At 69.0% G+C, this 228,521-nt stretch carries 204 protein-coding genes, 1 tRNA gene, 2 other RNA genes and 1 pseudogene (3 of these 208 only partly in view); 116 read left to right on the forward strand and 92 right to left on the reverse strand.

Annotated elements, in window-relative coordinates; all coding sequences use genetic code 11:
* Window positions 1-113, reverse strand: the start of a protein-coding gene (locus tag DBV35_RS03100; RefSeq protein ID WP_342752359.1) for a sulfite exporter TauE/SafE family protein. Its footprint begins 538 nt before the window's first position; the window shows 113 of its 651 coding nt (coding positions 1-113); the start codon lies at window positions 111-113; its stop codon lies beyond the left edge, outside the window.
* On the opposite strand from DBV35_RS03100, the gene DBV35_RS03105 reads away from it, so the two are divergent.
* The 6 genes from DBV35_RS03105 to ppa all read left to right on the forward strand — a co-directional run.
* Window positions 1-1,100 carry the 3' portion of an SGNH/GDSL hydrolase family protein gene (locus tag DBV35_RS03105; RefSeq protein WP_245943944.1) on the forward strand. Its footprint begins 1 nt before the window's first position, so the window shows 1,100 of its 1,101 coding nt (coding positions 2-1,101); its start codon straddles the left edge of the window (only 2 of its three bases are visible, at window positions 1-2); its stop codon occupies window positions 1,098-1,100. The two genes, DBV35_RS03100 and DBV35_RS03105, sit on opposite strands and share 114 nt — an antisense overlap.
* The gene (locus DBV35_RS03110) at window positions 1,097-2,209 is read left to right on the forward strand and encodes a GSCFA domain-containing protein (protein WP_205648452.1); all 1,113 of its coding nucleotides are present in this window, start codon (window positions 1,097-1,099) and stop codon (window positions 2,207-2,209) included. Before DBV35_RS03105 ends, DBV35_RS03110 begins: the two co-directional genes overlap by 4 nt.
* A gap of 141 nt (window positions 2,210-2,350) precedes the next feature.
* Window positions 2,351-3,856 (forward strand): UxaA family hydrolase, encoded by a 1,506-nt coding sequence (locus tag DBV35_RS03115; RefSeq protein WP_108658775.1) that lies wholly within the window; start codon window positions 2,351-2,353, stop codon window positions 3,854-3,856.
* A 147-nt stretch (window positions 3,857-4,003) separates the two neighbouring features.
* Window positions 4,004-4,312 (forward strand): YegP family protein, encoded by a 309-nt coding sequence (locus tag DBV35_RS03120; RefSeq protein ID WP_108658776.1) that lies wholly within the window; start codon window positions 4,004-4,006, stop codon window positions 4,310-4,312.
* Window positions 4,313-4,471: 159 nt separating this feature from the next.
* Window positions 4,472-5,086, forward strand: a complete 615-nt coding sequence (locus DBV35_RS03125) for a hypothetical protein (protein ID WP_108658777.1) — start codon at window positions 4,472-4,474, stop codon at window positions 5,084-5,086.
* 232 nt (window positions 5,087-5,318) lie between these two features.
* The gene (gene ppa / locus DBV35_RS03130) at window positions 5,319-5,870 is read left to right on the forward strand and encodes an inorganic diphosphatase (RefSeq protein WP_108658778.1); all 552 of its coding nucleotides are present in this window, start codon (window positions 5,319-5,321) and stop codon (window positions 5,868-5,870) included.
* Window positions 5,871-6,264: 394 nt separating this feature from the next.
* Here the strand turns inward: ppa and DBV35_RS03135 are convergent, their stop codons facing one another.
* From DBV35_RS03135 to DBV35_RS03145, 3 genes are all read right to left on the reverse strand, one after another.
* Window positions 6,265-7,188 carry a pirin family protein gene (locus tag DBV35_RS03135; RefSeq protein WP_108658779.1) on the reverse strand — a complete coding sequence of 308 codons (924 nt, stop codon included), beginning with the start codon at window positions 7,186-7,188 and terminating at the stop codon, window positions 6,265-6,267.
* A gap of 66 nt (window positions 7,189-7,254) precedes the next feature.
* Window positions 7,255-8,148, reverse strand: a complete 894-nt coding sequence (locus DBV35_RS03140) for a sulfurtransferase (RefSeq protein ID WP_108658780.1) — start codon at window positions 8,146-8,148, stop codon at window positions 7,255-7,257.
* Between the two features lie 116 nt (window positions 8,149-8,264).
* Window positions 8,265-9,083: a sterol desaturase family protein gene (locus DBV35_RS03145; protein ID WP_108658781.1), complete on the reverse strand. Its 819-nt coding sequence runs from the start codon at window positions 9,081-9,083 to the stop codon at window positions 8,265-8,267.
* 334 nt (window positions 9,084-9,417) lie between these two features.
* Between DBV35_RS03145 and DBV35_RS03150 the strand changes: the two genes are divergently transcribed.
* The 4 genes from DBV35_RS03150 to DBV35_RS03165 all read left to right on the forward strand — a co-directional run bounded on the left by DBV35_RS03150 (window position 9,418) and on the right by DBV35_RS03165 (window position 18,416).
* Entirely contained in the window at window positions 9,418-11,262 is a 1,845-nt protein-coding gene (locus tag DBV35_RS03150) for an autotransporter assembly complex protein TamA (RefSeq protein ID WP_157961552.1), read from the forward strand.
* 13 nt (window positions 11,263-11,275) lie between these two features.
* Window positions 11,276-16,465 carry a translocation/assembly module TamB domain-containing protein gene (locus DBV35_RS03155; RefSeq protein ID WP_108658783.1) on the forward strand — a complete coding sequence of 1,730 codons (5,190 nt, stop codon included), beginning with the start codon at window positions 11,276-11,278 and terminating at the stop codon, window positions 16,463-16,465.
* 148 nt (window positions 16,466-16,613) lie between these two features.
* Window positions 16,614-17,624, forward strand: a complete 1,011-nt coding sequence (locus DBV35_RS03160) for an extracellular solute-binding protein (protein ID WP_108658784.1) — start codon at window positions 16,614-16,616, stop codon at window positions 17,622-17,624.
* Between the two features lie 195 nt (window positions 17,625-17,819).
* Window positions 17,820-18,416, forward strand: a complete 597-nt coding sequence (locus DBV35_RS03165; protein ID WP_108658785.1) for a GbsR/MarR family transcriptional regulator — start codon at window positions 17,820-17,822, stop codon at window positions 18,414-18,416.
* A gap of 60 nt (window positions 18,417-18,476) precedes the next feature.
* On the opposite strand, the gene rpoH is transcribed toward DBV35_RS03165, so the two are convergent.
* Together rpoH and DBV35_RS03175 are read right to left on the reverse strand one after the other, a co-directional pair.
* Window positions 18,477-19,379 (reverse strand): RNA polymerase sigma factor RpoH, encoded by a 903-nt coding sequence (gene rpoH / locus DBV35_RS03170; protein WP_108658786.1) that lies wholly within the window; start codon window positions 19,377-19,379, stop codon window positions 18,477-18,479.
* 189 nt (window positions 19,380-19,568) lie between these two features.
* The gene (locus tag DBV35_RS03175; protein ID WP_205648453.1) at window positions 19,569-20,543 is read right to left on the reverse strand and encodes an RluA family pseudouridine synthase; all 975 of its coding nucleotides are present in this window, start codon (window positions 20,541-20,543) and stop codon (window positions 19,569-19,571) included.
* A gap of 25 nt (window positions 20,544-20,568) precedes the next feature.
* Between DBV35_RS03175 and DBV35_RS03180 the strand changes: the two genes are divergently transcribed.
* Window positions 20,569-20,910, forward strand: a complete 342-nt coding sequence (locus DBV35_RS03180; protein WP_157961553.1) for a hypothetical protein — start codon at window positions 20,569-20,571, stop codon at window positions 20,908-20,910.
* A 39-nt stretch (window positions 20,911-20,949) separates the two neighbouring features.
* On the opposite strand, the gene DBV35_RS03185 is transcribed toward DBV35_RS03180, so the two are convergent.
* Both DBV35_RS03185 and DBV35_RS03190 read right to left on the reverse strand, forming a co-directional pair.
* Window positions 20,950-21,609: a L,D-transpeptidase gene (locus tag DBV35_RS03185; protein WP_108658789.1), complete on the reverse strand. Its 660-nt coding sequence runs from the start codon at window positions 21,607-21,609 to the stop codon at window positions 20,950-20,952.
* Window positions 21,610-21,862: 253 nt separating this feature from the next.
* Window positions 21,863-23,017 (reverse strand): acyl-CoA dehydrogenase family protein, encoded by a 1,155-nt coding sequence (locus DBV35_RS03190; RefSeq protein WP_108658790.1) that lies wholly within the window; start codon window positions 23,015-23,017, stop codon window positions 21,863-21,865.
* A 92-nt stretch (window positions 23,018-23,109) separates the two neighbouring features.
* On the opposite strand from DBV35_RS03190, the gene DBV35_RS03195 reads away from it, so the two are divergent.
* A complete protein-coding gene (locus DBV35_RS03195; RefSeq protein ID WP_108658791.1) occupies window positions 23,110-23,751 on the forward strand; it encodes an aspartate/glutamate racemase family protein in 642 nt (213 codons plus the stop codon).
* Here the strand turns inward: DBV35_RS03195 and DBV35_RS03200 are convergent, their stop codons facing one another.
* The 8 genes from DBV35_RS03200 to DBV35_RS03235 all read right to left on the reverse strand — a co-directional run bounded on the left by DBV35_RS03200 (window position 23,752) and on the right by DBV35_RS03235 (window position 32,369).
* Window positions 23,752-24,756 carry an ABC transporter ATP-binding protein gene (locus tag DBV35_RS03200; RefSeq protein ID WP_108658792.1) on the reverse strand — a complete coding sequence of 335 codons (1,005 nt, stop codon included), beginning with the start codon at window positions 24,754-24,756 and terminating at the stop codon, window positions 23,752-23,754.
* Window positions 24,753-25,817, reverse strand: coding sequence for an ABC transporter ATP-binding protein (locus DBV35_RS03205; RefSeq protein ID WP_108658793.1), 1,065 nt, complete (start codon window positions 25,815-25,817; stop codon window positions 24,753-24,755). Before DBV35_RS03205 ends, DBV35_RS03200 begins: the two co-directional genes overlap by 4 nt.
* 3 nt (window positions 25,818-25,820) lie before the next feature.
* Window positions 25,821-26,738 (reverse strand): ABC transporter permease, encoded by a 918-nt coding sequence (locus DBV35_RS03210; protein WP_108658794.1) that lies wholly within the window; start codon window positions 26,736-26,738, stop codon window positions 25,821-25,823.
* Window positions 26,739-26,740: 2 nt separating this feature from the next.
* A complete protein-coding gene (locus tag DBV35_RS03215) occupies window positions 26,741-27,694 on the reverse strand; it encodes an ABC transporter permease (protein WP_108658795.1) in 954 nt (317 codons plus the stop codon).
* A gap of 112 nt (window positions 27,695-27,806) precedes the next feature.
* Window positions 27,807-29,411 carry an ABC transporter substrate-binding protein gene (locus DBV35_RS03220; RefSeq protein ID WP_108658796.1) on the reverse strand — a complete coding sequence of 535 codons (1,605 nt, stop codon included), beginning with the start codon at window positions 29,409-29,411 and terminating at the stop codon, window positions 27,807-27,809.
* A 265-nt stretch (window positions 29,412-29,676) separates the two neighbouring features.
* A complete protein-coding gene (locus tag DBV35_RS03225; RefSeq protein WP_108658797.1) occupies window positions 29,677-30,378 on the reverse strand; it encodes a DNA helicase in 702 nt (233 codons plus the stop codon).
* A 219-nt stretch (window positions 30,379-30,597) separates the two neighbouring features.
* On the reverse strand, window positions 30,598-31,548 hold the full coding sequence (locus DBV35_RS03230; protein WP_108658798.1) for an aldo/keto reductase: 951 nt from the start codon (window positions 31,546-31,548) through the stop codon (window positions 30,598-30,600).
* A 29-nt stretch (window positions 31,549-31,577) separates the two neighbouring features.
* The gene (locus tag DBV35_RS03235) at window positions 31,578-32,369 is read right to left on the reverse strand and encodes an SDR family NAD(P)-dependent oxidoreductase (protein ID WP_108658799.1); all 792 of its coding nucleotides are present in this window, start codon (window positions 32,367-32,369) and stop codon (window positions 31,578-31,580) included.
* A gap of 270 nt (window positions 32,370-32,639) precedes the next feature.
* On the opposite strand from DBV35_RS03235, the gene DBV35_RS03240 reads away from it, so the two are divergent.
* Window positions 32,640-33,314: an HAD family hydrolase gene (locus tag DBV35_RS03240; RefSeq protein WP_157961554.1), complete on the forward strand. Its 675-nt coding sequence runs from the start codon at window positions 32,640-32,642 to the stop codon at window positions 33,312-33,314.
* A gap of 10 nt (window positions 33,315-33,324) precedes the next feature.
* On the opposite strand, the gene DBV35_RS03245 is transcribed toward DBV35_RS03240, so the two are convergent.
* From DBV35_RS03245 to DBV35_RS03285, 9 genes are all read right to left on the reverse strand, one after another.
* Window positions 33,325-34,728: a hypothetical protein gene (locus DBV35_RS03245; RefSeq protein ID WP_108658801.1), complete on the reverse strand. Its 1,404-nt coding sequence runs from the start codon at window positions 34,726-34,728 to the stop codon at window positions 33,325-33,327.
* A 271-nt stretch (window positions 34,729-34,999) separates the two neighbouring features.
* The gene (locus DBV35_RS03250; RefSeq protein WP_108658802.1) at window positions 35,000-36,130 is read right to left on the reverse strand and encodes a zinc-dependent alcohol dehydrogenase family protein; all 1,131 of its coding nucleotides are present in this window, start codon (window positions 36,128-36,130) and stop codon (window positions 35,000-35,002) included.
* 115 nt (window positions 36,131-36,245) lie between these two features.
* Complete coding sequence (locus DBV35_RS03255; RefSeq protein ID WP_108658803.1) at window positions 36,246-37,220, reverse strand: cyclase family protein; 975 nt, start codon at window positions 37,218-37,220, stop codon at window positions 36,246-36,248.
* Window positions 37,221-37,299: 79 nt separating this feature from the next.
* Window positions 37,300-37,974, reverse strand: a complete 675-nt coding sequence (locus tag DBV35_RS03260; protein WP_108658804.1) for an ABC transporter ATP-binding protein — start codon at window positions 37,972-37,974, stop codon at window positions 37,300-37,302.
* A 3-nt stretch (window positions 37,975-37,977) separates the two neighbouring features.
* Window positions 37,978-38,727, reverse strand: a complete 750-nt coding sequence (locus tag DBV35_RS03265; protein WP_108658805.1) for an ABC transporter ATP-binding protein — start codon at window positions 38,725-38,727, stop codon at window positions 37,978-37,980.
* The gene (locus DBV35_RS03270) at window positions 38,724-39,710 is read right to left on the reverse strand and encodes a branched-chain amino acid ABC transporter permease (protein WP_108658806.1); all 987 of its coding nucleotides are present in this window, start codon (window positions 39,708-39,710) and stop codon (window positions 38,724-38,726) included. The genes DBV35_RS03265 and DBV35_RS03270 overlap by 4 nt, the downstream gene beginning before the upstream one ends.
* A gap of 2 nt (window positions 39,711-39,712) precedes the next feature.
* Window positions 39,713-40,618: a branched-chain amino acid ABC transporter permease gene (locus DBV35_RS03275; protein WP_108658807.1), complete on the reverse strand. Its 906-nt coding sequence runs from the start codon at window positions 40,616-40,618 to the stop codon at window positions 39,713-39,715.
* A 71-nt stretch (window positions 40,619-40,689) separates the two neighbouring features.
* Entirely contained in the window at window positions 40,690-41,988 is a 1,299-nt protein-coding gene (locus DBV35_RS03280) for an ABC transporter substrate-binding protein (protein WP_108660527.1), read from the reverse strand.
* Window positions 41,989-42,081: 93 nt separating this feature from the next.
* Window positions 42,082-43,086 carry a LysR substrate-binding domain-containing protein gene (locus tag DBV35_RS03285; RefSeq protein WP_108658808.1) on the reverse strand — a complete coding sequence of 335 codons (1,005 nt, stop codon included), beginning with the start codon at window positions 43,084-43,086 and terminating at the stop codon, window positions 42,082-42,084.
* A 174-nt stretch (window positions 43,087-43,260) separates the two neighbouring features.
* Here DBV35_RS03285 and DBV35_RS03290 point away from each other — a divergent pair, with 174 nt between their 5' ends.
* From DBV35_RS03290 to DBV35_RS03305, 4 genes are all read left to right on the forward strand, one after another.
* Window positions 43,261-44,439, forward strand: a complete 1,179-nt coding sequence (locus DBV35_RS03290) for a CaiB/BaiF CoA transferase family protein (RefSeq protein WP_108658809.1) — start codon at window positions 43,261-43,263, stop codon at window positions 44,437-44,439.
* Between the two features lie 3 nt (window positions 44,440-44,442).
* Complete coding sequence (locus DBV35_RS03295) at window positions 44,443-45,603, forward strand: acyl-CoA dehydrogenase family protein (RefSeq protein WP_108658810.1); 1,161 nt, start codon at window positions 44,443-44,445, stop codon at window positions 45,601-45,603.
* A gap of 14 nt (window positions 45,604-45,617) precedes the next feature.
* Entirely contained in the window at window positions 45,618-47,147 is a 1,530-nt protein-coding gene (locus DBV35_RS03300) for a fumarate hydratase (protein ID WP_108658811.1), read from the forward strand.
* Between the two features lie 121 nt (window positions 47,148-47,268).
* Window positions 47,269-48,546, forward strand: a complete 1,278-nt coding sequence (locus tag DBV35_RS03305) for an aspartate aminotransferase family protein (RefSeq protein ID WP_211099929.1) — start codon at window positions 47,269-47,271, stop codon at window positions 48,544-48,546.
* 7 nt (window positions 48,547-48,553) lie between these two features.
* Here DBV35_RS03305 and DBV35_RS03310 read toward each other — a convergent pair whose 3' ends face one another.
* Window positions 48,554-49,330: a DUF2189 domain-containing protein gene (locus DBV35_RS03310; RefSeq protein ID WP_108658813.1), complete on the reverse strand. Its 777-nt coding sequence runs from the start codon at window positions 49,328-49,330 to the stop codon at window positions 48,554-48,556.
* A 194-nt stretch (window positions 49,331-49,524) separates the two neighbouring features.
* The gene (locus tag DBV35_RS03315) at window positions 49,525-50,220 is read right to left on the reverse strand and encodes a GntR family transcriptional regulator (RefSeq protein ID WP_170134867.1); all 696 of its coding nucleotides are present in this window, start codon (window positions 50,218-50,220) and stop codon (window positions 49,525-49,527) included.
* Window positions 50,221-50,316: 96 nt separating this feature from the next.
* On the opposite strand from DBV35_RS03315, the gene DBV35_RS03320 reads away from it, so the two are divergent.
* The 6 genes from DBV35_RS03320 (at window position 50,317) to DBV35_RS03345 (ending at window position 56,014) form a co-directional block, all read left to right on the forward strand.
* The gene (locus DBV35_RS03320; protein WP_108658815.1) at window positions 50,317-51,306 is read left to right on the forward strand and encodes a TRAP transporter substrate-binding protein; all 990 of its coding nucleotides are present in this window, start codon (window positions 50,317-50,319) and stop codon (window positions 51,304-51,306) included.
* Between the two features lie 49 nt (window positions 51,307-51,355).
* On the forward strand, window positions 51,356-52,336 hold the full coding sequence (locus DBV35_RS03325; RefSeq protein WP_157961555.1) for a TRAP transporter substrate-binding protein: 981 nt from the start codon (window positions 51,356-51,358) through the stop codon (window positions 52,334-52,336).
* Window positions 52,333-52,836, forward strand: a complete 504-nt coding sequence (locus DBV35_RS03330; RefSeq protein WP_108658817.1) for a TRAP transporter small permease — start codon at window positions 52,333-52,335, stop codon at window positions 52,834-52,836. Before DBV35_RS03325 ends, DBV35_RS03330 begins: the two co-directional genes overlap by 4 nt.
* 3 nt (window positions 52,837-52,839) lie before the next feature.
* Window positions 52,840-54,105, forward strand: a complete 1,266-nt coding sequence (locus DBV35_RS03335) for a TRAP transporter large permease (RefSeq protein WP_108658818.1) — start codon at window positions 52,840-52,842, stop codon at window positions 54,103-54,105.
* An 11-nt stretch (window positions 54,106-54,116) separates the two neighbouring features.
* Window positions 54,117-55,007 (forward strand): amidohydrolase family protein, encoded by an 891-nt coding sequence (locus DBV35_RS03340; protein ID WP_108658819.1) that lies wholly within the window; start codon window positions 54,117-54,119, stop codon window positions 55,005-55,007.
* Window positions 55,008-55,096: 89 nt separating this feature from the next.
* Window positions 55,097-56,014, forward strand: a complete 918-nt coding sequence (locus DBV35_RS03345; RefSeq protein ID WP_108658820.1) for a dihydrodipicolinate synthase family protein — start codon at window positions 55,097-55,099, stop codon at window positions 56,012-56,014.
* Between the two features lie 36 nt (window positions 56,015-56,050).
* On the opposite strand, the gene kdgD is transcribed toward DBV35_RS03345, so the two are convergent.
* Together kdgD and DBV35_RS03355 are read right to left on the reverse strand one after the other, a co-directional pair.
* Window positions 56,051-56,956: a 5-dehydro-4-deoxyglucarate dehydratase gene (kdgD, locus tag DBV35_RS03350; protein ID WP_108658821.1), complete on the reverse strand. Its 906-nt coding sequence runs from the start codon at window positions 56,954-56,956 to the stop codon at window positions 56,051-56,053.
* A 150-nt stretch (window positions 56,957-57,106) separates the two neighbouring features.
* Window positions 57,107-57,796, reverse strand: a complete 690-nt coding sequence (locus tag DBV35_RS03355) for a hypothetical protein (RefSeq protein WP_108658822.1) — start codon at window positions 57,794-57,796, stop codon at window positions 57,107-57,109.
* Between the two features lie 84 nt (window positions 57,797-57,880).
* On the opposite strand from DBV35_RS03355, the gene DBV35_RS03360 reads away from it, so the two are divergent.
* From DBV35_RS03360 to DBV35_RS03385, 6 genes are all read left to right on the forward strand, one after another.
* Window positions 57,881-58,696, forward strand: coding sequence for an IclR family transcriptional regulator (locus DBV35_RS03360; RefSeq protein WP_108658823.1), 816 nt, complete (start codon window positions 57,881-57,883; stop codon window positions 58,694-58,696).
* Window positions 58,693-59,457 (forward strand): ABC transporter permease, encoded by a 765-nt coding sequence (locus DBV35_RS03365; protein WP_108658824.1) that lies wholly within the window; start codon window positions 58,693-58,695, stop codon window positions 59,455-59,457. The genes DBV35_RS03360 and DBV35_RS03365 overlap by 4 nt, the downstream gene beginning before the upstream one ends.
* 64 nt (window positions 59,458-59,521) lie before the next feature.
* Window positions 59,522-60,514, forward strand: coding sequence for an ABC transporter substrate-binding protein (locus tag DBV35_RS03370; RefSeq protein ID WP_108658825.1), 993 nt, complete (start codon window positions 59,522-59,524; stop codon window positions 60,512-60,514).
* Window positions 60,515-60,608: 94 nt separating this feature from the next.
* Window positions 60,609-61,349 carry an ABC transporter permease gene (locus tag DBV35_RS03375; RefSeq protein ID WP_157961556.1) on the forward strand — a complete coding sequence of 247 codons (741 nt, stop codon included), beginning with the start codon at window positions 60,609-60,611 and terminating at the stop codon, window positions 61,347-61,349.
* A gap of 29 nt (window positions 61,350-61,378) precedes the next feature.
* Window positions 61,379-62,161 carry an ABC transporter ATP-binding protein gene (locus tag DBV35_RS03380; RefSeq protein WP_108660528.1) on the forward strand — a complete coding sequence of 261 codons (783 nt, stop codon included), beginning with the start codon at window positions 61,379-61,381 and terminating at the stop codon, window positions 62,159-62,161.
* On the forward strand, window positions 62,161-62,928 hold the full coding sequence (locus tag DBV35_RS03385) for a shikimate dehydrogenase family protein (RefSeq protein ID WP_108658827.1): 768 nt from the start codon (window positions 62,161-62,163) through the stop codon (window positions 62,926-62,928). Before DBV35_RS03380 ends, DBV35_RS03385 begins: the two co-directional genes overlap by 1 nt.
* An 18-nt stretch (window positions 62,929-62,946) precedes the next feature.
* Here the strand turns inward: DBV35_RS03385 and DBV35_RS03390 are convergent, their stop codons facing one another.
* From DBV35_RS03390 to DBV35_RS03410, 5 genes are all read right to left on the reverse strand, one after another.
* Window positions 62,947-64,203 carry an LVIVD repeat-containing protein gene (locus tag DBV35_RS03390; protein WP_108658828.1) on the reverse strand — a complete coding sequence of 419 codons (1,257 nt, stop codon included), beginning with the start codon at window positions 64,201-64,203 and terminating at the stop codon, window positions 62,947-62,949.
* Between the two features lie 120 nt (window positions 64,204-64,323).
* Window positions 64,324-65,427 carry a substrate-binding domain-containing protein gene (locus DBV35_RS03395; protein ID WP_108658829.1) on the reverse strand — a complete coding sequence of 368 codons (1,104 nt, stop codon included), beginning with the start codon at window positions 65,425-65,427 and terminating at the stop codon, window positions 64,324-64,326.
* Between the two features lie 35 nt (window positions 65,428-65,462).
* The gene (locus tag DBV35_RS03400) at window positions 65,463-66,539 is read right to left on the reverse strand and encodes an ABC transporter permease (RefSeq protein WP_108658830.1); all 1,077 of its coding nucleotides are present in this window, start codon (window positions 66,537-66,539) and stop codon (window positions 65,463-65,465) included.
* Window positions 66,539-68,038, reverse strand: a complete 1,500-nt coding sequence (locus DBV35_RS03405) for a sugar ABC transporter ATP-binding protein (protein ID WP_108660529.1) — start codon at window positions 68,036-68,038, stop codon at window positions 66,539-66,541. Before DBV35_RS03405 ends, DBV35_RS03400 begins: the two co-directional genes overlap by 1 nt.
* 316 nt (window positions 68,039-68,354) lie before the next feature.
* Window positions 68,355-69,281 carry a LysR family transcriptional regulator gene (locus DBV35_RS03410; protein ID WP_108658831.1) on the reverse strand — a complete coding sequence of 309 codons (927 nt, stop codon included), beginning with the start codon at window positions 69,279-69,281 and terminating at the stop codon, window positions 68,355-68,357.
* Window positions 69,282-69,452: 171 nt separating this feature from the next.
* On the opposite strand from DBV35_RS03410, the gene DBV35_RS03415 reads away from it, so the two are divergent.
* The 6 genes from DBV35_RS03415 to DBV35_RS03440 all read left to right on the forward strand — a co-directional run bounded on the left by DBV35_RS03415 (window position 69,453) and on the right by DBV35_RS03440 (window position 74,777).
* Entirely contained in the window at window positions 69,453-69,920 is a 468-nt protein-coding gene (locus tag DBV35_RS03415; RefSeq protein ID WP_108658832.1) for a cupin domain-containing protein, read from the forward strand.
* A 100-nt stretch (window positions 69,921-70,020) separates the two neighbouring features.
* Window positions 70,021-70,587, forward strand: coding sequence for a cytochrome b (locus DBV35_RS03420; protein WP_108658833.1), 567 nt, complete (start codon window positions 70,021-70,023; stop codon window positions 70,585-70,587).
* 240 nt (window positions 70,588-70,827) lie between these two features.
* Entirely contained in the window at window positions 70,828-71,508 is a 681-nt protein-coding gene (locus DBV35_RS03425) for a cysteine hydrolase family protein (RefSeq protein WP_108660530.1), read from the forward strand.
* A 53-nt stretch (window positions 71,509-71,561) separates the two neighbouring features.
* A complete protein-coding gene (locus DBV35_RS03430) occupies window positions 71,562-73,148 on the forward strand; it encodes a regulator (RefSeq protein WP_108658834.1) in 1,587 nt (528 codons plus the stop codon).
* Complete coding sequence (locus DBV35_RS03435) at window positions 73,145-73,348, forward strand: DUF4089 domain-containing protein (protein ID WP_108658835.1); 204 nt, start codon at window positions 73,145-73,147, stop codon at window positions 73,346-73,348. The genes DBV35_RS03430 and DBV35_RS03435 overlap by 4 nt, the downstream gene beginning before the upstream one ends.
* A 1-nt stretch (window position 73,349) precedes the next feature.
* Window positions 73,350-74,777, forward strand: a complete 1,428-nt coding sequence (locus tag DBV35_RS03440) for an AtzE family amidohydrolase (RefSeq protein ID WP_108658836.1) — start codon at window positions 73,350-73,352, stop codon at window positions 74,775-74,777.
* A 7-nt stretch (window positions 74,778-74,784) separates the two neighbouring features.
* Here DBV35_RS03440 and DBV35_RS03445 read toward each other — a convergent pair whose 3' ends face one another.
* The 10 genes from DBV35_RS03445 to atzD (DBV35_RS03490) form a co-directional block, all read right to left on the reverse strand.
* Window positions 74,785-75,729 carry an ABC transporter permease gene (locus DBV35_RS03445; RefSeq protein ID WP_108658837.1) on the reverse strand — a complete coding sequence of 315 codons (945 nt, stop codon included), beginning with the start codon at window positions 75,727-75,729 and terminating at the stop codon, window positions 74,785-74,787.
* A 2-nt stretch (window positions 75,730-75,731) separates the two neighbouring features.
* On the reverse strand, window positions 75,732-76,808 hold the full coding sequence (locus DBV35_RS03450; RefSeq protein ID WP_157961557.1) for an ABC transporter permease: 1,077 nt from the start codon (window positions 76,806-76,808) through the stop codon (window positions 75,732-75,734).
* Entirely contained in the window at window positions 76,805-78,328 is a 1,524-nt protein-coding gene (locus DBV35_RS03455; protein ID WP_108658839.1) for an ABC transporter ATP-binding protein, read from the reverse strand. Before DBV35_RS03455 ends, DBV35_RS03450 begins: the two co-directional genes overlap by 4 nt.
* A gap of 38 nt (window positions 78,329-78,366) precedes the next feature.
* Complete coding sequence (locus tag DBV35_RS03460) at window positions 78,367-79,404, reverse strand: BMP family protein (protein ID WP_108658840.1); 1,038 nt, start codon at window positions 79,402-79,404, stop codon at window positions 78,367-78,369.
* A gap of 75 nt (window positions 79,405-79,479) precedes the next feature.
* Window positions 79,480-80,547 (reverse strand): cyanuric acid amidohydrolase, encoded by a 1,068-nt coding sequence (gene atzD, locus DBV35_RS03465; RefSeq protein WP_108658841.1) that lies wholly within the window; start codon window positions 80,545-80,547, stop codon window positions 79,480-79,482.
* Window positions 80,548-80,575: 28 nt separating this feature from the next.
* On the reverse strand, window positions 80,576-81,352 hold the full coding sequence (locus DBV35_RS03470; protein WP_108658842.1) for an ABC transporter permease: 777 nt from the start codon (window positions 81,350-81,352) through the stop codon (window positions 80,576-80,578).
* Window positions 81,349-82,200: an ABC transporter ATP-binding protein gene (locus DBV35_RS03475; protein WP_108658843.1), complete on the reverse strand. Its 852-nt coding sequence runs from the start codon at window positions 82,198-82,200 to the stop codon at window positions 81,349-81,351. The genes DBV35_RS03470 and DBV35_RS03475 overlap by 4 nt, the downstream gene beginning before the upstream one ends.
* Window positions 82,200-83,174 (reverse strand): ABC transporter substrate-binding protein, encoded by a 975-nt coding sequence (locus DBV35_RS03480; protein ID WP_108658844.1) that lies wholly within the window; start codon window positions 83,172-83,174, stop codon window positions 82,200-82,202. The genes DBV35_RS03475 and DBV35_RS03480 overlap by 1 nt, the downstream gene beginning before the upstream one ends.
* A 32-nt stretch (window positions 83,175-83,206) precedes the next feature.
* Window positions 83,207-84,421 (reverse strand): FAD-dependent oxidoreductase, encoded by a 1,215-nt coding sequence (locus DBV35_RS03485; RefSeq protein ID WP_108658845.1) that lies wholly within the window; start codon window positions 84,419-84,421, stop codon window positions 83,207-83,209.
* Between the two features lies 1 nt (window position 84,422).
* Complete coding sequence (atzD, locus tag DBV35_RS03490; protein WP_205648455.1) at window positions 84,423-85,520, reverse strand: cyanuric acid amidohydrolase; 1,098 nt, start codon at window positions 85,518-85,520, stop codon at window positions 84,423-84,425.
* Between the two features lie 206 nt (window positions 85,521-85,726).
* On the opposite strand from atzD (DBV35_RS03490), the gene DBV35_RS03495 reads away from it, so the two are divergent.
* Window positions 85,727-86,911 (forward strand): M24 family metallopeptidase, encoded by a 1,185-nt coding sequence (locus DBV35_RS03495; protein ID WP_108658847.1) that lies wholly within the window; start codon window positions 85,727-85,729, stop codon window positions 86,909-86,911.
* Window positions 86,912-86,980: 69 nt separating this feature from the next.
* On the opposite strand, the gene DBV35_RS03500 is transcribed toward DBV35_RS03495, so the two are convergent.
* The 10 genes from DBV35_RS03500 to DBV35_RS03545 form a co-directional block, all read right to left on the reverse strand.
* A complete protein-coding gene (locus tag DBV35_RS03500) occupies window positions 86,981-88,660 on the reverse strand; it encodes a hydantoinase B/oxoprolinase family protein (protein ID WP_108658848.1) in 1,680 nt (559 codons plus the stop codon).
* Entirely contained in the window at window positions 88,657-90,711 is a 2,055-nt protein-coding gene (locus DBV35_RS03505; protein ID WP_108658849.1) for a hydantoinase/oxoprolinase family protein, read from the reverse strand. The genes DBV35_RS03500 and DBV35_RS03505 overlap by 4 nt, the downstream gene beginning before the upstream one ends.
* A 40-nt stretch (window positions 90,712-90,751) precedes the next feature.
* Window positions 90,752-91,885: an ATP-binding cassette domain-containing protein gene (locus DBV35_RS03510; RefSeq protein ID WP_157961558.1), complete on the reverse strand. Its 1,134-nt coding sequence runs from the start codon at window positions 91,883-91,885 to the stop codon at window positions 90,752-90,754.
* 25 nt (window positions 91,886-91,910) lie between these two features.
* Entirely contained in the window at window positions 91,911-92,243 is a 333-nt protein-coding gene (locus DBV35_RS03515) for an EthD family reductase (protein ID WP_108658851.1), read from the reverse strand.
* Window positions 92,240-93,598: an amidase gene (locus DBV35_RS03520; protein WP_108658852.1), complete on the reverse strand. Its 1,359-nt coding sequence runs from the start codon at window positions 93,596-93,598 to the stop codon at window positions 92,240-92,242. The genes DBV35_RS03515 and DBV35_RS03520 overlap by 4 nt, the downstream gene beginning before the upstream one ends.
* A complete protein-coding gene (locus DBV35_RS03525; RefSeq protein ID WP_205648456.1) occupies window positions 93,595-94,920 on the reverse strand; it encodes a hypothetical protein in 1,326 nt (441 codons plus the stop codon). Before DBV35_RS03525 ends, DBV35_RS03520 begins: the two co-directional genes overlap by 4 nt.
* A gap of 29 nt (window positions 94,921-94,949) precedes the next feature.
* Window positions 94,950-96,053 carry an ABC transporter substrate-binding protein gene (locus tag DBV35_RS03530; protein WP_108658854.1) on the reverse strand — a complete coding sequence of 368 codons (1,104 nt, stop codon included), beginning with the start codon at window positions 96,051-96,053 and terminating at the stop codon, window positions 94,950-94,952.
* 59 nt (window positions 96,054-96,112) lie between these two features.
* Window positions 96,113-96,943, reverse strand: a complete 831-nt coding sequence (locus tag DBV35_RS03535; RefSeq protein WP_108658855.1) for an ABC transporter permease — start codon at window positions 96,941-96,943, stop codon at window positions 96,113-96,115.
* Window positions 96,940-97,827 (reverse strand): ABC transporter permease, encoded by an 888-nt coding sequence (locus DBV35_RS03540; RefSeq protein ID WP_108658856.1) that lies wholly within the window; start codon window positions 97,825-97,827, stop codon window positions 96,940-96,942. The genes DBV35_RS03535 and DBV35_RS03540 overlap by 4 nt, the downstream gene beginning before the upstream one ends.
* A gap of 413 nt (window positions 97,828-98,240) precedes the next feature.
* Window positions 98,241-98,984: a GntR family transcriptional regulator gene (locus tag DBV35_RS03545; RefSeq protein ID WP_108658857.1), complete on the reverse strand. Its 744-nt coding sequence runs from the start codon at window positions 98,982-98,984 to the stop codon at window positions 98,241-98,243.
* A 430-nt stretch (window positions 98,985-99,414) separates the two neighbouring features.
* Here DBV35_RS03545 and DBV35_RS30490 point away from each other — a divergent pair, with 430 nt between their 5' ends.
* Window positions 99,415-99,654 carry a hypothetical protein gene (locus tag DBV35_RS30490; protein ID WP_170134847.1) on the forward strand — a complete coding sequence of 80 codons (240 nt, stop codon included), beginning with the start codon at window positions 99,415-99,417 and terminating at the stop codon, window positions 99,652-99,654.
* Here the strand turns inward: DBV35_RS30490 and DBV35_RS31450 are convergent.
* Both DBV35_RS31450 and DBV35_RS03555 read right to left on the reverse strand, forming a co-directional pair.
* Window positions 99,572-99,859: a helix-turn-helix domain-containing protein gene (locus tag DBV35_RS31450; RefSeq protein WP_108658858.1), complete on the reverse strand. Its 288-nt coding sequence runs from the start codon at window positions 99,857-99,859 to the stop codon at window positions 99,572-99,574. The two genes, DBV35_RS30490 and DBV35_RS31450, sit on opposite strands and share 83 nt — an antisense overlap.
* Before the next feature lie 191 nt (window positions 99,860-100,050).
* Window positions 100,051-100,126: transfer RNA gene (locus tag DBV35_RS03555), tRNA-Ile, on the reverse strand.
* Window positions 100,127-100,297: 171 nt separating this feature from the next.
* Here DBV35_RS03555 and DBV35_RS03560 point away from each other — a divergent pair.
* The 12 genes from DBV35_RS03560 (at window position 100,298) to DBV35_RS03625 (ending at window position 112,595) form a co-directional block, all read left to right on the forward strand.
* A complete protein-coding gene (locus tag DBV35_RS03560) occupies window positions 100,298-100,981 on the forward strand; it encodes an SIMPL domain-containing protein (protein ID WP_157961560.1) in 684 nt (227 codons plus the stop codon).
* Window positions 100,982-101,081: 100 nt separating this feature from the next.
* Window positions 101,082-101,696 carry a LysE family translocator gene (locus DBV35_RS03565; protein WP_108658860.1) on the forward strand — a complete coding sequence of 205 codons (615 nt, stop codon included), beginning with the start codon at window positions 101,082-101,084 and terminating at the stop codon, window positions 101,694-101,696.
* 88 nt (window positions 101,697-101,784) lie between these two features.
* Window positions 101,785-101,941, forward strand: a non-coding RNA gene (gene ssrS / locus DBV35_RS03570) — 6S RNA.
* A gap of 436 nt (window positions 101,942-102,377) precedes the next feature.
* A complete protein-coding gene (gene gap / locus DBV35_RS03575; RefSeq protein ID WP_108658861.1) occupies window positions 102,378-103,379 on the forward strand; it encodes a type I glyceraldehyde-3-phosphate dehydrogenase in 1,002 nt (333 codons plus the stop codon).
* Between the two features lie 259 nt (window positions 103,380-103,638).
* Complete coding sequence (locus DBV35_RS03580) at window positions 103,639-104,844, forward strand: phosphoglycerate kinase (RefSeq protein WP_108660531.1); 1,206 nt, start codon at window positions 103,639-103,641, stop codon at window positions 104,842-104,844.
* 45 nt (window positions 104,845-104,889) lie between these two features.
* Window positions 104,890-105,918 (forward strand): class I fructose-bisphosphate aldolase, encoded by a 1,029-nt coding sequence (locus DBV35_RS03585; RefSeq protein WP_108658862.1) that lies wholly within the window; start codon window positions 104,890-104,892, stop codon window positions 105,916-105,918.
* Between the two features lie 8 nt (window positions 105,919-105,926).
* Window positions 105,927-106,520 carry a thiamine phosphate synthase gene (locus tag DBV35_RS03590; protein ID WP_157961561.1) on the forward strand — a complete coding sequence of 198 codons (594 nt, stop codon included), beginning with the start codon at window positions 105,927-105,929 and terminating at the stop codon, window positions 106,518-106,520.
* Complete coding sequence (locus DBV35_RS03605; RefSeq protein WP_157961562.1) at window positions 106,517-108,811, forward strand: tetratricopeptide repeat protein; 2,295 nt, start codon at window positions 106,517-106,519, stop codon at window positions 108,809-108,811. Before DBV35_RS03590 ends, DBV35_RS03605 begins: the two co-directional genes overlap by 4 nt.
* Window positions 108,812-109,010: 199 nt before the next feature.
* Window positions 109,011-109,574 carry an elongation factor P gene (gene efp / locus DBV35_RS03610; protein ID WP_108658866.1) on the forward strand — a complete coding sequence of 188 codons (564 nt, stop codon included), beginning with the start codon at window positions 109,011-109,013 and terminating at the stop codon, window positions 109,572-109,574.
* Between the two features lie 15 nt (window positions 109,575-109,589).
* Window positions 109,590-110,402: an inositol monophosphatase family protein gene (locus tag DBV35_RS03615; RefSeq protein ID WP_108658867.1), complete on the forward strand. Its 813-nt coding sequence runs from the start codon at window positions 109,590-109,592 to the stop codon at window positions 110,400-110,402.
* A gap of 151 nt (window positions 110,403-110,553) precedes the next feature.
* A complete protein-coding gene (locus DBV35_RS03620) occupies window positions 110,554-111,555 on the forward strand; it encodes a flagellar motor protein MotA (RefSeq protein ID WP_108658868.1) in 1,002 nt (333 codons plus the stop codon).
* Window positions 111,556-111,566: 11 nt separating this feature from the next.
* Complete coding sequence (locus tag DBV35_RS03625) at window positions 111,567-112,595, forward strand: peptidoglycan -binding protein (RefSeq protein ID WP_108658869.1); 1,029 nt, start codon at window positions 111,567-111,569, stop codon at window positions 112,593-112,595.
* Between the two features lie 491 nt (window positions 112,596-113,086).
* Here DBV35_RS03625 and DBV35_RS03635 read toward each other — a convergent pair.
* Window positions 113,087-114,829: pseudogene (locus tag DBV35_RS03635) on the reverse strand (ABC transporter transmembrane domain-containing protein); the annotation flags it as partial.
* A 177-nt stretch (window positions 114,830-115,006) separates the two neighbouring features.
* On the opposite strand from DBV35_RS03635, the gene rpmE reads away from it, so the two are divergent.
* Window positions 115,007-115,231 (forward strand): 50S ribosomal protein L31, encoded by a 225-nt coding sequence (gene rpmE / locus DBV35_RS03640; protein WP_108658872.1) that lies wholly within the window; start codon window positions 115,007-115,009, stop codon window positions 115,229-115,231.
* 16 nt (window positions 115,232-115,247) lie between these two features.
* Here rpmE and DBV35_RS03645 read toward each other — a convergent pair whose 3' ends face one another.
* Window positions 115,248-115,427, reverse strand: a complete 180-nt coding sequence (locus DBV35_RS03645) for a DUF1192 domain-containing protein (protein WP_157961563.1) — start codon at window positions 115,425-115,427, stop codon at window positions 115,248-115,250.
* 59 nt (window positions 115,428-115,486) lie between these two features.
* Between DBV35_RS03645 and DBV35_RS03650 the strand changes: the two genes are divergently transcribed.
* The 3 genes from DBV35_RS03650 to DBV35_RS03660 all read left to right on the forward strand — a co-directional run bounded on the left by DBV35_RS03650 (window position 115,487) and on the right by DBV35_RS03660 (window position 117,990).
* A complete protein-coding gene (locus DBV35_RS03650) occupies window positions 115,487-116,476 on the forward strand; it encodes an NAD(P)H-quinone oxidoreductase (protein ID WP_245943824.1) in 990 nt (329 codons plus the stop codon).
* A gap of 137 nt (window positions 116,477-116,613) precedes the next feature.
* Window positions 116,614-117,315: a DUF1013 domain-containing protein gene (locus DBV35_RS03655; RefSeq protein WP_108658874.1), complete on the forward strand. Its 702-nt coding sequence runs from the start codon at window positions 116,614-116,616 to the stop codon at window positions 117,313-117,315.
* 27 nt (window positions 117,316-117,342) lie between these two features.
* Window positions 117,343-117,990 (forward strand): LysE family translocator, encoded by a 648-nt coding sequence (locus tag DBV35_RS03660; protein WP_108658875.1) that lies wholly within the window; start codon window positions 117,343-117,345, stop codon window positions 117,988-117,990.
* A gap of 72 nt (window positions 117,991-118,062) precedes the next feature.
* Here DBV35_RS03660 and DBV35_RS30120 read toward each other — a convergent pair whose 3' ends face one another.
* From DBV35_RS30120 to DBV35_RS03675, 3 genes are all read right to left on the reverse strand, one after another.
* The gene (locus tag DBV35_RS30120; RefSeq protein ID WP_157961564.1) at window positions 118,063-119,211 is read right to left on the reverse strand and encodes a calcium-binding protein; all 1,149 of its coding nucleotides are present in this window, start codon (window positions 119,209-119,211) and stop codon (window positions 118,063-118,065) included.
* A 192-nt stretch (window positions 119,212-119,403) separates the two neighbouring features.
* Window positions 119,404-121,359 (reverse strand): penicillin-binding protein 1C, encoded by a 1,956-nt coding sequence (gene pbpC, locus DBV35_RS03670; protein WP_108658876.1) that lies wholly within the window; start codon window positions 121,357-121,359, stop codon window positions 119,404-119,406.
* Window positions 121,360-121,496: 137 nt separating this feature from the next.
* Window positions 121,497-126,890, reverse strand: a complete 5,394-nt coding sequence (locus DBV35_RS03675) for an alpha-2-macroglobulin family protein (RefSeq protein WP_108658877.1) — start codon at window positions 126,888-126,890, stop codon at window positions 121,497-121,499.
* 274 nt (window positions 126,891-127,164) lie between these two features.
* Between DBV35_RS03675 and DBV35_RS03680 the strand changes: the two genes are divergently transcribed.
* The gene (locus DBV35_RS03680; protein WP_245943825.1) at window positions 127,165-128,028 is read left to right on the forward strand and encodes a potassium channel family protein; all 864 of its coding nucleotides are present in this window, start codon (window positions 127,165-127,167) and stop codon (window positions 128,026-128,028) included.
* Between the two features lie 15 nt (window positions 128,029-128,043).
* Here DBV35_RS03680 and DBV35_RS03685 read toward each other — a convergent pair whose 3' ends face one another.
* The gene (locus tag DBV35_RS03685) at window positions 128,044-128,484 is read right to left on the reverse strand and encodes a L,D-transpeptidase (protein WP_108658878.1); all 441 of its coding nucleotides are present in this window, start codon (window positions 128,482-128,484) and stop codon (window positions 128,044-128,046) included.
* A 231-nt stretch (window positions 128,485-128,715) separates the two neighbouring features.
* A complete protein-coding gene (locus DBV35_RS03690) occupies window positions 128,716-129,207 on the reverse strand; it encodes a TlpA disulfide reductase family protein (protein WP_157961565.1) in 492 nt (163 codons plus the stop codon).
* Window positions 129,208-129,386: 179 nt separating this feature from the next.
* Here DBV35_RS03690 and argH point away from each other — a divergent pair, with 179 nt between their 5' ends.
* The 7 genes from argH (at window position 129,387) to DBV35_RS03725 (ending at window position 138,823) form a co-directional block, all read left to right on the forward strand.
* Entirely contained in the window at window positions 129,387-130,826 is a 1,440-nt protein-coding gene (argH, locus tag DBV35_RS03695; RefSeq protein ID WP_108658880.1) for an argininosuccinate lyase, read from the forward strand.
* On the forward strand, window positions 130,823-131,011 hold the full coding sequence (locus DBV35_RS03700) for a hypothetical protein (RefSeq protein ID WP_108658881.1): 189 nt from the start codon (window positions 130,823-130,825) through the stop codon (window positions 131,009-131,011). The genes argH and DBV35_RS03700 overlap by 4 nt, the downstream gene beginning before the upstream one ends.
* Window positions 131,011-132,321: a diaminopimelate decarboxylase gene (lysA, locus tag DBV35_RS03705; protein WP_108658882.1), complete on the forward strand. Its 1,311-nt coding sequence runs from the start codon at window positions 131,011-131,013 to the stop codon at window positions 132,319-132,321. Before DBV35_RS03700 ends, lysA begins: the two co-directional genes overlap by 1 nt.
* A gap of 257 nt (window positions 132,322-132,578) precedes the next feature.
* The gene (locus DBV35_RS03710) at window positions 132,579-135,209 is read left to right on the forward strand and encodes a TIGR02302 family protein (protein ID WP_157961566.1); all 2,631 of its coding nucleotides are present in this window, start codon (window positions 132,579-132,581) and stop codon (window positions 135,207-135,209) included.
* A gap of 277 nt (window positions 135,210-135,486) precedes the next feature.
* On the forward strand, window positions 135,487-136,146 hold the full coding sequence (gene ftsE, locus DBV35_RS03715; protein ID WP_108658884.1) for a cell division ATP-binding protein FtsE: 660 nt from the start codon (window positions 135,487-135,489) through the stop codon (window positions 136,144-136,146).
* On the forward strand, window positions 136,146-138,002 hold the full coding sequence (locus DBV35_RS03720; protein WP_108658885.1) for a cell division protein FtsX: 1,857 nt from the start codon (window positions 136,146-136,148) through the stop codon (window positions 138,000-138,002). The genes ftsE and DBV35_RS03720 overlap by 1 nt, the downstream gene beginning before the upstream one ends.
* Before the next feature lie 2 nt (window positions 138,003-138,004).
* Window positions 138,005-138,823 (forward strand): lysophospholipid acyltransferase family protein, encoded by an 819-nt coding sequence (locus tag DBV35_RS03725; RefSeq protein ID WP_108658886.1) that lies wholly within the window; start codon window positions 138,005-138,007, stop codon window positions 138,821-138,823.
* On the opposite strand, the gene DBV35_RS03730 is transcribed toward DBV35_RS03725, so the two are convergent.
* Complete coding sequence (locus DBV35_RS03730; protein WP_108658887.1) at window positions 138,802-139,332, reverse strand: gamma-glutamylcyclotransferase; 531 nt, start codon at window positions 139,330-139,332, stop codon at window positions 138,802-138,804. The two genes, DBV35_RS03725 and DBV35_RS03730, sit on opposite strands and share 22 nt — an antisense overlap.
* Window positions 139,333-139,535: 203 nt before the next feature.
* On the opposite strand from DBV35_RS03730, the gene DBV35_RS03735 reads away from it, so the two are divergent.
* Window positions 139,536-140,549 (forward strand): DUF2125 domain-containing protein, encoded by a 1,014-nt coding sequence (locus tag DBV35_RS03735; RefSeq protein WP_108658888.1) that lies wholly within the window; start codon window positions 139,536-139,538, stop codon window positions 140,547-140,549.
* Here the strand turns inward: DBV35_RS03735 and DBV35_RS03740 are convergent.
* From DBV35_RS03740 to DBV35_RS03750, 3 genes are read right to left on the reverse strand one after another with little or no spacing between them, the layout of a single operon-like run.
* Entirely contained in the window at window positions 140,530-141,516 is a 987-nt protein-coding gene (locus DBV35_RS03740) for a prephenate/arogenate dehydrogenase family protein (RefSeq protein ID WP_108658889.1), read from the reverse strand. The genes DBV35_RS03735 and DBV35_RS03740 overlap by 20 nt on opposite strands.
* Window positions 141,509-142,624 carry a histidinol-phosphate transaminase gene (gene hisC / locus DBV35_RS03745; RefSeq protein ID WP_108658890.1) on the reverse strand — a complete coding sequence of 372 codons (1,116 nt, stop codon included), beginning with the start codon at window positions 142,622-142,624 and terminating at the stop codon, window positions 141,509-141,511. The genes DBV35_RS03740 and hisC overlap by 8 nt, the downstream gene beginning before the upstream one ends.
* The gene (locus tag DBV35_RS03750; RefSeq protein ID WP_108658891.1) at window positions 142,621-143,307 is read right to left on the reverse strand and encodes a chorismate mutase; all 687 of its coding nucleotides are present in this window, start codon (window positions 143,305-143,307) and stop codon (window positions 142,621-142,623) included. Before DBV35_RS03750 ends, hisC begins: the two co-directional genes overlap by 4 nt.
* Before the next feature lie 167 nt (window positions 143,308-143,474).
* On the opposite strand from DBV35_RS03750, the gene metX reads away from it, so the two are divergent.
* Together metX and metW are read left to right on the forward strand one after the other, a co-directional pair.
* Entirely contained in the window at window positions 143,475-144,710 is a 1,236-nt protein-coding gene (metX, locus tag DBV35_RS03755) for a homoserine O-acetyltransferase MetX (protein WP_108658892.1), read from the forward strand.
* Between the two features lie 16 nt (window positions 144,711-144,726).
* Complete coding sequence (metW, locus tag DBV35_RS03760) at window positions 144,727-145,347, forward strand: methionine biosynthesis protein MetW (RefSeq protein ID WP_108658893.1); 621 nt, start codon at window positions 144,727-144,729, stop codon at window positions 145,345-145,347.
* Here the strand turns inward: metW and DBV35_RS03765 are convergent.
* On the reverse strand, window positions 145,283-146,104 hold the full coding sequence (locus DBV35_RS03765; RefSeq protein ID WP_108658894.1) for a class I SAM-dependent methyltransferase: 822 nt from the start codon (window positions 146,102-146,104) through the stop codon (window positions 145,283-145,285). The two genes, metW and DBV35_RS03765, sit on opposite strands and share 65 nt — an antisense overlap.
* A gap of 267 nt (window positions 146,105-146,371) precedes the next feature.
* Here DBV35_RS03765 and gloB point away from each other — a divergent pair, with 267 nt between their 5' ends.
* From gloB to DBV35_RS03780, 3 genes are all read left to right on the forward strand, one after another.
* Entirely contained in the window at window positions 146,372-147,127 is a 756-nt protein-coding gene (gene gloB / locus DBV35_RS03770; RefSeq protein ID WP_108658895.1) for a hydroxyacylglutathione hydrolase, read from the forward strand.
* On the forward strand, window positions 147,124-147,561 hold the full coding sequence (locus DBV35_RS03775; protein ID WP_108658896.1) for a cupin domain-containing protein: 438 nt from the start codon (window positions 147,124-147,126) through the stop codon (window positions 147,559-147,561). Before gloB ends, DBV35_RS03775 begins: the two co-directional genes overlap by 4 nt.
* Window positions 147,562-147,707: 146 nt before the next feature.
* Window positions 147,708-148,637, forward strand: a complete 930-nt coding sequence (locus DBV35_RS03780; protein WP_211099961.1) for a calcium/sodium antiporter — start codon at window positions 147,708-147,710, stop codon at window positions 148,635-148,637.
* 60 nt (window positions 148,638-148,697) lie between these two features.
* On the opposite strand, the gene phbB is transcribed toward DBV35_RS03780, so the two are convergent.
* Window positions 148,698-149,420, reverse strand: coding sequence for an acetoacetyl-CoA reductase (phbB, locus tag DBV35_RS03785; protein WP_108658898.1), 723 nt, complete (start codon window positions 149,418-149,420; stop codon window positions 148,698-148,700).
* Between the two features lie 239 nt (window positions 149,421-149,659).
* Window positions 149,660-150,841, reverse strand: a complete 1,182-nt coding sequence (locus DBV35_RS03790) for an acetyl-CoA C-acetyltransferase (RefSeq protein ID WP_108658899.1) — start codon at window positions 150,839-150,841, stop codon at window positions 149,660-149,662.
* A 238-nt stretch (window positions 150,842-151,079) separates the two neighbouring features.
* On the opposite strand from DBV35_RS03790, the gene phaR reads away from it, so the two are divergent.
* On the forward strand, window positions 151,080-151,757 hold the full coding sequence (gene phaR, locus DBV35_RS03795; protein WP_117434477.1) for a polyhydroxyalkanoate synthesis repressor PhaR: 678 nt from the start codon (window positions 151,080-151,082) through the stop codon (window positions 151,755-151,757).
* A gap of 86 nt (window positions 151,758-151,843) precedes the next feature.
* Here phaR and DBV35_RS03800 read toward each other — a convergent pair whose 3' ends face one another.
* The 3 genes from DBV35_RS03800 to DBV35_RS03810 form a co-directional block, all read right to left on the reverse strand.
* Window positions 151,844-152,284: a hypothetical protein gene (locus tag DBV35_RS03800; protein WP_108658900.1), complete on the reverse strand. Its 441-nt coding sequence runs from the start codon at window positions 152,282-152,284 to the stop codon at window positions 151,844-151,846.
* Window positions 152,285-152,399: 115 nt separating this feature from the next.
* Window positions 152,400-152,585: a 50S ribosomal protein L32 gene (gene rpmF / locus DBV35_RS03805; RefSeq protein ID WP_108658901.1), complete on the reverse strand. Its 186-nt coding sequence runs from the start codon at window positions 152,583-152,585 to the stop codon at window positions 152,400-152,402.
* A 134-nt stretch (window positions 152,586-152,719) separates the two neighbouring features.
* Window positions 152,720-153,400, reverse strand: coding sequence for a transglycosylase domain-containing protein (locus DBV35_RS03810; protein WP_157961567.1), 681 nt, complete (start codon window positions 153,398-153,400; stop codon window positions 152,720-152,722).
* A 186-nt stretch (window positions 153,401-153,586) separates the two neighbouring features.
* Here DBV35_RS03810 and DBV35_RS03815 point away from each other — a divergent pair, with 186 nt between their 5' ends.
* Together DBV35_RS03815 and DBV35_RS03820 are read left to right on the forward strand one after the other, a co-directional pair.
* The gene (locus DBV35_RS03815; protein WP_205648460.1) at window positions 153,587-154,471 is read left to right on the forward strand and encodes a polyprenyl synthetase family protein; all 885 of its coding nucleotides are present in this window, start codon (window positions 153,587-153,589) and stop codon (window positions 154,469-154,471) included.
* A gap of 85 nt (window positions 154,472-154,556) precedes the next feature.
* Window positions 154,557-155,084, forward strand: coding sequence for a hypothetical protein (locus DBV35_RS03820; RefSeq protein ID WP_108658903.1), 528 nt, complete (start codon window positions 154,557-154,559; stop codon window positions 155,082-155,084).
* A gap of 60 nt (window positions 155,085-155,144) precedes the next feature.
* Here DBV35_RS03820 and leuC read toward each other — a convergent pair whose 3' ends face one another.
* The 5 genes from leuC to lptB all read right to left on the reverse strand — a co-directional run bounded on the left by leuC (window position 155,145) and on the right by lptB (window position 160,139).
* On the reverse strand, window positions 155,145-156,545 hold the full coding sequence (gene leuC, locus DBV35_RS03825; protein ID WP_108658904.1) for a 3-isopropylmalate dehydratase large subunit: 1,401 nt from the start codon (window positions 156,543-156,545) through the stop codon (window positions 155,145-155,147).
* A 128-nt stretch (window positions 156,546-156,673) separates the two neighbouring features.
* Complete coding sequence (gene ptsN / locus DBV35_RS03830; RefSeq protein WP_108658905.1) at window positions 156,674-157,135, reverse strand: PTS IIA-like nitrogen regulatory protein PtsN; 462 nt, start codon at window positions 157,133-157,135, stop codon at window positions 156,674-156,676.
* 5 nt (window positions 157,136-157,140) lie between these two features.
* Window positions 157,141-157,755, reverse strand: coding sequence for a ribosome hibernation-promoting factor, HPF/YfiA family (gene hpf, locus DBV35_RS03835; protein ID WP_108658906.1), 615 nt, complete (start codon window positions 157,753-157,755; stop codon window positions 157,141-157,143).
* Between the two features lie 168 nt (window positions 157,756-157,923).
* Window positions 157,924-159,270: an RNA polymerase factor sigma-54 gene (gene rpoN / locus DBV35_RS03840; RefSeq protein ID WP_281262215.1), complete on the reverse strand. Its 1,347-nt coding sequence runs from the start codon at window positions 159,268-159,270 to the stop codon at window positions 157,924-157,926.
* A 62-nt stretch (window positions 159,271-159,332) separates the two neighbouring features.
* Complete coding sequence (gene lptB, locus DBV35_RS03845; RefSeq protein WP_108658908.1) at window positions 159,333-160,139, reverse strand: LPS export ABC transporter ATP-binding protein; 807 nt, start codon at window positions 160,137-160,139, stop codon at window positions 159,333-159,335.
* Window positions 160,140-160,427: 288 nt separating this feature from the next.
* On the opposite strand from lptB, the gene DBV35_RS03850 reads away from it, so the two are divergent.
* A complete protein-coding gene (locus tag DBV35_RS03850; protein WP_108658909.1) occupies window positions 160,428-161,057 on the forward strand; it encodes a septation protein A in 630 nt (209 codons plus the stop codon).
* 146 nt (window positions 161,058-161,203) lie between these two features.
* Here DBV35_RS03850 and acs read toward each other — a convergent pair whose 3' ends face one another.
* Window positions 161,204-163,156 (reverse strand): acetate--CoA ligase, encoded by a 1,953-nt coding sequence (gene acs, locus DBV35_RS03855; protein WP_108658910.1) that lies wholly within the window; start codon window positions 163,154-163,156, stop codon window positions 161,204-161,206.
* Window positions 163,157-163,428: 272 nt separating this feature from the next.
* On the opposite strand from acs, the gene DBV35_RS03860 reads away from it, so the two are divergent.
* From DBV35_RS03860 to DBV35_RS03875, 4 genes are all read left to right on the forward strand, one after another.
* Window positions 163,429-164,433 (forward strand): TAXI family TRAP transporter solute-binding subunit, encoded by a 1,005-nt coding sequence (locus DBV35_RS03860; protein WP_108658911.1) that lies wholly within the window; start codon window positions 163,429-163,431, stop codon window positions 164,431-164,433.
* A 387-nt stretch (window positions 164,434-164,820) separates the two neighbouring features.
* Window positions 164,821-167,103 (forward strand): TRAP transporter permease, encoded by a 2,283-nt coding sequence (locus DBV35_RS03865; protein WP_205648461.1) that lies wholly within the window; start codon window positions 164,821-164,823, stop codon window positions 167,101-167,103.
* A gap of 139 nt (window positions 167,104-167,242) precedes the next feature.
* Window positions 167,243-168,418 (forward strand): M20 aminoacylase family protein, encoded by a 1,176-nt coding sequence (locus tag DBV35_RS03870; RefSeq protein ID WP_108658912.1) that lies wholly within the window; start codon window positions 167,243-167,245, stop codon window positions 168,416-168,418.
* Window positions 168,415-169,047: an HD domain-containing protein gene (locus DBV35_RS03875; RefSeq protein ID WP_108658913.1), complete on the forward strand. Its 633-nt coding sequence runs from the start codon at window positions 168,415-168,417 to the stop codon at window positions 169,045-169,047. The genes DBV35_RS03870 and DBV35_RS03875 overlap by 4 nt, the downstream gene beginning before the upstream one ends.
* Before the next feature lie 93 nt (window positions 169,048-169,140).
* On the opposite strand, the gene DBV35_RS03880 is transcribed toward DBV35_RS03875, so the two are convergent.
* The 6 genes from DBV35_RS03880 to DBV35_RS03905 all read right to left on the reverse strand — a co-directional run bounded on the left by DBV35_RS03880 (window position 169,141) and on the right by DBV35_RS03905 (window position 176,524).
* Window positions 169,141-169,623 (reverse strand): universal stress protein, encoded by a 483-nt coding sequence (locus DBV35_RS03880; RefSeq protein WP_245943828.1) that lies wholly within the window; start codon window positions 169,621-169,623, stop codon window positions 169,141-169,143.
* A 4-nt stretch (window positions 169,624-169,627) separates the two neighbouring features.
* Window positions 169,628-170,224 (reverse strand): LolA family protein, encoded by a 597-nt coding sequence (locus DBV35_RS03885; protein ID WP_245943829.1) that lies wholly within the window; start codon window positions 170,222-170,224, stop codon window positions 169,628-169,630.
* 166 nt (window positions 170,225-170,390) lie between these two features.
* Window positions 170,391-171,119 carry a hypothetical protein gene (locus DBV35_RS03890; protein ID WP_108658916.1) on the reverse strand — a complete coding sequence of 243 codons (729 nt, stop codon included), beginning with the start codon at window positions 171,117-171,119 and terminating at the stop codon, window positions 170,391-170,393.
* A gap of 203 nt (window positions 171,120-171,322) precedes the next feature.
* Complete coding sequence (locus tag DBV35_RS03895; RefSeq protein ID WP_108658917.1) at window positions 171,323-174,412, reverse strand: DNA translocase FtsK; 3,090 nt, start codon at window positions 174,410-174,412, stop codon at window positions 171,323-171,325.
* Between the two features lie 307 nt (window positions 174,413-174,719).
* The gene (locus tag DBV35_RS03900; protein ID WP_108658918.1) at window positions 174,720-175,901 is read right to left on the reverse strand and encodes an aminotransferase class I/II-fold pyridoxal phosphate-dependent enzyme; all 1,182 of its coding nucleotides are present in this window, start codon (window positions 175,899-175,901) and stop codon (window positions 174,720-174,722) included.
* A gap of 17 nt (window positions 175,902-175,918) precedes the next feature.
* The gene (locus DBV35_RS03905) at window positions 175,919-176,524 is read right to left on the reverse strand and encodes a LysE family translocator (protein WP_108658919.1); all 606 of its coding nucleotides are present in this window, start codon (window positions 176,522-176,524) and stop codon (window positions 175,919-175,921) included.
* Between the two features lie 111 nt (window positions 176,525-176,635).
* Here DBV35_RS03905 and DBV35_RS03910 point away from each other — a divergent pair, with 111 nt between their 5' ends.
* Entirely contained in the window at window positions 176,636-177,283 is a 648-nt protein-coding gene (locus DBV35_RS03910; protein ID WP_108658920.1) for a LysE family translocator, read from the forward strand.
* Between the two features lie 42 nt (window positions 177,284-177,325).
* Here the strand turns inward: DBV35_RS03910 and htpG are convergent, their stop codons facing one another.
* Window positions 177,326-179,266: a molecular chaperone HtpG gene (gene htpG / locus DBV35_RS03915; protein ID WP_108658921.1), complete on the reverse strand. Its 1,941-nt coding sequence runs from the start codon at window positions 179,264-179,266 to the stop codon at window positions 177,326-177,328.
* A 177-nt stretch (window positions 179,267-179,443) separates the two neighbouring features.
* Here htpG and DBV35_RS03920 point away from each other — a divergent pair, with 177 nt between their 5' ends.
* A complete protein-coding gene (locus tag DBV35_RS03920; RefSeq protein ID WP_245943921.1) occupies window positions 179,444-179,800 on the forward strand; it encodes a DUF2794 domain-containing protein in 357 nt (118 codons plus the stop codon).
* A gap of 22 nt (window positions 179,801-179,822) precedes the next feature.
* Complete coding sequence (locus DBV35_RS03925) at window positions 179,823-180,920, forward strand: endonuclease/exonuclease/phosphatase family protein (protein ID WP_108658923.1); 1,098 nt, start codon at window positions 179,823-179,825, stop codon at window positions 180,918-180,920.
* 6 nt (window positions 180,921-180,926) lie between these two features.
* Here the strand turns inward: DBV35_RS03925 and DBV35_RS03930 are convergent, their stop codons facing one another.
* Window positions 180,927-181,295: a DUF427 domain-containing protein gene (locus tag DBV35_RS03930; RefSeq protein ID WP_157961569.1), complete on the reverse strand. Its 369-nt coding sequence runs from the start codon at window positions 181,293-181,295 to the stop codon at window positions 180,927-180,929.
* A gap of 161 nt (window positions 181,296-181,456) precedes the next feature.
* Between DBV35_RS03930 and DBV35_RS03935 the strand changes: the two genes are divergently transcribed.
* The 12 genes from DBV35_RS03935 to DBV35_RS30495 all read left to right on the forward strand — a co-directional run bounded on the left by DBV35_RS03935 (window position 181,457) and on the right by DBV35_RS30495 (window position 192,782).
* Entirely contained in the window at window positions 181,457-182,023 is a 567-nt protein-coding gene (locus DBV35_RS03935) for a NifU family protein (protein WP_108658925.1), read from the forward strand.
* The gene (gene tsaB / locus DBV35_RS03940; protein WP_108658926.1) at window positions 182,023-182,655 is read left to right on the forward strand and encodes a tRNA (adenosine(37)-N6)-threonylcarbamoyltransferase complex dimerization subunit type 1 TsaB; all 633 of its coding nucleotides are present in this window, start codon (window positions 182,023-182,025) and stop codon (window positions 182,653-182,655) included. The genes DBV35_RS03935 and tsaB overlap by 1 nt, the downstream gene beginning before the upstream one ends.
* Before the next feature lie 107 nt (window positions 182,656-182,762).
* Window positions 182,763-183,209 (forward strand): ribosomal protein S18-alanine N-acetyltransferase, encoded by a 447-nt coding sequence (gene rimI, locus DBV35_RS03945; RefSeq protein ID WP_157961570.1) that lies wholly within the window; start codon window positions 182,763-182,765, stop codon window positions 183,207-183,209.
* 28 nt (window positions 183,210-183,237) lie between these two features.
* The gene (gene olsA / locus DBV35_RS03950) at window positions 183,238-184,068 is read left to right on the forward strand and encodes a lyso-ornithine lipid O-acyltransferase (RefSeq protein ID WP_245943830.1); all 831 of its coding nucleotides are present in this window, start codon (window positions 183,238-183,240) and stop codon (window positions 184,066-184,068) included.
* Window positions 184,069-184,080: 12 nt separating this feature from the next.
* Window positions 184,081-185,448: a tRNA (N6-isopentenyl adenosine(37)-C2)-methylthiotransferase MiaB gene (gene miaB / locus DBV35_RS03955; RefSeq protein WP_108658928.1), complete on the forward strand. Its 1,368-nt coding sequence runs from the start codon at window positions 184,081-184,083 to the stop codon at window positions 185,446-185,448.
* Window positions 185,445-186,443 (forward strand): PhoH family protein, encoded by a 999-nt coding sequence (locus tag DBV35_RS03960; RefSeq protein WP_108658929.1) that lies wholly within the window; start codon window positions 185,445-185,447, stop codon window positions 186,441-186,443. Before miaB ends, DBV35_RS03960 begins: the two co-directional genes overlap by 4 nt.
* On the forward strand, window positions 186,440-186,949 hold the full coding sequence (gene ybeY, locus DBV35_RS03965; protein WP_108658930.1) for an rRNA maturation RNase YbeY: 510 nt from the start codon (window positions 186,440-186,442) through the stop codon (window positions 186,947-186,949). The genes DBV35_RS03960 and ybeY overlap by 4 nt, the downstream gene beginning before the upstream one ends.
* Before the next feature lie 33 nt (window positions 186,950-186,982).
* Window positions 186,983-187,969, forward strand: coding sequence for a hemolysin family protein (locus tag DBV35_RS03970; RefSeq protein WP_108658931.1), 987 nt, complete (start codon window positions 186,983-186,985; stop codon window positions 187,967-187,969).
* A 55-nt stretch (window positions 187,970-188,024) separates the two neighbouring features.
* Entirely contained in the window at window positions 188,025-189,605 is a 1,581-nt protein-coding gene (gene lnt / locus DBV35_RS03975) for an apolipoprotein N-acyltransferase (protein WP_108658932.1), read from the forward strand.
* Between the two features lie 222 nt (window positions 189,606-189,827).
* Window positions 189,828-190,253, forward strand: a complete 426-nt coding sequence (locus DBV35_RS03980) for a helix-turn-helix domain-containing protein (RefSeq protein ID WP_108658933.1) — start codon at window positions 189,828-189,830, stop codon at window positions 190,251-190,253.
* A gap of 245 nt (window positions 190,254-190,498) precedes the next feature.
* Window positions 190,499-191,668 carry a methionine adenosyltransferase gene (metK, locus tag DBV35_RS03985; protein WP_108658934.1) on the forward strand — a complete coding sequence of 390 codons (1,170 nt, stop codon included), beginning with the start codon at window positions 190,499-190,501 and terminating at the stop codon, window positions 191,666-191,668.
* A 112-nt stretch (window positions 191,669-191,780) separates the two neighbouring features.
* The gene (locus DBV35_RS30495) at window positions 191,781-192,782 is read left to right on the forward strand and encodes a GNAT family N-acetyltransferase (RefSeq protein WP_245943831.1); all 1,002 of its coding nucleotides are present in this window, start codon (window positions 191,781-191,783) and stop codon (window positions 192,780-192,782) included.
* A 133-nt stretch (window positions 192,783-192,915) separates the two neighbouring features.
* On the opposite strand, the gene DBV35_RS03995 is transcribed toward DBV35_RS30495, so the two are convergent.
* Window positions 192,916-195,192 (reverse strand): NADP-dependent malic enzyme, encoded by a 2,277-nt coding sequence (locus DBV35_RS03995; RefSeq protein WP_108658936.1) that lies wholly within the window; start codon window positions 195,190-195,192, stop codon window positions 192,916-192,918.
* 238 nt (window positions 195,193-195,430) lie between these two features.
* Here DBV35_RS03995 and mutS point away from each other — a divergent pair, with 238 nt between their 5' ends.
* From mutS to dapB, 3 genes are read left to right on the forward strand one after another with little or no spacing between them, the layout of a single operon-like run.
* Entirely contained in the window at window positions 195,431-198,100 is a 2,670-nt protein-coding gene (mutS, locus tag DBV35_RS04000; protein ID WP_108660538.1) for a DNA mismatch repair protein MutS, read from the forward strand.
* Window positions 198,100-198,408: a DUF1330 domain-containing protein gene (locus tag DBV35_RS04005; protein WP_108658937.1), complete on the forward strand. Its 309-nt coding sequence runs from the start codon at window positions 198,100-198,102 to the stop codon at window positions 198,406-198,408. Before mutS ends, DBV35_RS04005 begins: the two co-directional genes overlap by 1 nt.
* On the forward strand, window positions 198,408-199,208 hold the full coding sequence (dapB, locus tag DBV35_RS04010) for a 4-hydroxy-tetrahydrodipicolinate reductase (RefSeq protein WP_108660539.1): 801 nt from the start codon (window positions 198,408-198,410) through the stop codon (window positions 199,206-199,208). The genes DBV35_RS04005 and dapB overlap by 1 nt, the downstream gene beginning before the upstream one ends.
* Window positions 199,209-199,247: 39 nt before the next feature.
* Here the strand turns inward: dapB and DBV35_RS04015 are convergent, their stop codons facing one another.
* Window positions 199,248-199,898, reverse strand: coding sequence for a 2,3-bisphosphoglycerate-dependent phosphoglycerate mutase (locus DBV35_RS04015; protein ID WP_108658938.1), 651 nt, complete (start codon window positions 199,896-199,898; stop codon window positions 199,248-199,250).
* A 199-nt stretch (window positions 199,899-200,097) separates the two neighbouring features.
* Between DBV35_RS04015 and DBV35_RS04020 the strand changes: the two genes are divergently transcribed.
* Window positions 200,098-200,484, forward strand: a complete 387-nt coding sequence (locus DBV35_RS04020) for a hypothetical protein (protein WP_157961571.1) — start codon at window positions 200,098-200,100, stop codon at window positions 200,482-200,484.
* 47 nt (window positions 200,485-200,531) lie between these two features.
* On the forward strand, window positions 200,532-201,674 hold the full coding sequence (locus DBV35_RS04025; protein ID WP_108658940.1) for a glycerate kinase: 1,143 nt from the start codon (window positions 200,532-200,534) through the stop codon (window positions 201,672-201,674).
* 18 nt (window positions 201,675-201,692) lie between these two features.
* Here the strand turns inward: DBV35_RS04025 and DBV35_RS04030 are convergent, their stop codons facing one another.
* The 3 genes from DBV35_RS04030 to DBV35_RS04040 all read right to left on the reverse strand — a co-directional run bounded on the left by DBV35_RS04030 (window position 201,693) and on the right by DBV35_RS04040 (window position 204,616).
* On the reverse strand, window positions 201,693-202,439 hold the full coding sequence (locus DBV35_RS04030; protein WP_108658941.1) for a TIGR02186 family protein: 747 nt from the start codon (window positions 202,437-202,439) through the stop codon (window positions 201,693-201,695).
* Complete coding sequence (locus DBV35_RS04035; RefSeq protein ID WP_108658942.1) at window positions 202,436-203,371, reverse strand: sulfite exporter TauE/SafE family protein; 936 nt, start codon at window positions 203,369-203,371, stop codon at window positions 202,436-202,438. Before DBV35_RS04035 ends, DBV35_RS04030 begins: the two co-directional genes overlap by 4 nt.
* A 111-nt stretch (window positions 203,372-203,482) precedes the next feature.
* Window positions 203,483-204,616, reverse strand: a complete 1,134-nt coding sequence (locus tag DBV35_RS04040) for a hypothetical protein (protein ID WP_108658943.1) — start codon at window positions 204,614-204,616, stop codon at window positions 203,483-203,485.
* Between the two features lie 200 nt (window positions 204,617-204,816).
* On the opposite strand from DBV35_RS04040, the gene DBV35_RS04045 reads away from it, so the two are divergent.
* From DBV35_RS04045 to recN, 21 genes are all read left to right on the forward strand, one after another.
* Window positions 204,817-205,992, forward strand: a complete 1,176-nt coding sequence (locus DBV35_RS04045; RefSeq protein WP_108658944.1) for a pyridoxal phosphate-dependent aminotransferase — start codon at window positions 204,817-204,819, stop codon at window positions 205,990-205,992.
* Between the two features lie 282 nt (window positions 205,993-206,274).
* An RNA gene (gene rnpB / locus DBV35_RS04050) (RNase P RNA component class A) lies at window positions 206,275-206,655 on the forward strand.
* A 753-nt stretch (window positions 206,656-207,408) separates the two neighbouring features.
* Entirely contained in the window at window positions 207,409-207,714 is a 306-nt protein-coding gene (locus tag DBV35_RS04055) for a division/cell wall cluster transcriptional repressor MraZ (RefSeq protein ID WP_425428437.1), read from the forward strand.
* A gap of 17 nt (window positions 207,715-207,731) precedes the next feature.
* Window positions 207,732-208,697, forward strand: coding sequence for a 16S rRNA (cytosine(1402)-N(4))-methyltransferase RsmH (rsmH, locus tag DBV35_RS04060; RefSeq protein ID WP_211099930.1), 966 nt, complete (start codon window positions 207,732-207,734; stop codon window positions 208,695-208,697).
* Entirely contained in the window at window positions 208,691-209,029 is a 339-nt protein-coding gene (gene ftsL / locus DBV35_RS04065; RefSeq protein ID WP_108658947.1) for a cell division protein FtsL, read from the forward strand. The genes rsmH and ftsL overlap by 7 nt, the downstream gene beginning before the upstream one ends.
* Window positions 209,026-210,702: a peptidoglycan D,D-transpeptidase FtsI family protein gene (locus DBV35_RS04070; RefSeq protein ID WP_108658948.1), complete on the forward strand. Its 1,677-nt coding sequence runs from the start codon at window positions 209,026-209,028 to the stop codon at window positions 210,700-210,702. The genes ftsL and DBV35_RS04070 overlap by 4 nt, the downstream gene beginning before the upstream one ends.
* 4 nt (window positions 210,703-210,706) lie before the next feature.
* Entirely contained in the window at window positions 210,707-212,119 is a 1,413-nt protein-coding gene (locus DBV35_RS04075) for a UDP-N-acetylmuramoyl-L-alanyl-D-glutamate--2,6-diaminopimelate ligase (protein ID WP_108658949.1), read from the forward strand.
* Window positions 212,119-213,498, forward strand: a complete 1,380-nt coding sequence (locus DBV35_RS04080; RefSeq protein WP_108658950.1) for a UDP-N-acetylmuramoyl-tripeptide--D-alanyl-D-alanine ligase — start codon at window positions 212,119-212,121, stop codon at window positions 213,496-213,498. Before DBV35_RS04075 ends, DBV35_RS04080 begins: the two co-directional genes overlap by 1 nt.
* Window positions 213,491-214,576, forward strand: coding sequence for a phospho-N-acetylmuramoyl-pentapeptide-transferase (gene mraY / locus DBV35_RS04085; RefSeq protein ID WP_108658951.1), 1,086 nt, complete (start codon window positions 213,491-213,493; stop codon window positions 214,574-214,576). Before DBV35_RS04080 ends, mraY begins: the two co-directional genes overlap by 8 nt.
* Window positions 214,573-215,976, forward strand: coding sequence for a UDP-N-acetylmuramoyl-L-alanine--D-glutamate ligase (murD, locus tag DBV35_RS04090; RefSeq protein WP_108658952.1), 1,404 nt, complete (start codon window positions 214,573-214,575; stop codon window positions 215,974-215,976). The genes mraY and murD overlap by 4 nt, the downstream gene beginning before the upstream one ends.
* Window positions 215,976-217,124: a putative lipid II flippase FtsW gene (gene ftsW / locus DBV35_RS04095; RefSeq protein ID WP_108658953.1), complete on the forward strand. Its 1,149-nt coding sequence runs from the start codon at window positions 215,976-215,978 to the stop codon at window positions 217,122-217,124. The genes murD and ftsW overlap by 1 nt, the downstream gene beginning before the upstream one ends.
* Entirely contained in the window at window positions 217,121-218,206 is a 1,086-nt protein-coding gene (gene murG, locus DBV35_RS04100; protein ID WP_108658954.1) for an undecaprenyldiphospho-muramoylpentapeptide beta-N-acetylglucosaminyltransferase, read from the forward strand. Before ftsW ends, murG begins: the two co-directional genes overlap by 4 nt.
* Window positions 218,203-219,609: a UDP-N-acetylmuramate--L-alanine ligase gene (murC, locus tag DBV35_RS04105; RefSeq protein ID WP_211099931.1), complete on the forward strand. Its 1,407-nt coding sequence runs from the start codon at window positions 218,203-218,205 to the stop codon at window positions 219,607-219,609. Before murG ends, murC begins: the two co-directional genes overlap by 4 nt.
* On the forward strand, window positions 219,606-220,553 hold the full coding sequence (gene murB / locus DBV35_RS04110; protein ID WP_108658955.1) for a UDP-N-acetylmuramate dehydrogenase: 948 nt from the start codon (window positions 219,606-219,608) through the stop codon (window positions 220,551-220,553). The genes murC and murB overlap by 4 nt, the downstream gene beginning before the upstream one ends.
* Complete coding sequence (locus DBV35_RS04115) at window positions 220,550-221,461, forward strand: D-alanine--D-alanine ligase (RefSeq protein WP_108658956.1); 912 nt, start codon at window positions 220,550-220,552, stop codon at window positions 221,459-221,461. Before murB ends, DBV35_RS04115 begins: the two co-directional genes overlap by 4 nt.
* A gap of 74 nt (window positions 221,462-221,535) precedes the next feature.
* Window positions 221,536-222,315: a cell division protein FtsQ/DivIB gene (locus tag DBV35_RS04120; protein ID WP_157961572.1), complete on the forward strand. Its 780-nt coding sequence runs from the start codon at window positions 221,536-221,538 to the stop codon at window positions 222,313-222,315.
* The gene (gene ftsA / locus DBV35_RS04125; protein ID WP_245943832.1) at window positions 222,312-223,622 is read left to right on the forward strand and encodes a cell division protein FtsA; all 1,311 of its coding nucleotides are present in this window, start codon (window positions 222,312-222,314) and stop codon (window positions 223,620-223,622) included. The genes DBV35_RS04120 and ftsA overlap by 4 nt, the downstream gene beginning before the upstream one ends.
* Before the next feature lie 75 nt (window positions 223,623-223,697).
* Window positions 223,698-225,374, forward strand: a complete 1,677-nt coding sequence (gene ftsZ, locus DBV35_RS04130) for a cell division protein FtsZ (RefSeq protein WP_108658958.1) — start codon at window positions 223,698-223,700, stop codon at window positions 225,372-225,374.
* Complete coding sequence (gene lpxC / locus DBV35_RS04135; protein WP_281262228.1) at window positions 225,374-226,204, forward strand: UDP-3-O-acyl-N-acetylglucosamine deacetylase; 831 nt, start codon at window positions 225,374-225,376, stop codon at window positions 226,202-226,204. Before ftsZ ends, lpxC begins: the two co-directional genes overlap by 1 nt.
* 113 nt (window positions 226,205-226,317) lie before the next feature.
* Window positions 226,318-227,136, forward strand: a complete 819-nt coding sequence (locus DBV35_RS04140) for an outer membrane protein assembly factor BamD (protein WP_108658960.1) — start codon at window positions 226,318-226,320, stop codon at window positions 227,134-227,136.
* Window positions 227,137-227,251: 115 nt separating this feature from the next.
* A protein-coding gene (recN, locus tag DBV35_RS04145) for a DNA repair protein RecN (RefSeq protein WP_108658961.1) crosses the window boundary here: on the forward strand, window positions 227,252-228,521 show its 5' portion. The gene runs 386 nt beyond the window's last position; the window shows 1,270 of its 1,656 coding nt (coding positions 1-1,270); it begins with the start codon at window positions 227,252-227,254; the stop codon falls past the right edge of the window.

A 228,521-nucleotide genomic window follows, 5' to 3' on the forward strand; every position in this document is an offset into this window, starting at 1 on the left:
TGGGCGCGATACAGCCAGACGCTAAACATGTCTTGGATCATCAGGATCGGCAGCATGAGGCCGGCCGCCTTCGCGGGCGGCATCACGAACAGGAGCATCGGCATGGCGATCATGCCGACGCCGGCAAGGCCGCCCTTCGAAATTCCCAAGATGGACACCGCGAGCAGGAACGTCCCGATGGTGATTGGATCAAGGCTCATGACGCGCGAAAGGGCCCCATGTCCTCAGTGAAGGAGCGGCGCGCCGAGGCGTCGAACCCGCATCTCTTGCCGAGCACGATGATCAAATGGCCGCGCAAACTCGAGAGCCGGATGCCGGCTCCGCTGCTGCGCGGGCTGAAGTCGGCCCAGCCGCTGCCGATCTTCGTCCTCGGCATGAGCCATTCGCGCGCCGTGCTCGACGCGCTCGGCCGCGAGCCCGATCCCGATATCGGCGTTCTCCTCCTGCCGCAGGGGTTGAAGAACCGTCTCGGGATGGTCTCGCCCTCGCTCCTGTCCCGCTTCAAGCCGGACGTCGCGGTGTCGATGATCGGCGGCAACGCGCACAACATCCTGGGCCTGATCGAGCACCCGGAGCCGTTCGACTTCGAGGAGCCGAGCGTCCCGACGCTGTTCGAGGACAGGCGCATCGTGCCGCGGGCGCAGATCAGAGCGACGCTCATGCTCTCGATGACGGCGATGCTGGCGAAAATTCGCCTGCTGAAGCAGTATTATGGCAAACCCACCATGCACGTCGCTTCGCCGCCGCCGATCGCGGACGAGGCTCACATTGCCCGGCATCTCGGTTCGTTCGCCGAGTCGGCGGGGCTCGAGCCGCGCTTCACGCCGGCTCCCATCCGTATGAAGCTCTACCGCATGCATAATGCAATCGTGAAAGAGACGTGCGAGGCAGAAGGCATTCATTTTGTGGATGCGATCCCCGCCGCGCTCGACGCGGACGGCTTCCTCGCCGCGCCTTTCCGCAAGTCCGATCCGACCCATGCGAACGCCCGCTATGGCGCGCTCGTTCTCGAGGAGATCCGCAAGTTCGCGGACGGCCACCTGCCGGCGCGCGCGGCGCGTCGCGCGTCGTCGAAGCCCACCCCGGAGGCGTCTTCATGAGTTTGCGACACCCCTATGACGGCATTGCCGACTATCGGCACTGGAAGCGCGCGGCGGGCCTGACGGACCCCGAGGCGCTCGACCCGATGGTGAACCCGAAATTCGCCATCCTGCCGTCCGACAGGGTGGCGACGGCCGGGAGCTGCTTCGCGCAGAACGTCGCGCGGCACCTCAACAAGAACGGCTTCAACATCCTCATCACCGAGGGCGCGCCCGGCATCCTGCCGGAGAACCTGGCCGAGACCTTCCAGTACGGCGTCTACTCGACCCGCTCGGGCAACATCTACACCGCGCGCCAGCTCCGCCAGCTCCTGGAGCGCGCCTATGGCCTCTTCACCCCCGAGGTGGAGGCCTGGACGCGCGAGGACGGCACGCTGTGCGACCCGTTCCGCCCCCAGGTGTCGAGCTATGAGAGCGAGCGCGAGCTTCTCGCCGACCGCGCCTACCACCTCGCCAAGGTGCGCGAGATGGTTGAAGGCCTCTCGGTCTTCGTCTTCACGATGGGGATGACCGAGGCGTGGACGGACGAGACCGGCGCCGTCTATCCGCTCGCCCCCGGTGTCGCCGGCGGCGTCTACGACCCGGCGCGCCACAAGCTCCTCGCCTTCTCCATCGAGGAGGTGACGGAGGACCTGAAGGCCGCACTCGCGATCATCAAGGAGAAGAACCCGACCGCGAAGATCGTGCTGACGGTGTCGCCGCAGCCGATCATGGCGACCGGGATCGACCGGCACGTCCTCGTGTCGAGCACGCACACGAAGGCGATCCTGCGCGTCGCGGCCCAGGCCGCGGCCGACGCCGACGATCAGGTGGACTATTTCCCGTCCTACGAGATCGTCACCGCGCCGCAGACCCGCGCGATGTACTTCGCCTCCGACGCCCGCTCGGTGAACGAGGCGGGCGTGCGCCACGTGATGCGCGTCTTCCTGAAGCACTACGGCTCGCATGAGGCGCCGGTGGAGATCAGCGCGGCGCGCGGGCTCGGCAAGCGCACCGCCTCCGCGCTCGGGATCGAGGCCGGGCGGTCCGCCCGTCACGCCGAGGCGATGGAGGAGATCGTCGACGTGCTGTGCGACGAGGAAGCCCTCGACGACACCCGCGGCCGCTGAGCGGAACGGCCCCGACACCTGCACGAACGGCCGGGCGCGCGACGCCCGGACACCCCCGTCGCGCCCCGCGCGATCACCAAGAATGCGCTTCGCAGGAAGCCCTCGTCTCGTGCTAGAACGAGACAAATCTTAGGAAACGCCATGGCTCTCTACGTCCGCCTTGACCCCAACGACGATGTCGTGACGGCGACCCGCCCGCTCGAGGCTGGCACCGAGATCGAAACCGTGCGCACGCAGATGCTGATCCCGCGCGGCCACAAGATCGCGATGCACGCGATCAAGGCCGGCGACGCGGTGCGCAAGTACGCCCAGATCATCGGCTATGCGAGCCAGGACATCGCGCCCGGCGAGCACGTGCACGACCACAACCTCGCCTTCCGCGCGACCGACTACGAATACAAGTTCGGCACCAATCTGCGGCCGCCCGCGCCGCCGACGCGCCAGGACACCTTCATGGGCTTCCGGCGCGAGAGCGGCCGCATCGGGACGCGCAACTACATCGCGCTCCTGACGAGCGTGAACTGCTCGGCCACCGCCGCCCACAAGATCGCCGATTATTTCACGCCCGAGCGCCTCGCCGCCTATCCGAATGTCGACGGCGTCGTCGCCTTCGCGCACGGGACGGGCTGCGGCATGGCCGGCTCCGGCGACGGGTTCGCCGCCCTCCAGCGCACCATGTGGGGCTATGCGCGCCACCCGAACCATGCCGGCGTCGTCATGGTCGGGCTCGGCTGCGAGATGAACCAGATCGACTGGCTGCTCGAAGCCTACGGCCTCAAGCAGGGGCCGCTCTTCGCGACCATGAACATCCAGGACGTCGCGGGCCTGAAGCGCACCGTGGACGCGGGCATCGCGAAGGTCGAGGCGATGCTGCCGATGGCGAATGAGGCCAAGCGCGAGCCGTGCCCGGCCTCCGCCCTCACCGTGGCGCTCCAGTGCGGCGGGTCGGACGCCTGGTCCGGCATCACCGCCAACCCCGCGCTCGGCTATGCGTGCGACCTCCTCGTCGCGCAGGGCGGCACCGGCGTCCTCGCCGAGACGCCGGAGATCTACGGCGCGGAGCACCTCCTCGCCGAGCGCGCCGCGAGCCGCGAGGTGGGCGAGGCCCTCATCCGCCGCATCCGCTGGTGGGAGGATTATGTCGCCCGCAACAAGGGCTCGATGGACAACAACCCATCCCCCGGCAACAAGCGCGGCGGCCTCACCACCATCCTCGAGAAGTCGCTCGGCGCGGCGGCGAAGGGCGGCACGACGCCGCTCACCGGCGTCTACGAATATGCCGAGGAGGTCCGCACGCCGGGCTTCGCCTTCATGGATTCGCCCGGCTACGACCCGGCCTCGGTGACGGGGCAGATCGCGTCCGGCTCAAACGTCGTGGTGTTCACCACCGGGCGGGGCTCGGCCTTCGGGTCCAAGCCCGCGCCGACCATCAAGGTCGCGACCAACACCGAGCTCGCGACCAAGATGAACGAGGACATGGACATCGATGCCGGCCCGATCCTCACCGGAGAGGCGAGCGTCGAGGATGTCGGCCGCCAGATCTACGAGCGGATCCTCGCCGTCGCGTCTGGCGAGACGACGAAGTCGGAGGCCCAGGGCCTCGGCGACTACGAGTTCGTGCCCTGGCAGATCGGCGCCGTGATGTAGTGCAGCGCGCCGCCCTGCGCGGCGCGCCGTCTCCCACAGTTTTCTCACAGTTTTGCGGATAGTGCCCGATACGGATGCAATCATGCCTTGCATCTGTGCGTCAAAATCACCCATCCTCTTCTTGCGACATCGAAGAGGGTCCGAGCTGTGGCGAAGAAAGACGCGATCGAACTCTATCAGGATAAGCGCGGTGAGTGGCGCTGGCGCATGAAGGCAGCCGACGGCACGTTGGTCGGCGCCTCGTGCGAAGGCTACAAGGACAAAGGCGACTGCGAGTCCAACGCGAAGCGCGGCAAGCAAGCGAAGGACAAGTGGGAGTTCTACGAGGACAAGGCCGGCAACTGGCGTTGGCGCCGCACGGCGTCGAACGGCAAGATCGTCGGCGCCGCGCTCGCGGGCTTCAAGTCCCGCGGTGACGCCGAGGCGAACGCGCTTCGCCAGGGCTACGCCGGCTAGGACACTCACGCCCCGGCGCCCCACGGGGCTCCGGGCCGATCCGATCTCACCCCACCGGCCCGCAGGGAACGGGCCGGACAGGCCGTGTGCGGCCCGCTGACCCGGCGCGCCGAACGATCCACGACCCCCCTGCGTTGACCCCGACGGCGGGAGGCGCGGATGAGCAAGGCCGACACCGTTCGCACGCTGATGGCGGCGCATGGCGAGACCTTCGCCGGCGCGCTCGGCATCCCGCTCGCGCGCAACACGCCCTCGCCGTTGTTCCGCTGGCTGACCGCCTGCCTCCTCTTCGCCGCCCCGATCGGCCACGCGCAGGCGATGTCGGCCGCCCGCGCGCTCGCGGACGCGGGCTACCGGACCGCGAAGGCAATGGCCGCGTCGACCTGGAGCGAGCGCGTCGCCGTCCTCAACACCCACGGGTATGCCCGCTTCGACGAGAGCACCGCGCGCAAGCTGGGGGCGATGGCGGACCTCCTTCTCGACCGCTATCGCGGCGACTTGCGGCGCCTGCGGGAGGCGGCGGGGCGCGACCCGGCCGAGGAGCGGCGCCTTCTCAAGGAGGTGAAGGGGGTGGGGGACGTCGCGGTCGACATCTTCTTTCGCGAGGCGCAGGGCGTCTGGGTGGAGATCCACCCGTTCGCCGACGCGGTCGCGCTGAGGGCGGCGAAGCGGCTCGGCCTCGGGAGGAATGCGCAGGCACTCGCGACGCGCGTGCCGCGCGCCGAATTTCCCCGCTTCGTCAGTGCTCTCGCGTGGGATGAGATCGAGGCGTGAGCGCAAACTTTTGAGTGAGCGCCATCCTCCGCTAAGGTATAGGTTCAGTGCACCGCACTCTTTCCGCGAAGCGTGCGGTCAGTTCAATCTCTGCGTACGAAAATTGGTGCGCGCCGCCCACAGTGGACGCTTTGCAGCAGCCGCGCCCCCTTGCCCTCGGCAGCGGCTGCAATAGTGAAGCGTTCAGCCAGTCGCCATGACTGGGTGGACGGGAATCACAGAGGATATGCCAATGCGCATCGACGCCATTCCGATCGGCAAGAACCCACCGGACGACGTCAACGTGGTCATCGAGGTGCCGGTAGGGGGCGAGCCCATCAAGTACGAGCTCGACAAGGCGTCCGGCACCTTGTGGGTCGACCGGTTCCTCTACACGCCGACCCGCTACCCGGTGAATTATGGCTTCGTCCCGCACACCCTGTCGGACGACGGTGACCCGATCGACGTGATGATCGCGAACACGCGGCCGATCGTGCCGGGCGCGGTGATGAACGCGCGCCCCATCGGCGTCCTCCACATGGACGACGAGAGCGGGCACGACGAGAAGATCCTGTGCGTCCCGACGACGAAGCTCACCCGCCGCTACGAGAAGGTGCTGAGCTACCGGGACATTCCGGAGATCACGCTCCAGCAGATCGAGCACTTCTTCCAGCACTACAAGGACCTTGAGCCCAACAAGTGGGTGAAGGTCACGGGCTGGGGCGATGTGGACGAGGCGAAGCAGAAGATCATCGAGGCGATCGCGCGCGCGAAGGACAAGGGCCTCTCGACCGCCGCCGAGTGACACGGCGCGCCACCGCGCCCATCGCGGTGGCGCTTCCGCCGACACGCACGTCAAGACGAACCGAAGTCAATTGTTTCGGTCTGTTTCCGCGGATTGTTTTTGAGGTGGTGCGACCATCTCGCACCGGCATCATCGCAAACGCCCGTTACGGGCCGGATTCTGCCTCATCGCCTTTGGCGGCTATCCCCTATTTCGTGTCGCGCTTGTATGTCGGCAAGGCGTCAATCGCGAAATGTGTGATCTATGTCATATTTTTTTCGATGAAGCCGCCGTATCTCCCTCTTACCGGAGCCGGGCCCCGACATCCCTTTCTCCGGTGCGACTTACCCTCGCGACTTTGCCCCGGACCTCGGTCCGGGGCATTTTTCGTTGAGATGGGCCTTCGCCCGTCCGCTCAATCGGGGAGGGGGATGAACTCCTCGGCGTCGCCAGGGACGGTGTCGAAGCGGCCCGACTTCCACTCCGCCTTCGCCTGCTCGATCCGCTCGCGGCGGGACGACACGAAGTTCCACCAGATGTAGCGGGGCCCATCCATCGCGTCGCCGCCGACGAGGACGGCGCGCGCGGTCTCCCGGCTGGTGTTGCGCACCGTGATCGGGTCGCCGGGGCGGAAGACCAGGAGCTGGCCGGCACCGTAGCGCGTGCCGGCGATCTCCACCTCGCCCGCGACGGTGTAGAGGGCGCGCTCCTCGTCCTTCGTCTCGATCGGGATCTGCGCGCCGGGGGCGAGGGTGATGTCGGAGTAGATCATCGAGGAGAAGGTCTTCACCGGCGAGCGTGCGCCCCACGCCTCGCCGAGGATGAGGCGGGCGCTGACGCCGTGGTCCGCCACAATCGGCAGGTCGTCCGCGCCGTGGTGGGCGAAGGCGGGGTCGACCTCCTCGAAGGCCTGGGGGAGGGCGACCCATGTCTGGAGGCCGAAGAGGCGCTGGCCGCGCGCCTTCACCGTCGGGTCCGTCCGCTCCGAATGGACGATGCCGCGCCCGGCGGTCATGAGGTTCACCGCGCCGGGGCGGATCGGCACCTCCGTGCCGAGGCTGTCGCGGTGCATGATCTCGCCATCGAAGAGATAGGTGACGGTGGCGAGGTTGATGTGCGGGTGGGGTCGCACGTCGATCCCCTCGCCGATGACGAACTCGGCCGGGCCCATCTGGTCGAAGAAGATGAAGGGGCCCACCATCCGGCGCTGGCTGGAGGGGAGGGCGCGGCGCACCTCGAATCCGCCGAGATCGCGCGAGCGCGGGATGATGATCGTCTCGATGGAGTCGGCCGAGGCGGCGTCGCCGGGGACGGGGTCTGGAGCGGGCTCGAAACTCATCGGCGTTCGCCTCCTCTGTGGCCTTTGGAGCCGGGGCGAGGCGGGCGCCTCGCCCCGGTCAGTGTCTCACTGGCCGGCGACGGCGTCACCCCCGCCATTGACCCAGCCGACCATGCTCTCGGGGTAGAGCTTCACGTTCTTCTGGCCGGCGAGCTCGGACATGGCGAACCAGTTGGTCGCCGCCCAATGACCGGTGTTGCAGAAGCTGACGACGGGGCCGTCGCCGCCTATCGGCGCGCTGGCGGCGATCTTCTGCGCCTCGGAGGACGGGGCGATCTCGGTCGCGGCGCCCTCGAACCAGGTCGCGTGCGGCAGGCTCTTCGCGCCGCGCAGCGTGCCGGGCGCGTTCGCTGCGGCGTGTTTGGTCTCGCCGCGGAAGAAGGCCTCGGGGCGCGCGTCGACGAGGGCAGCCGAGCGCTCGCCGGCGAGGACGGAGGCGATGCCGGCGCGGTCGATCATCCACTCGTCGGAGAGGGTGAAGGTCGCCTCGGACGGGGTCACCGGGGTCGGGTCGACCGACAGGGGGAGGCCGTCGGCGATCCAGCTCCGCACGCCGCCATTCAGGATCGCGATCTCGCCGATCCCGGCCGACTTCAGCGTCCAGTAGACGCGCGCGGCGGCGCCGAAATCGGTCTGGTTGATGCCGGCATGGGTGACGACGACGCGGTCGTCATGTTCGAGCCCGAGGCCCTGGAGGAGGGTGGTGAGCGCCTCGTCGCTGAGGACCGCGCCCGGATTGGCGGCGGGCCCGCGCCAGTCGGCATAGGGCGCGTTGACGGCGCCCGGCAGGTGCGCTGTGGCGAACGCGTCCTTGTCGCGGATGTCGATGATCGCGACGTCACCGGCGTCGGCGATCGCCGCGACGTCGGCAGGGGCCATCAGCGGCGACCAGGCGGGCGCGGCCGAAGCCGTGGCGACGGACAGGATCGTGGCCGCCGCGACGATGAGAAATCGATGCATAGTCTCCCTCAAGCCAGGATATGGACATTCTGGGTCCAGTTATGTGCGCTAGCACCTAATGGCTTTCGGGCGTCTCGGCAAGGGAGGGGCCGGCGGGGTGCTGCCGGCTCGCGCGCTCAGGCGGTGCGCTGGGGGCCGACGGCCTCGCGTCCCGCTCCGCTGGCGCTCGCGGACGCGCCGGCGGCGATCCGCTCCTCCATCCAGACGACCTTCTTGTCGTAGTCCGGGTGGATCGTGCCCATCAACCGGTCCCAGAAGGAGAAATGGTTCGCATAATTGTAGTTGTAGGTCGAGTGGTGCATGTCGTGGAACGTCACCGAGGCGAGCGGCCAGGGTGTGCGCGAGGACTTGCCGGCCGCGAATTCGAGCCCGGAGTGGCCGATCATGCCGTTAAAGTGATCGAACACGCGGTGGGCGATGAAGATCGCTGGCGGGAACGGCACGATCAGCGGCATGAACAGGAAGAAGCTCTGCTGCGAGAACGCGTCGAAGAACGTGTCGGAATAGTTGCTCCACACGGTCGGCGCGACGGACTGGTGGTGCAGCGCGTGCCACTTCTTGAACGGGCCGGAATGGTTCAGCCGGTGGATCCAGTAGAACCACGTGTCGAAGAGGAAGATCGACGCGCCGAACATCAACGGCGCCGACCACCAGGTGAGCGCGAAGGGATCGAAGAGGGTCACGCCGTTCAGCTGGAGATAAAGACCGCCCGCGAAGCAGCCGCACGTCACGATCAGCGAGCGCGCCGAGGCCCGGATCTCCTTGTTGCGACGTTTTTGCCCGTCGCGCCGTTCCTGGATCTTCCGCTCCGGATGCTGGCGGGACCACACGGTGAAAGCCCAGCCGAAGGCCAGGTAGGAGCCGAACACCAGCACATAGGTCGCAAGCCAGAGCGCCCCGAAGCCTGCGAGATGGTCGAAAATCGGGCCCATCATTCCCTTACCTCACGCATCCACATGGCCCATCCATCTCACATCGCGTGCCGCGTTGCAAAGTAGCCATTCGTTTCCCAGTTTCGACCCGTTCCGGTATCGACTGCTTCACGTCCGGCATAAAATTGTTCCGATCTTTGAAAGATTTAACCGCGATTGGGTGTTGCCCGTTTGCCGCAGCACCTGATCAAGCGCCCGCAACGCATGGCATCTCCTTGTGCATTCTGATTTGGTGCCGCGTATTGATCGAGGTCAGTCGAGTTTGGAGTAATTGGTTTTGCGGGTCGCCCTGAGGTATCAAGCCATGGCCGCCGCGGCACTACTTGCCTGCGGTGCTATGCCTGATTCCGCCCGCGCCTTCGAACTCTTCGGCTACCATCTGTGGGGCGAGCGCAAGGAGCCGCCGCCGCCCGACGCGGTCGACTACACGGTCGACCTCACCGTCACGCCCGATGATGGGCTCACGAAACAGCTGAAGGGCGTCTCCCGCCTCGTCGACGAGTCCGACGAGCCGAGCCCCGGTTCGGCCGCGCTTCTATCGCGCGCGCGTGGCGACTATCAGCGCCTCCTCGGCTCGCTCTACGGCTCGGCCCGCTACGGTCCGACCATTTCGATCAAGGTCGACGGCCGCGAGGCGGCCGATCTTCCGGTCGACACCGAATTCGGCGACTCGGCGAACGTCGCGATCGACGTCGACCCCGGTCCGCTCTTCCATTTTCGCAACATCGACATCGTCAATCCCGCGGGCGACATCCCCGAGAAATACAACGACAAGACCCCGAAGGCCCCGTCCGCGATCGGCCTCTACCCCGGCGCGACGGCGAACTCGACGGTCGTGATCGCGAGCGAGGCGGCCCTCGTCGGCCGCTGGCGCCACAAGGGCTACCCGAAGGCCGCGATCGAGCGGACGAACGTGACCGCCGACCACAACGACAACACGGTCGATGTCGGCATCACCGTCAATCCGGGCCGCTTCGCCGTGTTCGGCGACACCTCGGTCACCGGCACCCAGTACATGGACCCGATGTTCGTCGCCTATTATGCGGGCATCACGCCGGGCGAGCCGTTCGATCCTGACGATCTCGACCGCGCGCGCGACCAGCTGCGCCGGCTCGAAGTGTTCCAGGCCGTGCGCATCGTGGAAGGGGAGGAGATCCTTCCCGACGGCTCGCTCCCGATCGAGCTGAACGTCGCCGAGCGCAAGCGCCGCGTCTACGGCTTCGGCGCGTCCTACTCCACGGTCGACGGCATCGGCCTCGAGACCTACTGGCGCCACCGCAACCTCTTCGGCCGCGCCGAGAAGCTGAACCTCGAGGCGCGCGTCGGCGGCATCGATGCCAGCGATCCGGACGAATACAACTACCGCGTCGCCGCGACCTTCATCAAACCGGGCGTCATCAACCCGTACACCGACTTCTCCGCCACCATCTTCGGCGAGCAGGATTCGCCCGACACCTACCGCGCCCGCACCGCCGGCGGCCAGCTCGGCCTCACGCGCCGGATCGGCGAGCGCCTGACGATCGACGGCTTCCTCTCCGGCCAGTTCATCACGATCGACCAGACGACGGTCGGCGATGGCGACTTCGTGTTCCTGAGCACGCCGATCTCGGTGAAATATGACGGCTCGAACAACGCGCTGAACCCGACGCGCGGCTTCCGCGTCGACGCCTCGACCGAGCCCTTCTACGAAGTGAACAACGAGAATATCGGCGTCATCAACGAGCTGCAGGGCACCGCCTACTACCCGATCGGCGGCGAGCGCCTCGTCCTGGCCGGGCGCGCCTCGGTCGGCTCGATCGTCGGCGCCCCGCTCGACGATGTGCCGGCGAGCAAGCTCTTCTTCGCCGGCGGCGGCGGCTCGATCCGCGGCTATCCCTATCGCGGCGTCGGCCCCATCGGGCCGGACGGCGAGGTGGTCGGCGGGCGCAGCTACTTCACCGCCTCCGTCGAGGCGCGCATCGGCGTGACCCAGTCGATCGGGATCGTGCCCTTCCTCGACATGGGCAACGCGTTCGTCGACGAACTGCCGGACTTCTCCGAGCCGCTGCGCTTCGGCGCGGGCGTCGGCCTGCGCTACGCGACCGGGCTCGGCCCGCTCCGCTTCGACGTTGCCGTCCCGCTCGATCCGCTCGATGGCGACCCGAACGTCGCCTTCTATATCGGCATCGGCCAGGCCTTCTGATGGAGGATATGCGATGAAAAAGCTCCTCCTCCTCCTGATGGTCCTCTGCGTCACCTCCGCCGGCTTCGCGCTCGCGCAGGACGACGAGCGCTCCCGCTTCGTGCGCTTCGTGGAGCGGCAGATCTCGACGCCAGACCGCCAGATCACCCTCGGCCGGATCGAGGGCGCGCTGTCCTCCAACGTGCGCATCGCCTCGATCTCGATAGCCGACCGCGACGGGACGTGGCTGACGATCAACGACGTCCACCTCGTCTGGTCGCGTCTCGCGCTCCTGCGCGGGCGCCTCTCGATCGACAGCCTCGAAGCCGCCTCCATCGTCATCACGCGCCCGCCGCTGCCGAACGAAAACGACCAGCCGCTGGAGGAGGGCGCCGAGTTCGCCGTGCCCGAGCTGCCGGTCTCGGTCATCATCGACAAGCTCGCCGTGCCGCAGGTCCAGATCGCGGAGGGCATCATCGGCCCCGCCGCGACGCTCGGCGTCGACGGCAGCATCCGCCTCGCGAGCGGCGACCTCGAGGCCAAGCTCGAGATCGAGCGCAAGGACCGCGCCGGCACCTTCTCGATCGACACGAGCTTCAGCAACAGCTCGCGCCAGCTCGCGATCGACGTGACCGTCGCCGAGCCGGCCGACGGCGTCATCGCGAACGCGCTGAACATCGACGGCCGCCCGCCGATCACGTTCGAGATCAAGGGCGACGGCCCGCTATCCGACTTCCTCGCCAATATCCGCCTCGACGCGGACGGCAGCACGCTCCTCTCGGGCACGACGACCATCTCGCAGGTCGCGGGCGGGCTGCGCTTCCTCGCCGACATCGAGGGCAACCTCACCCCCCTCGTCGCCGACCTCTACGACCCGCTCGTGGAAGGCGGGACGCGGCTGAAGATCGACCTCACCCGCCGCGACAGCGGTGAGATCGAGGTCTCCGAGGGCAATTTCGTGAGCGGCGTCGCCTCGCTCAACATCAAGGCCGCGCTCGCCGCCGACGGCGTGCCGACGCGCCTCGCGATCGACGGCGACCTGAAGCGCGGCGACGGCGAGCCCATCATCCTGCCGGGCGGCGGCGGCGACGCGACGGTCCGCGCGGCGACGATCGACGTCTCGCTCGGCCAGTCAACCGGCGGCGCCTTCAGCGCGAACATCGTGCTCGACGAGCTCGACACCCCGCTCCTCAGCGCCCCCACCGCCCGCATCGAGGCGACAGGCACGGCGACCAACCTCTCCGACCCCGCCGCACGCACGGTGGTGTTCGACGTCACCGGCGGCGCCGACCAGCTCACCTCCGACGATGGCGGCCTTGCCGACGCGATCGGCGCCAAGCTCTCGCTCAGCGTCTCGGGGCGCTGGCAGTCGGGCGCGCCCGTCACGATCGCCGTCGCCGAGATCAGTTCGGACAATCTGAACGCCCACTTCGATGGCTCGATCGGCTCCGGGCTCGACGGCAACTACCGCCTGGAGGCGGCCAACCTCGCCGCATTCTCGGGTCTTGCGAACCGCGATCTCGGCGGCTCGATCAATCTCGGCGCGCGCGGCACGATCGGCTTCAACGGCCTCGTCGACCTCGTGATCGACGCGACGACCGAGAATCTCGAGGCGGGCATCGCCGCCGTCGACGGGCTTCTCCAGGGCACGACCACCCTGTCCGGCCGCGCCGCGACGCTGGAAACCGGAGCCGCTTTCGACACCTTCCGCATCGCGAACGAGCAGCTCACCGTCACGGTCGACGGCACGGTCAGCGAGGCCGAGGCGAACCTTCAGGCCGCCGTCTCGCTGCGCGACCTCGCCGCGGTCAGCGAGAAGGCCGGCGGCCCGATCGAGGCGCGCCTCACGGTGAGCGGCCAGGCCGCGACGCCGACCGTCTCGGCCCGGATCACGAGCCCCTCGCTCCGCCTCGACCGGCAGTCGCTCGACGCGCTCGACGTCGCCTTCGACGGCACGTTCGACCGCAACAGCGCCATCCCGCTCGACCTCGACGGCACGCTCACGGTCGAGGGCACCTACGCGAACGAGCCGCTGAACCTCTCGACCCGGCTCGACACCGGGGACGGCCTGCGGGCGCTGCGCGGCCTCGTCATCGAGATCGCCGGCGCGACGGCCGAGGGTTCGCTCTCGCTCCTCGACAGCGGCCTCGTCAGCGGCGACCTCGTGCTCGACGTGCCGAACCTCTCCCGCCTCGCCCCGCTCGCCCTCACCGAGGCGGAGGGCAGCCTCTCGGCGACGCTCCAGCTCTCCGTCACCGACGAGCGCCAGGCGGTCGATATCGACGCCGAGGCCCGCCAGATCGAGGTCGCCGGCATCTCGCTCGGCTTCGCCGACATCGACCTCGCGATCGACGACGCGCTCGGCATCCCCGCGCTCGACGGCACGGCGAGCCTGCGCACCCTCAAGGTCGCCGGGTTCGACGTTCGCACCGCCGACGTCACCGCGCGGCGCGATGGCGAGACGACGCATATCAGCACGAACGCCGATCTCGGCTCCGGCTCGCTGTCGGCAACCGGCACGCTCGCCCGCGCCGAGGATGGCTTCGTCGCCGGCCTCGACACCTTCCTCCTTTCGCGCGAGGGCCTTGCCGCGCGCCTCGTCGCGCCGACCTCGGTCTCGGTCGCCGGCAACACCGTGCGCATCGACGACACGGAACTGTCGATCGGGGACGGGCGCGTCACCATCGCCGGGACGCTCGGCGACACGCTCGATCTGCGCGCCCGGATCGCGCAGCTCCCGCTCTCGATCGCGAACCTCGTGCGCGCCGATCTCGGCGTCGCGGGCACCGTCTCGGGCGACGTGACCCTCTCCGGTACCCGCGCCGAGCCCGTCGCCGCCGCCACCGTCTCGGCGACCGGCGTCACCGCCAACATGCTGCGTGAGCGCGGCATCGACCCGCTGACCCTCAACGCCGAGGGCCGCTACGCGGACGGCACGGCCACCATCGCCCGCTTCGAGACGCGGATCGGCAGCGGCGAGATCGTCGCGTCCGGCACCGTCGGCGAGGCGCTGAACCTCACCGTCAACGTCACCACGCTGCCGCTCGCGCTCGCGAACGCCTTCGTCCCCGATCTTGCGATCGCGGGCACGGTGTCCGGCCGCGCGAACGTGACCGGATCGCTCGACGATCCGGCCGCCGACTTCCAGGTCAATGTCGCGAACGCCACCGCCGCGCCGCTCCGCTCCGCCGGGATCAATCCCGTGAGCGCGACGCTCGCCGGCCACTATGAGGACGAGGAGGCGAGCCTCGGGACGGCCGAGGTGCGGATCGCGGGCGGCACGATCACGGCGTCCGGCACCGTCGGCAAGCGCCTCGACGTCACCGCGCGCGTGACGAACCTGCCGCTCGCCATCGCGAACGGCTTCCAGCGCGATCTCGGCGCTTCGGGCACGGTGTCGGGCGAGGTGAAGGCGCGCGGCCCGGTCACGAGCCCGCAAATCACCTTCCAGGTGAACAGCCCCTCGCTCACCGCCGCGCCGCTGCGCAATGCCGGCCTCCCGCCGGCCTCGATCAACGCTTCGGGCAGCTACGATCGCGGCACCGTCACCCTCTCTGACGCGGTGGTGCGGATCGGGGGCGGCGAGGCGCGGGCGCAGGGGACCATCGGCCGCCGCCTCGACATCAAGGTCAACCTCGCGAACCTTCCGGTCGCGCTCGCGAACGGGATGCAGCCGGAACTCGGCCTCTCGGGCACTCTCTCCGGCCAGGCGCAGGCGACGGGCTCGGTCGACAACCCGCGCGCGACCTTCTCCCTCGGCGTCGACAATTTCTCCGCCGCCGCGCTCGACCAGGCCAATATCGGCTCCCTCGCGATCCGCGCGACCGGCAGCTTCGCGAACAACCGCGTGCAGATCGCCTCCGCGACCGCGCAGGGCGCGGGCCTCTCGGTCAACGCCTCGGGCGTCGTGCCGCTCTCCGGCGGCGGGCTCGACGTGCGCGTCACCGCCTCGGCTCCGCTCTCGCTCGCCCAGCGCTTCGTCGCCGAGCGCGGCGCCACGATCAGCGGCGACGTCAACGCCGACGTGCGCGTCACCGGCTCGATCGCGGCCCCCGCCTTCTCCGGCTCGGTGCGCGGCAGCGGCATCAACTTCCGCGACCCCGACACCAACCTCGTCCTCTCCAACGGGTCGCTCGCGGCGAACCTCACCCGCGACCGCGTCGTGATCGAGCGCCTCAGCGCCAATCTCGGCGACGGGACGGTCTCCGTCTCCGGCTCGATCGGGCTCGGCGCGGGCTTCCCGGCCGACCTCACCGTCACCGCCCGCAACGCGCGCTATGCCGACGGGCAGCTCTTCGTCGTCCTCCTCGACGGCGACCTGAAGGTGACCGGCCCGCTCACCGCCGATCCACTGATCTCCGGCCGGATCGATGTGGAGCGCGCCGAGATCACCGTGCCGGAGCGCCTCAACGGGTCGAGCACGCTCATCAACGTCAACCACTACGATCCCTCGCGCGCGGTGCTCGAGACGCTGCGGCGCGCGAAGGCGGGTCCCTATGCGGGCGTCGAGGAGGAGGGCCGCCAGGCGACCGGCATCCGGCTCGACATCACGATCTCCGCCCCGCGGCGCCTCTTCGTGCGCGGCCGCGGCATCGACGCCGAGTTCGGCGGCAACCTGCGCGTCACGGGCCCCTCCGACAACATCTCCCCCGTCGGCCGGTTCGAGCTCATCCGCGGCCGCATCAACATCCTCAGCCAGCGGATCGTCTTCACCGAGGGTGCGGTGACGCTCCTCGGCGACCTCGACCCCACGATCAGCCTCGTCGCGGAGACCTCGCGCGGGCAGGTGACGGTGCGTGTGGTCGTCTCGGGCCAGGCGAGCGCGCCGGACGTGCGCTTCGAATCCGTCCCTGACCTGCCGCAGGACGAAGTCCTCGCCCAGCTCCTCTTCGGCCGCAGCATCGGCGATCTCTCCGCCTTCCAGCTCGCCCAGCTCGCGGCGGCGGTGGCCGAGCTTGCGGGCGGTGGTGGCGGCCCGAACATCCTGGAACAGGTCCGCGTCTTCTCCGGGCTCGACAATCTGGAGATCGTGCAGACCGAGGATGGCGGCACTTCAGCGCAGGCCGGCCGCTACATCGCTGACAATGTCTATGTCGGCGTGCGGGCGGGCGACCGCTCCTCCGGCATCACGCTGAACCTCGACGTGACGCGGAATCTCACGCTGCGCGGGGAGGCCATGACCGACGAGACGTCGCTCGGCATCTACTTCGAGCGCGAGTACTGACCGCCGGAATATATTTGACTTATTCTAGTTCAATATAAACCGGCGCTCAGCCTGAAATTTGTAGAATTCTCAAGCGACGGCGGGCCGTTGACGCCCGTCCGGCGCCTGGATACTGGCTCGGGCAACCAATAAACCGATGAGGTTGCCCATGCGCCGTCCATATCTCTCCGCACTGCTGCTCGTCGCGCTGGCGACGCCTGCTTTTGCGCAGGGCGAAGTGAACGTTTACTCGTCCCGTCACTACGACACCGACGATTCTCTTTACAAGACGTTCGAAGAAAGCACCGGGATCAAGGTGAACCGCATCGAGGACGACGCCAACGTCCTCATCGAGCGCATGACCTCCGAGGGCGAGCTCGGCGCGGCGGACGTGTTCATCACCGTCGACGCGGGCCGCATCGGCCGCGCCGACCTCGCGGGCCTCCTCCAGCCGTTGAACTCCGACATCATCGACGAGAAGGTCGCGCCGGAGCTGCGCAGCCCGGACGATCACTGGACGGCGATCTCCACCCGCGCCCGCGCCATCTTCTACGACAAGGCCTCGGTCGAGAACCCGCCTCAGACCTACCAGGACCTCGCCGACCCGAAGTATGAGGGCATGATCTGCACGCGCTCGTCCTCCAACGTCTACAACCTCTCCCTCCTCGGCTCGATCATCGCGCACGATGGCGAGGACGCGGCCCGCGCCTGGGCCGAGGGCCTGAAGAACAACCTCGCGCGTGACCCGCAGGGCGGCGACACCGACCAGCTCCGCGGCATCGTCTCGGGCGAGTGCCAGATCGCGATCGCGAACCACTATTATTTCGCCCGCGCCTTCCGCAGCGAGGTCTCCGGCCTCACCGAAGGGCTCGACAAGATCGGCGTCGTCTTCCCGAACCAGGAGACGACCGGCACGCACGTCAACATCTCGGCCGCCGGCATCGCCAAGTATGCGCCGAACGTCGACAACGCCCGCGCCTTCATCGAGTACCTCCTGACCCCGACCGCGCAGGAGCTGATCGCGAACGGCAATGACGAGTTCCCGGTCGTGGAGGGCGTCGAGCCTGCGCCGGAGGTCACCCAGCTCGGCTCCTTCCGCCGCGACGAGCTGAATGTCGGCTCCTTCGCCATGAACGGCGACGTCGCCCAGCGCATCTTCAACGAGGTCGGCTACCGCTGATCCGCGCGGCCGGGCGCGGCCGGCCCGTCGCGCCCGCCTTCTCTAAAGCGAAAGCCTGCGCCGCGGCGCGGGCTTTTCTCGTTCCCACCCCGGCCGTTCGATAAATCAGCCCAAAGCGCCATTGATGCGGTAGCATCGGCGAAAATCCGCGCCGCGCACGGATGCTCGCCGCGCGCCCATGATGACGGAGGTGCCGTGAATCTTCCCCCCTTCCAGCAGGAGTTCGTTCTGCATTTCGGCGAGATGGGCTCGCGCTGGGGTATCAACCGCACCGTCGGCCAGATCTACGCGCTGCTCTTCCTGACGGAGCGGCCGCTGAACGCGGAGGAGATCACCGACCTCCTCGGCTTCTCGCGATCGAACGTCTCCATGGGGCTGAAGGAGCTGCAGGCGTGGAAGCTCGTGCGGCTGAAGCACTTCCCCGGAGACCGGCGTGAATATTTCACGACGCCCGGCGATTTGTGGGAGATCGTGCGCACGCTGGTGGAGGAGCGCAAGCGCCGGGAGATCGACCCGACCTTGTCGAAGCTGCGCGAACTCCAGCTCTCCGACGAGATCGGCGAGGCGGACGCCTACGCCCGCGGCCGCATCGAGGAATTGTCGGAGCTGATCGAGCTTCTGACCGGCTGGTATGACGACATGAACCGGCTCGAGACCCAGCGGCTCGTCCAGCTCCTGTCGCTGGGCGCGAAGGTGCAGGAATTCGTCGCCAAGGCCGGAAAGGTGCTGCCGATGACGCGCAAGCGCGCGCCGGGCAGCGCAGAGCCCGACCCCGCCGCCGAGGACGGCTGATACGAAAACGGCCCCGCGAGGGGCCGGTCCTTAGTCGTCGGATGGGCGCGTCTGCCGCGCTCAGAGCGAGGCGGCGAGCTGCTCTTGCGGCCGTTCCTTCTCGCGTGCCGCCTTCACCACCGCCTTCTGCACCTTCTCGAACGCCCGCACCTCGATCTGACGCACCCGCTCGCGCGAGACGCCGAACTCGGCCGAGAGGGCCTCCAGCGTCATCGGCTCCTCGGCGAGGCGCCGCATCTCGAAGATGCGCTTCTCGCGGTCGTTCAGCACGCCGAGCGCGTCCTTCAGGAGCTGGCGGCGATTGTCGAGCTCCTCGTTCTCGGCGAGGACCTCTTCCTGGCTCGTCGAATCGTCGACCAGCCAATCTTGCCATTCGCCCGAATCGGCCTCCTGCCGGATCGGGGCGTTCAGCGAGGTATCGCCCGAGAGGCGCCGGTTCATCGAAATCACGTCCGATTCCGGCACGTTCAGCTTCTGCGCGATCTGGGCGACCTGATCGGGCCGCAGATCACCATCGTCGAGCGCCTGGATCGAGCTCTTCACCTTGCGCAGGTTGAAGAACAGCCGCTTCTGGTTCGCCGTGGTCCCGAGCTTCACAAGACTCCACGAGCGCAGGATGTACTCTTGGATTGCCGCCTTGATCCACCACATAGCGTAGGTGGCCAAGCGGAACCCCTTCTCCGGGTCGAAGCGCTTGACGGCCTGCATGAGGCCGACATTGCCTTCCGAAATGACCTCGGAAATGGGCAGACCATAGCCGCGATAGCCCATCGCGATCTTGGCGACGAGACGGAGATGGCTCGTCACCAGCTTGTGCGCCGCGTCGGAGTCGTCATGCTCCAAGTACGCCTTGGCGAGCATGTACTCCTGCTGCGGCTCCAACATGGGGAATTTGCGGATCTCGTCCAGGTAGCGGGATAGGCCCGCTTCACCAGACGCGATCGCTGGCAGGGATTTTGCCATAGGGATCCCTCCTCAAGAGATGTGCCTTCCGGATATGCGGCAAGGCACGCGCGGTCCGAAGCACCGCCGGACCGCTTAATTTGGTTTGTGCTCGATCAAATACAACCCTCTGCCTCAAGCAAAGGGATGGCAAGTGACGTTCTGTTCACTATCTAGTTTGGGTTTAGCCCAATGTTGAACGGCGCGAAATTAACCGTTCGGATAGTTGGCGAGTGCTGCCGTCAGTCGCGCGAAATCTTCCGGTGACGGCGCCTCGAAAACCATCTCCTCGCCCGTCAGCGGATGCGCGAAGCCGAGGAGCGCCGCGTGGAGGGCCTGCCGGTCCAGCGCGGCGAGCGCGGCACGTGCCGCCTCGTTGATCTTCGCCGCCTTCGTCGCAAACCCCGCCCCGTATACGCTGTCGCCGAGCAGCGGATTGCCGATCGCCGCCAGATGCACGCGGATCTGGTGCGTGCGGCCGGTCTCGAGCTCGCACGCGACGCGGCTCGCGGGTCCGAGCGGCTCCTCCAGCCGGTAGTGCGTGATCGCGACCTTGCCGTCCGAGCGGACGGCGAAGCGCTGCCGGTCGGTCGGGTGGCGGCCGATCGGCCGGTCGATCGTGCCCCAGGGCGGGGAGGGCTCGCCCCAGACGAGCGCGTCATAGCGTCGTTGGAGCGGCCCCGTGCGCCCGTGATCGGCGAACTGGGCCGCGAGGCCCTGGTGCGCCGCGTCGCTCTTCGCCACCACCATGACGCCGGACGTGTCCTTGTCGAGCCGGTGGACGATGCCGGGCCGCATCACCCCGCCGATCCCCGAGAGCGAATCGCCGCAATGGTGGAGGAGGGCGTTGACGAGCGTTCCCGTCGCATGCCCCGCCGCCGGATGGACCACGAGCCCCGCCGGCTTGTTGATGACAATCAGCGCGTCGTCCTCGTAGAGGACGTCGAGCGGAATGGCCTCCGGGATCGGATCGGCGGGCTCGGGCGGGGGCGGAACGAGGGTGAGGAGATCCCCGACCGCGACCTTGCGCGAGGGGTCGGTCATCGTCTCCCCGTTGAGTTCCACGGCGCCAGCCCGTATCAGCGCCTGGACGCGGGTGCGGCTCATGCCGTCGACCGCGGCCGCAAGGGCGGCGTCGGCTCGCGCCGCGCGGTCCACTTCGATCGCCACCTCTTCACCCGACATCGTCTTCAACCGCCATGGACTGCTCGTGACCGAAACCGACAAGGATGACGAACTCGATCCCGCCATGGAGGCTGTGCGGCGCAAGCTGGTGCGCCTCCTCTTGGTGTCGGGAAGCGTGATGGCGCTCGGGTTCGTCGCCGTCATCGTGGCGGTCATCTACCGCGTCTCGGAGCAATCGGCCAGTGCCGTGCCGGAGCCGGTCGCGGTGAACCTCGACATGAGCCTCGACGAGGTGCGCGAGGCGACGGTCTCGGGGGACCGGCTCGTCCTCACCATCGCGGGCGATGCGCCGCGCATCGAGGTGCGCCGCCTCTCCGACGGCGCGCTCCTCCAGACCTTTCATCTCGGCGGCGCGTCCGCCGAGTAGGGGAGCGGCCGCCGGATCGGCCGCCGCTCGCCTGGCGGATCAGACCGTCGCGTCGCCGTGGACGACGACCACGGTCGTGCCGACGGGCACGCGCTCATAGAGGTCGATCACGTCCTGGTTCAGCATGCGGATGCAGCCCGACGACATCGCCTGGCCGATCGACATCGGCTCGTTGGTGCCGTGGATGCGGTAGAGCGTGTCACGCCCGCCCTTGTAGAGGTAGAGGGCGCGGGCGCCGAGCGGGTTCGCCGGGCCGCCGGGCATGCCGCCGGCATATTTCTTCAGCCGCGGCTCGCGCTGGATCATCTGCGGCGGCGGCGTCCAGGTCGGCCACGTCGCCTTGCGGCCGACGCGGGCCTGGCCGCCCCAGGCAAAGCCCGCGCGGCCGACGCCGATGCCGTACCGGATCGCCGTCTTCTGGTCGACGATGAGGTACAGGTTTCGCGTGCCCGTGCTGACGACGACCGTGCCCGGCTTGTACTTGCCGGAATGGTCGACGAATTGCCGGTGGTACTGCTTCGGGATCCTCGTCATGTCGACGCGCGGGACCACGAAGGGTTCGCGGTCCGGCGTGCCGAGCTGCGGCACGGCGCGGTAGCCGAGCGCGGCCGACTGGAAGCTGCCCCCATCCACGACGCACCCGGCCAAAGCCGCGGTCGCCGTCGTCACACCGAGGGCGACGAAGGCCCTCCGACTCATATCAGTGCGTCTGTCCGACATTCCCCTCGATCCCTCGGCCCTTGGCCCTCGGCAAAATGCATAAAGGCGCACGGCCGGCCGCCGGGCGCATGGGGTGACCATGCGATTTTCGCCGGCCAGCTCAAGTTGCGGGGGCCGTGGATCAAGGGTTCGTGAGCCGTTCTGACGCACGAGCGCCACAAGTGTGGTGCGAACAACACGAAAGTGGCCGCCGCGCCTCAGCTTTTCCGGCCGAAAGCGCCGTCCGGCGGGGTCAGTTGGCGAGCACGTCGCGGGCGATGATGAGGCGCTGAATCTCGCTCGTGCCCTCGTAGATCGTCGTGATGCGCGCGTCGCGGGCGTAGCGCTCCACCGGATAGTCCTTCAGGTAGCCCGCCCCACCATGGAGCTGGAGCGCGACATAGCAGGCGCGCTGGGCGGCCTCGCTTGCATAAAGCTTCGCCATCGACGCGGCGCGGGCGAACGGCTCGCCCGCATCCTTCAGCGCCGCGGCCTGGAGGATGAGGAGGCGCGCGGCTTCGAGCTCGGTCTCCGCGTCGGCGATCATCCATTGCGGCCCTTGCATGGAGGCGATCGTCTGGCCGAACTGGCGGCGCTCCTTCACGTAGGCGATGGCGGCGTCGAGCGCCGCGCGCCCGATCCCGCGCGCGAGCGATGCGATGCCGATCCGCCCGCCCGCGAGCTCGCCCACCGCGATGCGGAAGCCGGCATTCTCGGCCCCGAGCATCGCCTCGGCCGGCACGCGGCAGTCCTCGAAATGGACGATGTTGGTCGCCGAGCCGTGCTGGCCGAGCTTCTCCTCCTTCTTGCCGATGACGAGGCCCGGCGTCCCCGCTTCCACGAGGAAGCAGGAGATTCCGCGCCCCTTCGGCGCGGCCGAGTCGGTGACGGCCCACACGACGAAGATCCCGGCATAGGCGGCGGAGGTGATGTAGAGCTTCGCGCCGTTGAGGATGTAGGAATCGCCGTCCTTCACCGCGCGCGTCGTCATCCCGGCAGGGTCGGACCCGGCCCCCGCCTCGGTGAGGCAGAAGGCGCCGGCGGAGTAGGTGCCGTCGGCGAGCTTCGGAAGGTGCGCCTCCTTCTGCCCGGCCGTGCCGATCGCCGCGATCACCTCGCCCACCATGTTGGTGACGGAGACGGTGACGGCGGTCGACGCGCACGCCTTGGCGATCTCCTCCACCGAGAGCGCGAACGCCGTCGCGCCCGCTTCCGTGCCGCCATAGTCGGCGGAAATGTTGATCGCCATGAAGCCGTTCTCGGCGAGGCGCTTGAGGTTCTCGAGGAAGCGGGCCTCAGCGCCCGGCGCGCCGCGGTCGAGCGCCTCGGCGTTCGGCGCGATCGTCTCCGCCGCGATGCGTGCGGCGGTTTCCTGGATCATGCGCGCGTCTTCGCTGACGAAAAGCATGGATAGGTCCTCCCGCGCGCTCCGGTGCCGCGGCGGCATTCTTGGCCGCTTGCGGCCCGTGCCTCAAGATGGCGGGGCGAAAGGGCCCCCTGATGACGATCCTGCTCCTCAACCCCAACACCAACGCCGAGACGACGGCGAAGATGGTCGCGATCGCCGGGCGCGCGGGCACCGGCCTCGTCTTCGACGGGCGGACGGCCCCCTTCGGCGTGCCGATGATCGTGGAGCCCGTGGCGCTCGCGGAGGGCGCGCGCGCGGTGGCGGCGATGTGCATGGACGCCGGGGCCCATGAGGGCGTGATCGTCGCGGCGTTCGGCGATCCGGGCATCGAGGCGGCGCGGGCGCGGCTCGCGGTGCCGGTGGTGGGGATCGGCGAGGCGAGCATCCTGGAGGCCGCCGAGGGCGGACGCCGCTTCGCCATCGCGACGACGACGCCCGGTCTCGTCGACGCCATCGCCGGACGCGTCGCCGGCTACGGCAAGGCCGCCCAATTCGCCGGCACCTTCCTCACAGAGGGCGATCCGGACGCGATCGTGAAGGACCCCGCCCACCTTGCCGAGGCGCTGGGGGATGCGGCGGAGCGCGCGATCGCGGAGGGCGGGGCGGAGGCGGTGATCATCGGCGGCGGGCCGCTCGCCGAGGCGGCGGCCGCGATCGCGGCCCGGCTCGGGACCGCCATAATCGAGCCGCTGCCGGCGGCCGCGCGGCTGATGCGCGCCCGGCTCGGCGCCTGATCAGGCGGCTTCGGTCGCCCGCGCCGGCTCGATGAGCTCCGACCGGCCCTGTTCGAGCACGCACGCGACGCGCCGTCCCGGCCCCGGCCGGTAGACCGGCGGCAGCGCTTCGAGGCAGGTCTCCTGCGCAAATTCGCAGCGCGGGGCGAAGGCGCAGCTCGTCGGCCGCGTGTCGAGCGGGGGCGGCGAGCCAGGGATCGAGGCGAGCGCAGTGCCGCGCTCCGCGCCGTGGAGGTTCGCCGCGAGGAGGCCCTTCGTGTAGGGGTGGCGCGGATCCTTGATGATCTCCGAGACCGTGCCTTCCTCCACGATATTGCCGGCATACATCACCGCGATCCGGTCCGAGATCTCGACCGCGACGCCGATATCGTGCGTCACGAACACGATCCCCATGCCGAACTCCTTCTGCAGTTCGCGCAGGAGGAGGAGGACCTGGATCTGCACCGTCGCGTCGAGCGCGGTGGTCGGCTCGTCGGCGAGCAGGAGCTTCGGCCGGCAGGCGAGGGCGAGCGCGATCATCGCGCGCTGGCGCATCCCGCCCGACATCTCGTGCGGATAGTTGCGCAGCCGCCGCTCCGGCGAGGGGATGCGCACCCGCGTCAGCATGTCGAGCGCGACGTCCATCGCCGCGGTGCGCGACACGCGGTCGTGCCGGCGCACGGCCTCGGCGATCTGGTCGCCGATCGTGTAGACCGGGTCGAGCGCCAGCATCGGCTCCTGGAAGATCATCGAGACGGTTTTGCCGCGATAGTCCGACAGGCGGCGGCCGGAGAGGGCCATCACGTCGATCCCGTCGACGGTGATCTTGCCGCTCATGTCCGTCCGCTTCGGCGGCAGGAGCTTCAGGAGCGCCTTCAGCGTGACGCTCTTGCCGGATCCCGACTCGCCGAGGATCGTGACGACCTCTCCCGGCTTCAGCGACAGGTCTAGACCGTTGACGGCGTGGACGGTGCGCTCGCCGTGGAAGCGGACCGAGAGGTCCTCGATCGTCATCAGCGCGCTCATTGGGCCGCCTCCAGGACGAGGGTGGGCGAGGCGCCGGCCTTCGAGTGGCCGGACTGCGGGTCAAGCATGTGGCAGGCCGCGACATGGCTCGCGATGTCCCCGACCGGGCACGTCTTTGGCGCGCGCGCGGCGCAAACGTCCTCGGCATATTGGCAGCGCGTGTGGAAGCGGCAGCCCGATGGCGGGTTGATCGGGTTCGGCGGATCGCCCGCGAGCGGGGGCTTCTCGGTGCGGTGGTCGGGATCCATCGACGGCATCGCCGCGAAGAGGGCGGCCGTGTAGGGGTGGGCGCGCCGCTCCCACACCGCGTCGACCGGCCCGATCTCCACCACCTCGCCGAGATACATGACCATGATGCGGTCGGCGACGAAGCGCACGACGTTGAGGTCGTGCGAGATGAAGACGTAGGTGAGGCCGAACTCGGCCTTGAGGTCGGCGAGAAGGTTGAGGACCTGCGCCTCCACCGACTTGTCGAGCGCCGACACCGCCTCGTCGAGGATGATGAGGCGCGGCTTCATGGCGAGCGCGCGGGCGATGTTGATGCGCTGGCGCTGCCCCCCGGACAGTTCGTGCGGATAGCGCCCGGCGAAGCGGGCCGGGGCGAGGCCGACGCGCTCCAGGAGCTCGTGGGCGAGGCGGCGGGCGTCCTTCGCGGCGACGCCGCGCATCTTCGGCCCGAACGCGATGGTCTCCTCGATGGTGAGGCGCGGGTTCAGCGAAGCCCAGGAATCCTGGAACACCATCTGCACGTCGTCCCACAGATCCTTCAGCTTCAAATCCGTGCCGAGCTTCTCGCCGTCGAGGACGATCTCCCCCTTGTCGAGCCCGATGAGGCCGACGAGGAGGCGGGCGGTGGTGGACTTCCCGCAGCCCGACTCGCCGACGATGCCGAGCGTCTCGCCCTTCTCGACGGTGAAGGAGACGCCGTCGACGGCGCGCACGGCGTCGCCCTTGGAGAAGAGGCCGCGGCGCACGGCGAAGTGGCGCGTGAGGTCGCTCGCGATGACGAGGGGCTGGGCGGGGCCGCCGCGGTCGCGGTGGGTGTCAGTCGGCTCGCTCATCGGTCAGTCCCTGATGTTCATGGCCGAGCGCAGGCCGTCGGACAGGAGGTTGAGGCACAGCGAGGTCGCGAAGATCATGACGCCCGGAAGCGCCGCGATCAGCGGGTCGATGTAGATGGCCGTGCGCAGCGTGTTCAGCATGAGGCCCCACTCGGGCTGCGGCGGCTTCACGCCGAGGCCGAGGAAGGAGAGACCCGCCGCGAGGATCATCGAGACCGAGGTGAGGCTCGTCGCGTAGACGAAGATCGGGCTCATCACGTTGCCAAGGACGTGGACCCGCACCACCGTCAGCGGGTGGGCGCCCGATATTCGCGCCGCGTCGACATATTCGAGCGAGCGGACCGAGGCGGTCACGCTCTCCGCGACGCGGGTGATCGGCGGGATGAAGACGATCGTGAGAGACACGAGGCTGTTGAGGATGCCGGCCCCGAGCGCGCCCGAGATCGCGATCGCGAGGAGGATCGAGGGGAAGGCGAAGAACACGTCGACCGTGCGCATGATCGCGGTGTTGAGCGCGCCGCCGACATAGCCGGCGAGGATGCCGAGCGTCGTGCCGATGAAGAAGGCGAGCACCACCGGCAGAAGGCCGAGCATCAGCGTGAGGCGGCCGCCATAGATGAGGCGGGCGAGCATGTCGCGGCCGAGCTCGTCGGTGCCGAGGATGTGGCCGGGCGTCCCGATCGGCTTGAGGCGCGTGATCATCGAGCCCTTGAACGGATCGCCGAGCGGGAGGATCGGCGCGAAGATCACGAGGAGGAAGAGGATGAGGAGGATCCCGCCGCAGACCATCGCCACCGGATCGCGCCGGAGGCGGACGACGACGCCGCGCCAGTAGCCGCGCGACTGGACGGGGACGGCCTCCGCCTCCAGCGCGACCTTGCCGGGGGTGGCCTCGATCCGGGCATCCATGCTTGCGCTCATTGTCAGCCTCTCTTGATGCGCGGGTCGACGAGCGGCTGGGCGAGGTCGACGATCAGGTTGGCGAACACGAAGAAGAGGGCGAGGACGAGGATCGTCCCCTGCAGCAGCGGCAGGTCACGCTGGAAGATCGCGTTCGACAGGAGGAAGCCGGTGCCCGGCCAGTTGAACACCGTCTCGATCAGGATCGACCCGCCGAGGAGGTAGCCGAGCTGGAGGCCGACGACCGACAGCGTCGTCGGCGTGACGTTCTTCACGACGTGCTTCAGGATCTGCGCGCCGCCGAGCCCCTTCGCCTTCAACGCGTCGATGAAATCCTGCGACAGGAGATCGCCGACGAGGGCGCGCACCGTGCGCGTCACGATCCCCATCGGCACCACCGACAGCGTGACGGCGGGCAGGATGATGTAGCGAAGGTGCTCGAAATCCCAGTGCCAGGCCGTCGATCCGCCGGGACCGGCGCCGACCGAGGGCAGCCAGCCGAGCTTCACCGAGAAGATGACGACGAGGACGATGCCGAGCCAGTAATTCGGGATGGAGACGCCGGTGATCGCGACCGCCGTGACGGCCCGGTCGACGAGCGTGTCCTTGAAATAGCCGGCGATGAAGCCGAAGAGGACGCCGAGCGGGAAGCCGATCATCGAGGCGGCGACGGCGAGGATGAGCGTGTTGCCGACGGCGCGCATCACCTCGGAGGCGACGGGCCGGCCGGTGGCGATGGAAGCGCCCAGATTGCCCGTCAGCGCGTTGCCGAGCCAGACGACATATTGGACCGGGAGCGGCTTGTCGAAGCCGTACTCGGCCATCATCTCGGCCTGCTGCTCGGCCGTGGCGTCGATCGGCATGACCGCGGTCAGCGGGTCGCCGGGGGCGATGTGCACGAGAAGGAAGCAGATCACCGTCACCCCGAAGGCCACGGGAATGACGTAGGCTAGCCTTCGCAAGGTGTACGCCAGCATGGCGGATTTCGCTCCGTCGCTCGATGGATGGAGCCATGGGCGGGGCCCATGGCGCGGACCGCCGGAGCGGCCGTGGCGGCGGAAGGCGCCGGCGCGAGGCCGGCGCCCGGGCCTATTCCTCGATCGTGATTCCGGAGAAGTTCTGGAACCAGTTCTGCGCCTGGACGAAGCCCTTCACCTTCGGCGTCATCGCGCGCGGCGTGACGTCGTGGGTGACGAAGAGGAAGAGGGCGTCGTTCACGTACTTCTCGTGCGTGCGGCGCAGCACCTCGTCCTGCTCGGCCGGGTCGAAGGTGGTGCGGATCGCCTTGAACAGCTCCTCCATCTCCGGGTCGCAATAGTGACCCCAGTTGGTGCCGTTCGGGGCGATCAGGTCACACGAGAGGTGACGGATGAGGCCGGTGAACGGGTCCTGGATGAAGTAGGAGAAGTTGATCGAGTTGGTGCCCATGGCGCTCGGGTCGGCCGCGCCGGCGCGCCAGATGTTGATCATCGTGTTCCACTCGACGACCTCGAACTCCACCTCGATGCCGACCTCGGCGAGGTTCTGCTGGATGAACTCGTTCATCGGCAGCGGCAGCATCTGGCCCGAACCCGACGAGGAGATCAGCGCCTTCACCTTCACCGGATTGTCCGGGCCGAAGCCGGACTCGGCGAGGAGGGCCTTCGCCGCCTCCGGGTCGTACTTCACGTCGAATTCGGGCTTGCCGAACCATTGTGAGGACGGCGGCATGAAGCCCTTCGCCTTCACCATCAGCCCGCCGAGGAGCTGCTCCAGGCCGTCACGGTCGACGGCGAGGTTGGCGGCCTTGCGCACGTTGATGTCGTTCCAGGGCGAGCCGTCGAGACGCGACAGGTGCCAGGTCCAGTTGTGCGGGACGGTGTTCGAGACGATCTCGAAGCCGTTGCCGCGCAGCGCGGGCACGAGGTCCGGGGCCGGGGCCTCGATCCAGTCGACCTGACCGGACATCAGCGCCGCGGAGCGCGCGTTCGGCTCGGGCAGCGGCAGGAGGACCATCTTGTCGAGCTTCGGAACGCGGGTCTCGTCCCAATAGTCGGCGAAGGGGACGAGCTCGGCGCGCTCGCGCGGGACGAATGTCTCCAGCATCCAGGGGCCGGTGCCGGACGGGTGCGAGGCGACCGCCTCCCAGCTCTTGCCCTGGGCTTCCCAGTTCGCCGGCGAGGACATCAGGATCCACGCGATCTGGTAGGGGAGCGTCGCGTCGGGGGTCTTGGTGACGATCTCGACGGTGAGCGGGTCGATCGCCTTGTAGCTCGCGACCGCGGGGATGCGGCTCGCGCCTTGCGCCGCCTGGCGCGTGTCGTACTGCTCGCTCTCCTTGTTGAGGAGCTTGTCGAGGTTCCAGACGACGGCGTCGGCGTCGAAGTCGCTGCCATCATGGAACTTCACGCCCTCGCGGAGCTTGAAGGTCCATTTCGTGCGGTCGGCCTCGTCGGTGCTCCACTCGGTCGCAAGGCCCGGAATGAGGACGGAAGGCTTGTCCGCGCTCGACAGGTCCCAGTTGATGAGCGCGTCGTAGACTGTGTAGCCCATGAAGCGCATGCCTTCGCCGCCCTGGTCGGTCTGACCGGTGGTGAGGGGAATGTCGCTCGCGGTCATGCCGATGCGAAGCGTGCCGGCGGCCAAGGCCGAGCTGGAAAGGAGCACCGTCGCGGCGAGTGCGACGGTGGCACGTCGAAGCGTGCGTGAGAACATTATTGCGCCTCCCTGGGCCAATTCGTTAGGGCGACGACCGGTTGATCGCCTGGCCGGGTTCAAGCAACGCGCGTGCCACGATCTGCCGCGCCAGGGACAGAAAGACGCCACACGGCGCGCGTGCCTTGAGGCACGTCCGAATGGTCCGGACTAGGTTGCGGCGGCTTAGGCGAACACCCGAGCGTTGCCGGGCGCACGCGTTGGGCGCGCCCGGTAGAGCGGGACGTTGAGGCAAGCCGTCGCACGCGGACGGCCGGCGCGGCGCTCAGCCGTGGAAGCGCATCTCCCGCCCATGGAGGAAGCAGGTCTTGTCGAAGAGGGCGAGGTCGAGCGGGTTCGGCAGGCGCACGTCGCCAAGATCCGGGCAGGGCTTGCGCGCCGGGTCGAAGGTGCGGTCGATCTGCGACAGGAAGACGAGGATCAGCCCCCGCTCGCGCGCGAACGCCTTCAGCGCCGCGACCTGTGTGGAGAGGTCCGGCGCGGTGCGGCGCAGATCGAGGATCTGGAGATAGTCGATCACCGCGACGGTGCCGGGCGGCGCGTCGTGGAGACGGGCCATGATGTGCGCCGCGCCCACCGCCTCCGACGTGTCGATGAGGAAGCGTCCGCCATAGGCGGCGGCGTCGATCCCGAGGGCGCTGAGGCGCTCGTGGACGTCCCGCTCGCTGTATTCGAGGGTGAAGAAGGCGCCGGCGTGGCCGGCCGCCATCGCCTCGGCGGCGAGCTTCAGCCCCGTCAGCGTCTTGCCCTGGCCGGGCCGGGCGCCGAGGAGCAGGAGGTCGGCGGGCCGCAGGCGGCCGTAGATCGCGCGTTCGGGCGTCGCGACCTTCGCGATGAGCAGGCTCCAGGTCGCGAAGCCTTCGCCGGCGGCGATCCGGTCGAGCGCGGCGTGGAGGGGAAGGCCCGTCTCGCGGGCAAGGCGTCGCGCATTGCGCTTCAGCCGGTGGATGGGGGCGGACACTGGCATCCGGTGCCTCCTATTGCGGGCGTCTGCCGCAACCCCTCCTCATGCGTCGTGCCCGAACAGGTGGTTCTGTGGATCGTCGGCCCCGCATGAAAGATGCTTTCCCGGACGGAGGGGGGAGGCGCGGGCCACGCCGGCCCGCATCCTAGCGCCTTGCGGTTCCGGCCGGAACCGGACCGGCGCGGGCCGGACGGGTTGTCCCCGCCGGCCGCGCCGTTCGCGTCAGGCGCCGGCGCCGTTCAGCGCCGCCATATCGTCGGCCGAGAGGGAGAGGGCGGCCGCCTTCGCGAAGGTCTCGACCTGGGTGACGCTCGTCGCGCTCGCGATCGGGGCGGTCACGCCGGGGCTCGCGATCAGCCAGGCGAGCGCCACCTCGGCCGGCTTCGCCCCGTGATTGGCCGCCACCTCGTCGAGCGCGGCGAGGATCGCCTTGCCCCGCGCGTCGAGATATTTGGCCATGCCCTTGCCGCGCGCGCTCTGGCCGAAATCGGCCTCCGAGCGATACTTGCCGGTGAGGAAGCCGGAGGCGAGGCTGTAGTAGGTGACGACGCCGATATCCTCTTTGATGCAGAGGTCCCTGAGCGGCCCCTCGAAGGTCGAGCGGGCGTAGAGATTGTACTCCGGCTGGAGCACCTGGTAGGCCGGCAGCCCCTCGCTCTCGGCCACTTTCAGCGCCTCGCCGAGCTGTTCGGCGTTGAGGTTGGAGGCGCCGATCGCGCGGACCTTCCCCGCCTTCAGGAGCACGTCATAGGCGCTGAGCGTCTCGGCATAGGGCGTCGCGTCGGGCCAGTGGGAGAAATAGAGGTCGATATGATCGATCCCGAGGCGCTTCAGGGAATCCTCGACCGCCTCGAGGATCCACCGCTTCGAGAGGCCCTTCTTTTCGGGCCCGCCCATGTCGGAGCCGACCTTCGTGAAGATCGTCACCTTCTCGCGCATGCCGGGCCGGGCCTTCAGCCACGCCCCGATGATCGTCTCAGACTCGCCGCCCTTGTTGCCGGGCGCCCACGCCGAATAGACGTCGGCGGTGTCGATGGCGTTGAAGCCGTGATCGACGAAGGCGTCGAGCACGTCGAAGCTCGTCTTCTCGTCGATGGTCCAGCCGAACACGTTGCCGCCGAACACGATGGGGGCGGTCGAGAGGCCGGATTTGCCGAGTTTGCGCATGTCCATGGTCGTTCTCATTTCTCAGTAGGATCAGATCAAAGGCTGTCGACGACGCCGCCATCGACGCGCAGCGCCGCGCCGGTCGTGGCGGACGCCTCGCGCGAGGCCGCGTAGACGATCATGTTCGCCACTTCCTCGACGGTCGCGGCGCGCTGGATGATCGAGGACGGGCGGTGCGCCATCACGAAGTCGGTCGCCACCGCCTCGATCGACTTGCCGCTCTTCTGCGCCTCGCCGCGCAGCATCTCGGCGACGCCCTCCGAGAGGGTGGGGCCGGGCAGGATCGAGTTGACGGTGACGCCGGTCCCCGCGACGCGCTTGGCGAGCCCGCGCGCGATCGACAGCACCGCCGTCTTCGTGAAGCCGTAGTGGATCATGTCGGACGGGATGTTGAGGGCCGATTCCGAGGACAGGAATTGCACGCGTCCCCAGCCCTTCTGGATCATGCCGGGCAGGTAGGCGCGCGACAGACGCACGCCCGACATCACGTTCACCTCGAAGAAGCGCGTCCACTCCGAATCGGGCGTCTCGAAAAAGTCCTGCGGGCCGAAGATGCCGAGATTGTTGATGAGGATGTCGCACGCGGGGAAGGCGGCGACGAGCGCGTCGCACGTCTCGGCCGTGCCGAGATCGCCGGCGAAGCCCGAGACCTTCGCGCCGGGCGCGGCCGCCTTCGCCGCCGCGATCGCCTTGTCGACGGCGGCCTGGGTCCGCCCGTTCACGATGACGGCGGCACCGCTCGCGGCGAGCCCCTTGGCGGCGGCGAGCCCGATCCCGCCCGTCGAGCCGGTGACGATTGCGCGAAGCCCGGTGAGATCGATCTGCATGCTTTTGTCCTTCAATCCTGATGGGTGCGCCACCCGCGTGCGCGCGTGGCCCGGCCGCCTCCGCCAGCCCGCCAATGGCCGGGCGGCGCGGCGCCGATCCGCACCCCTTGTCATGGCACGTATCGCGCGCCGCGTCTCGGGGAAGTGAGATCGCGGCAAAGCACCCTTGCTCTCAGCGGGAAGCACATATCCGCGCACGCGGTCCTTGGGGCGGCCCCGCCGTGCTATGGGCTCGGCCGAGCGTTCCCGATCCGGTGCGAAGGAAATCCTGTGATCGATCTCGTGATACTCGACTGCGACGGCGTGCTCGTCGACACCGAGGCGCTGTCCGCGCGCGCCATCACGCGCGCCCTCGAGGCGGCCGGCGTGCCGATGACGGAGGACGAGGTGGCGACGACCTTCGTCGGCCTCACCGACGACACGGTCTGGCGCATGGTCGAGGAGAAGTTCGGCGTCACGATCACGCCCGCCCACAAGGCGCTCCACAACACCGAGCTCGACCGCCTCTTCGACACCGAGCTCACCACCGTGTGCGCCGAGGTCCACGAGGTTCTGAAGGCCTTCCCGCTGCCGTTCTGCGTCGCCTCCAACAGCGGCCACGACCGGCTGCGCCGCTCGCTCGGCCTCACTGGCCTCTATCCGCTCTTCAACGGCCACGTCTTCTCCGCGAACGACGTGCCCAATCCGAAGCCCGCGCCGGACCTCATCCTCCATGCCGCGGCGACGATGGGCGTGCCGACCGACCGCTGCATCTTCTTCGACGACAGCGTGGCGGGGGTGAGCGCCGGGGTCGCGGCGGGGGTGCGCACGGTCGGCTTCTGCGCGGCTTCGCACACGCCGCCCGACCAGCCCGCGCGCCTCAAGGCAGCGGGGGCTGAGGGGATCGTCCACTCCTTCTACGAGCTTGAAGCCTACGTGGAACGCTCGCGCGCCCTAGTCGACTAAGGCGCGCCGCTCAGCCGATGAGCGAGTAGAGCGCCACCCAGAGCGAGAGGACCACGGCGCAGATGAGCGTGTACGCGCCGTTCCACCGCACCCCGACATAGGTCGCCGAGCGGCCCGCGAATGAGCCGACGAGGAGCGTCGTCGCCGTGAAGGGCGAGGACGCCCCGCCGAGCGACCAGCCCGCCGTCAGCGCGACGAGGATCGCGGTCGGCGTGACGCCCAGCGCCTCGGCGCTCGGCAGGAGCGGGGCGAGCAGCGACACCGCGAGGATCGGGTTCATGCCGAACTGGCCCGCGAGCGGGATCAGCCAGACGAGCGCCACGAGGATCACCTGCGGCGGCACCGCGGTGAGGTCGATGCCGCTGCGCGCCACCATCGGCGCGAGGAGGCTCGACCCGACCGTGCCGATATAGCCGGCCATCATCAGGAGGAGAATTTCGCCACGATAGCCCGGCAGGTCGCGCGTGACATAGCGTGCGACGCGCGGCCCGAGCACGGAAAGGCCCGCCCCCGTGTTCCGCGCCTGCATCGCGATCCACCCGGCCGAGACGACCGGCACCACCATGATCACGAGGATCACGATGCGGTGGCCGGTGAGGAGGTGAAGCGTCGCGACCACGCTGCCGAGGATGAGGAGGAGGATCAGGAGCGGGGTGACGCTCTTGATCGTCGCGTCGCTCTTCGGCCGCGGCGGGCGCGGGCCTGTGAGCTTCGGCTTGTAGATCGTGTCCATCGTCCAGCCGATCCCGGCGACGAGGAGGCCGGAGACGAAGCAGGGCAGGAGCCCCGCGCCCCAGGTGGCGTCGGGGACCAGGGTCGTCGAGATGGCGATGGCGAAGGAGAGGGGCGACCAGGGCAGCGTCGAGATGAAGCCGCGCTGGATCGCAAGCAGCATCCGGCGGACGCGGATGTTGCGGATCTCCTCGTTCTTTTCGTGCTTCGCGCTCGACATGGCGAGGCTGCCGAGGAGGGCGATCGAGCCATAATTGAGGACGAGCGCGAAGAGCGAGCCGCCGATGGTGAGGGCGAGATAGCGCCGGCCGGGCGGCTGTTGCGCCAGAAAGCGGCCGCATTCCTGGATGCCGGGGGAGGTGTCGGCGGCGTTGCGCAGCGTGGAGAGCGCGGTGAAGAAGGCCGAGATGAACGCCGCGATGAGCCCGCCGCGGATGGCGGTCTGGATCCAATCGTGGCCGAGGAATGCGGCGACGACAGTGAGGATCGCGGCGCCGATGATGAAGAGGATCTGGAGCCGCTTCGCCCCGATCCCGAGAAGGATCGCGACGAGGAGCGCCCCGAAGGCGGTCGCGATCTCCAGCGGCGGGGAGGGCGACCATTCCTCCACGACCACGAGGATGGCGACGATGACGAGCACCATGCCTGTGATCGGTTGGGGCGTGCGGGTCGGGGCCGGCATCGGCTCAGTCCATCTTCGCGAGCGTCGGGACGGGCCTCGCGCGCCGGGACGCACGGCCTGGCCGTCGCGCGCGGCCCGACCCGTCAGCCGGGCATGACGGCGATCGTGTCATGCGACGAATGGCGAGGGAGGACCCGGAGCGAGCGGCCACGCTCCGCATCATTGCAGCGTGGGCGCGAGGTCACATGTCGCGATCCCGTTGCGAACCGCGACGTCTGTGCGCCTACCATGAGTGGGCGGGCCGCTCAACGCATTGCCGCCATGCACGGGCTCAATGCGGGAAGCGCAGGAGGTGGCGCACGGTCGATCCGTCGGCGAGGCGATCGAAGGCGGGGTTGATGTCGTCGAGCCCGCTCTCGCTCGTGCGAAGCTGGTCGACGGGGAGGCGCCCGCGGGTGAAGAGCTTCATGTAGCGCTTGATGTCGCGCGAGGGGACGCCGCCGCCGAGATAGCTCCCGCGCAGCGTCCGCTCCTCGCCGACGAGGCCGACCTGCTGGACCGCGAATTTGTGGGCGGGGTTCGCAAGGCTCGCCGTCACCGTCTGCCCGCCGCGGCGGGTGATGGCGTAGGCCGCCTCCAGCGCGGGCATGACGCCGGCGGTCTCGATCGCGGCATCGACCCCGCCCTTCGTCGCCTCGCGGATCTTGGCGACCGCGTCGGCATCGCGCGAATCGAAGACGGCGGTGGCGCCGAGGCGCTCGGCGAAGGCGAGCTTCTCGGGATTGACGTCGACGGCGATGACGTCGCCCGCGCCGGCGGCGATTGCGCCGAGGACGGCCGAGAGGCCGACGCCGCCGAGCCCCACCACGGCGACGCTCTGCCCGGCGCGGACCGCGGCCGTGTTCACCACCGCCCCCATCCCGGTGAGGACGGCGCAGCCGAAGAGGGCGGCCATGTCGAGCGGGAAGTCGGGTTCGATCTTCACGAGCGAGCGGCGCGAGACCACTGCGTGCTCGGCGAAGGCCGACACGCCCACATGGTGGTAGACGATGTCCCCGTTCCTATGGATGCGCTGTGCGCCGCCGAGGAGGGAGCCGGCCGTGTTCGCCTTCGCGCCGGGCTCGCACAGCGCCGGCCGCCCCTCGGCGCAGCAATCGCAATGGCCGCACGCGGGGACGAACACCATCACCACCTTGTCGTCGGGTGAAAGGTCGTCGACCCCCGGTCCGACGCGCTCCACGATGCCGGACGCCTCATGGCCGAGCGCCATCGGCATCGGCCGCGGCCGGTCGCCGTTGATGACGGAGAGGTCCGAGTGGCAGAGCCCCGCCGCCACGATCCGCACGAGGACTTCGCCCATGCCCGGATCGTCGAGATCGACGGTCTCGATCGAGAGCGGGCGCGAGGTCGCGTAGGGACGCTCGGCGGGGAAGGCGGAGAGGATGGCTGCGCGGGTTTTCATGGCGGTTCCAGGCTGAATTCGGTTCGTTGGGACGGAGCGTGCGGCCCCGGCCCGTGCGCGCATGGCGCGATGGTCCCGCGGGAAATTAAGCCCGCGGGCGTGGTCGGCTCAAGGCTCAGCGGATGGCGGTCGGGTTGATGATCGCCTGGACGCCGCCGGTGAATTTCGACGCGCCGAGCACGAACATGAACTCCCACGCCTCGTCCGCGACGAGCTGGTCGGTGACCATGTTCTCCAGGATGTAGACGCCGTTCTTCGGGATGAGGATCTGGTGCACCTCGAAGACCTGCCCCTCCTCCTCGAACGGGATCACCTCGAGGCCCCAGGTGTCGGCCCCGACGGCGACCACGCCCTTGTCGACGAGATATTGCGCGCCCTCCACGCCGAGGCCGGGCTCGGCGGCGATGTAGCGGGCATTGTCGACGCCGCTGAGGGAGAGCCAGCCGGTGTGGAAGAGGACGACGTCGCCCTCGCGGATCTCGACGCCTTGCTTTGCAGCCTGCGCCTCGATCTCGGCGGTGTTGAAGGCGGTGCCCTCGTCGAGCACGTCCTTGCCGAAATGGGCGGTCATGTCGAGAACGATTCCGCGCGTCACGATGTTGGGCACGGTCTCGATGCCGAGCACCTTCAGCCCGTCAGCGCCCACGAAATCCGTGTTCTTGTGGCAATTATAGTAGACGTTATCGATGCCGATATGGCCGAGCCCGTCGATCTGCGAGCCGGTGCCGACATAGCCCATGTAGATGTCGTCGTTGTAGTTCATCTTGTTCTGGCCGAGGCCGGCGCCGCCGACCTGGCTCGGCTGGTTGATGACGAGCGCCCAGGAGCGCGGGCCGAAGGCGGGTGTCTTGGAGTTCGTCTCGGCGCCCAGCGAATAGACCTTGCCGGTGGTGACGAGCTTGGCCGCCTCCATCGCAAGCTCGGGCGTTAGGAGGTTGCCCGCGCCGATCTCGTCCTCGGCACCCCACTTCGAGTGGCACCATGATTCGGGATCGGGGAGGGACTGGGCGAGCGCGGGGGCAGCGAGCGTGGCGGGGAGCAACGCGCCGGCGGTGAGGGCGAGCACGGCGCGGACGAGAGTCGTTCTCATGGTTTCCTCCTCGTGTTGTCGTTGGACTGACGCGAACGCAACAGCACAAGGGCGGGGGCGCGCGGGCCGCCCGCCCCGCTCACACCGCGGCGGCGCCTGAGGGGGCGGCCGCGATCTCGCCGCGCTCGATCGTGATCGTGCGGTCGGCGAAGCTCTTCAGAAGGGCCGGGTTGGATTCGGTGATGAGGAGGCCGAGGTCCGGGTCCTGGTCGCGCAGCGCCCGGAGCGCCTCGGCGTAGCGGTTGGCGAGCACGGGGGCGAGGCCCTGGAAGGGCTCGTCGAGAAGGATGAGGCGCGTGCCGATCATCAGCGCCCGGCCGAGCGCGACCATCTTGCCCTGTCCGCCCGAGACCGAGCCCGCCGGGCGCGGCCCCATCTCCTTCAATTCCGGCAGGATCGCGTGGACGCGGGCGAGGCGCCGCCGCGTCTCCTCGGCGGAGAGGCGGGCGACGCGCGCCGGCATCAGGATGTTCTCCTCCACCGTGAAGGCGGAGAAGAGGCGGCGGTCCTCCGGCGCATAGCCGATGCCGAGGCCGGGTCGCTTGTAGGGCTCCACCGCGTCGAGGCGCGTGCCGTCGAAACTCATCGCCCCGCTCGCGTGGACGACGCCCATGATGGCGCGCAGCGTCGTCGTCTTGCCCGCACCGTTGCGGCCGACGAAGGCGATCGTGTCGCCGCGCCCGATTTCGAGCGACACGCGGCGCAGGATCGGGATGCCGGCGATGGAGACGGAGACCTCGTCGAGGCGCAGCATCGCTCAGCTCCCGACCACGGTGCGGATGACCACGGGGTCGGACAGGATCGCCTCGGGCGGCCCCTCCTTCTGGATCGTCCCGGCGTTCCAGACCGCGACGCGCGTCGCGTAGCGCGTGACCATCTCCATGTCGTGCTCGACGAAGACGGAGGTGACGGCTTGCTCCTTGAGGGCGCCGACGAGGGTGTCCATCACCGCGAATTTCTCCGAGGAGGCGACGCCGGAGGTGGGCTCGTCCATGAGGATCACCTCCGGCTTCAGGGCGAGCGCGAGGGCGACGTCGATGAGTTTGCGCTTGCCCTCGGGAAGCTCGGAGGCGACGCGGTCGGCGACGTCGTCGCACTCGATGAGGCGCAGCAGCGCGTCGACCTCGCCGCGCTCCGGGATAGCAGCGAGCCGGTTCAGCGAACCGAGCCGGCCGGAGCGGGCCGCCGCCGCAAGGAGCATGTTCTCGCGCACCGTCTGCTCGGCGAAGAGCTGCGGGATCTGGAAGGCGCGCGCGATGCCGAGCCGGGTGATCTCGCGCGGCGAGGCGCCGATGAGGTTGCGGCCGCGGAAGGTCACGGTGCCGGCCTGCGGGCGCAGATAGCCGGTGCAGATGTTGAGGAAGGTGGTCTTGCCCGCCCCGTTCGGGCCGATGATGGCGAGGTGATCCTCCTCGAAGAGGTCGAGCGAGATGCCGGCGGCGGCGACGACGCCGCCGAAGCGGATCTCGAGCCCGCGCGCGGCGATCACGGGTTGGCGGTCCGTCATCGGGCGACCTCCTGGTCGGTGCCGGGCTGACGCTTTGCCGGCTCAGCATCGGCCGCGGCGGGACGGCGCCGGCCGTTGAGGAGGCCGATGAGCCCGCTCGGCGCGAAGAGGATGATGACGAGGAGCACGATGCCGAGCGTCAGCTGCCAGGTGTCGCCCACATAGGCGGCGGCGTTGGCGCGGATGAACTCATAGACGAACGAGCCCGCGACCGCGCCGAGCACATGTCCCGTGCCGCCGAGGATCGCGACGAAGACGAACTCGCCCGAGCGCACCCAGTAGGCATAATCCGGCGTCGCGATGCCCTGGAAGACGCCGACGAGCGTGCCGCCGAGCCCTGCGAGCGTCGCCGACACGACGTAGGCGCGCAAGAGGATCATGCGCGGCGAGAGGCCGAGATATTCGATGCGCGTCTCGTTGGTCTTGATCGCCTTCAGCGCGTGGCCGGTGGGGCTGTCGAGGAAGCGGTGCACCCCGATGAGGCTGACGGCGAGGATCGCGAGAGCGACATAATAGAGGATCGTCTCGAACTCGGCCCGGTCGAGCGAAAGGCCGAGGACGGTGGGCCGGTCGATCCGCAGCCCGTCCGAGCCGCCGGTGATGTGGAAGAATTTTTCGAGGAGCGAATAGAGCACCATCGAGAAGGCGAGGTTCAGCATCGCGAAGAAGATGTAGCGGTAGCGCACCACGAACGCGCCGACGATGAGCCCGGCGATCAGCGAGGCGACCGTGCCCGCGAGGAGAAGGACGACGAGCTCGCCCCCGCCGAGATCGCGCGCGACGAAGCCGGCCGTGTACGCCCCGACCGCGAAATAGAGGGCGTGGCCGAACGAGACCTGCCCCGCTTGGAGGAGGAGGATGATGCCGAGGACCGGCAGCGCCTTCATGAAGACGATGGCGAGGAAGGCCGTCCAGGAGTGGCCGCTCATCGGGTAGGCGATGGCGGCGAGGAGGGCGATGGGGACGATGACCCGGTGCAGCATCGTCAGATCTTCCGCGCGGTGACGTGGCCGAAGAGGCCCTGCGGCCTCACGAGCAGCACGAGCGCCATGATGAGATAGGGCATCACCACCTCGAACTCCGGCGCGAAGAAGACGGCGAAGGAGCGGCCGAGCCCGATGAGGAGGGCGGTCAGCGCCGCGCCCTCTATCGAGCCGAGTCCGGCCGTCGCCGCGACCGCGAAGGAGAGGACGATCATGTCCGCCCCCATGCCGGGGATGACGGACGTCGTGGGCGCCGCGAGCGCGCCGCCGAGGACGGCGAGGCTCGCCCCGATCGCGAAGGTGACGAAGAAGATCCGCTCGGCGTTGATGCCGATGGTGGTCGCCGCCTCGCGGTCCTCGGTGACGGCGACGATAAGGGCCCCGGCGAGCGTGCGGCGCAGGAACAGGCGCAGCCCGATCAGCACCGCGATCGCGACGAGCGGCAGGAAGAGCATCTGGTAGGCCGTGTAGGTGATCCCCGCGACCGGGACGTTGCCCATCATCATGATCGGCTCGGCGTAGAAATAGGGCTGCACGCCCCAGATGAGGCGTTGCAGGTTCTCGAGGATCATGAAGACGGCGAAGGTGACGAGGAGCTGCAGCGCCTCCTCGCGCTCATAGATCCGGGCGAGCAGGTAGCGCTCCATCGCGCCGCCGACGACCGTGCCGATGATGACCGCCGCGACCACGAAGAGGGGCAGCGACAACCACGCCGGCAGGCCCATGCCCGACAGGACGAGGCCGAGGCTCGCCGCCGCGTAGGCGCCGAGCGCGTAGAAGCTGCCGTGCGCGACATTGAGGATGCGCATCACGCCGAAGACGAGCGTCAGCCCGACCGCGACGAGGAAGACGAGCGCGCCATAGGCGATGCCGTCGAGCACGACGAGAGCGAGGAGTTGCGAGGACATCGTCCCTCACCACGAGAGGAAGGGTGGGCGGCGGCGGGGGACGCCCGGAGCGAGGGCTCCGGGCGCCGGCCTCATTCGCCGTGCTTGTAGGTGTCGACCTTCGTGTCGAGGAAGGAGGCGTCGAGCCCCGCGATCCAGTCGGCCGACTTGGTGCCCGCGGGGGGCATGATGTCGGCCCCATTGAAGATCATCATCTCGTCGATGATCGGGAAGTCGTAGTCGCCGGTCGTCCGGGCGACGCCGATGAGCTGCGCCTCGATGCCCTGATGGTCCTCGCGGATGGTCACGGGCCGGCCGTGGCCGCGGAACTCGAGGCCCTCCATCGCGGCGATCACCTGGTCCTCGTTCGGCCAGTTGCCGCCGTTCGCCTCGCTCGCCTTGGCGTAGGCGGCTTCCAGCGCGGCGAAGGCCTGGGCCATGTGGAAGGCCGGGTAGATCGGGTAGGCGCCCGTCTTCTCCTTGTACTGGTCGACGAAGGCCTTGAACGCCTCGTCATTCTTGTACTCGGGGTGGAGGAAATAGTGGTCACCGCGACCGCCGACGATCGCCCCGTCCGGCAGCGCGCCGCCGAGCCGCTGAAGGGAGGATTCGGCGAGCGGGGCGACGATGGTCGACATCCGCGTCAGGCCGCGCTGGCTCGCCTGGCGCACGAAGGTGTCGAGGTCACCGCCCCATGAAGTGGTGAGGATCACGTCCGGGCGCAGCGCCATCAGGCGCGAGATCTCGGCCGAGAAGTCCGGCGCGCCGAGCTTGGGGAACAGCTCCGCGACGACCTCGACGTCCGGCTTCAGCTTCTTCAGCGCCGAGGAGAAGAGGTCCCAGCTGTCACGCCCCCAGGCATAGTCCTGGTTCACGACCGCGATGGTGCGGAAGTCGGGCTTTGTCTTCAGGAGATAGAGGAGCGGCGCCATCATCTCGGGCGTCGCGTTCGCCTGGGTGCGGAAATTGTAGTTGTAGTCGTGCTCCTCGAAGATGCGCTGGGTGCCGCAATCCCACAGGATGTTCAGCACCTTCAGGTCTTCGGCGAGCGGCGTCAGGTTGATGCAGTTGCCCGACGAGATCGACGCCATCGTGAGGTCGACCCCCTCGTCCTGCACGAGGCGGCGATACTCGTTCGTCAGCGTCTCGGCCCCGGCGCCCTCGTCGATGAAGAAGAGGCGGATGGGCACGCCGTCGATGCCGCCATTGGCGTTGATATTCTCGGCGATCATCTCCGCCGCGTCCCGTCCGGGGACGCCGAAGACGGACGCCGGCCCCGAGAGGAAGGTCGTGATGCCGATCTTCAGTTCTTCAGGCTTGTCCTGCGCCAGCGCCGGTGAAATGAGCGCCGCCGAGCTGGCGAGCGCAACGCCCGTGAGCCATGCTCTCATCGTCTCGTTCCCTCTCCACATGCACCGCCTTCATTGATCGAGGCGGCTTTTTTCAAGCGTAGTAGAAGTTGAAGACTGGCGGGGCTCAACTCGTCATTGGCGATAGGAGCTTTCGGGCGCGGTGAAAGCTCGAACGGTGCTGTCGTCCACGGAAACCGGGTCGGTGGAACGGTTTACGTGGAGATTGCGCCGCGTCCAGGAGGGGAGGCCCTCGATCCCCTCGGCGACGTCTGTCGCGAGCTTGCGCACGAGGCTCGACACCGGCCGGTCACGCGGCAGGCAGATGACGAGATTGCGCAGCGACCAGGCATCTGCGATCGCGATGACCTTCGCGCCCTTCTCGAGGCATTGGGGCGGGACGACGCTCACCGGGACGATGGAGACGCCCGCGCCCGCCGCCACCATCCGGCACACGCTCTCGAAGCTGCGCAGGCGAATGCGCACGGTGAGCTCGCGCCCCATCCGCCGCGCATGCTGGTGGAGATAGAGGTGGATCGCGGAGCGCTCGTCGAGCGTGATGAAGCTCTCGTCGACCACCTCGGAGAAGCTGACCGCGACGCGGTCGTAGAGGGCATGGCCGGGCGGGACGAGGAAGACGAGGCGGTCGGAGAGGAAGGGGTGCGTCTCGATCCCGTCGAGCTGCGCGTTCTCCGCCGCGATCCCGATATCGGCGTCGCCCGAGCGCACCGCGCTCGCGATCTCGTCGGACGTGTCCTCGTGAAGGTCGACGATCACGTCGGGGTGGCGGGCGAGGAAGCTCGCGACGACGTCGGGCAGGAAGCCGGTGATCGCGTTGGAGTTGGCGCGCAGGCGGATCACCCCGCTCTCGCGCTTCTTCCACGCCTCGACCGCGCCGTTGAGACGCTCGACCTGGAGAAGGACCGCGCGCGCGTGGCCGGCGACGACATGGCCCGCCCGCGTCGGCTTCGAGCCCTTGGCGGTGCGCTCCAGGAGCTGAACCCCGCAGCGCGTTTCCAGCACCTTCATGCGGCCGTGCAGGGCGGAGACGGAGATGTGGTTGTGCCGCGCGGCTTCGGCCATGCTCCCGGCCTCGATCACCGAGATCAGCAGGCGCAGATCTGTCAGATCGTAGTGCACTCGGATTTCTCCAATTCCGAAAGCACCATCCAACAATTCCGACTAGTCCGCAATCGGTCGCGTGGTGTAGTCGCGGCGCGAGGCCTATGATCGCGCCCCGGTCCGCGGGACGATCCGCGATCGCGAACGACGCGCGCCCCTGCGCGCGGCCCACTGCGAAGGATGGAATTCCCTATGACCCGGCCGCTCGACGGACTCCTTGTCGTCAGCCTGGAGCAGGCGATCGCCGCGCCCTACGCGACACGGATGCTTGCCGACCAAGGCGCGCGGGTGATCAAGGTGGAGCGGCCCGATGGAGGCGATTTCGCCCGCCAGTACGACACGCGGGCGCGGGGCGTCTCCAGCCACTTCGTCTGGACCAATCGCTCCAAGGAGAGCCTGACGCTGGACCTCAAGCGTCCCGAGGCGGTCGCGGCGCTGAAACAGCTCCTCCTGAAGGCCGACGTTTTCGTCCAGAACCTCGCCCCCGGCGCGGCCGAGCGACTCGGCCTCGGCTCCGAGACGCTGCGCGCGGCGAACCCCAAGCTCATCACCTGCTCGATCTCGGGCTATGGCGGCAGCGGTCCCTACGGCACGAAGAAGGCCTACGACCTCCTCATCCAGGCCGAGGCGGGCTTCTTGTCGGTCACGGGGCGCCCCGGCGATCCGGCGAAGGCGGGCATCTCGGTCGCCGACATCGCGGCCGGCGTCAGCGCCTATAACACCATCCTCACCGCCCTTCTCAACCGCCACAAGACGGGGAAGGGGGACCACATCGAGGTCTCGATGCTGGAGGCGATGGCCGAGTGGATGGGCTTCCCGATGTATTTCGCGGCCGACGGGGCGACCCCGCCGGTGCCGGCCGGCGCCGGTCACGCGACCATCTTCCCCTATGGCCCCTACGAGACGCAGAACGGCGCGGTACTCTTCGGCCTCCAGAACGACCGCGAGTGGGCGGCCTTCTGCGAGACCGTCCTGAAGCGGCCCGACCTTGCGGCCGACCCGCGCTTCAAGGGCAATTCCGGCCGCGCCGCGCACAAGGACGAGGTCAACGGCGCGATCAACGCGGTCTTCTCCACGATCACTTCCGCCGAGGCGATGGCCCGGCTGGAAGAGGCGAAGATCGGCACCGCGAGCGTCAACGACATGGCCGCGCTCTGGGACCACCCCCAGCTGGCCGCGCGCGAGCGCTGGCGCGAGGTCGACATTCCGGGCGGCACCATCCCGGCGCTCCTGCCGATCACGGGCGCCGGCTGGACGCCCCGCGTCGACGCCGTCCCGGCGCTCGGCGCCCACACCAACGCGATCCTGTCGGAGCTTGGCCTCTCCGAGGCGGAGGTCGCAGCCCTCACCGACGACCACAAAGACGAGTGAACCATGACCCCCGATGACGAGAACCACGCCGAGCTTCGCGACGCATTGCGGGCACTCTGCGCGGAATTCCCGGCCGAGTATCACCGCGCCCACGGCGCGAACCACACCTATCCGGAAGAGTTCATCACCGCGCTGACGAACGCCGGGTGGCTCGCCGCGATGATCCCGGAAGAGTATGGCGGCTCGGGCCTCGGCCTCGTGGAGGCCTCCATCGTCATGGAGGAGATCAACCGCGCTGGCGGCAATGCCGGCCACTGCCACGGCCAGATGTACAACATGGGCACGCTGCTGCGGCACGGCTCGGACGCGCAGAAAGCGGCGTACCTGCCGAAGATCGCGACCGGCGAATTGCGCCTCCAGTCGATGGGCGTGACCGAGCCGACGACGGGCACCGACACCACCAAGCTGAAGACGATGGCGGTGAAGAAGGGCGACCGCTACGTCGTGAACGGCCAGAAGGTCTGGATCTCGCGCATCCAGCACTCCGACCTCATGATCCTTCTCGCGCGCACCACGCCGCTCGCCGAGGTGAAGAAGAAGTCGCAGGGCCTCTCCATCTTCCTCGTCGACCTCCACCAGGCGATCGGCAACGGTCTGACGGTGAAGCCGATCGAGAACATGGTCGGCCACGAGACCAACGAGCTCTTCTTCGACAATCTCGAGATCCCCGAGGAGAACCTCATCGGCCAGGAGGGCTCGGGCTTCAAATACATCCTCGACGGGCTGAACGCCGAGCGCACGCTGATCGCGGCCGAGTGCATCGGCGACGGCTACTGGTTCGTCGACAAGGCGTCGGAATACGCCAAGGAGCGCGTCGTGTTCGACCGCCCGATCGGCCAGAACCAGGGGGTTCAGTTCCCGATCGCGCGCGCCTACGTGAACATCGAGGCGGCGAACCTCATGCGCTTCAAGGCGGCGGAGCGGTTCGACGCGAAGCTGTCGTGCGGGGCGGAGGCGAACATGGCGAAGCTCCTCGCCGCCGACGCCTCGTGGGAGGCGGCGAATGTCTGCCTCCAGACGCACGGCGGGTTCGGCTTCGCGCAGGAGTATGACGTGGAGCGTAAGTTCCGCGAGACCAAGCTCTACCAGGTCGCGCCGATCTCGACGAACTTCATCCTGTCCTACGTCGCGGAGCACGTCCTGGGGCTGCCGCGCTCGTTCTGAACGAGGAGAGAGCGATGTCCGCGCCGATCACCGAAGAGGATTTCATCGGGTCCGTCGCGGACGCGCTCCAGTTCATCTCGGTCTACCACCCGGCCGACTATGTCGCCCATCTCACCCGCGCCTATGAGCGCGAGGAGAGCCCGGCGGCGCGCAACGCCATCGCGCAGATCCTCGTGAATTCGCGCATGGCCGCGCTCGGCCGCCGGCCGATGTGCCAGGACACCGGCACCGTCAACGCGTTCGTCTCGGTCGGGATGGGGGCGCGCTTCGCGACCGGCCGCCCGGTCGACGAGATGATCGACGAGGCGGTGGCCCGCGCCTACACCGACCCGGACAATCCGCTGCGCGCCTCGATCGTCGCGGACCCGCTCTTCGCACGCAAGAACACCGGCACCAACGCCCCGGCCGTCACCCACGTGCGCATGGTCGCGGGCGACAAGGTCAAGGTCTCGGTCGCGGCGAAAGGGGGCGGGTCGGAGAACAAGGCGCGCTTTGCCGCCCTCAACCCCTCCGCCAGCCTCGTCGACTGGGTGCTGAAGACGGTGGAGGGGCTCGGCGCCGGCTGGTGCCCGCCCGGCCTCCTCGGCCTCGGCATCGGCGGCACCGCGGAGAAGGCGATGCTGCTCGCCAAGGAATCGCTGATGGCGCCGATCGACATGACGGCGCTCCTGGCGCGCGGCCCGAACGACAAGATCGAGGAGCTGCGGATCGAGCTCTACGAGAAGATCAACGCGCTCGGCATCGGCGCGCAGGGGCTCGGCGGCCTCACCACCGTGCTCGACGTGAAGATCGGCACGCACCCCGTCCACGCCGCCTCCAAGCCCGTCGGCCTCATCCCGCAATGCGCGGCCGACCGGCACGTCTCCTTCACGCTCGACGGGACGGGCCGGGCGACCTTCACCCCGCCCCCGATCGAGATCTGGCCCGAGATCGCGCTCGGCGGGGAGAGCGCGGGCCGCCGCGTCGACCTCGACCGCCTGACGCGCGAGGAGGTCGCCACCTGGCGAGCGGGCGACACGCTGCTCCTGTCTGGCCGCCTCCTCACCGGGCGGGACGCGGCGCACAAGCGGCTCGACGCGATGATCGCGGCCGGCGAGCCGCTCCCGGTCGATCTCGCCGGTCGCGCGATCTACTATGTCGGCCCGGTCGACCCGGTGCGCGACGAGGTGGTCGGCCCGGCCGGTCCCACGACGTCGACCCGCATGGACCCCTTCACCGACCGCCTCCTCGACGCGACCGGCCTCCTCGTCATGATCGGCAAGGCCGAGCGGGGGAAGGAGACGGTCGACTCGATCCGCCGTCACGGCGCCGCCTATCTCATCGCGGTCGGAGGCGCGGCCTATCTCGTCGCGAAGGCGATCAAGTCCGCCCGCATCCTCGCCTTCGAGGATCTCGGCATGGAGGCGATCCGCGAGTTCGTGGTGGAGGACATGCCCGTCACCGTCGCGGTCGACACCACCGGCACCTCGATCCACGAGACCGGGCCGCGCGAATGGCGCCGTCCGGTGATCGGGCGGGCGAGGGACGCCGCGCCGGTGGTCTGACGCGGCCGCCCGCGCGACGGCAGGCGCGGGGTGGCGTGTGCGGCGCATCCCTTGCATTCTGGCTGCCATGTCCCCCGATCGCGGAGCGCGCCCGCTCCGTCCCGGTGAAGGAGTGCCGATCGTGAAGAACTCCGTGCTTGCCGCGCTCGCCGATGCCGAAGCCGCCTTCGTGACCCGCAATCCGGCGAGCCGGGCCGCGCACGAACGCGCCTGCGCCGTCATGCCGGGCGGCAACACCCGCACCTCGCTCTGGAGCGAGCCGTTTCCCCTCTGCATCGCCTCCGGTGAGGGCTGCCGCATCACCGACGTCGACGGGCACACCTATGTCGACTTCCTCGGCGAGTTCACCGCCGGGATCTTCGGTCATTCGTCCGACGTCCTCCTCGACGCCACCGTCGCGGCGCACAAAGCGGGCATCAACCTCTCTTCCCACAATACGCTGGAGGTGCGGCTCGCCGAGCTGATCACCCAACGCTTCGCCTCGATGGACCTCCTGCGCTTCGCCAACTCGGGGACAGAGGCGAACCTCATGGCGCTGACGCTCTCGCGCATCCACACCGGCCGCACCAAGGTGATCGTGTTCGAGCGCGGCTATCATGGCGGGGTCTTCACCTTCGCCGGTGGCGGCTCCCCGGTGAACGCCCCGCTCGACTTCCTCGTCCTGCCCTACAACGACATCGCGGCGGCGGAGGCGGCGTTCGCGGAGCACGAGATCGGCGCGGTCCTGGTGGAGCCGATGCAGGGGGCGGGGGGCTGCCGCCCGGCGACGCGCGAATTCCTCGCGGCGCTGCGCGATCTCACGCAGAAGCACGGCGCGGTGCTGATCTTCGACGAGGTCCAGACCGCCCGCATGGCCTATGGCGGCGTGCAGTCCCTCCTCGGGATCACGCCTGACATGACGACGATCGGCAAATTCTTCGGCGGCGGCCTCGCCTTCGGCTGCTTCGGCGGCAAGGCCGAGATCATGGCCCACATGGACCCGCGCAATCCCGGCTCGGTCGGCCATGCCGGGACGTTCAACAACAACACCCTCGCGATGGCCGCCGGGATCGCGGCGATCGAGACCTACCTCACCGCCGACAATCTCGCCGCCCTCTATGCGCGCGGCGAGGATCTGCGCGCGCGCCTCAACGCCCTCTTCGCCGAGAAGGGCGCGCCCTACATCGTGACGGGCATGGGCTCGATCATGAACATCCACGGGACCGACCCGGAGCACGACATTGCGCTCCGCCGCCTCCTCCAGTTCGACCTCAACGCGCGCGGCCAGCACCTCGCCTCGCGCGGCCTCATCGCGCTCTCGCTGCCGATCGGGGAGGCGGAGATCGCCGGCTTCCTCGATTGCGTCGCGGAAGTGCTCGACGCGCGCGCCGACCTCCACGCCGCGCAAGAGGCCGCCTGAGCGTTCCTTAGCCGGGAAAGGAGAGGGTGCGCCGGTAGAGGTGCCACGTCGCGTGGCCGAGCACCGGCAGCGCCAGGAAGAGGCCGAGAAAGAGCGGGATCATCGCCGTCAGCACCGTGACCGCGATGATCGCGGCCCAGGCGAGGAGCGGGCCCTGGTTCGCCCGCACGGCGCGCATGGAAACCAGCATCGCCGTCACGAAGTCCACCTCGCGGTCGAGGAGGAAGGGGAGGGAGACCACCGTCATCGTGAAGACGAGATAGGTGACGCCGAGCCCCACGATCACCTGGAAGGCGATCATCGCGATGCCGTTGAACGAATAGAGCGCGTCGAACGAGGTCGTGATGTTGGTGAGCGGCATGTGCCCCAGGAAGAGGGCGAAGGACATGTGCGCGAAGAAGCTCCAGAACAGGAAGACGAGGACGAGGATCGCGCCGATCCACGGCGTCTGCCGCCCGCGCTCGCGCCACACGACGCCCAGCACCGAGCCCCAGCCGAGCGGTTCGCCGCGTTCGAGCCGGCGGCTCACCTCGTAGAGGCCGACGGCGGCGAACGGGGCGACCAGCGGGAAGCCGAGCGAGAGGACGAGCGTCCATTCGATCGTGCCGGCCCCCGCGAGCACGAGGACAAGCCCGCACACCACGTAGAAGAAGCTGAAGAAGAGGCCGAAGAGCGGCGCGCGCACGAAGTCGCGCCAGCCCGCCGCGAGGACGGCGCCGAGATCGGCAAGGCGCAGCTTGCGAATGTCCGGACGAGGCGTGGCGGCGATTGTTTGTGTTGTCATGGGCGCGACCCGGAATCGTCTAGCGCGCTTGCCGCTCAGGTTGGATCAACCTGAGCGAAGAGCAATCGCGCCAGATTTATGAAGCGAGCACGCTTTTCCCGCTCAATCCGATTCGGGTTGAGCGGGGCGCGCTCCGGCGCCATTCTTCCCGGCTTTTGCCGGGCGCGCCAAGGTCAAACTTCGCCCCGCCGCGTTCAGGCCTCGCGCGCCGCGACGGCGCTCCGCTCCTTCTCGGTGAGATAGTCCCGCACATAGCGCGCGGTGTTCTCGTAGTGCTCGGCGAGGAGGGCGCAGGCCTCCTTCGGCTTGCGCGCGAGGGTCGCGTCGAGGATCGCGCGGTGCTCGGCCGCGACGTCGCGCGGGGCGCTCTCCACCGTCAGCGAGAAGCGGCGATAGCGGTCCGCCCGGTCGTAGAGCGTGCGGCAGAAGGCGAGCAGGATCGGCGAATCGCACGCCGCGATCAGCGACTCGTGGAACGCCGCGTGATGCTTCTCCCACGTCTCGTCGTGGAGGTGCGGCTCGTCCGACTGGAGGCGCGGCATCCGGTCGATGATGTGGAGGCACGAGATCGCGCGGGCTTCCCAATGGGTGTCGCCAAGCTCGATCGCGCGGGTGAGCGCCATGCCCTCGATCTGGATCCTCGTGCGCACGAGGTCGTCGAGATCGGCGCGCGAGAGATAGGTGACGCGGTAGCCCCGGTTGTGCTCGCCCTCCACGAGCCCGGCGGCGACGAGCCGTGTCAGCGCCTCGCGCACCGGCGACACGCTCACCCCGCAGACCTCCTGCAGCTCCTGAAATTTCAGCGGCGCGCCCTGTTCGAAGCGCCCGACCAGGATCGCGGTCCGCAGCGTGTCGAAGGCGTGCTCGCTTCGGCTTTTGAGTTTCGGCAACCCGTCGTCCCGATTTTCGAAAGTGTTGACGGTATACGAAAATCGGGTGAATAGTGCGCTGTCAATGCCCATCAGAGGCAGATTGGGAGGAATGCGATGCGTCACATCGCGCTGAGTGCGGCTGCCCTCGCGGCCGCCTTCGTCACGGCTCCGGTCGATGCGGCCGAAGTCACCATCCGCTTTCCGGTCGAGTATTCGCTCGCCATCGCGCCGGGCGTCGCCAACCAGGAATTCAAGGATCTGGTGGAGGAGCGCACCGGCGGCCGCGTCGAGGTGCAGCTCTATCCGAGCGGCAGCCTCTACAAGGGCCTCGACCTGGTGCAGGCGATCCTGCGCGGCGACGCGGAGATGAGCACGCTCACCAACGCCTACTGGACGGCGCTGTCGCCCAAGCTCGCCGTGTTCGAACTGCCCTACGCCTTCGAGGATCGCCGCGCCTTCTACGACGCGATCGACGACGACGGCTTCATCCAGAACACCTATGACGAGGTCACCGCGAAGGGCGCGAAGGTCATCGCGGTCCTGCCTTACGACCATTTCGCTTTCGCCTCGCGCGAGACGCCGATCCGTGGGCCGGAATCGATGGCGGGCCAGAAGATCCGCGGCCTCGGCAAGATCAATTCCGCGATGGTCGCCGCCACCGGCGCCGCGCCCGTGTCGCTCAACCTCACCGAGCTGTCTCCGGCGCTGGAGCAGGGCGTGATCGACGGGCTCAACGCTCCGATCGACATCATCCTCGCCTACAAATGGTACGAGTCCGCGCCGAACGTGACCTACGCGCCGGTCTACCTCTCCTTCTATCCGTGGATGGTGAACGCGCGCTGGTGGGACAATCTCGATCCGGAGCTGCGCGACATCATCCAGGCGACCGCGATCGAGGTCGGCGAGCGCCACCGCGCCCGCTCCGAGGCGGTCACCCAGCAGGCGATCGAGGGGCTGCGCGCCGTCGGCGCCGACGTCCACGTCCAGACGCCCGAGGAGCTCGAAGCCTGGAAGGCGGCGACCGCCGGCGTCTGGGAGGAGTTCCGCCCGCAGATCGGCGATGCCCTCATCGACGAAGTCCGCGCCTACTCCGCCGCCCCCTGATTTTCCGCCGCACCGCCCCCGACACAACGACAAACCGGATGACACGCCCATGCTGAAATCGCTGATCGGCGCATCGATCGCCGCCATGACACTCCTCGGCGGCGTCGCGAACGCCGCCGACGTCACGATCCGCTTCCCCGTCGAGTACGCGCTCGAGATCACGCCGGGGCAGGCGAACCAGGAGTTCAAGAGGCTCGTCGAGGAGCGCTCCAACGGGCGCATCGAGGTGAAGCTCTACCCGAGCGGCAGCCTCTATAAGGGCCTCGACCTCCTCCAGGCCGTGCTGCGCGGCGACGCCGAGATGACGACGCTCATCTCCGCCTATTGGAGCGCCGTCGCCCCGAAATCGGCCGTGTTCGAGCTGCCCTACGTGTTCCCGACGAAGGCCGCCTTCTACAAGGCGATCGACGATGGCTTCTTCGAGAAGGCCTACCAGGAGGCCGAGGCGAAGGGGGCGAAGCTCCTCACCGTCCTCCCGTTCGACTATCTCGTCCCCGGCACGCGCACGACGCCGCTGCGCGAGCCCGGCGACTTCGCGGGCCTCAAGTTCCGCGGTCTCGGCAAGACGAACCTTGCGATGCTGAAGCTTTTCGGCGCGACGCCGGTGTCGATCAACTTCGTCGAGATCTCGCCCGCGATCCAGCAGGGCCTCATCGACGCGCTGAACGTGCCGACCGACAACTACATGATCTACAAGTGGTACGAGTCGATCAAGAACGTCACCTACGCGCCGTACTACATCGCCTTCTATCCGTGGATGGTGAACGCGCGCTGGTGGAACAGCCTCGACCCGGAGCTGCAGACCATCATCCAGGAGGCCGCGATCGAGGTCGCGCAGAAGAACCGCGCGGTCGCCGAGGCGGCGTCTGACAAGGCGCTGAAGGACCTCGCCGGGGTGGGCGTCGACGTCCACGTCCAGACGCCGGAGGAGATCGCGATCTGGGCCGAGGCCGCGAAGCCGATCTGGGACGAGTTCACGCCGCAGATCGGGGATGAGCTGATCAACGAGATCCAGACCTACCGCCAGTGAATCTCACGCGTCTCAACCGCATCCTGATGCGCATCGAGGACGGGCTCGCAGGGCTCGTCCTCGCCACGGTTCTCATCCTCGTGACCTGGGAACTCACGTTGCGCGGCCTCTTCGGAGGCTCGCATCTGTGGACGGACGAGCTGTCGCGCGTCCTCCTCATCGTCCTCGTCTATGTCGCCACCATCGGGCTGACGCGCGACGGGGCGCATGTGCGCATCGAGCTTCTGCTCGGCGCGGTTCCGGACCGGGCGCGCGTCGTGCTGGAGCGCCTGTCGGATGTCCTCTGCCTCGTCTTCTCGCTCGCCGCGACCTGGCTCGGGGTCGAGTATGTGCGCGAGTCCCGCATGTTCGGCATCTCCTTCGCCCACTCGAACCTGCCGTTCGAGATCTGGGTCGCGCAGCTCATCGTGCCGATCGGGTTCGGGCTGATCAGCCTGCGGCTCGTCCTGCGTCTCCTCGGCGTCCGCCCCGCGACGCCCGTTCATGTGGACGAGGGCTGAAACATGGCCTTCCTCCTCATCTCATTGATGTTCCTGTTCCTGATCGCAGGCGTGCCGGTCGGCTTCGCGCTGTGGCTGACGGGGCTCGTCGTCGTCCTCATCTCGGGTATGACGTCGCTGACCCAGATCGCCCAGTCGATCTTCTCCGGCCTCGACAGCTTCGTCCTCCTCGCGATCCCCTTCTTCATCCTCGCCGGCAACATCATGCTGCGCTCCGGATTCGCCCGCTATCTCTTCGATTTCATGCAGAGCCTCGTCGGCAAGGTGCCCGGCGGCGCCTCGATCGGCGCGACGGGGGCGACCGCGATCTTCGGCGCGATGACGGGCTCGTCCGTCGCCTCGGCCGCCGCGCTCGGCCGCGTCATGATCCCGACGATGGAAGGCCTCGGCTATCCGAAGCGCTTCAGCGCCGGCCTCATCGCGGCGGGCGGCACCCTCGGCATCCTGATCCCGCCCTCCGTCACCTTCGTCATCTATGGCGAGATGGCGCAGCAATCGGTGAAGGACCTGTTCCTCGCGGGCGTCGTGCCCGGCCTCATCGCCGCGACCGCGATCGGCATCGTCGCCTTCTCCATCGCGCTGCGGCGCGGCTACGGGAAGCAGACGACCCCGTTCTCCCTCGCGGTCGTCGCGCGCACCTTCAGGAGGGCCGCGCCGGCGCTCCTGATGCCGGCGATCGTCCTCGGCGGCATCTATGCCGGCTTCGTGACGCCGACCGAGGCGGCGGCGATCTCGGTGGTGTACGGCCTCTTCATCGGCCTTTTCGTCTACCGCACGATCGGGCTTCGCGACCTTCCCTCGATCTTCATCGACAGCGCGCGCAGCACGGGGGCGATCCTCTTCATCCTGTCCGGCGCGCTCTTCATCGGGATGCTGGCGACGCTCGCGGGGATCCCGGAGGCGATCGTTCAGGCGATCGACGCGGCTAACCTCTCGCCGCTCGCCTTCCTGTTCGTCGTCTCGATCGTGCTCACGATCCTCGGCTGCTTCCTCGACGGCTTCACCCTCCTCACGGTGGTGACGCCGATGCTCCTGCCTTCGGTGCGCGCGCTCGGGATCGACCCGATCCACTTCGCGATCGTTCTCGTCCTCAACATCGAGATCGCCGCGATCACGCCGCCGATCGGCCTCAACCTCTTCGTCATCTCCGGCATCTCGGGGACGACGATGAAGGATGTCGTGACGGGGGTGATCCCGTTCATGCTGGCGATGGCGGTCGTCCTCGTCGTGCTCATCCTCTTCCCGATCCTGTCCACCATCCTTCTCTGAGGAGCCTCCTCATGGCGATCCCCATCGTCGACGCGCACCATCACATCTGGCGCAGGGCCGACCAGCCCTGGCTGCAGGGGCCGACCGTGCCGCGCATCTTCGGCGAGTATGACGCGATCAAGCGCGACTACCCGATCGACGAGTTCCTCTCCGATCTCGAGGGCACGGGCGTCGTGAAGTCCGTCTACGTGCAGACGAACTGGGCGAAGGACCGGGCGGTCGAGGAGGTGGAGTGGGTCCAGTCGATCGCCGACGCGACCGGCTGGCCGCACGCGATCGTGGGCTTCGCCGACTTCCACGATGACGGGGTGGATGCGGTGCTCGCCGCCCACGCGCGCTCGCCCCTGATGCGCGGCGTGCGCCAGCAGCTCCACTGGCACGACAACCCGCAATACCGCTTCGCGAGCGGGCCGAACGAGATGGGCTCGGCCGGCTTCCGCAAGAATCTCGCGAAGCTCGCCGATTATGGCTGGCTGTTCGAGCTGCAGGTCTTCGCCGGGCAGATGGCGGACGGGGCCGACCTCGTCGCCGCCTTCCCCGGCCTCACCTTCGTACTGGAGCACGCCGGGATGCTGGTCGATACCAGCGCCGCCGGCATGGCCGAGTGGCGCGAGGGGATGAAGCGCCTCGCCGACCAGCCCAACATGCACACCAAGCTCTCCGGCCTCGGCACCTTCATCCACCGGAACGACCCCGCCCACATCGCCGACATCGTGGGCGAGACGGTGGAGATCTTCGGGGCCGGGCGCTGCGTCTGGGGCTCCAACTTCCCGATCGAGAAGATCTGGACCGACTATGGCGCGATCGTCTCCGCCGTGCGGGCGGCCGTCGCCGACCTGGCTGAGGCCGACCAGCGCGCGATCCTCCACGACAACGCGGTGGCGCTCTACCGGATCGAATGAACGTGGCGGCGTCGCGCGTCCGGCCTCGATTTGACAAGGCCGGTGCGCGCGGCGACCTTCGTGCCACCAAAACGAGTGAGGGAACAGCCATGCCAAGTGGGTCGCTTCAGGAGGCGCTGCGCGGGATCTCCGGCATCCTCGTCGCCCCGTTCGACGCGGACGACAATCTGGCGACGGCGCGGCTCAAGCCGATCGTCGACCGGGCGGTCGGGGCCGGCGTCCACATCCTCGTCGCCAACGGCAACACCGGCGAGTTCTACGGGATGACGACGGACGAGGCGGTCCGCTACGTCGCCGAGAGCGCCGAGATCGTGGCCGGGCGCGCGCCGCTCATCGGCGGCGTCGGCAAGTCGATCAAGGACGCGTGCGCGATCGCCCGCGCCTCGGCGAAGGCGGGCGCGGCGGCGCTGATGATCCACCAGCCGCCGGACCCGTTCGTCGCGCCGAGCGGCATCGTTGAATATGTGCGCCGGGTGAGCGATGCGGGCGGCGGGCTGCCCATCGTCCTCTATCTGCGAAACGACACGATCGGGACGGCGAACATCGCCGCGCTGTGCGCGGTGGAGGGGGTCGTCGGCGTCAAATGGGCGACGCCGAACCCGCTGAAGCTCGCCGAGGCGATCGCCGCGTCGCCGGAGCATGTCGTCTGGGTCGGCGGCCTCGCCGAAGTCTGGGCGCCGCCCCTTTACGCCGTCGGCGCGCGGGGCTTTACCTCGGGCCTCATCAATGTGTGGCCGGAGCGCTCGGTCGCGATCCATGCCGCGCTGGAGGCCGGGGACTATGAGGAGGCGCGCCGCCTCATCGCCGGCATGGCGGTGTTCGAGCACATCCGCGCGACGCAGATGAACGGGGCGAACGTCACCGGCGTGAAGACCGCGCTCGCCATCATGGGCCTCGATTGCGGCCACACGCGACCGCCCTCGGCCTGGCCGCTTCCGCCGGAGGAGACGCGGGCTCTGCGCGCCTTCCTGGCGGACAACGGCCTCACCGTGCAGGGCGCGGCCTAGGCCCCGTCCTGGTTGGGTCCGGAGCCTGAGGCGCGATCAGCGCCGGTAGGGGGCGATGAGGTCGGTCATCATGCCGACCTCTTCATCCGTGAGGTCGACGAGCGGGGCGCGGACGGGGCCCGCGTTGAAGCCCTGGATGCGCACGCCCGCCTTGATGGCGCTCACCGCATAGCCCTTCTGGCGGTTCCGGATCGCCATGAAGGGGTAGAAGAAGGTGTTGAGGATCTCCTCGCACCGCGCCCGATCGCCGCCGCGCAGCGCGCCATAGAACTCCATCGCGAGCTTCGGCACGAAGTTGAAGACGGCGGAGGAGTAGGTGGAGAAGCCGGCGCCGAGATAGGCCTCGGCGAAGAGTTCGGCCGTCGGCATCCCGCCGAGATAGGTGAGGCGGTCGCCCATGCGGGCCGTCACCTGGCGCACGAGCCCGATATCGCCCGAGCCGTCCTTGAAGCCGACGAGGTTGGGGCAGACATCGCACAGGCGCGCGAGCGTGTCGGCGGTGAGGATCGAGTTGTCGCGATTGTAGACCATCACGCCGATGCCGATGCTGTCGCACACCGTCTTCACGTGGCGGTAGAGGCCCTCCTGCGGCGCGTCGATCAGATAGTGGGGCAGGAGGAGGATGCCGTCCGCGCCGGCCGCCTCGACCGACTTCGCGATCTCGACCGCGATTTCGGTGCCGTAGCCGCAGCCCGACACGATCGGCGTGTCGCCGGCCGCTTCCTTCGCGGCCTTCACGATGGCCGGGACCTCGCGCGGGGAGAGGGAGAAGAACTCGCCCGTGCCGCCGGCCGCGAACAGCGTCGCCGCGCCGAATTCGGACAGCCAGGAGACGTGGTCCTGGTAGGGGGCGGGGTTGAACGCGCCGTCCGCCCCGAAGGCGGTGACGGGGAAGGAAAGCAGCCCGGACCCGAGCGCGTGCTTCAACTGTTGTGGGTCCATGGTCCTCTCCTCGGTGTCGGTTCAGGGTGGCGCGCGCGACGGACGGGGCGCGCGGCCATCTCTGTGTGATGGATCGTGCCGCCCCGCGCCACTCGGCCGGAGCGGATGTTGCGCTAGCCGACCGGCGCGCGGGGTGTCAACAATCCTCTCTCACTGCGTGCGCGGCGTCTCCACACTGATCTGGAGTTGATAGAGGCCGAGCCCCTCCACCGCGTCCGCGCCGATGGCGGTGAAGGCGGCGGGGGCGAGGCGCTCGCGGCACAGATCCATGAAGCGCGGCGCGTCACCCCAGCCCTCCACCATCGCAATCCAGGCCGGGATCCGGTTCGCCTCGCTGCGCGCCTTGCGCTCGGCCGTGTCGACCGCGCTCGCGGCCTTGTCCGACACCATGAGGTGGACGCCCGCGATCTCCGGCAGCGCGGCGATCCCGTCGAGCAGCGTGCGCGCCGCCTCGGTGTGGCCGGGGACGGCCTCGTCCGGCACGTCGTAGCGAAGGGTGGCGCACAGGCCGCCCTCCGTCGCGCCGCGCGAGTGGGCGACATGGACGAGGGAGCGGTTGACGCTGCGGAAGAATTTCACCGTCTCCACCGTCCACGGGGTCGGGCTGTTCAGGCGGTCCTGGTAGAGGGGGCCCTTCAGGAGATCGAGCGAGTCGGCCTCGTACAGGTTGAAGAATTCGAGGTCCGCATCGAGCGCGATATAGCGCCGGCCGCGATGGAAGCCGGGGATCCCGACTCGCTCCAGCATGTGCTCGTTGCCGTGCCAGTCGTAGAACTGATCCCGCCCTTCCGGCATGATGTCGTGCCAGATCGCGACGGCCCCGGTGCCGATAAGTGCCACGCTGCAAACCTCCCTGACGTGTTTTTGGAATGCTATTCCAATTTCCGGCGAACGGCTATAGGCTGCGTCCGGAAGGGGAGAGAAATGACCGTTGCGGCCGTCGATCGTTGCCTCAGATTGATCGAGACGCTCGCCGGCGAGTCCGCGCCGATGGAGCTGTCGGTGATCGCCGCGCGCGTCGAGCTGCCGGCGAGCGCGACGCATCGCATCCTCAACGCCATGCATGCGCGCGGCTGGATCGTGCAGGACCCGGTCACCCACGCCTACTCGCTCTCTCTGCGGCTCGCCGCGCTCGGCTTCCGTCATCTCGACGCGCGCTCCGTCCCCGACATCGTGCAGGACGTGCTCGACCGTCTTGCCGCCGAGACGCGCGAATATTGCCGCCTCGCGATCCTGGAGGGGGAGGACCTCGTCTGGGTCGCCCGCGCCCAAGGGGCGACCCTCGGCCTGCGCTACGACCCGCCGATGGGGGAGGAGATCGTCCTCCACGCCACCGCCAACGGGAAGGCCTGGCTCGCGACGCTGCCGGAGGCGGAGGTGCGCCGCATCATCGCGACGCGCGGGTTCGAGACGCTGCGCCCGCTGGGGCCGCGCCGCATCAACTCGATGCCGCGCCTCCTCGAAGAGCTCGACCTCGTGCGTCGGCGCGGCTACGCGACCGCGATCGAGGAGGGCGAGGAGGGGACGGCCGCCGTCGCGATCCCCTTCCGCGCCCGCGAGGGGGAGGCCGCCAGCGTCGCCGGCACGATCAGCGTCGCGGGTCCCCTGATGCGCTTCCCCGCCGACCGCCACGCCGCGCTCGCCGCCGCCCTCACCGGGGCGGCCGGGGAGCTCACCGCCGTCTGGCCGCTGCGCATCTACAGCCGCACCGCCCGTCCCGACCCGGTGAGCGCGTCATGAAGGTCTCGCGCACCCGCCGCATCCTCGAGCCCGCCCTCTGGTTCGTGGGGCTGATGGTGATCTGGGAGATCGTCGTGCGCGTCGCCGACGTGCCGTCCTTCATGCTGCCCGCGCCCTCGGTCTTCCTGTGGCGCATTGTGGAGGAGCATGACCGCCTCCTCCATCACGGCCTCATCACCACGCGCATGATCCTCTACGGCTTCGTCGCGGGGGCGATTCCGGGCGTCGCGCTCGGCTATCTCATCGCCCGCTCGCGCACGTGCGAGCGGCTGATCTACCCGATCGTCGTCTTCATCCAGGGCCTGCCGAAGATCACGCTCGCGCCGCTGCTGCTCGTCTGGTTCGGCTTCGGCCCGTTCCCGGTCGTGCTCCTCACCGGGCTCATCACCTTCTTCCCGGTCCTCGTCGACGCGGTCGCCGGCTTCAAGTCGGTCGACCGGCGCCACTATTATCTCACGCGCTCGATGGGCGCCTCGCGGCTTCAGACCTTCTTGACGGTGGAGCTGCCGTCCGCCGCGCCGCAGATCTTCTCAGGGCTCAAGATCAGCATCGTCATCGCGGTCACGGTGGTGATCGTGGTCGAGTGGCTGAACTCCAACAACGGCCTCGGCTACCTCGTCCTGCGGGCGATGGATTCGACCGACACGGCCTTCATCTTCGCCATCCTCGTGGTCGGCTCCACCGTCGGCGTGATCCTCAGCTACGGGGTCTCGCTGGTCGAAGGGGTGCTGCTGCCCTGGAGGCGACGCGACCGACACTGACGACCCCATCACCCGAGGCATGGCCCGAGAGAAGGCCAGCCCGTTCAACCGGAGGAGACGACCGATGAAGGCGATTGTCACGACAATCCTGGCCGGCTGCGCGCTGGCGCTGCCGCACGCCGCCCTCGCCCAGGACAAGGTCACCATGACCATGAACTGGACGGCGGACTCGGCCCATCTCGGCTTCGCGATGGCGAAGGCGAAGGGCTTCTACGCGGACGAGAATCTCGACGTGACACTGGAGGAGGGGCGCGGCTCCTCGGTCGCCGCGCAGCTCGTCGCGACCGGACGCAGCGCGATCGCGCTCGCCGACGCCGGCGCCGCGCTGAACGTCGCCGCCCAGGGTGCGCCGATCAAGGTGATCGCCACGATCTGGAAGTCGGGCCAGTTCGGCGTCCAATATCTCGCCGATTCCGGCATTTCCTCGCCCGCCGACCTCAAGGGCAAGTCGGTCGCCGTCGCGCCCGGCACGGCGATGGTGCCGCTCTTCGGCGCCTTCCTCGCCGCGAACGGGATGACCGAGGACGATGTGGACATCGTGAGCGCCACGCAGAACGCCGCGCTCGGCCTGCTCGCCAAGGGCGACATCGATGCGATCGCCGAAACGCCGGAGAACACCGTCGTCCCCCTCACGAAGGAGGGTCTCAAGGTCGACAACATGTATTTCTATAACAACGGCGTGCCGGTGGTGAGCCTCAGCCTCATCGCGCGGGACGACAACATCGAGAAGAACGCCGACCTCTATAAGCGCTTCATCAGCGCGACGCTGAAGGGCTGGCAGGCCGCGATGGCGGATCCGGACGGCGCGGTCGACGCGCTCCTGGAGATGTTCCCGGAGACGCAGAACACCAAGGAGGCGCTCCTCCAGGGCGCGAAATACAGCTTCTCCTCCGTCTGCCCCGGCGGCTCGGGCGACGCGATCGGCGTGACCGACGACGCGACCTGGTCCGAGATCTACAAGGTCATGACGACGGCGATGAGCTTCCCGGACGCGAAGCCCATCACCGACTACTACACGCTCGACCTTCTGCCGTCCGAGCCGGTCACCTGCCCCTGAGATTGGCACAGACGTGGCCTCGCACGACCCGACAGTGCTGAGCGTTGCGCGCGGACCCTCCGTCCGCGCGCACCGGTTCGACGTCCGATGGCTGGTGGCGGCGCTCTACCCCGTGCTCGCCATCGCGGCGCTGCTCGGCCTGTGGGAGGCCGTGATCCGCATCTTCGACGTGCCGGTGTGGCTCGTGCCGAAGCCGAGCGACTTTCTCGGCCGCTTCTTCACCGAGTTCCCGGCGCTCGCCTCGGCGGCCTGGGCGACCTCGGTGCGGATCTTCTTCGGCTTCGCGCTCGGCATCCTCGTCGCCGTGCCGCTCGGGCTCGCGATCGTGTCGATCCCGGCGCTGGAGCGCGGGCTCTACCCGGTGATCGTCTTCCTCAACATCATGCCGAAGACGGTGATCGGGCCGATCCTCATCGTGTGGTTCGGGATCGGGCCGCTCGTCGCGGTCCTCATCGTGTTCCTGATGTCCTTCTTCCCGGTGCTGGTCGATTCGATGTCGGGCTTCCGCGCGGTCGACCCGCGCCTTCGCTACATCACGCGCTCGATGGGCGCCTCGCCACTCCAGACCTTCTTCTACATCCGCCTGCCGGCCTCCATGCCGCACATCTATGCGGGGATGCGCATCGGCATCATCAAGGCGGTCGAGGGCGTCATCATCGCCGAGTTCATCGCCTCCAATGCGGGGCTCGGCCATCTCATCATGCGGGCGTCCAGCTACATGGACATGCCGCTCATGTTCTGCGGCCTGATCGCCACGGCGATCGTCGCGCTGATCTTCAACGGCATCGTCACCCTCGTCGGGCGGCTCCTGATGCCATGGGCGCGCCGCCGATGATGGGGGCGCGCGCGAGAGGGAAGGACGCCATGGCGACCGGGGCATCCATCGAGGCGAAGGGCCTCACCAAGATCTATGGCGAGGGGCCGGGCGCCTTCCACGCGCTGGGGCCGATCGACCTCACCGTCAAGCCGGGCGAGTTCGTGAGCCTCATCGGCCCGTCGGGCTGCGGCAAGTCGACGACGCTGCTCCTCGTCTCGGGCCTCGAACCGGCGAGCGAGGGGACGATCGCGATCGACGGCAAGCCGCTCACCGACCCGATCTGCGATGTCGGCATCGTCTTCCAGGACCACCTGCTCCTCGAATTCCGCACGGCGCTGAAGAACGTGATGCTGCAACAGCAGATCCGCCGCCTCGACAAGGCGGAGATGGAAGCGCGCGCCGCGCGCCTCTTCGACCGGCTCGGCCTCGCCGGGGCGGAGGACCGCTATCCCTGGCAGCTCTCGGGCGGGATGCGCCAGCGCGTCTCGATCGCCCGCGCCCTCGTCCACGACCCGTCGATGCTCCTGATGGACGAGCCCTTCGGTGCGCTCGACGCGATCACGCGCACCCAGATCCGCCACGATCTCGAGATGCTGTGGCTGGAGACGAAGAAGACGGTGCTCTTCATCACCCACTCGATCGAGGAGGCGGTGGGGCTCTCGGACCGCGTGCTCGTGATGTCGACGGGGCCGGGCCGCATCGTCGACGAGATCGTCATCGACCTGCCGCGCCCGCGCCCGGCCCACCTCGGCGAGTATCCCGAATTCTCCGCCTACGCGCAGCGCATCTACGCCACCTTCGAGAAGCTCGGCGTCTACCAGTTCCACTGATGGGCCGCCGCTACATCATGATCGGCGCGCCGGTGACGAGCGTGCGCACCCCGCCGCTGCTGGAGGCCTGGTTCGCCGCGCGCGGCGAGGCGGCGACCTGCGCCGTCCGCCACGTCGAGCCGGAAGACCTCCCGGCGCTGGTCGACGAGGTGCGCGCCGACCCCGGCATCGACGGGCTGATGGTGACGATGCCCCACAAGCGCGCGATCCTGCCCCTCCTCGACGGCCTCTCCGGCACGGCGCGCGCCGCCGGCAGCGTCAACGCGGTGAAGCGCACTGCAAACGGGCTCGAAGGGGCGCAGTTCGACGGGATCGCGCTCGTGAACGCGCTCGCCGCCGCCGGGGCGGATCTTTCGACGAGCCGCGTCACCCTCGCGGGGCTCGGCGGTGCGGGGCTCGCCATCGCGCTTGCGCTCGAGGCGGCCGGAAACCGCGACCTCACCCTCGTCGAGAGCGATCCGGCGCGGCTCGCCGCCGTGGGGGCGATGCTCGCGATCGCGCCGCGTATGCTGGATCCGTCGGCCCCGCGCCCGGCCGCCGACATCCTCGTCAACGCGACGCCGCTCGGCATGGCGCGCGGCGACCCGAGCCCGTTCGGCGAGGCAGAGGTGGCTGCCGCGCGCCTCGTCGCCGACATCGTCGCGGTGCCGAACGAGACGCGCCTTGCCGACCTTGCGCGCGCGGCAGGCATCCCCCTCGTGACCGGCTACGAGATGGTGACCCACCAGATCGAGCCGATCGGCGCCTGGCTCACCGCCGAGGCGTGAGGGAGAGGGGCGGCGGCCTCACCCCCGATATTCGAGGATGAAGAGCCCGCCATTATAGTCGTTCGCGTAGACGAGCCCGTTGCGGTCCACATAGACGTCGCAGCTCTGGATCACCTTCGTCCGGTTCGGGCGGTGGTCGACGAGGGTTGTCGGCGTCCCCGGCACGTAGGCGGCGGTCTCGACCGGGCGATAGGGGTCGGCGATTGAGAAGACGCGCACCCCGGCATTCTGGAAGGTCGTGAAGATCAGCTCCTCGCTGACGAACCCGTCCGGCCGGTTCTCATAGAGATTGTGCGGCCCGAAATGGCCGCCCTTCGCGACATAGTCGGCCTCGTCCGGATAGGGGAAGGTCGAGATCGAGATCGGGTTGTCGCGCACCGCGTTGTTGAACATCCAGATGTGCTTCACCCCGTCCTCCTGGTGGTCGAGGACGGCCTCGTCGAGGACGACGAGAAGCTCGCGCTCCGGCAGCGGCAGGCAGTTGTGCGTGCCCCCGCCATAGGGCGGGCTCCAGTTGAGATGGCGCAGGAGCTTCGGCGCGGAGCGGTCGGCGATGTCGAGGATCACCATGCCGCCGTCGCGCCAAGCGCAATAGGCGGTGTCGCCGTGGATGATCGGGTGGTGCAGGCCCATCCGCTTGCCTGGCGGGACGGTGGAGACCTCGCCGGCGGCGGTGTTCATGCCGGGGATCCACCAGCGGCCGACCATCTGCGGCGCCGTCGGGTCCGCCATGTCGATGACGATGAAGATGTAGTCCGCGAACCCGTCGAGGAGGGCGGAGGCGTAGGCGTAGCGCCCGCCCGTGTACCAGATGCGATGGATGCCGGCGCCCTCGACCGGCATGAAGCCGATCTGGCGCGGCTCGGCGGGGTTCTTGATGTCGTAGACGGCCATGCCGGCGGTCCAGTCCCGCGCACGCTTGCCGATCTCGTCGGTGCCGACCGTCTTGCCGACCGAGGTCGTGTAGTAGGCCTTCTCGTCCGCGAACTCGCTCGAGGCGAACATGTCCTTGGCATTGATGACGAGGAGGAGATCCTCATGCGCCTGGAGGTGGATGTTCCAGGTGTTCGGCGGGGCTTGGATGTAGGCGACGGCCTTCGGGGCACGCGGGTCGCGCACGTCGATGACGCTGAAGCCCTTGGAGAACATGTGGCCGGTGATCGCGTAGCCCTTGTTCACCATGAGCTGGACGCCATCGGGGCGGCCGCCCTGGTCGCTGTGTCCGACGAGGGTCATGTTGCGGGCGAAATCAGCCTTTGGAAGCGTGTCGGTCATGACGGATGTCCTGGGAAAAAGGAGAGGCCGTTCACGGCGCGCGGCGTCGGGACCGGCGCGAAGGGCCGGCCGCCGGGCGCGGGGCGCCGGGCGGCCGGGGCGCGTCAGGCAGGGTGCGGATCAGTCCGCGTTCCAGATCTTGGCGTAGATCTCGGTGTAGCCGTTGTCCGGGTCGTAGATGTTGTTGGGGCCGCCGTCGAAGCCGATATTGTCGGGCGTGAAGAGGTGCGGCGGGGCGACGTAGCCGGAATCCTTCTCACCGGCGAGCGCGCGGTTCGCCTCGTCGACGACCTGCCAGCCCTGGAGGCGCAGCGGTTCGGCGACGGTCGCCGCCTGGAACTGCTTGTCCCGGATGCGCTGGAAGGCGGCTTCGCTCCCGTCACCGGCCGAGATGTTGGTCGGATGCCCGTCCCCGGCGATGCCGGCGGAGGCGAGGGCGGGGGCCATGAAGTCGAAGGTGAGGTCGTTGATCGACAGCGCGTGCGTCCACTCGTCCCCGTACTTCTGGAGGAGGGCCGTCGTCATCGGCGGCATGCGCATCGCCGTGTCGGAGAGCGGCGTGTCGATGTACTCGAGCAGCTTGCAGTTCGCGCACGCGCGGATCACGTCCGCCATCGCGTTCGCCTTGGCGACGGCGATCTCGTAGACGCTGTCGGTGAAGACGATCGCGCCCGCCTTGCCCTCGGAGGTGACGACGGCGTAGGCGGCGGCCGCGGCGGCGACCTTCATCGGATCGGTGGTGATGTTGGTGAAGATCGGCAGCGAGGGGTGCGGTCCGGTCGTGGCATAGGCGTGCCAGCCGATCACCTTGATACCCGCCTTGTCGGCCTCCTCGACGAGGGCGGCCTGCTCGTTGGCGTCGATGCCGCCGAGGACGATCACGTCAGGCTGCAGCGCGATCGCCTGGGTGAGGCCGGACGAACGGCCCGAGACGGTGCCCTGTCCGTCGATGGTGCGCGTGTCCCAGCCGATCAGCTCGGCCGCTTCCACGACGCCCTCGCCGACGCCGCGGGCGCCGCCATTGCGCTGGTCCGTCGAGACATAGACGATGAGCTTGCCCGACTGTGCCGCGGGACCGGTGGTCGGCCCGTCCCAGGGCGGGTTCGGCTTGGAGTAGGCCTCGACGATTTCCCGCGACGCGGCGAGCTCGTCCTGAGCGAGCGCCGGCGCGATGCCGCCGAGGAGCAGAGCGGCCGTCAATCCGGCGATCCATCCCCGTGTCATGGTGCGTTTCCTTTCCTCGGGACGATGCTTGTTGTTCAGGTGCGGCTCACATCGTCCCCGGTGGCCGCAGAGGGTGTTGGCGCCGCCTTCTTGTGGCGCACGCTGCCGCGCTTGCGCTGGGCGTAGCCGGCGAGGCCGATCGCGAGGACCAGCGTCACGCCGTTGAAGAGGGGCTCCACGAAGAAGGCGCCGCCGAGCTGCTGGATGCCCGAGATGCCGACCGCGAGGATCGCGACCGCGGCGACCGTGCCCCACACGTTCACGCGTCCCGGCTTGATCGTGGTCGAGCCGAGAAAGGCGCCGACGAGGGCCGGCAGCAGATATTCGAGGCCGACGCTCGCCTGTCCGATGCGCAGCTTGGCGGCGAGGATGATCCCCGCGAGCGCGGTCAGGACGCCGGACGTGATGAACGCGCCCATCACATAGCGCCGCGTCGGGATGCCGTTCAACGCCGCCGCGCGCGGGTTCGCGCCGATCGCGTAGAGATAGCGCCCGATCGGCAGATATTCCGTGACGATCCACAGGACGAAGGCGACGATCACGACATAGAAGGCGGCGATCGGCAGGCCGAAGACCTGGGTCGTGTAGAGGCCGGTGAAGTCGGCCGGGAGGGAGCCGATGATCTGCCGCCCCTCCGTGTACCAGAGGGCGATCGCGTAGATCACGGTGCCGGTGCCGAGCGTCGCGATGAAGGAATCGATCTGCGCCAGCTCGACGAGGAGGCCGTTGAAGAGACCGAGGAGCGCGCCGAGCAGGAGGACGATGATCGCCGCCTGCCACCACTCGAAGCCGAACTGCGTCTGGAGGCCGATCGCGAGGATGTGCCACAGCACGATGCCGTACCCGACCGTGAGGTCGATGCGGCCGGCCATCATCGGCACCATCGCGGCGAGGGAGAGGAGCGCGATGATCGCCTTGTCGCCGAGGATCGAGCGCAGGTTCAGCATCGTCGGGAAGGTGCGCGGCAGGACGAGCGAGAAGACGATGATGAGCACCACCGTCAGGATCGGGATGCCGTAGACCGGCAGGAGCCGCAGCACCTTCTGCCGCCCGCTCATCTGGCGCAGGTCGAAGCGGGTGGGCTCGAGCGCGTTCGATTTCAACGATTGCATCAGTGGATTTCCATGGTCGCGCCAGGGGTGGCGGCGCCGGCGCCGGGGATGCCCTGCTGCAGCGAGGCGGCGTGGGTGAGGCGCTCGATGGTGAGCGCGTCCGCGTCGAGCGCGACGACGATCCGTCCGTCGCGGAAGACGAGCGCGCGGTGGCAGATGGCGCAGACCTCCTCGAAGTCGGTGGAGATCAGGACGAGGGTGAGCCCGTTCGCGACGGCATTGCCGAGGAGGCGGTAGATCTCCGCCTTCGCGCCGACATCGACGCCAGCGGTCGGGTCCTCGAGGATCAGCACCGAGCCGCCGATCCGCATCCAGCGCGCGAGCACCACCTTCTGCTGGTTGCCGCCGGACAGCGTCTCCATCGGCGCGTCGGGATCGTTGGGTGTGAGGGTGATGCGCCGGCCGAGCGTGCGCGCCTCCTCCGCTTCCGCCGATGGGGTGCGCAGGCGGAAGAGCCCGCGCCCGGCGGCGGAGGGGTTCAGGAACATGTTCTCCCGCACGCTCAGCCGATGCGCGACCGAGTCGGACGTGCGGTCGCCCGCGACGAAGCCGATGCCTTCCCGGATCGAGCCCGGCGGCCCGTCGGCGCGGATCGTCTTGCCGTCGAGCACGATGGTGCCTTCGTCGGCGATCCGGTCGGCGAAGAGGGCGCGCCCGACCTCCTCCTGTCCGGCGCCCCGCAGGCCGACGAGAGCGACGATCTCGCCCCGCCGCGCCTCGAGGTCCACCGGCCCGACATCGCCGACGACGAGGCCGCGCACGGTAAGGACCGGGTCGGAGGCGGGGGCGGGCGGGCGCACGAAGAGGCTCTCGGGCGCGCGCCCGATGATCATGCGGACGAGGTCGTCGGGCGAGGTCTCGCTGGTGCGGCTGACGCCGACGAGGCGTCCGTCGCGCAGGACGACGAGCCGCTCGGAGATGGCCATCACCTCGTCGAGCCGGTGCGAGACATAGATGATCGCGACGCCGCGCGCGCGGAGCCGCTCCAGCACCTTGAAGAGCGTGTTGACCTCGCCCTTCGGCAGGCTCGCCGTCGGCTCGTCGAGCACCAGGACGGAGGCGTCCATGCTGACGGCGCGGGCGATGGCGACGAGCGATTTCTCGGTGCGGCTCAGCTCATGGATCCGCCGCTCGGGGTCGATGTCGCCGGCGACGACGGAGAGCGCCTCGACCGCCGCCTTCGACGTTGCGCGCCAGCCGATCAGGCCGAAGGGCCGGCGATAGCCGCGATAGAGGGCGATGTTCTCGGCGACCGTCATCCACTCGATGAGGCCGAGATCCTGGTGGATGAAGGCGACGCGACCGGCGGAGGCGCGCGGCTGGTAGGGCTTGCCGGCGAAGCGGATCTCGCCGCCGTCCGGCGCATGGACCCCTGCGAGCATCTTGATGAGGGTGGATTTGCCCGCCCCGTTCTCGCCGAGGAGGGCGAGCACCTCGCCTGGATAGACGTCGAAGGACACGTCGTCGACGGCGACGGTTCCGCCGAACGTCTTGCGCATCCCGTGAAAGGAGAGGATCGGCGCCGCTCCGGTTCCGGCAGCCGCGACAGCCGTCACGTGAAGCACCGGGGCATGATTTCATTGTGTGTCGCGGCCGCGCTCAGCGGTCCGCCACAGCCGTCGACACCACGGCCTATCGTTGGGTGCGATCCCAAACCTTGTTTCCTCCGGAGACTGACGGCCGCAAAACGGCTCGTATTCTTATCGGCAGCTTGTGCTGCTCTGCTTTCAGTCGCCGTCACCGACTAAACAGAAGTTGACCTCGATTAGCAAGAAGGCGAATCGAGGTCCGTCGATGAAATCGAAGGGATCGCCATCAATTCTGCGGCGGCGCCGCCTCGCCGGGGATCGGATAGTTGCGTAGCGCCATCGTCAGCTCCTCGGCGAAGCGGGCGGCGGCAACCGGGAGCGTGCGCCCGGCGAGCTGGCCGAGGAGGAGGTGGCCGGGCGGGACGTCTTCCTTCGGCAGGGGACGCACCACGAGCCCCTGCGCCACAGCGCCGGTGAGACCGATCGGGATCTCGAACCCCACCGCGCGCTCGTGCGTCACGTAGCGGCGCATGAACTCGAAGCTGTCGGCGACCACGATCGGGTTCAATTTCCGCGAGGCGCGGCGGAGCGCCATGTCGAGGAGGTGGCGCACCCCGAACCGGTCGGATGGGACGACGTGCGGCCCGTCGAGGCAGGCACGCAGGCGCACCTGGGGGGCGCGGGCGAGCGGGTGGTCCTCCGCCATCACCGCGCAGACGGGTTGGGGCGCGGCGCACAGGATGTCGAAATCGGCCATGTTGACGGGCTCGAAGACGAGGGCGAGGTCGGCGGCGAAGCTCGTCAGTTCCCGCTCGGCGGCGACGCGGTCGCGCACGTTCACCGTGAAGGTGACGCCCGGATAGCGCTTGCGGAACTCGGCGATCCGGTCCGGCAGGAAGAACGGGGTGAGGGCCTGGCTGCACGCGATGGTGACGTGGCCGCGCCGCACGCCGATCAGCTCCTCCACCTGGCCGCGCACGACCGCGAGGTCGGAGCGCTGGGAGCGAATGTGCTTCAACAGAAGCTCGCCCGCCGAATTCAGCCGGACGCCCTGGGCGTGGCGCTCGAAGATCTGGGTGCCGAACTCCTGCTCGAAGCTCTGGAGGCGCCGGTTCACCGCCGAACTCGTGAGGTTCATCAGCTCCGCCGCCTTGCGGATCGAGCCCGCGCGCGCCACCGCCTCGATGAGATCCAGCGTCAGCATGTGTCGCATTCCGGTCTCCTGAGGCGTCATGGCGGGGGCGCCGCCGTCGAGGCAAAATCCGAGCCACCCGCCGGCCCGCCTTCGCCGGATTGACCCGCGCGGCGTGTCAGCAAAAATGCTATGAAAGGGCCACGTCGCACCCGATCATGCGGCGGCAAGGCATCATCCTGGAAGACCATCATGTCGTTCGCCAACTGGCATTCTCGCACCGACGAGCCGGTCATCCACGTCCCGGCCATCGGGCTCGAGCTCACCGTGCGCCTGCCGCCCGAGGCTTCGAGCGACGCGCTCACCATCATCGAGACGGTCAACGCGCCGGGCTTCGGCCCGCCGCTCCACCGCCACCGCGAGACCGAGATCTTCCGCGTGCTCGAAGGGCGCTACCTCTACCAGCGCGGCGAGGAGCGGTTCATCGCGGAGGAGGGGGACGTCGTGACCGTCCCCGGCGGCACCCCGCACGCCTTCCGCAACATCACCGACCGGCCGGCGCGCCAGTTCATCCTCATCATGCCGGCGTTCGATGCTGTCGGCTTCTTCACCGGGCTCGGCGACATCATGAAGGGCGGGCGGCCGGACAGGGCGACGCTGAACGCCTTCGGCGAACGCTGGCAGGTGGAATTTCTCGGCCCGCCCCTCCCGCCGCCCTGACGCGTCCGCGCGGGGCCATCTGGACTCTTGCAACGAAGGGTGGAAGCTTGGCGCACGCGCCCTCCGGCGGGACGGAGCGGCGGCCATTCCGGAGGGAGCGATGACGGACAGCTCGTACGCGGTGGTCGGCGGCGCCGAAGATATCGGCCGGTATGAATGGCCGGCGCGCTGGCTCCACTGGGCGATCGCGCTCCTCGTCCTCTCCGTCATCCCGCTCGGCTTCCTGATGGGCGCGGTCGGGCCCGGCCCGCTGCAGAACTGGCTCTTCTACATCCACGAGGAACTCGGCTTCGTCGTCCTCGTCCTCATGGCGCTGCGCCTCGTCTTCCGCATCGGCCGTGGCGCGCCGCCGCTGCCGCCCGGCATACCGCGCTGGCAGCACGGGGCCTCCCATCTCGTCCACGGCCTCTTCTATCTCTGCCTCCTCGTGCAGCCGATCTTGGGCTGGCTCGGGACGAGCGCGTTCGGCGCGCCGGTCTCGATCTTCGGCCTCTTCACCCTGCCGATGCCGCTCGCGAAGGACGACGCGCTCGCCGGCCAGCTCTTCGAGATCCACGAGACGATCGGCTTCGTGATCATCGGCCTCCTCCTCGTCCACATCGGCGCGGTGGTGATGCACTCGTTCGTCCAGAAGGACGGCGTGATCCGTCGCATGTGGCCGGTCTGATCCGACCCGCCTGAACCCATCAGCCTTCGCGGCCCCACAGGCCCGCCCGGCGCCCTGCCGGCGGGGCGTGGAGCGCTGCCGAAAACGCAGCGCGCCGCCGCGAAACTAGCAACAGCGCGGGACGCACACTTGCGTCAGATTTCCCTCTGAGCCGGTTCGCGCGCCCGCGAAATTCCCCCGCCATGGCGCCGTCCCGTGCCTTCGACGCGTGTTTCGACACACCAGCGAGGGATGACGCCGATGCATCAGCAGACGCTGGCGGCTGAGCCGCACCCCATCACATTCGACCCCGCCGCCACGGCCCTCATCGTCATCGACATGCAGCGCGACTTCCTGGAGCCCGGCGGCTTCGGCGAGACGCTCGGCAACGACGTGAGCCTCCTTCAGGCGGCCGTCGAGCCCTGCTCGATCGCGCTCGCGGCGGCGCGGCGCACCGGGATGCTCGTCATCCACACGCGCGAGGGCCACCGGCCAGACCTCTCCGACGCCCCGCCGGCGAAGGTGGCGCGCGGCGCGCCGAGCAAGCGCATCGGCGATCTCGGCCCGATGGGCCGCATCCTCGTGCGCGGCGAGCCCGGCCACGACATCATCGACGCGCTCGCCCCGGCGCCGGGCGAGATCGTCCTCGACAAGCCCGGCAAGGGCGCCTTCCACCAGACCGACCTCGCACAGATCCTCGCCAATCGCGGGATCGACACGCTCATCGTGTGCGGCGTCACCACCGAGGTCTGCGTCCACACCACGGTGCGCGAGGGCAACGATCGCGGCTATCGCTGCGTCGTCCTCGGCGACGCGTGCGCGAGCTATTTCCCGCACTTCCACCGGGTCGGCCTCGAGATGATCAAGGCGCAGGGCGGGATCTTCGGCTGGGTCTCCGACGCGAACGCCTTCGCTGCCGCCTTGTCCAAGGCCGTGGCCTGAGCCCGCCCCGCCTTTCCCTTCAACAGCCCTGACCATCCAAGAGAAGGAGAGTGATGATGGCATCGTCCACCCGCCCCGCCGACGGCGTCCGCCTCTGGACGTCGGGAGACTGGAACGCCCTGTTCGGCCTCGGCACGAACGTGCTCGTGAACCTCCTCGTCATGACGGGGCTCCTGAAGTTCGTCGTGGGCCTGCCCGATGAGCTGACCTTCGGGCGCATCCTGCCGGCCGTCGGCCTCATGCTCTTCGCCGGCAACATCTACTATGCGTGGATGGCACTGAAGCTCTCCAAGCGCGAGGGCCGGCACGATGTCTGCGCGCTGCCCTCCGGCCCGTCCGTGCCGCACATGTTCATCGTGGTCTTCGTCATCATGATGCCGATCCTTGGCCAGACGGGGGATCCGGTGAAGGCGTGGGAGGCGGGTCTCGCCTGGGTGTTCATCCAGGGCTTCATCCTGATCGGCGGCGGCTTCGTCGCGCCGATGATCCGCCGCATCACCCCGCGCGCGGCCCTTCTCGGCACGCTCGCCGGCGTCTCCATCGCGTTCATCTCGATGCGGCCCGCGACCGAGATCTTCATGACCTCGATCATCGGCCTCCTCTGCCTCGGCATCATCCTGGTGTCGTGGTTCGGCGGCGTGCGCTATCCGCGCGGGCTCCCGGCGGGCCTCGTCGCGATCGTCGTCGGCATGGTGATCGCCTGGGTCGCGACCGCGCTCGGCTTCCCCGAGGTCGGCGGCATGAGCGCCGGCGCGCTCGCCTCGAGCTTCGCCCATTTCGGCTTCTCGATCCCGATCCCGGCGATCGGCCACGTCTTCAGCGGGTTCGAGTTCCTGGGCTTCATCCTCGTCACCGCCATCCCCTTCGGCGTCTACGACCTCGTCGAGGCGATGGACAATGTGGAGAGCGCGGAGGCGGCGGGCGACAGCTACTCCACGACCGAGGCGCTGGCGGCCGAAGGCTCCATCTCGCTGATCGGCACGCTCTTCGGCTCGCCCTTCGCGAACGCCGTCTATATCGGCCATCCCGGCTGGAAATCGATGGGCGGGCGGATCGGCTATTCGGCGGCGACGGGGGTGTTCGTGCTCCTCATCACCTGGTTCGGCATCCTCGCCGTGTTCCTCAACCTCGTGCCCGTCGTCGCGATCGCGCCGATCCTCCTCTATATCGGCATGCTGATCGGGGCCCAGGCGTTCCAGACGACGCCGCTCACCCACGCCCCGGCGATCGTGCTCGGCCTCGTCCCGCACCTTGCGGCCTGGGCGAAGACGCTGATCGACGGTGCGCTCGGGGCCGCGAACGTGCAGATGACGCCCGAGCTCGTCGCCGCGATGGCGCAGGGCGGCGTCCTCTATAATGGGCTCGCCGTGCTCGGCAACGGCGCGATCCTGACCGGCCTGGTGCTCGCCGCGATCGGTGTCTTCATCATCGAGAAGCGGCTCGAATATGCGGCGGCGTTCGCGGGCGCGGGCGCGGTCCTCACCTTCTTCGGATTCATGCACGGCGCCTCGGTCGGCGTCGCCGTGTCGCCGATGATCGCGGCATCGTACGGGATGCTCGCGGTCTTCCTCGTCGCGCTCGCCAAGCTCGAGACCTCGCGCGGGTCCGAGCCGGCCTTCGCCCCGGCCGCGGCCGAGTGAGCGCGCCCGACTTCGATGCGGCGGCCTACATGGCCGCCGTTTCGCGGCTCCTCGATCTGTCCATCGCCCCGGCGCATGAGGAGGGTGTGATCGCCTTCCTCAGAATTGCCGAGAGCATGGCCGACATCCTGGAGGCCGTGCCGCTCGACGCGCGCGAGCTGGCGCTGGCTCCCGTCTTCACCCTTCCCGACCGAGGCTGAATTGGATCCTCTCTCCCCCTTCGCTTCCGCCGCCTCCATCGCCGCCGCCGTGCGCGAGGGGCGCGTCACCGCCGCCGCCGTCGCCGAGGCGGCGCTCGCGCGCATTGAGCGGGAGAACGCGACGATCAACGCCTTCTCGGCGGTCACGGCCCGCCGCGCGCTCGCGAAGGCGCGGGCGATCGACGAGGCGCGGGCGGCGGGCAAGGCCCTCGGCCCGCTCGCGGGCGTCCCCTTCGCGGTGAAGAACCTCTTCGACCTCAAGGGGATCGTCACGCTCGCCGGCGCGACCCTGACCGCGGACGACCCGGCGGCGGAGGCGGACGCCGATCTCGTGACCGCGATGGAGCGGGCGGGGGCGGTCTGCGTCGGCGCGCTCCACATGGGCGAGTTCGCCTACGACTTCACCGGCGAGAACGCGCACTACGGCGCCTGCCGCAACCCGCACGACCCGTCCCGCATGACGGGCGGCTCCTCGTCCGGCTCGGGTGCGGCGACGGCGGCGGGCCTCGCGCCGATTTCGCTCGGGTCCGACACCAACGGCTCGCTGCGCGTGCCGGCCTCGCTGTGCGGGGTCTACAGCCTAAAGCCGACCTATGGCCGCCTTTCGCGCGGCGGCACCTATCCGTTCGTCGACAGCCTCGACCATCTCGGCCCCTTCGCGCGCACGGTCGAGGATCTGGCGCTCGCCTATGACTGCCTGCAGACCGTCACGAGCCGCGACCACGCCTTCGCGGGCCGGCCGATCGAGACGAGCTCGGCCGCGCTGCGCCGTCCGGGCCAGCTGCGGGTCGGGGTCCTCACCGACTGGTTCGAGGCGAATGCCGGGTCGCTCGCACTGGAGCGGCGCGACCGGGCGGCGGCGCTCTTCGCGGACCGATGCGAGGTCGCGCTCGGCGACGCGCCGGCGGGGCGGGCGGCGGCCTACATCATCACCAACGCGGAGAGCGCGGCCTTCCACCTGCCGCGCCTGCGCACCGACGCGGACCGGTTCGACAAGGACACGCGCGACCGCTTCCTCGCCGGTGCGATGCTGCCGGCCGCGTGGCTCACCCGCGCCCATCGTGTGCGCCAATGGTGGCTGGAGCGCGTGCTCGCCGCCTTCGAGGAAAGCGGCGCGGACGTGCTCCTCGCGCCCGCGACGCCGGTGAGCGCGCCGCTCATCGGCCAGCGCACGCTGGAGATCGGTGGGCAGGAGGTGCCGCTGCGGCCCAATCTCGGCCTCCTCGCGCAGCCTTTCTCCTGCATCGGGCTGCCGGTGGTGACGGCGCCGGTCTTCGTGGCCGGCGAGGCGCCGCTCGGCGTCCAGCTCATCGCCCGTCCGTGGGATGAGGTGACGGCGCTGCGGGCGGCGGCGCTCCTGGAAGCGGCGGGGATCGCGGCGGCCCACCCGCCGCTGCGCCTCGTCGCCGAGGCGGCCGCGGGGGCCTGAGCCCCGCCTACTTCGCCTCACGGGTGAAGATCGTCCCGATCGCGCCCGGCATCCGCGAGGACCGCCCCATCGTGACGAGCACGAGGAGGGCGAGGAGGTAGGGCGTCATCTGGATGATGTAGGACGAGACCGGGACGCCGTAGATCTGGATGCGGAGCTGCAGCGCCTCGGCGAGGCCGAACATCAGGCAGGCGGCGAGCATCGGGAACGGCTTCCAGCGGCCGACGATGATGGCGGCGAGCGCGAGATAGCCGCGCCCGGAGACCATGTCGTCGTTGAAGGTGCCGACCTGCTGGAGGGTGAGCACCGCGCCGCCGATCCCCGCGATGAGCCCGCACACCACGACGGCGCCGATGCGGGTCGCGACCGGGTCGAACCCTGCCGCGTAGGCGGCCATCGGGTTGTCGCCCACCGCGCGCAGCCTGAGGCCGAGCTGGGTGCGCATCAGGACGATGGTGAGCGGGATCGCGACGAAGAGGCAGAGATAGGTGAGCGGCGGCTGCGTGAAGAGGAGGGGCCCGAGCCCCGGAATGTCGGAGAGGATGGGGATCGGGATGGGGCGCAGGAGGTCGACATAAACGACCGGCGCGCCGCCGCGCCCGAAGAGGGCGCGAAAGAGGAAGCTGGTGAGGCCGACGGCGAGGAGGTTCGCCGAGAGGCCCGTCACCATGTTGTCGGCGCCGAAGCGCACGGTGACGATCGCGATGATGTAGGCGAGCAGCGCGCCCGCGATCGCCGAGGCGAGGACGGCCGCGACCGGCCCCAGCATCGTGTCCGGCAGGATGGCGCTCACGGCGACCGCCCCGAACGCACCGCACAGGAGCATCCCCTCGAGGCCGACCGCGAAGACCCCCGCGCGCTCGGAGATGATGCCGCCGAGACCGGCGAACATCAGCGGCGTCGCGATGCGGATCGCGGACCCAAGGAGGTCGAGGATCATCGCCGCGTCCATCGCTACACCTGTCCCTTCCGGCCGCTGTGGGCCATGGCCGCGAGGATGAAGAGCATCGTGATCCCCTCCATCACGCTGACGAGCGAGGAGGGCACGCCCATCTGCCGCTGCATCGAGAGCGCGCCGACCTCCAGGAAGCCGAAGAAGAGGGAGGCCGGGATGAGGCCGAGCGGGTTGATGCCGCCGAGGAGCGCGATCGCGACGGAGACGAAGCCGAGCCCGTCCGAGTAGCCCTCGATGAGGCGCAGGTGGATGCCGAGCACCTGGATCGCCCCGGCGAGCCCCGCGAGCGCACCCGCGATCGCCATCACGAGATAGGTGATCCGGTCTGGCGAGTAGCCGGCATAGTTGGTCGCCCGCCGGCTCGCCCCGAGGAGGCGGATCGAGAAGCCGAAGCTCGTGCGCCAGAGGAGGACGTGCGCGGCGATCGCGAGCACCACGGCGATCAGGATGCCTATATGGAGGTCGGTGTTCGGCAGGATCTTCGGCAGCCAGAAGGCTTGCGGCAGCAGCGCCGATTGCGGGAAGCCGGCCCCCACCTCGCCGATCGCCCCGTGGAGCGCCTGGGAGACGAGGAGTATCGCGACGAAATTGAGGAGGAGGGTGACGAGCACCTCGTGGACGCGGCGCGTGACGTGGAGGACGGCCGCAAGGCTCGCCCACAGGAGCCCGAACGCCGCGCCCGCGACGAGCGCGAACGGGATCGCGAGCCAGGGCGTCGCGAGCGGCACGGCGAGCGCGAGCCAGGTGGCGCCGAGCCCGCCGAGCGCGATCTGCCCCTCGCCGCCGATATTGATGATGCGCGCGCGGAAGCAGAGCGCGATGCCGACGCCGCACAGGAGGTAGGGCGTCGCCTTGGCGAAACCGCTCGCGATGCGGCGGGGCGTGCCGAACGCGCCCTGCCAGATCGCGCCAAAGGCCGTCACCGGGTTCGCACCGGCGAGCAGGATCAGGAGCGCCGACACCGCCGCCGCGAGGAGGATCGCGAGCGCCACGGCGAGGAAGGGCGTCGCGGCGGTCGCGAGGCGGGCGGCCCGCACGCGGAACGGGTCGTCGAGGCTCGTCGTGTCGTCGCTCATGCCGCCTCGGTCATCGGGGCGCCGACCCCGGCCATCATCGCGCCGATGCGGGCGATGTCGATTTCGGCGCGGTCGACGATCCCCATCAGGCGGCCACGGAAGAGAACGCCGATGCGGTCGCCGAGCACCATCGCCTCGTCGAGCTCTGAGGAGATGTAGAGGATCGCCGCCCCCTTCTCGCGCAGCGCGAGCACCTGCTCGTGGACGAAGCGCGTCGCGCCGGGGTCGAGCCCCCATGTCGCCTGGCAGGCGATGAGGACGCCCGGATTGCGGGCCATCTCGCGCGCGACGACGATCTTCTGCTGGTTGCCGCCCGAGAGCTGCTCCACGCGATCCTCCACCGCCGCCGCCTTGATGGCGAAGCGGCCGACGAGCTCGCGGGCGCGCGCCGCGATGCGCCCGCGCGCGAGGAAGCCGCGGCGGGAGAGGGGCGGATGGCTGAGATCGCGCAGCACGAGGTTGGTGCCGATCGTCATCGACTGGACGAGGCTGGTGGTCGCGCGGTCGGCCGGGATCGTCGCAAGGCCCGCCGCGACGCGCGCCTCGACGCCCTCGGCCGTGACGTCGGTCCCGTCGATCGCGACGGCGCCGCCCCCGGCCTTCGCCATGCCGGCGATCGTCTCGATCAGCTCGGTCTGCCCGTTCCCATCGACGCCGGTGAGGCAGAGGATCTCGCCCGCGCGCACGGAGAGGCTGATGCGCGATCCGGCGATGCCGGGGAGGGCGACGCCGTCGAGGGTGAGGCGCGGCGCACCCATCGCGTGCGCTCCGCCGGCCGCGATCGGGGCGGAGAGGTCGCGCTCGACCATCATCGCGGCAAGGTCAGCCTCGCTCGCCTCGGCGATCGGGCGGCGGCCGGAGACGCGGCCATTGCGCAGGACGACGACCTCGTCGCAGACGGCCATGACCTCGCGCAGCTTGTGCGAGATGAAGACGATGCCGCGCCCCTCGGCGCGCAGGCGCCGCATGAGGTCGAGGAGGCCGTCGACCTCGGGCGGGCTCAAATTGGATGTCGGCTCGTCGAGCACGAGAAGATCCGCGCCGCGAATGATCGCCTTGAGGATCTCGACCCGCTGCCGCGCGCCGAGGGAGAGGGTGCCGACCTCGCGGTCGGGGTCGAGTTCGAGGCCGAGGCGGGCGCTGGTCTCGGCGATGCGCGAGGCGACCTCCGCCGTGCGCAGCCACGCCCCCGCCCCGTCCCAGCCGAGCATCACATTCTCGGTGACGCTCATCTGGTCGACGAGCATGAAATGCTGGTGGATCATGCCGATGCCGAGCGCGGCGGCGGTCTTCGGGTCGTGCCGGGAGAGCTCACGACCCTTGAAGACGATGCCGCCCGCATCGGGCGCCACCATCCCGAAGAGCACCTTCATGAGGGTGCTCTTGCCGGACCCGTTCTCGCCGAGAAGGCCGACGATGCGGCCGCTCTCGACGTCGAGGTCGATCCCGTCATTGGCGAGGACGGGACCGTACCGTTTGACGATGCCGCGCATCTCGAGCAGTCGAAGAGGTGTCGACATGGGGCTCGCCGGTGGGCGTGTCGGTGCCGGGCGGCGGCTCAACGGCCGCCGCGCGCGTCCTCGGGGGTCGGGGTGATCGTGAGCGAGCCGTCCGCGAACGACTTCGAGAGCGCCATCACCGCGTCCGCGACCTCGGCCGGGACCGCCGGGCTGAAGGGCGCGCCGTCGGCATAGACGAGGGCGGCGCCGGTGGTGGCGTCGGCGGTGTTGTAGCCGTACTTCACGAACTCGCCGGAGAGCGTGCCTTCCAGCGTGTTCTTGGCGGCCGCGCCGTACATCTCGTCCCACTTCTCGATGATGTTGGTCAGCACCGCGTCCGGCGCGTTGGCGACGCTCGACAGCGAGCGGCCGGTCACGAACACGCCCTTCTCCTTGGCCGCCTCGATGACGCCGTTCTGGGCGGCGTTGAGCTTGCCGGTGAGGACGTCCGCACCATCGGCGATCAGCGAAAGTGCCGCTTCCTTCGCCGCCGCCGCATCTTCCATGTTCTTCATGTAGACGATGGTGACGGTGATGTCGGGCACGGCCTTCTTCGCGCAGAGGCGGAAGCCGCCGGCCTGGGCGACGATGTTCGGCAGGCCCTCGAGGCCGTAGACGCCGCCGATCTTGCCCGACTTCGACATCATCGCCGCGAGCGTGCCGAGCTGGCAGCCGAACTGCGCGTTGTCATAGTCGATGGACATGACGTTGGGCGAGAGGCCGCCGGCGCCGCCGCCCACGATGAACTGCACGTCCGGGAATTGCGGGCCGACGCGCTGGGCGGCCGAGAGGAAGCGGCCCGAGTGGCCGAGGACGACATTGTAGCCCTGGTCGGCATAGTCCTGCATGGAGGCGACGTCGTCGGCGTCCGGCACGTTCTCCGACACCGCGATCTCGAACCCGAGCTCGCCGATCTTCTGGAGGCCCGAATAGCCGAGCGCGTTCCAGCTCTGGTCGTTGTAGCTGCCGGGAAGGAGCATCGCCGCCTTCTCGTCCGCCGCGTTGGCGGCCGGGGCGAGCGCAAGCGTCACCGCGGCGGTGAGCGCAAGGCCGGCGATCCGGCGATAGCGGTGTGAGGGTTGATGAGGATGGGCCACGGAGAACTCCTCGTCTGTTGGCCGTGGGCGGCCTGAATACTTCACAGCGCAAGCAATTGATGTGCCAGGGAAACGCTAAATCGAGACGATCACGGCAATGGGAGCCTCGCCCGGCAAGCATTGATGCTCGGTGCCGCCGGAGAGGAAGATCGCCGTGTCGCCCGTGACCGAGCCGATCACCGCGCCGACGGCGGCGCGGGCGTGGCGCTCGTAGTTGATGTCGGCGTCCGAGAGCATCGTCGTGCGGCGGCCGCGGATCTTCGGCGCGGCCTCGGCCTTGGCGAAGATCGCGGCGGGGGTCGCCTCGCCCCCGTCGGCGGCGTTCGAGATCGCTTCGGCGACGCCCGCCGCATCGATCGCATCCTTCAGCACCGCGTGCCCGATCCGGTAGCGGCTCGCGGAGCCCGGCGCGTTGCCGAAGAGGAGGATCTCGCATTTCGTCAATTCGCCGCCCGCCGAGGTGGAGGCGACGGTGGAATAGAGCGCCATGTCGTGCGCGATCGCCCCGGCGGTGAGCGTCCCGCGGTCCACCTCGCCGAGCGCGGTCGCGACGCCGAGCGCCATCGCCCCGCGCGCGAACGGCTTCGACCCGTTCGGATCGCGCGTCACGAGGGTCGCGCCGCGGGCGTCAGCGTCCATGATCTTGGCGGGGGACAGGAGCGGGCCCTTCACCTGCACATAGTGGACGTCGGCCGGGTCGGTGATCCCGGCGTCGGCGAGTGCGGTGCGCACCGCCCCGGCGACCTCGTCGACATGGGCGAGCGTGCCGACCTCCTCGGGGAGGATGTCGCGCGTGAAGCCGATGCCGAGGACGAGGCGGGCGGGGCCGTCGGCCGTCATGCCCTCGGTGCGGGTGAAGATCGTTGCGTGCGGGGAGAGGACGCCCTCCGTCCCGCCGGACCAGACGAAGGCGATCCGAGCCGCGACCTCGGCCGGTGACACGCCGAGCCAGGGGGCGAGGAGGTGCGTGAAGGAGACGGTGGCGAGGGCGCGGGTGAAGTCGTTCGCCCCGCCATTCCCCTCGGTCTTGCCGATCACCGCGACGATGGTCCGCGGGTCGAGCGTGCCCGCCTCGATGAGCGCGGCAAGGCCCGACACGTCGTCGGGGCTCGCCATCGCGATCTTGTGGACATCGACATTCATGGTCGCTCTCCCGGCCGTTCCCGGCCTGTTATTTGCCGCCCCAGTGGACGAAGCGGCGTTCGATTCCGACGAAGATGAGGTTCATCGCGTAGCCGAGCGCACCGGCCGCGAAGATCGAGGCGTACATCTCCGGCATGTCGAAGATCATCTGCGCGTTGATGATCCGCCGCCCGAGCCCGTCGCTCGACCCGATGAACATCTCCGCCACGATGACGATGACGAGCGCGATCGAGATGCCCGAGCGCATCCCGACGAAGGTCTGCGGCAGCGATTCCCAGATCGTGACGTCCACCAGGACCTGGATCGGCGAGGCGCCGATCACCTTGGCGGCGAGCTGGCGCTGCTTGCGCGCGTTCATCACCCCGTAGGCGACGTTGAAGAGGATGATGAGGGCCGCGCCGAAGGCGGCGACCGCGATCTTCGCCTCCTCGCCCACCCCGAAGAGGACGAGGAAGAGGGGGAAGAGGGCGGAGGCGGGGGTGGAGCGGAAGAAGTCGATGGTGAACTCGATCGAGCGGTAGAGCGCGCGAGAGGAGCCGAGGATCACACCGAGCGGCACCGCGATGACGAGGGCGACCGCGAAGGAGGTCGTCGTGCGCACGATGGTCTTCCAGAAGTCGGCCCAGAGCGAGCCTTCGGTGAGGCCGTTGACGAACGCGGCCCAGGAATCGCCGGGCGAAGGGAGGAGCACAGGGTCGATGAGGGTGAGCGCGCTCGCCACCCACCAGATGGCGATCAGCACCGCCGCGCCGATGAGCGGCTGGATCGTGCGGCCGATGGCGGCGAGCGGCTTCGGCACCTTCACTTGCGCGCCTCCCGCTGGAAGATCTCGAGGCTCGTCGTCTTCACCTCGATGAATTCCGGCGTCATCGTCGTGCGCTCGTTGCGCGGGCGCGGGGCGGTGAAGGGGATGCGCCCCGCCACCCGCGTCGGCTTCTTGGTGAGGAGGAGCACCTCGTCGGCAAGCTCGATCGCCTCGTCGAGATCGTGGGAGACGAGGATCGTCGTCACGTTCATCTCCGTCAGCACGCGCTGGAGGCGGCTGCGCAGGAACTGGGTCATCTCATAGTCGAGCGCCGAGAAAGGCTCGTCGAGGAGGAGGACTTCGGGGTCGACCACCAGCGCGCGCATGATGGAGACGAGCTGCTGCTGGCCGCCGGACAGTTCGTAAGGGTAGCGCGCGAGATCGATCCGCACGTCGAAGCTCGCGAGGAGCTTTTCCACCCGCGCGTTCCGCTCCGCCCGCGACAGCTTCAGGAATTTCAGCGGGTAGCGGATGTTGTCGATCGCGCGCAGCCAGGGGAACACGGCCTCGCGATAATTCTGGAAGACGTAGCCGATGCGCGTGTCGCGCGCCGGCTTGCCGTCGAACAGGATCTCGCCCTCGTCATGGGGCAGGATCCCCGAGATCATGTTGATGAGTGTCGACTTCCCGCACCCGTTCGGCCCGAACACGGAGAGGACCTTGCCGAAGGGGATGTCGAGGTCGAAGCGGTCGTAGAGGAGCGTCTCGTCGAACCGCTTCGTGAGGCCCCGCACTGTGATGTGGGTGCCGCGCGGGAACCACCGATAGCGGTCGGGGTCGAGCGGCGTCGCGCCGCCCGCCCCCGCGGGCGTGGTCGGCGCCGGCCGGGCGGGCGCCTCCCCGCTCATCAGAAGCGCTCGAGAAGGTCGGTCGCCTTGACCTCGCTCTTCACGACGCCGAGGTCGACGCCGATATCGATGAACTTCTGGAAGTCCTCGATCTCTTCGTCGGTGAGATCGCCCGACATCACGAAATGGGCGAGAGGGACGGTCTCGATCAGCGCCGGCGGGACGCGCAGCTCGGAGAGATATTCGCGCGCGCTCGCATCGTCATTTGCCTCCTTCACGGCCTTCGCCCAGGCCTCGGCGAAGCGCTTGGCGACCTCGGGGCGCTCCTCGAGGAGCTTCGCGGAGACGGCGGCGCCGGCGGCGTAGGCCTCCGCCTTCGGGTCGCCGAGAAGGTAGGTGGAGATGACGCCCGCCTCGAGGCGCTTGCCGAAGCCCTGCGCGATCATGTTGCTCGCGAGTGGTTCCAGCGTGTAGCCGCCGTCGAAATTGCCACCCTGGATCGCGCCCATGTGGTCGCCCATGCCCTGCTCGGCGATGGTGTAGTCCGTGCCTTCCTTGAGGCCGACGGCAGCGAGGACCGCCTTCGCCGCGCCGAGATTGGCCGGGCCGGGCGCGGAGAAGAGGCGCGCGCCCTTGAGGTCGGCGAGCGTCGTCGCCGGATAGTCCGCCGTCACCACGAACTGCTCGGTGATGTATTCCGCGTTCTGGCCGTTGATGGCGATGAATTTCAGCGTGCCGGGCCGCCGCGCCTCGATGTTTGCCCCCTCAAGTGTGACGAGATTGGAGGCGGCGTCGATGTCGCCGGTGACGAAGGCCTGCACCGTCAGCGGGTGGGTCGCGATGATGACGGGCTCGACCTCGAGGCCTGCCTCGGCGAAATAGCCGCGCTTCTCGGCGATGAAATAGGGGAGCGCCGAGCTCGACTGGAACACGCCGATCTTGATGGCGTCGGCCGCCATCGCGGCGGGGGAGAGGGCGCCGAGCGCGGCGGCGAGCGAGAGGGCGGCAATCGTGCGACGGGACGAAGTGAGCATCGTTGGACCTCGTTGCAGGGTGATCGGTGCGTCTAGGCGTGCGTTTCGGTGTCGGGGACGAGCGCGGGGTCGACGCCGTCATAGAGTTCGGTGAGGCGGGCGAGGAATGCGGGCGTCGTCTTGGACAGGGTGTCCGCGACAGCGTCCGAGCCCGGCAGGAGCGTGTCGCTCGCCGCGCGGGAGAAGTCGGCGACGAAGTGGATCCGCCCCTCGCGCTTCTGCGCGATCTCGGCGAGCCAGCCGCGGACGTCGCGGTCGCCGGCGGCGAGACGTCGATCCATGATGGTGAGGGCGAGGCAGGCGCCCTCGATCGCCTGGGTCGCGCCCTGGCCGAGCGTCGGCACCATCGCGTGCGAGCTGTCGCCGAGATAGAGGACGTTCGCGTCGGGCTCGGCGATGGCGGGGTCCGTCTCCTGGATGCGCGCCCAGTGGAGCGCGGAGGCGGGATCGCACACGGTGTCGATCAGCCATTGTCCCTGCGCGCCGGGCGGCGTGTTCTTCGGGCTGTAGGCCGCGCGCAGCGCCTCCCGCGTCTTCATCGCTTCGGGGATCTCGGCGCCGGGATCGATCGGGAAGGTGCCGGCGATGTAGATGTGATCGGGCGGCACGCGGAAGGCGAGGAGGCGGTTCGGCCCGTTGAACCACTGCTCGTAGTCGTCCACGAGCCCGCCGCTGGTGTTCGCGACGAGGGTGCGGAAGATCGCGACGCCGAGCTGGGTGACCGCCGGCGGGCCGGAGAGCGCCTCGCGCACCGCCGAGAAGCGCCCGTCGGTCGCGATCAGAAGGTCGATATCGTCGAGCGTGTGGGTGCCGGCGGGATCGCGCCAGGCGACGCGCGTGCGCCCGCTCCCGTCGTCCATGCGCGCGACGGACCGGATCTCGCAATCATAGCGGATCGCGGGCGCCTCCTCGCGCAGGATCCGGTAGAGCTCGGACCAGCGCAGCCGCCACCCCTCGCTGCGCGAGACGGTGCGCAGCGGCAGGTCGAAGAGCTCGCGCCCGTCGGTCAGCGAGACGCGCCAGGAGCGCCAGGGGAAGGCGGCGGCGGTGATCGCGGCCGCGAGCGGCGGATCGAAGGCGGTGAGCGCCTGCCGCCCGTTCGGGCCGATATTGAGGCCGGTGCCGGCGTGGGTGCGGTCGTCGGCGGAGACCCGCTCCAGGCAATGGACGTCGAGGCCGGGCAGCGAAGAGAGGTGGCGGCTGATGATGGCGCCGGCGACCCCGGCCCCGATGATGACGATCCGCACCTCAGTCGCTCCCCGTCTCGGCGATGATGGCGAGGAGGCCGCCCCCGTCCGGTCCCTGATGCTCCGCCCCGCCGGAGACGAAGATCCGCGTGTCGCCGACGAGGCCGGCGACGAGCCCGCCGAGCGCGCCGCGGATATGGCGCTGGGCGTCGATGTCGGTGTCGCCGAGCATCGTGTGGCGATGGCCGCGGATGGTGCCGCGGCGGTCGGGCTCGGCCTTCACGAGGACGCCGCAGAGGCGCTGCGCGCGGGTCGCGTCGTCGCCGAGGTCGAGATCGGCGAGGGCACGGGTGATTGCGCGCGCGTCGAGCGCGTCCGCCATCGGCCGGTGGGTGATGCGCAGCGGCCCCGTCCAGCCCGGCGAATTGCCGAGAACTACGACCTCGTTGGCCACCACCTCGACGCCGGAGGAGATGCTCGCCCGGTCGCAGTGGACGGAGAAATCCTTCAGCATCATCGTCTCGACCGGCGCGTCCCGGTCGAGCTCGCCGAGCGCGATGGCGACGCCGAAGGCACCGGCCGCCCGTGCGAGCGCCATCGAGGATTGGGGCGTCGGCGAGGACGGGACGATGCCGGCCTCGGCGAGCGCGGCAAGGCGCGGCACGGTCAGGAACGGGGTCTTCACCTGGACGAAATGGACGTCCGCATCGTCGGTGATGCCGGCATCGGTGATCGCCGCGCGCACGGCGTCGGCGATGGCGAGGACGTGGGCGCGGCGGCCGATATCGGCCGGCGCCACCATCGGCGAGAAGGCGGTGCCGATGGCGAGCGCGGGCGCGCCGCCGGGCGCCGCCGCGTCCGCGCGGCGGCTGAGGACGAGATAATGCGGGCTGAGGACGCCCTCGGTGCCGCCCGAGAGGACGCACGGGATGCGGGCGGTAAGGCTCTCCTCGCTCTCCCCGAGGTGCCGGGAGAGGAGGCGCATCAGCCGGTCGGTGAAGAAGCCGCGGGTGAAATCGTTCACGCCGCCATTGCCCTCGGTCTTGCCGATGATGGCGACGATGTCGCGCGGATCGAGCGCGCCCTCGTCGATCAGCGCCGCGAGGGCGGAGACATCTCCCGGATTGTCCATCGAGAGGTTGGACACGTCGGCACGCAAGAACGACCACTCCGAGCACAGGCGCCAGGGGCGCGGACGGCGTCCCCCCGGCTCGCGGCGGGACAGAATTTGCCTAAGGAAAGAGCAAGTCGTGTGCCATCCGGGGCGCGAAACCGCGTCGGGTGTTGGCGTTCCCCGGCCGTCTGTGCGATCCCCGGACGGGGCCGTCGCTCGCGGCGCCGCCATTTGATGACCGGAGACCAAAGATGCTGTTCGAGCGTGCCGAATATCTCGCCCGTGTTGCCCGCGCCAAGGCGGCCATGGAGGCCAAGGGGATCGACGTCCTGCTCGTCGCGAGCCCGGCCAACCAGTTCTGGCTGACAGGCTATGACGGGTGGTCCTTCTACACCCCGCAGATGGTGATCGTCGCCCTCGACGCGGAGGAGCCGATCTGGGTCGGGCGCAAGATGGACGCGGTCGGGGCGAAGTTCACCGCCTTCCTCGCGCCGGAGAATGTCGTCCCCTATCCGGACCACTATGTCGGCAACGCCGACCTTCACCCGATGTCCTTCGTCGTCGAGGAGCTGACGCGCCGCGGGCTCGCGAAGGGCACCATCGGTGTCGAGATGGACGACTATTATTACACCGCGCGCTGGCATCAGGTGCTGACGGACGGGCTGTCGGCGGCGCGCTTCGTCGACGCCTTCCTCCTCGTCAACCGCTGCCGCATGGTGAAGTCGGCGCGCGAGCTGCAATTCATGCGCGAGGCCGGGGCGATCGCCGCCGCCGCGCACAAGGCCGCGTTCGACGCCGCCGCGCCGGGCGTGCGCCAGTGCGATGTGATGGCCGAGGTCTACAAGGTCACGACCGCGGGCACCGCCGATTTCGGCGGCACCTTCCCGTGCAAACCGCCGAACGCGATGGTCGGCGAGATCGCCTCCGCGCCGCACCTTTCCTGGTCGGACGAGCCGCTCGCCGAGGGCGACCTCTTCTATATCGAGCTCGGCGGCGTGCGGCATCGCTATCACTCGCCGCTGTCGCGCTGCATCCTCGTCGGCAAGCCGTCGGCCGAGCAGGACCGGGTGACGAAGGTGATCGTTGAGGGGCTGGAAGCGGTGCTCGACACCGTGCGCCCCGGCGCGACGTGCGAGGACTTGGCGCTCGCCTGGACCAACGTCATCTCGCGCCATGGCGTCGAGAAGGACAGCCGCATCGGCTACCCGGTCGGCATCGGCTACCCGCCGACCTGGGGCGAGCTCACCGCGAGCCTGCGGCGCGGCGACCGGACGGTGCTGGAGCCCGGCATGACCTTCCACTGCATCCCGGCGCTCTGGGCGGACGATGGCGGGCTCGTCGTGTCCGAGACGTTCGCGGTGACGGAGACCGGGGCGGACTGCTTCGCCGACTATCCGCGCAAGCTCTTCGCGAAGGCGCCGGGGGTCGCGGCCTGACGCGCCTGCGCAAGGCGCGCGACATCCCTCCGGCGAGGGCGGGGAGAGGCTCGCCTCTCCCCTTCGATCTCAGCCCGTGTAGCCGTAGGTGCGGGCGGCGTATTCGGCGGTGATGTAGCCGTCCCGCACGTCGCGCTCCACGAGGGCGGCGCTGCGCTCTTCAGGGGCGCCATAGCCGCCGCCGCCGGCCGACTGGAGCCACACCTTCGTGCCTTCTTCCAGCGGAACGTAGCTCGTCTTGCTCGGCAGGACGCGCTCCTTCTCGGTGCCGGGGTCGAGCACGTAGCGGGAGGTGGTGCCGGCCGCGCCGCCGAAGAAGCCGGGCGGGCGCGTCTCGTGCCGGTCGGCGCAGATGCAGATCGAGGCCTGGTCGGCGAGGACGCGGAACACGCGGCAGAAGCCGTTGCCGCCGCGGAAGGTCCCCGCGCCGCCCGTGTCGGGCACGATCTCGTAGCGCTCGAAGAGGATGGGGTTCTCCATCTCGTCGGCCTCGATCGGGACGTTGCCCGCGTTGCCGGCGCCGGTGCGGATGCCGTTGATCCCGTCCTTCGTCGCCCGCGCGCCATAGGCGCCCGAGGAGAGCTCCAGCGTCAGGAATTGTGGCTTCTTGGCCTCGGCGCGGGTGTCGCGCCCGCCGATCACCACCGTCCCGGTGGAGCCCGAGCCGCACGCGATCACGCGGTCGGGCGCGGCGGGGGCGATCGCCTGGAGCGTCGCGTCCATCACGCGATAGACGATCTCGCCATAGCCGACGATCGAGCCGGGCTGCACCGCGTCGCACATCGTGCCGGGCTTGGTGATCACCTCGATCGGCCGGTAGGAGCCGGCGTTCGGCGGGTTCTCCGGATCGGAGATGATCTTCAGGGCATACTGCACGCCGGCGATGGCGGACGCGCGCGAGCAGTTCATGCCGCCGCGCGACTGCTTGGAGGAGCCGGTGAGGTCGACGCTCACCTGATCGCCCTTCACCGTGACGACGGCGTCGATCCATTGCGGGTCGCTCGAGAAGCCGTCCCCGTCGACGCGGTCGCGGGCGTGGTAGACGCCGTCCTTGAAGGTGGCGATGCGGGCGCGGGTCAGCGCCTCGGACCGGTGGATGATCTCGGCCATCCCCTCCTTGATGGTCTCGATCCCGTGCCGCTCGATCAGCGCCTTGAAGCGCCGCTCCCCGGTGAAGCAGGAGGCATATTGGGCGCGCATGTCGCCGAGGCCGACGCTCGGATTGCGCAGGTTCCGCATGATGAAGCGGACGAGCCCTTCGTCGAGCTTGTTCTCGTTGAAGAGCTTGAGGGGCGGGATGACGAGCCCCTCCTGGATCAGCTCGGTCGTCGCCGGCGAGTAGGAGCCGGGACCCATGCCGCCGATATCGGCCCAGTGGCCGCGATTGCACAGGAAGGCGACGATCTCGCCTTCGTGGAAGATGGGGCGCACGATGAGGACGTCCGGCAGGTGCGTGCCGCCGAGGAACGGGTCGTTCGTCATGAGGACGTCGCCCGGCTTGATGTTCTCCCGCCCGATCCCCTCGATCAGCGACTGGAGCTGGTAGGGCATCGTCGTGACGTGGACCGGGAAGCCGGACGGGTCCTGCGCCACGATCTCGCCCGCCCCGTCCATCACGCAGCAGGACATGTCGCCCTGCTCCTTCCAGAGCTCGGTATAGGCGGTGCGCATCGTCATGAGCTTCATCTCATGCGCGACGCCGATGAGCGCGTTCTGAAGCACCGTCAGGGTGAAGGGATCGACGCTCATGCCGCGTTCTCCGCGCTCTGGGCTTCAAGGTTCATGATGAGATTGTCATGCCGGTCGACGGCGATCTCCGCACCCGGCGGGACGACGGTGGTGGAGGAGAGCTCATAGACGAGGGCGGGGCCGGTGAGGCGATGGCCGGGCCGCAGCGCCTCGCGCGGATAGATCGCCGTCGCGATGCGCTCGCTCGCGCCGGGGAACCACACCATCCGCGTCTCCTCCGGCTTCGGCGAGCCGCCGCTCATGGCGAGCACGGGAAGGTTCGGCTTGTCGACGCGACCGACCGCGCGCAGGCGCAGATTGACGACCTCCACCGGCTCGGACGGGACGCTGTAGGTGTAGAGCTCCTCGTGTTTGGCGTCGAAGGCGGCGCGGGCGGCGGCGAGGCTTCCCTCCAGCGGCACCGCGATCTCCGTGTTCTGGCCGCGATAGCGGATGTCGAGGCGGCGCTCGATCGTCCAGGCCTCGCGCGGGATGTTGTCGGCCGTGAGGTCGGCCGCCGCCTCCGCCTCGAGGCGCGTGAACTCCGCCTCCACGACCTTCGGGTCGAGCGAGTCGAGCGGCTGCATCAGGCTCGCCGCATAGTCGTGGGTGAAGTCGGCCATGCCGATGCCGCGCGCGGAGAAGAGGCCCGGATGGCGCGGCACGACGACGGTCGCCATGCCGAGCTCGCGGGCGATGGCGTGGGCGTGGATCGGCCCGCCGCCGCCGAAGGCGATCATCGCGAAGTCGCGCGGGTCGAGGCCGCGCTGGACGGAGACGAAGCGGATCGCCTCGGCCATCTGGCTCGTCGCGATGCCGTGGACGCCGGCCGCCGTCTGCAGGAGGTCGGTGCCGAGCGGGTCGGCGATCGTCTGGAGCGCGGTCTCGGCGAGGCCGATATCGAGCGGCACCTCGCCGCCGGCGAACTTCGCCGGGTCGAGATAGCCGAGGATGAGGTTCACGTCGGTGATGGTCGGCTCGGTGCCGCCGCGGCCATAGCAGGCCGGGCCCGGCTGCGCGCCGGCGCTCTCCGGGCCGACCGTCACGCGGCCGACCTCGTCGATCGCGACGATGGAGCCGCCGCCCGCGCCGATCGTGTGCACGTCGAGCATCGGCGTGTTGACCGGGAAGCCGTCGATCTCGCGCGTGTTGGTCGCCTCGGCGATGCCGCCGCGGATCAGGCAGACGTCGAGGCTCGTTCCGCCCATGTCGATCGTGATCATGTTGGACAGGCCCGCCTGCCCGCACAGGATCGTGGAGCCGACGACCGCGCCCGCCGGACCCGAGAGCAGCGTCGTCGTCGGGTTCTTGAGGACGATCTCGGGCCGCGCGACGCCGCCGCTCGACTGGAAGACGAAGAGCGGGGCGTCGACCTTCGCGTCGGACAATTTGCCGATCAGCGCTTCCAGATAGTCGCGGATCACCGGCTCGATATAGGCGGCGAAGACGGTGGTGCTGGTGCGCGGGAACTCGCGGAATTCCGGCCGGACCTCGTGCGAGGTGAGGATCGCGACGCCGGGGAGGGCGGCGCGGAGCGCGGTCGCGACCTCGCTCTCATGGTCGGGATTGAGGAAGGCGAAGAGGAAGGCGATCGCGACGGCGCGCACGCCTGAGGCGCGGATCGCCTCGGCGAGCGCTTCGATCTCGGCGGGATCCGGCGCCTTCAGCACTTGCCCCTTGGAGCCGATGCGGCAGTCGACCTCGAAGCGCAGATGGCGCGGGACGAGCGGCTGCGGCCGGTCGAGCTGCACGCGGTAGATCATCTCGGCCGGGCGCGCGAACTTGCCGAGCTCCAGCACGTCGCGGAAGCCCTTGTTGGTGACGAGCGCGGTCGCGACGCCCTTGCGCTCGATGACCGCGTTGGTGGTGATGGTCGTGCCGTGGGCGATGAAGCGGACGGCGTCGGAGCCGATGCCGGCCTCCTCCATCACGCGCGTCACGCCGCGCACCATCGCGCTCGCGCGGTCTCCGCCGGTGTTGAGCACCTTGGCGACGGTCAGCGCGCCCGAGACCTCGTCGACGAGAACGACGTCCGTGAAGGTCCCGCCGACATCGATACCGAACCGATACATGGCTCTGTGTTCCTCTGAACGTTTTGTTGGGCCGCCGGCGTCAGGCCGGCAGCACGATCGCGCCGCTTGGATGCCAGCGCAGGACGACCTCCGACCCCGGCGCGATGCGCGGCGCCGAGCCTGCGTTCGCCATGTCGGAGACCACGACCATGCCGTTCGCGAGCTTCGCCTCGGAGCGGATCATCGGTCCCATGAAGGATTGCTCGACGAGGGTGGCGGGAAGGCCCGCCGCCCCTTCGGATTTCGCCTGCACCTCGACCTTCTCGTAGCGCAGCACGACCACCGCCTTGTGGCCAACCGCGACCGGGGCGACGAGGCGGCCCTCGATCTCGATGCCGCCGGGCAGGGCGACCGTGCACAAATCCCCCTCGCGCAGCGCCGAGATGGTCCCTTCCACGAAGTTCGAGTGGCCGATGAACTCGGCGACGAAGCGCGTGCGCGGCTTCTCGTAGATCTCGTCGGGTGAGCCGAGCTGGACGATCTTGCCGCTCGACATCACCGCGATGCGGTCCGACAGCGTGATCGCCTCGCCCTGGTCGTGGGTGACGAAGATGAAGGTCTTGCGGATCTCGCGGTGGATCCGCTTCAGCTCCTCCTGCATCCTGAGGCGAAGCTGGAGGTCGAGCGCCGACAGCGGCTCGTCGAGGAGGAGGACGTCCGGCTCGTTGACGAGCGCGCGGGCGATCGCGACGCGCTGCTTCTGGCCGCCGGAGAGGGCGTCGACCTTGCGGTTCGCGATGTCCGGCAGGCGGACGAGCTCCAGCATCTCGGCGACGCGCCGCTTGATGACATTCGCCGGCTGCTTCGACATCTCGAGCCCGAAGGCGATGTTGCCCGCCACCGTCAGGTGCGGGAACAGCGCCATGTGCTGGAACACCATGTTGGTGCGCCGGACATAGGGCGGATCGGCGAGGGCGCTGCGGCCCATGATCTCGATGTCGCCGCTCGTCGGGTGATCGAAGCCGCCGATGATGCGCAGGAGCGTCGTCTTCCCGCAGCCCGACGGGCCGAGCATCGAGAAGAACTCGCCCTGCGCGATATCGACGGAGACGTCGTCGAGCGCGAGGCTCGTGTCGTAGCGCCGCGAGACGGACTTCACCGACACCGCCGGCGGCGATCCCTCTCGCAGGTTCTTCTCGACACGCTGCCGATGCGGGGTTGCGGGGGCGTTCACGAGCCTCTCCTCTCGGTCGCCGTCGTCAAAACAGGACGACGGTCTTCATGGCCTGGTGGGTGACGCGGCCGTGGAAGGGGGGGAAATTGTGCGCATCGCCGCGCGCGTCCTTGCGCGCCTGCGAGGCGAGGGCGGCGTCGAGCGCGGCCTCGTCGTCGAACTGGAACTCGCCGAGGAGGAACACGTCGCCGCGATTGATCGGCTCGGGGTCGTTCCAGTCCGTCGGCAGGTGGATGACGGCCTTCCGGATGCCCGGATAGGCCTTCATGAACTCGCCGTGGGTTTCGGCGTAGTAGCGGATGAATTCTTCCGCATCCTCGGCGGACCCGTCATAGCGGACGAAATAGGAGACGCTCATTCGCAATCCTCGGCTGGGGCGATGGTCGGGCGGGCGCGATGCCAGTCGGTCGCGCGCTGGTAGAGGTCGGCGGCACGGATCGCGAGTTCGTCGTGCCAGGGGGCCGCCGCGAGCTGGAAAGCAACCGGCGTTCCATTCGAGGCGAAGCCGCAGGGGACGGAGAGGGCCGGCCCGCCGCCGAGCGCCCAGGCGAAGGCGAAGCGGGTGAGGGCCTGCGTCGTCTCGAAGAGGGCCTTGCTGTCGGCGATGAGGGGCGCGGTCTTCGCGAGCGTCGGCGTCAGGATGAGGTCCACCGTCTCGAACGTCGCGCGGAGCGTGCGCTGCCAGGCGGCCTTCGCGGTCAGCGCCTCGGCGTAGGCGATGCCGGTGATGTCGAAGCCGAGGCGCAGGCGGCGGAGCACTTCCGGATCGAAGAGCTCGGGCGCCTCGGCGATGCGGCCCTGGTGCGTCTCGGCGGCGTCGGCGAGGAGGAGGGTCGACATCCACCCCTGCGTGCGCGCCGCGTCCGGTAGGTCGATCGGGACGATGGCGACGCCCGCCGCGGCGAACACGGCGATGGCCGCCTCGACGAGGGCGGCGATCTCGGGGTCGATGTCCTCGAAGAAGAAGGCGCGGGGGACGCCGATCCTGAAGCGCGCGGGGCCGGCCTCGCCCTTGCCGGCGACCGACCAGGGGTCGCGCGCGTCGAAGCCCGTCAGCGCGTCGAGGAGGGCGGCGACGTCGCCCGCCTCGCGCGCCATCGGGGAGATGGTGTCGAAGCGCGGGCTCACCGGGAAGACGCCGTGATTGGAGATGCGGCCTTGTGTGGGACGCAGGCCAAGGCAGCCATTGACGGCCGCCGGCATCCGGCCCGAGCCGCCGGTGTCGGAGCCGAGCGAGGCCTCGCAATGGCCTGCCGCGATCGCCGCGCCCGAGCCGCCGCTGGAGCCGCCGGGAATGCGCTCGGTGTCCCACGGGTTGCGGCAGGAGCCGAGGAGGAGGTTCTGCGTCGTCGCCCCGAAGGCGAACTCCTGCATGTTCACCTTGCCGAGGATGATCGCGTCGGCCGAGAGCAGCCGGTCGACGACCGCGGCGTTCTCGGCCGGCCTGTGGTCGGCGAAGAAGCGCGCGCCCGAGGTGGTGCGCTGGCCGGCGACGGCGATGTTGTCCTTCAGCGTGACGACGAGGCCGGCGAGGGGGCCGACCGGCTCGCCGGCGGCGGCCGCCGCGTCGATCCGGGCCGCGGCCGCGCGTGCGGCGTCCGCGTCGACGAGGACCATGGCGTTGACGCGCGCATTGTTCGCCTCGATCGCGGCGAGTGAGGCCTCGACGCGCTCGCGTGCGCGGGGGGCGGCGGCGGACCGGGCGATCGTCATGTGAGGGCTCCCGTCGCCGCCGCGACCGCGAAGACGATCGCGCCGAGCGTCAGCATCAGCGACATGTTGGGGCTGCGGATGAGCTGGCGGACCGGCACCTGGAAGGCGTTCGCGGTCGACAGCATCACGACCGAGGACATCGTCACCATCGCGCCGAAGCACCAGGCGAAGAGGACCATGATGGCGAATCCGAGCTGCTGGCCGACGCCCTGGACCTGCGGCCCGATGATCGCGAGCGCGATCGAGGCGGGGACGACCATGTGGATGCCGAGGCTGCACGCGACGGCGATCGCGATGGCGGCGAGGGCGAAGTGGATGAAGCTCGGATCGTGGATCGCAAGCGTGTCGCTGACGAGGGTCACGAGGCCGGGGCTATGGGCGATGATGTCGGCGAGCATGATCGAGCAGGTGAAGAAGGCCACCTCGTCGAAGACATAGTCGAACTGGCCGACACTCAGCGTCACCGTCGGCTCGACGAGGGACGGGTCGATGACGATGAGCCAGCCGAGGCAGAAGACGGGCAGGACCAGCGCGACGGCGGCAAGGCTCGAGAGGCCGAACAGCGTCGGCAGCACGAAGATCGCCGCGACCGGGAGGAGGAGGGGGCCGAGGATCGGCAGGATCGGGGAAAGGACGCGCGTCACGGAATTGGGTGTGATGCGGATCTCGCCGCGCAGGATGCCGAGGAGCGTCGCGACGCCGACGGTGGCGACGCCCGCCGTCACGAGCATCCACGCCGGGAGCTCAGGCATCCGCTGCAGCACGATCGCGACCGCCACGGTGAAGGGCGACCAGAAGACGGCGAGCGAGATGGAGCGCAGGATGATGAGCGCGTTGGCGCGCCGCTGGTCGGCCGTGTTGTCGGCGCCGAAAAGGGGCGCCATCAGCGCGAGGCTGCCGAACGTCATTACCGAGCCGAGCGCGTGGCTCGCGACGTAGATCCCGCCATTGCGGTCGTTCGCCGGGATGCGGCCGAACTCCTCGCGCATCCCGGCGAGCGCGGGATGGCGGCTCACCGTGTTGCGCATGATGATGACGGAGGCCATGAACGCGGCGAAGACCGCCGCGTCCTTGAGGCCTGCCGTCACGCCGGCAAGGTTGCCGGGGAAGATGAGCAGGAGCGCGACGCTCGCGCCGACGAGGCCGAACACATAGGCCAGCGTCAGCTTGCGCAGGCGCGGCAGGACCAGGAGCAGCCCCGCGATCTCGATCACGCCCGCGGCGAGGATGATCGCGTCGATGCCGAACGCGACGCCGAACACGACCAGGATCGTGCACACCGCCAGCGCCATCCGCGCGATACCCGCCCGCGACACACTCATGCTCATACAGCTTCAGGAACCGGTCGCGATCAGGCGCTCTTCACGCGGCTCCAGACTTCGATCCAGGCGCCCATGTCGGTCGGGAAGACCATCGGATAGGCGGCCGTGGTGCCTTCGAGGATGCCGTAGCCGAGGCGCGCCTTCTCCTCGTCGGTGAGGCCCTTGGTGCCGAGGAGCGAGGTGGTGAGGTAGCCGGACGCGCCGACGAGCTCGCTCGCATATTCCTCGGACAGGAAGGCGTTGAGCACGGCGAGCGCGCCGTCCTTGTTGCCGGCGTCCTTCGGGATATAGCCGGCCTGGCTGAAGGAGACGACGCCTTCCTTCGGCCACGCATTGGTGATCGGGAAGCCCTTCTTCTGCAGGTCGACGCGGACCGGAATCGGGCCGTAGGTCGCGACGATCTCACCGGAGCCGAGGAGGCTCGAGCACTGCGCGAAGCTCGTCCAGAAGGTGCGGACATTCTTCTTCTTGGAGATGAGGAATTTCGCCACCTCGTCGAGGTCGGCCTTCGTCATCTTCTCCGGCTCGGACATGCCGAGGAAGAGGCCGGCGGCGAGCAGCATCTGGTGCGCGGTGTCGTACCAGGCGATCTGGCCGGCATATTTGTCGTCGAAGATCATCGCCCAGGACTGGGTGTAGGGATCCTCAGGATCGGCGACCTCGGTGTTGTAGAGCACCGAATCGTAGCCCCAGAAGAGCGGGAGCATGTAGGTCTCGCCGTCGCGGGTGACGATGTCGCGCGCGAAGCTCTCGGAGATCGAGGAGGCGTTCGGGATCTTCGACATGTCGAGCGCGGCGCAGTGCTCGGAGCCGGCGGACGGGCCCATCACCGGGATGCGCGAGAACTCGGTGCCGCTGACCATCAGGTCGAAGCGGGAAGAGCCGCCCGGCGCGAGGAGCTTGGATACGACGTCGGTCGTGGACTGGAACGGCGCGTCCTCGATCTTGACGCCCGCGACGCTTTCCATGGTCTCGCGCAGCGGCGAATTCATGACCGCGTTCACCATGAGGGTCGTCACGGTGCTGCCCTGGGCGAGCGCGACGCTGCCGCCGAGGGCAGAGGCGCCGAGGGCTGCGCCGGTGCCGATCAGGAAGTCGCGGCGGTCGAGGCCGATCTTGGAGGTGGGTCTCATCAACGCAGTCCTTTGTTCGGGTGTGGAACGTGGTGTTGCTGGAGGGGAGAGAGCCGGAACTAGGACGCCCCGCGGCCGTCCTCGGCGGGCGCCGTGCGCGCGCTGAAGACGAAGCCGAGAAGGGCGACGGCGATGGAGACGGCCATCATCGTGACCCCCACCGCCGGGAGGAACGGCGCCGCCTGCTCGATCACCAGCGTCCACAGATAGACGGGGACCGTGCGCACGTTGCCGATCACGAAGAGCGTTCGGATGAACTCGTCGAACGACAGGGTGAAGGCGAAGAGGGCCGTCGCCACGATCGAGGGCTGGATGAGCGGCAGCGTCACGCGGCGGAAGACGATCCGCGGCGGGGCGCCGAGGTCCATCGCCGCCTCTTCCAGCGCGGGGTCGAGCCGCGTCACGCGCGGGTAGAGGGTGAGGAAGGCGAAGGGGAGGACCCAGGTCACGTGGGTGACGAGCGTCGTCGTCCAGAGCCCGTAGCGCACGCCCGCATAGCCCGCCCCGATCAGCATCACGATACCGGAGACGAGGCCCGGAATGATGATCGGCAGGAGGATGAAGTTGAAGAGGAGCCCCTTGAAGGGAAGGTCCCGCTTAAAGGCGAGGGCGAGCGAGAGCGCCAGCGCCACCGCGATCAGCGAGGAGACGATGCCGATGCTGACGCTGTTGATCACCGCCTCGATCAGCGTCGCGTCGTTCGCGACCTCGCCATACCAGCGCGTGGTGAAGCCCTTGAAGGGGAGGCCGATCAGCTGGGAATCGTTGAAGGAGAGGGCGAAGAGGAGAAGGATCGGCCCATACATGAAGACGAAGAACGCCGCGATATAGACGTGCAGCATCGTCGACCAGCCGGTCTTGTTGGCCCGGTGGGCCTTCGTCGCGCTCAATGTCCGGCCCTCATGAAGATCTGCTGCAGGCCGAACCGGCGTCCCGCGAGGAGCATGGCGGCGAGGACGACGACGACGAGGACGACGGCGAGCGCCGCGCCGAGCGCCCAGTTGCTGGTGTTGAGAAACTGCGCGGCAATGATGTTGCCGTACATCATGCCGCTGGTGCCGCCGAGGAGCTGGGGCGTGACGTACGCGCCGCACGACATCAGGAAGACCATCACGCAGCCGGACACGATGCCGGGGAGCGTCAGCGGCAGGATGACCTTGCGGAAGGTGGCGAAGGGCGGCGCGCCGAGGTCTGCAGCGGCCTCGAAGAGCGAGGTGTCGAGCCGGTCGAGCGAGGCGTAGATCGGCAGCACCATGAAGAGGACATAGGCGTAGACGAGGCCGACATAGACGGCGCCCTCATTGTAGAGGAACCAGTCGATCGGCTGGTCGATGATGCCGATCCCGAGGAGGATCGCGTTGAGGAGGCCGTTGCGGCCGAGCATCGGCAGCCAGACGAAGGAGCGCACGACATAGCTCGTCCAGAAGGGCAGGAAGACGAGCAGCATGAAGATCGCCTTCCACCGCCCCGCCTGGCGCGAGAGAAACCAGGCGACGGGGTAGGAGACGAGGAGCGTCAGGATCGTCGTGATCGCCGCGATGCGCAGCGTGCCGATCAGGATGCCGAGATAGGTCGAGCTCTGGAAGATCGTCTCGTAGTTCGCCGTCGTGAACGCGGCGACGGTCCCGAACGGGGTCGCGGTCCAGAACGAGATCGTGACGAGGAAGCCGAGCGGGGCGAGCACGAAGAAGCAGAGCCACGCAATGCTGGGCAGCGCGAGGAGAAGCGCCGAGATCCGACGCGCGCAGCCGGGCTTGATGATGGCCGCGCTCATGCGCGCCGGCCCCGACGGGCGAGCGCGTGCGGCTGGGTGGCGCGGGGCGCCGTCATGATGTGGCGGACCTCACCCGTTTCGGCGCGGGGGCAGGCGTGGGCAAAAGGGGCTCCCCTGGTCCCGACGCCAGTTCGTGTGCTGGAGGCCACGACAACTCTCAGATTGGTACGGACGAATGCTGTATCGTTAACGCTGCATACCAAACTGTCAATTGACGCGAATGCTGAAATGGAGTGCATGCACCCGAAGTGGGCGATGTAAAATACCGTCGAAAATTCAGTAAGTTAGGCGGAGGACTGCGCGCCCGTTATCAGGGCCGCACCTTCCGGCGGCACACCGCGCCGAAGTTTGCCTGCATAGCAATCGATGGATCTGGGGTGGGGCGTCAGAAACGTCAGGCGATGCGGCACGTTTCAGTCGTGCTGGATGCGCATGCTCAATGTAAAACTGTCGCCCGAATAGCGGTTGAAGGCGACCATCACGCGGCGTCCGCCGCGGCCATAATAGGTGCGCTTCACGCGCAGCCCGACGCTGCCGCGCGGCACCTCGAGCTTCTTGCACGCCTCGGCGTCGAGCTTCACGGCTGCGATCTCCTGGTCGATCGCGTCGATGCGCTCTCCGAACATCGCCTCGATCTGCATGTAGAGCGGGCCATGGACGCGGGTGCCGACCGTGTCGCCGATGCCGGCGAGCGGCTCGATGATGTAGGTGTCGTTGAGCGCGGTCGGCAGCGGCACGCTCTCGTCGGCCGGGACGCGCTTGCAGTTGATGTGGAGGAAGCGCTCGCCGGGCTCCGACGGCAGGTCGCGCGCGAGGACGGGGTCGGCCTCCACGATGCGCTTCTCGATGTCGACCATGTTGGTGACGTGGCCGTGGCTCTCGATATCGCTGAAGGAGCCGATGGTGAGCTTGAGCTGCCGCATCGCCTGGGTGGCGCGCACGACCGTGCCGTGGCCCTGCCGGCGCGTGACGAGGCCGAGCGACTGGAGGTAGCGCAGCGCCTCGCGCAGCGTGAAGCGGCTGATGCCGAGCTGCGCGGCCAGTTCGCTCTCCGGTGGAAGGCGGGTGCCGACGGGGTAGGCGCCGCTGCCGATATCATGGATCAGCTGGTTGGCCACACTTTGATGCAGCCGCAATTCCTTGTCCGGTGGCTGCATTCTCACCTCGCCTCGGCACCTAGGATTGAACGAACTTTTGGATCTAAGCAAGCGATCGACATCAAAGCATTCGACATGTTGCCCGATTCCATGATGCGGTACACCTGTGCGTTGTGCAGGCCTCGCAGGAATTCATCACTCGCACGTTGTGTTTGAACTCTATCGTTAACTCAGGAAAACCGATTGTTTGTGATATATCGATGGGCAATGACGCTGATTTAGCAACAATCCACGCCGTTGGTGGATATTCTTCTCGACACCGAGTTGTCACAGATTTAAGAATTTTAATCGAGAGTTGCCAATTCCAAGGCTCGTTTGATTTTCGGTTCGCGTGTTTTGGGCTGAATGTGCTGCGTGGTCATAGTTTTGAGCATGAGAATTGCTCGGAAGGTTGGGATGTAGACGTTCGATATTCGTCGGAGGCGGTGCTGTGGCTCAACAGATGAAAAACAACGATATCCGTGATCTGCTGATGCTGCTGGAGGTGGAACTTTGTTACCTCTGCGCGGACAATAGTATCAATCTGAGCGAAGAAATCATACGTATTATTTCGGTCTTGCGCGTAGCGGCGCCGGCGACTCAGTCATCTAGTGACGAGTCTGCGAAAGACGGTCAGGATCCGTTTCGCAAGTATTATCAGCACAACGTTTCGCTACGGCGCGATCACTGAAGAAAAAGATCACGTCCACGCGAAACGCCAGCGCGATCGAGGCAAGGTGAGAGGCGGCGACGCGTCGCTTCCCAGCCTCGTAATCTTCCAGGACATTTGACGGAATCGAAAGCGCGTGCGCGAGCTCCGAGACTGAGGTCGTGTGTTGTTCGCGCAGCATCTGGATTCGGCTGCCGACGATCTGATCGATTGTTCGCGTACGCATGGACGAACTCCTCGATACGGGGTGCGGTCAACCAGATGGGTGATCAACCAAGCCGTGTTCAAGTCTATTCCGTGAGTATTGGTTGTGCAACTCTGCGCAATGCGCGAACCGTACACTGTCTACAGAGGGCGAAAACGCAGCCTTTGCGTGTGCTGACCTGGGCGGCCGGTGCCGGATTGCAACGCACGCATTGGTAGGGGAGGAGGGATTCGAACCCCCATCTGAGCCGTTATGAGCGACTGGCATTGACCATTATGCTACTCCCCCGCCGAGGCGACGCGGTGCCGCCGGCTCGGTCGGCCGCCGCGGATGCGGCGTCAACGTCGCGCGATGCCGATTGAGCAATCGCCTCGTCGAGCCTACCTCATGGCCTCCACAAAGCGGGCTGGCAAGTCCCCCGCGATCCCGAAAAAGACGGGATGTAGAGAGGAGACGAGTATGTTGAGAGTCGTCACTGCCGCGATGCTGGTCGCGCTCGCGATCGCCCCGGTCAACGCCGCCGAAATGCGCCTGCTCACGGTCACGGGCGACGGCACGGCCGCCGCCGCACCCGACCAGGCGACCATCACGATCGGGGTGGAGTCCGTCGCGGTCTCCGCTGCCGAAGCGCTCGCGGCGAACACGCGCGAGGCCACCGCCATCATCGACGCCATCAAGGCCGCGGGCGTCGCCGACGCGGACATCCAGACGTCCAACATCTCCGTCCAGCCCCGCTTCACCGACCGCTCCTATGCGGACGGCGGCTCCGAGGTGAGCGGCTATCAGGTCTCGAACCAGCTCACCATCACCGTGCGCGCGCTCGACGGGCTCGGCGCGCTCCTCGACAGCGCCGTCTCGGCCGGCGCCAACCAGATCTTCGGCATCTCCTTCGGCTTCCAGGACGACACGGCGATCACCGACGAGGCGCGCGAGGCGGCCGTCGCCGACGCGCTGCGCAAGGGCGCGCTCTATGCCAAGGCCGCCGGCGTGACGCTCGGCGCGATCACCGGCATCAGCGAGATCAATATCGGCCCGTCCCCGATGCCGATGGCCATGCAGCGCATGCAGGCCTCCGTGCCGGTCGAGGCGGGGCAGCAGTCGGTCGCCGCGACCGTCTCCGTCACCTGGTCGCTCGTCGACTGACACGCGGCGCGTGCCGGTCCGCACGGGGCCGGCACGGCGCGGATTGACGCAGGCGGAAAGTCGGCGCTTCAGTCTCGGCCCCTTGTCTTGAGGTGCGCCGATGTTTGAAGCCTCCGTCATCCTGACCTTCGTCCTCGCCGCCGCGGCGATCGTGATCGTCCCCGGCCCCACCGTGAGCCTGATCGTCGCGAACTCGTTGCGCTCCGGCGCCTCCGCCGGGCTCGCGAACGTCGCCGGCACGCAAGTGGGGCTCGCCACGATGATCGTGGTCGTCGCGCTCGGCCTCGACATCGTGGTGGCGGTGATGGGCGAGGCGTTCGTCGTCGTGAAGCTCCTCGGCGCGGCCTATCTTGTCTATCTTGGGATCATGCTGTGGCGCGCGAACGGGGAGATCGCGTCGCGCAAGGGCTCGCGCAAATCGCTCGCCGGCTACGCGCGCCAGGGATTCTTCGTCATCTGGTCGAACCCCAAGGCGCTCCTCTTCTACGGCGCCTTCATCCCGCAGTTCGTGAACCCCGCCTACTCGACCGCCCTCCAGGTCGCGACCTATGGCGCGATCTTCATGGTGGTCGCGACGGTGATCGACAGCGCCTATGCGTTCACCGCCGGAAAGGCCGGCTCCCTCCTCACGCGCGAGCGGGTGCGGGTGGTGGAGCGGGCGAGCGGATCGCTCCTCATCGCGGGCGGCATCGGCCTCGCCTTCGCGCGCCGCTGACGCGGGGCCTGCGGGCCATCGAAAATTTGCGTGTGCGTGCCGGCGGGATCCTTTTCGCGGACCCGCCGGGGGTTTATATAGCGATCAGGCGTTGCTGTTCGGTTCGACAGGAGACTTGAATCCCCGGGGCCTTATCGATCCTTAAGGGAGCTGTCCCTGTTTCGGCCCGTGGGCTGGAGCAAACGGCACCCACCTACATTGTAGGTCCCGGGATCGAATCCTCCAACGGCCGAGGCGGCTTCGCCCCCCTCTCCCTTTTCCGCGCCGCGGGCGCGCGCCGGTCCCGACAGGGGCCGGGCGCGTGCGCCGGCGTCGGAGCATAGCTGCTCTGCGCCGCCCGTCCGGGCCGCGCTTTCGCCACCATTCATCGAACTTGTCGGCCCAATCCTGTGCCACGCGCGGGCGTCTGGCGCGCGGTGCGGCACATTGGTGCGAAACGCCGCACGGCTTGCCTCTGTCCAGCCGCAGGATCAGCCATAATTCGCTCCCAATGGTCCGCGATGTTCACGCGCCAGTGATGGAATGGTTGCCGGACTTGACGAACGAAATGATGGGCTGGGACGAGACTTTGCGCCGGAAGCGAAACGGTCTGTGTCGCCGACGAATCATACTTGAAAAGGGCGCTCTTGCTCTCAAGTCCCGCCGGGGGCAAAACGCCTCGCAAGGTTCAGGGAGGCCGGTATGACGGTTAAGGTTGCAATCAACGGGTTTGGGCGTATCGGCCGCAATGTGCTGCGCGCGATCGTCGAGGCGGGGCGGACCGATATCGAGGTCGTCGCCATCAACGATCTCGGCCCGGTCGAGACGAACGCGCACCTCCTGCGCTATGACAGCGTCCACGGCCGCTTCCCCGGCAAGGTCTCGGTGGATGGCGACGCGATCGTGGTCGACGGCAAGTCGATCCGCGTGACCGCGGAGCGCGATCCCAAGGCCCTGCCTTGGAAGGATGTCGACATCGCGCTGGAGTGCACGGGCATCTTCACCGCGCGCGACAAGGCGGCGCTGCACCTCGAGAACGGCTCGAAGCGCGTCCTCGTCTCCGCCCCGGCGACGGGCGCGGACAAGACGATCGTCTTCGGCGTCAACACCGACGTGCTCACCGCGGACGACCTCGTCGTCTCCAACGCCTCGTGCACGACGAACTGCCTCGCCCCCGTCGCCTATGTCCTGCACAAGGCGATCGGCATCAAGCGCGGCTTCATGACGACGATCCACTCCTACACGGGCGATCAGCCGACCCTCGACACGCTGCACAAGGACCTCTACCGGGCCCGCGCCGCGGCGATGAACATGATCCCGACCTCCACGGGCGCGGCCCGCGCGGTCGGCCTCGTTCTGCCGGAACTGAACGGCAAGCTCGACGGCGTGTCGATCCGCGTGCCGACCCCGAACGTGTCGGTCGTGGACCTCAACTTCGAGGCCGTGCGCGAGACGACCCCGGACGAGATCAACGCGGCGATCCGCGCGGCGGCCGAAGGCGAGCTGAAGGGCATCCTCGGCACGACCGACGACCCGCTGGTGTCGATGGACTTCAACCACGACTCGCACTCGAGCGTCTTCGCGACGGACCAGACCAAGGTCCTCGACAAGACCTTCTGCCGGATCCTCTCCTGGTACGACAACGAGTGGGGCTTCTCCAACCGCATGGCGGACACCGCCGTCGCGATGGCGAAGTTCATCTGAGGGCGCGCCGGCCTCGCTTTGCCGCCACGGCAGGCGCGAGGCCGGTCACACGGCGCCCGTCGCACGATGCCTCCCGCGCCCTGCGGGGGGAGAATGACGGGCGTCGCGCGCGGATGCGTGCCGGCGCCGATCGCCATTCCGGCGCGCGCCGCCTGGCGCGGCGGCGCGGTTGCGGGGGCATGGACCGCGCACCCGTGGTAGAAGGAATGGGGGGCGCCCTGCCTCCCGCATGGGTCATCCGGAAGAAGGCGGCATCCACGTGAGCACAATCAAAAGCCTCGACGATCTGGGCAAGGCGGCGGGCAAGCGTGTCCTCGTTCGCGTGGATCTCAACGTGCCGATGGCGAACGGCAAGGTCTCGGACGCGACCCGGCTCGAGGCGGTGAAGCCGACCATCCTGGAACTCGCCGATGGCGGGGCGAAGGTCATCCTGCTCGCCCATTTCGGCCGGCCGAAGGGGGAGCACAACCCGTCGATGTCGCTGGAGCAGGTGGTTCCGGCGCTGTCCGAGGTGCTGGGGCGCGACGTCGCCTTCGCCGCCGACTGCACGGGCGATGCGGCGGCCTCGGCCATCGCGGCGCTGCCAGATGGCGGCATCCTCGTCCTCGAAAACACGCGCTTCTATGCGGGCGAGGAGAAGAACGACCCCGCCTTCACCGACGCGCTCGCCAAGAATGGCGACATCTACGTCAACGACGCCTTCTCCGCCGCCCACCGCGCCCACGCCTCGACCGAGGGCCTCGCCCATCGCCTCCCGTCCTATGCCGGCCGGTCGATGCAGGCCGAGCTCGAAGCGCTTGAGAAGGCGCTCGGCAGCCCGAAGCGGCCGGTGATGGCGATCGTCGGCGGGGCGAAGGTCTCCACCAAGATCGCGCTTCTGGAAAACCTCGTGACCAAGGTCGACGCGCTCGTCGTCGGCGGCGGCATGGCGAACACCTTCCTCCACGCGCTCGGCGTCGATGTCGGCCATTCCCTCCACGAGGCGGAGTTCGCCGACACCGCGCTGCGGATCATGACGGCGGCCGAACGTGCGGGCTGCGCGATCATGCTGCCGCGCGACGCGCTCGTCGCGACGAAGCTCGAGGCGGGCATCGACACGATCCATATCGGCGTCGACGAGGGCGTCGACCACGACATGATGATCCTCGATATCGGCGCGCGCACGGTCGAGCTCGTGGGCGACGAAATGAGTGGGGCGTCCACGCTCGTCTGGAACGGGCCGGTCGGCGCGTTCGAATTCCCGCCCTTCGACAAGGGCACCGTTGCGATCGCCAAGCACGCGGCCAAGTGCACGCGCGCCGGCAAGCTGATCTCCGTCGCGGGGGGCGGCGACACGGTCGCCGCGCTCGCCCATGCCGGGGTGATCGACGACTTCACCTACCTTTCGACCGCCGGCGGCGCCTTCCTCGAATGGATGGAAGGCAAGGCTCTGCCCGGCGTCGAAGCTTTGAAGGCTGGCGCTTGAGCGCTACAACCTATTCCTGCAGCAACGGTCCTAAGGAGATCCTGGATGAGTGAAACACTTGCTGGTATCGCGGAGGCGATGGTCCAGGACGGCCAGGGCATCCTGGCGGCCGATGAAAGCACCGGCACCATCAAGAAGCGGTTCGACCAGATCGGCCTCGAGAACGTCGAAGAAAACCGCCGCGCGTATCGCGAGTTGCTCTTCACCTCCGAAGAGGCGATGCGCGACTATGTGTCGGGCGTCATCCTCTATGACGAGACGCTGCGCCAGTCCGCCAAGGACGGGCAGCGCTTCGTGGATCTGATCAAGGGTGCCGGCGCCGTGCCGGGCATCAAGGTCGATCAGGGCGCGAAGCCGCTCGCGGGCTTCCCCGGCGAGAGCGTGACCGAGGGCCTCGACGGCCTGCGCGAACGCCTCAAGGAATATTACGGCCTCGGCGCCCGCTTCGCGAAGTGGCGCGGCGTGATCGACATCGCCGAGGGGCTGCCGACGACCGGCGCCATCGCCGCGAACGCCCACGCGCTCGCCCGCTACGCCGCGCTCTGCCAGGAGAACGGCATCGTGCCGATCGTCGAGCCGGAAGTGCTGATGGACGGCCCGAACGCCTCCCACACCGTCGAGCGGTGCTACGAGGTGACGGAGCTGACCCTCAACATGGTGTTCGACGCGCTCTATGAGATGCGGGTCGACCTCACCGGCATGATTCTGAAGCCGAACATGGTGGTGCCGGGCCAGAAGGGGCCGCAGGTCACCGCCGAGACGGTCGCCGAACTCACCATCCAGTGCCTGAAGGCGACGGTACCGCCGGCGGTGCCGGGCATCGCGTTCCTGTCGGGCGGCCAGTCCGACGAGCTCGCGACCGAGCACCTCGCCATCATGAACAAGATGGGCGGCTTCCCCTGGAAGATGACCTTCTCCTACGGGCGCGCGCTGCAACAGGCCGCGATCAAGGCCTGGGCCGGTCGTCCGGAGAATGTCGCGGCGGCGCAGTCTGCGTTCACGCACCGCGCCAAGATGAACAGTCGCGCCGCGCTGGGCACCTGGAGCCCCGAAGACGAGCGCGAGGCCGCCTAGTCTCCGCCTTGCGACCCCGTCTCATCCTCGTCGCGCCGCCCGATCTCACCAGCGACCGCCTCCGGGCGGCGCTGTCGGGCGGCGATGTCGCCGCGCTGGTCCTGCCGACCGGCGCGGCTCACTTGCGCGCGCTCATCGCGACGGCGCAGCAGGAGGGCGCCGCGGCGCTCCTCGATTATGAACTCGCCACGGGCGGTGCGTCGCCCTGGCCGCTCGCCTATGGCGCCGACGGCGTCCACGTCCACGGCGACTTCAAGGCGTGCGTTGCCGCCGTCGGCTCGCGTCCCGAGGGGGCGACGATCGGCGCAGCGACGAATTCACGCCACGATGCGATGAGTCTCGGCGAGACCGGCGCCGACTATTTGTGGTTTGGTGATCTCCAGCGTCTCGATGAGGACGCGCTGGAGCTCGCGATCTGGTGGCAGGCGCTGTTCGAGGTGCCGGCTGTCGCGGCGGGCCCCTGTGATGCGGCGGCGATCGAGTTTATGATCGCGACGAGGGTGGAGTTCATCGCCGTGAATGTGTTCTCGAGTGCCGACGACCCTGGCGAATGGGTCGCGCGGATCAACGGTCTCCTCGACCAGGGCGTCACCGCGTCGTGATCCGGCTCGGGGCGGTCTTCCTGTCCGCCGCGATCGGGGTTGCGGCGGCCCAGTGCGCCTATGCGCAGACGGCGGACGCACCCGCCGAGGCCGCGCCCGCGCCCACGCCGTCGGACGCCCTCCCGCCGATCGACGCCCCCGACCCCGCCATTCCCGCAGCCGAAACGGCCGACACGCCGTTCGAGCCCGACGCCGCGCCGGCCGAGACCGATGCGGCCACCCCCGCGCCGCAGACGGGCGAGACCCCCGCGACCGACGCCGCCGCCGCGACGGACGCCCCGGCCGTGACGGGCGAGGCGGAGGCTGAGACCCGGCCCGACCCCATCGCCGAACTCGCCGAGCAGGCCCGCCGCGAGGCGGAGGCCGCTGCGACCGCCGAGGCCGAGGCCCCGGCCACCGTCGAGGCGCCCGCCCCGGTGCGCGACGTCACCTCCGAGGCCGTGGCCCCGGAGCGGATCCTGGAGCCAGCCGAACGACCCGCCGCCGAGGCGACCGTCGAGCCCGACGCGGGTCAGCCGGATGCGCCCGAACTCGCCGCCGAGCCCGAGGCGCCCGCGCCCGCACCGCAGATCGCGGCCGAGCCCGAGCCGGCCGCCCCCGCCGAGACCGAGGCGTCCGCGGTGGAGACGGTGGCCGAGCCCGAGGCCGTCGACCCGGCCGACACCGAGGCCGAGACCGCCACGCCCGCGCCGACCACCGGCGAAACGCTCGCCGAGGAGGAGGCGCCCGCCGGACCCGCCACCCCTGAGACGACGGAGGCCGAGGCGCCCGCGCCCGTGCCGCAGGACGACGCCCCGCGCAGGGTCGAGACCGTGACCGTCACCCCGGACCGGCCCGCCGACGAGACCGGCGCCGCCACGGGGGAGGGCACGGAGGCCGTGCCCACGCCGGCCGAGACCGTGCGCGAGGACGCCCCGTCCGTGCCGACGGAGGCCACCGGCACCGCGTCCGGCGCGGATATCGACGCCGCGCCCGCCGCAGGGGCCGACACCCCGGTCGAGACCGTGAACCTCCCGTCCGCCAGCGAGACGCCCGAGGCGCTCGCCGCGCCGCAGGGAACCGTCGCGCCGGAGCCCGAGCCGCGTCCCGCGCACACCGCCTCGACCCCGCCCGACGACGCGCCCGCCCCCGAGGGCGAAAGCCAGGACACCGTCGCCGCCCCCACGACGCCCGTGCTCCCCGAATCGCTGATGCGCCGCACGCCGGGCGTCGCCGAGCTTTTCCTTGAGCAGGAGCGGCCGCGGCGGCGCTATCTGCCGATGCCGCTCGCGCGTCCGATGCGCCTGCCGCAGCAGGAGGCGCCCGGCGTCGTGGTGTCGAGCGCCCACACCGGCGACCGCGCCTCCGCGACCGACGCGCTCTCGATCCCCGAGGAGTTCATCGGCCACGATGCCGGCGTGCTTCCCGACGTCTCGATCCCCCAGGAGATGCTCGCGGCGGCGGGCGCGGCCCACCCGCTGACCCTCGCCGACTATGCCTTCGGCGCCTACCAGCGCGGCCTCTACCGCACCGCCTTCCAGGTGGCGCTGCGGGCCGCCGCCAACGACGACCCGAACGCCGCCGCCCTCATCGGCCGCCTCTACGAGGAGGCGCGCGGTGTCGACCAGGACCTCGCGAAAGCGGCCGGCTGGTACGCGATCGCGGCCGATGCGGGCAACGCCGCCGCGCAGAACCGGCTCGCGGCGATGCTCCTCATCGGGCGCGGCCTGCCGCGCAATCCGGAGCGCGCGATGGAGGAATTCCGCAGCGCCGCCGCGGGCGGCAACGCCGCCGCCGCGCACAGCCTCTCCCTCATCTACCTGAAGGGGGAGGGGACGGAGGCGGACCCCGAGGCCGCCTTCCGCTACATGAAGCAGGCGGCGGAGGCGGGCGACGTTTCGGCCCAGTTCGCCCTCGCCGTGATGTACGAGGAAGGGCAGGGGACCCTCCCCGACGAGGCGGCCGCCACCCACTGGTACGGCCGCGCGGCCGCCGGTGGCGACAAGTCGGCGATGCTCGACTATGCGCTGCGCGTCTTCAACGGCGTCGGCGTTGCGGCGGACGAGCCGACGGCGGCGCGATATTTCGGCCGTGCCGCGCGCCAGGGCAACCCCGTCGCTATGAACCGCTTCGCCCGCATCCTCGCGAACGGGCGCGGCGCGCCGCCCGACGCGGTGGAGGCGATCAAGTGGCACCTCCTCGCCCGGCAGGCCGGCATCTCCGACCTTTTCCTCGACGGTTTCATGGGCACCGCAGACCCCGACATCGTCGACGAGGCGCAGCGCCGGGCGCGCCTCTTCGCGGGCGGCTGAACGGCCCGTCCGGCCTCCCGCGCGCGGCGGGGGTTGGCAAATCGCGCCGGATCGACGACATAGCGCAGATCCCGACCGGCGCCGCGTCGCGCTTGCGATTGGTCGCAGCCTGTGGTTTCCAGCGCGGAAACCTCGCCTGGCGCGCGTCCGGCGCACGCTGTCCGGTCCATTCTTTCACTTCGATCCCTAGAGCTCGGCCATGAAAATCAACGGCAACGAAATTCGTCCCGGCAACGTGCTGGAGCACCAAGGCACTCTTTGGGCCGCGGTGAAGGTGCAGCACGTGAAGCCCGGCAAGGGCGGCGCGTTCGCGCAGGTGGAGCTGAAGAACCTCCTCGACGGGCGCAAGCTCAACGAGCGCTTCCGCTCCGCCGACAGCGTCGAGCGCGTGCGGCTCGAGCAGAAGGACTTCCAGTTCCTCTACGAGCAGGGCGACAACCTCGTCTTCATGGACACCTCGTCCTACGAGCAGCTCGAGCTTGCGAAGGATTTCGTCGGCGACCGCGCCGCCTTCCTCCAGGACGGCATGATGGTCACCGTGGAAATGTATGAGGAGAAGCCGATCGGCATCTCCCTCCCGCAGCACGTCACGCTCGAGATCACCGAGGCCGACGCCGTGGTGAAGGGGCAGACCGCCTCCTCCTCCTACAAGCCCGCCGTGCTCGAGAACGGCGTGAAGGTGATGGTGCCGCCCTTCATCGAGGCCGGCGAGCGGATCATCGTCGACACCGAAGAAGTGGCCTACGTCCGCCGCGCCGACTGATCGGGAGGCGCGATCATGGCCCGTTCGGCCCTCCTCAACGTGATGGTCGCCGCCGCCGAGAAGGCGGGGCGCAGCCTCGCGCGCGATTTCGGCGAGATCGAGAATCTGCAGGTCTCCCGCAAGGGGCCGGCCGATTTCGTCTCCAAGGCCGACATGCGCGCCGAGGAGATCGTCTATCGCGAGCTCTCCAAGGCCCGCCCCGGCTACGGCTTCCTCATGGAGGAATCGGGCGAGACGCCGGGGGATGACAGCCAGCACCGCTGGATCGTCGACCCGCTCGACGGGACGACGAACTTCCTGCACGGCGTGCCGATCTTCTGCGTGTCGATCGCGCTGGAGCGGCAGGGCGAGCTCGTCGCCGGCGTCATCTACAACCCGGTGATGAGTGAATTGTTCGTCGCAGAGCGCGGCGGCGGCGCGTTCCTGAACGACCGCCGCATCCGCGTCGCGGCGCGCACGGACCTTGCCGACACGCTGGTCGCGACGGGTCTTCCGTTCCTCGGCCACGGCAACCAGGTGCAGACGCTGTCCGAATTGCAGCCGCTGATGAGCCGCGTCGCGGGCATCCGCCGCGCCGGTTCGGCCGCGCTCGACCTCGCCTGGGTCGCCGCCGGCCGTTATGACGGCTACTGGGAGCACAGCCTGAAGCCGTGGGACATCGCGGCGGGCATGGTCCTCGTGCGCGAGGCGGGCGGCTTCGTCTCCGACGGGGACGGCAAGGGCGAGGCGCTCACCACCGGTTCGATCGTGGCGGGCAACGAAACCGTCCACCGCGCGCTCCTCAAGACGCTGCGCGCGGCCAAGGAGGGGCGTCCGATCGCCTCGTGAGGCGGCCGATCGGCTCAATGCATTCGGACCGAATTCGCTAAGCGCCTGTTCAGCTTGGCGTGCTTAGACTGAGGCGGCGCGAAACTGTTTGTCTTCGCGTCGCCATGCAATGGCGTTTCTCCTGTAACGAACTTCGGCTACATGTGAGAATATGGCCCGTAAAAAGGATCCCTACCGACTGAGCACCCCGCAGGTCTACCTGTGGCGGATGATCCTGTTCGTGATCCTCGTCGCGTTCCTCATCTTCATCCAATTCTCCACCGTGATGACCGCCTTCATGGCGAACCCGATCCTCAACGGGCTCATCATCGCGGTCGGCGTGTTCGGCATCCTGCTCGCCGTGATCATGGTGGTGCGCCTTTTCCGCGAGGTGGCGTGGGTGAACCGCTTCCGCATCGGCGCGGAAACGCAGCGGCGCCAGCCCATCCTCCTCGCCCCGATGGCGACGCTGCTGCGCGACGGGGTGGAATCGACGGTGATGAGCGCCGTCACGATGCGCACCATCCTCGACACGGTCGGCACAAGGCTCGACGAGCAGCGCGACATCCTGCGCTATCTCATCGGCCTTCTCGTCTTCCTCGGCCTCCTCGGCACCTTCTACGGCCTCCTCCAGACGATCTCGTCGGTGGGCGCCACCATCAACTCGCTCGACGTCACTTCCGGCGACTCGGCGGTGATCTTCCAGGACCTCAAGGCCGGGCTCCAGGCGCCGCTCGTCGGCATGGGCACGGCCTTCTCGTCCTCGCTCTTCGGCCTCACCGGCTCGCTGATCGTAGGCTTCCTCGACCTCCAGGCGGGGCAGGCGCAGAACCGCTTCTACACCGAGCTGGAAGACTGGCTCTCGACGCTCACCGACATCGTGGACGATCTGGAGGTGGCGGGCGCGGCGCAGGCGGCGATCGACCTCCAGCGCGCGGTGGACCGGCTGACCGAGCTCGTGGCGAGCCAGTCCGGGCTCGGCGGGGGCGGGGACCGGCAGACCGCGAAGGCCCTCGCGACGCTCGCGGAGGGCATCCAGGCGATCGTCAAGAACGTGCGGCGCGAGCACAAGGTCCTCATCGACTGGGCCGAGGCGCAGGGCGCGCAGAACGAGCGGATCGAAGAGCTCCTGGTGCGTCTCAACAACGCGCTCGAGCAGGACGAGCGCGCCTGAGGGTCTGACCCATGCCGCTTGTATCCAGACGCCGCGAGATCCGTGCCGACTACTGGCCCGGCTTCGTCGACGCGATGGCGACGCTGCTTCTCGTCATCATCTTCCTGCTCTCGCTCTTCATGCTGTCCCAGTTCTTCCTCAGCCAGGAGCTGTCGGGGCGCGAGACGGCGCTCGCCCGGCTGAACGCCCAGATCGCGGAGCTCTCCGAGCTTCTGGCGCTGGAGAGGGCCGGGAGCAGCGAGCAGGCCGACGAGGTGATCGCGATGAGCGCGAGCCTCGACGCGCTGATGAACCAGCGCAACCAGCTCCAGGGCCAGCTCTCGCGCGAGCAGGAGAACGGGGACGGGCAGACGCAGGAGGTCACCGCGCTGCGCGACCAGCTCGCGAGCGAGCGCGAGGTCGGCGCCGACGCCCTCTCGCGCGTCGCCCTCCTCAACCAGCAGCTCCGGGCGCTGCGGCGCCAGATCGGCGCGCTGGAGGAGGCGCTGGAGGCCTCCGAGGCGCGCGGGCGGGAAAGCTCGACCCAGCTCGCCGATCTCGGCCGCAGGCTGAACGTCGCGCTCGCCGAGCGCGTCCAGATCCTCAACCGCTTCCGCTCCGACTTCTTCGGCCGCCTGCGCGTGATCCTCGCCGAGCGGTCGGGGATCGAGATCGTCGGCGACCGCTTCGTCTTCCAGTCGGAGGTGCTGTTCCCGACCGGCTCCGACGCGCTGAACGCAGAAGGGCGCGAGGAACTCGACAAGCTCGCGACCGAGCTGATCGCCCTCTCCGAGGAGATCCCGGACGATATCGACTGGGTGTTGCGCGTCGACGGCCACACCGACTCCCGCCCGCTCGCGGGTGGCGGGCGCTTCCGCGACAACTGGGACCTCTCGGCCGCGCGCGCGATTTCCGTCGTGCAATATCTCATCAGCCGCGGCGTTCTGCCCGAGCGGCTGGTGGCGGCCGGTTTCGGCGAGTTCCGCCCCCTCGACACGGCCGAAACGCCGGAGGCGTACGAGCGCAACCGGCGCATCGAACTAAAGATTACGGAACGGTGAACGACGCGGCGGGCACCCGCCAGCGTCACACCAGCCTTGCAGAATAGGATGATTGCTCGGGTCGGCGATTGTCCTAAATCACGGTGTATCACCCGTTGGTGCAAACGACATTCCCGGCAGGGCGCAGCAAGATCTCGCGCGCCTGCCGCCGTTAGGACTCGCCGAAAATGGTCTCCGACTCTGCGTTTTATGCCGCTCTCGCCCTCGTGGCGGCGTTCCTTTTCTTTGGGAACATCGCGCTTCTGATGGGCATCCTCTTGCAGCGGGTGCAGCGCATTCGCCGCACAGGCGAACCGGTGCGCATGCTCTTCTCGCGGAACATTGTTCCGCTCCCGTCCAAGGGCTGAACGAAGACTTCGGGGCGGCGGCCGACGCCGCCCCTTCTACTGCGCGGCGTCGACCGCGACCGGCGCGGGCCGTCCCGGCCCCCCGAACTGGAGCGCGGCGAGGCGGCCATAGATGCCGCTCTGGCGTGACAGCTCCTCGTGCGTCCCCGTCTCGACGATCCGTCCCCCGTCCATCACCAGGATCCGGCCGGCGCTCACCACCGTCGCGAGGCGGTGCGCGATGACGAGCGTCGTGCGACCCACCATCAGCCGCTCCAGCGCCTCCTGGATGAGCGCCTCGCTCTCCGCGTCGAGGCTCGACGTCGCCTCGTCGAGGAGCAGGATCGGTGCGTCCTTCAGGATGGCGCGCGCGATCGCGATGCGCTGACGCTGGCCGCCCGAGAGGGTGATGCCCCGTTCCCCCACCACAGTCGCGTAGCCGTCCGGCAGGGCGCGCACGAACACGTCGACGCGCGCGGCCTCTGCGGCGGCCACGACGGCCGCCTCGTCCGCCTCCGGGCGCGCGAGGCGGATATTGTCGGCGATCGAGGTCGCGAGGATCGTCGTGTCCTGCGGGACGACCGCGATGCGCCGCCGCAGCGCGGAGAGGTCCGCCGCGCGCACATCCACCCCGTCGACGACCACCCGCCCGCTCGTCACGTCATAATTGCGGCCGATGAGCTGGAAGACGGTGCTCTTGCCCGCCCCCGACGGGCCGACGAGGGCGACCGTCTCACCCGGCGCGACGCTGAAGGACACGTCGTTGAGGATCGGGCGGGAGAGATCGCCCGGATAGGCGAAGGACACCGCCTCGAACGCGAGCTCGCCCTTCGAGGGCTCCGGCAGCGGCGTCGGGCGCGCGGGCGAGGCGATCTCCGGCTCCTCGCGGGCGAGGAGGGAGAGGCGCTCGGCCGCGCCGGCGGTCTGCGCGATCTCGCCCCAGACCTGGCTCAATTCGCTGAGCGCCCCGGCCGCGAACACCGCGTAGAGCACGAACTGGCCGAGTGCGCCCCCCGTCAGCGTGTCCGACAGCACCTGCTGCGCGCCGAGCCACAGGACGGCGACGATCGCGGTGAAGACGATGAAGATGACGATCGCGGTGAGGATCGCGCGCGCCCCGGTCGCCTTGCGCGCCATCTCGTAGGATTCCAGCGCCCCGTCGCGGTAGCGGGCCACCGCACGCCCTTCGGCGAGGAAGGACTGGAGCGTGCGCACCGAACCGATCGCCTCGGTCGCGTAGGCCGAGATCGTGGCGAGGGTGTCCTGCGCCGCGCGCGAGCGGCGGCGCACGCGCCGGCCAAAGGCGACGAGGGGGAGGACCAGGAAGGGAATCGCCGCGAGCGTCACCGCCGAGAGGCTGGGGCTCGTCACCACCATCATCGTCATCGCGCCGACGAAGAGGAGGGCGTTGCGCAGTGCGATCGACGCGCTCGCCCCCATCGCGGCCTTGATCTGGGTGGTGTCGCCGGTGAGGCGCGAGACGATCTCGCCCGAAAGCGTCCGGTCGAAGAAGCTCGGCGAAAGGGACATGACGCGGGCGAAGACGTCGGACCGGAGGTCCGCGACGATCCGCTCGCCGAGCGTCGTCACGAGATAGTAGCGGGCGGCCGAGGCGATCGCGAGCGCGCCCGCGACGACAATCAGCATCCCGAAATAGGCGTCGATGAATTCGGCATTGTCGGCGACAAAGCCGAAATCGATCATCCGGCGGACGGCGAGGGGGAGGGCGAGGGTCGCCCCCGTCGCCGCCAGCATTGCGAGGCCCGCGAGGATGAGGCGGCCCTTGTGACGCATGGCGTAGGGCCACAGGAAGGCGAGCGGGCGCAGGCGCACGCGCTCGCGGCGTTCTCGGCTCGGCTCGTCGGTGGATTGCGCGGCGGACGCCGCGCTGTTTCGACCAGATCGCATGGGGTTTGAGAACCCTTCTCGTTCGCGAAAGTCAATGTGGCAGCGTCGGCAACTTGCGCAGACGGCCCAGAGGGTTTACGTGCAGCGGGTTTCTCACACGGTGCGGGATATCATCGCGGCGGCATCGGGTTGCCCGTGATGGTGTCTCGTACGCATTTTCGACGCCAAGGACGAGCCATGAAGAAGGACATCCACCCGGACTATCACCCGGTGACCATCGTGATGACGGACGGGTCGGAGTATCTGACCCGCTCCTGCGCCGGTGCCGCGGGCGACACGATCCGTCTCGACATCGACCCGCGCACGCATCCGGCCTGGACGGGCGGTCAGCAGACCCTGCTCGATCGCGGCGGCCGCATCTCGCGCTTCAAGAACAAGTTCAAGGGCATCCCGGGCGCCTGACGCCCGGAACCCTCGATCAAAGGCGGAAGAAGCTTTCCGCCTTGGCGCGCGTGTCGCCTTTGTCCTTGATCTCGCTCGTGATGCGCTCGGCCTCGGCGAGGCACGCATCACGCAGCGCTTCGAGCTCTCGGATCGACATCCGGCTGAGATCGTCTCCCAAAAAATGGGCTTTCGGAGCAGGGGCGTCGTCGTCCATGGTCACCTCCATCGGGACCAAAGGTAACGCGACCCGCTAGAGAGTTCGAGGGGGAAGAGATGTCGATAGAGCCGATGATGCGGGCGATCATCGCCAGCGCACCCGGCGGCCCGGACGTTCTGACCATCGAGGAACATCCGACGCCGGCGCCGGGACCGACCGAAATTCTGATCGAAGTGGCCGCGGCCGGCGTCAACCGGCCCGACTGCATCCAGCGCGCCGGCCACTATCCGCCGCCGCCGGGGGTGACGCCCATCCTCGGCCTCGAATGCGCGGGCGAGGTGGTCGCGGTCGGCCGCGAGGCGTCGCGCTACAAGGTCGGCGACATGGTGATGGCGCTCGTCCCGGGCGGCGCCTACGCCGAATATGTCGCGGTCGACGAGACCAACGCGCTGCCGATCCCCGGCGGGCTCTCCCTCGTCGAGGCGGCGGCGGTGCCGGAGACCTTCTTCACGGTCTGGAGCAACGTCTTCGACCGGGCGCGGCTGCGGCCCGGCGAATGGTTCCTGGTGCACGGCGGCTCGTCCGGCATCGGCACCACCGCGATCCAGCTCGCCAAGGCCTTCGGCACGAACGTCGTCACGACGGCCGGGTCCGACGCCAAGTGCAAGGCGTGCACAAATCTCGGCGCGGACCGGGCGATCAACTACAACACGCACGACTTCGTCTCCGTCCTCAAGGAGTCGAACCCGGACGGGATGGACGTGATCCTCGACATGGTCGGCGGGGACTATGTCGAGCGCAACTGGAACGTGGCGGCCGAGGAAGGGCGCATCGTCCAGATCGCGACGCTGAACGGCCCGTCCGAGGCGAATTTCGCCAAGCTGATGCGCAAGCGGCTGACGCACACCGGCTCGACGCTCCGCCCGCGCGACGTCGCCTTCAAGGCGACCATCGCCGAGCAGCTCGAGACGTGCGTGTGGCCGCTCCTCGAGGAGGGACGGGTCCGTCCGGTAATGGACAAGACCTTCCCGTTCGAGGAGGCCGCGAAGGCGCATCGGCGGATGGAGGGAAGCGGGCACATCGGAAAGATCGTGCTCACCCTCTGAGCCGAATTGCGCCGCCGCCCGCAGAGGCCTATATCTGCCTCGTTCCCGAAAAATCCCGCAACTTGCCGGGTTCTCCTGCCTCTCACGGCGGGAGAGCACAAGGAGGTTCCATGCAAGCTGACCCCGATACGCCATTGATGCCCAAGGCGACCGCCGTCTGGCTGGTGGACAACACCTCGCTCACGTTCGAACAGATCGCCGCCTTCTGCCGCCTGCACCCGCTCGAGGTGGGGGCGATCGCCGATGGTGATGCTGCGCAGGGCATCAAGGGCGCTGACCCGATCCAGACGGGCCAGCTCACGCGTGACGAGATCAAGCGGGGCGAGGGCGACAAGGCCTATCGCCTCAAGCTGTCGAAGCCGAAGACGATCGTGCCGGAGCTGAAGCGCCGCGCGCCGCGCTACACGCCGGTGTCGAAGCGCCAGGACCGGCCGAACGCCATCCTCTGGCTCCTGCGCCACCATCCGGAGCTGAAGGAATCGGCGATCATCCGGCTCGTCGGCACCACGAAGACGACGATCCACGCGATTCGCGACCGGACGCACTGGAACTCGGCCAACCTTCAGCCGCTCGATCCGGTGACGCTCGGCCTCTGCTCGCAGATCGACCTCGACCGCGAGGTGGAGACCGCCGCCCGTGAATCCGGCGTGACGCAGCCGGTCCAGGCGTTCCCGCTGGAGCAGCCGGACGCGCTCCTGTCCGTCGAGGAAAGCCTCGACCACAGCGCGGACGACGATCGCGCCTCCTCGCGTGAGCGTTTCGACCCCGACGCCGTCTTCTCCGGCCTCGCGCCGTGGCAGAAGGGCCAGCCCCGCCACGAGGAAGACGATGACGATTGATCGGCCTCGCCGGATCCACCTCTTCCGGTGACCGGCGAGACCCTTCTCCTGTTCGTCGCGACGGAGTTCGTTCTGTCGCTGACGCCGGGGCCCGCGGTGCTCCTCGTCGTCGCGACGGCGCTCAGGAGCGGGCCCGTGCCCGCGCTCGGCAGCGTGTGCGGCGTGCTCGCGACCAACGCGGCCTATTTCGCCCTCTCCGCGCTCGGCGTCGGAGCCCTCATCGTGGCGAGCGCCACGCTCTTCACGATCGTGAAGTGGGTGGGCGCGGCCTACCTCGTCTATCTCGGCATCGGGATGGTGCGGCCGCTGATCCGCCGTCTCGTGCGCGGTCCGCAGGCGTCTGGCGCTGACGGGCCGGTGCCCGTTGCGCCGATCTCCTTCCGCCGCGCGATGGGCAAGGGAATCGCCGTACAGGCGGCCAATCCCAAGAACCTCGCCTTCTTCGTCGCCCTTCTCCCCCAATTCGTCACGCCGGACGGCGCGGTCGCGACGCAGCTTGCGGTGCTCGGCGTCGTGTCGATCCTCGTCGAATTGCCGGTTCTCCTCGCCTATCTTCTCCTCGCCACCGTCTCCTGGCGGTGGATGAGGCACAGGGCGATCCTGTGGCTGGAGGGGATCGGGGGCGGCATCCTCATCGGGCTCGGCGCCGCGCTCGCGGCCTCGCGCGCCCGCTGAACGCAAAGAAGGCCGGCGATCCGCCGGCCTTCTTCGTTAAACCGAGGCGCTGGAGCGCGCCTGGCGTCGTCCTTAGAACAGGAACTGGTCCGGGACGAGGTCGTCGGTGTAGCCGGCGAGGATGATCGTGTCGCCGAAGAGACGGATCACGGTCGCGTCCGAATAGGTCGTCGTCGCATTCATGACCGCGTTGTAGTTGAGGTCGTAGTCGCGCAGGTCGAGCTTGTCGGTGACGTCGAAGTCGCTGACGAGGTCGCGGCCGTCGCCCCGCTCGAAGACGAAGCGGTCGCGGTCGGCGCCGCCCGTCATCGTGTCACGGCCGATACCGCCGACGATCACGTCATTGCCTTCGCCGCCCTGCAGGAAGTCGTTGCCGCGGTCGCCGATCAGGACGTCGTCGTCGCCGGCGCCGAAGAAGGTGTCGTTGGCGTTGCCGCCGCGCATCGTGTCGTTGCCGCCGGCGCCGTTCACGGTGCCGGAGAACGCGTCGCCGATGGCCTTGTAGCTGTCAGGGCCGTCGCCGAAGAAGATGGCGTCGTGCATGTCGCCCTTGTTGATGATCTTGTCGGCGTCATCGGACCCAATTCCCATGTCCACTTCGCCGAGGATCTGGCCGTTCGCGCGCACGATCAGCGTGTCGGCGCCCGAACCCATGAAGACGTCCTGCGTAATCAGGCCCGCGAGATCCACACGGTCGTTGCCGCCGCCCATGTTGAGCGTGCCGGCAAGGTCGCCATTGCCGCGATAAAAGTCGTTGCCGGCCGCGTCGATGTCGTCATTGTCATCGTCGTCATCTTCGAGATCGAGGATGACGTTGCCGTGGATGCGGCCATTGTTGATGACGGTGTCGTCAGCGCCCTGCAAATACACGGCAGCTTCGTCACGGCCGACGATCAGGCCGCTGTTGACCAGCATGCTGTCGAAGCCCGGGCGGATCGGATCGTCGCCCTGTTGAACAGCCGTCTTGACGCCGAATTCACCAGAAATCCGGCCGCTATTATAGATGTCGACAGTCGTTCCATCGGCTGCGCGCGCAAGGACGCCCGGCGCGTCGGCTGCGCGGATGAAACCGTCATTGCGAATTTCAACACTGTCAAAATCAACGCCGTCGAAGATTGCAGGCTTGCTCGATTCGACGCGGACGCGTCCGGTTTCAGTGACCAGCACGTCTTCGTTGCGGACCGCGACGGGAGTCGTGATCCTGTCTGTAATCGTGACCATGGAACGTTCCTCTCTGAAAACCACGGAGTGTCCGCATGTGCGGATCTCCGTCCCACGGCCGTTGAATGGTTGTGATTATCGTCTTGTTCCCTTTGGAATGTAAGAAATTTAGAAATGATAAGGGCTGACATTCGACGCTTGCGCGCTAACGCACGCTTTTCCCACTCGACCCGAGAGGCGCTCTTCGGATCGTCAGTCCACGCTGAAGGTCACGCGCTCCGAGCTGCCGTCCGCGGCGACGACGGTAAGCGTATGTTCCCCAGGCGGCACGTCGATTTGCGCTGAGCGCCGGTTCGGATGGACCGACTGCGGCCGCCCGTCGAGAAGCCACACATCCACCGGCAGGCCGAGAACGCGGGCGACGAGCGGGGCGCGGCTCCCGTCCCCGCGCGAGAGCGAGACGCGCGCGTCCGCCGGCGGGAAGGCGATGGAGAGGGCGTTGCGTGGCCGCGGCGCCGAGCCGCCTCCGCCGCTGACGGTGCGGCGCGGCATGAACTGGCGCAGCGGCGGCGGCAGATCGGCGGTCGCGACCGGGAGGGGCGGCGCGGACCGCCGCTCGATCCCGATCCGCGCGAAGGCGTCGAAGAGGATCGGCGCGGCGTCGGTCCAGCCGGTGAGCGAGGCGATCGGCGTCCCGTCCGGCCGCCCGACCCAGACGGCGACGACGTGCTTGGCGTCGTAGCCGATCGCCCAGGCGTCGCGGTTGCCGTAGGACGTGCCCGTCTTGTAGGCGATTTCGCCGGGTGGCGCGTTTCGCGGCGGCAGCATCCCCGACAGGATCGCCGAGACGGCCTTGGCGGCGCGCTCCTCCAGGAGGCGGCCCGGCCGGCGGGGCATGGCATCGTCGGTGACGCGCAGCGCCACCGGCCGCCCGTCGCGCGCGAGGGCGGTGTAGAGCGCGGCGAGGTCGATGAGGCGGGTGCCGAACCCGCCGAGCCCGATCGCGAGCGAGGGCTCGTATCCGACCGGCAGGTCCACCCGCGCCCCGGCCGTCTGCAGGCGCACGGCGAGGCGGACCGCGCCGATCGCGTCGAGGAGCGCGATCGCCGGCACGTTCAGCGACTGGCGCAGCGCCTCCGTCGCGGTGACGAGGCCGCGGAAGGTGGTGTCGAAATTCTCCGGCTCGTAGCCGGCGAAGGTGGTGGGGGTGTCCTCTAGCAGGGTCATCGGGGCGATGAGCCCGGCCTCGATCGCGAGCCCGTAGATGAAGGGCTTCAGCGTGGAGCCCGGCGAGCGGACGGCCGTCACCATGTCGACGAAGCCGGCGCGGTTCTCGTCGAGGAATTTCGCCGCGCCGACGCTCGCCCGGATCGCGCCATTGTCGATGTCGGCGACGAGGATCGCGGCGGAGACCTTCGGGCCGATGAGGTCCACGCGCTGGGAGGCGAGCGCCTCCAGCGAGGCCTGCCAGTCGCGGTCGAGCGTCGTGTTGTGGACGGAGCGGTCTGGCGCGGCGTTCGCGAGCTGGCGCGCGAGGTGGGGGGCAAGGCGCGGCACCGGACGCCGCCGTGTCGGGATCGGCTCGCGCTCGGCCTCGGCCGCGTCGCGCGCGGTGATGATGCCGCGCTCGGCAAGGCGCGCGAGGACGCGCTCGCGGGCGATGCGGGCGGCCTCGGCGTCGCGGTCGGGGCGGCGCGTCTCGGGCGATTGGGGCAGCGCGATGAGGAGCGCGCTCTGGGCGAGCGTCAGGCGGGCGGGCTCGCGGCCGAAATAGGCGAGGCTCGCCGCGCGGATCCCCTCGATGTTGCCGCCATAGGGGGCGTTGTTGAGGTAGATCCGCAGGATCTCGTCCTTCGACAGGCGCCGTTCGAGCTGGATCGCGCGCGCGGCCTCCTCGGCCTTGCGCAAGAGCGTGCGCTCGCGCCGCTCGGTGAGGAGGCGGACGGTCTGCATCGTGAGGGTGGAGGCGCCGGAGACGATGCGCCCGCTCGTCACGCCCTGGAAGAGCGCGCGCCCGGCCGCCTGCGGGTCGACGCCGATATGGTGGCGGAAGCGCTTGTCCTCGTAGGCGATGAGGAGGGCGATGAAGTTGGGGTCGACTTCGGCGAGGGTGACCGGCAGGCGCCAGCGGCCGCTCTGGTCGGTGAAGGCGCGCAGGAGCGCGCCGTTGCGGTCGAGGACGACGGTGCTCGGCGGGGCGGGCGCCATCGGGGGCGGATTGCGTGCGTCGGCAACCGGGATCGCGATCGCCGCCGCGAGGATGGCGAGGAGGGCCCCGCTCGCAGCGAAGGCCCGCCAGTGGCGGGCGCGGCGCCGGGGGCGCCGCGCGGGGGCCGGATCGGCGCTCAGCGGGTCGGCACCACGGCGACGGTGCCCGCCTCCGTGCGTCCCACATAGCGGGTCTGGTACATGTCCACGACCTCGGAGGCGGGCAGCGTGAAGGTGCCCGGCGAGACGGCGCGGACCATGTAGGTCACCGTGATCGGCTCGTCCTGATAGCCCGCGAGCGTCCAGGCCGCGGCGAAGCGGTCGTCGCGGAACTCGGTGTGCTCGGGCACCTGGCCGACCTCGGCGAGGGGGAAGGTCGCGATGTCGGCGCTGGAGACGAGGCGCGGATTCTCGATCTCGAAGCCGGCCGGGAGGAGGTCGGTGAGCATGATGCGCATCGGCACCTCCGCCGTCTTCGTGATCGTGAGGCGGACGAGGAGGCGCGTGTTCTGCGCGACCTGGTCCGGCGTGGTCTCGGCCCCGTCGAGCGTGTGATAGGTGCGCTCGATGACGAGGCCGTTGGAGACGGGGGGCAGCGGGGCGAGCGGGGTGCCCGTCACCGTGCTGGCGACCGCCACCGTGTTGCGCCCGTCATTGCGCACCACCACGCCGTCGACGAGGGCGTCCGCGCCGAGCTCGCGATAGAGCGGCGAGGTGAGCGGCGTGCCGTCGACCGAGATGCTGCCGGGGGCCGGCGTCGTCGCATGGGTCGCGAGGAGCAGCCAGGCGGCCTCCTGTGTGGAGAAGACGCGCCCGTCGGTCGCCGCCTCCATGCGGGACAGCATCCCGGCGAGGTCCGAGACCGTCCCTTCACCGACGCGGCTCTCGGCCGCGAGCGTCACCATCGCGGCGGCGTCGCGCAGCGGGGTGCCGTAGTCCATCCGGTCGTTGCGGGTCGAGAAGCGGGTGTGGACCGCGTCCTGGAAGAGCGAGCGGGCGAGGGTGGCGTCGCCCGAGAGGGCGAGGCTCGCGGCGAGCTGGGCGCGCGCCAGCGGGGCCACGAAGTCGTTGAGGCGCTCCTCCGCGAAATAGCGCAGGTCCCCGATCGCGGCGCGGCCGTTGCGGGCGAGGACGTAGGTCGCATAGGCGATCTCCGTCCCGCGCTCGCCGTCGACATCGCCGATATAGGTGAGCACCGACTGGAGACGGTCGAGGCCGTTCTCGAAGGCGATGCTCGGAACCTCGTAGCCGGCCTCGCGGGCGCGGCTGAGGAAGTCCATCACATAGGCGGTGAGCCACAGATCGTAGCCGGGCGACCAGAGGCCGAACCCGCCGGACGAGCTCTGGAAGGCGAGCACCCGGCCGATGGCCTTCTCGATGCGCGGCTTCAGCGCCATGTCCTCGTCGAGCCCGATGCTGGTCGCGACCTCGTTCAGATAGAGGAGCGGCAGGGCGCGGCTGACCGTCTGCTCGGCGCAGCCATAGGGGAAGCGGTCGAGCATCGAGAGGAGCCCGGCGGTGTTGATCGCGCCCGCGCCGACCGAGAGGGTGACCACCGCGTCCGTGTCGAACCCGTTGGTGAGGGCGCGCGTCAGCGTGGTCGCCTCGCCGGGGGCGAGGGCGACGAGGCGGCGGCTCGAGACCGGCGTCGCCGCCGGGCGCACCGCGAGCGTGTACTCGGACTGAAGGTTCAGCCCGTCCGGCCCTGTCAGCGTCGCGACGAGGGTCGCGGTGCCGACGCCGGTCGCCGCGATCGGCATCTCAATCGAGGTGCGCTGGTCAACGGCGAGCTCGACGCTTTCCTCCGGCCGGTCGATCTCGACCGGGCCGTCGGCGGCCACAGAGAGGGTGTAGGTGCCGGGCGCGCCGGACACGTTGTGGAGGTCGACGCGCATGCGCGTCGAATCGTTCGGGGCGAGGAAGCGCGGAACCGAGCCTGCGACCACCACCGGGTCGCGCACGATCATGTCGGCGCTGGCGTCGCCGATCCGCGTCTCCGTCCACGCGATCGCCATCAGGCGCAGCGTGCCGTTGAAGGCGGGGACGTCGAACGTGATTTCGGCGTTGCCGTCGGCGTCGGAGGTGACGAGGCCGCTGAAGAGGGAGACCGGCTGCTCGTTCGGCGGCAGCGCCTCGGTGCCCGATCCCGGACCGTCACCGCCGGAGCGTATCCGCCCGCGGGTGGAGCCGAACCCGTCGATGAGGTCGCCATAGAGGTCGCGCAGCTCGACCGCGAGCTGGCGCTGGCCGAGATAGAAGCCGTCGACGTCGGGCGGGGTGTAGCCGGTGATGTTGAGGATGCCGACATCGACCGCCGCGAGCGTGAGGCGCGCGGTCTCGCCGGCGCCGAGCCCGGAGATCTTCACGGGCACCGTCACGGCCTGGCGCGGGGCGGTGATGTCCGGCGCGTCGATCGCGACATCGAGGCGGCGATCGTCGGTGTCGACATCGAGATAGACGATGCCGACGGCGCGCTGGGGGAGGGGCCGCGCGTCGGTCGCGGCGTCCGCCGGGCGCACGAGCGTCGCCGAGACGTAGGCGCCGGGCGCCCAATCCTCGGCGACCGTGATCGGCACCGTCGCGCCTTCGGCCGGCACGTCCACGAACTCATAATGGCGCACGTCTCCGGTCATGACCGTCACGAGGGCGGTGCCGGCATAGCGCGGCGCGATCGAGAGGGTCGCCGTGTCGCCGGCCGCGTAGCGCTCCTTGTCGAGGTGGAGCTCCAGCACGTCGGGCGTCTCGGCGGTGGCGGCGGAGGTGACCCAGCCGCTCCAGAAGGTAGTGGAGCTCGCGAGGCGTCCGTCGCGCGCGTCTGTCACCTCGAGGCGATAGTTGCCCCAGGTGACGGGGATCGCGATGCGGGCGACGCCCTCGGCCGTGATCTCGACCGTGCCGTTCGCCACGTCCTCGATCCGCTCGACCGCCTCGTAAAACCAGCGGTCGCCGCGGCGATACCACTGGAAGGAGCGGTTGATCCGCGTCAGCGTCCAGTCTGCGCTGACATTCATGCGGTTGCGCTCGGCATCGAGCGCGATCACCTCGAAGCGCGCCTCGGCCCCTTCGCCGACGCGGTCGTCCTCGAAGAGCGGCTTGATGCCGATCATCGACTGGTGGGTGTCGACGGGGAGGGTGAGCGTGTCCTCGACGGTGCGCCCGCCGGGCTCGCGCACGCGCACCGCGATGCGCGCCTCGAGGGCGCCGGTGGCGTCGGCCACGTCCGCGATCGGCACCTCGATGGTCGCCTCACCGTTCGGGCCGGTGCGCGGCAGGTCGAAGAGCGGGGCGCGGCGCGGGGTGAAGGGTTCGGAATCGAGGCCGAACCGGTAGCCGGGGAAGGCGGCGATGCCGGAGGCCGGGCGCAGCGTCACGCCGCCCTCGATCATGAGGTCGGAGGCGGGGGCGCCATAGAGGAATTTCGCCATGATCTCGGCGGTGACCGTGCCACCCGCCTCGGCCTTTGTCGCCTCGCTCGTGAGGTTCACCTCGATGCGCTGCGGGACGAAATCCTCCACGAGGAAGCTCGTCGTGCCGACGGCCGGCCCTTCCGGGTCGATGTGGGCGCTCACCTGCCACGTGCCGGTGAGGGCGTTGGTGGTGAGCGGCATGTCGAGGGCGAAGCCGCCCGCCTCGTCGGAGCGCTGCGTGATGCGGCGGGAGAGGACGCCGTCCGGGCGCGTCAGCTTGATCGTGACCGGCAGCGCGAGGGAGCGGGAGGTGTCGTCGCGCACCAGCGTCGTGAGATGCACGGTCTCGCCGGCGCGATAGACGCCGCGCTCGGTGGCGAGGAAGGCGTCGACGGGGCCCGGCGCCGCGCGGCCCGCGACGCCACGATCGGTCAATTCGAACGCGCCGCCGAGGAGCGGGATGAAGGCGAAGTCGTTCTCGCCATTCTGCGCGGTCACGAGCGTCGGAGCGAGGCCGCCATTGGTGCGGCCGGTGGTGGCGAGACGGGCGTGGCCCTGCGCGTCGGTGCGGGCGGAGGCGAGCACCTCCTCGTTGCGCGCGACGAGCGAGACCTCGACGCCTTCTGTGGGCTGCGCGGTCTTCAGCGAGCGCACGAAGATGTCGACCGTGCCGCCGTTCGAGTAGGTCGCGAGGCCGATATCGGAGACGACGAACCACTGGGTGGCGAGCGCGTCGGACTGGTCGGCCTCCTCGGCCGGGCGGGCGGTGAGGATGTAGACGCCGGGCTCGGTCGATTTCAGGATCTCGTCGAGCGGGAAGAGGGTCGTCACCTCCTCGTTCAGCGTCTTCTCCACCGCCATCTTGCCTTCCCACACGAGGGCGCCGCGATCGGAGGCGATGTCGTCGGTCTCATAGGACCAGAGCGGGCGGCGGAAATCCTCGGAGCGGACGACCTGGGCGAGGTTGCGGTCGTTGATCCGGTAGAGCGCCATGTCGAGCGTTTCGGAGTTGATCGTCGTCACCGGCACGCCCTCGGCCGAGGCGGGCAGGACATAGCGGTTGGAATCGAAGCGGGCGAGCGGGGAGCGGTCGCGCACATAGATGCGGAAGTTGGACGGGCTCTCCAGCACCTCGCCGACGGTGGAGGGCAGCCCCTCGCGCAGCGTCACCTGATAGCGCCCGCCGTGCTCAAGCCCCTCGACGCACAGCTGGCGGCTCTCCACCGAGATCGCCGGCGTCGCGATCGAGTCGACCGAGACGAAGCGCTCAAGGTCGCTCGCCTCGCCCCGCAACGTCTCGGAGAACTGGACGCACATGCGCGGCGTCGCGGTCTCGGCGTCGACCGAATAGTCGAGCACGCGGAAGCCGTGATCCTTGCGCAGTTCGGTGAGGCGCGCCTCGACCGCGGGGTCGAGGTTCAGCGCCAGGGATGCGGCGGCCGACTCGATGGCCGGGCGGAAGAGGCCTTGCTTCTCCATCGCCTGGGAGACGACCGCGAGGGCGCGGCCCTGCTCGGTGACGCTCGTCGCGTCGCGAATGCCGAGATAGCCGGCGGCGGCGGCGAAGCTCTCCGCGTCGCGCGCCTCATAATAATTGGTGTAGCTGCTGTTCAGCATCCGCCGGGCGAAGTCGAGCCAGGCGGCGGTGCGGCTGACGGCGAGCGCGTCGGCCGTGCTCACATTGATGAGGCCGATCTGGCGGCCGGTGCTGCGCGCGGCGCTGATCTGCGCCTCGAGCCGGGTCGCCTCGCGCGCGATGTCGCTCGGCAGGAAGGCGAGGTCGGGGAGCGGCATCCGCTCGGCCGGCGCCGTCTCGAGGACCACGGCGGAGGTGGCACCCTTGTAGGGGACGCGCTCGCCGGCCTGGTTCTTGAGGAAGCACCAGCGTGCCCGCTCATTGTAGGTGAAACCGCCGCACTGGCTGTCGGCAAGGCAGGCCTGCTGGCAATCCTGCAGCTCGACCTCGCGCAGCGTCTGGTAGTCGCCGCCCGGCAGGTCGAACCCGCTCAGCATCTCGAGCACGCGCTCCGCCATCGCCGGCGACGCCGCGAGGAAGCCCACCCCGAGTGTGAAGACCGCAAGACTTTGACGAAACGCGTTCTTTTGAACACCGATCTTCAACATCGTCGCCTCCCCATATTTGGCGAACTCTTTACCGCGAATAAGCCAATGTTGGAATGTCCAGAGCGATTTGCGACGGACTTGAGGTCGATCAAATCGCTTTACGGAAACGATTGTTCTCCGGAGCCCGCGCCGCCGGCCGCAAGGGCGGCCGCGCCGGTCTTGCGCCGGCCCGGCGCGGATGGGATCACGGGGCGGGCGCGCAATCGCGGCCCGTCGCGGGGCGAAGAGGGGCGGAGATGACGGAAAAGGGCGGGGGAAAGGGCGCGCGTCCGGCGTGAGCGCACCGGAGACAGAGGCGGCGCGGGGCGAGGGGACGCCGAAGCCGCCCTCGCGCCATCACGACCACCGCGCGCCCGACGGACGGCCGCGCGACGACGTGCGCCGCGCGCTGCGCGACCTCTATTATGGCCGCTCGCCCGCCGCGCGCCGGTTCCGCTTCGCGGTGATGATCTTCGACTTCGCCTCGATCACCTATTTCATCACCACCAGCGTCACCGCGACGGCCGAGCACTACCAGTTCATCGACTTCATCATCGGGATCATCCTACTCATCGATCTCGTGGTGCGCACGCAGATCGCGCACAATCCGCTGAAGCAGGTGCGCCACCTGTCCTTCTGGATCGACTGTCTGGTGATCGTCGCGCTGTTCGGCTCGGCCTTCCTGCCGGACCTCGACTTCGTGCGCGTCCTGCGGATGCTGCGCGTCCTGCGCTCCTACCGCCTTCTTTATGAGCTGCGCGGCGACTTCATCTGGTTCCGCCAGCAGGAGGAGGTGATCGAGTCGGCGGTGAACCTCATCGTGTTCATCTTCGTGATCACGTCGCTGGTCTACGTGGTCGAGCACCAGCACAACCCGCAATTCCAGACCTTCCTCGACGCGCTCTATTTCACGATCACGACGCTCACCACCACCGGCTTCGGCGACATCACCGTCGACGGGACGTGGGGGCGGCTCCTTGCGATCTTCATCATGCTGTTCGGCGTCGGCCTGTTCCTGCGGCTGCTACAGGCGGTCTTCCGGCCGACGCGCGTCTCTTATGATTGCCCGCGCTGCGGCCTCGAACGGCATGACCTCGACGCGGTGCACTGCAAGCACTGCGGCGAGATCCTGAACATCCCGACGGAGGGCGCCGTCTGAGCGGCGCGCCCGCTCTCAGTAGCGCACGTTGATGCGCGTGTTGCCGCGCCCGTGGGCGGAGACGAGATTGTAGAGCGTGCGCGCATTGTCGGGGGAGAGGCGGACGCAGCCGTGCGAGGCGGGGCGGCCGAGCTGCTTGGTGTAGTAGGTGCCGTGGATCGCGTAGCCGCCACGGAAGAAGATCGAATGCGGCATCGGCGAATTGTTGTACTTGCGGGAATAGTATTTCTTGTACATCCGCGTCGGCCGATAGTTGCCGGCCGGGGTGCGGTAGCCCTTGCGCCCGCTGGAGATCGCCCAGCTATAGGCCGGCTTGCCGCCGACGGACACGTACATGCGCTGCGCCGACAGGTCGATCGTCGCGACGACGCCAGCGGCGAAAGCTGAGCTGGTGATCGCCGCGAAGCAGAGCGCGACGAGGGCAAGAACCAGGCGGGAGGCAAATCGATTGCGCATGAAAATACTCCGTCGGTCGATCGCATAGATTCGGGGGCGGTCACAGCTTCGCCGCAATGATGGCGAGTGAGCAATCCCGAATAGCCTTCGCGAAGTCGTCTCGACTGGAGGTGTTGCTCAAAAGTCCCGTTTGAGTGACGAAGACTGACCAGAAACAGTCATCAATTGGTGAATTCGTCGCTCATCGATGCCATGAATCCTTAAGTACTTTCACGAAAGCGTGAAAACGCGTCAGAGCGCGTCGATGGCGGCCTGGATCAGATTGTCCGCGTCGGCGGAGTCCCAGGCGGCCGCACCGTGGAGGACCCCGGCCGCGCACCCGTCGGGGCCGACGAGGAGGGTGGTCGGCATCCCCTGGGCGAGGCCCTCGGCGCGCAGCGAATTGAAGAGGCTCAGCGTCGGCTCGCGAAAATAGTCGAGGTTCGCGGCCCCCGCGCGCTCCAGGAAGGTCTCCGGATTGTTGCGGTCCTTGTCGTCGATAGAGACGGCGACGACGGAGAAATCCTCGCTGCCGAAGCGCTCCTGGAGGCTCGCGAGCGCCGGCATCTCGACCCGGCAGGGCGCGCACCAGGTGGCCCAAAGGTTCAACAGGATCAGCCGTCCCTTGAAGTCCTCGAGCGTTTTCGCGGCCGGCGCGACCCCGTCATAGGGGAGGGCGGTGAGGTCCTTCGGGTCGAGCGTCTGGAAGGCCGCCATGTAGCCGGTTGTCCTCGGTTCGACCACCTTCGCGATCCGCGTCGCGGCCTGGCATTGCGACGAGCCGCTTGCACCACTAAAGAGGGCGGGCCAGGCCGTGATCGTCACGGCCGCTGCAAAAATCACAACGATGCCCAACGCGGCCCCGCCGAAAGTCAGTAGTCGATGCCGCGACACGGTATTCTCCAAGTCCTGTAGATCTGCCCATGACCGAGCGCACGCCTAACACGTCGACCCCAGCCCCGCAGCCGCTCCCGAAAGGGAACGCCCTGTGGGGCGGCCGCTTCGAGGCGGGGCCCGGCGCCATCATGGAAGAGATCAACGCGTCGATCGACGTCGACAAGCGCCTTGCGACACAAGATATCGCCGGCTCGCTCGCCCACGTCGCGATGCTCGCCGCCACCGGCATCGTCAGCGAGGCGGACGCGGCGAAGATCAGCGACGGTCTGAAGCAGATCGCCGGCGAGATCGCGGCGGGGGATTTCCCCTTCTCGCGCGCCCTCGAAGACATTCACATGAACATCGAGTCGCGCCTGAAGGACCTCATCGGCGAGCCGGCCGGGCGCCTCCACACCGCGCGCTCGCGCAACGACCAGGTGGCGACCGACTTCAAGCTCTGGGTGCGCGACGCGCTCGACGGGCTCGACGCCGAGATCCTCGATCTCCAGCGCGCCTTCGTCGAGGTGGCGGAGCGGCACGCCGGCACCATCATGCCGGGCTTCACCCACCTCCAGTCTGCCCAGCCGGTGACGTTCGGCCACCACTGCCTTGCCTATGTCGAGATGCTGGCGCGCGATCGCGGCCGGATCCGCGACGCCCGCGCCCGGATGAACGAGAGCCCGCTCGGCGCGGCGGCGCTCGCCGGCACCGCCTTCCCGATCGATCGCGAGATGACCGCCTCCGCCCTCGGCTTCGAGGGGCCGATGCACAATTCGCTGGACGCCGTCTCCTCGCGCGATTTCGCGATCGAGGCCCTCGCGGCGGCGGCGATCGCGGCGACCAACCTCTCCCGCTTCGCCGAGGAGGTGGTGATCTGGTGCTCGGCCCCGTTCGGCTTCGTGAAGCTGTCGGACGCCTTCACCACAGGCTCCTCGATCATGCCGCAGAAGAAGAACCCCGACGCCGCCGAGCTGGTACGCGCGAAGGTCGGCCGCATCGTCGGCGCGCTGAACACCCTCCTCATCGTCATGAAGGGCGTCCCGCTCGCCTATTCGAAGGACATGCAGGAGGACAAGCCGCCCCTCTTCGATGCGCTCCCCGCACTCTCCTTGTGTGTGCGCGCGACGGCCGGCATGGTGCGCGATCTCAAGGTGAACGAGGCGGCGATGCTGGCGCTGGCGTCGAAGGGACACACGACCGCGACGGATCTTGCCGACTGGCTCGTCCGCTCGCTCGGCCTGCCATTCCGCGAGGCGCACCACATCACGGGCGCCGCGGTGCTGGCGGCCGACCGCAAGGGCAAGGAAATCGCCGACCTCTCGCTGGCCGAGCTGCAGGAGGTCGACCCGCGCATCACCGAGGACGCGCTCGGCTACCTCACCGTGCAACGCTCGGTCGCGAGCCGCATGAGCCTCGGTGGCACCGCCCCGGCGCGGGTGCGCGAGGAGGCGGGGCGCTGGCGCGCTCTCCTCTGGGCCGAAGCATGATCCGCGCGATCCTCCTCGCCGCGGCGCTCATCACCGCGCTCGGCGCGGCCGGGTGCGGCCGTCGCGGCTCGCCCGAGGCGCCGCCCTCCACCCAGTCGACGCCGCGCGTGCCCGTCGATCCGACCGATCCTCACGGCACCAAGGCGCCGGAGCGCTCCTTCGTGCTCGACCCGATTCTCCAATAATGCACCACTTCGAAGAACGCGGCGGCGAACTCTACGCAGAGGACGTGCCGCTGTCGGCCATCGCCGCCGCCGTCGGGACGCCGGTCTATATCTACTCGGCCGCGACCTTCACCCGGCACTATCGCGTCTTCTCCGACGCGCTGACCGAGGCGAACGTCCCGAACCTCGTCTGTTACGCCATGAAGGCGAACTCGAACCAGGCGATCCTGACCCTCCTCGGCAATCTCGGGGCCGGGATGGACGTCGTCTCGGGCGGCGAACTCGCGCGGGCGCGCGCCGCCGGCATCCCCGGCGAGCGCATCGTCTTCTCCGGCGTCGGCAAGACGGACGCCGAGATCGTCGCCGCGCTCGACGCGAAGATCCTCTGCTTCAACGCCGAGTCTGAGAGCGAGCTCTTCGCCCTGTCGCGCCTTGCGAGCGAGCGCGGGGTCCGCGCCCCGGTGTCGCTGCGCGTCAACCCGGACGTCGACGCCCGCACCCACGCCAAGATCGCGACCGGCGCGGCCGAGACGAAGTTCGGCATCCCGGCGAGCCGCGCGCGCGAGATCTACCGCGAGGCGGCCTCGCTGCCGGGCCTCTCGGTTGTCGGCGTTGACATGCATATCGGCTCGCAGATCACCTCGCTCGACCCGTTCGACAACGCCTTCCGCGTCCTTGCCGACCTCCTCGACGCGCTGCGCGGGGACGGGCACGAGATCAAGCACATCGATCTCGGCGGCGGGCTCGGCGTGCCCTACGAGGAGGGGCAGCCCATTCCGCCGCGTCCCGAGGCATACGCCGCCCTCATCGCGCGCCACGCCAACCGCTTCGGCTGCCGCATCATCCTGGAGCCGGGGCGGATGATCTCGGCCAATGCCGGCATCCTCCTCACCCGCGTCATCCACCGCAAGGAAGGGGAGGCGAAGACCTTCCTCGTCGTCGATGCGGCGATGAACGACCTCATCCGCCCGACCCTCTACGACGCGCATCACGAGATCCGTGCCGTTCACCCGCGCGTCGGCGCGGCGCACCGGGTCGACGTGGTGGGCCCGGTCTGCGAGACGGGCGACTATCTGGCGCTCGACCGGATGCTCGCACCGGTGGAGCAGGGCGACCTCCTCGCCATCATGTCGGCGGGGGCCTACGGGGCGGTGCAGGCGAGCACCTACAACACGCGCACCCTCGTGCCCGAGGTGCTCGTCTCTGGCGACCGCTTCCACGTCATTCGTCCGCCGATGCCGCCGGCCGAGCAGATCGCCCGCGACAGCGTCCCGGCCTGGATCGGCGAGGCGGGCGAGCCCGCGATGGACGACAGCGCCGCCACCGGCTGAGCGGCTCCCACACCTCTGCGGCAGATTGTTGCATCGCACACGCTTTGCAACAAAAACGTGTGCAAAACGAATGGGCATGCCCCATTCGTGGGCCCGCGGCCTGAGGCTGGTCCGGGGCTTGCAGCGCGGCGTTGCGCCACCCCCGATCACACCGGATCGTGAGCGGAGGACCGGTCGGGTGGCTTGTCGTGGCCCAGACTCTGTCTAAGCTGTCATGCGCATCGCGTGGGATGCCGACCATAAGGGGATCGAGTACCATGCCCTTACCGCTGAACCGCCGACTCTCTCGTCTGATCCTGTCCGCTCGCGCCGCCATCGCGTGGGAGCGGCTGTGGCCCGCCATCGCGCCGATGGTCGGGGTCGTGGTCGTCTTCGTGGCGAGCGCGTGGATGGGGCTGTGGGTCGGCCTTCCCGCGGTTGCGAAGATGATCGGGCTCGCGCTCTTCGCGGTGGCCTTCGTCGCGGCGGGCTGGCGCCTGCGCCGGCTCCACATGCCCGGCCGGGCCGACGCCATCCGCCGGCTCGAGACCGACGCCCACCTCGACCATCGCCCGCTCGACGCCTATGAGGACGAGATCGCCCCCGGCGGCGACGCCTTCGCGATGAGCCTGTGGCGCGTCCACCGCGCCCGCGCCGAGGCCCGTCTCGGCGCGCTGCGCACCCCGCTGCCGCGCGCCGACCTCGTGCCGCACGATCCCTACGCGATCCGCTCGGCGGTCGGCATCATCGCCTTCATCGGCATCCTCGTCGGCGCCGGTGCGCTCGCCGAGCGACTGATCACCCCGTTCGACTTCTCCGACCCTGTCGAGACCGCCACCGGCCCGCAATTCCGGCTCGACGCCTGGGTCACGCCGCCGCCTTATACCGGGCGCTCCCCGCTCTTCCTCTCCTCCGCGACGCGGGTGGAGACCGGCAACGGCATCCGCGTGCCGGCCGGCTCCGTCCTCACCGTGCGCAGCCAGGGCGTCGGCGGGGTCGACATTCTGATCTCCGACAAGAGCGGCCCGCGCGACCAGTCCCTCGCCCCGATCGGCGAAGCCAGCGGCGAGGGTGTCGCACTCGCCCACGAGGCGACGGTGACGATCACCGGCATGATGGCCGTCGAGGTCCGCCGCGACGGCACCACGATCGAAGGCTGGCAGTTCGTCGCCGACGCCGACACGGCGCCCACCGTGCGCTTCCTGGAGCAACCCGCCGCCAACCAGCGCGACGGGTTCGAGATGCGCTACGAGCTTGGCGACGATTACGGCATCGCCTCCGCGCGCGGCATCATCACGCCCGAGCACAGCAACCCCGACCGCCGTCCGCTCGTCGAGGATCCGGCCTTCGCGCTGACCCTGCCGGGCGGCGCCGGGATGCGCGGGGCCGCGCGCACCGTGCAGGACCTGTCGAGCCATCCCTATGCCGGGCACGAGGTGCGGCTGGTGCTGGAAGCGACCGACGGCATGGGCCAGACCGGCTACAGCCGGCCCGAGCGCTTTCGCCTGCCCGCGCGCACCTTCGTCAACCCGATGGCCCGCGCCATCGTGGAGCAGCGCACCATCCTCGCGATGGATGCGGACGCGCAGGCCCGCGTGATCGACGCGATGGATCTCCTCCTCCTCTCCCCCGAGGACGTGGGCGACGCCGGCGCCTATCTCGCGACCAAGGCCGCCTATAACGACCTCGTCGCCGCGCACACGGATGACGAATTGCGCGCGATGCTCGACCAGCTCTGGGACCTCGCCCTCATGCTCGAGGATGACGGCCTGTCCGACGCCGAGCGCGCCCTCCAGGCCGCGCAGGAGCGGCTGCGCCAGGCGCTGGAAGACGGCGCTCCGCCCGAGGAGATCGCCCGCCTCACGCAGGAATTGCGCGAAGCGATGCAGCGCTACATGCAGGCGCTCGCCGAGCGGATGCAGAACATGCCGCAGCAGGCAATGGACCCGAACGCGACCGAGATCAGCCCGCAGAGCCTCGACGACATGCTGGCGCGGATCGAGGAGCTCGCGCGCCAGGGCCGCAACGAGGAGGCCGAGGCGCTCCTGTCCGAATTGCAGCAGATGATGCAGAATTTGCAGATGGCCCAGCGCGGCCAGGGCCAGCAGCAGCAGGGCGACCCGATGGGTCAGGACGGCCGGATGCTCGACGAGCTCGGCAAGATGATCCAGCGTCAGCAGGAGCTGATGGACGAGACCTACGGCCTCAACCAGGAGGGCCAGCAAGGCCAACAGGGTCAGCAAGGCCAGCAGGGGCAACAGGGCCAGCGGATGGACCCGTTCGGCAATCCGATGGGCCGTCCCTTCCCCTCGCCCGGCCAGCAGGGTCAGCAAGGCCAACAGGGTCAGCAGGGCCAGCGCGGCCAGGCGCAGAACGGCCAGGGCCAGCCCATGAGCCCGGAGGAGCGCGCCGAGGCGATGCGCCGCCTGCAGCAGCAGCAGTCGGAGCTGCGCGAGCAGCTCGAGGATCTGATGCGCCGCCTCGAGGACCAGGGCTTCGAGCCCGGCGAGCGGCTCGGCGATGCCGAGAGCGAGATGGGTGAGGCCGGCGACGCGCTCGGCCAGGACCAGGCCGGCCAGGCCGTCGACGACCAGTCCGAGGCGCTTCAGGCGCTGCGCGAGGGCGCCCAGGGCATGGCCCAGCAGATGGCCGAGGCGCGCCAGCAACAACAGCAGCAGGGCGGCGCCGCGGGCGAGGATGTCGGCGCGCCGCGCCAGGGTCCGGGCGCCGATCCGCTCGGCCGCGCCCGCCGCGAGGGGAGCTACACCGACACGAGCCGCGTCGGCATCCCCGACGAGATCGAGACGCAGCGCGCCCGCCGCATCCTGCAGGAGCTCCGCCGCCGCCTCGGCGAACGCGCCCTGCCGCGGATCGAGCGCGACTATCTGGAGCGCCTCCTGCCCGAATAGGGCCGGGCGCTCCGCCACGACCGACCGCCGCCCCGGCCTTCAAGCCGGGTGCGGCGTCGTCTTGGCCCCGACCCCGTCGCCCGACCCCGTCGCGCTTGCACCGAGCGAACCTCCCATGCGACAGGAATGGCGACGGAGCCGGCGCGCGCTCCCTCCGCCGGATGGCCGCATTTGGCCGGGGACGGCGGAGCGAGGAATGCGGCGCCCACGGCGCCGCCGTGCTAGACTCGTCCGACCGACACGCGATTTCGAAGGATTGCGGCCAGCGGGGAGGCCCATGATCACGCTGGAGAATGTGGGACTGCGCTACGGCAACGGACCGGAGATCCTGCGCGACCTGTCGTTCACCATCCCCGCGCGCTCCTTCCAGTTCCTCACCGGCCCGTCCGGCGCCGGCAAGACGACGCTGATGCGGCTCCTCTCCCTGTCGCTGCGCCCCTCGCGCGGCTTCATGAGCCTCTTCGGCGCCGATGTGAGCCTCCTGCGCCGGCAGGACGTGCCGGCGGTGCGGCGGCGGATCGGCGTCGTCTTCCAGGATTTCCGCCTGCTAGACCACCTCTCCACCTACGACAATGTTGCCCTGCCGCTGCGCATCCAGGGCCGCGACCCGGCGAGCTACCGCACCGACGTGCTGGAGCTTTTGAAGTGGGTCGGCCTCGCCCACCGCAAGAACGCGATGCCGCCCGTCCTCTCCGGCGGCGAGAAGCAGCGCGTCGCGATCGCGCGCGCCCTCATCACCCAGCCCGACGTGCTCCTCGCCGACGAGCCCACCGGCAACGTCGACCCGCCGATGGCCAAGCGCCTCCTGCGCCTCTTCCTGGAGCTGAACCGGCTCGGCACCTCGGTCGTCATCGCGACGCACGATATCGGCCTGATGGACCAGGTCGACGTGCCGCGCCTCATCCTCTTCGACGGTCAGCTGGAGACATCCGCCTGATGGAAGGCGGGCAGGGCGAGTTCGACCGGCCCGAGCGGCCCGCGCCGGAGCGTCCCGCGCGCGAGCGGGAGCGGGAGGGGGCGCGCACGCCGGCCGGGCGCACGGAGGCCGAGCCGCCGCGCCGCCGCTCGCTCGCGACGCCGACCGTCCCCGCCGCCGCCCCGCCGGGCAAGCCCGAGGCGCGCCGCAGCGGCGCACCCGCGACCCCGCCGGCCCAGCCCGCCCAGCCGCGCCGCAACCCGATCACCGTGCAGCGCCGCCAGCCGGAGCCGCCGAAGAAGGTGCCCGTCGCGCCGAAGGGGCGCGCGCCCGCCGCCGAGCCGCCGCCGAGCGACGTCGCCCGGCCGCGCCGGATGCGCCCGGACGAGGCGCGCCCCGTGCCTTCCGCCTCCGCCGAGCCCGCCTCGCGCGACGACCGCTTCAGCCGCCGGCGCGAGATGCGCCAGACCGTGCGCGCCCGCCGCGCGCTGCCCGCCGAGGAGCCCGCGCGCGAGGCGCCCCAGGCGGCCCGCCCGGCCGCCGCCCAGTCGCCCACGGCCCGCCCGCCCGCGCCGCCGCAGACGCCCCGCCACGCCGCCCTCCCGCCCGAGCCGCGCCAGGCCGAAGCCCCGGCGCGGCCAGCGAGCCTCGACCGCCGCCCGCGCCCCGAACCCCAGAATCCCGAACCACAGCGCCCGGAAACCCAGCGTGCGCAGCCCCAACGCCCCGGGTCGGCCGCCCGCCAGGCCGAGCCGCCGACCCGGCGTCCCGCCGACACCGAGCGCGCCCCGCCCGCCGAACGCCCCGAGCGGGCGCGCCCGGAGCCGGACGAGCCGCGCCAGAGCGCGCGCACGCACGCGCCCGACGAGCCGCCCTTCGACGAGACCTACGAGGACGCACCCTACGACGACGGCGCGCGCCCCGAGCGCGTCGGCCCGGCGCCGCCGCCGCCGCGCGGCGTCATCATCGACGAGGGGGGCGACGGCGTCCTCGGCGAAGGGCCCATCGTCGCCCCGGACACGATCGCCGGGCGCGGCCTCACCATCGTCGTCGCCATCATGACCTTCCTGTCCGCGCTCCTCCTCGGCGCGGCGATCCTCATCGACCGCGCCGCCGATGCCTGGAGCGTCGGGGTGATGGACGAGGTCAGCGTCACCGTCCTCCCGCTCGACGGGGAGGAGATCGACGGCCGCCTCCTGCGCGTCGCCGCCGTCCTCGGCGGCACGGAAGGGCTGACAGACGTCAGCATCCTGCCCCTCGACCAGTCCGAGGCGCTCCTGGAGCCCTGGCTCGGGGACGGGGTGGACCTCTCGCTCCTCCCGGTCCCGCGCCTCGTCACCGCCGCGCGCTCCGGCCCGTTCGACGCGGACGCCCTCGCCGCCGAGCTCGAGGACATCCAGGGCGTCTCGGTCGACGATCACAGCGCCTGGAGCGAGCGTCTCTCGGCGATGGCCTCCGGCGCGGCGGCCGGATCGATCGGCGCACTCGCTCTGATGCTCGTCGCGACGGCGATCTCCATCGTCTTCGCGACCCGCTCCACGCTCGCGACCAATTCGGCGACAGTGGAGGTGCTCCACGTCCTCGGCGCGGAGGACCGCTTCATCGCGCGCGCCTTCCGCCGCCGCTTCCTGCGGATCGGCCTGCGCGGCGCTCTCGCCGGGCTCCTCGCCGCCTATCTCCTCTTCGGCGCGCTCGATCTCGGCGGCCTCGTCTTCGGCCGCTCCGCCTCCCCGCAGGCCGAGGCCCTCTTCGGCAATCCAAGCATCGGCCTTGCCGGCTATCTCGCCCTCGCGCTCGTCGCGGCGGGCGTCGCAATCCTCGTGACCGTGACCTCAAACTGGTCCGTCCGCAGACACCTCAACCACTTGTCACACTGACCATGGCGATCTCGAAATCAGCAGAAGCGACGCCCCGGACCGATCCATCCGAGGCTGAGAAGGGGCCCCGCCGCAGTGGCGCCGCCCATTGGATCGCGTTCGCGCGCACGGCGGTCTATTCGGTCCTCGCGACGTCCTATTTCATCATCATCGGGTTCGCCTTCATCTGGATCTTCCTGCTGCCGCCCGAAAAAATGCGGGCGGCGCTGAAGATCTGGGTGCTCGGCGACATGTGGCTGCTGCGCGTCATCGTCGGCCAGCGCATGGAGGTGCTCGGCAAGGAGAACATCCCGCAGGGCGCGGCCCTCGTCGCGGCCAAGCACCAGTCCGCCTGGGAGACGCAGGCGCTGCTGCCGGTGCTGCCGAAGGGCGTGATCATTCTGAAGCGGGAGCTCCTCTCAATCCCGCTCTATGGCTGGTATGCGCGCTATTTCGGGATGATCCCGGTCGACCGCGCGGCCGGCCCGTCCGCCCTCAAGCAGCTCGCCGTCGACGCGAAGGCCGCGCTCGCCGAGGGCTACCAGATCGCGATCTTCCCCGAGGGCACGCGCCGCGTCGTCGGCGCCCCGCCCGACTACAAGATCGGCGCGGTCTTCCTCTACGAGCACCTCAAGGTGCCGATGGTCCCGGTCGCGCTGAATTCCGGCGTATTCTGGCCGCGCCGCCGGTTCGTGAAATATCCGGGGACGGTGACGATGTCCTTCCTCCCCGCGATCGAGCCCGGCCTCAAGCGGGCTGACGCCCGCTCACGCCTGGAGGCCGCGATCGAGGTGGAGACGGCGCGGCTCGTCGCGCTCGCTCAGGCGGCCGCGATCAGCTGACGCAGCCGGTCGGCGACGAGGTGGAGGTGCGGGTCGGCGATGCCCGCCTCCACGAGATGGTCCGCGGTCGCAATCACATAATCCTCGTTCCGCCCCGACTGGCCGACCGCCCCGTGGACGACCTGGACGGTGTCGTCGAAGGAGAGGCGCCCGGCATATTGGCGGTGCTTGCGGTCGACGACGTAGGTGAGGGCGGGGACGGTGCCGCCGTCCTCGCACAGCGCCGGGACCGTCCGCTCCAGATAGACGTTCGTCACCTGTTCACGCGCCCGCAGATAGGCGATGACATCCTCGCCGTGCGCGTCCGCCACCTCGAACACCACCCCGCGGCAAGCCCCGCCTCTGTCGAGACCCATCACGAGGCCGGGGCGCGTCTCTGTGCCGCGATGGACGAAGGAGTAGACGCACAGGCTCCGATGACGGCCTCGGATCGTCGCAAACTGGCGGCGAACGTAAGGAAATCCGGGCCGCCACATCAGCGAACCGTAGCCGAAGACGAACAGTGACATCAGTTCGCACCCCACCTCAGATTGGCAAGAACACGCCCCACTTTTGTTTCAGTGATGCTAGGGTCCGCCGCGTTCGGTGAGGGCGGCACAGATCCTGGCCTTCCGGACCACATCGTCCGGAGCGATCGAGCGGCGGGACCAGCCACGCGTCCCACTGGATCGATCCGGCGTCGCCGAAAAGAAGAACCGATCGGGGTGTGAGAATGGGGAAACGGTCCAGAACGCTGCGCTTCAAGCTGCTCCTTGCGGGCGTGCTTGGTGGGGTGGTGCTGTGGTCTGTCCTGTGGTTCGTGGCGGCGACCTTCGTCGATCGGCAGATCGAGCGGGCCGAGCACGGCGCCTATAGCGGCGGTGCGCTCGCCGACTGCACCAAGCGCAACGTCTCCGGCTTTCCGTTCCGGATCGAGGTGCGCTGCGGCGCGGGCTCGCGCGTCGGCAATGGGCTGACGACCGTCACGCTCGGCGGGCTGATGGTGGTGGCACAGGTCTACAATCCGCGCCGCCTCATCGCCGAGGTCGGCTCCCCGGCGAGCGTCTCGACCTATGGCGCGCCGCCGACCACCGCCGAATGGTCCCTCGCCCGCGCAAGCACGCGGCTCGACCTGCGCGCCCACGCGCTGGAGCGCTTCGACGCCGAGCTTCTCGACGTGACACTCCACATGCCCGACGGGTCGACGGTCGAGGTCGGCAAGATCAACGCGAATGTGCGCCGCAATCCGGACGCCGAGGACGACCTCGACATCGCGCTCCGGCTCGACGATCTGCAGCCGATCGAAGGAGGCGAGCCGGTTCATATCGCCTTCCGCGGGCGGCTCGGCGACGGCGCGGCGCTCCTCACCGGAAGCCCCGACGCCATGATGGTGCGCCTCCTCGCCGAAGGGCTGCCGCTCTTCATCGATGTGGCGACGGCGGAGACGGGTGGCCTCAAGGTCTCGGCGAACGGCGACGTCACGCTCGGCGCGGACGGGCGCCTCAACGGCACACTCGACGTCGCGATCGCGGGATATGATAAGGGCGTCCCGTACGTGAAGGCCGTCGCGCCGGATGCCGGCGAGACGGTGGTGACGATGCTGAACAACGTCCTGTCCTTCGCACCCGAGACGACGATCGGCGACAGCAAGGCCCGCAAGGTGACCTTCCAGATCCGCAACAACCGCGTCCTCGCCGGGTTCGTTCCCCTCTTCACGCTGCCGCAGATCAACGTCGCACAGCGTTGATCGGGCGCTCGTCCTCGTCCTCGGGCGGGGCGTTCGAGGGATCGCGCGGCCGGCCGAAATCGGGCGCGGCCGTGTCCTGACCGGCGTCGATGATGCTCATGCGGATCGCGCGCGTGCGCTCGAACACGTCGAACAGCGCGTCGCCCTCGCCCCAGCGGATGGCACGCTGCAGGATGGCGAGATCCTCTGAGAAGCGGCCGAGCGTCTCCAGCACCGCTTCCTTGTTGTTGAGGAAGACGTCGCGCCACATGGTCGGGTCCGACGCCGCGATGCGGGTGAAGTCGCGGAAGCCGCCGGCGGAGAATTTGATCACCTCCGACTCGGCCACCGTCTCCATGTCGTAGGCGGTGCGGACGATGTTGTAGGCGATGAGGTGCGGCAGGTGCGAGGTGATCGCGAGCACGCGGTCGTGCCGCTGCGGCGTCATCAGCTCGATCTCCGAGCCGAAGGTGCGCCACATGTGGGCGACGATCTCGATCGCCTCCTCGTCCGTGTCGTCGGCCGGGGTGATGATCGACCAGCGGCGGTGGAAGAGCGTCGCGAAGCCGGCGCGGGGGCCGGAATGCTCCGAGCCCGCGATCGGGTGCGCGGCGACGATGCGCGCCGTCTCCGGCAGCGTCTCGTTCAGCGCCTCGAGCACGGCCTCCTTCACCGACCCCGTGTCGGTCACGATCGCCCCTTCGGCGAGGCAGGGCGCGATGGAACGCCCCGTCGCCCGCATCGCGCCGACCGGCACGGCGAGGATGACGAGATCGGCGCCCATGACGGCCTTCGCCGCGCTGACATGGTAGCTCGTGCCGAGCTCGAGCTCGGCGGCGATGCGCAGCGCCTCGCCGTTGCGGTCCGCGATCGCGATCGGGCCGGTGAAGCCGTTGTCGCGCAGCGCGAGCGCCATCGACGACCCGATCAGGCCGATCCCGACGATCGCGACGCGCTCGAAGCGAAAAGGTCCGGGCTCGTCACTCATGGGGGAGGGTGTCGCGGTAGGCCGCGAGCGCGGCGATGGTCGCCTCGTTGCCCTCGTCGTCACCCACCGACATGCGCAGCATGGTGGGCAGCCCATAGGCCGAGACGCGGCGCAGGATGACGCCGCGCGCCGACAGGAACGTGTCCGCCTCGCCCGCATCCCCGCCCGGCACGGACGAGAAGTCGATGAGGACGAAATTGCCGACGCTCGGCGCGACGGTGAAGCCGAGCGCGCCGATCCGCTCGCGCAAGATCGGGAGCCAGCGATTGTTGTGCTCGACCGAGCGCTCCATGTGGGCGCGGTCGCCGAGCGCGGCGACGCCGGCGGCGAGCGCGGCCGCGTTCACGTTGAACGGCCCGCGCACCCGGTGCAGCGTGTCGATCACGTCGGCCGGCGCGTAGGCCCAGCCGAGGCGGAGCGCGGCGAGGCCGTGAATCTTGGAGAAGGTGCGCGTCATGATCGTGTCGTTGCGCGTGGCGACGAGCTCGATCCCGGCCTCATAATCGTTGCGGCGGACATATTCGGCATAGGCCGCGTCGATGACGAGGAGGATGCGCGCCGGCAGCGCCTCGCGCAGACGCCGCACCTCGTCGATCGGCGTGTAGGAGCCGGTCGGGTTGTTCGGGTTCGCGAGGAAGACGACGCGCGTCTTGTCCGTCACCGCCGCGAGGATCGCATCGACATCGACCGTGAGGTTCTTCTCCTTCACGACGACGGGCGTCGCGCCGGCCGCGAGGGTCACGATGCGATAGACGAGGAAGGCGTGCTCGGTGAAGATCGCCTCGTCGCCCGGCCGCAGATAGGCGTTCGCGACCATCGCGAGGATCTCGTCCGATCCGTTGCCGCAGATGATGCGGTCCGCCTTCAGCCCGTAGGCCGAGGCGATCGCCTCGCGCAGCTCCGTCGCGCTCCCGTCCGGATAGCGCTCCAGCGTCTGCGCGGCGGCGGCGAAGGCCTCGCGCGCGGCCGGGCTCGGGCCGAGCGGGTTCTCGTTGGAAGACAGCTTGTGCTGCTTGCCCGTGCTGCCGCTGGACGCGCGCCCCGGCACATAGGCGGCGATCTGGAGGACGGACGGACGCGGCTCGGGCTTCGTGACAGCGCTGCTCATAGGGGGCTCGACGTGGATGATTGCGCCACAGGGATGGCGAAGGGGAATGGGTGATAGCGGCCGAGGATCTCGTCCTCGGCCTCGATGTCGCTCGCGGAGATTTCGATGGGATCGGCATCGCCCCGCACGACGAGGGCGAGAGGCCCGGTGCCGGGGGAGACGCCGGGGCCGCCGACCACAATGGCCGAGCCGCCGTCGCTCTGGGGGAATCGTCCGATGACGTGCGCCGCACCGCGCCCGCTCCACCATCGCACATTGGTCATGCCGTCGATGATCGCGAGGTCGCCGGGCGCGGCCTCGAGCGCGGCGATCGCGTCGAGCGGGTCGGAGAGCGTCATCGGGATCGGGCCGTAGAGATAGCGCGCGACGTCGATCGGGCCGGCGACGTGGACGCGGTAGGGCCGCTGCACCAGGCAGGCCGCGCCGATGAGCACGCGCCAGAAGTGGACGAGCACGTCGCGGGGGAGGGGGCCGGTGTGGAGCGAGAGGCGGTTCTCGATCACCGCCGATTCGCGGGCGGGCCGGATCACACTTTCGTCCGGCCCCTTGGCAGCGCCGATCTCACTGACGATCTCAAAGCGCTCGCGCAGGAGCTTGTGGATCCGGGCGTCGACGACGTCGAGCCGGTCCCTGAGCGCCGCGAGCGCGTCTTGAGATGAATCTTTTGGAAAGGGCGTTACCATACCGATCACTAATGTGCGCAAGCGCGCTGGATAGCCCTTCGCCGAAGCCGACGCAAAGAAAACATTGACCCGTCCCAGGTGGGCGGCATAGCGTCCGCCCCCTCATGTGATGGGGTAGGCACGCTCGATGGGTGGGTTCATGAGCTCCCGCCCCGGAGAGAAAGCGTATGACCTCTGATTTCGTGGCAGAAGGCGACGTCGCCGGGCCGACCGCCGCGACCAGTGATGACCGTGAGGCCCGCCGTCGCAACGAGGTGGACCAGCCATCGAGCCCGGTGGCCCGATTCAACAACGCGCCGCTGGAGCTCGATTCCGGCGCGATGCTCGATTGTTGGCAGATCGCCTACCAGACCTACGGCACGCTGAACGCCGACAAGACCAACGCCATCCTCCTCTGCCATGCCCTCACGGGCGACCAGCATGCCGCGAACGTCCATCCGGTGACCGCGCGCGGCGGCTGGTGGGATTCGCTCGTCGGCCCCGGCCGCCCGGTCGACACGGACCGCTTCTTCGTCGTCTGCGCCAACGTGCTCGGCGGCTGCTCGGGCACCACCGGGCCGGCCTCGATCAACCCCGCGACCGGCAAGGCCTACGGGCTCGACATGCCGGTGGTGACGATCGCCGACATGGTGCGCGCGCAGGCCCGCCTCATCGACCATCTCGGCATCGACACGCTCTTCGCCGTCGTCGGCGGCTCGATGGGCGGGATGCAGGTGCTCGAATGGGGCGCGGCGTTCGGCGAGCGCGTCTTCGCCGCCGTCCCCATCGCGACCGGCACGCGCCATTCGGCGCAGAATATCGGCTTCCACGAGGTCGGCCGCCAGGCGATCATGGCCGACCCGGAGTGGAGCGGCGGGCGCTATCTGGAGGCCGGGGTGCGGCCGAAGAAGGGCCTCTCGGTCGCACGCATGGCCGCGCACATCACCTACGTCTCGGAGGCGGCGCTGCACCGCAAGTTCGGCCGCCAGCTCCAGGACCGCAACGCGGTGACCTACGGCTTCGAGGCCGACTTCCAGATCGAGAGCTATCTGCGCCACCAGGGCTCGACCTTCGTCGACCGGTTCGACGCGAACGCTTATCTCTACCTCACGCGCGCGATGGACTATTTCGACCTCGCGGCCGAGCACGGCGGCCGTGTCGCGAACGCCTTCCGCAGCTCCGACACGCGCTGGTGCGTCGTCTCCTTCACCTCCGACTGGCTGTTTCCGACCTCGGAAAGCCGCACGATCGTCCACGCCCTCAACGCGGCGGCGGCGCAGGTCTCCTTCGTGGAGATCGAGACCGACAAGGGGCACGACGCCTTCCTCCTGGAGGAGCCGGAATTCCACCGGGCCGTGCGCGGCTTCCTGACCGGCGCGGCGATCGCCCGCGGGATCGAGCCCCCCGCCTCCTTGCCGATGTGATCAGGAAGACCCGTTGATGGACAGCCCCCGCATCGCGCCGCAGCGGCTCGATTATGACGTGATCCGCGAGCTTGTCGCGCCCGGAAGCCGCATCCTCGATGTCGGCTGCGGCGACGGCGCGCTGATGGCGCTGCTCGAGGGCTCGCACCGGGTGCGCGCGTCCGGGATCGAGCTCAGCCAGGCGGGCGTCAACGAGGCGGTCGCGCTCGGCCTCTCGGTCATCCAGGGCGACGCCGACACCGACCTCGACGCCTATCCGGACCGCTCGTTCGACTATGTGATCCTCAGCCAGACGCTGCAGGCGACGCGCGATCCGAAGAGCGTCCTCGAAAATCTCCTGCGGATCGGGACGCGCTGCGTCGTCTCCTTCCCGAATTTCGGCTTCTGGAAGGTGCGGTTGAAGCTGCTCCTCGAAGGTCAGATGCCGAACACCGGCCTCCTGCCCGACCCCTGGTGGGCGACGAGCAACATCCATTTCTGCACCATCCGCGACTTCATCACCCTGTGCGACGACATGGGCGTCGAGGTGGAGCGTGCGATCGCGCTCAACACCTGGGGCAAGCGGATCCCGATCAACGCGCCCTGGTGGTTCTGGAACCTGTTCGGCGAGCAGGCGGTGTTTCTGCTGCGCCGCTGATCGGGTCGTCCGGATCGGCCCAATAGGAGGCCGGCTTCGGGACGGGGGCGAGGGCGGGCGCGAAGATCTTCAGCCCGCGCGTCGGCTTGTTCACGGGAATGCCGCGCACCAGCGTCTTCTGCGCCTCAATGCCGAGCATCCCGGCGAAGCTCGGCATCGCCTTGCGCCCGAGCCGCTCCCAGACGCTCGCCGAGCCGAGAACGAAGCGGCGGCGCGAGGGGGGGACGAACAGGAAGCGCCGCACCGCGATCGGGTCGAGCCAGGCGCTCTCCATCAACTCGCAGAGCTGGAAGCGGGAGAATGGGCGGCCGAGCCCCATAGGCGTGTGGTCCGCCCGCGCCCACGCGCCCGACCGGTAGGGCACCACCGCGAAGAGGAGCCCGGACGGGACGAGGATGCGCCAGGCCTCGCGCAGCACCGCGAACGGGTCCTTCGCCGTCTCCAGCACATGGATGAGGAGGATCTTGTCGACCGAATTGTCCGGCAGCGGCAGCGAATCCTCGTTGGCGAGCGCCGTGACATTCGGCCCCTCGGACGGCCAGTGGAGGACGCCCTCGGCGGCCGGCATCAGCGCGACGACGCGGTCCGCCTCGCCGAGGAGCGGGCGCAGATAGGGGGTCGTGTGGCCGATCCCGACGACCCGCTCCCCCTTCACGGAAGGCCAGGCCGCGCGAAGCTCGGCCGACACGATCTGCCTGGCGATGCGCCCGAGCGGCGTCTTGTAGAACCCGCGCAACTCGGAAACGTCGAGATGCATGAACGCTTCCCCGCTGTCGATCTTTTGGACATAGCATGGGTTTCGATCGCCCGCTCGTCGAGGGGCGGGGTTGTTTCAACGCAGATGCAAGCGACTTGGCGTGGCGCGTTGTTGGCGAAAATGCTAGACGCGTCAAAGACCGAACCGCAAAGGCTTCGGTCAGATTTGCAACGCCCCCCGCGTTCGACGAGCAATTTGCGCCGGAGTGGTCAATAGGCACTTCGGCGCAAATTGCTCTTGGCGGGGCGCGACGAACGGAGAGCCTTCATGGTCGAGATTCGACTGATACCTTGCCTGTCCGACAACTACGCCGTGCTCGTGCATTCCGGCGACGAGACGATCCTGGTCGATGCGCCCGAGGCGGGCCCGATCAAGGCCGCGCTCGCCGAGGAGGGGTGGACGCTGACGACGATCCTCGTCACCCACCACCATTCCGACCACGTGCAGGCGATCGGCGCGGTGAAGGGCTCGGCGAAGGTCATCGGCCCGAAGGCGGAGGCCGACCGCATCGCCGGCCTCGACGAGACGCTGGACGACGGGGCCGAGATCATGCTCGGCGACCTCAAGATGAAGGCGATCGCGACGCCCGGCCACACCTCCGGCCCGCTCAGCTATTATTTCCCGGACGCGGGGATCGCCTTCACGGCCGACACGCTGTTCGCGATGGGCTGCGGCCGCCTCTTCGAGGGCGACCCGGAGACGATGTGGACGTCCTTCAAGAAGCTGCGCGCCGCGCTGCCGGACGAGACGAAGATCTATTGCGGCCACGAATACACGCTCACCAACGCGCGCTACGGCCATCAGGCGCTGCCGAACGACGCGGCGATCGCGGAGCGGCTGAAGGTCGTCGAGGCCGCGCGCGAGCGGGGCGAGCCGACGGTGCCGACCACGATGACGTTGGAGAAGGCGACCAACCCGTTCATGCGGGCGGACGACCCCTCCGTCGCCGAGCAGCTCGGCATGAGCGGGGCGGACCCGGTCGCGGTGTTCGCGCACCTGCGCAAGGGGCGCGACTCGTTTTGACGCCGGAGGAGATGATCGCCGCGCTCGGGATGCAGCCGCATCCCGAAGGCGGCCATTTCGTCGAGACGCTGCGGGACGCGCCCGATGGCGGGCGCGGCCACTCCACCGCGATCTACTATCTCCTGCGCGCCGGGGAGCGCTCGCACTGGCATCGCGTGCTCGATGCGGCGGAGGTCTGGCACCACTATGCGGGCGGCCCGCTGGAGCTGAAGCTCTCGCAGGATGGAAAAGATGTCGCGGTCGAGATCCTCGGCACCGACTTCACCGCCGGGGAGCGGCCGCAGATCGTGGTCCCGGCCGGGTGGTGGCAGGCCGCGGCGCCGCTGGGCGATTGGACGCTTGTCGGCTGCACCGTCGCGCCGGCCTTCGCCTTCGAGGCGTTCGAGATGGCCCCGCCCGACTGGGCGCCGTCCGGCAAAACCGTCCGGCGCTGAGCATTGAAGTGGCCCCGCCCCCTTCCTACACCAGGGGGGCGCGAGGCTCCCGGTCTGGCGTGGGGCGCCACGTTGCGCGCCCGTTCTGAGCCGCGTTTCCGACCGACCCGCGCCGATCTCCGGCGACTGACCCAGGTGCCTCGATGATGCTCACCCTGCAGATCGCCGGGGGATTGATTGGACTCTTGCTGGGTGGGGAGCTGTTGGTCCGGGGGGCCTCGGCGGTCGCCGTGCGCCTCGGCATGTCGCCGCTGGTGGTCGGTGTCGTCATCGTCGGGCTCGGCACCTCCGCGCCCGAGCTCGTCACCTGCGTGCGCGCCGCGCTTGCCGGGGCGCCGGGCATCGCCGTCGGCAACATCGTCGGCTCGAACATCACGAACATCCTGCTGATCCTCGGCGCGGCGGCGCTGATGCGCCCGTTCATGACCTCGCGCCACGTCGTCGTGCGCGACGGGTCGATCGTGGTCGCGAGCGCGGTCGCCTTCGCGCTCGCCGCGATGACGGGGGTGATCGGCCGTCCGGCGGGCCTCCTCTTCGTCTCGCTCCTCGTCATCTACATCGCCTGGACGATCCGCAGCGACCGCAAGGCCGCCGCCACCATGGAGGACGTACCGGCCTCCTCCGGGACGCCGCTCTTCCTGTCGCTGGTCTTCCTCTTCCTGGGGCTCGTCCTCGTCATCGTCGGGGCGGATTATCTCGTCGCCGGCGCGGTCGAGGTCGCGCGCCTCTTCGACGTGTCGGAGGACGTGATCGGCCTCACGCTGGTCGCGGTCGGCACGTCGCTGCCCGAGCTCGCGACCACGATCGTCGCCGCGATCAAGCGCCACTCCGAGATCGCGCTCGGCAACGTGCTCGGCTCGAACGTCTACAACACGATCGGGATCGGCGGCGTCACGGCGCTCGTCCAGCCCGTGCCGGTGTCCGACACGATGCGCACCTTCGACATTCCGCTGATGGTGGCGATCTCCGTCCTCCTCGTCGTGGTCGTCGCCACGGGGCAGCGCGTGACGCGCTGGGAGGGGGGAGTGCTCCTCGGCCTCTACGCGGGCTTCATCGCGATGCAGGCCGTCCTCTAAAGGCTCCGCCGCGCGGGGCGACGGAGCCGGTCTCGGTGAATCGGTTCCCTTGAGAGCCGATCAGGCCATGTACTGGCCGCCATTGATGGTCATCGTCGCGCCGGTGATGAAGGCGGCGTCGTCGGAGGCGAGATAGGCGCACAGCTTGCCGATCTCCTCCGCCTGGCCGAGGCGGCCGACGGGGATCGCGCCGATGATGCCTTCCAGCACCTTCTCAGGCACCGCGGCCACCATGTCGGTGTCGATATAGCCGGGGCAGATGCAGTTCACCGTGATGCCCTTGCGCGCATTCTCCTGCGCGAGCGCCTTGGTGAAGCCGATCACGCCCGCCTTCGCGGCAGAGTAATTCACCTGGCCCATCTGGCCCTTCTGGCCGTTGATCGACGAGATGTTGATGACGCGGCCGAAATTGCGGTCGCGCATGCCGTTGATGAGCGGGCGCGTCACGCAGAAGAGGGAGGACAGGTTCGTCTGGACCACCGCGCTCCACTGGTCCCAGCTCATGCGGTGGAACATGCCGTCGCGCGTGATGCCGGCATTGTTGACGACGATGTCGATCGGACCGACCGAGCCTTCGAGTTCGGCGAGCTTGGCCTCGCAGGCGCCCGCATCGCCCACATCGAATTTCGAGACGGTGATGCCGGTCTCGTCCTTGAACGCGTTGGCCTTCTCGTCATTGCCGGCATAGTTGGCGATGACGGTGTAGCCGGCCTCCTTCAGCGAGCGAGAGATCGCTGCGCCGATACCGCGTGTTCCGCCCGTCACGAGCGCGATGCGTGTCATGGAAATCCTCCCCTTGTGCCTGCTTCGCAGGTCTATCGATTCGTGTGGGGTTTGAGACACCCCGGGTTGCGAATTGCACCTATGCTGGCGGTCTCCCTCCGCTTTCTACGAGCGGTTCACAAGGCGCTAGCCTCGGTACAAAGAGGCGGCCCGCACGGGACCGCCTCGGATTCTCTATGCTTTCGCCGCAATCGGTCCCGCCATGGCGGCCGGAGCCGTGCGACGCTCGGTCGCCGTGGTCAGAGGCTCTCGACGCACATGGCGACGCCCATGCCGCCGCCGATGCACAGCGTGGCGAGGCCCTTCTTCGCGCCGCGCCGCTTCATCTCGTAAAGGAGCGTGGTGAGAACACGGTTGCCCGAGGCACCGATCGGGTGACCGATGGCGATCGCGCCGCCGTTCACGTTCACGATGTCGTCGGCCCAGCCCATGTCCTTGTTGACCGCGCAGGCCTGGGCGGCGAACGCCTCGTTGGCCTCGACGAGGTCGAGATCGGACACGCTCCAGCCGGCCTTCTCCAGCGCCTTCTTGGAGGCGGGGATCGGGCCCGTGCCCATCACCTTCGGGTCGACGCCGGCGGTGGCCCAGGACACGATCCGCGCGAGCGGCGCGATGCCCCGCTTGGCGGCGTTCGCCTCGGTCATCAGCACCATCGCGGACGCGCCGTCATTGATGCCGGACGCGTTGCCGGCGGTGACGGTGCCTTCCTTGTCGAAGGCGGGGCGCAGCTTGGCGACGGCGTCGATCGTGGTGCCGGGGCGGATATATTCGTCGTCCGCGACGATGGTGTCGCCCTTGCGGCCCTTCACGGTGACGGGGACGATCTCGTCCTTGAAGCGACCGGCCTTCTGGGCGGCTTCGGCCTTGTTCTGCGAGGCGACGGCGAAATTGTCCTGCTGTTCGCGGGTGATCTGCCACTCACGGGCGACATTCTCGGCCGTGTTGCCCATGTGGTAGCCGTTGAAATGGTCCCACAGGCCGTCCTTGATCATGGTGTCGATCATTTTCAGATCGCCCATCTTCTGGCCGGCGCGCAGGTAGGCCGCGTGCGGGGAGAGGGTCATGTTCTCCTGGCCGCCGGCGACGATGATGTCGGCGTCGCCCGTCAGGATCTGCTGCATGCCGATGCAGACGGTGCGCAGGCCCGAGCCGCAGACCTGGTTGAGCGTCCAGGCCGTGGCCTCCTTCGGGATGCCCGCGAAGATCGCCGCCTGGCGGGCCGGGTTCATGCCGGCCGTCGCGGTCAGCACCTGGCCGAGAATGACCTCGTTCACCTCGTCCGCCGACACGCCGGCGCGCTCCAGCGCGCCCTTGATCGCGACCGCGCCGAGATCGGCGGCCGGCGTCGTCGCGAACGACCCGTTGAAGGCTCCGACGGGTGTGCGCGCCGCGCTCGCGATCACCACGCTTTCATTCGCCATGCCTAGCTCCTCGAAATGATCTGGCAAAAAGGCAGCGCCAGCCGCCAGTGCCCTAGGTTGTCGGTGACTACAGACCGTGCCGCTTGGCGGTGTCAACCGACCGTTTTTGCATCAGTCGTGTTCGCAATTGCAGCAACTTGTCTGGCGTTTGCCAAATTTTAGTCCTACTGTCGTGGGGGAGCGTCAGCGGTCCCGAACCGTTCGCGCCGTTAAAGTCTTCAATGAAGTAGAGGTGGGCATGCCGAGCGAAAAGCCAGCGACGGTGATCAAAAAGTATGCCAACCGGCGATTGTACCATACGGGTACGAGTGCATACGTAACTCTCGAAGATCTTGCCGATATGGTGCGTCACGGCGAAGAATTCGTCGTGCACGATGCGAAGACCGGCGAGGATATTACGCGCGGTGTTCTTGGCCAGATCATCTTCGATGCCGAGAGCCGTGGGTCGGGCCTGCTTCCGATTGCCTTCCTGCGCCAGCTGATCACGCTATATGGCGGGCACATGCAGGGCATCGTGCCGACCTATCTGGAGCACTCCCTCGCGTCGTTCGCGCGCGATCAGGAGAAGCTGCGCAAGCAGGTGAACGAGGCCCTCGGCGCCCAGGCGTTCAGCGCCGTCGAGGACCAAGTGCGGCGGAACATGGACATGTTCCAGCGCTCGATGCGGATGTTCATGCCGTTCGCGCGTGAGGCCGAGCCCGCGCCGCAGAGCGGCGAGACTCTGGCCGACGATGTCGCTGCACTGCGCAAAGAGCTCGCGAGCATGCAGGCTCGCATCGACGCGCTCGCGAAGCCCCGGCCGGTGCCGGCCCCCGAGGCCTCGCAGGAGCCGACCCACGCGCCGCAGAGCGACGGTGGGGCGGAGGATTTCGACGAAGGGTTCGTCAGCGAGCCGCTGAAGCAGCGCGGCGAGTAGGCGCCGAGGGTCTCAGCAGCCCGAGAGGCGACGGGACGACAGGGAAGGGGCGAGCATCTCGCCCCTTTTGTCGTTGCCGTGCGCGCTCAATCCTCCGGGACGGCGTCCATCGTGGAGTGCGAGGCCACCATCGAGATCGACACCGTCGCGAGCGTGTCGACGAGCGCGATCACCGTCAGCAGGAAGAAGGTGGACGTGCCGGCGAAATCGACGGTCAGGAAGAGGATGATGTAGAGGCACAGGACCAGCACCATGATCATGTTGCCGAGGATCGTGGTCTTGCTTGTGCTCGCCGTCTTCAACAGGCTGAAAAGCAGGAGGACGACGGAGATCGTGATCAGAAGGTCGCCGTAGGACAGCGCCCACGACTGCCCCGACACGAGCGTGAAGCTGAGGACCGCCTCGCTCCAGAACGGGTGCAGCGCGACCTGCCCGGGCTCTACGACATAGTTCGAGTGGTCATAGAGGAAGAGGGCGGCGAGGACGTAGAATATGAGCGGAATGATCGTGAACGGAAAGAAACCCATCGGACGCGGCCCTCGATGATTCTGTTGCTGATGCCTTCCACACGGGAGGCGCAATTATCGAAGTGACGAACGAGGCTTTCAGTTCCGTTCCAATTTCGATCACATTCCGTCGTGATCAGTCGTCCTGCTTCACCGACAGAACCTGACGGCCACGATAGCGGCCCGTCTTCAGGTCGATATGGTGCGGGCGCTTCAGCTCGCCCGTGTCCTTGTCTTCGGCATAGGTCGGGGTCTTCAGCGCGTCGGCAGAGCGGCGGAAACCGCGCTTCATCGGGCTGACCTTCCGCTTGGGCACGGCCATGATAGTGTCTCCTCTTGGCACGCGTCGTGGCGGCCTGAACGGTGAAGTTGGATTGGGACGGCTTTGCCGCCGGACCCCGCCCTATAATGCGGCCACACGCCAAAGGCAACGCCCCCGGCGCATCGCGGCCGCGTTCACGGTCGGATGTCCTCCGGCAGACAGGTAAAGACCCACGGCGCGCGTTCAAGCTCTCTGTTCACATGTTGGATGATCGCGCGGTGCCGGCGGCCCGGATTCCGGGGGTCGCGCGCGCCGGGCGCGGGCAGGATCGTCGCGAGCGCCACCGCCTGCTCGCGCGTGAGGTTCGCCGCCGGGACGCCGAAATAATGCTGTGAGGCCGCCTCCGCCCCGTAGGTCGAGGCGCTCCACTGGGCGATGTTCAGATAAATTTCGAGGATGCGGTCCTTCGACAGGACGAGGTCCATCCAGAAGGCGAGCGGCACCTCCACGGCCTTGCGCAGATAATCCCGCTCCGGCCACAGGAAGAGGTTCTTCACCACCTGCATCGTGATGGTGCTCGCCCCGCGCGGCGGCTCCCCGTCCATCGCCTCGCGCAGGACGATGCGCATCTGGTTGAGGTCGACGCCCCAATGCAGGCAGAAGCGCGCGTCTTCCGCCATCACCACGGCGCGGATGAGGACCGGCGAGATCTCGTCGAGCGGACGCCACATCTGCACCGCCGGCCGCCCCTCGGCCTGTCGCCGCATGATCGCGAGCGAGGGCGGGTCGACGAAGGCGTAGACGATGGTGAGGAAGAGCGGGATCGACACGACCGTCGCCACCGCTCCTGCCAGGGCTCGAATGATGACGCGCACGAATCCTCCCCATCGAGCATGCAACGATAATCGCGATCGTTTCGATCCCCTAGAGCATCCGGCGCCCGCCTTCGAGCGCGGACACGATCATCTAGCGCTTTGATGTCGAGCGGCTTTTTCTCGCTCTCTTGATTTCCATGGAGCGAGAGCCGCTCTAGCATGGCCGTCCCCGACTCCGAGGAGACAATGATGGGTTTTGCCGAGCGGCTCGGCCATGCGGCCGCGGCGACGGACCGCGTCCTCGCGCAGGCGCTCGACGGGATGCGGGCCGATTCGCGCGTGCCCGGCCGCCTCGTCGACGCGACGGCGCACGCCCTTCTCGGCGGCGGCAAGCGCTTCCGGCCGTTCCTGGTGATCGAGGCGGCCGCCCTGTGCGGCGGGGCTGAGGCGCCCGCGGTGGCGGTCGGGGCCGCCTTCGAGGCGCTCCACGCCTACAGCCTCGTCCACGACGACCTCCCCGCGATGGACGACGACGACATGCGCCGCGGCCGCCCCACCGTCCACAAGGCCTATGACGAGGCGACGGCGATCCTCGTCGGCGACGGGCTCCAGGCGCTCGCCTTCGAGCTGATCACGAGCCCGCCCGTGCCGGAGATGGCCGGCGGCCCGCTCGCGCGCCTCCTCGCGGTCGAGAGCGGCCATCGCGGCATGGTCGGCGGCCAGTATCGCGACCTCAACGCCATCGGCCTCGACGAGGCCGGGATCCGCACCATGCAGGCGATGAAGACGGGGGCGCTCATCCGCGCCGCGTGCGAGGCGGGGGCGGTGCTCTCGGGCGCCGACGCCGCGACGCGCGCGCGCCTTGCCGCGTTCGGTGCGCTGATCGGGGAGGGCTTCCAGCTCGCCGACGACCTCCTCGACATCGAGGGGACGGCGGAGGAGACCGGCAAGCGCGTCGGCAAGGACGCCGCGATCGGCAAGGCGACGATTCCGGCCCTCATCGGCCCCGTCGCGGCGCGGGCGCGGCTTGCGGAAATCGTTGTCGCGGCTTCGGACGAACTCGCCCCTTTCGGTGCGGCGGGCGATGTCCTTCGCGAGGCGGCGCGCTTCGTCGCCGAGCGGCGAAATTGAAGGGAGTCTGAACGGGACGATCAGCATCCCTTCAGACAGGTTGTCGCACATTGGCCCGGCATTCGAGGAAACACGGAGCGGTCTCATGACCATGTCGACGCTACGCACCATGATCGCGGCCCTCGCCGCGGCCGGTGCCGCCCTGGCGCTCGTCCCGGCCGCGAGCGCGGCATCGCTCGCACCGCAGGGGGTGGATCTGCGCGGTGCGCAGACGTCCGCGCCCGACGGGGCGATCACGCTGGCGAACGGCCCCAATCGCGGCTGGGACGACGGCCGCCGCGGTCCGCCGCGGCACGGCCACCGGCCCCCGCCGCGCCACCATCGCCCGCCGCCCCATGCCGGACACCGCCCGCCGCCGGGCAACTGGCACCGCCCGCCTCCGGGGGGCTGGCACCGTCCGCCGCCGGTGGGGTGGCACCGTCCGCCCGTCGGCTGGTATCGCCCGCCGCCGCCGGTCGTCTGGCGTCCGCCGGTCGTCGTCCGTCCCGCCCCGCTGCCGGCCTTTCGGCGCACGGTGGTCCGGATCGGTCCCTGCCGGGCGCGCGTCGTGACCTTCACCCCGCGCGGCCGGATCGTCCGGGTGGTGGACACCTGCGGCCCGCTCTGGTGGTGACATGAAAAAGGCGCCCGCGAGGGCGCCTTTTTTGCGTTCGGATCGGGCCGGTCGGCGTGATCAGATCTTGCGCACGTCCACGAAATGGCCGGCAATCGCGGCCGCGGCGGCCATCTGCGGCGACACGAGGTGAGTGCGGGCGCGGTAGCCCTGACGGCCCTCGAAGTTGCGGTTCGAGGTCGAGGCGCAGCGCTCCTCGGGCCCGAGCCGGTCGGCGTTCATGCCGAGGCACATCGAGCAGCCCGGCTCGCGCCATTCGAAGCCGGCCGCGGTCAGGATCTTGTCGAGGCCCTCGGCCTCGGCCTGCTCCTTCACGAGGCCGGAGCCCGGCACGACGATGCCGGAGACGCGCTCGGCGAGCTTGTGGCCGCGCACCACGTCCGCAACCGCCCGAAGATCCTCGATGCGCCCGTTGGTGCAGGAGCCGATGAAGACCTTGTCGATCGCGACGTCGGTCATCGGGGTGCCGGGGGTGAGGCCCATATAGTCGAGCGCACGCTCCATCGCGCGGCGCTTGGCCGGGTCGGTCACGTCGGCCGGGTTCGGGACGCTCCCCTCGATCGAGATGACGGCCTCGGGCGAGGTGCCCCAGGTCACGACCGGCGGCAGGTTCGTCGCGTCGAGGCTGACCTCGCGGTCGAACTTCGCGTCCGGATCGCTCGGCAGCGAGCGCCAGTAGGCGACCGCATGGTCGAACGCGGCGCCGGAGGGGGCCATCGGCCGGCCTTTGATGTACTCGTAGGTGACGTCGTCCGGCGCGATCATGCCGGCGCGGGCACCCGCCTCGACCGACATGTTGCAGACCGTCATGCGGCCTTCCATCGTCAGGGCGCGGATCGCGTCGCCCGCATATTCGATGACGTTGCCGGTGCCGCCCGCCGTGCCGATCGTGCCGATGATCGACAGGATGATGTCCTTCGCGGTGACCCAGTGCGGCGCGGTGCCGTTCACCGACACGCGCATGTTCTTGGCCTTGCGCGTCACGAGCGTCTGCGTCGCGAGGACGTGCTCGACCTCGGACGTGCCGATGCCGTGCGCGAGCGCGCCGAAGGCGCCGTGCGTGGAGGTGTGGCTGTCGCCGCACACGATCGTCATGCCGGGCAGGGTGAAGCCCTGCTCGGGGCCGACGATGTGGACGATGCCCTGACGGCGGTCGAGCTCGTTATAATATTCGATCCCGAAATCGACGGCGTTCTGGGCCAGCGTCTCGACCTGGAGCGCGGATTCGGGATCGTCGATCCCGGCGCTGCGGTCGGTGGTCGGAACGTTGTGGTCGACGACCGCCAGGGTGCGCGCGGGCGCATGCACCTTGCGGCCGGCGAGGCGGAGCCCCTCGAACGCCTGCGGGCTCGTCACCTCATGGACGAGGTGACGGTCGATGTAGAGGAGCGCCGTGCCGTCGTCGGACAGTTCCACGAGGTGGTCGTCCCAGATCTTGTCGTACAGCGTGCGCGGCGGCATGGCCTTCGGGCCTCCCTCTTTTTCATGTGTCTAGCTCAGATGCCAACGCGCCGCGCAATTGGCAAGCGGCCTATCGTTGCAGACCGCATGTGCGCGCGGGGTCGCACGGAGCGTGAATGGGATCGCTATCAGCCGACGGCGGCCGTCGCCCGCGTCAAAAGCGCGTAGATCTCCTTGGCATTGTCGGCGTCGCGAAGCTCGTCGACCATGCCGGGGGTGCGCAGGATGCGCGCAATCTTGGCGAGTGCCTTCAAATGATCGGCGCCCGCATCCTCGGGGGCGAGGAGGGCGAAGATCAGGTCGACCGGCTGGCTGTCGAGCGCCTCGAAGTCGATGGGGGTCGCGAGGCGGAAGAAGAAGCCCGACAGATGGTCGAGCCCGACGAGCTTGCCGTGGGGGATGGCGATGCCATTCCCCACGCCGGTTGAGCCGAGGCGCTCGCGCTGGAGGAGCGTGTCGAACACTTCACGCTCCGGAACGCCGATTTGCCGCGCAGCGACCGCGCTGATCTCCTGGATGGCCTGCTTCTTGGAATGGACGTTCAGACGGTGAACGACATTATCCGGGGGCAGGAGCGCGGTAATATCCATGAACCCTAGCCCGCCGCCGACGCGGACGCTTGGGATCCGTTCGACGCGGAGGCCAGCGACGGATCGATCCAGCCGACATTGCCGTCCTGGCGGCGGTACACGACGTTGAGCGTCGAGTTCGCCGCGTTGATGAACATGAGAGCGGGCGAATCGATGAGGTCGAGCTGGAGCACGGCCATGCCGACGGTCATCGTGCGCAGCTTGGTCGGCGCCTCGGCGACGACGAGCGGGGCGTAGTTGGCCTCGAGCTCCTCGTCCTCGTCCGGGGTCGCGAGCACGAACTCGCTGGCCGCGGCGGTGACCATCTCGGAGTTGGACGGGCCGTGATTGTGCGCCTTCAGGCGGCGCTTGTAGCGGCGCAGGCGCTTGTCGATGCGCTCTGCGGCCTGCTCGAAGGCCTGCGTCGCGTCGCCGGCCGTGGCGGAGGTGCGCAGCACCACGCCCGTGTCGAGATGGATCGTGCAGTCCGCTTCGAACCCGGCGCCGGATTTGGTCATCGTGACCTGGCCGGAATAGTTTCCGTCGAAATATTTACCAACGGAAATATCGACGCGCTCTTCAATGCGCTGCCGCAAGGACGATCCGACGTCCATGTTTTTTCCGGCGATGGTGAGGGACATTGCGACCTCTCTCGTCCATGACATCATGCAGCTTAGGCCGTGCTACACCTTTTCGACACCCTCTGCGTAGGGGATCCCTTCAAGATCCCCGCGTGAGGCGCACGAAGTGCGGGTGCGAGCGTTCCCAGGACTGCGGCGCGGCGTTCTATTCCCGCCTCGCCGAATCTGTCAACGCCGGGCTTGCGCCGCCCCGCTCCGCTCGTGCCGTGCCATCCGGCGACGTTCGACCGAAGATGGGATGTTCATGGCCTCCCTGTATTTGGCGACGGTGCGTCGTGCGATGACGATCCCCGCCGCTTTCAATGTTTTCACGATCTCGTCGTCCGATCGTACGCTCGCAGGGGTCTCCGTGTCGACGATCTGACGGATCTTCGCGCGCACAGCCTCGGCCGAGACGCTGCCATCTGTCGCGTCGATCGCCACCGCGAAGAAGGCGCGGAAGGGAAAGACCCCGCGGGGGGAGGAGAGCGCCTTGTTCGACACCACCCGCGACACGGTCGATTCGTGCATGCCGATATCCTCGGCGACCTCGCGCAGGGTGAGCGGCGAGACGTGCTGGGCCGTGCCGTCGAAGAAGGCGCGCTGGCGCGTCACGATGGCGCTCGCGACCTTCACGATGGTGCGCGCACGCTGGTCGAGGCTGCGCGTCAGCCAGTGGGCCGAGCGCAGGCACTGGTTCGCGAAGGAGACGGCCTGGGCGTTCCCGGTCGAGGCGATCTCGGCGTGATAGTCGGCGTCGATCAGCACTTTAGGCAACCGAGCCGTGTCGAGGACGACGAGGAAGCCGCCATTCGGCCGGCGCCGCACGATCACGTCCGGCTCGATGGCGTGGACGGGGGACGTGTCGAAGGCGAGGCCCGGCCGCGGGTCGAGCGTGCGCAGGAGGGCGAGGGTGTCGATCACTTCGGCCTCGGCGCAGCCGCACACCTCGGCAAGGCGGCGCACGTCGCGCCGGGCGACGAACTGGAGATTGTCGAGGACGCCGCGGGCGACCGCGGTGAGCTCGCCGCGCTCCTCGAGCTGGAGGGCGAGGCATTCCGACAGCGACCGGGCGAAGAGGCCGGCCGGCGAGATGGTCTGGAGCTTCGCGAGGGTGACGGACACCTGCGCGGGGGAGACCTTCAGGGCCTCCACCGCGGCCTCTTCGGCGTCTTCGGAGAGCCGGCCGCTCTCCTCGATCGAGCCGACGAGGAACTCGGCGATCGCGCGCTCGGTCCAGTCGAGGTCGAGGACGGCGATCTCGTGGGCGCAATGGTCGGTGAGGGAGGGGCGGGAGGCGACGGTGGCCAGAGGGTCGATCGAGGACGGATCGCGCGTCACGGTGTTGCGGCGCCCGCCCAGCCGACTGTCGGGGCGGGAGGCCAGCGAGAGGAGGGGGTTCTGGTCCACCTCCTCGCGAACGGCCGATTCGAGCTCGAGGTTAGACATTTGCAGAAGCTTGATCGCCTGCATGAGCTGCGGCGTCATCGCCAGTGTCTGGCGCTGCGACTGAACAAGCCTGAGGGATAGTGTCACGAAGTTGAAACCCGCTGGCGCGATCCTTGCATACCCCTTGAATAAACCGTTAAGGCCGGGTGTCAAAGGCGGAATTGCTCTCCGAGATAGAGCCTTCGCACATCTTGGTTATTCACGATCTCGTCCGGGGTGCCCTCCGTCAGCACCTCGCCGCCGGCGATAATTGTCGCACGGTCGATTAACCCCAGGGTTTCTCTGACATTGTGGTCGGTGATGAGCACGCCGATCCCGCGCTGGGTGAGGTGGCGCACCAATGTCTGGATATCTGCCACCGCGATTGGGTCGACGCCCGCGAAGGGCTCGTCGAGGAGCATGAAGTCGGGGCGCGAGGCGAGGGCGCGGGCGATTTCCACACGCCGCCGCTCGCCGCCCGAGAGGGACGGGGCGGGCGCGTTCGCGAGCCGCGTCAGGCCGAATTCGTCCAGCAATTCCGCGAGCGCCTCCTTGCGGCGCGTCCGGTTCGGCTCGGTCAGTTCCAGGATCGCGTTGATGTTCTGCGCGACGGTGAGGCCGCGGAAGATCGACGCCTCCTGCGGCAAATAGCCTATGCCGAGCCGCGCCCGGCGATACATCGGCAGCTTCGTGACGTCGAACCCGTCGAGCGCGATCGTTCCGGCGTCCGGCTTGATGAGCCCGGTGATCATGTAGAACACGGTGGTCTTGCCGGCGCCGTTCGGGCCGAGAAGGCCGACCGTCTCGCCCTGGCGCACGGTCAGCGACACGTCGCGCACGACGGTGCGGCGGCCATAGGTCTTGGCGAGGTTGCTCGCGGCGAGGCCGAGCGACGCAGCGCCGCTCTCGGAGGCGTCGCCCGCGCCGGGACGGTCCGCGGACGTCACGCGCCGCGCTGGTGGGGCAGTCTGATCCATATTAACCGTCTATACAAAAGAGCCAGTCCCCATTGGAACGCCATAGTCGCCGCGGGGCAGATCGATCAACACCTGTGGTCCCGAATGCGCCGACAGAAGGGGCGCGATGTCGCCTTCCGTCGCGAGTGGAGCGGATCGGCAACATTCGGGGGGCGTCGGCCGCGGGTGTACACTCCACCCCGCCTTCTGTAGGCAGGTGGCGTGCCGCCGTGCAGATCGCCGGTTGGATCGACCGGGCGTCGGCGCCATCTGAGGCGCAGAGCACGGCGACTTTGGGAGACATGTCGGATGGAAGGGGCGGGCGAAAAGCGGCGGGAGCAGAGCGTCCTCAAGCTCATTCTGGAGCTCGGGCCGTTGCTGATCTTCTTCCTGGTCAACGCCCGCGCCGACAATTGGGACCTCAAGCGGTTCGGCCTCTTCCAGCATGTCGCCGAGAAGGATGTCGGCATCATGGCCGCCACCGGCGCGTTCATGACGGCGACCATCCTCGCCCTCACGATCTCGCTGATTCTCTATCGCCGCGTGCCGGTGATGCCGCTCGTGTCGGGCGTGATCGTCGTCGCCTTCGGCGGGCTGACGCTCTATCTGCAGGACGATCTCTTCATCAAGCTGAAGCCGACGATCGTGAACCTCATGTTCGCGGCGGCGCTCCTCGGCGGGCTCTTCCTCCTGAAGCGCCCGCTCCTCGGCATCGTGTTCGACGGTGTGCTGCAGCTTGACGAGGAGGGCTGGCGCAAGCTTTCGCTGCGCTGGGGGCTCTTCTTCCTGTTCCTCGCCGCCCTCAACGAGGTCGTCTGGCGCAGCTTCTCGACCGACACGTGGGTGACCTTCAAGGTGTTCGGCACGATGCCGATCACCATCCTCTTCACCCTGTGCCAGCTCCCGCTGATCCAGCGGCACGCTCTGCCGCAAAATTAGGCAATTCGCGCGGCCGCGACAGCGCGGGCCGAAGCCTCAAAAATAGGCAAATGGCGGAGCCGCGGCGCGCGCGGCTCCTTCTCGTCGTCACGGAGCCAGATCATCCGGCCCGCGCTCCATCGGGCGCGGGATGATCTGGCGGCCGGTCAGGCCGTTTCCTTGCGGTTCTGGCGGTTGGCGATGAGGTCGTCCACCACCGCGGGCTCGGCGAGGGTCGAGGTGTCGCCGAGGCTGCCGAAATCGTCCTCCGCGATCTTGCGCAGGATGCGGCGCATGATCTTGCCCGAGCGCGTCTTCGGCAGGCCGGGGGCCCACTGGATGAGGTCGGGCTTGGCGATGGGGCCGATCTCGTTGCGCACGAAGTCGGACAGCTCCTTGCGCAGCGCCTCGGTCGGCTCGCGGTCCGACATCAGCGTCACATAGCAGTAGATGCCCTGGCCCTTGATGTCGTGCGGGTAGCCGACGACCGCGGCCTCGCTGACGGCGGGGTGGGCGACGAGGGCCGATTCGATCTCGGCCGTCCCCATCCGGTGGCCCGAGACGTTGAGCACGTCGTCGACGCGGCCGGTGATCCAGTAATAGCCGTCCTCGTCGCGCCGGCAGCCGTCGCCGGTGAAGTAGCTGCCTTTGTACTGCTGGAAGTAGGTGTCCACGAAGCGCTGGTGGTCGCCCCACACGGTGCGCATCTGGCCGGGCCAGCTATCCTTGATCACGAGGACACCCTCGGTCGCGCCCGCCTTCTCCTCGCCCGTCGCCGGGTCGAGCACGGCGGGGACGATGCCGAAGAAGGGCTTCGTCGCCGAGCCCGGCTTCGTCGGTGTCGCGCCGGGGAGCGGGGTGATGAGGTGGCCGCCGGTCTCGGTCTGCCACCAGGTGTCGACCACCGGGCAGCGCTTGTCGCCGACGACCTCGTAGTACCAGCGCCAGGCTTCCGGGTTGATCGGCTCGCCGACGGTGCCGAGGATGCGCAGCGAGGAGAGGTCGTGCTTCTTCACCGGCGCGTCGCCCTTGCCCATCAGGGCGCGGATCGCGGTGGGCGCGGTGTAGAAGGTCGCGACCTTGTGCTTCTCACACACGGCCCAGAAGCGGCCGGCGTCCGGATAGGTGGGCACGCCCTCGAACATCAGGCTGATCGCGCCGTTCGCGAGGGGGCCGTAGACGATATAGGTGTGCCCGGTGACCCAGCCGACATCGGCGGTGCACCAGTAGACCTCGCCGTCCTTGTAGTCGAAGGTCAGCTCGTGGGTCATCGCGGCGTAGACGAGATAGCCGCCCGTGGTGTGGACGACGCCCTTCGGCCGCCCGGTCGAGCCGGAGGTGTAGAGGATGAAGAGCGGATCCTCAGCCTTCATCTCCTCCGGCGCGCACTCGGCCGGAACGTCGGCGGCGAGCTCGTGCAGCCAGAAATCGTTGTTCGGACGCCAGGCGACCTGCTTGCCGGTGCGCTTCACGACGAGGCACTTCACCCGGTCGTCGCACATGAGGAGCGCCTGGTTGGCGTTGTCCTTGAGGTTCGTGGTGCGGCCGCCGCGCGGCGCCCCGTCGGCGGTGATGAGGAGCTTCGCGCCGCAATCGTTGATGCGGTTCGCGAGGCTGTCGGCCGAGAAGCCGGCGAAGACGACGGAGTGGATCGCCCCGATCCGCGCGCAGGCGAGCATCGCGTAGGCCGCCTCGGGGATCATCGGCAGGTAGATGATGACGCGGTCGCCGCGCTTGACCCCCAGCGACTTCAGGACGTTCGCGAACTTGCACACCTCCTCATAGAGGGTGCGATAGGTGATGTGCTGGGCCGGCGCGTCCGGATCGTCCTGCTCCCAGATCAGCGCCGTCTGGTCGCCGCGGGTCGCAAGGTGCCTGTCGACGCAGTTGACGCACGCGTTCAGCGTGCCGTCCTCGTACCATTTGATGTCGACATCGGGATACGCGAAGGAGGTGTTCTTGACCTTCGTGTAGGGCTTGATCCAGTCGATGCGCTTGCCTTCCTCTCCCCAGAATGCATCCGGATCGGCCACCGAAGCGGCATATTTCCGCTCGTAAGTTTCCGCGTTGACGTGGGCGGTCGATGCGATGCTCGAGGGGACCGCGAACGTGTCGGTCATGTCGTTTCCTCGCCGTTTCGTCTTTGTTGTCGAAGTGCGCGCCGGGGCGCGGCGGGAGCCCGCCGACGCCGGAACACGCCTTCGACACACCGTGCCCGGACCGCACCCTTTGCGGCCCGCGACTAAGCGTTAGCCGCTTGGAGGGGGCGCGTCCACAAGACCGGTGGCCAGCGGGCAATTGCGTAAATACCTTCTCAGGGCAACGACATTGCGGTTAAAGGTTAACCAGACCGGGTCGAATTTATGACCCAGCAGAAAGGGAGGGAGACCCCATGAAGTTCATGACAACAGCCTGCGCTCTGGCGCTGGGGGCCGCCGTCTTGGCCGGGCCGAGCGATGTGAAGGCCGCGGATTATCTGCTGGCGACCGCCTCCACCGGCGGCACCTACTACCCGGTCGGCGTCGCGCTCGCGACCGTGGTGAAGGTCAAGCTGCAGCCGACCGAAGGCATCAACATGAGCGCCATCAACTCGGCCGGCTCGGGCGAGAATGTCGCCCTCATGCGCAACGGCGAGGCGCAGTTCGGCATTCTCCAGGGCCTTTATGGCGCCTACGCCGCGAAGGGCATCGGCCCGCTCGAAAGCATGGGTCCGCAGGACAATCTGCGCTCGGTCTCGATGCTGTGGCCGAACGTCGAGCACTTCGTCGTGCGCTCCGACTATGTCGATTCGGGCACGATCATGGACATGGAGAAGCTGAAGGGCCGCACCGTGTCGATGGGCGCGCAGAACTCCGGCACGCTCGGCTCCAACCGGACGATCCTCAACAATCTCGGCATGAACATGGACGAGGATTTCGACCTCGCCTACATGGGCTACGGCCCGTCCGCCGACGCGCTCCAGAACGGCCAGATCGACGGCATGTCGACCCCGGCCGGCGCGCCCGTCTCCGCCGTCTCCTCCGCCTTCGCCAACATGGGCGACCAGATCACGCTCCTCGGCTTCACCGACGAGCAGATCAAAGCGGCGAACGGCGAGTTCGATGAGCTCTGGACCGCCTATAAGATCCCGGCCGGCATGTATCCGAGCGTCGACAAGGACATCGTGACGATCGCGCAGCCGAACTTCCTCGCGGTCGACGCGTCGGTCTCCGAGGACGACGTCTACAAGATCACGAAGACGATCTTCGAGAACCTGCCCTTCCTGCAGTCGATCCACCCGGCGACCAACACGATGAGCCTCGAGACGGCGATCGCGGGCCTGCCGCTGAAGCTGCACCCCGGCGCGCTGCGCTATTTCGAGGAAGCCGGCGTCAACGTGCCGGATCGGCTGAAATAATCCATTCCGCGTGGCGGCCCGGCCGCCTCGCCCCGATGACCGACGCCCGGCCGCACGCAAGCGCGGCCGGGCGTCTCTTTTGTCCCGCCTCCGCTTGTGGCAAGACAATGGCAGGTGGCGGTCGGCAACGGACGGTTGTTTCCGTTGCCCGACTCGCTCGTGACTCTGTGCCGCAACGACATTTCGCGGTGCGGACCGGATTGTAAGCCGCGGCGCCGTCAACGTGCCGCATCCTCGTATCGCGGGCCGAAGGTTCGCCTCCTGATGCCGGCCTTGCGGGCGGTGTCGCTCCTCAGCCCCGTCCTCCCGGACGGCAGGCGGCCGCAGCAAGGGTGAGACTTCCGACATGGACATCGACAACAAGGCGCCGATGCGCGGGGAAATCCATTGACTGACGCGAACCGTGTTGAGGCCACCGCCCCCGATGTGACCGGTGAGGGCGTCGATCCGCCCGGCGTGCGCGACTTCGCCCACAACCCGGTGCTGTCCTGGGCCTTCTTCCTCTTCGCCGTCCTCGTCTCGATCTTCCACGTCCTCGCCAACGCGCTCGGCACCCCGCTGGAGCGCGGCCTCGTCGCGCTCGGCGAGGATCTGCCGGCCGTCGGCGGCGTCCTCGTGCCGCTCGGCCGCTGGTTCGGCGATCTCGCCACCCTGTCGACGCTGACGCTCTGCTCGGTGCACTTCGCGGGCTTCGCGATCCTGTGCACGCTGCGCTTCCCCTTCATCCAGACGAAGAGCGAGGGTGCGGCGCGGATCGTCCTGATCGCCGACATCATCTTCGGCCTCCTCGTCGCCATCTCGGCCGTCACCCTCATCGCGAACGAGAACGCGATCTACGATCGCGGCGTCTCGCTCTCGCTGCAGGATTGGGTGATGGCGGCGATCGTCATCCTCGGCGCGATCGAGCTGACGCGGCGCACGACGGGCTGGATCATCCCGGTCCTCATTATCATCGCCGTCACCTATCCGACGATCTGGGGCTCGATGATCCCCGGCGTCTTCCGTTTCGCGGGCCTGTCGATCGAGACCGTCACCTTCCGCTCGATCTTCTCCGACGAGGGCATGTTCGGCACGATCGGCCAGATCTCGGCGACCTACGTCTTCATGTTCATCCTGTTCGGCGCGTTCCTGCTGCGCTCGGGCGCGGGCGACTTCATCGTCGACCTCGCGCGCGCCGCAGCGGGGCGCTTCACAGGCGGGCCGGGCTTCGTCGCCGTCCTCGCCTCCGGCCTCACCGGCACGATCTCGGGCTCGGCGATCGCGAACACGGTGTCGACCGGCGTCATCACCATCCCCCTCATGAAGCGCTCCGGCTTCCCGCCCAAATTCGCGGCGGGCGTCGAGGCGGCGGCCTCCACCGGCGGCCAGCTCATGCCGCCGATCATGGGCGCGGGCGCGTTCGTGATGGCGAGCTACACGCAGATCTCCTACCTCGACATCGTCGCCGTCGCGCTGCTGCCGGCGATCGTCTATTTCGCCTCCGTCGCGATGTTCGTGCGCATCGAGGCGAAGCGCTCCGGTGTCGTCGGCGTCGACGACGGGACGCGCGTGTGGGAGGTCATGAAGCGGGGCGGCCCGTCCTTCCTCATCCCGATCGTCGTCCTCATCGGCCTCCTCATCTACGGCTTCACGCCCACCTACGCGGCCGGCTACGCGATCCTCGCCGTCATCGTCTCGTCCTGGCTGACGCCGAACCGGATGGGGCTGCGCTCCATCATGGACGCGCTCGCGCTCGGCGCGTCGAACATGATCACGACCGCGGTGCTCCTCATCTCGGTCGGCCTCATCGTCAACGTCATCGCGATGACCGGCATCGGCAACACCTTCTCGCTGATGATCTCGGACTGGGCGGGCGGCAATCTCTTCATCGCGCTGGTGCTGATCGCGCTCGCCTCGCTGGTCCTCGGCATGGGCCTGCCGGTGACGGCGGCCTATATCGTGCTCGCGACGCTCTCGGCCCCGGCGCTCCAGCAGCTCATCCTCGCCAACGTGATGTCCAACGAGACGATCGACGCGGCGACGATCGCGGCGATGGTGTCGGGCACGCTCGCGGACACGGTGAAGCCCTTCTTCATGCTCGCCGACCCGGCGGCGCTGACCGCGCTCGCCGCGCCCATGAGCGCGGGCGACGCGGCGGCCCTCTACGCCAAGCTCCCGCCCGAGCTTCTCGACCAGATCTACCAGAACGCCCGCGCCGGCATCGATCCGGCGGTGATCACCGGCGCGCTCCTCTCGGCGCACATGATCATCTTCTGGCTGAGCCAGGACAGCAACGTGACGCCGCCGGTGTGCCTCACCGCCTTCGCGGCGGCGGCGATCGCGAAGACACCGCCGATGTCGACCGGCCTCGTCGCCTGGCGCCTGTCGAAGGGCCTCTATCTGATGCCGGTGATGTTCGCCTACACGGCCTTCCTCACCGGCTCGCCGATCGAGGTCGGGCTCCTCTTCATCGTCGCGCTCCTCGGCGTCGGCGCGCTCGGAACGGCGATCGACGGGGCCTTCGAGGCGCCGCTGCCGATCTACGCCCGTGCCGGCCTTGCCGCCGGCGGCGTCGCGCTGATCTATCCGGGGCACGTTCTTCTCAACGTTGCCGCCGCGATCTTCGTGGTCGCGCTCCTCGCCCTCAACGCGATCTGGTCGCGTCGCACGCCATCCGCGGCGGCGGCATGACGGAATTTCTATGATTCAGAGCGCGAATTAGAACGCCTGCAAACGATTCTGCGGCATACTTTCCGGGCGAAGCTGCAAAAGTGGTCTGGAACGGACCACAATGTTGTGATTGAACAAAGCCAGTCCCCCGGAGACGTCGATGCCCATCGTCAACCGCTTCCACGACCTGACCGAAGAGATCACGGCCTGGCGCCGTGACCTCCACGAGAACCCGGAGCTGCTCTACGACACGGTGCGCACGTCCGCCGTCGTCGCCGACAAGCTGCGCGAATTCGGGCTCGACGAGGTGGCGACCGGCCTCGGCAAGACCGGCGTCGTCGGCATCATCAAGGGGAAGGGCGGCGGGGCGGGCCCGGTGATCGCCCTGCGCGCCGACATGGACGCGCTGCCGATCCTGGAGCGCACCAACAAGCCCTACGCCTCGAAGACCCCCGGCGTGATGCACGCCTGCGGCCATGACGGCCACACCGCGATGCTCCTCGGCGCCGCCAAATATCTCGCCGAGACGCGCAATTTCGGCGGCACCGTCGCGGTCATCTTCCAGCCGGCCGAAGAGGGCGGGGCGGGCGCCAAGGCGATGATTGATGACGGGCTCCTCACCCGCTTCGGGATCGAGCGCGTCTTCGGGATGCACAACATGCCGGGGATGCCCGTCGGCACCTTCGCGATCCGTCCGGGCCCGCTGATGGCCTCGGCCGACCGCCTGCGCATCACCATCGACGGGTTGAGCGGGCACGCCGCGAAGCCGCATCTGTCGCGCGACCCGATCGTCGCCGGCGCCGCGATCATCACGGCCGCGCAGTCGATCGTGGCCCGCAATGCCGATCCGCTGGAGGCCGCGGTCCTCTCGATCACCATGTTCCATGCCGGGACGACCGACAACGTCATCCCGTCCTCGGCCGAGCTGCGCGGCACCGTCCGCACGCTCCTCCCGGAGATGCGCGACCTCATCGAGGCGCGGCTCGAGGCGATGGTCGCCCAGGTCGGCGCCGCCTACGGCGTCGAGGCGCGGCTCGATTATTCGCGTGACTATCCCGTCACCGCCAACGATGCGGCCGAGGCCAGCTTCGCGGCCGATATCGCGGCCAAGGTGGTCGGCGAGACGAACGTGGACCGCAACGTGGTCCCGACCATGGGCGGCGAGGACTTCTCGTTCATGCTGAACGAGCGGCCCGGCGCCTTCATTTTCGCCGGTGTCGGGGAGGATGTCGCCAACCTCCACAACGACGCCTACGACTTCAACGACGAGCTCATCCCGGTGGGATGCTCCTACTGGACGACGCTGGTAGAGACAGCGTTGCCTCGGACAGCATGACCGACACCGTCAAGTTCACGCGGATGGCCGATGGCGACCGCGACGATTATCTCTTCCTGGAGCGGCACGAGCGGGAGGCGGCGCTGCATGTCGGCGATCGCCTCATCGACGCGCTGCGCCTCCTCGACAATGTGGACTCGGCCTACCGGGTCTCGCGCTACCAGCATTCGATCCAGGCGGCGACCCGCGCCTGGCGCGACGGGGCCGACACGGACTGGGTGGTGGCCGCGCTCCTCCACGATGTCGGGGATCTCTACGCCCCCTACAATCACGACGAATATGCCGCCTCGATCCTGCGGCCCTATCTGCGCGACCAATGCACCTGGGTGATCGCCAATCACGGGCTCTTCCAGCGCTATTATTACGCGCACCATTTCGGCGGAAACCGCGAGGTGCGCCGCCGTCATGAGAGCCACCCCTATTATGACGACGCGATCCTGTTCTGCGAGCGCTGGGACCAGGCGAGCTTCGACCCGGACTATGAGAGCCTGCCGATCGACTTCTTCCGCCCGCTGGTGGCCGAAGTGTTCGGCCGCGACCCCTACACGCCGCAGGTGATCTCGGCGGGCGTGCGCGTGCCGCTCGTCGACCGCGTGGTGGCCGAGCGTCGCGCCGCGGGTCTCGATTAGGATTGATCAGGCGCCGAAGCCTGGGGTTTTTCAGGCGCTGGGCCGGCGCGAAAGGGCAGGGGACGGACGCGCGGCGCCCGTGCCTCCGGCCGCTCAGGAGATCGCGTCGATCTCCTCGTCCGTCAATTCACCCGGAACGATGGTGATGGGGATCGGATAGGCGCCCGCCTGTCCGCCCGCGATCGCGCTGACGAGCGGGCCGGGGCCTTCCGAGCCGGACGCCGCGGCGAGTACCAGAATCACGATCGACGGGTCGTCCGCGATCACCTGCCTGATCCCCTCGACACGGTTGCCGATGACGATGCGGCGCTCCGGCTGGCCCGGAATGTGGTCGGCGAGCTTGGTGAGCGCGCGGTCGAGCATCTCCTCGGCCTCCTGCTCAGCCTCCTCGCGCATCAGATTCTCGACGCCGAGCCAGTGCTGGAACTCGCTCGTCGCCGCGACGCAGAGCGCCACCACGGACGCGCCGGTGTTGGCGGCGCGCTTGGCCGCATAGAGGAGGGCGCGCTCGCATTCCGGCGTGTCGTCGACGACGACGAGGAATTTGCGCGTGGCAGGACGGTGATCGCGGGTCACGGAATTACTCGAGGATGCGCGTGTAGTCGATGTTGAAGAGATCCCGGTCGACCGGCACCCCCGTCGCGACATTGTAGATCGAGACGCTGGTCTCCTGGCCCTTCCCGTCGACGACATTCCACTGCTTCAGTTCCTTGGTGCCGGCGTCGAACAGGAGCGTCAGCGAGCCGTCGCCGAAGGCGGTGGATTCCTCGATGGTGATCGAGATGATGTCGGGCTGGATGTCGACATCGGTGACCTTCGCGTCGGACGTGAGGTCGATCGTGTTGTCGAGCAGGAAGCGCAGCGGCGTGCGCTGAAGCGGCCAGATGTCTTGCGTGGCGAGCTTGCGATCGCGCACGGCGACGGACTTGCCGTCGGCGATGATGTCGAGCGTCGAGGGCGAGTCGTAAAAGAAGCGGACCTTGCCGGGACGCGAGATCGCGAAACGGCCCTGCGTGCGTTGCCCGTCCGGCCCAAACTGCACGAACTCCCCTCGCATCGTCTTGATGGAGTTGAAGTATTGGTTGATCTCCTTCAGCGCCTCGTCGGTCGCCGCGGACGCCGGAAGGGCGGTCGCGACGAGCGTCAGCGCGAGGAAGATGCGGGCAAGGAATGTCATGGCTGTCCTCCGAATGGGGTCGAACCGACCCATGAGGGTTTCGGCCTGTCTGCCTCCTGAATGATCACAATCGTCGGCGGTCAGGCAACCTATTCTTCGGACGAGCCCCAGCTAGTCGCACCGGCTCCCTGGCGCGCCGCCTTGGCGTGCGCGCCGGTCCGACCGCTCAGGTGATCATCGCGAAGTCAGAACTGAAATTGGCCTCGATCTCGGAAAAAACACTCCCTTCGGACGCGGACGTGACAATTGCGACCGGCTCGGTGACGTCGGTGTCGGACAGGAGAAGGGCCTTCGCGGCGAAGGGGCCGCTCGTCGATTGCAGGAAGGCGGTGAGGCGGGGGCCGCTATCGTCGAAGAACTCACGGTGCTGCTTCACCTCGTTGATCAGGCCGAGCGCCCCGAGCGTGGAGGTGAGGAAGGCGAACTCGGCCTCCGCGAACGGGACCTTGCCGCGCCCCTCGATGACGATCGGCTCACCGTCGGGCGGCGACCAATGATCATAGTCGATCGCCGTGATCACCACCTTCAGATACTCGACGTCCCACACCATGGTCCCGGCCGTGCGCTGGAACTCGTGGAGCGCGCTGTCGATGTAGATGATGTCGGCGTTGTCGATCTCCGCCTCGAGGAAGACGCCCGCGCCGGTGCCGCCTTCTTCGCCGACGGTGACGCCGCTCCCGGTCGCCGTCATCTTGTAGACTTCGCCGAAGCCGAAATCGGTGTGCTTGACGTGGACGCGGGTGCTCGCGCTCGCCGCGTTCCCGTTGGCGCCCGCCAGGAACCGCAAGCTCAGACTGAGGGCTTCCTCCTCTTCCTGGAGCTGAGAGAGTTGCGAAAACTGCCCGATTTCGGCCTCGTCTTCGATCACCGCATCCGCGCCGAAAGAGAAAAGCATCCTCTGTCTCCCTGAAAATTTGTATTTCGGCAGACTATAAGTGGAAGGAAACGCCTGCCAACCACATTCTGGCCATCCTTGCGGGGCGGAGCCGGGGCGGTTGCTGGCGCGCGCGGGTGCGGAAACGGAAAACGCCGCCCGGAGGCGGCGTTTTATTCAAATCGATGCGGGCCGGGCCGGCCCCGCGCAGTTCGCCCGTGGCGTCAGGCGATCTCTTCCTCGGCGGGCACCAGGATGTCGCGCTTGCCGGCGTGGTTGGCGGGGCTGACGACGCCCTCCTTCTCCATCCTCTCGATCAGCGTGGCGGCGCGGTTGTAGCCGATCGAGAGGCGACGCTGGACGTAGCTCGTCGAGGCCTTGCGGTCGCGCAGCACGAGGGCGACGGCGCGGTCATAGAGGTCGTCGCTCTCCGACAGCGCGTCGAGGCCCGAGCCGCCGCCACCGCCGGCGCCGCCTTCCTCCTCGTCCTCGTCATCCTCCAGCACGGCTCCGAGATATTCCGGCACGCCCTGGAGCTTGAGGTGGGAGACGACGTCCTCGACCTCCTCGTCGGCCACGAACGGGCCGTGGACGCGCTGGATGCGGCCGCCGCCGGCCATGTAGAGCATGTCGCCCATGCCGAGGAGCTGCTCGGCGCCCATCTCGCCGAGAATCGTGCGGGAGTCGATCTTCGAGGTGACGGCGAAGGAGATGCGGGTCGGGAAGTTCGCCTTGATGGTGCCGGTGATGACGTCGACCGAGGGCCGCTGCGTCGCGAGGATGACGTGGATGCCGGCCGCGCGCGCCATCTGGGCGAGACGCTGGATCGCGCCTTCGATGTCCTTGCCGGCGACCATCATGAGGTCTGCCATCTCGTCGACGATGACGACGATGTAGGGCATCGGCGACAGGTCCAGCACCTCCTCCTCGAAGATCGCCTCGCCGGTGCGCTTGTCGAAGCCGGTCTGGACGATGCGTGTGAGGGGCTCGCCGTTGCGGTTCGATTCCTTCAGGCGGCTGTTATAGCCGTCGATGTTGCGCACGCCGAGCTTGGCCATCTTGCGATAGCGGTCTTCCATCTCGCGCACCGCCCAGCGCAGCGCCGTCACCGCCTTCTTCGGGTCGGTCACGACCGGGGTGAGGAGGTGCGGGATGCCGTCATAGACGGAAAGCTCCAGCATCTTCGGGTCGATCAGGATGATCCGGCACGCCTCCGGCTTGTGCCAGTAGAGGAGGGACAGGATCATCGTGTTGATCGAGACCGACTTGCCCGAGCCGGTGGTGCCGGCGACGAGAAGGTGCGGCATGCGCGCGAGATCGGCGATCACCGCCTCGCCGCCGATCGTCTTGCCGAGGCACATCGGCAGCTTCGCCTTGGTGCGCTCGAACTCCTGGCTCGCGAGGAGCTCACGCAGATAGACGGTGATGCGGCGCGAGTTCGGGAGCTCGATGCCGATCGCGTTCTTGCCGGGGATGACGGCGACGCGGGCCGAGATCGCGCTCATGGAGCGGGCGATGTCGTCGGCGAGGCCGATGACGCGGGACGACTTGATGCCGGGCGCCGGCTCCAGCTCGTAGAGCGTCACGACCGGGCCGGGGCGCACGTGGATGATCGAGCCCTTCACGCCGAAATCCTCGAGCACGCCTTCGAGCACGCGGGCGTTCGCCTCGAGCGCGTCGGGGGTGAGTTCGTTGTCGGCGCGATCGGCGGGGGGCGCGGCGAGGAGGGCGAGCGGCGGGAACTCATACTCGGCGTTGTTGAGGAAGCTCGGCTGGGCCTCCTTCACGACGCGGCGGCCGGGCTTCATCGCGGCGGCCTGGGGCACGACGCGCGGCGCAGCCTCGGGCTCGGGCGCGGGGCGGACCGGGGCGCGCTGCGGGACCGCCTGGCGGGCGGGTTCGCCGCGCGAGGGCTGGCCGCGCGCGGGGCCGGCGTGACGGGCGGCCTCGGCCGCGTACGGGTCGTCGTCCTCCTCGTCGTCATAGTCGTCGAGGGCGTCGTCCTCATACTGGTCGTCGTCGTAGCCGTCATCGTAACCGCTGTCGGTCGCCTGGCGGTCGTCCTCGTCCCAGTCGTCGGCCTCGTCGTCGTAGACGGGGGTTTCCTCGATCGGCGCGTAGGCCTCGTCCTCGGCGAACTCTTCGTCCTCGGGGACGAAATGCTGCTGGTTCAGCTTCGCGGCCGGGCCGCGCAGCGGCTTGCGGAAGGTGAAGGATTGCGGGTCTTCCTCGGGCGCGGTGCGGCGGGGCTCGGCCGCGCGCGCGGCCTGCGCGCGACGCGGGGCCGGGCGCTCCTCGACATAGGCCTCCTCCTCGTCCGCATAATCCTCGTCGTAGGCGACGGGCTCGTCATGGGCCGGGAGGTCGGCCGGCGCCGGGCGGGCGCGGGCGGGCGCGGGGCGGGCGGCCGGGCGCATCGGCGCCTCGTCCATCATGCCGTCGAAGACGAGATCGTCGTCCGAGGGCTCACCGCGGCGGCGCGCGCGATAGACGGCGCGGCCATGGTCCACCGCCTCGCCTGTCCCGGCGAGGGCGGCGCGCAGGGACGGGGCCTCCACTGCGCGCTTGCGCCGGCGCGGCTCGGTGGAACGCATTTTCGCCCGCGCCGTCAGCGCCATGTGGGCGATCGCGCCGCGGAAGGCGGAGAAGCGGCCATTCTCGCGCTCGTAGGTGTCGGTCTCGTCGAGGCCGTACTCGTCGTCATAGGCCGACTCGTCGCGGCGGATCTGGAAGCCGAGCTCGGTGAGCTGCTGGCGCCGGCGCGGCGGCGACACCGCGTGGAGAAGGCAGGCGAGCGCGCCGAGCCCGATGAGGCCGCCTATGAAGCCGCGCACGATCCCCGAGCCGATGCCGAAAATGTCGGAGAGGACGTACTCGTAGGCGCTGCCGACCACGCCGCCGAGCCCGAGCGGGAGCGGCCAGGCCTCGGTGACGGGGAAGACGTTGATGAAGCCCGGCGCGAGGAAGAGGGCGGCAAGGCCGGCGGCGAGCTTGCTGGGGGCAAGGCCGAGCGGGCGGCCGGCGATGAGGCGGATCCCCCAGAGCGGTAGCGGTGCGAGGAGAAGCGGGGCCGCGAGACCGAAGATCTGCATGATCGGGTCGGACCAGACCGCGCCGGGCGTCCCCATCCAGTTGTGCACCGGGCCGGAAATCGCGTGCGTGAAGCTCGGGTCGGACACGTTCCAGGTCGCGAGCGCGACCCCGAGGCAGGCGGCGAGGGCAATGAGGAGGAGGCCCAGCAACGTCGATGTCGCCCGGCGGGCGAAGACCACCGAGGGGTCGTCGAGGAGCTGCTCCAACGCTCTCATACGCATGACACTCACGGCAAACCTCTTGAACGTTCACGGACCGACGCGGGCGCGCCTCCCATGTCACGGCGGCGTCCGCGACGAGCGCGAGACGAAGAGGCCCCGTCGCTCTCTGGTTTGACGCGCGTGCGTTAAGGCAAGGTAACCGTAACCATCCCGAATGGCGGGGATTTTCGCCGGACGGCGCAATCGCTGGATGTCGGGTCGAGAGAATTGAAGAGGTCGGGCGTGACTGTGGCACCGATGCCGCGCCCGGCGGCAACCACCGGGCGTCGCGCCGCCACGGGTGCAACCCGCGGCGGCCGGGCGCGCGTCAGAGGACGGGAGCGGTCGCGAAGACGTCGGCGACGCGGGCAAGGGCGCCGCGCGTCAATTCCGGCGAGGCGACGAGGGCGAGGCGGAGGCGCCCGATGCCCGGATTGACACCGCCGCGCGGCGTCGCGGCGAGATAGGAGCCGGGAACGCACCGCACGCCCGCCTCGCGCCAGAGGCGCAGGGTGGCCGCCTCGTCGTCGCCGCCGATATCGAGCCAGAGGAAGAAGCCGCCCTCGGGCACCACCTCCCCGAAGCGGGGGGAGAGGAGGCGCGCGGCGTCGGCGAACTTCTCGTCATAGAGGCGACGGCTCGCGACGACATGCGCCTCGTCGTCATAGACGGCGGCGGCGACCTCCTGGAGCGGGGTCGGCACCTGGGGGCCGGCCTGGTTGCGGAATTCGCGCACCGCGCCGATCGTGTCCGGCGCGCCGGCGAGGAAGCCGACACGCATTCCGGCAAGGTTCGACCGCTTCGACAGGGAGTTGAAGACGAGGAGGCGCGGCAGGATCTCGGGCCGCTCCCGTGCCGCTTCAAGCGCGCCGACGGGGGCGCCGACCGACTCGCGGTAGACCTCCGAATAGCATTCGTCCGCGAAGATCAGGAAGTCGTGCCGCTCGGCCCGGTCGAAGAGGGCGTGCCATTCGGCCCGCGTCGCGCAGCGCCCCTCCGGATTGGAGGGGGAGCCGAAATAGTAGGCGATCGCCCGGTCGAGGGCGCTTTCGGGCACGCTCTCCCAGTCCGGCAGGATGCCGTCACCGGCCATCATCGGCACCGGCTCGGCCCCGATCCCGTGCGCCCCGGCGATGTAGGTCTGATAGAAGGGGTTCGCGAAGAGGACGGTCGGGTTGTCCTTCTCCATGAGGTCGCGCGCGGTGACGGCCGCCAGGAAGAGCCCCTCGCGGCTCCCGCTCAGCGGCAGAAGCGTGCCCGCCTCGCGGAACCAGCCGTCGAGCCCGTAGCGGCGGTCGATGAAGTCGTGGACGGCGCGCTGGAAGTTCGCCGTGCCCGCGATCGGCGGATAGCCGACGAAGCCGCCCGTGTGCCGCGCGAGCACCTCGCCGATGAAGGCGGGCGGCGCGTGCTGGGGATTGCCGACGGCAAGGTCCACCGGCGCGACGTCCGGTTTCACGTCCCCGATGAGGGCGCGCAGTCGTTCGAAGGGGGATTTGGCGAAGAACATGTCAGTCGAGCCGTCGGTCAGCCGTCCACCACCAGCCAGAGGGCGGACAGGGCAAGTAAGAGAGCCATCGTCACGTTAAACGCGCGCAAACGCCAGCCCGAACCGAGCAGACGCGAGAGCGCCGCACCCGACGCGGCCCAGGCCGTCGTCGACGTGATGCTGACGAAGAGGAAAACGATCGCGATGATCAAGGCCTCGTGGAGCGGTGTCCCGCCCGAGGCGTAGGTTGCGGCGGCGGCGATGCACATCACCCAGGCCTTGGGGTTCACCCACTGGAAGAGGGCGGCGCCGACGAAGGACAGCGGGCGGGCGGCGTTCTTCCGGCCCGCCGCCGACTGGCGGGCGATGCGGAAGGCGAGCCAGAGCATCACGGCGAAGCCGAGCCAGGCGATGACCGTCTGGAGCGCCGGCGCGGAGCGGAACACCTCGCCGAGGCCGAGCGTGACGGTGAAGACCATCACCGTGACGCCGATGGTGACGCCCAGGATGTGCGGCCGGGTGCGCGCGAATCCGAACGTCGCCCCGGAGGAGGCGAGCATCACGTTGTTCGGCCCAGGCGTCCACGAGCAGGCGACCGCGAATGCGATGAGGGCCGCCAGTGTCTGAGCGGTTGGCGCGACCATGGTGTGCCGTAGCCGAGCTCTGCCAATTGATCAATTGACGCATTCGCCGGCGCTGTTATGCAACCGCGGATGGCGGGGCCGCGTGCGCCCCGGCGCCGCGGAGTTTCGTCGATGGACGCGTATTATCTGCCCTCAATTCCGGTGCTCTTGACCTACACGCTCGCGGCGGTCGCGCTGACGCTGACGCCGGGCCCCGACATGACGCTCTTCCTGTCGAAGACGATCAGCCATTCGCGCGCCGCGGGCTTCGCCGCCTTCGCGGGCGCGGCGACGGGCGGGCTCGTCCACTCGATGCTGGTGGCGGTCGGGCTCTCGGCGCTCCTCGTCGCCTCGGTGACGGCGTTCACGGTGCTGAAGGTTGTGGGCGCGGTCTATCTCCTGTGGCTCGCGATCGACGCGCTGCGCAACGGCTCCTCCTTCCAGCTCGCCCCCGACGGGGTGGGCAAGGAGAGCATCCGCTCGGTCTATATGAAGGGGCTGCTGGTCAACCTTCTCAACCCGAAGGTGATCATCTTCTTCCTCACCTTCCTGCCGCAATTCGTCACCGCGACGGACCCCGAGGCGGGCCCGAAGCTCTTCGTGCTCGGCGTGCTCTTCGTGGTGATCTCGATGCCGTTCAACGCGCTGATGGTGCTGTCGGCCGGGCACATCGCCCGCTTCCTGAAGCGCTCGCGCTTCGCGACGCGCGCGATGGACTATCTCTTCGCGACCGTCCTCGGAGGCTTCGCGCTGAAGCTCATCCTCGCGCGCGCCCACTGAGGCGCGAGGGGGCGGGGAGGGGCGCTCCCCGCCGTCGCCGGGTCAGGCGTCCGCGCCGGAGCCGTCGCCGACCGAGATGTGGTCGGCATGGTCGCTGGGGCCGGGGCCGGTGAAGATCTGCCCCATGACCGAGAGGAGCCGCGCGTTGAAGGCGGCCGGGTCGGAGGGCGTCTCCCCGTCGAGGATCTCGGCCGAGCCGAGGAGGAGCCAGGCGGCGTCCGCGATCTTGTCGGCCGAGCCGCCGTTCGCCGCGCGCGCCGCGAGGGTGCGGATCAGCGGGTGGCCGGGGTTCAGCTCCAGGATCGGCTTCACCCCGAAGCCGCCCTTGCCGTGGCGCGAGACGATCTTCTCCATCTGCCGGTCGTAGCCGCCATCGGGGGCGACGAGGCAGGCCGCGCTCGTCGCAAGGCGCGAGGAGGCGCGCACGTCCGAGACGCGGTCGGCGATGGTCTGCTTCACGAGGGCGGAGAGCGTCGCGACGTCGGAGGCCTTCGCCTCTTCCGGCACCTGGTGGTCATTGTGCTTCTTGGCGATGGCGTCGAGATCGGCCGAGCCCTGCGTCACCGACTTGAAGGGCTTGCCCTCATAGCCGAGCGCGGTGCGCACCCAGAAGGCGTCGACCGGGTCGGAGAGGAGCAGAACCTCGACATCGCGCGCGGCGAAACCCTCGAGGTGCGGCGAGGCCGCGACCCGCTCCGGATCCTCGCCGACGACATAATAGATTGCCGTCTGGTTCTCTTTCATGTCGGCGATGTATTCGGCGAGGGTGCGCCCGCCTTCCGGCGCCTTCGTGGTAGCGAAACGCGTGATGGCGAAGAGCTCGTCGCGCCGCTCCGCGTCCTCGTAGAGACCTTCCTTGATGACCGCGCCGAACGCCTCCCAGACCTTGGCGTAGGTCTCGGGCTTGTTGTCGGCGAGCTTCCTCAGTTCGGTGAGGAGACGCTTGGTGGTCGCGCTGCGGATCTGCGCGAGCATCGGGTTCGTCTGCAGCATCTCGCGCGAGAGGTTGAGCGGCAGGTCCTCCGAATCGACGAGGCCGCGCGCGAAGCGCAGATAGCCGGGCAGCAGCGGCGCGTCGTCGGTGATGAAGATCCGCCGCACGTAGAGCTTCATGCGGCCCTTGCGGTCCGGGTCGAAGAGGTCGAACGGGGCCATCTCCGGCACGAAGAGGAGCGTCGTATATTCCTGACGGCCTTCCGCGCGGGTGTGGAGGGTGAGGGCGGGCGTGTCGAAGGCGCCGGCGGTGAACCGATAGAACTCGGTATATTCCTCCTCGGTGATCTCCGAGCGAGGACGGGCCCAAAGCGCCGTCCCGTCGACGAGCTCGCGCGCCGTCTCCTCGCCGGCCTTCCTCACCACGATCGGCACCGGCACGTGGGCCGAGTGGTGCTTGATCAGCCGCTCGACCGCGGCCTCGTCGGCATAGTCGGTGTGCTCGTCGCGCAGCATCAGCGTCACGCGCGTGCCGCGGCGGGGGGCGTCGTCGGACGGCTCGATCTGGAACTCGCCGGAGCCGTCGGAGCGCCAGCGCCATGCGCTCTCGTGGTCGGCGGCGTGGCTGTCGACCACGACCTCGTGCGCGACCATGAAGGCGGAATAGAAGCCGACGCCGAACTGCCCGATCAGCGCCTTGCCGGCATCCTTCTCCTCGAGCGCCTGGCGGAATTTCTCGGTGCCCGAGCGGGCCATCGTGCCGAGATTCTCGATCAGCTCCTCGCGGGACATGCCGATGCCGTTGTCCTCGATGACGAGGCGCTTGGCGTCGGGGTCCACGTTGATCGTGATTTTCAGCGCCGGATCGTCGCCGAGGAGGGCGGGCTCGGTCAGCGCGCTCTGGCGCAGCTTCTCGCAGGCGTCGGCTGCGTTGGAGACGAGCTCGCGCAGGAAGACATCCGGCGTCGAATAGACCGAATGCACCATGAGGTGGAGGAGGCGGGCGACGTCCGCTTCAAAGGCGCGGGTTTCTAAGTGTTCGGTGGTCATCGTCCATAGATAGGGTTGAAGGGGATCCAATGCGCGTCAAATGCGAAGAACGGGCGCGCTGATCAAGAGGATTGCTTGGCGGGGCCGAACGGGTCAGACTTCGACGGCTCACAACAGAAGGGGCGGCTGATGGCCGATGGTGAGGATATAAGTCAGGTGGTGCCGCTCTATCCCCGTATGAGCGGGACCGCGGCGCCCATCTCAACCCCGGCGCACAAGCCCGCGCCACCGATGGTCGCGTTCCACCGCACCGAACTCTCGCAAATCCTCAAGGTCTATGGCCGCATGGTCGCCGCCGGCGAATGGCGCGATTATGCGATCGACCACGCCCGCGAGCAGGCGGTCTTCTCGATCTACCGCCGCATGGGCGAAGTCCCGATGTTCCGCGTGACGAAGACACCGAAGCTCGCGCGCCGCCAGGGCGCCTACGCCGTCGTCTCGGCGCAGGGAATCATCCTGAAGCGCGGGCACGACCTCGAAACGGTGCTGCGCGTCTTCGACAAGAAGCGGCACCTTTCCGTGGTCGGCGACTGACGGCGGACGCGGCGCCGGCGCGATGGGGAAGCGTGCGGGCCTCGCGCTCCTCGTCCTCGTCCTCGCGCTGGCGGCGGGGCGCGTGAGTGCCGAGACCGCGGCCCCCGCGCCCGGCTCGATCCGATTCGCGACCTTCAACGCCGCCCTCACCGAGGATGCGGCGGGCGGGCTCCTGAAGCGCCTGTCGAGCGGGATCGATCCGCAGGCCCGGCGCGTCGCCGAGGTGATCCAGCGCGTGCGGCCCGACGTGCTCGTCCTCCAGGAGATCGACCGCGACGCGGGCGGGGAGAGCCTCACCCTGTTCGTGGACACCTATCTGGCGCGCGGCGAGCAGGGCGCGGCGCCGATCGACTATCCCTTCCGCCTCTTTCCGCCGAGCAACACGGGTGTCCTCTCCGGGGCCGATCTCGACGGGGACGGCACCATCACGCGGCCGGGCGATGCGAAAGGTTTCGGGCGCCATGAGGGGCAGTACGCGTTCGCGATCCTGTCGCACCTGCCGCTCGGCCCGGTGCGCACCTATGCGAACCTCCTGTGGGCGGACATGCCCGGCAGCCTCGTCCCGACGGACTACTATTCGCCGGAGGCCCGGCGCGTGCTGCCGCTCTCCTCGAAGACCCACATCGTGGTGCCGGTGGAGACCGGGGCGGGCGAGATCCTGCTTCTGGCCGCCCATCCGACCCCGCCCGTCTTCGACGATCCGGTCCACGACTGGAACGGGCGGCGGAATGCGGACGAGATCCGCCTCCTCGCCGACCTTCTGGACGGTGCGGTCTATCTCGTGGACGATTCGGGCGAGACCGCCCCGCTCCCGGCCGGGGCGGCGGCGATCGTGGCGGGGGATCTCAACGCCGATCCGGCGCGGGGCGATTCACGCCCCGGCGCGATCGACCGCCTCCTGTCGCACCCGCGCCTCGTCGATCCCGTGCCCGCCTCGCCGTACGGCGATGCTACGGCGGACTTCTCGTCCGGGCGGATGCGGGTCGACTATGTGCTGCCGACGCGCGGGCTCGACATCACCGGGGCGGGGGTGTTCTGGCCGGCGGCCGGCGATCCGCTCGCGCGCCTCGACGCGGCCTCGGACCACCATCTCGTCTATGTTGACGTGCGCCGGCCCTGACGGCGTTCAGCCGATCGTGATCGTGAAGCGGTTGTCGAAGGCGACATAGCCGCGGATCGGGGCCATCTCGTCATAGGGACGGTCATAGCTCCAGGCCGCGTTTTCCAGGGTGTGCGGGCCGATGGTGAGCGAATAGTAGGTGGTGTCGCCCTTGAAGGGGCAGTGGGTCGTCTTCGCGGTCGGTGCGAGACCGGCCGAAATGTCCGCCGGCGGCACGTAGGCGCGGGCGGGATAGCCGTCTTCGCGCAGGATGACCGCCGCCGTGGTGGCCGCGACGATCTCCTCGCCGAGCGTGATCGTGACCGGGGTCGGGCCGGCGTCGAGCACGATCTTGTGGTCGGGGCGGGCGCGGAAGCCGGGGGCGGGATTGACCATGTGTCGTTCCTCCTGATCCATCGCCGTCATGTCGGGTCTTGCGCGGCGGATGCAATTCAAGCCGCCTTCTCCGGGTCTTGAGTTGCTGGCGGCCATTCGATCGCTTATTTCGAACGAGTCGAAACTTCGCGGCGGCTTTGAACCGCCTGGGGAGATACCGAATGTTCATTCAGACCGAGTCGACGCCGAACCCGGAGACTCTGAAGTTCCTGCCGGGCAAGTCCGTCATGGAAAGCGGCGTCGCGGACTATCGTTCCGTCGACGAGGCGGGCGCCTCGCCGCTCGCCAAGCGCCTCTTCGCCGTCGATGGCGTCACGGGCGTGTTCCTTGGAAATGATTTCATCTCCGTCTCCAAGGACGGGACGCCCTGGCCGCACCTGAAGCCGGCCGTGCTCGGCGCCATCATGGAGCACTATCTCTCGGGCGATCCGGTGATCGTGGGTGAGGGGGGCGACGAGGCCGCCGTCACCGCCGAGGAGAGCTATTCCGAAGCGGACGCGGCGACCGTCGCGATGATCAAGGAACTGCTCGACGAGCGCGTCCGCCCCGCTGTCGCCAGCGATGGCGGCGACATCATCTTCCGCTCCTACAAGGACGGGGTGGTGCACCTCTCGATGCGCGGCGCGTGCGCCGGCTGCCCGTCCTCCACGATGACGCTGCAGATGGGCATCCAGAACCTGCTGCGTCACTTCATCCCCGAGGTGCGGGAGGTTCGTCCGGTCGCCTGATGCGCGTCCTCGCGCTCGATACGGCGCTGGACCACGTCCAGGCGGCGCTGGTCTCGCTGCCGGACGGCTCGATCCTCGGCGCCTCCTCGGCGATGGCCAAGGGCGACGCCGAGGCGATCGCCGACCATGCCGACGCCGCCCTCGCGGCCGCAGGCGCCACCTATCAGGACATCGACGCGATCGCCGTCACCGTCGGCCCCGGCTCGTTCACCGGGGTCCGCGTCGGCATCGCGTTCGCGAAGGGGCTCGCCTTCGCGCTCGGCGTCCCGGCGGCCGGGGTCTCGACGCTCGAGGCGCTGGCGCGGGAGGCCGATGCACCGGTCCTCGCCGCGATCGACGCGCGCCACGGGGCGGTCTTCGCCGCGCTCTTCCCGGATGACGGCTACGAGCCCTCGCTCATGGCCCGCATCGGCGTGGAGGCGGCGCGGGCGGCGGCCGCCGAGGCGGGCGCCACCATCGTCGGCCCGGCGAGCGCGATCGCCGCGCTCGGCGACGGGCGGGCGGTGGATCGGGTCGATCTCGCCCGCCTCGCGGCCGCATCCGTTGCCGGCAAGGCACGGGCCGTCCACGCTCTCTACCTTGCGCCCGTCGACGCGGCGCCCCAGCGGCACAAATCGCTGGCGCGCGCGTGATGGTTGTGGCCAACTATGCGGGCTATGAGAACGATGGATCTGGCGTGATTGGTTGGCTTTCTCCCCCCCGCACAGTCGACGCCGTGCAGCCGGCGGACTACGACACTTTGGAGGAGATTCACGCGGCCTCGTTCACCGGCCCCTGGTCGGCGGACGAGCAGGCTGCGCTGAACGACAAGCCCAATGTGTCGACTTTCGTGGCCCGTCGCGGCAGCGCGACGGCGAGCCGGCGGCCGATCGGCTTCATCACCGTCCGCTTCGCCGCGGACGAAGGCGAAGTATTGACGATGGCCGTCCACCCGCGCCATCGCCGGGCGGGGATCGGGCGTCTCCTCCTCAACGCGGCGTTGCGCCATCTCTACGCGGCCCGCGTCACCGAGGTGTTTCTCGAGGTGGATCCGCAGAACGAGGCGGCCCTGTCGCTCTATCGCAGCGCCGGCTTCGTGAAGGTGGGCGAGCGGCCCGATTATTATCACGACGCCCAGGGCCCCCATAAGGCGCTGACGATGCGGCTGCAGATCAACCAGCCGACGGCGATGGCCAAATTCGGATGACCGGTCCGAACGTGACGGGGACGGACGAGTGACGACAATCCGGGCGATCGGCGTCATCGTCGCGCTCGCGCTGATTTCGCTGGTGCTGATCCCGCTTCAGCTGATCGCGATGGCGCTGAAGATGAAGACGGCGACGCGGCGGCTGCCGCTCCTGTGGCACCGCCTTGCGACGCGCGTCATCGGCATCCGCGTGCATGTCCACGGCGCGGCGACGGCGGAGCGGCCGCTCCTGCTCGTCTCCAACCACGTCTCCTGGCTCGACATCACGGTGCTCGGCTCGGTGATGGAGCTCTGCTTCATCTCGAAGTCAGAGGTGGCGGCCTGGCCGATCTTCGGCCTCTTCGCCAAGCTCCAGCGCTCGGTCTTCGTGGAGCGCGACCGCCGGCACAAGACGGGCACGGTCGCGAACGAGATCGCGGACCGGCTGAAGGACGGGGACGTCCTCGTCCTTTTCGCGGAGGGGACCTCCTCGAACGGGATCCACGTCCTCCCCTTCCGCACGGCGCTGATCGGCGGGGCGGTGCGCGCGGCCGAGGCCGGCGGCGCGGAGGTGACGATCCAGCCGCTCGCCATCAACTACACCCAGCTTCACGGCCTGCCGATTGGCCGGTTCCATAAGCCCCGCGTCGCGTGGTACGGCGACATGGATATGCCGCCACATCTGTGGTGGATCCTGAAACACGGTGAGATCGACGTGGACGTCGCGTTTGGCGCCCCCATCCCGCTCCGGGAGGGGATCGACCGCAAGCGCGCCGCGAAAGAGGCCGAAGCGGTCGTGCGCCATCTTGTCGGCGAGGCGACCGCGGGCCGCTTGGTGCGGGGCGCGCCGGTGGCGCCGAAGGCGCGCGAGGCCGCGTAGAGAAGAGGCGAGATGGAAAAGCGGGCCTTCATCAAGAGCTACGGCTGCCAGATGAACGTCTATGACGCGACGCGGATGGCCGATCAGCTGCGCGCGGAAGGCTATGCGATCGTCGAGGAGGCGGAAGGCGCCGACCTCGTCCTTCTCAACACGTGCCACATTCGCGAGAAGGCGGCCGAGAAGGTCTATTCCGAGCTCGGCCGGCTGAAGAACGCGCGCGGCGCCTCGGGCGAGCGCACGCTGATCGGCGTCGCCGGCTGCGTCGCCCAGGCCGAGGGCGAGGAGATCATCCGCCGCCAGCCGCGCGTCGACTTCGTGGTCGGTCCGCAGGCCTATCACCGCCTGCCCGCGCTCATCAAAGGCGCGGAGGCGGGCCAGAAGCCGGTCGACACCGATTTTCCGGCCGAGGACAAGTTCAACCACCTCGCCCAGCCGACGCGCCGGGCGATCACCGCGCGCGGCGTCACCGCCTTCCTCACCGTGCAGGAAGGGTGCGACAAGTTCTGCGCCTTCTGCGTCGTCCCCTACACGCGCGGGGCCGAGGTCTCGCGTCCGGTCGCCGAGATCGTGGCCGAGGCGGAGCGGCTCGTGGAGGCGGGGGTGCGCGAGATCACGCTGCTCGGCCAGAACGTCAACGCCTATCACGGGGCGGACGGGCGGGGCGGGCACGCGAGCCTTGCCGATCTCGTCGGCCGTCTCGCCGGGATCGAGGCGCTCGCCCGCATCCGCTTCACGACGAGCCATCCGAACGACATGGGCGAGGACCTCATCGCCGCCCATCGCGACGAAGCGAAGCTGATGCCCTACCTGCACCTGCCGGTGCAGGCGGGCTCGGACACGGTGCTCAAGGCGATGAACCGCAAGCACCGCGCCGCCGACTATGTGGCGCTGATCGCGAAGATTCGCGCCGCGCGGCCGGACCTTGCCCTCTCCGGCGACTTCATCGTCGGCTTCCCGGGCGAGACCGATGCCGATTTCGAGGCGACGATGGCGATCGTGCGCGAGGTCGGCTACGCGGCCGCCTATTCGTTCAAATACAGCCCGCGGCCGGGCACGCCCGCCGCCGGACGCGAGGACCAGGTGGAGGAGGCGGTGAAGGCCGAGCGCCTCCAGCGCCTCCAGGCGCTGCTCCTCGATCAACAGCGCGATTTCAACAGGGCTTGCGTTGGACGCCGACTCCCGGTTCTCATTGAGAAAGCGGGGCGGCGCGAAGGGCAATGGGTCGGACGCTCACCGTACCTGCAGCCGGTTCATATTCCTGCCGATGCGGGAGGCATCGGCGATATTGTGGAGGTCGACATAAGCGCGGCAGAAGGCAACAGCCTCTTCGGCACGGCGGTCGAGGGCCACGCGCGGCCTTCACGGAGTCGGGCCGCTTGAGCGTCGCGTCGACGGAAGGCGAGACGCTCGCCCTCGCATTCGACGACAACCGCTTGGCCAGCGAGCTCTTCGGCCAATTCGACCAGCACCTCGCCATCCTGGAATCGAAGCTCGACATTGAGGCGACGGCCCGGGGCAACGAGGTGACCATCCGCGGGACCGAGGAGGGCTGCGCACAGGCCCGTCTCGCCCTGCAGCACCTCTATGCGCGCCTCAAGAAGGGCCACCGGATCGAGCGGGCCGATGTCGACGGCGCCATCCGCATGGCACGCGCCAAGGACCGCCAGCTCTCCCTCCCGACGATCGAGCGGCCGCAGTCGGTCGCCCAGATCGCGACGCGCAAGCGCTCGGTCGAGGCGCGCTCGCCCACCCAGAACACCTATATCCGCGCGCTCGAGGCCAACGAGATGGTGTTCGGCGTCGGTCCGGCCGGCACCGGCAAGACCTTCCTCGCCGTCGCCTTCGCCGCGCAGTGCCTGGAACGGGGCCTCGTCGACCGGATCATCTTGTCGCGCCCGGCGGTCGAGGCGGGGGAGCGGCTCGGCTTCCTCCCCGGCGACATGAAGGAAAAAGTCGACCCGTATCTGCGCCCGCTCTACGACGCGCTCTACGAGATGATGCCGGCCGACAAGGTCGATCGCGGCCTTCAGACGGGTGTCATCGAAGTGGCACCTCTCGCCTTTATGCGTGGGCGCACGCTCAGCAACGCGGTGGCGATCCTGGACGAGGCGCAGAACACCACCGCGATGCAGATGAAGATGTTTCTGACCCGTCTCGGTGAGAACGCGCGCATGGTGGTGACCGGCGACCCGTCGCAGATCGACCTGCCGAACGGCGTGCCGTCCGGGCTCAAGGAGGCGCTTCGGATCCTCAAAGGTGTGGACGGGATCGCGCAGGTCCACTTCCGCGGCGAAGACGTCGTCCGCCACGAGCTTGTCGCCCGGATCGTCGCCGCTTATGATTCCGACACGAAAAAGCAGGAAGATGGGGAATGACCCCGACCCAAGATGAAGATGTCATGGCGGGACCAGCGTCGCTGCCGGCATCCGTTCGGGTCGAGGACCCACGCTGGGAGGCGTCCGATCCGGTCGCGCTCGCAGACGTGGTGCTGACGGCATTGTCCGCTTCCGGCTCGTCGCCGAACCATCCGGCGATGGCGGACATCCTCTTCACGAGCGATGCGGTGATGGCGGACCTGAACTCTCGCTATCGCGGCAAGAACGGGCCGACCAACGTGCTCGCCTTCCCGTCCGGCGAGGCGCCGCAGCCAGGGATTCCGTACTCCCTGGGCGGAATCGCGCTCGGTTTCGAGACGGCGGAGAAAGAAGCGCGTGAGCGGGCCATTCCATTGGCCCACCATGCAACCCATCTGACGCTGCACGGTATGCTGCATCTGCTCGGTTACGACCACGAGAATGAGGTCGACCGGGAGGAGATGGAGCGTGTCGAAGTCAATATTTTGGGGGGTCTCGGAATCCCGAACCCTTACGAAGGGAGCTGAGAGAGCGCTCTAAGTCGAGTGCTTGCAGGACAAATGGCCGACGCAGATAGTCCCCGCGCGGCTGGCCCCAACGGGTCGGCCGCCGCACATAAAACCGACGGTGAGGAGGGCTGGTTCGACCGCGTCCTGACCGTATTCGGCCTTCGCCCGACCGAAGGCCTCCGCGAGAATCTCGCCCAGGCGCTTGCCGACGATGCCGGAGAAGATTCCATCTTCTCGACGGAAGAGCGGCGACTGCTGCAGAACATCCTTTCGCTGAGAGACGTTCGAATCCTCGACGTGATGGTCCCCCGCGCCGACATCGATGCGGTGCCGGAGACGATCTCGCTCGCCGATCTCATGAAGATGTTCCGCGAGGCCGGCCATTCGCGCCTGCCCGTCTATCGCGACACGCTCGACGATCCGGTGGGCTTCGTCCACGCCAAGGACGTGATGATCCGCGTCGCCGAGGAGGCGATGGCCGACGAGGGCCTCAATTTCGGCGCCGTCGACCTGTCGCGCGCGCTCGCCGACATGGACATCATCCGCCCGGTTCTCTTCGTGCCGCCCTCCATGCCCGCCATGGACCTCATGGTGCGCATGCAGGCCAACCGCACCCAGCTCGCCCTCGTCGTCGACGAATATGGCGGGACGGACGGCCTCGTGTCGTTGGAAGACCTCATCGAAGAGGTGGTCGGCGATATCGAGGACGAGTACGACTGGCCTGACGAACCGACGATGACCGCGGTCGACGAGAGGGTCTGGTATGCGGACGCGCGCGTGGCGGTGGACGATTTCGCCGAAGAGGCCGGGATCGCCTTCCCCGAGGAAGAATTGCTCGAGGACGTCGACACGCTGGGCGGCATCGTCTTCGCGATCCTGGGGCGCGTCCCGGTGCGCGGGGAGATCGTCACCTCGCCCGAGCTGCCGGGCTTCACGTTCGAGGTGCTCGATGCGGACCCGCGCCGCATCAAGCGCGTCAAGGTGACCTGTCCGCCCGATGCGATCGCCCCACAGGAGCAGTCGTTCAGCGGCAAGTGAGACGGCGCCGGCGGAGACCTCCGCCGGACCCGCTCCGGCCGATGCGAGCGACGGCGTGAGCCTTCCCGAACGAACCGGCCCGGCCGGCCGCAGCGCGACCAGCACGTCCACGGCGGGCGGGGCGTTCGCCTCGCGCTGGAGCCGGGTCGCGACGGCGTTCGCGGCCGGGATCATCCTCGGCTTCAGCCTCCCGCCCTACGACTTCTTCCCCGCCGTCTTCGCCTACAGCGCCCTCCTGGTGGTGCTGATGGCGGGGGAGGCGCGGGTGCGGCGTCGCATGGCGGAGCGCGCGCTCCTCGGCGGTGTGTTCGGCTTCGGCTATCACCTGATGGGGCTCTGGTGGGTCGGGGCGGCCTTCCTCGTCGACGCCGACACGTTCGGCGCGCTCCTGCCGCTCGGCGTCATCGGGCTGCCGCTGATGCTCGCGCCCTTCTATGCGCTCGCCGCCATGCTCGTCGGCCTCGCGCCGCGCACCGTCGCCTGGCAGGCCGTCGCGCTCGCCCTCGCGATCTCGGCGACGGACGTCCTGCGCGGCCTCATCCTCTCCGGCTTCCCGTGGAACGCGGCGGGGCTGGCCTTCTCCGATTTCGAGATCCTGCGCCAGAACGCGGCCTTCATCGGGATGGACGGGCTCGCGGTGCCGGCGGTCCTCATCGGCTGCGCGCCGGCCCTCTTCTTCACGCGCGGGAGCCGCTGGCTCCTCATGCCCGTCGGGGCGATGCTCGCCATCATGCTGATCGCGGGGCTCGCGCGGCTGAATTCGGCCCCGGTCGAGAGCGCCAACGCGCCGCGCATCCGGATCGTGCAGCCAGCGGTGCCGCAGGCCGACAAGTGGGCGGCCGAGCATCGCACCGAGATCTGGCAGCGCCTCCTCGACCTTTCCGCACCGGAGGGGGCGGGGGTGGCCGACGTCGTCATCTGGCCGGAGACGGCGCTCCCCTTCCTCTACCGCGTGCCGAGCCTCGAGGCGGACGAGATCTCCGAGGCGATGCAGTGGACGGCGACGCTCGTCACCGGCGCGGTCGAGCTTGTCGAGACGGAGACCGGCCGCCGCGCGACGAACAGCATCTTCGTGATCGGCCCGGATGGGCAGCTTCGCGGCCGTTACGACAAGGTCCACCTCGTCCCCTTCGGCGAGTTCCTGCCCTTCGCCGGCCTGATGGACCGGCTCGGCTTCCGCAAGATCGTGGAGGGGACGAGCCAGTTCCTCGCCGGGACGGAGCGGGCGCCGCTCACGATTCCCGGCCTGCCGCCCGCGCTGCCACTCATCTGCTACGAGATCATCTTCCCCGATGTCGGCCGCACCGAGGGGATCGGGTGGATCGTCAACGTCACCAACGATGCCTGGTTCGGCGACACGCCCGGTCCGCGCCAGCATTTGCGCCAGGCGCAAATGCGCGCGATCGAACAGGGAGTTCCCGTCGTGCGCGCAGCGAACAACGGGATCTCGGCCGTAATCGACACCCAGGGCCATCTCGTCGGCTCTCTGGCGCTCGATGAGATCGGGTTTCTGGACGCGCGGCTGCCGCCCGTGCGCGCATCGCTGTACCCGACACTCGGCAATGGGGTGCTGTTCGGGTTGTGGATCCTCGGCCTCGCCGCGCTATTCATCGCGCGTCGCATGAAGAAGGCGTAACGCGACAGGATCCATGAGACGTGATACATACAACCGACGCTTATGGGGATTTGTGTCAAAACACTTTTAGCTTGTTCGTGTGCAACCAATCAGGGTACGTTGCGGTTTGTCTCACACAGACTGATTGGATCCGCACCGGCCACCAGGGACGATCACCAGGCCCAGCGGATTTTGACATCACCCGTATTTGAGTGAGGCAAGAAGATGGAACAGTGTGAATCGATGGCGCCGCGCAAACAGCCCAACCCGATCGACATCCACGTCGGCAGCCGCCTGAAGCTGCGCCGCACGATGCTTGGGATGACGCAGGAGAAGCTGGGCGACAAGCTCGGTGTGACGTTCCAGCAGGTCCAGAAGTACGAGAAGGGTGCCAACCGCATCGGCGCGAGCCGCCTGCAGGAGATCTCGCAGATCCTCGACGTTCCGGTGTCCTTCTTCTTCGAGGACGCGATCCAGGCCGATGGCGGCGCCGCCCGCGTGTCCGAATTCGGCTTCGCCGACGATGGCGCCGCCTCGTTCGAGGTCTCGCGCGGCTCGGTCAGCGAGGCGCACGCCCTCGCCCGCGCCTTCAGCCAGATCGAGGATGCGCGCATCCGCCGCCGAATCATCGACCTCGTCGAAACGCTGGCCGACGCCCGCCGCATGTAGAGCGGGCCGCCGGGGCCCGGAACGCCTCACCCGGTCAGGGTCGACGGGCCGATAGGCGCGCGTTCCGCGAAGTCCATTCGGGCCATTGTTGACCAATCCCGGCGCTTTTGATTGAACTGTGGCCGCCTGGCTCCGCGACTTCGTGCGGGTGCCAGGCGCTTTGCGTCTCTGGGGCTGCGGTCAGCCCCCAACCCTTACCCCTCCCAGGACGACGGCCGGTCCGTTCTGGCATGAAAGTTATCAATTTGGCCCGGAAATCCTATCTGTTCTCGAGCGAGTCGGTCTCCGAAGGCCATCCGGACAAGGTCTGTGACCGGATCTCCGACGCTGTCGTCGACGCGTTCCTCGCCGAGATGCCGGAAGCACGCGTTGCCTGTGAGACCCTCGCCACCACCAATCGCGTCGTGATCGCGGGTGAGACGCGCGGCCCCGACTCCATCAACGCCGATGTGGTCGAACAGCTTGCGCGCGACGCGATCCGCGATATCGGGTACGAGCAGGACGGCTTCCACTGGAAGACCGCGGACGTCGCGGTCCACCTCCACGCCCAGTCCGCGCACATCGCGCAGGGCGTTGATTCGGCCGGCAACAAGGACGAGGGCGCCGGCGACCAGGGGATCATGTTCGGCTATGCCTGCACCGAGACGCCGGTGCTCATGCCCGCGCCGATCCACTACAGCCACGCGATCCTGAAGCGCATGGCCGACGCCCGCAAGTCGGGCGAGGCCCCGAAGCTCGGCCCCGACGCCAAGAGCCAGGTCACGCTGCGCTACGAGAACCGCGTTCCGGTCGCCTGCACCTCCATCGTGGTCTCCACCCAGCACATCGACGAGTCGATGACGTCGGACGACGTGCGCGCCGTGGTCGAGCCCTATGTGCGTGAGGTCATGCCGGCCGCGTGGATCTCCGAGGACACGATCTGGTACGTCAACCCGACCGGCAAGTTCGTGATCGGCGGTCCGGACGGCGATTGCGGCCTCACCGGGCGCAAGATCATCGTCGACACCTATGGCGGCGCGGCCCCGCACGGCGGCGGCGCGTTCTCCGGCAAGGACCCGACGAAGGTCGACCGCTCGGCCGCCTATGCCGCGCGTTATCTCGCGAAGAATGTCGTCTCGGCCGGCCTCGCCGACCGTTGCTGCATCCAGCTCGCCTACGCGATCGGCGTCTCCCAGCCGCTGTCGGTCTATGTCGACACCTACGGCACCGGGAAGGTCGAGGAAGAGGCGATCGAGAAGGCCATCGGCCGCTCGATGGACCTGTCGCCGCGCGGCATCCGCACGGCCCTTCAGCTCAACAAGCCCATCTATGCCCGTTCCGCCGCCTACGGCCATTTCGGCCGCGAGCCCGATGCGGACGGCGGTTTTTCCTGGGAGAAGACGGATCTCGCCGAGACCCTCGCACGCGAAGTCTGATCTCACGATCCGCGAGGCGTCGCACGGCGACCTTGCGAGGCTTGCTGACATCGCGGAGGCCTCCTTCGGCGTCTACGTCGAAGCGATCGGCCGCCGCCCCACACCGATGGACATGGACTTCGCCGCGACCCTCGCGGCGAAGTCCATTCTCGTTGCGGCGCGTCCAGGAGAGGACGCGCCGTGCGGCTATGTCGTGTTCGAGCGCCTCGCGGAGGGGCCGGGCTATATCGCCGTCCTCGCCGTCTCGCCCGATGCGCAGGGGCTCGGCATCGGGCCGCGCCTCCTCGCCGCGGCCGAGGAGCGGCTGCGGCGCGAGGGGGCGACCCTCGTCACCCTCCACACCAACGCCAAGATGACCGGCAACATCGTCCTCTACCCCCGCCTCGGCTATCGCGAGACCGGGCGGCATGCGGAGGCCGGCTTCAACCGCGTCTATTTCGAGAAGGTGCTGCCGCCTGCGATCGCGGTGAAAAGCACGGTGGAGGGCCTTTATGGCCGCCGCCGCGTCCACGGCCACAAGGCCGACCCCACCTACGACCGCTTCGCGATCGATCCGGACATCCCGTTCGCCGAACAGACCCTCTTCGCGCGGCCCGTCGAGACGTTGCGCATGGAGGTCGGCTTCGGGGGAGGGGAGCATCTCCTCGACCATGCGCGGCGCGCGCCGGAGATCGGCCTCATCGGCGTCGAGCCGTTCGAGAGCGGGATGATGAAGGCGGTCCGCATCGTCGAAGCCGAGGGGATCGACAATCTGCGCCTCTATATGGGCGACGCGCGGCGCATCCTCGAATGGGTCCCGGAGGGCGCGCTCGACCGGGTCGACGTGCTCTATCCGGACCCGTGGCCGAAGCGGAAGCACTGGAAGCGGCGCTTCATCTCGATCGACGGGCTCGACCGGCTGGCGCGTGCCGTGCGGCCGGGCGGCAGCGTCCGCTTCGCCTCCGACATCCCGTCATACGTCGCCTGGACGCGCGCGCACGTTGCGGCCCATCCTGACTTCACCCTCGCGAGCGACACGACCGAGCCCTATCCCGGCTGGCCCGGCACCCGCTACGAGGCGAAGGCGTTCCGCGAGGGGCGCACCCCGCGCTATCTGACGCTGGCGCGGCGCTGATCTCGGGGCGGCGACCCGGACGCACCGAGAAGAGACGCACCGACAAAAAAGCCTGGCGCCGGATCGATCGCTCGACCCGGCGCCAGGCTTTTTTCGTTCAAGGCGGGCGCCGCGCGGGGCGGCGCCGCGCCGGTCAGTTGACGCCGAAGCTCGCGATCGCGGCCATGTTGACGAGGTCCGCGTCGCGCGCACCGAACGGCACGATCTGCACGGGCTTGTCGAGGCCGACGAGGATCGGGCCGAGAACCGTCGAGCCGCCGAGCTCCTGCACCAGCTTGGTGGAGATCGCCGCCGAATCGAGGCCCGGCATAAGGAGGACGTTCGCCGGACCCGAGAGGCGGCAGAACGGGTAGGCGCTCATCAGGTTCGCGTTGAGCGCGACGTCCGCCCCCATCTCGCCGTCGAACTCGAAGTCGACGCGGCGCTTGTTGAGGATCGCGACCGCCTCCTGCACCCGGCTCGCGCGCTCGCCCGGCGGGTTGCCGAAATTGGCGTAGGCGAGCATCGCGATCCGCGGCTCGTAGCCGAGGCGGCGGGCGACGCGCGCGGCCTCCTCGGCGATGTCGGCGAGATCGGCCGCGGACGGGTCGTCATGCACGGCGGTGTCGGCAACGAGCACGGCGCGCCCGCGCGTGTGGACGAGCGACACGCCGATGATCTTGTGGCCGGGCTTCGTCGAGATGACCTGGCGCACCACGTCGAGCGCGACGGCATAGTTGCGAGTCACGCCCGTGACGAGCGCGTCCGCGTCGCCGAGCGCCACCATGGTCGCCCCGAAATAGTTGCGGTCCTGGTTGATCATGCGCTGGCAGTCGCGGAAGAGGTGACCGCGGCGCTGGAGCTTCGAGTAGAGATATTGGGCGTAGTCGGCCGTGCGGCGGGAGATGCGCGCGTTGGCGATCTCAAGGCCCGGACGCATCTCGATGCCGGCCTGGAAGGCCTGGTCGCGCACGGTCTCCTCGCGGCCGATCAGGATCGCGGTGCCGAGCTCCTGGTTCACGAAGGAGGCGGCGGCGCGGATGACGGCCTCTTCCTCGCCCTCGGCGAAGACGACGCGCTTCGGCGCCTGACGCACCTTGGTGAAGATGCGCGACAGGGAGCCCGCGACCGGATCGCGCCGGGCCGACAGCTCCTCGCCATAGCGCTCGAGGTCGACGATCGGGCGGCGCGCGACGCCGGTGCGCATCGCGGCCTTGGCGACCGCCGGCGGGATCGTGGAGATGAGGCGCGGGTCGAACGGCACGGGAATGATGTATTCCTTGCCGAAGCGCGGGCGCTGGCCCTGATAGGCGGCGGCGACCTCGTCCGGCACGTCCTCGCGGGCGAGGGCGGCGAGCGCCTCGGCGGCGGCCACCTTCATGTCCTCGTTGATGGCGGTCGCCCGCACGTCGAGCGCGCCGCGGAAGATGTAGGGGAAGCCGAGGACGTTGTTGACCTGGTTCGGATAGTCGGACCGGCCGGTGGCGACGATCGCGTCGTCACGGATCTCGGCGACCTCTTCCGGCGTCACTTCCGGGTCGGGGTTCGCCATCGCGAAGATGATCGGGTTGGGCGCCATGGAGCGCACCATCTCGCGCGTCATCGCGCCCTTCACCGACACGCCGAAGAAGACGTCCGCCCCGTCGAGCGCCTCGCTGAGGGAGCGTGCGTCGGTCTCGGCGGCGTGGGCCGACTTCCACTGGTTCATGCCCTCCTCGCGGCCCTGATAGATCGGGCCCTTCGTGTCGCAGAGGATGACATTGTTGTGCGGCACGCCCATCGCCTTGACGAGCTCGACGCAGGCGATGCCCGCCGCGCCCGCGCCGTTGCAGACGATCTTCGTGTTCGTCAGCGTGCGCCCGGTGAGGTGCAGCGCGTTGATGAGGCCGGCGGCGGCGATGATCGCGGTGCCGTGCTGGTCGTCGTGGAAGACGGGGATGTCCATCATCTCGCGCAGCGCGCTCTCGATGAGGAAGCAGTCCGGCGCCTTGATGTCTTCGAGGTTGATGCCGCCGAAGGACGGGCCGAGATAGCGCACCGAGTTGATGAAGGCGTCGACGTCCTGCGTGTCGACCTCGATGTCGATGCCGTCGATGTCGGCGAAGCGCTTGAAGAGGACGGCCTTGCCCTCCATCACCGGCTTGGAGGCCAGCGCGCCGAGATTGCCGAGGCCGAGGATCGCCGACCCGTTCGAGATGACGGCGACGACGTTGCCGCGCGTCGTGTAGTCGAAGGCCCGGTCCGGGTCCTCCGCGATGGCGCGCACCGGGACCGCGACGCCGGGCGAATAGGCCAGCGACAGGTCGCGCTGGGTCGCCATCGGCTTGGTCGGCGTGACCTCAAGCTTGCCGGGTCGGCCGCGCTGGTGGAATTCCAGGGCCTCTCCGTCAGTAATCGTGGCTCGGCCGCGCCGGCTGGTTTCCGCGTCCACGGCGTCTCTCCCTCTAACTCTTTGAGTTTAGAGGTACGCAATTTCGCGCCTCTACGTCCATATGCTGATTGCGTGTTTTGCCTGCGAGAATGGAGCGCACGCAGTGGAATATCAGTCTGCGACCTCTTGTGGAGGGATGCGTCGCGACTGTGAAGTCTTCGCCCGCGCGCCTTGCGTGCGCTGACCGCCCCCGGCAGGCTTGCCCTGCAGGAAGAGGGCGGCGACCACCATGGAGGCGATGAGCGAGCGGATCGAGGAGGGGGCGACGCCCAGCCTGGAGGCCCAGGTCGCGCAGGCGACGCCCATGATGGCGCAATATCTCTCGATCAAGGCCGACCATACCGAAGGCCTCCTCTTCTATCGCATGGGCGATTTCTACGAGCTCTTCTTCGAGGACGCCGAGATCGCCGCGAAGGCGCTGTCGATCCACTGCACGACGCGCGGCACGCACATGGGCGAGCCGATCAAGATGGCGGGCGTCCCGGTTCACGCGGCGGAAGAATATCTGTCGCGCCTGATCGCGCAGAATTTCCGCGTCGTCATCGCCGAGCAGACCGAGGATCCGGCCGAGGCGAAGAAGCGGGGCGCGAAGTCCGTCGTCGCGCGCGCCGTGGTGCGGATCGTGACGCCCGGAACGCTGACCGAGGAGCGCCTCCTTGATCCGGGCCGCGCCTCGCGCCTCGTCGCGGTCGCCGCCCACAAAGGCGGCTACGGGATCGCGTCGGCCGACGTCGCGTCCGGCCGCTTTCACCTCTGCGCCACCGACGAGGCCGGGCTCCTCGGCGAACTCGCCCGGATCGATCCGGTCGAGCTGATCGCGGCGGAGGGGCTGGAGCTGCCGGCGCTGCCGAGGCGGGTGACGGTCGGGCGGCGCGTGCCGTCCGAGTTCCGCGCCAACGACGCGGCGGAGCGGCTCGCGGCGGCCTTCGGCGTCGCCGATCTTGCCGCCTTCGGCACCTTCTCGCCCGTCGAGGCGGCGGCGGGGCTCGCCCTCGTCAACTATCTCGCCGAGACGCAGCTCGACAATGCGCCCCCGCTCGATCCGCCCGCGAAGGACGAGCCCGGCGACGTGATGGCGATCGACGCCGCGACGCGGGCGAGCCTGGAACTCACCCGACCGACGCGGCCGGATGGGCCGACCCTCCTCTCCGCGGTCGACCGCACCGTCTCCGGCATCGGCGCGCAGCGGCTCGGCGAGCGCCTGTCGAGCCCGTCGACGAACCGCATCCTCATTGCCGAGCGCCACGACGGTGTCGCCGCCTTCGTCGACGACGCGCTGGCGCGCTCGGCCGTTCGCGCGGCGTTGCGCGGCGTGCCGGACGTTTTGCGCGCGGTCGGACGCCTCGCGGCCGGGCGCGGCCAGCCGCGTGACGCGCTCGCCGTCTCGCGTGCGCTCGCCGCCGCCGCCACCGCCCACGCGGCGCTCCCGGTCGAGCGGCCGCCGATCCTCGCGTCCATCGCCGAGGCGCTCAGCGAGACGCCGGGCGAGATCGGCGCGCGCCTTGGCGCGATGCTCGACGAGCGTGCCGCCGCCGCCAACCATCCGGACGGCTACATCGCCCACGGCATCGACCCCGCGCTCGACGAGGCGCGCACTCTGCGCGACGAGAGCCGGCGCTACGTCGCCGCCCTCCAGGCCGACTACCAGAACGAGACCGGCGTCCGCTCGCTGAAGATCAAGCACAATGCGGTGCTCGGCTGGTTCATCGAGGTGCCGGTCGGCCACGCCGACACGCTGCGCGGGCACGAGGCCTTCTCGCACCGCCAGAGCCTCGCAAGCCAGGTCCGCTTCACCACCGAGCCACTGCGCGATCTCGAAAGCCGGATCCTCGCCGCGTCCGACGATGCGCGCTCGCGCGAGCAGGCGATCTTCGCCGATCTCGTCGCCGGGATCATCGCGGCACGCCCGTTTCTCTCCCGCGTCGCCGAGGGGATGGCCGAGCTCGACGTCACCGCCGCGCTGGCCGAGGTCGCGGTGGAGCGGCGCTGGGTCCGCCCCACGGTCGAGGACGGGCTCGCCTTCGCGGTGGAGGACGGGCGGCATCCGGTGGTGGAGGCGGCGCTGTCCGACGCCTCGCTCTTCGTGCCGAACGGGTGTGACCTCACGCCGGGGGAGGGGGAGAATGCTGCGCGGGCGATCATCCTCACCGGCCCCAATATGGGCGGCAAGTCGACCTATCTGCGCCAGAACGCGCTGATCGCGATCCTCGCCCAGGCGGGCTCCTTCGTGCCGGCGGCGCGCGCGCGGATCGGCATCGTCGACCGCCTCTTCAGCCGCATCGGCGCGTCGGACGATCTCGCCGCCGGCCGCTCCACCTTCATGGTCGAGATGGTCGAGCTCGCGGCGATCCTGAACCAGGCCGGGCGCGGCGCGCTCGTCATCCTCGACGAGATCGGGCGCGGCACGGCGACCTTCGACGGCCTCTCGATCGCCTGGGCGGCGCTGGAGCGCCTGAACGAGATCGGCTGCCGCACGCTCTTCGCGACCCATTATCACGAGCTGACGGCGCTCTCCGACCGCCGCCCCCGAATCCACAACGCGACGATGCGGGTGAAGGAATGGCGTGGCGACATCGTCTTCCTCCACCAGGTGGAGCCGGGCGCGGCGGACCGCTCCTACGGCGTGCAGGTCGCGCGCCTCGCGGGGCTTCCGGCCGCCGTGGTGCGTCGTGCGCGCGATGTGCTGAATCGCCTGGAAGAGACCGATCGCGGCGCCGCGCGCGCCGCCCTCATGGCCGACCTGCCGCTCTTCGCGACGGCGGCGCCCGCCGCGACGCCGGCCCTTGCCGCCTCGAAGGCGCTGGAAGTGCTGGACGGGATCGACCCGGACGCCCTATCCCCTCGTGAGGCACTTGAGGCTCTCTATGAGCTGAAGGCCGCCCGCAGAGCGGAAGGGGGAGACGAATAATGCCCAAGGGTTATTGGATTGCCCACGTCGATGTCGACGATGAGGAAGGCTACAAGGAATATATCGGCATGAACGCGGAGCCGATCACCCGGCATGGTGGTCGCTTTCTGGTCCGCGGCGGCCGGTTCGAGGGGATCGAGGGGACGAAGCGCGCGCGCAACGTCATCATCGAGTTCCCGTCCTACCAGGCCGCGCTCGACTGCATGAATTCCGAGGCCTATCAGGCCGCGCTCGCGGTGCGGCGGAAGTATTCCAAGGCCGACGTCATCGTGATCGAGGGCTACGAAGGCCCCCAGCCGGGCGAATGATGAAGATCGGCGTTGTTGGCGCCGCCGGCCGCATGGGCCGGGCGCTGGTGCGGGCGGTCGACGAGGAGGCGCGCACCACGCTCGCCGCCGCCGTCGAGCGTCCGGGCTCGCCCGATGTCGGCGCGGATGCGGGCAGCCTCGCCGGGCTCCCCGCGTGCGGCATCACGGTGGGAGACGACGTCGCCGCGTTCGCCGATTGCGACGCGGTGCTCGACTTCACGACACCCGCGACGAGCACCGCGCTCGCCGCGCGGCTGTCGGTGATGGGCGTCGCCCACATCATCGGCACGACCGGGTGCGGGCCTGAGGACGACGCGGCGATCGCGCAGTCGGCCGCGAACATCGTGATCGTCAAATCCGGGAACATGTCGCTCGGCGTGAACCTCCTTGCCGCACTCGTGCGCCGCGCCGCGCGCGCGTTGCCTGAGGCGGACCTCGAGGTTCTCGAGATGCACCACCGGCGCAAGGTCGACGCGCCGTCGGGCACGGCGCTCCTCCTCGGCGAGGCGGCGGCGGAAGGGCGGGGGATCAATCTCGGCGATCACGCCGTCTACACGCGGGAGGGTCACACCGGGCCGCGCGAGGCGGGGACGATCGGGTTCGCGACGCTGCGCGGCGGCACCGTGATCGGTGAGCATCAGGTGATCCTGGCGCTGAACAGCGAGCGCGTCACGCTCGGCCACATCGCCGAGGATCGCAGCGTCTTCGCCAATGGTGCGGTGGCGGCGGCGCTCTGGACGAAGGATCGCCCGGCCGGTCTCTACGGCATGGACGACGTTCTCGGCCTCACCGCCGAGTAGACGAAGCGGCGCCCGCCCGGGCGGGCGCCGGCATCGGGTTCAGGCGAACTCGACGATCTCGGGCGCCGCGCCTTCATAGTCGGTCCGCTTCAGCGGGGTGCCGTCAGCCGCGAGCTCGTAGACGATCGGCACGCCGGTCGCGAGCTCGCGCTTCACGATCTCCTCCGGGCTCAGCTTTTCGAGATGCATGATGAGCGCGCGCAGCGAGTTGCCGTGCGCGGAGACGAGCACGCGCTCGCCGCCGAGGACGCGCGGCTCGATGGTGCTCTTGTAGTAGGGCAGCACGCGCTCGGCCGTCATCTTGAGGCTCTCGCCACCCGGCGGGGCAATGTCGAACGAGCGGCGCCAGATGTGGACCTGCTCCTCGCCCCAGCGCTTGCGCGCATCGTCCTTGTTGAGGCCCGACAGGTCCCCATAATCGCGCTCGTTGAGCGCCTGGTCGAAGATCGTTTCGAGGCCGACCTGACCGAGCTCCTTGAGCATCAGGTCGAGGGTGTGTTGCGCGCGCTGCAGGGAAGAGGTGAACGCGATGTCGAAGTGGTAGCCCGCTTCGGCCAGACTCTTGCCAGCCCGGATGGCCTCCTCACGCCCCTTGTCCGTCAGGTCCGGATCCCGCCATCCGGTAAATAAGTTCTTCTCATTCCACTCACTTTGGCCGTGACGAACGAGTGCAAGGATGCGGTTAGACATCGGCTTTATCCTGTCGGTCGGTGCGTCTTGGTGTGATCTTGAGACCATACGACAACGTCAGAAAGAAGTTCTCCACAGCCTGTGTATAGGAAGGACAAGAATCGGAAGAACTTGTTCCGCGTTCGTTCGATCTTTCACGTTGCGGTAAGGTCAACGGTGTCAAGTACGCTCATCGCGCGAGTTGGCAATGGGAGGCTCCATGCTCATCAACGATTACACTTCGGCGGCTGCCGGCAGTTTGCCGGGTTCCGTGCCGCTCTTTTGGTGGCAGGGCTGGAGCACGCGTTGGTATCTCACGTCTGTGTTCGATCTGAAAGGCTTTTCCTGCCAGGAGGCTGGACTCTTCGTGGTGGTGCGGCGCGAATCTGACGGCCAGTGCACCCCCATGATGGTGGGCCTCGCCGACAATGTTAGCGACGATCTCTACGGCCAGTTCGGTGACGCGCTGCTTCGCGCGATCAAGGCGGGCGCCACCGAGGTTCATGTCCATCTCGCCGAATCAAATGCGCAGCGCCGCGAGGCCGCGATGGAAGACATCGCCGCCGGCTGGCAGATGCCGATGATGCGGCCGGTCGTCTACGCTTGATCTGACACGAGTTGGGGCGGGCCGGCGGTCCGCCCACGGGTTGATCCGTGCACATTCTGATTGCTTGCGACAAATTCAGGGGCAGCCTGACTGCCGCTGAGGCGAACGCGTCCATCGCGGCCGGGCTCGCCATGAGCCCGCTCGAGGCGACCGCCACCACCCTCGCCATCGCCGATGGCGGCGAAGGGACGCTCGACGCCCTCGCGGGCGGCACGGCGGAGCGGCGGCGCACCACCATCCGATCCCCGTTCGGCGACCCCTATGAGGGCGCGTGGCTCTACGATCCCGCCGCAAAGCGCGCGGTGATCGAGCTTGCCGCCGTCGCCGGCCACGCCGCCGCCGCGCACAAGGGCTACGACCCGGACGTCGCGAGCAGCGTCGGCGTCGGCGAGCTTGTCCGCGCCGCGCTCGATGCCGGGGCCGGGACCGTGGTCGTCGCCCTCGGCGGCAGCATCACGGTCGATGGCGGGGCGGGGGCGCTCGAAGCGCTCGGCGCCCGCTATTACGACGCGAGCGGCGCGCCGCTCATCCATCCCGCCGGCCGGGGCCTCGCCGCGATCGAGCGGGTGGACCTTTCTGGCCTCGATCCGCGGGCGGCGGGCCTCAGCATCGTGCTCGCGGCCGACGTCGACAATCCGCTCCTCGGCGTGCGGGGCGCGGCGCGCGTGTTCGGCCCGCAAAAGGGCGTGCGGGCGGAGGACATCGAGGCGTTCGACGCCGCGCTCGGCCATTTCGACGCCAAGGTCGCCGAGGCGGGACGCGCCCGGCTCGCCGACACGCCCTTCGCCGGCGCGGCGGGCGGCATGATGGTGGGCCTTGCCGGGATCGCCGAGACGACCGCGCGGGACGGGTTCGCCCTCGTCGCCGAACATCATCGCCTTGAGGAGCGGATCGCCGCCGCGACGCTCGTCGTCACGGGCGAAGGCTCGCTCGACAGCCAGTCGCTGGGCGGCAAGGGGCCGGTCGCGATCGCGCGCATGGCCGAGGCGGCGGGAAAGCCCGCGATCGCCTTCGCGGGCCGCCTCGCGGTCGGGCCCGAGGCGCTCGTCGCGCACGGGATCAAGGCGGCCTTCTCGATCAGCCACGGCCCGTCCTCGCTGGAGGACGCGCTCGCCGGCGCGCGCGAGGCGCTGACCCATACGGCCGCGCACGCCTTCGCGACCCTCGCGATTGGCCGCGCCCTCGGCTGAGGCCGGGCGCGGCGCCGCTCAGTTGCGCCGGAACACCACCCCGCCGACATAGCCGGTCACGAGCGCGAGCGTGACCGCGGCGAGGCCGTAGACGAGCGGCTGGTGGCGCGACAGGTCGAAGAGGCTCTGCTCGTAGCCCGTCTTGGCGATGAAAAAGGACAATTCCTCCGTGTCGAGCACCACCCCGTCGGCGAAGAGGTAGACCGTCACCTTGTAGGTGCCGTCGTCGACGACGCTCGGCAGCGAGATGAGGGTGCGGAAGAAGGTCGGCGTCAGCATCTTCACCGCGTCGAGATCCTCGACATAGAGCGCGTCGTCGCTGCGATCGAGGGCGAGGGCGGCGCGGTGCTCCTCGTGGAGGCCGTTGCCGAAGCCGATCCGGGCAAGGGCAAGCTCGCGCGCGGCCCCGTCCTCCTCCTCGATCAGCGCGCGCGAATTCTCCGAGGCGAGCACGGCGTAGAAGGACGGCATCTCGCGGAAGCGGATGCCCTTGCCCGCCATCCAGATCCCGAAGCGTCGCTCCAGGCGCTGGACGAGCACGTCGTGCGGCGGGCCCTCCACCACGACGACCACCTGATATTTGCTCGCCCGCGACACGGTCTGCGCGTCGCGCTCGATCACGCCGAACAGGGAGACGTTGGCGCCCGCGAAATTCGAGGCGATGGCGATGATGTTGGTCGACACGTCGACGACGAGCCGTTCGGCCCGTGCGGGGGAGGCGAGGAGAAGGAGCGCGACGAGGAGGCTCGCGGCCGCCCGGATCACGGGTTCAGCACCGTGAAGGAGAAGAGGTCCTCCGGCGGGACGACGAGGTTGAAGGCGAAGCGCAGCCCGACCGCGAGGACGAGGATGCCGAGGAGGGCGCGCAGGTGCTCGCCGCGCAGCGCCTGTCCCATCGAGGCGCCGACCTGTGCGCCGAAGACGCCGCCGATCATCAGGATGAAGGCGAGGATCACGTCGACGGTCTGCGAGGCGACCGAGTGCATGACCGTCGCGATGCCCATCACGCCGATGATCTGGACGAGCGAGGTGCCGACGACCACCGAGGTCGGCACCTTCAGGAGATAGATGAGCGCGGGGACCATGATGAAGCCGCCGCCGATGCCGAGGAGGGTGCCGAGGAAGGAGATCGTGAGGCCGAGCCCGAAGACCGGCAGGATCGAGATATAGAGGCGCGAGCGGCGGAAGCGCACCTTGAGCGGCAGGCGGTGGATCCAGCCGTGCATCCCGGCGCGGCGGCCGGCATAGACCGTCTCGCCGCGCTTGCGGGCGGCGCGGTTGCGGATCATCGCGCGGATCGACTCGTTCAGCATCAGCCCGCCGATCGTGGCGAGGAAGGCGGTGTAGGAGAGGGCGATCACGAGGGTGAGCTGGCCGGTGCTGCCGAGACGCGCGAAAAGCTCCGCGCCGAGGAGGGCGCCGAGCGCGCCGGACCCGATGAGGCAGAGGGCGAGCTTGAAGTCGACCTGCTTGCGCCGCCAGTAGCTGAGCGCGCCGGAGGTGGAGCTTGCCACGATCTGGGGCGTGACCGAGGCGACGGCGACGGCAGGCGGGATGCCGGAGAAGATGAGGAGCGGCGTCATGAGGAAGCCGCCGCCCACCCCGAAGAGGCCGCTGATGAGACCGACGGCGCCGCCCATCGCCAGGACCATGAGAATGCTCACCGGCATTTCGGCGATGGGGAGATAGATGGTCATGCGTCCGCCTTGCCCGTCCTCGTCAGCCGTCGTGCCTGTCTATCAGCGTCGATTTCCTTGCGATTTCGTGCAAGCGGCGCAGCAAATTCATTGCAGATGCGGTGGGACCGTTCACGTCAGCCTCGGCTCCGCGCGGCTGACGTGGCGGTGGCGGTGGGACCGCCGGGCCACCGGGCGCGGGCGGGCGCGGACCGCGGGGAAGAAGAGGAGCCCGAACGCGCCTTTCACGAGGCGGTAGTTGAGCCTCAGGACGCCCTTCGTCATGCGCAGCGCGACGAGCCCGGCGATCCAGGCCGCGAGGCTCCACAGGAAGGCGACGAGGAGGCGCATCCCGCGCAGCGCCGCGCGGAAGCCGCGCATCGTGGTCTTGCCGGTGAGTTCCACGACGGCGCGGGTGCGCCGGCCGAAGCGGGAGGACATGGTGGCAAGCTCCGACGCGTCCTCCGCGGTGCGGACCGTGCGCATGAGCTTGACCGCGTCGGCCGCGCCGGCGTTGCCGGCGATCGTGTTCACCGAGCTCATGATCGAGCCGAGCTCGGCGCGGGCGGCGGCGCGGGTGAGGCCGAGCGCGGCGTCGTCGCCGCCGCGCACCGCCGCGGTCGCGGGGCCCGGCGCGGTCTTCGCCGCCGCACGGGCGAGGCGGACGAGGCGCTGCGAGAAGGCGAGGGTGAGGTTGCCGGTCCGCTTGGCGACCTTCAGCACCGAGACCGCCGCCTTGAAGACGAGCGAGGAGCCGCCGGTCGCGATGGTGATGCCCTCGGCCGCGAGGCCGACCGCCGCGAGCGTGAGGAGGAATTCCGAATAATCCTCGCCGACGGCGGCCTTCCCTCCTTCGGAGATGATGTCGCGCACGTCGCCGACGACGGTGAGGTCGGAGACGACGGCGCCTGCGAGGCCGGCGGCCGAATCGGCCCGGCCGGTCACGTACGCGCCGGCGAAGTCTCCGGCGTGGCGCACGATGGTGGCGAGGGTGCCCTGCGCCTCGACGAGGGCGGTCGCGGTCTCGGCCGCGATCGGCTTGCCAAGCTCGTTCGCGAGCGCCTCATATTGGAGGGCGCCGTCGACGTCCCCCTCGTCGAGCGCGGTCTTCACGCGCGTGTCGAGCGTGTCGCCGGGGGTGGCGGCCTGGAGGGCGCGGCGGACCTCGGCCTCGTCATATCCGGTGGTCGCAAGGCGCGGCACGGCGAGCGCCAGGAACGAGACGGTTCCGATCGACAGGACGGTCGCGGCGGTCAGAATGCGCATCGCTCGACGGTGCCTTGGCTGCGGTCGCCTTACCGAACCCGTGAGGGACAGGAAGGGTTGCACCTTTTCCTATCTCACAGCCCCGCCTTGCGTTCCAGCCTTGCGGCAGCCGGCGCGCGCGTCAGCCGCGCGCCGAACGCGTTTGACGCTCGCTCGGGGCCATGCCAAGGCGCTCTCCACAACCAGACGAAGGAACGGGCATGGATCTTCTCGCGGGATTGCAGCGTGGGGCGCGCGAGGCGCCGCCGAGCGGGATCATCGACGCGGTGCGCTATGGCCGGGGTCGTGAGGGGCTGACCCCGCTCTGGGCCGGGGAGGGCGACCTTCCGACGCCGCGCATCATCTGCGAGGCGGCCGCCCGCTCGCTCTATGACGGCGAGACCTTCTACACCCACGAACGCGGCATTCCGGAGCTGCGCGAGGCGCTCGCGGGCTACTATGAGGCCCAGTATGGCCGCCCGTTCGATCCCGACACCTTCTTCGTCACGGGCTCGGGGATGCAGGCGATCCAGATCGCGCTCGGCCTCGTCGTCGCCGAGGGGGACGAGGTGCTGATCCCGACGCCGGCCTGGCCGAATTTCGGCGGCGCGGCGGTGATCCGCGGCGGCAAGCCCGTCCCGGTGCCGATGCGCGAGTCGGCGGGCGCCTGGACGCTGCACGTGGAGGACCTCGCGGCGGCGATCACGCCGCGGACCCGCGCGATCTTCGTCAACTCGCCGGCGAACCCGACCGGGTGGACGGCCGATATCGAGACGCTGGGCGAGATCCTGGCGCTCGCCCGCGCGCGCGGCCTCTGGATCATCGCGGACGAGATTTATGCCCGCTTCATCTGGACCGGTGCGGCGCGCGCGCCCTCGTTCCTCGACATCGCCGAGCCCGACGATCCGATCCTCTACGTCAACACCTTCTCCAAGAATTGGGGGATGACAGGGTGGCGCATCGGGTGGATCCACGCCCCCACCGCGCTCCTCCAGACGCTGGAGAGCATGATCCAATATTCGACATCGGGCGTCGCCGTGCCCACGCAGCGGGCAGGGGTGGTCGCGATCACCGAGGGCGAGCCGTTCGTGAAGCGCAACATCGAGCGGGCGCGGCGCGGGCGCGAGATCGTGTCCGCCGCCTTCGCCGGCAACAACCGCGTCACCTACGTGCCGCCGGCCGGCGCGTTCTATGCCTTTTTCAAGGTGGACGGGCTCGGCTCCTCGCGCGAGGCGGCCTTCCGCATCATCGACGAGGCGAGGGTCGGCACCGCGCCGGGCACGGCATTCGGGGCGATCGGCGAGGGGTTCGTGCGGGTCTGCTTCGCGCGCAGCGAGGAGACGCTGATGCCGGCGATGCAGCGAATCGCGCGCTTCCTGGAGGCGGACCCGCGCTGAGCATGGCCCGGACCTGACCGCGGTCCGGGGCGAGCTGTGGACGGAAATCCCGAGGCTGGCCCGGAAGTTGCATGAAGCTTGTGTGAAACTTGTCGCACAGTCGGATTGTTCCGATCGGGTTATCCCCTCAGAAACGGAATCGTGCGAATATCAGCTTGCTCCTCCCTCAACTGGGGTCTGGCGGTTGCGTCGGGCCCCTTTTTCATTTCCGGTCACCGTTTTTTCGATTCGGGCGGTTCTGAGGGTTTGCGTTTCTTCGTGCGGCACGTCATGTACCGCCTGCCAGCCGGTCGGACGGCCGCTCCTGCAAGGGCCGAAAGGCCGCCGGAGAGGAAAGTCCGGGCTCCACGGAAACACGGCGCCGGGTAACGCCCGGCGGGGGCGACCCCAGGGACAGTGCCACAGAAAACAAACCGCCGTTCGGCTTCGGTCGGCCGGTAAGGGTGAAACGGTGGGGTAAGAGCCCACCGCGGGACCGGCAACGGGACCGGCACGGCAAACCCCGCCGGGAGCAAGACCGCATAGGGGTGGTGGCCCGTTTCCGGCCGCGACGCCACCCGGGTAGGTCGCGTGAGGCGTTCGGTGACGGACGTCCCAGATGAATGGTCGTCACGCGGGGGCAACCCCGCCATACAGAACCCGGCTTATAGACCGGCTGGCAATTCCCTCTTTCCCCCTCCGCCGCCCGCCCCGCGTCAAGCCGGGGCGTCATGGGGCGGCATGGTTCGCCCGGCTGGTCCCTTCTGGGATGCCGTGGGTCGCCCGGCTGGTCCGGGCTGGGATGGCGTGGGTCGCCGGGCTGGGATGGCGTGGGTCGCTCCGCCCCCGAGCCTGCCGATCGCCCGAATTGGTGCTCAGGGCCCCGGAATCATCATGCGGCGAGGCTGGCGCGGCGGGTGGGGCGCGTCAACGGCTGCGCCGTCCTCCACTGGCGTTCCGGCCCTTCGGGTGACCCGCCCCAGCCGCCGCGCCGTGGCGTTCGCATGACGGCTCCGGAGGAACGACCGGGCCCGACTCTCCAGAGGAACGGGCGGGAAATGGCGGCGAGGCGGTGCGTTTTGACGCGTCGCCGCGGCCTGTTGAGATCTGCGAAAGATCGGCTGTGGGAAGCTCGCCCAAAAGGGGATTCAACGCCTCATTAAGGTAGACAGTTCGTTGACGCCCATACTCGCCCATGGTATCCCAAATCATCCCGTAAACGAGCGGTGCGGGACCTGACGGCGAGGTGGTGACGCACCATCAGCGCGGGGGCTGGCGGTGCACGGGTTCGTCTCGCATTACACGAACAAACTCGACGCCAAGGGGCGCGTCTCGATACCTGCGCCCTTTCGCTCGGTGCTGGTCCGTGACGGATTCGAGGGGCTCTACTGCTTTCCCTCTCCGCACGCCGCCACTGTGGATGCGGGGGGCAATCATTTGCTGCAGGAAATCTCGGCGCGGCTCGGCGGCATCGACACCCTGACGCCCGACCACGACATGATCTCCACCGCCCTCTACGGCATCTCCGAGGTGCTGAAGCTCGACGGCGAGGGGCGCGTGATGCTGACCGAGGGGCTGCGCGAGCACACCGGGATCACCGGCGCGGTGACCTTCGTGGGCCTCGGCTACAAATTTCAGATCTGGGAGCCCGACCGCTTCAAGGCGCACCGCGCCGAGGCGATGAAGCGGGCCTTCGGCGTCCTCGGCGCCAATGTCGGCGCCGGCGCGGGGGCGGCCGAATGATGGCGGGCGCCGCCCCCATGGGGCACGCACCGGTGATGCTGGCCGAGGTGATGGCGCGGCTTGCGCCGAAGCCCGGCGAGATCATCATCGACGGCACGTTCGGCGGCGGCGGCTACACGCGCGCCATTCTCGAAACGGGCGCGACCGTCGTTGCGATCGACCGCGACCCGACGGCGGTGGCGCGCGGCCGCGCGCTCGCCGGGACGGCGCCCAATCTCGTCATGGTGGACGGCACCTTCGGCGCCCTCGACCGGCACGCCGCGGAGGCGGGCTTCGAGCGGGTCGACGGCGTCGTCCTCGATGTCGGCGTGTCGAGCTACCAGCTCGACCAGTCCGAGCGCGGCTTCTCCTTCCGCGCCGACGGGCCGCTCGACATGCGCATGGGCGGGGATGGGCCGACGGCGGCCGACATCTGCAATCGTGCCGATGTCAGCGACCTTGCCCATCTCCTGCGCACCTTCGGCGAGGAGCGCCGGGCGGGTGCGGTGGCGCGCGCCATCGTCGAGGCGCGGCCGATCACCCGCACGCGCGAGCTCGCGCTCCTGTGCGAGCGCGTCGTGCGCGCCTCGAAGGACGGCATCCACCCCGCGACGCGGACCTTCCAGGCGCTGCGGATCGCGGTGAACGACGAGCTCGGCGAGCTCGGCCGGGCGCTCGCCGCCGCAGAGCGGATCCTGCGCGAGGGCGGCCGCCTCGTCGTCGTCGCCTTTCACAGTCTCGAGGATCGTATCGTGAAGCGCTTCCTGTCCGAGCGCGCCAGCGAGGGGGGCGGCTCGCGCCACCTGCCGCCGCAGGCCGGTCGCGTGCCGAGCTTTACTCTCATCGAACGCAAGCCCGTCGGGCCGGGCGAGGCGGAGACGCGCGAAAATCCGCGCGCCCGCTCCGCCAAGCTGCGCGCCGCGCGCCGGACCTACGCGCCGGCCTTCGCCTTCGATCTCGACGATCTCGTCCCGCACGTCCGCCTCAGGGGGGTCTCATGGTGAAGCATCCGGCGCGATTCGCCATCCTCGCGATCACGGTGCTCGCCGCGACGTCGAGTGCGGTGTCCGTTTTCATGATGAAAAAGGATGCTGAACGCGACGCCAAAGCAATCGGTGAACTTTACCGAAAGATTTCGGCAGAGCGCCAAAGAATCAGCGAGCTTCATGCGGAGTGGAGTGAGCTCGATCATCCGGCCCGATTGCAGGTGCTGGTCGATCGACACAACGACGTCCTGCGTCTTGAGCCGATCACGGCCGAGCAGATCGCCACCGTCGTCGAGGTCGCGTCCGCGGCCCGGCGCCAGAAGGAAGAAGAGAAGGAGAAGGCCCGATGAGGCGGAACCAGCGTGACGACCAGGGCGCGCGCGGTCGCATCGCCCTCGTCATTCTCGCCTGCGTCGCGATCTATGGCGTCATCGGGGCCCGCCTCGTCACTCTCGGCATGGTGCCGGCGGCCGCGCAGGACGGGCTGAGCCTCACCCCGCAGGACGAGGTCCAGGCCGCGCGGCCCGACATCGTCGACCGCAATGGCGAGGTGCTCGCCACCGATCTCGCGACGGCCTCCCTCTTCGCCGAGCCGCGCAACATCATGGACGTCGACGAGGCGGTCGAGAAGCTGTCGGGCGTCCTGCCGGAGATCGACGCGCGGCAGCTGCGCGAGCAGCTCTCCACCGATCGCGGCTTCATCTGGCTGAAGCGCGAGGTGAGCTCCAAGAAGCGCGAGGAGATCCACAATCTCGGCCTGCCGGGGATCGGCTTCCTCACCGAGACGCGCCGCTTCTATCCGGGCGGCCCCTCGGTCGGCCACATCGTCGGCCACGTGAACATCGACAATGCCGGCATCGCCGGGCTCGAGAAGGCGATCGACGGGGAGGGGCTCGACGCGCTCCAGGCCGTGGGCCTCGCGCGCAAGGGCCGCTCGCTCGCGCCGGTGCGCATCACCGTGGACCTGCGCGCCCAGCACGCGGTTCGCGACGAGCTGACCCGCGCGATGGAGCGCTACCGGGCGATCGCGTCCGTCGGCATCGTGCTCGACGCGCGCACGCTCGAGGTCGTCGCCATGAGCTCGCTGCCGGACTATGACCCCAACAACCCGGCCGAGGCGCTGGAGAAGCCACGCATGAACCGCGCCCTCGCGGGCGTCTTCGAGCTCGGCTCGGTGTTCAAGACCTTCACGATGGCGATGGCGCTCGATGCCGGCGCGGTGACGCTCAACACCTCGGTGGACGCGCGCTATCCGCTGAAGCTCGGCCGCTTCACCATCAGCGACTTCCACGGCCAGCACCGCTGGCTGACGGTGCCGGAGGTCTTCAAATATTCCTCCAATATCGGCACGGCGAAGATCGCGCTGATGGTCGGGGCGGAGCGGCAGAAGGCGTATCTGAAGTCGTTCGGCATGTTCGACCGGCTGGAGACGGAGCTGCCGGAGGCGGCGCGCCCGCTGGTGCCCTCGCGCTGGCCGGACGTCACGGCGGCGACGGTGTCGTTCGGCCACGGCCTCGCCGTGACGCCGATGCACGCGGCGGCGGCGGCCGCGGCGATGGTGAATGGCGGCATCTACGCCCCGCCGACCTTCTACCCGCGCTCCGAGTCCGAGATGATGACGATCGGGCGGCGCGTGATCAGCGCCGAGGCGTCGGCCCAGATGCGCCGCTTGTTCGAGCTGAACGGGCGCGAGGGGTCGGGCCGCCGGGCACGCGTGCCGGGCTTCAATGTGGGCGGCAAGACCGGCACCGCCGAGAAGGCGACGGCCGGGGGCTATGCCCGCGACAAGCGCCTCAACTCCTTCCTCGCCGCGTTCCCGATCGACGATCCGCAATATATCGTCCTCGTGGTGCTCGACGAGCCGAAGCCGGAAGAGGGGCAGTACGCCGCCACCGCCGGCCTCAACGCCGCGCCGACCGTCGCGAACATCATCAGCCGCATCGGCCCGATGCTGAACGTGACGCCCCGCTTCGACGACAACGAAGCCGTCGAACGCGCGATCACCGTCGCCTACCAGGACTGATCCGATGCGCCTCGGCGACCTCGTCCCCGATCTCGATGTGCCGGATCCGGCCATCGACATCACTGGCGTCACGGCGGACAGCCGTCGCGTCGGGCCGGGGATGGTGTTTGCCGCGCTGAAGGGGACGCGCGTCGACGGGACGGCGTTCGTCGCGGAGGCGCTCGCGAAGGGCGCGGCCGCGATCCTCGCCGACGGAACCGAGCCGATCGCGGCGCCGGTCGTGCTCGTGGACCCCGATCCGCGCCGCCGCCTCGCGCTGATGGCCGCACGCCTCGCCGGGCCGCAGCCCGCGACGATCGTCGCCGTGACGGGGACGGCCGGGAAGACGTCGGTCGCCGAGTTCACCCGTCAGATTTTCGCCGCCGCGGGCCATTCGGCCGTCAGCATCGGCACGCTCGGCATCCATGGGGCCGTCACCGAGAAGGGTGGGCTCACGACGCCCGATCCCGTCGCGCTGCACGAGCGCCTCGCCCGGCTCGCGGAGGCCGGAATCACCCACGTCGCGATGGAGGCGTCGAGCCACGGGATCGAGCAGCGCCGCCTCGATGGGGTGACCCTCGCGGCCGCCGGCTTCACCAATATCGGGCGCGACCATCTCGACTATCACCCGACGCCCGAGGCCTACCTTCAGGCCAAGCTCCGCCTCTTCGAGGTGCTGCAGCCCGTCGGGGCGCGCACGGTGGTGGATGCCGACCAGCCGGGCGGCGCGCGTGTCCTCGCGATCGCGCCAGACGCGTTCACCGTGGGGCGGCATGGGACCGGGCTCCGCCTCGTGGAGGAGACTGCGGTGGCTGAGGGCGCGCGGCTCGTGATCGAGGCCGAGGGCGCGCGGCACACGGTGCTGTTGCCGCTCCTCGGCGACTTCCAGGTCGCGAACGCGCTCGTCGCGGCGGGGCTCGCGGTCGTCGCGGGCGTGCAGGCGGCGGACGCCATCGCGGCGCTCGGCACGCTGAACGGCGCGCCGGGCCGGCTCGAACTCGTCGGGCGGCGCAATGGCGCGCCGATCTTCGTCGACTACGCCCACAAGCCCGATGCCGTGACGGCGGCGCTCGGCGCGGTGCGCCCGCAGGTGAAGGGACGCCTCGTCGTGGTGATCGGGGCCGGTGGTGATCGCGATCCCGGCAAGCGCCCGCTAATGGGCGCGGCCGCGACCGAGATCGCCGACATCGTGATCGTCACCGACGACAACCCGCGCTCGGAGGACCCGGCGCTGATCCGCAAGGCGATCCTCGCCGCCGCGCCAGGCGCCATCGAGATCGGCGACAGGGGCGAGGCGATCCGCCATGCGATCGGCCTCCTGAAGGAGGGGGACGCGCTGGTCGTCGCGGGCAAGGGGCACGAGGAAGGGCAGATCGTCGGCGATCGGGTCCTGCCTTTCAGCGATCATTCAGCCGTCATCGCGGCTTTGGAGGCGTGATGACAGAGACCATCTGGACCGCCGGCGAACTCGCCGCCATCACCAAAGGATCCCTGACCGGCGTCGCGGACGAGACGCCGATCACGGGGATGTCGATCGACACCCGCACGCTCGCCGAGGGCGACGCCTTCTTCGCCATCAAGGGCGTCTCGATGGACGGGCACCGCTTCGTGCCGGGGGCGATCGAGAAGGGGGCCTCACTCGCCGTGATCAGCGAGGGGGATGCCCCCCGTGCGCTGCGCGTGCCGGACGTCTTGAAGGCCCTCGAGGAAATCGGCATCGCGGCGCGCAAGCGGCTCGCGGCGGGCGTGCCCGTGGTGGCGGTGACCGGCTCGGTCGGCAAGACCGGCACCAAGGAGATGCTGCGCCTCGCCTTCGGCGCGGGCGGCTATGTGCACGCCTCCGCCGCCTCCTACAACAACCATTGGGGCGTGCCGCTGTCTTTGGCGCGCATGCCCGCCGGCATCGACTCGGCGATCTTCGAGATCGGCATGAACCATGCCGGCGAGATCCTGCCGCTGACGGCGATGGTGCGCCCGACGATCGCGATCGTGACGACGGTACAGCCGGTCCACCTCGAATTCTTCGACAGCGTCGCGGGGATCGCGGACGCGAAGGCGGAGATCTTCACCGGCCTCGTTCCGGGCGGGACCGCGATCATCCCCTCCGACAATGCGCACACGGAGCGGCTGCGCGCGGCGGCGCTCGCGTGCGGCGCCGAGATCCTGACGTTCGGGCGGGGAGGGGACGTCTCCCTCGTCGAGACGGATGAGGAGGGCGTGATCGCCGACGTGCTCGGCACCGAAATCGCCTATGAGCTCGCGCCGGGCGCGCACGTCGCGAACAACTCGCTCGCGGTGCTCGCGGCCCTCTCGGTCGCCGGACGCGATCTCTTCGACGGAGCGGCGGCGCTGCGCGAATGGTCTGCGCCCAAGGGGCGGGGACGGCGCGTGCGGCTGCGGCCGGCCGGCGGCGAGGCGGTGCTCCTCGACGACGCCTTCAACGCCAACCCGGCGGCGATGGCCGCGGCGATCGCCGCGCTCGGCCGGGTCGAGGCGCGCCGCCGGATCGCGATCCTCGGCGACATGCTCGAGCTCGGACCCACCTCGGACGATCTTCACCGTGGACTGGCGCCGCTGCTCGTCGATGCCGACACGAGAATCGTGCACACCGTTGGAACCATGACGAAGCACCTTCGCGATGCGCTCCCATTCGAATTGCGCGGCATCCATGCCGATACTGCAGCAGACCTCCTCGCCCGCCTCGATCCGATCGAGCCGGGGGACGCGGTTCTCGTGAAGGCCTCCAAAGCAATGGGGCTGTCCACGGTCGTCGACGCGCTCGAGAAGACATACGGTTTGGAGCGGCGCGATGTTTGAATTCCTGTCCTCCTTCTCGCCGGACTTCCCGCCGCTCAACGTTTTTCGCTACATCACCTTCCGCACCGGCGGGGCGATGATGACGGCGCTTTTCGTCACCTTCCTGTTCGGACCGCGCATCATCCGCTCGCTGCGCGTACGGCAGGGCAAGGGGCAGCCGATCCGCGAGGATGGGCCGGCGAGCCACCTCCTCACCAAGCGCGGCACGCCGACGATGGGCGGGCTGATGATCCTCTCCGGGCTCATCATCGCGACGCTGCTGTGGGCCGATCTCGGCAACGCCTATGTGTGGCTGATCCTGTTCGTCACGCTCGGCTTCGGCGCCATCGGCTTCTATGACGACTATCTGAAGGTGAAGCGGGCGACCCATGGCGGCTTCTCCGGCCGGATGCGCCTCGCCATCGAGGCGGTCATCGCGATCATCGCGATCCTCGGCTTCATGCAGCTGAATTCCGACCAGCTCTCGACCGCGCTCGCCTTCCCCTTCTTCAAGGACCTCCTGTTCAATCTCGGCATCTTCTTCCCGATTTTCGCGATGTTCGTGATCGTCGGCGCTGGCAATGCCGTTAACCTTACCGACGGGTTGGACGGGCTCGCGATCGTCCCGGTGATGATCGCGGCGGGCTCGTTCGGAATGATCGCCTACCTCTCGGGCAACGTGGTGTTCGCGGACTATCTGCAGATCCACAACGTGCCCGGCACCGGCGAGATCGCGGTGATCTGCGGCGCGGTGATCGGGGCGGGCCTCGGCTTCCTCTGGTTCAACGCCCCGCCGGCGGCGATCTTCATGGGCGACACCGGCTCGCTCTCGCTCGGCGGGATGCTCGGCGCGATCGCGGTCGCGACCAAGCACGAGATCGTGCTCGCGATCATCGGCGGCCTCTTCGTGCTCGAGGCCGTGTCGGTGATCATCCAGGTCGGCTCGTTCAAGCTCACCGGCAAGCGCGTCTTCAAGATGGCGCCGATCCACCACCATTTCGAGCAGCTCGGCTGGACCGAGCCGCAAGTCGTGATCCGCTTCTGGATCATCGCCTTCATCCTCGCCCTCGTCGGCCTGTCGACGTTGAAGCTGAGATGATCGAGGTCTCGCGCTTCTCCGACAAGAAGGCGGCCGTCTTCGGTCTCGCGGGCTCAGGCCTCGTGACCGCGCGCGCGCTCGTCGCCGCGGGGGCGGAGATCGTCGGCTATGACGACAAGGCGGAGAGCGTCGCCGCGGCCGCCGCAGCGGGCCTGCCGACCGGCGACCTGCGCGAGGGGGATTTCGCCCGCTTCGCGGTGCTCGTCCTGTCGCCCGGCGTGCCGCTCACCCATCCGGTGCCGCACTGGAGCGTGAAGCGCGCACAGGAGGCGGGTGTGCCGATCGTCGGCGATGTCGGCCTCTTCGACGAGGAGCGCCGCGCGCGCCTGCCGGGCCTGCGCCTCGCCGCGATCACCGGGACCAACGGCAAGTCGACGACGACCGCGCTCCTCGGCCACATCCTCGCGACGCTGGGTGAGGCGGCGCAGGTCGGCGGCAATATCGGCCGTCCCGTGCTCGACCTCGAGCCGGTGCCGGGCGTCGCCGTCGTCGAGTGCTCGTCCTACCAGATCGACCTCGCGCCGACGCTGGCGCCGGACGTCGGCGCGCTCCTCAACCTGTCGCCCGACCATATCGACCGGCACGGCACGTTCGCGAACTACGCCGCCATCAAGGAGCGGCTCGTCGCGGCGAGCGGCATCGCGGTGATCGGCATCGACGATGCGGACAGCCGGGCGGTGGCGGACCGGCTGGAAGCCGCCGGAAAGATCGTGCGCCGGATCGGGACCTTCGAGACGGCCGACGAGGCCGCGCGGGCGATCGGCAACGGCGTCGCCGCCGTCGGCGAGACGCTGTTCGAGATCGTGGACGGCACGGCGCGCGATGTCGGCACCGTGCACGGCATCGGCTCGCTGCGCGGGCGGCACAACGCGCAGAACGCGGCCGCGGCGCTCGCGATGGCGGTGGCGCTCGGCCACACCGCCGAGGCGGCCGCCGGCGCGCTCGCGACCTTCCCCGGCCTGCCGCACCGGATGGAGGAGGTGGGGCGCGAGGGGAAAGTGCTCTTCGTCAACGATTCCAAGGCGACCAACGCGCAGTCCTCGCGCCAGGCGCTGCAGAGCTTCTCCCACATCTACTGGATCGCCGGGGGCGTCCCCAAGGCGGGCGGGATCACCGACCTCGCCGACCTCTTCCCCCGCGTCGACCGCGCCTACCTCATCGGCCAGGCCGCCGCCGATTTCGGCGCGACGCTCGCCGGCACGGTGGAGGCGGCGCAGTGCGGCACGCTGGAGGCGGCGCTCGATGCGGCCGCCGCCGATGCGGGCGCCTCGGCCGAGGGCGGCGTCGTCCTCCTGTCGCCGGCCTGCGCCTCGTTCGACCAGTTCCGTTCCTTTGAGCATCGGGGGGATCGGTTCCGCGATCTCGTCGCCCAGCGTCTGAAACGAGGAGGTGACACCTGATGGTCAGCCGCGCCGATGATCGCGCATTCGCCCGCTGGTGGTGGACGATCGACCGGGTTCTCCTCGGAGCGCTTCTGTCGCTGATGGCGCTTGGCCTTCTGTTGTCGCTCGCGGCCTCGCCCCCGGTCGCCGAGAAGCTCGGCGTCGGCACCTATCATTTCACCGCGCGCCACGCGATGTTCCTCATCCCGGCGGTGATCGCGCTGATCTCGCTGTCCTTCCTGAGCCCGCGCCAGGTGCGGCGCGTCGCGCTCGTGGTCTTCATCGTCTCCCTCGTCGGCATCATCCTGACGCTCTTCGTCGGGACGGAGGTGAAGGGTTCGCGGCGCTGGCTCTCTGTCGTCGGCTTCACGATCCAGCCGGCCGAGTTCATCAAGCCGGCCTTCGTCATCCTGACGGCCTTCCTGTTCGCGGAGGGCTCGCGCCGGCAGGACCTGCCGGGCCGGCTTCTCGCCCTCTTCCTCCTCGCGATGGTGATCGCGCCGCTGATCGCGCAGCCCGATTTCGGCCAGGCCATGCTGATCGCGATCGTCTGGAGCGCGATGATCTTCCTCGCCGGCCTTCAGTGGCGCTGGGTGTTTGCGCTCGGCATCGCGGGCTTCGGCGGCATCATCGCGGCCTATTTCTACCTCCCGCACGTGACGGCGCGCTTCAACTCGTTCCTCGATCCGGCGGCCGAGCAGAACTACCAGGTCAACCGCTCGATCGAATCCTTCGAGCGCGGCGGCTGGTTCGGCGAGGGGCCGGGCGAAGGCATCGTGAAGCGCCGCCTGCCGGACAGCCACACCGACTTCGTGTTCGCGGTGACGGCCGAGGAGTTCGGCATCATCGTGTGCGGCATCATCGTGATGCTGTTCGCCGTGGTCGTGCTGCGCGGGCTGATGCACGCCTTCAAGGAGACCGACGCCTTCGTGCGCCTCGCGCTCGCCGGGCTCATCCTCCTCTTCGGCGGCCAGGCCTTCATCAACATGGCGGTGAACCTCCAGCTGATGCCCGCGAAGGGCATGACGCTTCCCTTCATCTCCTATGGCGGCTCCTCGATGATCGCGGTCGCGATGGGCATGGGCCTCGCGCTCGCGTTGGCGCGCCGCCGGCCCCGCCCGGTGCGCTTCACCGAATATCGCGGCGCGCGCGAGGCGTTTGCATGAGGGCGCTTCTCGCGGCAGGCGGCACCGGCGGGCATCTCTTTCCCGCACAGGCGCTGGCGAGCGCGCTCGTGCGGCGCGGCCACGCCGTGGTCCTGGTGACGGACGCGCGGGCGAAGACGCTCGTCGCGGACTTCCCCGCCGAGTCGGTGCATTTCATCGCCGCCGACACGCTGCGCGGGCGCGATCCGGTGTCCTTCGCCAAGATGGCTTTCGCCAACGCGGCGGGCCTGATGCGCGCCCTCCAGGTGATCCGCGCGACGAAGCCGGACGTCGCGGTCGGCTTCGGCGGCTACCCGACACTGCCGCCGCTGACGGCCGCGCGCCTCATGAAGGTGCCGGCGATCGTCCACGAGGCGAACGCAGTCATCGGCCGGGCGAACAAGAGCCTTGCCCGCCACGCGCACGTGGCGACCAGCTTTCCCGAGGTGAAGGGCCTCTCCGGCGCGCTCTCCGTGACGCACGTGGGCATCCCCGTGCGTGACGCGGTGCGCGCCGCGGTGTCGCCCTACGAGCCGGCGGGCGAGCGCTTCCGCCTCCTCGTCTTCGGTGGGAGCCAGGGCGCGCGGGCGATGTCGGACCTTCTGCCGCCGGCGGTCGCGAAGCTCTTCGAGGCCGACCGCGCCCGGCTCGACATCGTCCAGCAGTGCCGGCCGGAAGACATCGAGCGCACGCGCGCGGCCTACGACGCGCTCGGCGTGAAGGCCGAGCTCGCCCCCTTCTTCGCCGACATGCCGGCGCGGATCGCGAACGCCCATCTCGTGATCGCCCGTTCCGGCGCGTCGACGGTGGCCGAGCTCTCCATCATCGGCCGCCCCTCGCTGCTCGTGCCCCTGCCGGGGGCGATCGACCAGGACCAGGCGGCGAATGCGAGCGCGCTCGCCGCGCTCGGCGGGGCGAAGCGGCTCGACCAGGGCATCTTGTCGCCCGACCGCCTCGCCCAGGAAATCGCGCTCGCCATGAAGGAGCCTGAATCTCTCGCGAAGGCGGCCGAGGCCGCGCGTGCGCTGGCCAAGCCCGATGCCGCCGAGCGCCTCGCCGACCTGTGCGAACGCGTTGCGTCCCCTCAAGGAGTATCCCGATGATCGCCCCTCTCAAAATGACGACGGCCATAGGCCCGGTGCATTTCGTCGGGATCGGCGGCATCGGCATGTCGGGCATCGCCGAGGTCCTGCACAATCTCGGCTACACCGTGCAGGGCTCGGACATCGCCGAGAACTCGAACGTGCAGCGCCTGCGCGAGAAGGGGATCTCCGTCTTCATCGGTCACGCGGCGGAGAACATCGCCGGGGCCACCGTCCTCGTCGTCTCCTCGGCGGTGAAGCGGGACAATCCGGAGCTGATGGCCGCGCGCGCCCGCCTCCTGCCGGTGGTGCGCCGGGCCGAGATGCTCGCCGAACTGATGCGCCTCAAGCAGGCGATCGCCGTCGGCGGCACGCACGGCAAGACGACGACGACCTCGCTCGTCGCGACCCTCCTGGAAGCCGGCGGGCTCGACCCGACCGTCATCAATGGCGGCATCATCAACGCCTACGGGACCAACGCGCGGCTCGGCGAGGGGGACTGGCTCGTCGCCGAGGCGGACGAGAGCGACGGGACGTTCGTGAAGCTCCCCGCCGACATCGCGATCGTGACCAACATCGACCCCGAGCACCTCGACCACTACGGCACGTTCGACGGCGTGCGCGCCGCCTTCCGCCAGTTCGTCGAGAACGTGCCCTTCTACGGCTTCGCCGTGATGTGCCTCGACCACCCGGAAGTGCAGGCGATGGTCGGCCGCATCGAGGACCGCCGCATCATCACCTACGGCGCCAACCCGCAGGCGGACGTGCGCTTCGTCGACGTCACCTACGGCTCGCGCACGACCTTCTCGGTGGAGATCGCCGACCGCGTCACCGGCGAGCACCGCACGATCCGGCACCTGTCGCTGCCGATGCCGGGCGTCCATAACGTTTCGAACGCGACGGCGGCCGTTGCCGTCGCCGACCGGCTCGGCATCGACGGGGATGCGATCCGCCGCGGCTTCGAGGCCTTCCGCGGCGTGAAGCGGCGCTTCACCCATGTCGGCGACTGGAACGGCGTCGCGATCTACGACGATTATGGCCACCACCCGGTGGAGATCCGCGCGGTCCTCGCCGCGGCGCGCCAGGCCGCGCGCGGAAAAGTCATCGCCGTCGTCCAGCCGCACCGCTATTCGCGCCTGAAAAGCCTGTTCGACGATTTCTGCCTCTGCTTCAACGACGCCGACCTCGTCGTGGTGGCGGACGTCTATGCCGCGGGCGAGACGCCCATCGCGGGCGCCGACCGGGATTCGCTCGTCGCCGGCCTCTCCGGCCGCGGCCACCGCGACGCGGTCGCGCTCGAAAATCGCGAGGCGCTCGCCCCGCTCATCAAGTCGCGCGCGGCGCCCGGCGACATGGTCGTCTGCCTCGGCGCGGGCTCGATCACCCAGTGGGCGGCGGCTTTGCCGGGGGAGCTCGCCGGATGAGCTTCGCCGACCTCACCCCGCTTTTCGCCTCCGCCGCGCTGGAAGGGCGGCTCGAGCCGAACCGCGTGCTCGCGGACATCACCTGGTTCCGCGTCGGCGGCCCGGCGCAGCTTCTCTTCACCCCGCGCCACGAGGACGACCTGTCGCGCTTCATGAAGGCGCTGCCGGAGGAGATCCCCGTCACGGTGCTCGGCCTCGGCTCCAACACGCTGGTGCGCGACGGCGGCGTGCCGGGCGCGGTCATCCGCCTCTCCCCGCGCGGCTTCGGCCACGCGAAGGTGGAGGGGATGCGCGTCACCTTCGGCGCGGCGCTGCCGGACGTGAAGGCGGCGCGCGCGGCGGCCGACGAGGGGGTCGCGGGGCTCGCCTTCTATCGCGGCATTCCGGGCTCGATCGGCGGCGCACTGCGGATGAACGCTGGCGCCTATGGCAGCGAGACGAAGGACCGCCTCGTGTCGGCCCGCGCGGTCGACCGGAAGGGGGAGATCCACGTCCTCTCCGCGGCCGATTTCGGCTTCTCCTACCGCCACTCCGAGGCGGCGGCCGACCTCGTCTTCACCGAGGCGACCTATGAGGGGGAGCCCGGCGAGCGGGACGTGATCCTCGCCGAGATGGACCAGATCACCGAGCGGCGCGAGGAGACGCAGCCGGTCAAGTCGCGCACCGGCGGATCGACCTTCAAGAACCCGCCGGGCGAGAAGGCGTGGCAGCTCATCGACGCGGCGGGCTGCCGTGGGCTCACCATCGGCGGGGCCCAGATGTCCGAGCTCCACTGCAACTTCATGCTCAACCTCGGCGAGGCGACCGCGGACGATCTCGAGCGGCTCGGCGAAACGGTGCGCGGACGCGTCCGGCAGACGAGCGGCATTTCGCTGGAATGGGAGATCAAGCGCATCGGTCTTCCCGCGAACGACCCGGTCCCGGCCTTCATGGAGGGGAAATGACACACGTTGCGGTGCTGATGGGTGGCATGTCCGCCGAGCGGCCGGTGAGCCTGAGCTCCGGGGAGGCCTGCGCCAAGGGGCTCGAGCGCGCCGGTTACAAGGTCACGCGCATCGATGTCGGCAAAGATCTTGTGGAAAACTTGAAGGCGCTGAAACCCGATGTCGCGTTCAATGCGCTGCACGGCCCCTTCGGCGAAGACGGCTCCGTCCAGGGAATCCTGGAGTTTCTTGAAATCCCCTACACGCACTCCGGGATCCTCGCCTCCGCGCTCGCGATGAACAAGGACCGGGCGAAGGCGGTGCTCGAACGGGCCGGCGTGCCGGTGGCCGAGCACGTCACGTGCAGCCGCTTCGAGGTCGCGGAGCGGCACGTGATGGCGCCGCCCTACGTCGTGAAGCCGGTGTCGGAAGGCTCCTCGTTCGGCGTGGTTTTCGTACGGGAAGGGGCGAATTCCCCGCCGCGCGAGCTCGCCTCGGACAGCTGGGCGTTCGGCGACACGGTGATGGCCGAGCACTATGTGGACGGCATGGAGCTGACGTGCGCCGCGTTCGGCGACACCGCCTGGGGCGTGATCAATATCGTGCCCGTGTCAGAGACTTTTTACGGCTACGACGCGAAGTACAAACCGGGTGGCTCGCAGCACATCCTCCCGGCACCCCTTAAACCAAATATTTACCAGAATATCCAAAAGTTCACCCTAGTCGCTCATCGCGCGCTGGGATGTCGTGGTGTTTCGCGAGCAGACTTTCGTTACGATCCCGTGAAAGATGAACTCGTGTGTCTTGAAGTCAATACTCAGCCGGGAATGACAGAAACGTCATTGGTGCCAGAAATGGCCGCCCATGCCGGTTTGACTTTCGACGCACTGGTGAGTGCGCTCGTGGAGGATGCAAGTTGCCGGCGCTGACACAGGGGCGGGCAAGGCGCGGTCTCGAGTCGCGATTCTCCGGCCCCTGGCCGGGACGACTCCTCGCAGCCGCCGTGTTGCTTGCGAGCGGCAGTGCCGGTCTTGCCTATTCCGACGACCCGATGGCCGTGGTGGACACGGTGGGCCGCGCGTCCGGATTTCAGGTCCGGTACGTGAAGCTCACCGGCCAGAAGGAGACGTCCGACAGCGCGATCGTCGCCTCGGTCGGGCTCGACCCGGACGCCTCGATCTTCACCGTCGACGTCGCCTCCACCCGCCAGCGCATCGAGGCGCTGCCGTGGGTGACGGCGGCCACCGTGCGCAAGATCTTCCCCGGCACGCTCGACGTGTCGATCGAGGAGGCGTCGGCCTATGCCCGGTGGCGCCTCGACTCCGAGGAAGTGCTGATCGCCGAGGATGGAACGATCCTCGCCTACGAGGTTCCGGCCCGCTTCCGCGCGCTGCCGCTCGTCGCCGGTCGTGGCGCGAACGAGAAGGTGCGCGAGATCGAGGATCTCTTGACGAAATTTCCCGAGTTCAAGGCCCGCACCGTCGCCGCGCTCTACGTCAACGAGCGCCGCTGGGATCTCAAGATGGACACCGGCGCGACCGTCCGCCTGCCGCAGGACGACCCGCGCGCCGCGCTCGACCGCCTCACCGACATCGAGGCGGAGGGGGCGCTCCTGGAGATCGGCCGGATCGTGGTCGACATGCGTCTCAAGGACCGCACCTCGGTGCAGCTCGTTCCGCCGTCGGCGAAAGAGCTCGAGGCCAACAAGCCGCTGAACGATCGCCCGGACACGGCGCCCGTCAGCGATCCGTTGGCCGCAGCCATCGCGGGGGCGCGGTTTTGAGCATCATCCATCTCCCCCGCCGCGTTGATCAGGGCCGCTGCCATGTGGCGCCCGGCCGCTCCTCGACCGTGTGCGTGCTCGATGTCGGCACGACGAAGATCGCCTGTCTGATCGCCCGGCTGCGGCCCGGCCAGGAGGCCGAGCTTCTCGCCGGACGCACCCATGCGATCGAGGTGATCGGGTACGGCTACCAGCAATCGCGCGGCGTGAAGTCGGGCACGGTGATCGATCTCGACAAGGCCGAGAGCGCCATTCGTCGAGCGGTGGACGCCGCCGAGCAGATGGCTGGCGTGACCATCGAATCACTTATCGTGACTCAGACCGCAGGGCGCCTCGCCTCGGAGGCCTTCGGCGCCAAGGTCGATCTCGACACCGGGACGGTGCGCGAGGCGGACATCCGCAGGGTGCTCGCTGCCTCCGGCCGCCACCAGATCAAGGACGGGCGGACTGCCTTGCACGCGCTCCCTATCGGCTACACTCTCGACGGGCAGGATGGCATTCGCGATCCCCGCGGGATGGTCGGGGACGTGCTCGGGGTCGACGTCAATCTCGTCACGTCGGACCGGTCGGCGCAGGACAATCTCGCCCTCGCCATCAACCGCTGTCATCTCGACGTCGACGGCATCGTCGCGACGCCCTACGCCTCGGGCCTTGCCTCCCTCGTCGACGACGAGGGCGAGCTCGGCGCGGTGTGCGTCGATATCGGCGGGGGCACCTCGTCGATCGCGATCTTCGCCGACGGCAACCTCGTGCATGTGGATGCGATCGCCATCGGCGGCCATCACGTCACGATGGACATCGCCCACTGCCTCTCGATCCGCGTCGACGAGGCGGAGCGGCTGAAGACGCTCCAGGGCTCGGCGATCGCGGCGACGCGGGACGAGCGGGACACGATCACCATCCACCCCGTCGGGGAGGAGGATGGCTCGGCCCCGCAGTCGATCCCGCGGCTGACGCTCAACACCATCATCCGTCCGCGGGTCGACGAGATCCTCGAACTGATCCGCGACCGGCTCGTCGCGTCCGGCTTCTCCGGCCGCATCGGGCGGCGCGTGGTGATGACGGGCGGCGGCAGCCAGCTCACCGGGCTGACGGACGTGGCCCGCCACGTGTTCGGCCGGCCGGTGCGCCTCGGGCGACCGCTCGGCGTGAAGGGGCTGCCGATCGCGGCCCGCGGGGCGGCGTTCTCCGCCGTCATCGGACTGCTGATCTATCCGCAGCTCGCCCCTGCGAGCCTCTTCGAGGCCCAGGGCAACTCTACCGGCTACTTCGCCCGCATGGGCCGATGGCTGCGCGAGAGTTTTTGAGAATCGACCCGGCCCTCCAGGGGCCGGCACTGAAGCGCCCGGTTCGGGCATTGGGACGAGACACGGGAGACAATCATGTCGTCCATTAATTTGAAGACGCCCGACCTGACTGAGTTGAAGCCGCGCATCATGGTGTTCGGCGTCGGTGGGGCAGGGTGCAACGCGGTCAACAACATGATCGAGGCCGGGCTCGCGGGGTGCGACTTCGTCGTCGCCAACACCGATGCCCAGTCGCTCAACCTCTCCAAGTCGGAGCGGGTGATCCAGATGGGCATCGCGGTGACCGAAGGTCTCGGCGCGGGCTCTCAGCCGGACGTCGGCCGCGCGGCCGCCGAAGAGGTGATCGACGAGATCGCCGACCACCTGTCGGGTTCCCACATGGTGTTCATCACCGCCGGCATGGGCGGTGGCACGGGCACCGGTTCGGCGCCGGTCGTGGCACGGGTGGCTCGTGACCAGGGTATACTGACTGTCGGTGTCGTGACGCGGCCGTTCCAGTTCGAGGGCGCCCGCCGTGCCAAGCTCGCCGACGCGGGCATCGAGGAACTCGCCCAGCACGTCGACACGCTGATCGTGATCCCGAACCAGAACCTCTTCCGGATCGCGAACGCGCAGACCACCTTCGCCGACGCCTTCGCGATGGCCGACCAGGTGCTCTACTCGGGCGTCGCCTGCATCACCGACCTGATGGTCAAGGAAGGCCTCATCAACCTCGACTTCGCCGACGTGCGCTCCGTGATGCGCAACATGGGCAAGGCGATGATGGGCACGGGCGAAGCGTCCGGCGAGGGCCGCGCCCTCCAGGCCGCCGAGGCCGCCATCTCCAACCCGCTCCTCGACGAGACCTCCATGAAGGGCGCGCGCGGCCTTCTCGTCTCCGTCGTCGGCGGCAAGGACCTCACCCTCTTCGAGGTGGACGAGGCGACGACCCGCATCCGCGAGGAAGTCGACGACGACGCCAACATCATCTTCGGCGCGACGTTCGACGATTCGCTCGAGGGCGTGATCCGCGTGTCGGTCGTGGCGACCGGCATCGACCACAGCCCGGCCGGCGTCGAGACGGAGCCGCAGGACAAGCGCGTCGTCTCCTTCGCCGAGCGCGCGACCAAGAAGTCGGCCCCGACGCCGGGCACGGCCGTCGCCCTCGCCGATCCGGGTGAAGCGGCGCTCGCCGCCGTCGCCGCCGGTCTCGAGGATTTCGAGGCCGACCTCGAGCCGGTCGAAGAGGCGGAAGTCTACGACGACGCCGATCTCCTCGACGCGGACGTGGTGGAAGAGGAAGAGCTGGTCGCCCCGGCTCCGCAGATCGCGCCGGAAGCCCCGGTGGTCCGCTCGCGCAATCTCGACGAGTCCCGTGACGCCTACAACTATCACGAGGCGGACGGCCGTCGCCCGATGGGCCTCCTGCGCCGCATCGCGAGTGGTCTCTCGCGCCGCGACGAAGAGGACGAGGCGGACTACGCCGAGGTCGAGCCGCGCGCGTCCCGCCGCCGGACCGTCCAACAGGCCCGCCTTGCGGCCCCGCAGCGCGAAGAGCGCCGCCGCCTTCCGGCACCGAGCGACGACCGCTATATGGATGAGGCGATGGACGAGACCCCCGCGCCCCGTCGCGCCCGTCCGAAACCCGAGGTCGCGCAGCGCCGTCCCCGTCCGGCCGACGCGGAGCCGGCCTCCCGCACCCGTCCCGCGGCGCGCTCGCTGGACGACGATCAGCTGGAGATCCCCGCATTCCTGCGTCGTCAGGCCAACTGATCGAAGCCACCAGGCTTCGCGAGCCGATTGAGCTCAGCGGCGTCGGCGTCCATTCGGGCGCCGGCGTTTCGCTTGTCGTAAGGCCCGGCGAGGACGGCATCGTCTTCCGCCGGACCGACACGGGCGGCACCGTCCGCGCCGACTGGCGCAACGTTACCGCGACGCGCCTCCAGACCGTGGTCGAGGCCGACGGCACCAGCGTCAAGACGATCGAGCACCTGATGTCCGCGCTCGCCGCGCTCGGCGTGCGCGACGCGATCGTGGAGATCGACGGGGCCGAGGTGCCCATCATGGACGGCAGCGCCGCGCCCTTCATGGACGCGCTCGCCCCCGCCATCGAGCCGGCGCCGCCGCGCGAGGCGGTGCGGGTGATGCGCCCGGTCGCGGTCCGCTCCAAGGACGCCTTCGCCGCCTTCCTCCCCTTCGAGGGCCGCCGCTTCGACGTCTGCATCGACTTTCCCGACGCGATCATCGGCGTGCAGCGCCTCACCTTCGACCTCACCGCCGAGGGGTTCGCCCGCGACATCGCGCCCGCGCGCACCTTCGGGCGGCTGAAGGATGTCGACATGCTCCACCGCAAGGGTTACGCGAAGGGCGCCTCGCTGGAGAACGCGGTCGCCGTCGACGGCGCGCGCGTCGCCAATCCGGAGGGGCTGCGCTTCCCCGACGAGTTCGTGCGCCACAAGCTGCTCGACGCGGTGGGGGACACGGCGCTCGCCGGTCGGCCGATCATCGGCCTCTACCGGAGCCACAAGGGTGGGCACCGGCTGAACTACCAGCTCCTGCGCGCGCTCTTCGCGGCGCCGGAGAACGCTAAAATTGTTGCGTAATTGAAACAGTCTTGGCTGTGACCTATTGACGACACCCTCACATGCCTCGTGTGCGTTGGCTCATCAACGCGGCGCTGGTATGAGGTTTTGCTGTAAGAGTTGGAGTTGGTCCTATGCTGAAGCAGTATGCCCGGCCGCTACTGGTCGTCGTGGTGCTGGCCATCGGCGGCTGCGGCAACAAGGTCGTGAACGTCGAGTTCGAGGACCTGCCTGCGGACCAGCTTTACAATGAAGGTCTCGTCCTCATGAACGCCGGCGACTATCGCACCGCGATGGTCAAGTTCGAGGAAGTGGACCGCCTCCACCCCCACACCGATCTCGGCCGCAAGAGCCAGGTGATGCTCGCCTTTGCCAGCTACTCGCGCGGCAACTATCAGGACGCGATCAACTCGGCGAAGCGCTTCCTCACCCTCTATCCGAGCCATCCGGACGCGCCCTACGCGCAGTACATCATCGCCAACTCCTACTATAAGCAGATCCCGGACGTGACCCGCGATCAGGCCGAGACGGAGAAGGCGCTCAACGCGTACAAGCAGCTCCTCGAGAAATATCCGGATTCGGAATACGCCGAGGATGCGCGCAACAAGATCCAGGCGACCACGGATCAGCTCGCCGGCAAGGACATGGAAATCGGCCGCTACTATCTGGAGCGGGACGATAACCTCGCCGCGATCAACCGCTTCCGCATCGTGGTCGAGAAATACCAGACGACCCGGCACGTGGAGGAGGCCCTGTTCCGCCTCACCGAATCCTACTATGCGTTGGGCCTGACGCAGGAGGCGCAGACGGCCGCCGCGGTGCTCGGGCACAACTTCCCGCAGAGCCGCTGGTACCACGACGCCTACTCGCTGCTGCAGTCCGGCGGCTTCTCGCCGAGCGAGTCGGAGTCGAGCTGGATCAGCAAGGCGTTCAAGGGCTTCAAGCTGCTCTGACGGCAACCGTCGACGGAGCGACCGGGCGGCGGCCGGCGAGCCGCCGCATCAGTTTTGGGAGAAGGGCGTTCCCGTCCGCCGCCGGCGCGGACCGCGCCCGAGGGATCAGGCGCGCGTGCTCTCACGGCTTTCTGTCCGCAACATCGTTCTGATCGAGGCGCTCGACCTGACCTTCGAGCCGGGCTTCACCGTTCTCACGGGCGAGACCGGCGCGGGCAAGTCGATCCTCCTCGATGCGCTGTCGCTCGCGCTCGGCGCGCGCGCGGACGCGAGCCTCGTGCGCACGGGCGAGCCGATGGGCTCCGTTTCGGCGACCTTCGCCGTCGCGCCGAGCCACCCGGCCTTCGTCCTCCTCGACGAGGCGGGCATCGCGCGCGACGACCTCATCATCGTGCGCCGCGTGCAGAACGCGGACGGCAAGGGCCGCGCTTTCGTCAACGACCAGCCGGTGAGCGTCGGGCTCCTGCGCTCGCTCGGCACGCTCCTCGTCGAGGTCCACGGCCAGCACGCCGATCGCGGCCTCGTCCAGTCCGCCAACCACCGCCGCCTGCTCGACGCTTATGGCGGGCTCATCGGCGAGGCGGGCCACGTCTCGGCCCAGTGGCAGCGGCTGAAGGATGCCGAGGAGGCGCTCGCCGCGCACGAGGAGAAGCTCGCCGCGGCGCGCGAGGAGGCGGACTTCCTGCGCGCGGCGGTGACGGAGCTCGAAGCGCTCGACCCCGAGCCCGGCGAGGAGGAGCGCCTCACCGCGAACCGCCAGTCGATGGCGGCGGCGGAGAAGGTGGCGGGCGATCTCGCGGAAGCCGCCGGCAGCCTCGAAGGCGCGCGCTCGCCGATCCCGACCCTCGCGGGCGTCCTGCGCAAGCTGGAGCGCAAACGCGACGGGGCGGAGGAGCAGCTGAACCCGGTGATGGACGCGCTCGCCGCCGCGCTCGATTCGCTGGAGGAGGCGCGCTCCACGATCGCCGAGGCGCAGCGCTCGCTCGACTACGACCCGCAGCAGATGGAGGGCCTCGAGGAGCGCCTCTTCGCGCTGCGCGCCGCCTCGCGCAAGTTCAAGACGCCGGTCGATGATCTCGCGGACCTTGCCGCCCGCATGGCCGACGAGCTGACCGACCTCGATGCCGGTGAAGCGCGGCGCGACCAGCTCGCGGCCGAGGTCGCCGGCGCGGAGCGCGCCTACCGGGAAGCAGCGAGCGCGCTGTCGGAGCGCCGGCGGGCCGCGGCCACGTCGCTGGAGGGCGCGGTGAAGGCCGAGCTCACCCCGCTGAAGCTCGACAAGGCCACCTTCATGGTGCGCCAGGAGAGCGCCGCGCCGGGGCCGGAGGGCATCGACCAGGTGGCCTTCTGGGTGCAGACCAACCCCGGATCGCCGCCGGGCCCCA

The sequence above is a fragment of the Acuticoccus kandeliae genome, assembly GCF_003073115.1.

Excerpts from the sequence above, each read along its gene's own strand:
- DBV35_RS03140 (WP_108658780.1), bottom strand. The coding sequence starts at position 8,148 with ATGCATCGATTTCTCATCGTCGCGGCGGCCACGATCCTGTCCGTCGCC.
- DBV35_RS03295 (WP_108658810.1), top strand. The coding sequence starts at position 44,443 with ATGACCCCCGATGACGAGAACCACGCCGAGCTTCGCGACGCATTGCGG.
- ybeY (WP_108658930.1), top strand. The coding sequence starts at position 186,440 with ATGACCCCGACCCAAGATGAAGATGTCATGGCGGGACCAGCGTCGCTG.
- DBV35_RS03645 (WP_157961563.1), bottom strand. The coding sequence starts at position 115,427 with ATGGACGACGACGCCCCTGCTCCGAAAGCCCATTTTTTGGGAGACGAT.
- DBV35_RS03920 (WP_245943921.1), top strand. The coding sequence starts at position 179,444 with ATGAGCGGGACCGCGGCGCCCATCTCAACCCCGGCGCACAAGCCCGCG.
- DBV35_RS03450 (WP_157961557.1), bottom strand. The coding sequence starts at position 76,808 with ATGAGCGACGACACGACGAGCCTCGACGACCCGTTCCGCGTGCGGGCC.
- DBV35_RS03765 (WP_108658894.1), bottom strand. The coding sequence starts at position 146,104 with ATGCATCTCGACGTTTCCGAGTTGCGCGGGTTCTACAAGACGCCGCTC.
- ptsN (WP_108658905.1), bottom strand. The coding sequence starts at position 157,135 with ATGGATATTACCGCGCTCCTGCCCCCGGATAATGTCGTTCACCGTCTG.
- DBV35_RS03780 (WP_211099961.1), top strand. The coding sequence starts at position 147,708 with ATGCTCACCCTGCAGATCGCCGGGGGATTGATTGGACTCTTGCTGGGT.
- ftsL (WP_108658947.1), top strand. The coding sequence starts at position 208,691 with ATGGTGAAGCATCCGGCGCGATTCGCCATCCTCGCGATCACGGTGCTC.
- rpmE (WP_108658872.1), top strand. The coding sequence starts at position 115,007 with ATGAAGAAGGACATCCACCCGGACTATCACCCGGTGACCATCGTGATG.
- DBV35_RS03500 (WP_108658848.1), bottom strand. The coding sequence starts at position 88,660 with ATGAGCGTCGATCCCTTCACCCTGACGGTGCTTCAGAACGCGCTCATC.
- DBV35_RS04075 (WP_108658949.1), top strand. The coding sequence starts at position 210,707 with ATGCGCCTCGGCGACCTCGTCCCCGATCTCGATGTGCCGGATCCGGCC.
- DBV35_RS03615 (WP_108658867.1), top strand. The coding sequence starts at position 109,590 with ATGGCCCGTTCGGCCCTCCTCAACGTGATGGTCGCCGCCGCCGAGAAG.
- DBV35_RS03540 (WP_108658856.1), bottom strand. The coding sequence starts at position 97,827 with ATGAGCGCGGCCATCATCAAGCCCGGCTGCGCGCGTCGGATCTCGGCG.
- DBV35_RS03875 (WP_108658913.1), top strand. The coding sequence starts at position 168,415 with ATGACCGACACCGTCAAGTTCACGCGGATGGCCGATGGCGACCGCGAC.
- lysA (WP_108658882.1), top strand. The coding sequence starts at position 131,011 with ATGCACCACTTCGAAGAACGCGGCGGCGAACTCTACGCAGAGGACGTG.
- argH (WP_108658880.1), top strand. The coding sequence starts at position 129,387 with ATGACCGAGCGCACGCCTAACACGTCGACCCCAGCCCCGCAGCCGCTC.
- DBV35_RS03190 (WP_108658790.1), bottom strand. The coding sequence starts at position 23,017 with ATGCTTTTCGTCAGCGAAGACGCGCGCATGATCCAGGAAACCGCCGCA.
- DBV35_RS03725 (WP_108658886.1), top strand. The coding sequence starts at position 138,005 with ATGGCGATCTCGAAATCAGCAGAAGCGACGCCCCGGACCGATCCATCC.
- DBV35_RS03530 (WP_108658854.1), bottom strand. The coding sequence starts at position 96,053 with ATGAGACCCACCTCCAAGATCGGCCTCGACCGCCGCGACTTCCTGATC.
- efp (WP_108658866.1), top strand. The coding sequence starts at position 109,011 with ATGAAAATCAACGGCAACGAAATTCGTCCCGGCAACGTGCTGGAGCAC.
- kdgD (WP_108658821.1), bottom strand. The coding sequence starts at position 56,956 with ATGGACCCACAACAGTTGAAGCACGCGCTCGGGTCCGGGCTGCTTTCC.
- DBV35_RS03360 (WP_108658823.1), top strand. The coding sequence starts at position 57,881 with ATGACCGTTGCGGCCGTCGATCGTTGCCTCAGATTGATCGAGACGCTC.
- DBV35_RS03850 (WP_108658909.1), top strand. The coding sequence starts at position 160,428 with ATGGAAGGGGCGGGCGAAAAGCGGCGGGAGCAGAGCGTCCTCAAGCTC.
- murG (WP_108658954.1), top strand. The coding sequence starts at position 217,121 with ATGAGGGCGCTTCTCGCGGCAGGCGGCACCGGCGGGCATCTCTTTCCC.
- DBV35_RS03480 (WP_108658844.1), bottom strand. The coding sequence starts at position 83,174 with ATGCTCACTTCGTCCCGTCGCACGATTGCCGCCCTCTCGCTCGCCGCC.
- DBV35_RS03515 (WP_108658851.1), bottom strand. The coding sequence starts at position 92,243 with ATGAGCGTCTCCTATTTCGTCCGCTATGACGGGTCCGCCGAGGATGCG.
- DBV35_RS03885 (WP_245943829.1), bottom strand. The coding sequence starts at position 170,224 with ATGACATTCCTTGCCCGCATCTTCCTCGCGCTGACGCTCGTCGCGACC.
- DBV35_RS03155 (WP_108658783.1), top strand. The coding sequence starts at position 11,276 with ATGAAAAAGCTCCTCCTCCTCCTGATGGTCCTCTGCGTCACCTCCGCC.
- DBV35_RS03205 (WP_108658793.1), bottom strand. The coding sequence starts at position 25,817 with ATGAGCGAGCCGACTGACACCCACCGCGACCGCGGCGGCCCCGCCCAG.
- DBV35_RS03625 (WP_108658869.1), top strand. The coding sequence starts at position 111,567 with ATGCCGCTTGTATCCAGACGCCGCGAGATCCGTGCCGACTACTGGCCC.
- atzD (WP_108658841.1), bottom strand. The coding sequence starts at position 80,547 with ATGAATGTCGATGTCCACAAGATCGCGATGGCGAGCCCCGACGACGTG.
- DBV35_RS03560 (WP_157961560.1), top strand. The coding sequence starts at position 100,298 with ATGTTGAGAGTCGTCACTGCCGCGATGCTGGTCGCGCTCGCGATCGCC.
- DBV35_RS04070 (WP_108658948.1), top strand. The coding sequence starts at position 209,026 with ATGAGGCGGAACCAGCGTGACGACCAGGGCGCGCGCGGTCGCATCGCC.
- DBV35_RS03415 (WP_108658832.1), top strand. The coding sequence starts at position 69,453 with ATGTCGTTCGCCAACTGGCATTCTCGCACCGACGAGCCGGTCATCCAC.
- DBV35_RS03545 (WP_108658857.1), bottom strand. The coding sequence starts at position 98,984 with ATGCAGCCACCGGACAAGGAATTGCGGCTGCATCAAAGTGTGGCCAAC.
- DBV35_RS03225 (WP_108658797.1), bottom strand. The coding sequence starts at position 30,378 with ATGCCAGTGTCCGCCCCCATCCACCGGCTGAAGCGCAATGCGCGACGC.
- DBV35_RS03420 (WP_108658833.1), top strand. The coding sequence starts at position 70,021 with ATGACGGACAGCTCGTACGCGGTGGTCGGCGGCGCCGAAGATATCGGC.
- DBV35_RS03410 (WP_108658831.1), bottom strand. The coding sequence starts at position 69,281 with ATGCGACACATGCTGACGCTGGATCTCATCGAGGCGGTGGCGCGCGCG.
- DBV35_RS03365 (WP_108658824.1), top strand. The coding sequence starts at position 58,693 with ATGAAGGTCTCGCGCACCCGCCGCATCCTCGAGCCCGCCCTCTGGTTC.
- DBV35_RS03335 (WP_108658818.1), top strand. The coding sequence starts at position 52,840 with ATGGCCTTCCTCCTCATCTCATTGATGTTCCTGTTCCTGATCGCAGGC.
- DBV35_RS03290 (WP_108658809.1), top strand. The coding sequence starts at position 43,261 with ATGACCCGGCCGCTCGACGGACTCCTTGTCGTCAGCCTGGAGCAGGCG.
- DBV35_RS03370 (WP_108658825.1), top strand. The coding sequence starts at position 59,522 with ATGAAGGCGATTGTCACGACAATCCTGGCCGGCTGCGCGCTGGCGCTG.
- DBV35_RS03325 (WP_157961555.1), top strand. The coding sequence starts at position 51,356 with ATGCTGAAATCGCTGATCGGCGCATCGATCGCCGCCATGACACTCCTC.
- DBV35_RS03390 (WP_108658828.1), bottom strand. The coding sequence starts at position 64,203 with ATGACCGACACGCTTCCAAAGGCTGATTTCGCCCGCAACATGACCCTC.
- mutS (WP_108660538.1), top strand. The coding sequence starts at position 195,431 with ATGAGCGAGCGGATCGAGGAGGGGGCGACGCCCAGCCTGGAGGCCCAG.
- DBV35_RS03445 (WP_108658837.1), bottom strand. The coding sequence starts at position 75,729 with ATGGACGCGGCGATGATCCTCGACCTCCTTGGGTCCGCGATCCGCATC.
- DBV35_RS03525 (WP_205648456.1), bottom strand. The coding sequence starts at position 94,920 with ATGAGTGTGTCGCGGGCGGGTATCGCGCGGATGGCGCTGGCGGTGTGC.
- DBV35_RS03740 (WP_108658889.1), bottom strand. The coding sequence starts at position 141,516 with ATGAGTGACGAGCCCGGACCTTTTCGCTTCGAGCGCGTCGCGATCGTC.
- murC (WP_211099931.1), top strand. The coding sequence starts at position 218,203 with ATGATCGCCCCTCTCAAAATGACGACGGCCATAGGCCCGGTGCATTTC.
- ftsE (WP_108658884.1), top strand. The coding sequence starts at position 135,487 with ATGATCACGCTGGAGAATGTGGGACTGCGCTACGGCAACGGACCGGAG.
- hpf (WP_108658906.1), bottom strand. The coding sequence starts at position 157,755 with ATGTCCCTCACCATCGCCGGAAAAAACATGGACGTCGGATCGTCCTTG.
- DBV35_RS03270 (WP_108658806.1), bottom strand. The coding sequence starts at position 39,710 with ATGCTGCACCGGGTCATCGTCCCCATCGCCCTCCTCGCCGCCATCGCC.
- DBV35_RS03260 (WP_108658804.1), bottom strand. The coding sequence starts at position 37,974 with ATGCTGCGCCTCGACGAGGTCTCCGTCTCCATCGCCGGCATCCCGATC.
- DBV35_RS03620 (WP_108658868.1), top strand. The coding sequence starts at position 110,554 with ATGGCCCGTAAAAAGGATCCCTACCGACTGAGCACCCCGCAGGTCTAC.
- DBV35_RS03930 (WP_157961569.1), bottom strand. The coding sequence starts at position 181,295 with ATGGTCAATCCCGCCCCCGGCTTCCGCGCCCGCCCCGACCACAAGATC.
- DBV35_RS04035 (WP_108658942.1), bottom strand. The coding sequence starts at position 203,371 with ATGACCATCTATCTCCCCATCGCCGAAATGCCGGTGAGCATTCTCATG.
- DBV35_RS04040 (WP_108658943.1), bottom strand. The coding sequence starts at position 204,616 with ATGCGCATTCTGACCGCCGCGACCGTCCTGTCGATCGGAACCGTCTCG.
- DBV35_RS03675 (WP_108658877.1), bottom strand. The coding sequence starts at position 126,890 with ATGTTGAAGATCGGTGTTCAAAAGAACGCGTTTCGTCAAAGTCTTGCG.
- DBV35_RS04080 (WP_108658950.1), top strand. The coding sequence starts at position 212,119 with ATGACAGAGACCATCTGGACCGCCGGCGAACTCGCCGCCATCACCAAA.
- DBV35_RS03185 (WP_108658789.1), bottom strand. The coding sequence starts at position 21,609 with ATGAGTCGGAGGGCCTTCGTCGCCCTCGGTGTGACGACGGCGACCGCG.
- DBV35_RS03215 (WP_108658795.1), bottom strand. The coding sequence starts at position 27,694 with ATGCTGGCGTACACCTTGCGAAGGCTAGCCTACGTCATTCCCGTGGCC.
- DBV35_RS03685 (WP_108658878.1), bottom strand. The coding sequence starts at position 128,484 with ATGCGCAATCGATTTGCCTCCCGCCTGGTTCTTGCCCTCGTCGCGCTC.
- DBV35_RS03280 (WP_108660527.1), bottom strand. The coding sequence starts at position 41,988 with ATGAGAGCATGGCTCACGGGCGTTGCGCTCGCCAGCTCGGCGGCGCTC.
- DBV35_RS03405 (WP_108660529.1), bottom strand. The coding sequence starts at position 68,038 with ATGCGCAAGACGTTCGGCGGAACCGTCGCCGTCGACGACGTGTCCTTC.
- DBV35_RS03820 (WP_108658903.1), top strand. The coding sequence starts at position 154,557 with ATGACCATGTCGACGCTACGCACCATGATCGCGGCCCTCGCCGCGGCC.
- DBV35_RS04005 (WP_108658937.1), top strand. The coding sequence starts at position 198,100 with ATGCCCAAGGGTTATTGGATTGCCCACGTCGATGTCGACGATGAGGAA.
- DBV35_RS03340 (WP_108658819.1), top strand. The coding sequence starts at position 54,117 with ATGGCGATCCCCATCGTCGACGCGCACCATCACATCTGGCGCAGGGCC.
- DBV35_RS03380 (WP_108660528.1), top strand. The coding sequence starts at position 61,379 with ATGGCGACCGGGGCATCCATCGAGGCGAAGGGCCTCACCAAGATCTAT.
- ppa (WP_108658778.1), top strand. The coding sequence starts at position 5,319 with ATGCGCATCGACGCCATTCCGATCGGCAAGAACCCACCGGACGACGTC.
- DBV35_RS03320 (WP_108658815.1), top strand. The coding sequence starts at position 50,317 with ATGCGTCACATCGCGCTGAGTGCGGCTGCCCTCGCGGCCGCCTTCGTC.
- DBV35_RS03870 (WP_108658912.1), top strand. The coding sequence starts at position 167,243 with ATGCCCATCGTCAACCGCTTCCACGACCTGACCGAAGAGATCACGGCC.
- dapB (WP_108660539.1), top strand. The coding sequence starts at position 198,408 with ATGAAGATCGGCGTTGTTGGCGCCGCCGGCCGCATGGGCCGGGCGCTG.
- DBV35_RS03910 (WP_108658920.1), top strand. The coding sequence starts at position 176,636 with ATGGACGCGTATTATCTGCCCTCAATTCCGGTGCTCTTGACCTACACG.
- DBV35_RS03150 (WP_157961552.1), top strand. The coding sequence starts at position 9,418 with ATGCCTGATTCCGCCCGCGCCTTCGAACTCTTCGGCTACCATCTGTGG.
- DBV35_RS03895 (WP_108658917.1), bottom strand. The coding sequence starts at position 174,412 with ATGCGTATGAGAGCGTTGGAGCAGCTCCTCGACGACCCCTCGGTGGTC.
- DBV35_RS03890 (WP_108658916.1), bottom strand. The coding sequence starts at position 171,119 with ATGCTTTTCTCTTTCGGCGCGGATGCGGTGATCGAAGACGAGGCCGAA.
- miaB (WP_108658928.1), top strand. The coding sequence starts at position 184,081 with ATGGAAAAGCGGGCCTTCATCAAGAGCTACGGCTGCCAGATGAACGTC.
- DBV35_RS03200 (WP_108658792.1), bottom strand. The coding sequence starts at position 24,756 with ATGAGCGCGCTGATGACGATCGAGGACCTCTCGGTCCGCTTCCACGGC.
- DBV35_RS03970 (WP_108658931.1), top strand. The coding sequence starts at position 186,983 with ATGGCCGACGCAGATAGTCCCCGCGCGGCTGGCCCCAACGGGTCGGCC.
- DBV35_RS03455 (WP_108658839.1), bottom strand. The coding sequence starts at position 78,328 with ATGTCGACACCTCTTCGACTGCTCGAGATGCGCGGCATCGTCAAACGG.
- DBV35_RS03860 (WP_108658911.1), top strand. The coding sequence starts at position 163,429 with ATGAAGTTCATGACAACAGCCTGCGCTCTGGCGCTGGGGGCCGCCGTC.
- leuC (WP_108658904.1), bottom strand. The coding sequence starts at position 156,545 with ATGCCGCCGCGCACGCTGTACGACAAGATCTGGGACGACCACCTCGTG.
- DBV35_RS03275 (WP_108658807.1), bottom strand. The coding sequence starts at position 40,618 with ATGTCCTCGCAACTCCTCGCTCTCGTCGTGCTCGACGGCATCGCCTAT.
- DBV35_RS03790 (WP_108658899.1), bottom strand. The coding sequence starts at position 150,841 with ATGGCGAATGAAAGCGTGGTGATCGCGAGCGCGGCGCGCACACCCGTC.
- DBV35_RS03115 (WP_108658775.1), top strand. The coding sequence starts at position 2,351 with ATGGCTCTCTACGTCCGCCTTGACCCCAACGACGATGTCGTGACGGCG.
- pbpC (WP_108658876.1), bottom strand. The coding sequence starts at position 121,359 with ATGGCGCCCGCCCCGCCGAGCACCGTCGTCCTCGACCGCAACGGCGCG.
- DBV35_RS30120 (WP_157961564.1), bottom strand. The coding sequence starts at position 119,211 with ATGGTCACGATTACAGACAGGATCACGACTCCCGTCGCGGTCCGCAAC.
- DBV35_RS03935 (WP_108658925.1), top strand. The coding sequence starts at position 181,457 with ATGTTCATTCAGACCGAGTCGACGCCGAACCCGGAGACTCTGAAGTTC.
- DBV35_RS03250 (WP_108658802.1), bottom strand. The coding sequence starts at position 36,130 with ATGAAAACCCGCGCAGCCATCCTCTCCGCCTTCCCCGCCGAGCGTCCC.
- DBV35_RS03310 (WP_108658813.1), bottom strand. The coding sequence starts at position 49,330 with ATGACAACACAAACAATCGCCGCCACGCCTCGTCCGGACATTCGCAAG.
- DBV35_RS03980 (WP_108658933.1), top strand. The coding sequence starts at position 189,828 with ATGGCGCCGCGCAAACAGCCCAACCCGATCGACATCCACGTCGGCAGC.
- DBV35_RS04015 (WP_108658938.1), bottom strand. The coding sequence starts at position 199,898 with ATGTCTAACCGCATCCTTGCACTCGTTCGTCACGGCCAAAGTGAGTGG.
- DBV35_RS03650 (WP_245943824.1), top strand. The coding sequence starts at position 115,487 with ATGTCGATAGAGCCGATGATGCGGGCGATCATCGCCAGCGCACCCGGC.
- DBV35_RS03175 (WP_205648453.1), bottom strand. The coding sequence starts at position 20,543 with ATGTCGGGTGAAGAGGTGGCGATCGAAGTGGACCGCGCGGCGCGAGCC.
- DBV35_RS03520 (WP_108658852.1), bottom strand. The coding sequence starts at position 93,598 with ATGACGATCGCCCGGTCCGCCGCCGCCCCCCGCGCACGCGAGCGCGTC.
- DBV35_RS03495 (WP_108658847.1), top strand. The coding sequence starts at position 85,727 with ATGCTGTTCGAGCGTGCCGAATATCTCGCCCGTGTTGCCCGCGCCAAG.
- DBV35_RS03210 (WP_108658794.1), bottom strand. The coding sequence starts at position 26,738 with ATGAGCGCAAGCATGGATGCCCGGATCGAGGCCACCCCCGGCAAGGTC.
- htpG (WP_108658921.1), bottom strand. The coding sequence starts at position 179,266 with ATGACCACCGAACACTTAGAAACCCGCGCCTTTGAAGCGGACGTCGCC.
- DBV35_RS31450 (WP_108658858.1), bottom strand. The coding sequence starts at position 99,859 with ATGCGTACGCGAACAATCGATCAGATCGTCGGCAGCCGAATCCAGATG.
- DBV35_RS03505 (WP_108658849.1), bottom strand. The coding sequence starts at position 90,711 with ATGTATCGGTTCGGTATCGATGTCGGCGGGACCTTCACGGACGTCGTT.
- DBV35_RS03345 (WP_108658820.1), top strand. The coding sequence starts at position 55,097 with ATGCCAAGTGGGTCGCTTCAGGAGGCGCTGCGCGGGATCTCCGGCATC.
- DBV35_RS03730 (WP_108658887.1), bottom strand. The coding sequence starts at position 139,332 with ATGTCACTGTTCGTCTTCGGCTACGGTTCGCTGATGTGGCGGCCCGGA.
- ftsZ (WP_108658958.1), top strand. The coding sequence starts at position 223,698 with ATGTCGTCCATTAATTTGAAGACGCCCGACCTGACTGAGTTGAAGCCG.
- DBV35_RS03585 (WP_108658862.1), top strand. The coding sequence starts at position 104,890 with ATGAGTGAAACACTTGCTGGTATCGCGGAGGCGATGGTCCAGGACGGC.
- ftsW (WP_108658953.1), top strand. The coding sequence starts at position 215,976 with ATGGTCAGCCGCGCCGATGATCGCGCATTCGCCCGCTGGTGGTGGACG.
- DBV35_RS03475 (WP_108658843.1), bottom strand. The coding sequence starts at position 82,200 with ATGAGCGGGGAGGCGCCCGCCCGGCCGGCGCCGACCACGCCCGCGGGG.
- gloB (WP_108658895.1), top strand. The coding sequence starts at position 146,372 with ATGGTCGAGATTCGACTGATACCTTGCCTGTCCGACAACTACGCCGTG.
- DBV35_RS03565 (WP_108658860.1), top strand. The coding sequence starts at position 101,082 with ATGTTTGAAGCCTCCGTCATCCTGACCTTCGTCCTCGCCGCCGCGGCG.
- DBV35_RS03160 (WP_108658784.1), top strand. The coding sequence starts at position 16,614 with ATGCGCCGTCCATATCTCTCCGCACTGCTGCTCGTCGCGCTGGCGACG.
- DBV35_RS03655 (WP_108658874.1), top strand. The coding sequence starts at position 116,614 with ATGCCCAAGGCGACCGCCGTCTGGCTGGTGGACAACACCTCGCTCACG.
- DBV35_RS03110 (WP_205648452.1), top strand. The coding sequence starts at position 1,097 with ATGAGTTTGCGACACCCCTATGACGGCATTGCCGACTATCGGCACTGG.
- acs (WP_108658910.1), bottom strand. The coding sequence starts at position 163,156 with ATGACCGACACGTTCGCGGTCCCCTCGAGCATCGCATCGACCGCCCAC.
- DBV35_RS03195 (WP_108658791.1), top strand. The coding sequence starts at position 23,110 with ATGACGATCCTGCTCCTCAACCCCAACACCAACGCCGAGACGACGGCG.
- DBV35_RS03900 (WP_108658918.1), bottom strand. The coding sequence starts at position 175,901 with ATGTTCTTCGCCAAATCCCCCTTCGAACGACTGCGCGCCCTCATCGGG.
- DBV35_RS03245 (WP_108658801.1), bottom strand. The coding sequence starts at position 34,728 with ATGCCGGCCCCGACCCGCACGCCCCAACCGATCACAGGCATGGTGCTC.
- DBV35_RS03230 (WP_108658798.1), bottom strand. The coding sequence starts at position 31,548 with ATGGACATGCGCAAACTCGGCAAATCCGGCCTCTCGACCGCCCCCATC.
- phbB (WP_108658898.1), bottom strand. The coding sequence starts at position 149,420 with ATGACACGCATCGCGCTCGTGACGGGCGGAACACGCGGTATCGGCGCA.
- DBV35_RS03905 (WP_108658919.1), bottom strand. The coding sequence starts at position 176,524 with ATGGTCGCGCCAACCGCTCAGACACTGGCGGCCCTCATCGCATTCGCG.
- DBV35_RS03720 (WP_108658885.1), top strand. The coding sequence starts at position 136,146 with ATGGAAGGCGGGCAGGGCGAGTTCGACCGGCCCGAGCGGCCCGCGCCG.
- DBV35_RS03235 (WP_108658799.1), bottom strand. The coding sequence starts at position 32,369 with ATGCAGATCGATCTCACCGGGCTTCGCGCAATCGTCACCGGCTCGACG.
- metX (WP_108658892.1), top strand. The coding sequence starts at position 143,475 with ATGACCTCTGATTTCGTGGCAGAAGGCGACGTCGCCGGGCCGACCGCC.
- DBV35_RS03700 (WP_108658881.1), top strand. The coding sequence starts at position 130,823 with ATGATCCGCGCGATCCTCCTCGCCGCGGCGCTCATCACCGCGCTCGGC.
- rpoH (WP_108658786.1), bottom strand. The coding sequence starts at position 19,379 with ATGGCAAAATCCCTGCCAGCGATCGCGTCTGGTGAAGCGGGCCTATCC.
- rsmH (WP_211099930.1), top strand. The coding sequence starts at position 207,732 with ATGGGGCACGCACCGGTGATGCTGGCCGAGGTGATGGCGCGGCTTGCG.
- DBV35_RS04020 (WP_157961571.1), top strand. The coding sequence starts at position 200,098 with ATGCTCATCAACGATTACACTTCGGCGGCTGCCGGCAGTTTGCCGGGT.
- DBV35_RS03300 (WP_108658811.1), top strand. The coding sequence starts at position 45,618 with ATGTCCGCGCCGATCACCGAAGAGGATTTCATCGGGTCCGTCGCGGAC.
- DBV35_RS03735 (WP_108658888.1), top strand. The coding sequence starts at position 139,536 with ATGGGGAAACGGTCCAGAACGCTGCGCTTCAAGCTGCTCCTTGCGGGC.
- DBV35_RS03220 (WP_108658796.1), bottom strand. The coding sequence starts at position 29,411 with ATGTTCTCACGCACGCTTCGACGTGCCACCGTCGCACTCGCCGCGACG.
- hisC (WP_108658890.1), bottom strand. The coding sequence starts at position 142,624 with ATGAGCAGCGCTGTCACGAAGCCCGAGCCGCGTCCGTCCGTCCTCCAG.
- DBV35_RS03395 (WP_108658829.1), bottom strand. The coding sequence starts at position 65,427 with ATGACACGGGGATGGATCGCCGGATTGACGGCCGCTCTGCTCCTCGGC.
- DBV35_RS04045 (WP_108658944.1), top strand. The coding sequence starts at position 204,817 with ATGGATCTTCTCGCGGGATTGCAGCGTGGGGCGCGCGAGGCGCCGCCG.
- DBV35_RS03800 (WP_108658900.1), bottom strand. The coding sequence starts at position 152,284 with ATGGGTTTCTTTCCGTTCACGATCATTCCGCTCATATTCTACGTCCTC.
- mraY (WP_108658951.1), top strand. The coding sequence starts at position 213,491 with ATGTTTGAATTCCTGTCCTCCTTCTCGCCGGACTTCCCGCCGCTCAAC.
- murD (WP_108658952.1), top strand. The coding sequence starts at position 214,573 with ATGATCGAGGTCTCGCGCTTCTCCGACAAGAAGGCGGCCGTCTTCGGT.
- phaR (WP_117434477.1), top strand. The coding sequence starts at position 151,080 with ATGCCGAGCGAAAAGCCAGCGACGGTGATCAAAAAGTATGCCAACCGG.
- DBV35_RS03255 (WP_108658803.1), bottom strand. The coding sequence starts at position 37,220 with ATGAGAACGACTCTCGTCCGCGCCGTGCTCGCCCTCACCGCCGGCGCG.
- DBV35_RS03265 (WP_108658805.1), bottom strand. The coding sequence starts at position 38,727 with ATGACGGACCGCCAACCCGTGATCGCCGCGCGCGGGCTCGAGATCCGC.
- gap (WP_108658861.1), top strand. The coding sequence starts at position 102,378 with ATGACGGTTAAGGTTGCAATCAACGGGTTTGGGCGTATCGGCCGCAAT.
- lptB (WP_108658908.1), bottom strand. The coding sequence starts at position 160,139 with ATGGATCAGACTGCCCCACCAGCGCGGCGCGTGACGTCCGCGGACCGT.
- DBV35_RS03430 (WP_108658834.1), top strand. The coding sequence starts at position 71,562 with ATGATGGCATCGTCCACCCGCCCCGCCGACGGCGTCCGCCTCTGGACG.
- metW (WP_108658893.1), top strand. The coding sequence starts at position 144,727 with ATGGACAGCCCCCGCATCGCGCCGCAGCGGCTCGATTATGACGTGATC.
- tsaB (WP_108658926.1), top strand. The coding sequence starts at position 182,023 with ATGCGCGTCCTCGCGCTCGATACGGCGCTGGACCACGTCCAGGCGGCG.
- DBV35_RS03750 (WP_108658891.1), bottom strand. The coding sequence starts at position 143,307 with ATGGTAACGCCCTTTCCAAAAGATTCATCTCAAGACGCGCTCGCGGCG.
- DBV35_RS03135 (WP_108658779.1), bottom strand. The coding sequence starts at position 7,188 with ATGAGTTTCGAGCCCGCTCCAGACCCCGTCCCCGGCGACGCCGCCTCG.
- DBV35_RS04140 (WP_108658960.1), top strand. The coding sequence starts at position 226,318 with ATGCTGAAGCAGTATGCCCGGCCGCTACTGGTCGTCGTGGTGCTGGCC.
- murB (WP_108658955.1), top strand. The coding sequence starts at position 219,606 with ATGAGCTTCGCCGACCTCACCCCGCTTTTCGCCTCCGCCGCGCTGGAA.
- DBV35_RS03925 (WP_108658923.1), top strand. The coding sequence starts at position 179,823 with ATGGGGAAGCGTGCGGGCCTCGCGCTCCTCGTCCTCGTCCTCGCGCTG.
- DBV35_RS03400 (WP_108658830.1), bottom strand. The coding sequence starts at position 66,539 with ATGCAATCGTTGAAATCGAACGCGCTCGAGCCCACCCGCTTCGACCTG.
- DBV35_RS03125 (WP_108658777.1), top strand. The coding sequence starts at position 4,472 with ATGAGCAAGGCCGACACCGTTCGCACGCTGATGGCGGCGCATGGCGAG.
- DBV35_RS03815 (WP_205648460.1), top strand. The coding sequence starts at position 153,587 with ATGATGGGTTTTGCCGAGCGGCTCGGCCATGCGGCCGCGGCGACGGAC.
- DBV35_RS03425 (WP_108660530.1), top strand. The coding sequence starts at position 70,828 with ATGCATCAGCAGACGCTGGCGGCTGAGCCGCACCCCATCACATTCGAC.
- DBV35_RS30495 (WP_245943831.1), top strand. The coding sequence starts at position 191,781 with ATGGACTTCGCCGCGACCCTCGCGGCGAAGTCCATTCTCGTTGCGGCG.
- DBV35_RS03710 (WP_157961566.1), top strand. The coding sequence starts at position 132,579 with ATGCCCTTACCGCTGAACCGCCGACTCTCTCGTCTGATCCTGTCCGCT.
- DBV35_RS04115 (WP_108658956.1), top strand. The coding sequence starts at position 220,550 with ATGACACACGTTGCGGTGCTGATGGGTGGCATGTCCGCCGAGCGGCCG.
- rpmF (WP_108658901.1), bottom strand. The coding sequence starts at position 152,585 with ATGGCCGTGCCCAAGCGGAAGGTCAGCCCGATGAAGCGCGGTTTCCGC.
- DBV35_RS03145 (WP_108658781.1), bottom strand. The coding sequence starts at position 9,083 with ATGATGGGCCCGATTTTCGACCATCTCGCAGGCTTCGGGGCGCTCTGG.
- DBV35_RS03385 (WP_108658827.1), top strand. The coding sequence starts at position 62,161 with ATGGGCCGCCGCTACATCATGATCGGCGCGCCGGTGACGAGCGTGCGC.